Consider the following 218,577-nt stretch of genomic DNA (forward strand, 5'->3'; position numbering starts at 1 on the left):
GGCCAACGCACTTTCCGGTTGCCTTGATCTTGCCAACAGCTGCTGCCAGTTCGGTGAGCACGGTAGCCGAACTGATGTTCGCTGCCTCCAATTTGACCGGATCAATCAGGATTTCCGTGGCGGGTTCGCGCCCGAAGGTGGTCAGGGTATAGACGGGATCGCCTTCCTTGATGACCCAGTCGATGTCATTGACGCTCACGCAACGGTCTGTGGTGGGACCTGGAACGTTTACGCCGCAGCGGAGAATAACCTGAGAAGGATCTCCCCATGCGGCTGTGGCCTGGCTGTTGGTTTTGCGAAGGGCCGCATCACCGATTTGGTCTGGCAGGGCCACCATCATGGGTGCGCAGGCAGGATTGGCCGCGTCCGCGGCGGCCGTGACGTCCACGGCCGGGGAGCAGGCCGACAAAGCGGTGACGGATGCGGAAGCCAGGGCGATGGCCAGAGCTGTCCGGCGGAGGGTCTTACGGTGCATCCATCCAGCCTATCCCGCACGCGCGGGCTGGAAGATACGCGTTGCCAGGGTCACATTCCTGCTGGAACGCCAGAGGGAGTGCCGCATTATCCTGTCGGTGGAGCGCGATAGCGTTAGGCAGTACCTGGAAAAGGGTGGAGATCCGTGTCAAGAGAAGAATCGAGTGCAGTGCCAGTAGATCAGTTGACCGTCCAGGACCTAACGGAGTCCGCGCTCCTTGCCCGGATCTTCCCGCGACTGCACCATAGCCCCGGCGTTCTCCTGGGACCCGGCGACGACGCTGCCCTGATCGCAGCACCGGACGGCCGTACCCTCATCTCCATCGACACCCAGACCCAGGACCAGGACTTCAGGCTTGAGTGGCCCAACGGCTATCGGACCACCGGATACGACGTCGGCTGGAAGGCCGCGGCGCAAAACCTCAGCGACATCAACGCCATGGGTGGCAGTGCCACCAGTCTGGTGGTGAGCCTTACCCTGCCACCGGACACGCCCGTCGAATGGGTTGAAGCGTTTGCCGATGGCCTTACGGCGGCGATTAGTGGCCTGGGAGCACCGGACTGCTCCGTGGCTGGCGGGGACCTGGGCCGTGGCCGGGAGCTTGCAGTGACTGTCGCCGTCGTCGGCACGCTTGCCGGCCTGGCGCCGGTGCTGAGGTCCGGCGCCAAACCCGGGGACATAGTGGCTGTTTCGGGAACGCTGGGAAGGGCAGCTGCCGGGTGGGCGCTGTTGGAAAGCGAAATTTCCTTGGACAGCTTGTCTGCTGACTTGCGGATCCTGGTGGACAACCAATGCAGGCCGCTGCCACCACTGCTCGCCGGGCCTCTGGCTGCGCGCGCGGGTGCCACCGCCATGTTGGACATCTCCGATGGCCTGATGCGCGACGGCAGTCGCCTGGCCGCAGCAAGCCGCGTGATCCTGAATTTCGATTCTGCGGCCTTGGAGACCTATGCAGCCACGTTGGAACCGGCAGCTGCCTTGCTTGGCGATGACGCTATGCGATGGGTACTGGGCGGGGGAGAAGACCATGGTTTGCTTGCCACTTTCCCGGCAGATATACAGCTGCCGCAGTGCTTCACTGCGATAGGCTCGGTTCAAGCCGTTGTCGAGCCGCCAGGCAGTGGCGTCCGGATTTCCGGGCAAACTGCTGACACCGTTGGATGGGATCACTTTGCAGACTAAGATCGCCGCGAATGCGCACGCCATGAAACGTTGGCTCGGCAAGGCGGAGGTGGTCCTCGGCAATCACAGCGACCGTCTCAACGCGATTAACATTTTTCCTGTTGCCGATGGCGATACCGGAACCAACCTCTATCTCACCGTCCGGGCAGCCGTCACTGCCTTGGGTGGCACGGCAACTGATGCCGCGGAAACCGGCAACAATGTCGGCGCCTTGCTGTCGCGTGCCGGGCAGGCAGCCATGGAACAAGCACGGGGTAACTCGGGCACGCTCTTTGCCGTTTTCCTGTGCGCCGCCGCAGAGCCTCTGGTTGGTAAATCGCGCCTCAGTGCACCACTGCTTGCCACCGCATTGAACAGGGCGCAGATCAGGGCCTGGTCCGCGCTCAGTGAGCCGGTTGCCGGCACTATGCTCTCCGTCCTGGAGGCGGCCGCCCATGCTGCCCAAGCAGTGGACGCCTCCCAGAGCGGCGATGACAGCAACCATGCCTTGGGGCTCTCACTTGACGCAGTGGTGGAGGCCGCCTACCAGGCTGTTGTCCGGACCGAGGACGAGCTCGCACAGCTGCATGAAGCGCGCGTTGTGGATGCAGGGGGCGTGGGCATGCTGCTGGTGCTCGATTGCCTTCGTGCTGCCGTTTTGGGGGAGGAACTTCAGGATGAACTTCTGGACGGCCTCCACGGATACAAAATGCAGGACCCTCACATCCATGAGCACATGCCTGCCGATGACGGTGTGGAAGTCATGTGCACCATCAACCTTTCGCCCTTGAATGCGGCCATTCTCCGCCAACGTTTGGACGAGATGGGCGAATCCGTGATCATGAGCCAGGTTGGCGGTGCCCAAAGCAGCGATGATGACGACGACGAAACCGGCGTCGAAGTCAGCTATCGTTGGCGCGTTCACGTCCATGTTCCCGATCCGGAGCCGGCTGTCGCCCTTATCCGCTCATTGGGAGAACCGACGGATATCGCGGTAAGCCAGTTGGCGATACCCCGCGACAACGAGCCGGCCTCTCAGGAAAGCTCCGGTGGTGCCAATGGCAGCGGTATCGAAGCCGTCAACGTCCCAGGCCAGTCACGGCATGAATTCTGAACTGGAACTGCCCCTCGAACGCCGGATTGGAAAGCGCTCTGCGGCTGTCATTGACAAACACCTGGGCCTTAAGACCACCGGGGCTTTGCTGAACTACTTCCCGCGCAGGTACTTGAGCCGCGGTGAGCTGACGCCCATCAGTAAGCTCCCCCTGGATGAGGAGGTCACGTTGATTGCCCGCGTGCTGTCCAACAGCACGCGCCAGATGCGGGCCCGGCGTGGTTCCATCACCGATGTGGTGGTCACTGATGAGGCGGGTGGCGGCGGCGTTCCAGGTACCTTGAAGGTCAGCTTTTTCAACGGATTCCGGGCGAAGGCAGAACTTCTGGCTGGGCGGCGGGCCATGTTCTCGGGCAAGGTGTCCCGGTATGGTGGGGCTCTTGGCCTGACCAACCCGGACTTCCTTCTGCTGGATGAGGATCCTGAAGCCGAGGGCGCCGTAGACCCCGAAAAGCTCGCGGCCATGCCCATTCCCGTCTATCCTGCAACGGCTAAGCTGACCAGCTGGTCCATTCACAAAGTGATAACAGCGTTGCTCCAGACCATGGACCTGGATTCCCTGCAGGATCCCTTGCCGCAAAGCATCGTCCGAAGGGACGCATTGCTCAGCGTGGCTGAGGCATACCGTCTGATCCATTCACCCGAAATTGCCAAGGACTGGCAACGGGCCCAAGAACGCTTTCGATTTCAGGAAGCCCTTGTGCTGCAAACGGCGCTGGCACGCCGGCGCGCGCAGCTTGCCGCTGAGGAAGCCACTGCGCGCCGGCCGCGCGCGGGCGGTTTGCTCAGCAAGTTCGATCAAAACCTCCCTTTTACGCTGACCTCCGGCCAGGCCGCCGTCGGAAAGACATTGGCTGAAGAGCTCGGGCGAGATACTCCCATGAACAGGCTGCTGCAGGGTGAAGTGGGCTCGGGCAAGACGATCGTCGCCCTACGGGCCATGCTGCAGGTGGTTGACGCAGGCGGCCAAGCTGCCCTGCTGGCTCCCACTGAGGTGTTGGCGGCCCAACATTTCCACTCCATCCGAAAGACTCTAGGGGTGCTGGCCCGCGATCAGATCTTTGGCGGTGCGGGCATGCTTGGCGGTGACGCGGCTCAGGAAGCGGTGCAAGTAACGCTCCTGACCGGTTCCATGCCCACGGCTGCACGCAAGCAGGCTATGTTGGATGCGGCCTCCGGGAATGCGGGAATCGTCATTGGCACCCATGCCCTGCTGAGCGACAAAACCAGCTTCCAGGACCTCGGACTAATCGTGGTGGATGAGCAGCACCGCTTTGGCGTGGAGCAGCGTGATGCCCTCCGCGCAAAGGCTCAGCGGCCTCCACATTTGCTGGTCATGACGGCCACTCCGATTCCTCGTACGGTTGCCATGACAGTGTTTGGCGACCTTGAGACGTCCATTCTTGATGAGCTTCCCGCCGGGCGCGCACCTATTTCCACGCACGTGGTGGGACTCGCTGAAAATCCAGGCTGGGTGGACCGCATCTGGAAGCGTTCACGCGAAGAAGTGGACTCCGGTCACCAGGTCTACGTGGTGTGTCCCAAGATCGGTTCGGACGACGACGGCGACTTCAGTCCGGGCGAAGCGGAACCAAGCGATGCCGAGCTCGCGGACGAAGGCCCGGCGCGGGAACTGGCATCGGTGACCGCCGTCGTCGACGCCCTCCTGCAGGAGCCGGCGCTGGCCGGCGTCCCCGTTGCCCCGCTTCATGGGAGGCAGGATCCCCAGGTGAAGTCCGAGACCATGGCGTCCTTCGCATCCAACAACACCAAAGTACTGGTGTCCACCACCGTCATTGAGGTGGGCGTGGACGTCCACAATGCCACGCTCATGGTGATCCTCGATGCCGACCGTTTCGGTATCTCGCAGCTCCACCAGCTGCGTGGCAGGGTGGGCCGCGGGGGACTGCCGGGCACTTGCCTGTTGGTGACTACTTTGGAACCCGGGCATCCGAGTCGTCGGCGGCTCGATGCCGTTGCTTCAACAACTGACGGTTTTGAGCTGTCCCAGGAGGACTTGAAACTCCGCAGGGAAGGGGACATCCTCGGTGCTTCGCAATCGGGCGGACGGTCCACGCTGAAGTTGCTCCGCGTACTTGAGCACGAAGACATCATTGCCCGTGCACGTACTGACGCCCAACGCCTCGTATCGGAAGACGTGTCCTTGGACCATCAGCCGGCGTTGGCCGCCGCTATTGACGAATATTTGAACCCTGAGAAGGAGGCGTTCCTTGAGCGCGGTTAGAGATTCCTGGATGCTCGCACGCGGAGAATCCCGGTGAGCCGCATTATTGCCGGCGTTGGGGGTGGAAACCCGCTGACCAGCGTCCCTGGGACTGCCACGCGACCAACCACGGACAGGGTCAAGGAGGCTTTGTTTTCCCGTCTGGAATCCTTGGCCGTCATTGACGACGCCCGGGTTCTGGACCTTTATGCCGGTTCTGGAGCCTTGGGTATTGAAAGTGCCAGCCGAGGCGCCCGGAGCGTGGATCTGGTGGAGTTCGATGCCAAGGCCAGCGATGTCTGCCAGCGTAATGCGGACTTGGTGAACCAGCTGCTGCGCAGCAGGGCGGTCTCAGTGCACCGATCCAAGGTGGAGTCATTCCTGGAGCGGGCAAGCGATGCAGACAGGTGGGATCTGGTCTTTCTTGACCCGCCGTACCCTTTGGATGAGGTGGCGCTGAGTGCTGTGCTGGAGAAACTGGCGCCGCATATGGAAGACGGTGCCGTTGTAGTGGTGGAACGGAGTTCGCGGAGCCCGGAACCGCTCTGGCCCCAGGGTTTGGAGTGTTTTGCCGACAAGAAGTACGGGGAGACCAAACTGTGGTTCGCTGAGCCTGCCTAACGCTCGCGGGCGCTAGGCAGTAATCTTGTCCAGCTCCACGCCCGTGAGGACGGTGGCGGGGTGGGGGCCGCGGGCCAGTAGCTGTGCTGTCCATTCCGGAGACCACTGCTTGCGGGTGCCCACCAGGATGATGTTGCCGGGGTAGCGGCCGGCAAACATTCCTGTTTCAGCGAAGGCTGCAACATCAGCCATGGCTTGGCGCAGTGCGCTCACTTGGCTGCGTACCAGAGTCAGCGCAGGTTCGTCGCCCACGTTGACGATCAACACGCCGTCGGGCCGCAGCCGCGCCGCTGCTTCTTCGTAGAATTCCCTGCAGGCGATGTGGGCAGGGGCTTCCGGTCCGGAGAAAATATCGAGAATCACGACGTCGAACCCCACTTGGGCGGGAAGCTCACCCAGGGAGTCTCGGGCGTCGCCGATGTGCGTGGTGAGGATGGTGCCGTCAGGCATGGGCAGCTTCTGAAGCACGAAGTCCAGAAGTTCGCGCTCAAGCTCCACGGCGTATTGTTCCGAGCCGGGGCGGGTGGCTTGGATATAGCGCGCCAAGGTAAGGGCACCGGCACCAAGATGGAGGGCGTTGATGGGTTGTCCGGGCTCGGCCGCCAGGTCCACCACATGCCCGATCCTGCGCAGGTATTCGTAGAAGATCTCTGAGGGATCGGCCAGGTTCACATGTGATTGCTCGGCGCCGCCGATGCTCAGGATGAACCCGCCCGCAACCAGGGTGTCGGCTTCGATCGTGGCGTGCTGTCCTGTAGTTCGGAGGAAGCGCGTGGCCTGGTGCTGGCCGGAGCCTGCGGCGTTCAGAGCCTGTCCTTCAAGGTGGCGAGCCGTTCGGCGGCTTGCTCGAGGACATCGGTCTTCTTGCAGAAGGCGAATCTCAGCAGGCTGCGCGTGCGTTCGGCTCCTGCCGGGTGGCAAAACACCGGAACCGGAATGGCTGCCACTCCAATGAGCCCGGGCAGGCGCCTTGCGAGGTCGACCGAGTCGTGGATGCCCAGGGGTGCTGTATCGACGTTGATGAAGTACGTGCCGCTCGGGTTGTACACACCGAATCCGGCAGCGCGCAGGCCCTCGGCGAGGATGTCGCGCTTTTGGCGGAGGGTGGCAGCGATGCCTGTATAGAACTCGTCGGGAAGGGCGAGGCCCAGGGCGATGGCGCCCTGGAAGGGTGTGCCTGAGCTATAGGTCAGGAATTGCTTGACGGTGCGAACGGCGGCCACCAGATGCTCCGGCCCGGTGAGCCAGCCAATTTTCCAGCCGGTGAATGAGAAGGTCTTACCGGCAGAAGAAATGGTGATGGTGCGTTCTGCGGCGCCGGGCAGTGATGTGATGGGCAGGTGCGCCAGGCCGAAGGTGAGGTGCTCGTAAACTTCGTCGCTGACGATCATGGCATCGTACTTTTCGGCCAGTTCCACGATCCGCGCTAGGACGGGCTCCGGGAAGACGGCACCTGTGGGGTTGTGCGGATTGTTCAGAAGGACGATTCTTGTGCGGCTGCTGAAGGATTCTTCCAAGACGTTGAGGTCGGGAAGAAAATCCGGGGCGAGCAAGGGGGCTGTGACATGCCGGCCTCCGGCCATGCCAATGATGGCCCCGTAAGAGTCGTAGAAGGGTTCGAAGGTCAGGACTTCGTCGCCGGGCTGGATGAAAGCCAGCAGGGTAGCTGCGATGGCTTCCGTTGCGCCCGTTGTGACCAGGACTTCAGTGTCCGGATCCGGCTCCAACCCGTAGAAGCGTTGCTGGTGTGAGGTGAGGGCTTCCCTGAGGGCGGGAACGCCTTTGCCGGGCGCGTACTGGTTGACGCCGGTTGCGATCGCTGACCTCGCCGCGGCCTTGATCTCCGCCGGGCCGTCTTCGTCGGGAAAGCCCTGGCCGAGGTTGATGGCACCGGTGGACAGTGCCAAGGTGGTCATTTCCTCGAAGATTGTCACTCCCAGATGTCCTCCCGGGGCGAGCAGGTTGGCGCCTGTGGCGGCACGCTGCCACGGTGCCGGTCGGGTGCCTCCGGGGGTGCCGGCGCTCATATCTAGGGAGGGGCTACTGCCTGCGGATGCCATGTCAGCCATGGTATCCCGGCAAAGTCATGGGGTAGGTTCGTCTCATGAGACGCGCGGTATGCCCTGGATCCTTTGACCCCATCCACAACGGACATCTCGAAGTCATTGCCCGGGCCGCCGGCCTGTTTGACGAAGTCATCGTGGCCGTGTCAACGAATTACGCCAAGAAGTACAGGTTTAGCCTTGAGGACCGCATGGAGATGGCCCGTGAAACGCTGGCTTCGTTGCGGGGCATCATCGTTGAGCCCATGGGCGAAGGGCTCTTGGCTGAGTACTGCCGTCACCGGGGTGTTTCAGCCATCGTCAAGGGTCTGCGGTCATCCTCGGATTTCGATTACGAGCTTCCCATGGCCACCATGAACCGCCAGCTGACTGGCGTCGAAACGGTCTTCCTGCCTGCTGAAGCGCATTACCTGCACCTTTCCTCCACTTTGATTAAGGAAATCAATGTGCTTGGCGGTGACATCTCCGATTTCGTCCCTAAATCTGTCCTGAAAAGGCTTCTGGCAGGCGAGCCGCCAGCGGAACAGTCTCGTAAGGGGTAGGCTTGACGGGTACCTTGCGCCTTAGCGCGGAGTTCCCCAAGCTGAAACCCTTGCGCATTTACCTGTGCCCGGGGCCGGTTTGAGTCCTCAAGCGTGATCAGGCTAAGATGGTACGTCGGTCATATGTTCTACAGGAGTTCTCATTAAGCGAGATGCAAGTTCGCCCTTGGCGCTGGTAGTCAAGGACCTTGGACGTAGTCCAGGGACCATGCGGACACTCAACGAGCATGTACCTGCGCCGAGTGACCTTGGTGTGGCGCTCATTGGCGTAAAGGAAGGCTCGGATGTCGAGCTGGATCTTCGTCTCGAGGCCGTACACGAAGGAATTCTGGTATCCGGAACCGTAGTCGTCGAAGTAACCGGCGAATGCGGTCGATGCCTGGATCCCCTTGCGTATGACCTTGAGGTCAATGTGCAAGAACTTTTCTTCTATGAAGGTGCTGAGCTTTCAGAAGAGGAAGACGATGAAGAGCAACGTCGAGTCGAGTACGATCTGATCGATCTTGAGCCGGTGTTGCGGGACGCAGTAGTCACAATGCTGCCGTTCCAGCCGGTGTGCCGGGAAGACTGCCAGGGCCTGTGTTCCGAATGCGGAGCGCGCCTGGAAGACGAGCCGGGGCACCACCACGAGGTCATTGACCCTCGCTGGGCTGCCCTAGCTGATCTGGCTAAGACTGACCGGCAAACCGATTAGTAAGTGTTCGTCTAAGAGAGAAATGAGATAGCCGTGGCTGTTCCCAAGCGGAAAATGTCTCGCGCAAATACACGCGCCCGCCGTGCCCAGTGGAAGGCAACTGCCCCCAACTTGGTCAAGACCATCGAAAACGGTCAGGTTACTTACAGCCTGCCGCACCAGGCAAAGGTCGTTACTGACTCTGCCGGCACCGCGCTGTTCCTTGAATACAAGGGCCGCAAGGTCGCAGACGCCTAATCTGCCGTACAGGCTGACTAAGGATGTCTTCAACTGAAGAGCTTCTGAAGCGTCTCGGTGTCTCGATTGACACCGAGACGCTTCGTCTTGCTCTGACACATCGCTCATATGCGTATGAGAACGGCGGGATTCCCACCAACGAGCGCCTTGAGTTCCTTGGCGACTCCATCCTGGGATTCTCGGTCACCGATTCTCTTTATCGTGAGAACCCCTCACTGCCTGAAGGTGAGCTCGCCAAGCGGCGTTCCGCCGTCGTCAGTACCCGGGCGTTGGCCGGTATTGGCCGGGAGATCGGCGTCGGCGAGTTCATCTACCTCGGGCAGGGCGAAAAGCTGACCGACGGCAAGAACAAGGCCTCCATCCTGGCTGACACCATGGAGGCCCTGATCGGTGCCACGTACCTCTCGAACGACATCGAGACCGCACGGCAATTGGTCATGCGCCTGGTGGGCCCGCTCCTCAAGGACGCCGGTGCGCTTGGCGCAGGAACCGACTGGAAGACGAGCATCCAGGAGCTTACGGCGAGCAGGCAATTGGGCGCCATCCACTATGCCGTGGAAGGCTCGGGGCCGGATCACGCCCGGACCTTCGAGGCAGTGCTTAATATTGGCGGTACGCCCTACGGCCGGGGATCGGGCCATTCCAAAAAGGAAGCAGAGCAGGAGGCAGCCGCTGATGCCTGGCGTGCTCTGACTGCTTTGGACCCCACCTCCGCCGGTCCCGCTACGTCATAAACCCACATGCCTGAACTTCCCGAAGTAGAGGTAGTCCGACGCGGCTTGGCCCGTTGGGTGCGTGGACGTACCATCACCGGTGTTGACGTGCTGGATACACGCTCCATCCGCCGGCACACCCTTGGTACCGAAGACTTCATCGGTAATCTTGAACACGCCACCGTTCTCGACGTTGTGCGCCGTGGGAAGTTCCTCTGGATGCCACTTGCCATGTCGGAGTCGCCGGATCCCAGCACTGAAATCAACCGGGAAGACCTCCCCAAGGTAGCGCTCATGGCCCATCTGGGAATGAGCGGCCAACTCCTCATGCAGGACCCGGACGTTGCGGACGAAAAGCACCTCAAAGTCCGAATCAGGCTAAGCAGCGCTGACGGCATGCCTGAACAACTGCGGTTCGTTGACCAGCGCATTTTCGGCGGCCTCTTTGTGACGTCCTTGGTGCCAACGCTCGACGGCGGTCCCGGTGGTCTGGGCGAAACGCCGCTGCCCGAGATCGCCGAGGAAGCGTCCCACATTGCCAGGGACCCGTTGGACCCCTTCTTCTCCTTCGATACCTTCTACCGAAAGGTTAGAGGCCGTAAGACTGGCCTGAAGCGCGCGCTGTTGGACCAATCGGTGATTTCCGGCATCGGCAATATTTATGCGGACGAAGCCTTATGGCGTGCCCGCCTCCATTACGCAAGGGCAACGGACACACTTCGCAGGGCGGACGCGGAGCGGCTGATTGAAGCTGTGAAGGACGTCATGAACGCCGCCCTTGACGCAGGAGGAACAAGCTTCGACTCTCTTTACGTCAACGTCAACGGCGACTCAGGCTACTTTGCCCGTTCCCTCAATGCCTACGGCCGTGCTGGTGAACTGTGCAGCCGCTGCGAGGCAACAGGTTTGCGTAGCATCATGAAGCGGGAACAGTTCATGAACCGTTCCTCCTACACCTGCCCGGTGTGCCAGCCGCGGCCGCGAAATGGACGTTGGTAGGGCCAAAACTGTTCCCGAATCGGGGCGGCAATGGCAGACTGTCCCCATGAACAGCTTGGCGCTTCGAATCGCCATCGCAAACGTCAACGCCACCACAATGCGGGTGGCGTCAGTTCTACCCGCAGTGTTTTCCGAAACGGCCCATCAACCTGTTGCCCAGCCCGTCACCCCGGACATGCCATGATGGCGCGGCGGCTGGTCATTGCGGGTATTTGCCTTGCTGTGCTGATCGCCGCCGTAGCCATCATTTTGGATCAGATGGCAGCGAAGCCCGGGCCGACGGCCGCCCAAAGCACATCGTCTTCGGCCCCAACCCCAGGCTCCAACGCCACCGCTTCAGGGACCCCGACCCCAGGTGGTGCCGGGGAGCCCGCCCAGTCCGGCAGCCCGGCGTCGGGCACTGAAGGCAGCGGCGGCAGCAGCAGCGACAACAGCACCGAAGGTACCAGCAGCGAGGGCGGCCCTTCCACGGCTAAGCCGCTTGAGGTCCTGCCGCCGGTCACGACCACCCCCACCGGCTTGCCCGAACCTTCCGCCCCCGCGCCGTTGATTACCGGCTCCTTGCCCCAGCCGGGAAGTGCGGCCGGTGAAGTGGTGGACGGTTGGCCGGCCGGCGTCCTGACCTTGCCCGAAGGTACAACAATCGGCTCCACGTCAGTCTCGACCTCCGGTGATGTCGTCCAGGTTGCCGCGGATGGCGTCATCGGCAAGCCACAGGCGGAGGTTCTGGCGAACTTCCGCCAGTCCTTGGTGGCTCATGGATTCTGGTTCGAGGCGGCGCCGGCGGCGGAGGGGGCGATGGCCGAACGGTTCGTTCGTGGCACGGATACGGTCACGGTGTCAGTGACGACGACAGGTACAGGCAACTCCCGTTTCCAACTTTTGGGCAGCCTGCGCACGGCGGCGGACTAGGAGCTGCGATGTACATTTCACTCTCGGACCGAGGCAAGCGGGACAAACCGGAGGGAGGACGAACGGCACTAACAAGTGAAGTGCCGTTCCGTTTGTCCCCGGTCATCCTCTGGCTGGGCATTGTGAGCATGGTGACCGATGTTTCCTCGGAATCGGTCACCGCGATCCTCCCGTTGTACGTGACCGGATTCCTGGGTCTGTCCACCATTGCCTTCGGCCTCATCGACGGCATCAACCAAGGAGCCAGCGCGATTGTCAGGATCGCAGCCGGCTGGGCCGCCGACCGCAGCGGCCACCCCAAACGAATCGCCTTGGCCGGCTACGGCTTATCCATGCTCGCCAGGATCGGTTTCCTCTTCGCCGGCGGTTTCTGGGCGATCGCTGCGATAGTCACCGGTGACAGGATCGGCAAGGGCATTCGCACAGCCCCGCGGGACGCTCTGATTTCCGTGTCTGCACAGCCTGAACATCTGGCGCGATCCTTTGGCGTTCACAGGATGCTGGACAACATTGGCGCTGCAACCGGTCCGTTGATCGCCTTCTTTGTGTTGCTGATGATTCCCAACGGTTTCAGTACGGTGTTTGTGGTGTCTCTGGCTTTCGCGGTGATTGGTGTCGCCGTCCTGGCTCTGGTGGTGCCGGATATCAAAGCACGTGGCCTCCAAGGCACGGAGGACCGCGGGGAGCGGCGTTTGTTCGCTTTTTCCTGGAGCCACCTGAAGGAGCCGGGGCTGGGCAAGCTGCTGGTTGCTGCTGGCCTCCTGGGTTTGGTCACCATTGGTGACGGCTTCATCTACCTCGTCCTGCAGGCTCGGGATTCTTTTGCCGTACAGTGGTTTCCCCTGTTGTTCGTAGGCACCAACGTGGTGTTCCTGGCGTTCGCCGTTCCGTTGGGCAGGCTCGCGGACAGGGTTGGGAAAATTCCGGTGTTCGTGGGTGGGCACCTTGCATTGCTGGCAACGTATCTCCTGGCGGCAGCACCTTTCGGAGGGCTCTGGGCAACCATTGGCTGTCTGGTCCTTCTGGGGGCGTTCTACGCGGCCACGGACGGAGTTCTGGCGGCCTTGGCGAGCCAACTGACGCCCCCGGGAAAGCTTGCCATGGGCATCGCATCCGCACAGACGGTGGTGGCCCTCACCCGGATGACGGCATCGGCAGGTTTTGGTGTCCTGTGGTACGCAGTAGGTGCTCCAACGGCCATGGTGGCAGCGGCCGGTTTGCTCGCTTGCGCTGTGGTGGCTGTGGCTTTCATCCTGCGTGGCGCCCGGGTGGCACCGGCAGGGGACGTGAGTGACGGGGCATGAGTGGCGCGCTGGCTCAAAGTAAGTTGCGGTGGGGCGCACTCCTTGCTGTCACGGCACTGGTCCTGGTGGCGGCCGGTATTTATGCTGTGGGCGCGTACCAGCGTTTTGAAGAGAGCCGAACTGCCGCTTCATCAGTAGGCGTCACGGCAGGCCAGCCTCTTCCGGCAGGCCCGTTTATCCTTTTTCGGAATACAGCGTCGGGCCAGGGATACGGCAAAGCAGCTACAGTCCCGCTGTCGGCTCCTGACGGTCCCCGGGCCGTGAGTGAGCATGAGTGCGATCGTGTTTACGGAACACCGGAGAAAGTGGTGTGCCTGAGAACAAACCGGGGCCTGGTAACAGCGTTTGAAGCTGAGGTCCTGGACCGCAACTGGCAGCAACAGCGCTCATGGCCGGTCCCGGGAATTCCCAGCAGGACCCGCATCAGTCCTGATGGGTCCATGATCGCCACCACGGTATTCGTCTCCGGCCATTCCTATGCCGCCGCGGGGTTTTCGACCGCCACAGAGATCAGCTTCCCGGACGGCACCTCAGGAAACCTCGAGGACTTCGCCTTGATGGTCAATGGTGAGCGGGTTCTTGCCACGGACAGGAACATATGGGGTGTGACGTTCGCTCCAGGCCAGGGTGATGTCTTCTACGCCACTGCCGCTTCTTCCGGACGCATCTGGCTGGTGCGGGGGAGCATGTCCGACAGGACCTTGACAGCTATTCACGACAACGTGGAGTGTCCGTCCATTTCCCCTGACGGTACACGAATTGCGTACAAGAAGAACGACGGCGGGGCGCTGGCGCCGCACTGGAACGTCGCTGTGCTGGAGCTGGCCACGGGACAGGAAACCGAGCTCTCAGAGAAGCGCAGCGTTGATGACCAGATCGAGTGGCTGGATAACCAGAACCTTCTTTATGGTTTGGCTGACGAAACCACCGACGGAGACAGCAACATCTGGAAGCTGGGAACCGGACCCGGCTCCCAGCCCAGTTTGTTCATCGCCCATGCGTGGTCCCCGGGCGTTGTTCGCTAACGCCGTCAGCAGACCCGCAACAGCCCGCAGAGTAGCCCGCCTGATTGCGTGGGACTGGGTGTCGGGCTCGGTGACGGACTAGGAGTTGGCGTCGCTGTGCCTGTCGCAGTCGCCGTGGGGGTCGGTGCCGGTGTCACTGTGGGGGTGGCTGTAGACGACGGAGCTGGCGCGGCCAACTGCTGCTGGGCCGGCGCAGTGGTGGAGTACACCACGTCCACAAAGTAGTTCGTGGCGTTCCACGAGTTAGTGGGCATGGCGCCTCCCGAGCCGTACCGGTACCGGCCGTTGTTCGGACCGGTGGCGGTGAAGACCCCACTTGTCCAGGTCTGGTTGAAGAAGCCCTGCGTCGAAGAGTAACGGCCATTCGGTGCCCGGTAGGACACCACGTAGGTTTGGCCGGTCGCCAGTGCCACTGGTGTGGCCAAGGTGGCGGTTTGCCAGCCCGTGGCCGTCTCGTTGGTGAAGGTCACTTGCGCCAGACGGGTGCCTGCCGAGTTCCACAGCGAGCCAACGTGGGTTCCAGTGTTTCCAGCTCCCTTGTAGAAGCGGATTCCCGTCACGTTCCCGGCTTGGGACACCGTAAAGGCTGTACCCAATTCCACGGACAGGAAGTCAGAGTTTGCGGCTACCTGTGGAAGCAACGATCCAAAGATCGTGCTTTGTTGCATCGCTGGGGCGGCCGTGGTGAATTGCCAGGTGCTCGGGGGCAGGCTCTGCCCTTGTGGCGTTGCCACACCTGAGACGCTTGCGGATATCGCAGTGTTGGTTGGAAGGACAGCCGTCGGCGTGAAGGTGATGGTCCGGGTATCGGCAGACAACGCAGCCGTCCCTGCGACGGACGCGCCGTTCGCGGTCAACGTGAACGAAGCGCCGGGGTTGATGGAGGACGAGAACGTTATTGACGGCTTGACGTCCACGGGAATCCCGGACGCGCCCGGTCCTGGAACCTGCTCTGAGACCGTTAGCTGAGCAGACGTGACACTGAACACGAGATCCACCAAGTAGCTTGCAAACGAACGGTCGCCTGGGAAGTTGTTTGTATATGAATACATTCCGGAGTCAGGCGCTGTGCGGAGCGGACCGCTGGTGAAGCCGGCGCCAAACCCTCCGTCGGTGTAGGAATACTTGCCGTTCGGTGACTTGTAGGCAGCTACGTATTCTGTGTCAGCCTGGATAGATACTGGCTGACTGAAGGACGCAGTCTGCCAGCCGCTTGATGTTTCGTTGGTAAAGGTCACTGATGCCAACAATTGCCCCGCCGCGGTATAGAGGGATCCGGTATGCGTCCCGGTGTTCCCGCCCGACTTATAGAAACGGATGGCCGTGATCTGACCGGCGGTATCACTGGCGAAGCGCACGCCCAATGTCAAAGCCATGCCATCGTCCACTTCGGCGGTGGTAGGCGCTACCGTGTCCTCGTACAAGGTGCAGGGGCATACTCCCGGGGTTCGTGGCGGGGGAACGGTAGTGAAAGTCCACGAACCACCGGATGACATCGGTTGCCCGGACACTGCCGTGGCGGTGAGTGTGGCCGTGTAGGACATAGCTGCTGCAAGGGGCGCAGTAGGAGCGAAAGTAACCTTCCGTGTTGCCTGGTCGTACGTGGTGGTCCCCGCTACCGCAACCCCGTTGCTGTTCTTCAAGGACAGCGTGACGCTCGACGGCACTGCGGCCTCCGACAACACGGCTGACACAGCCTTATCCAACGGAACACTTGAGGAACCAGGCAGGGGTGAATGAGAACCAACTGTGAATGGCGGCGCTGGAATCATGACGATGACGTCAACCAGGTAGCTGGCGCTCGACCGCGAATTGGGAAAGTCCCCGCTGTACGAGTAAGCACCTGCGTCGGCATCTGCCCGAAGCGGCCCAACGCTCATGCCCGGGCCGAAACCGTTTGCGGTGGCGGAATACGTGCCTGTAGGTGTCTTGTAGGACACAATGTACTGCGTGTTGGCCGTGATCTGGACCGGCTGGCTGAACATGGCAGTCTGCCATCCGGAGCTGCTCTCGTTGGCGAAGGTCACCGTTGCCAATTGCTGTCCGCTGGCCGTGTAAAGGGCGCCCGTGTGAGTGCCGGTGTTGCCGGCCGACTTGTAGAAGCGGATGCCTGTGACCTCGCCTGCCGAAACGCTCGAGAACCGAACACCCAACGTCAGCGGCACGCCATCGCGAATCTCGGCAATCCCCGGAGTGACGCTGTCATCGTAGAAACTACAGGGGCAGGAACCGGGGACAGGCAGGGTGGCCGCTGTGGTAAACGTCCAAGTGCCGCCGGATACGACTTGTCCGCCTACAGCGTCAGTACCGGCGATCGTCGCCGTGTACTGCGTACTAAACGCCAACTGCGAGCTAGGAGTGAAAGTGGCGCGGCGGGTCGCAGCATCGTATGCGGTGGTCCCGGCCACAGGGCCGGCGGCCGACCGCAACGTCAACTGTACGCTTGCAGGGGTAACGGGCTTGGAGAACACTGCACTGACCTTCGTGGCAATCGCAACGCTGGACGACGACGGGATCGGAGAGTGCCCGGACACCGTCAAAGGAGAGTTGTCCACGGTGCTGAAGATGGCGTCCGCGAAGTAGTTGCCCCCGTTGTAACTGGCAGTCGGGAAGCTCTGCGACGTGCTGTAGACGCCTGCTGGTTCAGCTCCGAAGCCACCGGCCACGGTTAGTGGAGCAGCGGTGGACCCAAAGCTCGCCCACTGGAAGTCCTTTATGGCATAGTGCCCCCGTGGTGCCCAATACGAGACTGTGTACTTCTGCCCGGCCGCGACGGCCACGGGGTGGCTGAACAGCGTGGTCTGCCAGCCGCTGGCTGACTCGTTGGTAAAGGTGGCCGTGGCCAGGCGCTCGCCGGAAGAGCTCCAGAGCGAACCTGTATGTGTTCCTGTGTTGGCCGCGCTCTTGTAGAAGCGCACGCCGGTGATGAAGCCGTCAACAGTGGGAGTGAAGCGCAGCCCCATCTCATACGCGCCACCGTCGCCGGAGTCCTGAATGGCGGGAACTGTCTGGCCAAACACGCTATACGGTCCGCTAAGTACGAGGTTGCGCGTGGTCGGAGTTCCGATGTTGGCGCTATCGTCTACTGCCCGGACTTGGATGGTGGCATTCGCCAGGCCCTGCTGTATGTAGCTGTAGGTCCAGTTCTGTTTACCCACGGCAGGGTGCCACGTGGTGCCGGCGTCCGTGGAAACCTCGACGCCGGCTACCACACCGCCGCTGTCGGCCGCTGTGCCAGCGACGGTGACCTTGGACCCGTGGGGGATTGTGGCGCCGTTGGCCGGTGCGGTAACAGCAACCGTAGGCCCTGTCCGATCGCTGCTCGGGGCTGCGGCCACAAGGCCTGCCGCACGCGTCGCAGGCTGCACACCCATATCCGCAAAGAGATTGATTTGGGCTTGCCGCATCCGGGGATCCGCTGCCGCACCGTTGCCGTCATGCTCCTGGTCCAGACCCCAAGTCCATTGCACGCTGCCGGCCGAGAAGACCAAGGCGCCGCTCGAAGCACGATACAGCGTCACATTATGAGTCGTGGTACCGGACTTCACCGTGTTCCCATAATCCTGCAGGTATTCGGGAACGTTCCCCACCGTTGTGGAAAGCCGGATGAGGCCGGACGGGCGGAACCCGTTGTCGATGTCTTCGTTGGACTCGTAGCCCACTGTGTGTGGAGCCAAGGCAGCCGACGAGCCGGCGGGTAATGACGCCAGGGCGGTATTACGCCACAACCGGGTCTTTCCTTCCTCGGAGCTAACCGTCACGGGTAGGTCGGAGAAATTGGACATGTAAAGGGTTCCGGTCAGCCCGTTCTCCGGTAGTCCGCCGCCGTTGGCTTGTGATGCGAAGCGAGGATCTCGCCAGGTACCTGTCCATTGCGGGCTGGGGTCGATCTTGCCGTTGGACCAGGTCTCTTTATATGACGTCAGTGTGCGCCCTGCAGCACCGTCCACTATGGAGGGTTCGAACCGGGTCTTCCAATACATCTCGTTGCCTGACAGGAACTGCAGGTTAACGCCCGCATCGCGGGCCGCTGCGACGTTGGCCCGTTGGGCGCCAGACCAATATTCGTCGTGCCCCACAGAGAGGAAGACTTTGTGGTTCAGCAGTAAAGAACCGCTGCGGTCCGTATCAAGGCCGCTGATGTAGCTCACGTCGTAACCGTTTTGTTCCAGGAACCGGACCATCGGGTATTCATTGGAAAAGTAAAAGTCTCTGCCGGCATTAACACCGCGGCTGGCCATTGGACGGTTGTAGCTGATTTTGAAGGCCCTGCCGTTCTCGCCGCCTTGGTAAAAATCGGAGCCGCCATAGGTGTTGTATGCCTGCCACGTCGTATCCGACGTCTGGAACACAACATCCGAGCGGCTCGAGTCAGAACGGACAACGAAAGTTATGTGACTTTGACCGCCCGTGTCGGGTCTGGTCAGCAGCGCCACATAGACGCCCGAGACGGCCGTCGCCGGTACCTGCCACGTTGCAGACACCGCCCAATTGCCGCAATCGTAAAGCTCGGTGGCCAAATCTGTTCGACATTGGGGTTGATTCTGCCGAAAAACAGATGGAGTTACATTCGCGATCTTGCGGGCGCCGTTGCCGCCATACCAGCCGGTACGGTAAATCCCGATGGTGTAGGTGGGTGCGTCGGTATCCACCTTGAAGCGTATTGGCTGGCCGGCGTTGACGCTCATCTCGGTCGAGAAGCCTTGTAAGCTGTCGTCGCCCGGAACCTCAATGTCCCACTCGGACGGAGGGCTCCCGGGCTTGGAGTTCTCACAGACCACGGGGTTGACCACAGGATCACACGGTCCAGCGGCTACGGCTACGGGTGCGGTAAGGGGCAGCAGGGCCGCCGTCATGCCAATCACCAAGGGAACAAGAAATCCCCTGAAGACTCGCTGTGATCGGGTAGCTGAACGACCGGGCATGAGAACTCCTGGAGTGGTACGCCAATTGCCAAGACAGGCCACGCAATTAAGCGCAGCCCCTGCTTTGCCGCTCCCCAGCCAGGGTCAAGCCAAGATCTTCAGTTATGAAACCCAAGGTTGGCACCGATGATTGTTCCGTAGATCGGGACCGGATCCAGCAATAACCGAACCGAAGTTCAAGCAAAAGCCGGATCACAGGAACGAATCCGCCAAGTAACCCTTGGCAGGAGTGTAGGGGCGTGGCATGCCGCCCGCAAGAGCTTCCGCTTGCAGATCAGCATATTTCGCACAAACCGCAGTAGATTTAGTGGATACAGACACCCGGGCCACCCAGGAGAACCGAAGCACCTTGCACTTGAAAAGTTTGACTGTCCGAGGATTCAAGTCGTTTGCGTCGGCCACGACCTTCGACTTTGAACCTGGCGTCACCGCCGTCGTCGGGCCCAACGGATCGGGCAAATCCAATGTGGTGGATGCCTTGGCCTGGGTCATGGGAGAGCAGGGCGCCAAAACCCTCCGGGGTGGCAAGATGGAAGACGTCATTTTCGCAGGTACTTCTGGCCGCCCACCGTTGGGCCGGGCCCACGTCGCCCTGACCATTGACAACGCAGACAACGCGCTCCCCATCGAGTACAGCGAAGTCACTATCTCCCGCACTCTGTTCCGTACCGGTGGGTCCGAGTACGCCATCAACGGCGCCCCGTGCAGGCTGTTGGACATTCAGGAACTTCTCTCCGATTCCGGCTTGGGCCGTGAAATGCACGTGATCGTGGGACAAGGCCAGCTGGACCGCGTACTCCATGCCACCCCCGAGGACCGCCGGGGCTTCATCGAGGAAGCAGCGGGAATCCTCAAGCACCGCCGCCGCAAGGAAAAGACGGTCCGCAAGCTCGAAGCCATGCAGGCCAATCTCGCACGGCTCGGTGACCTCACGGCAGAAATACGTCGGCAATTGACTCCGTTGGGCAAACAGGCGGAGATAGCCCGCCGCGCCCAAACAGTCCAGTTCGACGTCCGGGATGCCCGCGCCCGGCTTTTGGCGGACGACCTTGTCCAACTGACAACCACCCTTGAAAAGGACGTTGCAGACGAAGCCGCCCTCAAAGAGCGCCGCCGGGTGGTTGAGGCAGGGCTTGGGACGGGTCGGCGCCGCCAAGCGGGATTGGAGCAGCAAGCCGCCGAAGCCACGCCGCGACTCAATGCCGCACGGGAGCAGTGGTACCAGCTTTCGGCCAACCGGGAACGACTCCGCTCACTCGGATCCTTGGCCAGCGAACGCAGAAGACTCCTGGGTTCCGCGGAGGCCTCACCGGACACCGGACGTGACCCCGAACAACTCGAGCGCCAGGCTGCCCGGGTCCGTGAGGAACAGACTGCCCTCGAACACGACATCCTCGCCAAGCAGGCGGCTCTTCTTGAGGCAACGGTTGCAAAGGACTCGGCCGAGGCGCTCGCAGCTGCGGAGGACAAGCGCCTAACAGCCATGTTGAGGGCGGCCGCCGACCGCAGGGAGGGGCTGGCCAGACTGGCAGGCCAGGTGGCCGCGGCCAGGTCCCGTGCCGAAGCTGCCGAGGCCGAACGTGGTCGCCTCAGGGAATCCCTCGCTGCAGGTGACGAACGGCGCCGCAAGGCGCAGAGCGAGTTCACTGCCCTCGAAACGCAAGTGGCTGGCGTTGAAGATGGCGAAGAGAGCCTCGACGCTGACTACGAGAATGCCAACGAGGTCCTGGATGCAGTCCTCGCGGAGATCGAGGAACTGAAAGCTTCCGAGCGGGAAGCTGTCCGCGAGCGGGACGCCCTGACGGCACGACGCGATGCCCTTCAACTCGGGCTCAACCGCAAGGACGGGTCGGGAAGTCTTCTGACGGCTGAGGGCGTTCTTGGACCGTTGGCGGCGCTGGTATCCATCGAGCCGGGATACGAGGCCGCCATAGCTGCCGCCTTGGGCAGTGCCTCGGACGCCTTGGCGGTTGCCGACACCGACAGCGCCCTGGCAGCCATCCGCCTGCTGAAGGATAACGACGCGGGGCGGGCATCACTGCTTCTTCCCGGAAGTACTTCCCCCGGTGAAGATCCCGGCACCAACCTCGAGCTTCCCGCCGGCTGCCGTTGGGCTGCCGACGTGGTGAAGATCGCTGATCCTGTTGCCCAAGGCGCGCTCGGGCTCCTGGTCCGTACCGCCGTCGTTGATGACGTTGCGGTGGCGGCAGCTCTCATCGCAGATAATCCACACCTCAGGGCGGTGACCCGCGAGGGTGACGTTTTTACCTCCCTGACCATCACAGGAGGATCTGCCACCGCGCCGTCGCTGCTGGAAGTTCAGGCGGCAGTGGACGACGCCGTTGCCCGGCTCCAGGAGGTCACGGCCCGTCTGGAACGTGGACGCTTCGCCTTGGCCGCCGCTCAAACCCGCCGTGCCGAAGCGCAGGACCGCGCGGACGCCGCTTTGGAGCGGTTGCATGAATCGGATGCCCGCCTTGCCGCTGTTGCTGAGCGCCTGGGTCATCTCAACTCCGTTCTTCGCAGCGCTGTGGGCGAAAGCGAACGGCTCGCCACGTCCATGGCCAAGGCCGAAGCCAACATCGCAGAAGCCCAACTTGACCTTGAAGTCGCCGTGGAACGCCTCGCTGCGGCCCAGGAAGCACCTGACGAGGAACCATCCACGGAACAGCGGGATGAACTCGCTGTCCAGGCCAGGACTGCCCGGGCATTGGAAACCGAAGCCCGGCTTGCCCTCCGGACATCCGAGGAGCAGTTGGGAGCCATCAGCAACCGGGCGGCATCGCTTGAGCGCGCCGCGGCTACCGAACGGCGTGCCCGTGAGGAGGCCACCCGGCGCGCGCAACGCCGACGCGCGCAGGCGCAGCGTGCGGCGGCGGTCGCGTCCGCTGTGGAGCAGACCCTCAGGTTCATCGACGTTTCAGTTGACCTGGCCGACTACGATCGCGACCTTGCCGAGCAAAAGCGGGATGAGTTGGAGAAGGAACTCGCTGAGGTTCGCTCGGGCAACGACGCCTTGGCGCGGGAGCTTGCCGAGCTAACGGACTCGGTACACCGGGATGAGATGGCCCGGACGCAGCAGCGGCTCCGTATCGAGGCTTTGGAAAGCCGGTCCATTGAAGAGCTGGGACTCTCAGCCGAACAACTCATTGCCGATTATGGTCCGGATAAAATGGTGCCCCTGCCTCCCGGATCGGCTACAGATAAGTGGGCCGAACTCCGGGCGCCTGTTGACGAAAACGGTGACGCCATCATTGAGGGGATTCCGTTCGTCCGGGCAGAGCAGGAGAAAAGGCTGAAGAAAGCCGAGCGTGAGCTCGGGGCCCTTGGCAAAGTGAACCCGTTGGCGTTGGAAGAGTTCGCCGCCCTGGAAGAACGGCACCAGTTCCTGAGCTCGCAGCTGGAGGACCTCAAATCCAGCCGCAAGGACCTGTTGGACATCATCAAAGAGGTGGACAACCGTGTCCAGCAGGTGTTTACCGAGGCTTTTGCTGACACGTCAGCCCAGTTCGACCACGTCTTTGCCAGGCTTTTTCCCGGCGGTGAGGGCAGGTTGGTTCTCACGGACCCCGACGACATGCTTAATACCGGGATTGAAGTGGAGGCGCGTCCGGCGGGCAAGAAAATCAAGAGGCTTTCTCTGCTCTCTGGCGGGGAGCGCTCACTGACGGCAGTGGCGCTGTTGGTGGCCATCTTCAAAGCCCGCCCCTCGCCCTTCTATGTCATGGACGAGGTAGAGGCGGCGTTGGACGATACCAACCTGGGCCGACTCATCACCATCTTTGAGGAACTGCGTGAGTCCAGCCAGCTGATTGTGATCACCCACCAGAAGCGCACCATGGAAGTGGCAGACGCGCTCTACGGAGTGACGATGAGGGGCGACGGCGTCTCAACCGTGATCAGCCAGAGGCTCGGTGCCGGGGCATAGCTTTATGAGAAGGTAGGGGAGTGAACGATTTCCTACCCATAATTCTGTCCATTCTCGCTGCGCTCGTAGTGGTCGGCGGACTCGTGCCGGTACTGATGAAAGCCCGGAAGACCGGCGCAAAGTACCCCGGAACACGTGACGCGAACGATCCCGTCCAGTCATCGGCAGCAGGCGGCGGAACCCTTGTGGAGGACCGCCCGGATGCGGTAAAGGCTCCGGCCCCGACCTTCGACGGAACCGTTGCGGATACAGACGTCCCGGATGACGCCGCCGGGCTAGAGACCATCGCCATCGATACACCGGCGCCGGTGGAGGGTCGCCTGACCCGTCTTCGTGCCAGGTTGATCAAGTCCAACAACATCCTGGGCAAGGGCCTCCTCGCACTGTTGTCCGGCGACAAGATCGACGAGAACGTGTGGGACGAGGTAGAAGAGACCCTCCTGCTGGCCGATCTTGGAACCGAACCCACCATGCAGTTGGTCGACGCCCTGCGTGAGCGCGTCAAGGTTCTGGGCACCCGCAGCCCCGAAGACGTCAAGGCGATGCTCCGTGAAGAACTGATCAAACTGGTTGATCCAGGCATGGACCGTTCCTTGAATGTCGAGCGCAAGGGCGACCGCCCCGCCGTCGTGCTTGTTGTAGGCGTGAACGGCGTTGGTAAGACCACCACCGTGGGCAAGCTGGCGCGTGTGCTGGTGGCTGAAGACAAAGATGTCCTGTTGGGCGCCGCAGATACTTTCCGTGCTGCTGCTGCCGAGCAGTTGGCCACCTGGGGACAGCGCGTGGGTGTGCCCACCGTCAAGTCCGACATCGACGGCGCCGACCCCGCGTCGGTGGCTTACGAAGCGGTGAAGGCCGGCATCGATCAGGAGGTCGATGTGGTCATGGTTGACACCGCAGGACGCCTGCAGAACAAAACCGGACTCATGGATGAGCTCGGCAAGGTCAAGCGGGTCATTGAGAAACTGGCAGAAGTGGACGAGGTTCTGTTGGTCCTGGACGCCACCACCGGACAGAACGGACTCAATCAGGCACGCGTCTTTGCGGAGGTAGTGAACATCACCGGCATCGTTTTGACCAAGCTGGACGGAACGGCCAAGGGCGGCATCGTGGTGGCTATCCAGAAGTCTCTGGGAGTTCCCGTGAAGCTCATTGGTTTGGGCGAAGGCCCGGACGATCTTGCACCGTTCGACGCCGAAAGCTTCGTGGACGCACTGCTCAACTAGCACCCCTGTTTCAGCGCCGCTCCCGACTGACTGGCGCACGTGTTGTTCCGAGGACTCGGATCAACACGTGCAGCCGGTCAGTTTTTGGGTTTAAGGGGTTCGCGCGCCGGCAGCCATGCCGCCGCCGTAAGGAGGAGCACGCCTCCGGTGATGCCGAACGCCCATCCGTAGCCGAGGCGGTCAGCGAGGAGCCCGGCCACGATCGGACCGACGATCGCACCCGTGTCAGCGGCCATTTGGAAGATGGCCAGTACTTTCCCTCCCGAGCGTCCGCGGCCGATGACATCAGCGACAGCAGCCTGCTGTGCCGGGCCCAGCAAACCGGAACCGAAACCCGCCACTGCTGAGGCGATGAGGAATCCGGTGAGATCCGTGGTGAGTCCGATCACGCCGGTGGCTGCGCCCGTGATGAGCAGGCCGGGAATCAGCAGCGGCTTTCGCCCCCAAGCGTCCGCGAGCCGTCCACTGAACGTCAGGGCAAGGGCGTTGCCCACGGCAAAGATGGCCAGGGCCCAAGCGGCGGTCTCCGGCGCGGACTGCAGGACCGCAACGGCGAACAGCGGGATGGTGGCCATTCGGACGCCGAACGTCACCCAGCCGTTGCCAAAACTCGAGAAAATGGCGGCACGGTACGCGGAGTCCGCCAGTGCTTCCTTCACGGTCATTGCCGGGGCAGGCGCGGTGTCCTCGGCCGTGTTGCCTTCCCCGCTAAGCATGGTGCGTACCACCAAGGCAGCTACCAACAACGCTCCCGCGTAGGCAAGGAAGGGCACGCGGAGGCCAAAGCCTGCCAGCAAGCCGCCCACTACCGGCCCCAGGACGCTTCCAATCAGGAAAGCTGAGGCGTAAGCACCGGACACCCGTCCCCGCCGCTCGGGTGGCGCGAGCCGGATGAGCAGTCCCATGGCGGCCACGGTAAACATCACTGAGCCGGCCCCGCCTAGCCCACGGAAGATCAACAGTTGCCAATAGTCCTGGGCAAAGGCGCAAGCCGCCGTGGACACTGCCACGATCAGCAAACCGCTGACGTAAACGTTCCGCTCGCCGAACCGGCCTATCAGTGCACCGCCAGCGGGGGCGAAGACCAGCCGCATGAAGGCGAAGATGCTGACGATCACCGCGGCAGCCGTAGCGCCGACGTCGAACGTTGTGGCGAATTGCGGAAGAACCGGGGCCACCAGGCCAAAGCCCAAGGCAATGAGGAACGCCGCGGCCAACATCACTTTGATGTCGCGCGGAAGGGGAGTCTTGTCCGGCCTGATCCTTTGGGCTTTGACGGATCTGGGCGACTCGGTCATACGGTGCTGGTCCTTCGGTGGGATTCACGGTGGTATTTCTGGGGCAAATGAGGTGCATGTGGTGCCAAACCGGATTTTTCCGGTGAAGTCCGACGCCTGAAACATATCCGTAACACCGGGGATATGCACCATTTACGTTGGGGAGGTTGTTGTAACGAGCCCGCAATGTAAAACCTGCGCAGGTGAAACACGGCGGCACAAAACTCTTAAGCAGGACGCAAACGGCGTCAGGACAGCGGTTGAACCGCAGATCTAGCAAGAGAGGAACGTGCACCATGGAACTTACCGCAGGTCACGTATGGGTCATGGTGGCGGCGGCGCTTGTGCTGTTCATGACACCTGGTCTGGCATTTTTCTACGGCGGCATGACACGCGCCAAGGCAGCCCTGAACATGATGATGATGAGCTTCATCTCCATCGGCATTGTGGGCGTCGTCTGGGTGCTCTGGGGTGCTTCGATGAGCTCCGGCGAAGGCTTCATGCAGATTGTGGGTAACCCCTTTGCTGCCTTCGGTCTTGCCGGGGTGGAAACCACACCCGACGCCATGATCAAGATTGGTTACGCGGCAACCTTTGCCATCATCACGGTAGCCCTTATCAGCGGCGCGATTGCTGACCGCGCCAAGTTCGGCGCCTGGAGCATCTTTGTCCCTGTATGGGTCACCCTGGTTTACTGCCCGCTGGCCTACATGGTCTGGGGTGGCGGGTTGTTCGGTCCCGAAGGTGCGATCGGCAAGGCCCTCGGCCCGGCCATTGACTTTGCCGGCGGCACCGTAGTTCACATCAACGCAGGTGTAGCGGCACTTGTCCTGGTACTCATCATCGGCAACCGCCGCGGCTTCGGTAAGGACCCGAACCACCGCCCGCACAACATCCCGTTCGTGATGCTCGGTGCTGCAATCCTCTGGTTCGGCTGGTTCGGTTTCAATGGCGGCGCAGCTACCACCGCTGAACAAGCGGGCCTGATTTGGATCAATACCCTGGCGGCCCCTGCAGCAGCCATGATCGGCTGGCTCATCACCGAACGCATCCGTGACGGCCACCCGACGTCGCTCGGCGCGGCATCCGGTGTGGTTGCCGGCCTGGTAGCTATCACCCCGGCCTGCGCAAACGTGGACCCCATTGGCGCCCTCGGCCTGGGTGTAGTTGCCGGTGTTGCTTCCGCCCTGGCAGTCGGCCTGAAGTTCCGTTGGGGCTTCGATGACTCCCTGGACGTTGTAGGCGTCCACCTCGTTTCCGGCATCATCGGCACCGTGGCCCTTGGCTTCATCGCCAAGTCCACTGACGGCGTGGGTGGTGGCCTCTTCTACGGCGGCGGCATGGCACAGATGTGGGCACAGCTCGCAGCAGCCGGTATTGCGATTGCCTTCTCGGCCATCATGACGGCCATCATTGCCTTCGCCATCCACAAGACCATGGGCTTCCGTGTCTCCACTGAGCAGGAAAACGTTGGCGTGGACCTCAGCCTCCACGCTGAGACGGCCTACGAGTTCGGAGTCAATGGCCACGGTGGCAGCTTCCAGCCGTTGCACAATGCAATGACAGGTAAGGCAGACACGGCAGCAGACGCCAAGACCCCCGCAGAAGGCAAGGAGAGTGTCCAGGCATGAAGCTCATCACAGCGATCGTCCGTCCCGAAAAGCTTGAAGCAGTCCGGGAAGGCCTCGAATCATACGGGGTCCAGGGCCTGACGGTCAGCGCGGCAAGCGGCTACGGCCGTCAGCGCGGCTACACCGAGGTGTACCGGGGAGCCGAGTACAACGTGGATTTGTTGCCGAAGATCCGCATCGAGGTCCTTGCCACGGATGAGCAGGCAGATGACATCCTGGATGTCCTCATCGCCAGCTCAAACACAGGCCGCGCCGGTGACGGCAAGGTGTGGACCGTGGATGTTTACGAAGCAGTCAGGGTCAGGACCGGGGAGCGCGGCGCAGCCGCAATCTAAGTCCCTGACGCAGCAAAGCGGGCCGGGTACCAGTCAAGGTACCCGGCCCGCTTGTGCTGTTAACGCTGTCTTGGATGTGCCATCAGTCTTTAGTCCACGACGCCGGTGGGCCAGTTCGCCGGCCCCGCGCTGCCGGCGTCGTACTCGTCCAGCGGGACGTCGCCTGCCTCCCAGGCACGGAGGACCGGCTCGATGATCCGCCAGCAGTCCTCCGCGGTGTCGCCTCGAACAGACAGCAAGGGGTCGCCGTTCAGGATGCCTTCCAGCACCTCACCGTAAGGGAGCATTCCGGCTGCGCTGAGCTGCGCCACCAGACTAGCCCGGTCCAGCGTGAAAATGTCGCCGGGTCCGTTGACGTCGATGTCGAATTCCAGCACGTCGGGTCCGAAACCGATCCGCAGCTGGTTGGGGGAGTCCACGCCTGAGAATCCCTTCGGAAGGTGGGGGACAGGGCGGAAGGTGATCACAGCTTCCTTGCGTCGGCGTCCCAGGGCCTTGCCCGAGCGAAGGATGAAGGGAACACCCTTCCACCGCCAGTTGTCGATCTCCACCCGGACTTCGGCCAGGGTTTCGGTATTGCGGGAAGGGTCTACACCCTCTTCGGCAGCGTAATCCGGAACTGTCCGTTCGCCGAGTGTTCCCGCCGTGTAGCGGGCGCGGCCAGTGGATTCGCTGTACGGAGCTTTGATGCTGCTGGCCCGCAGGACGGTTGCCACGGCGTCACGCAGGTCCCGTTCCTCTATGGTGGCCGGGGCGTCGATCGCCAGGAATGCCATGATGTGCAGCAGATGGCTCTGGATCATGTCCCGCAGGGCGCCGGCAGTGTCGTAATACCGGGCCCGGCCCTCCAGTGCCAGGTCCTCATCAAAAATGACCTCCACCTTTTCGATGTGGTCCCGGTTCCAGACGGGCTCCAGGAACCTGTTGGCGAAGCGTAGTCCCAGGACGTTCAGTACAGTGGCTTTACCCAGGAAGTGGTCCACACGGTGGATGTGGTCCTCGGGAACCAGCTCAGCAAGTGTTTTATTGAGCTCGTGCGCAGATTCTGATCCCGAGCCAAATGGCTTTTCCATCACCAGGCGCGTTCCAGGGGGTAGCTGATCCCGGTGGAGGACCTCGCAGGCCTTTTGGCTGACGTGCGGGGGCAGAGCGAAGTAGATGGCAATGGGCCCCTCCGGCTGCGCGAGCAGGTCCGCCAAGGGGCCGTCGGCGGTGACATCCACCTGATGGTATTCAGTGCTGGAGGCGACAGCAGCCACGTCAGCGCGACCCTCGGCATCGGCGGTAGCTGACGCCGCAGCGAAGGCGCCATTGACCCGCTCCTGCCACTGTTCGGGGGACCAGGGGTCAGAACCCGCCCCCACCAATCGCAGGCCGGGCGCCCGGCCGGTAGCCAGGAGTCCGGCCAGGCCGGGCAGAAGCAGCCGGCCCGTCAGGTCCCCGGACGCGCCGAGGATGAGCAACGTTTTTACAGTTGTTTTGCTGGTCACTGTGCCAGCATGCCATCTTGCAGGTGCGACTTGGTACCCTAGATAGTCGAGTCCCGTAGTCGAAACAGAATTGTTGGCTGAGGCAGGTTTGCCGGGGCAAGAATGATCAGGACTATGGCGTGCCGCATTGGCCGCCATTCGTAGACCATCGAAAGAAGTGCACGGCGCGTGTTCAATTCACTCTCTGACCGGTTGACAGCAACCTTCAAGAACCTTCGTGGCAAGGGCCGCCTCACCGAGGCTGACGTCGATGCCACAGTTCGTGAAATTCGCCGTGCCTTGCTGGATGCGGACGTTGCAGTTTCCGTGGTCCGCGAGTTCACAGGCCGCATCCGCGAACGTGCCCTCGGCGCCGAAGTCTCGGGAGCGTTGAACCCGAGCCAGCAGATCGTCAAGATCGTCAACGAGGAACTCAAGGAGATCCTCGGCGGCGAAACGCGCCGTATTCGTTTGGCCAAGACCGGCCCCACCATCATCATGCTCGCCGGCCTCCAGGGTGCCGGTAAGACCACTCTTGCAGGCAAGCTATCCAAGTGGCTCAAGTCCCAGGGCCACAGCCCCATGCTGGTGGCTTGTGATCTCCAGCGCCCCAATGCCGTGACCCAGCTCCAAGTGGTGGGACAGCGCGCGGGCGTCCCGGTGTTCGCTCCGCACCCCGGTGCAACGTCCGAGCTCGAGCACCCTGCGGGCGACCCCGTAGCCGTCGCCAAGGCCGGTGTTGAGGAAGCACGTCAGAAGTTGCACGACGTCGTGATTGTTGACACCGCCGGTCGTCTCGGCGTCGACGCCGAGATGATGGATCAGGCCCGCCGCATCCGTCAGGCGATCATCCCCAACGAAGTTCTCTTCGTTATCGACTCCATGATTGGCCAGGACGCCGTTAACACGGCGATGGCCTTCGATGAAGGCGTTAACTTCACGGGCATCGTTCTGTCCAAGCTCGACGGCGACGCCCGCGGCGGTGCCGCGCTCTCGGTCGCGTCCGTCACTGGTAAGCCGGTGATGTTTGCCTCCACCGGTGAAGGCCTGGATGATTTCGAGCTCTTCCACCCGGACCGTATGGCTTCCCGCATCCTGGACATGGGCGACGTCCTCACCCTGATTGAACAGGCCGAGAGGTCGTGGGACAAAGACGAAGCTGCCCGGATGGCGAAGAAGTTCGCTGATCAGGAAGACTTCACCCTGGACGACTTCCTCGCCCAGATGCAGCAAATCCGCAACATGGGCTCCATGAAGAAGATGCTCATGATGATGCCGGGTGCGCAGAACATCCGTCAGCAGCTGGAGAACTTCGACGAAAAAGAGATCGACCGCGTTGAGGCGATCGTCCGCTCCATGACTCCGCACGAGCGTGTTGCTCCGAAGATCATCAACGGCTCACGCCGTGCCCGTATCGCCAGGGGTTCCGGTGTGCACGTGTCCGAGGTCAATGGCCTGTTGGAGCGGTTCGCGCAGGCCCAGAAGATGATGAAGAAGCTCGCTCAGGGCGGCGGCATGCCGGGTATGCCCGGCATGCCTGGTCTCGGTGGTCCTGGCGGCGGGCGCAAAAACGGGAAGAACGCCCCTAAGAAGAAGGCTCGTTCGGGCAACCCCGCAAAGGCGGCACAGGAACTGCGTGACGCTGAGGCCAAGCGGGCCAACGCGGCCTCGGCAGCACCCACGGGCGCGGCTTTTGGACAGGGTGCCGCGGACTTCGATCCGTCGTCCCTGAATCTCCCCAAGGGCTTCGACAAGTTCCTCGGAAAGTAAGTAGTGCTTCCCAAGGAGCCGGGATTTCCGGCCCTTGGGATGTCAGAGCCGTGGAATAGGCTGAACCAATGCATAAGCAGCGCGTAGTCTTCGTTCACGGCCTGGGCAGTTTTGGTGCTGCGGCATGGCCGAAGCAACATGGCATGGCCCTCGCTTATGATGCCCTCTTCCTTCGGCGGCACGGCTTTGATGCCGTCGCCGAACCAACGGAATCCAATGTGGCGGCGGACGTTGCCATTGTGATCAATGCCTTGATTGACTCCGGTGGAGGCCACATCGTGGCACACGAGCAAGGCGCCATCTCCGCCATGCTGGCAGCAATCGAACGCCCCGAGCTGGTGCATTCACTCACTTTGGTGGAGCCAGCATGTTTGTCCCTGACTGCTGAGCTTCCGGCTACGGGTTCCCACCGGGCACTCATGGAACCGCTGTTCGACGCCCGCACGCAGCTCAATGACGCCGATTACCAGCGTGAATATTTCCGCCGTGCTTTCTCTGCTGAAACGGGTGGGCTGGACACTGCGGAAGCACGCCGTTCAGCCCGCCGGCTCAGACTCCAGGCGCCACCATGGGAGGCCCCGCTCCACATTGTTCCCGGGGTTCCCACTTTGGTTCTCACCGGCGGATGGGAGCCGCTTTACGAGGAAATTGCCGGCTACCTCCAGGAGACCGGTGCCCTTCGCCGCGTAGCAGCGGGAGGTCACCGGCCCCAGGATTCGGTTGACGGCGATCAAGCCATTCGTTCGTTCATCGCCGAGGTTGGCAGGGCAAGGTCAGTTCAGGCTTCCTGATTCGGCTGGTCCCTAATTCAGGGGACGTGAAGCTCCGGTAGGTACACCTTTCCCCCTGAAGCCAAGAACTCCTCGCTCTTTTCGCGCATCCCGTTATACATTCCTGCGATTGCAGCCTGGGATTCTGCCGAACCGTATTCGTCGCGGATGTCCTGGCTGATGCGCATCGAACAGAACTTAGGTCCGCACATGGAGCAGAAATGAGCGGTTTTTGCCGGTTCTGCGGGCAGCGTCTCGTCGTGGAAAGCTTCTGCGGTGACAGGGTCCAGGGACAAGGCGAACTGGTCCCTCCAGCGGAACTCGAACCGCGCCTTGGACAGCGCATCATCACGTTCATGAGCTCCCGGATGTCCCTTGGCGAGGTCAGCCGCGTGCGCCGCGATTTTGTACGTGATGACGCCAGTCTTGACGTCATCCTTGTTGGGCAGCCCCAAGTGCTCCTTCGGAGTTACGTAGCAGAGCATCGCGGTGCCGTAGCGTGCAATTTCCGTGGCGCCGATGGCCGAGGTGATGTGGTCATAGCCGGGGGCGATGTCGGTAACCAGTGGACCCAAGGTGTAGAACGGCGCACCCTTGCACAGTTCCTGCTGGCGCTCAACATTCTCCCGCACCAGGTGGAAGGGAATATGGCCGGGGCCTTCCACCATGACTTGGACGTCGAACTCCCACGCCCGCTGTGTCAGCTCCGCGAGTGTATCCAACTCGGCGAACTGCGCGGCGTCGTTGGCGTCCGCAATGGATCCGGGACGCAGCCCGTCTCCCAAGGAGAACGCGACATCGTACTGGGCAAAGATTTCGCAGAGCTCGTCAAAGTGCGTGTAGAGGAAGTTCTCCTGGTGGTGGGCAAGGCACCACCCGGCCATGATGGAGCCGCCGCGGGATACGATGCCCGTGACCCGGTTGGCGGTCAACGGCACGTACCTCAGTAAAACGCCCGCATGGATGGTCATGTAGTCCACGCCTTGCTCGCATTGCTCAATGACGGTATCGCGGAAGATTTCCCACGTCAGCTTGTTGGCCTCGCCGTTAACCTTTTCAAGGGCCTGATAGATAGGGACTGTTCCGATCGGGACAGGTGAGTTGCGGATGATCCATTCACGCGTCGTGTGGATGTCGTCCCCCGTGGAGAGATCCATCACCGTGTCAGCGCCCCACTTGGCAGCCCACTGCAGCTTGTCCACTTCCTCGGCGATGGAGCTGGTGACCGCTGAGTTTCCGATGTTGGCGTTGATCTTGACCAGGAAAGCTTTGCCGATGATCATTGGTTCGGATTCGGGGTGGTTGATGTTGTTCGGGATGATCGCCCTTCCCGCGGCAACTTCGCTGCGGACGAGTTCAACATCGCAGTTCTCCCGCAAGGCGACGAACTGCATTTCAGGAGTTACAACTCCCTGCTTCGCGTAGTACATCTGCGTGACAGTCCTACCTTCCACGGCGCGGCGTGGCACGGGTTGCGCGCCCTTCCACTCCGCTGACGCTGCTCCACGCCGGACTGCGGACTTGCCGTCGTCGAGCAGGTTCCGCTGCCGACCGGAATAGGCTTCCGTATCTCCGCGGGCTTCGATCCACGGTGCACGGAACGGCTCCAACCCCACCACCGGATCGCTGCCTGGGCCTGCTGTTCGGTAAACCTGCAAAGGTGGATTGACTAGCCCGTTGGGGGAGGGCTCCAAGGCGATCGCGGTGACGGGGACGCGTATGCCGTTGTCCGGATCTTCCAGCCACGCCAACGAGTGGGACTGCAACGATTGCGTGACGGGCTGTTTTTGGTCCATGCCGAACTGATTTTGGACAGGGCTGTGCTGTGTTTCTGCGGTGCTCAAGGGAATACTCACTTCCTTCGCCGGCATTACCCGGACAGGTTCAACGGTCGCAGACTGCATCAGTCCGATCTCAGCCCCTGCAAGGGCTCCCGTGTGGTCGTAGACGAAGCTACCACAGCTACGAACCACCGCCCAGTCACATGGTGGGAACGGCTCTGCCATGCCACCCGGCTACGCTTTTGCCATGGCCAACATCATCGAATTCAGTGGACCAGTGCTCGTCTCGGCGGACGAAGAGCGCCAGGGGCTATGGTCAGTGGACGGCACCTTGACGTTCCAGCGTCCCGCTTCTGCGCCGGACAGAGTGCTGGACGGTTGGGTCCTGCCGGGTTTGGTTGACGCTCACTGCCATGTCGGACTCGGTGTTGGAGGAGCCGTTGATGAGCACGCCACGCTGGCCCAAGCCCAAGCAGACCTCGACGCCGGGACGCTGTTAATCCGCGATTGCGGATCGCCCTCGGACACCCGCTGGGTACAGCAGCGATCGGACTTGCCCCGCTTGATCCGTTCAGGCCGGCATATAGCGCGGAGCCGGCGGTACCTCCGCGGCTTGGGGCATGAAATTGAGCCCGCTGAACTGGTTGAGACCGTACGAAAGGAAGCCCGGGACGGCGATGGCTGGGTGAAACTAGTGGGCGATTGGATAGATCGCGACGTCGGTGACCTCGCGGTTTCCTTCCCGGCCAGGACCGTGAAGGATGCCATCTCAGCGGCACATGATGAAGGTGCCAGGGTCACGGCTCACTGTTTCGCTGAGGACACCATTGACGACATGCTCGATGCCAATATCGATTGCATTGAGCACGCTACCGGTCTCCTCCCGAGGCACCTTCCCCGCTTGGTGGAGCAGTCGGTGCCGATTGTTCCCACGCTGGTCAATATCGCTACCTTTCCCGATATTGCCGCGCAGGCAGAGCCAAAGTTTCCGAAGTACGCGGACCACATGCTGCGTCTGTGGGAGCGTCGCCATGAGCGTGTGTTGTCGGCCTTCGAAGCGGGGGTTTCGATGTATGCCGGGACTGATGCCGGCAGCGTCATTAGGCACGGTCGGATTGCGGAGGAGATGAAGGAACTGCACGACGCCGGCCTTCCGCCGGCTGCGGTCCTGAACGCCGCATCCTGGGGTGCCCGTGCGTGGCTGGGAGCCGAGGGCATCAGTGAAGGGGCCAGCGCCGACGTCGTGCTCTGCAGTGAGGATCCGCGGCGTCAGCTGCGGACTATGGACGAACTCCGGCACATCGTGATTCGAGGGAACGTCGTGCGTTAGGAATAAATTGAAGCTTCAAGTAATTTAGATAGGTAAGAAGGTGCCGATAAGCGGCCACCTCGGAACCGGGAGCTTCACATGACCTCATCATCCAGCCAGGATCTTCTGCCTGCCGAACTCACCATGGGCACCGTCATGCTCAAGGTGGGCGACATGAAGGTCATGAGTGACTACTACCAGCGGGCCCTTGGCCTGGACGTGGTGGCCGAGCAAGACGGCGGGCTGTATTTGGGGCGTGTCGGCAAGCCGGTCGTCCACCTCGCTCCCGCGGCTGGCCTGCAGATTCCGGGTCGGGGCGAAGCCGGCCTGTTCCACACGGCCATTCTGTTCGAGGACCAGCCCTCATTGGCCGCCACCATTGCCACGGCAGCCGAATACGAACCCCGCGCGTTCGCAGGCAGCGCCGATCATTTGGTCAGTGAAGCGTTCTACTTCACCGACCCCGAAGGCAACGGCATTGAGCTGTACTACGACAAGCCCCGTGACCTCTGGAAGTGGGATGGCAAGAACGTTGTCATGGACAACGTTGCTCTCCCGCCGCAGCGATTCCTGCAGCAGCACCTGAGTGAAGCTGCCGTGACCGGGCAGCGTGAGTCGGCGGCCGGCGTCGGGCACGTTCACCTGCAGGTGGGTGACGTGGAGACCGCGCAAAAGTTCTACGTTGAAACCCTGGGCTTCGAGCGCACCGCAGGCTGGCACGGCCAGGCGCTTTTCGTCTCCGCGGGCGGCTACCACCACCACATGGCCATGAACGTCTGGAACAGCCGTGGAGCGGGCCCGCGAAAGGACACGCTGGGCCTGGGGGAGGTCCTGATTCAAGTCCCCGGCGCCGATGACGTGGCCGCGCTTGCTGATCGCCTCAAGGTTGCCGGTGTGCAGAGCCACCACACCGGTGCCGAGCTGCGCTTTGATGATCCTTGGCGGAACAAGCTGCGCGTCACCGTGCGCTGAGGACCAGTCCGCGCCCCCGGCTGCACTAGGCTTGGCATGACGGCACGGAACCTCCGGGTTCCTGTGCCGCCGCCCCGTCAGCACGAAGGAATGAGAGTACTTTCCATGGGCTTTGCCGAAGTTTTTGTAGCCACCCACGATGAAGCGCTCAAGCGGGCTGCAGCCCTGGAGAAGGGTGCAGGTGTAACCGGCCCGGCCGTTCGGATTGACGGCATCACCGATTTCGAAGTCGAACAACTGGGCGACCTCGCAGGACAGGCTGTTCACGCCGCCGGAGCTGACTACGAGCTTGCCCTGGTTGACGTCACAAGCGACGCCCTCCTGGGTGTCCCTGAAGCCATGGTGCGGGCCCTTGCCGAACTGCTCACCTATGAGAGCGAAGGCGACGCCAACGTTCTTGACGACGTTGCCGCTGCATGGGCTGAACAGGACGATATGCCTTTCGATGCCGCGCAATCGCGCCAGTATGTCCAGCAGTTGGCTGCCCTCGCGACGGACGTCGAGAAGGCGGAGCGCGCCGGGCTTTACGTCTGGTCCGAATGACGCCCCTGTTCGCTTAAGGCTGCACCATCAACCGCGGGAGTGGGCAAGAACACGCCGGGTAGGGGGACCGGAGTCGTATTTGCTCCGGGCATCTGGCACAATAGACAGGTACTCGATCGGTGCGGCCCCTCTCTCCGTGCTCGTATCTTGTCCTTCGAACCGTCTAGTACGGCCCGCCCCACGGGTGCAGAACGTCGGGTTCAACCTCGTTTCAGAAACAGGAGTGACCACAAAAGTGGCCGTAAAGATTCGCCTTAAGCGCTTCGGTAAGATGCGCGCACCGTACTACCGCATCGTCGTCATGGATGCCCGCGCCAAGCGCGATGGCCGTGCCATTGAAGAAATCGGCAAGTACCACCCCACCGAAGAGCCGTCGTACATCGAGGTCGCTTCCGAGCGCGCCCAGTACTGGCTTTCCGTTGGTGCCCAGCCCACCGAGCAGGTTGCCGCGATCCTCAAGATCACCGGTGACTGGCAGAAGTTCAAGGGCCTGCCGGGCCAGGAAGGCACCCTGAAGACCAAAGCTCCGAAGGAAGCCTTCGTAGCCCCGGAGAAGGGTTCCGTTATCATTCCGGAAGCCATCACCAAGAAGGCCAAGAAGGACGAAGCCGAAGCTCCGGCCGAGGCTGAAGCAGAGACCACCGAGGCTGAGTAAGTTGCTGGCAGAAGCGCTCGAGCACTTGGTCCGTGGGATCGTTGACAGCCCTGAGGATGTCAAGGTCAGTGCCAAGAACAACCGCCGCGGGGAATCCCTCGAGGTGCGAGTTCACCAGGAGGACCTCGGACGGGTGATCGGCCGACAGGGACGCACCGCGCGTGCATTGCGCACGGTGGTTGCAGCCCTGGCCGGTGGCGAGCAGGTCAGGGTCGACGTCGTCGACACCGACCGTCGCCGGTAACGCGCTCAGCACTACTTGTCTTAGATCCGGCCCCTTCACCGAATATGGTGGAGGGGCCGGATTGCTTTATCCACAATTTCCTGTCTTTGCCGCCGCGCGGCGCAGGCACTATAAGAATTTAGAGGAACCCATGCAGCTCCAGGTGGCCCGGATCGGCAAACCGCACGGTATTCGCGGCGAGGTAACGGTGCAGGTACTCACCGACGCGCCTTCCGAGCGTTTCGTCGCTGGAACCGAGTTCGTTGTGGAGCCCGCCTCCGCTGGCCCATTGACCATCCGCAGTGCCCGGTGGAATAAGGACATCCTCCTGCTTGGCTTCGAAGAAATTGCCGACCGCAATGCTGCCGAGGTCATCCGGGGAGCGAAGCTCTTCATCGAAACCGAGGAACTAGACGACGAAGACGACGACGAGGGCTGGTACGAGCATGAGCTGGTTGGCCTGGAGGCCCGCGTTGGCTCGCAGGTAGTGGGCAAAGTAGCTGCTCTCACCACCCTTCCAGTCCAGGACCTGCTGACGGTCAAGGCTGCCGATGGCAAGGAAATCCTCATTCCCTTCGTCGATGAAATCGTTCCGGAGGTCAACGTCGAGGAAGGCTACATCCTCATCACCCCACCATCAGGCCTGTTTGAGATCAACGACGAGAACGTCAAGGAGCCCAAGGATGGCGCCGGGGATGATGCCTAAATGAGGATCGATGTTGTCAGCATTTTTCCTGAGTACCTCGCCCCGCTGGAGCTCTCGCTCATAGGCAAGGCCCGGCAGGACGGGTTGCTGGAGCTGAACGTCCACGATCTGCGCACGTACACGACGGACAGGCACCGGACGGTGGATGACACCCCGTATGGTGGCGGCGCCGGTATGGTCATGAAACCTGAACCGTGGGCGCAGGCCCTGGAATCAGTCGCAACCGTCCGCGAAGGCTCACAACCGGTGCTGATAGTTCCGTCGCCGGCAGGGGAGAAGTTCAACCAAGCCCTGGCGTATGAGCTCGCCGAAGAGCAACACCTGGTCTTCGCCTGTGGCCGATATGAAGGCATTGACGAACGCGTCATCGAGTGGGCCCAGGATCATTTCACCGTCCGGCCTGTCAGCCTCGGCGACTACGTCCTCAACGGCGGTGAAGTGGCAGTGTTGGCCATGGTTGAAGCCATTGGACGCCTTCTTCCAGGGGTGGTTGGCAATCCGGAATCGCTGGTTGAGGAATCCCACTCGGATGGCCTTTTGGAGTATCCCGTGTACACCAAGCCCTCAGCGTGGCGGGACCACGACGTCCCTCCGATCCTGCTCAGCGGGAACCACGGCAAGATCGCCCAGTGGCGGCGCCATGAGCAATTCCGCCGCACGGCGGAGCGCAGGCCGGATCTTATGGAAGGGCTCGACGCCGGCGGGTTGAGTCGCGCGGACCGGCAGGCCCTCGCGGAGCTCGGGTACGACGTCGTCGATGGGCGCCTGCGTGCCAAGCCCGGCGGCAACGCCGGGAACTAAGTCACGTCCCGCCGTCGAAAGGTGCGGGGCGCCGGGCGGTTGGCCGGATGGCAGCACATATGGCAGAATTAACCCTTGTGTCTGCTGGGCTGACACCTGCCACAGGGGGAGTTGAGCCAACAGTCGGACAACCCGGTGACGCCAATCAGTGGCGGAACCGGACACTAAGAAACTTCGGCGGAGATTTCCGGTAGGCCTTTGTGCCCCGGGCTTGTCCGCCGTAACCCAAAGTGAATGACCTGTGGCGTTCACCAGGAGTGGATTAATGCATATCCTCGATAGCGTAGATGCAGCCTCGCTGCGTAACGATGTTCCTGAGTTCCGCGCGGGCGACACCCTCAAGGTTCACGTCAACATCATCGAAGGCAAGAACTCCCGTGTTCAGGTATTCCAGGGCTTCGTCCTGGGCCGCCAGGGCGACGGCGTTCGCGAAACCTTCACCGTGCGCAAGGTTTCCTTCGGTGTCGGCGTAGAGCGTACCTTCCCGGTACACTCCCCGATCATCGACAAGATCGAGGTCGTCACCAAGGGTGACGTCCGCCGCGCCAAGCTTTACTACATGCGCGCACTGCGCGGTAAGGCTGCGAAGATCAAGGAAAAGCGCGACTTCGCCAAGTAAGTCCTCCGACTTACGTAAGGGGTCCAGGATTCGTGCCCGGTTGTTCCGGAGCAATCCGCAACGCAACAGGGATACGAGTCATGGACACATCAGAACGCCAGCCCCGGAAACAGGGCTGGCGTTTTGTTTTGCTCGCACTAGTGCTGGCCGTTGCGATCAGCGGCCTGGTCCGGTCCTTGTGGCTGGATGTGTACTACATTCCCTCCGAATCCATGGAACCCCTTCTTGAAGAAGGGGACCGGATCCTGGTTTCTCGGACGGCCTTCGCCTCTGAACCGATTCGCCGCGGGGACATTGTGGTTTTCGACGGCCGCGGTTCCTTCGACCCCCTGAGCAGCGGACAGGGTCCTTTTGTTGATGCGGTGTCCGCCGCCAGCCAATGGTTTGGGCTCACCGGCAGCGACACCACGTACGTGAAGCGTGTCATAGGGGTGGGCGGCGACCACGTCCAGTGCTGCGACACGGCAGGGCACCTCACGGTGAATGGTCAGGTTCTTGAGGAACCCTATCTGTATCCCGGGGACGAGCCCAGCAAACAGAAGTTCGACGTCGTGGTCCCTGATGGTCGCCTCTGGCTCATGGGTGACCACCGTTCACGTTCCGCTGACTCGCGCGGGCTGCTGGGTGCCCCGGGTGGCGGCATGGTTCCCGTGGATCGGGTTGTAGGCCGACCGGTCCGGATCGTCTGGCCACTTGATAGATTTGCAGAGATGCCTCGCTCAGAGCAGGCCGAAACACCACCGAAGAACGGACAGTAAATGCCGGACAAAGCTCCAGAGAACCCCGAGCGTTACGACGACGACGCCCGGCTCTCGGATGGAACGGCCAGTGCCGCCGGCACGGCTGAGTCCCGCCCGGATGACGACGTGACGCCTCGGCCCGAAGAATCGGACGGGCCTCGTGCCAGGGACTCCGAAGGAGGCTCCCACGCAGCCGAGAAACCACGCAAAAACCCCGTTCTTGTGTGGGTCAAGGAAATCGTCACCGTTGTGGCGATTGCGCTGGTGCTGTCCTTCCTGCTCAAGACTTTCCTGTTCAGGGCGTTTTACATCCCCTCCGAGTCCATGGAAAGCACGTTGGACGTCAATGACCGCATCTTCATCAACCTCCTGGTGCCAGGGCCCTTCGACCTCGAACGCGGGGATGTTGTGGTGTTCAGGGACGCTCAGGCTTGGTTGCCGCCAGTAGCCACGAAGCCGGCCGGACCCATGGACTGGGTGGGAGACGGCCTGGAATTCGTCGGCCTGGCTCCTGACAACAATGATCAGCACCTGGTCAAGCGCATCATCGGGCTCCCGGGGGACCGGGTGTCCTGTTGTGATGCAGAAGGCAGGCTTTCCATCAACGGTGTGCCTGTGAACGAGACTTACATCAATCCGGCCGAGGTGCCGCAGCCGAAACCCTTCGATATTGTTGTTCCGGAAGGAAAAGTTTGGGTGATGGGGGATAACCGCAACCACTCCGAGGATTCCCGGATGCATCAGGAAGTCAACGGCGGATTTATCAACATCGAGGATGTTGAAGGTAAAGCCACCGTTATTGCCTGGCCGATCAACCGATGGACCATCCTCGATAACTATCAGGACGTTTTCCGTGACGTCCCTGACGGCACCCCGGCTAAGTAAGGCACTTGGGCACAGCAATGGCATCAACGGCTACCGGCTCCAAGGTCAAGGCGCAGAGTAAGACACAGAGCAAGACGCAGGGCAAGGCAACGGCTAAATCCACTAAGCAGGCCAAGAGCCGTGTGGGTGTCCCCACCCTCGATGTCGAACGGTCTTTCTTATCCTCCGGCGTCCGTTTGCTCGCAGGAGTGGATGAGGTTGGGCGGGGAGCCTTGGCCGGACCGGTCAGCGTTGGCATTGCCGTAGTAGACCTTGCCGAGCATGGCCTGCTGGCTGACGTCAAGGACAGCAAGCTGCTCAAACCCGAGGATCGGGACAGACTGGAGCCTCTTGTTCGACAGTGGGCTGTGGCCTCCGCCGTCGGGCATGCATCGTCCCGGGAGATTGACGAAATCGGCATCATCGCCGCCTTGCGGCTGGCCGGAACCCGTGCTTGGTTTGAAATCCTTGAAGGCGGCATCACTCCGGATGTTGTGCTGTTGGACGGCAGCCACAATTGGCTTTCGCCGGACGTTCAGGCCTCGCTCTTCGACAGTCCCGACCCCGGCCCTTGGTGCGAGGCGCCAGTGCATACCAGGATCAAAGCGGATATGAGTTGTCTCAGTGTTGCCGCCGCCAGTGTCCTGGCCAAAGTTGCCCGCGACCGGATTATGGTGGACCTGCATTCGGAAATTCCCTCCTATGGCTGGAACGTCAATAAGGGTTACGCCACTTCCGCTCACCGTGAAGTCATTCGCTCGCAAGGCCCCAGTGCCCATCACCGGACAAGCTGGAACCTCACCGGTCCTGATCTGGCCTGATGCCTCAGACCCACGCCGCCATCCCATGTGGCGCTTGCTGCCCGGCTGATAGTGCAAGATGGAACTATGAGCGCCGAGGACCTTGAGAACTATGAAACCGACATGGAGCTTCAGCTCTACCGCGAGTACCGGGATGTTGTCGGTCTGTTCAGCTACGTAGTGGAAACCGAGCGGCGTTTCTATCTGGCCAACCACGTGGACCTTCAGGCCCGCAGTGCGGACGGGGAAGTCTACTTTGACCTCACGCTTCAGGACGCCTGGGTCTGGGACGTTTACCGCTCTGCCCGCTTCGTCAAGAATGTTCGCGTGATCACGTTCAAGGACGTCAACGTAGAGGAACTGCCGCGGAGCGAGGACCTGGCTTTGCCGAAGGATGGCGGTCTTGGGGACCTTGGGGATCTCGGAAACTAATCAGGCGCTCCTCAGTATTCCTCCACAGCACTGACTTCCGCAGGTTTACCCACATAGCTAATTGACACCCTGCCGCCGCACCACGCCAGCCTGAAAACTGGTGCTTGGAGGTGGTGGTCATGAGAGCAAAAGACCTGCTTGGCCGTAACGGTGAAGCATTGGCGGCAGATTTTCTGGAGAACCAGGGAATGCGGATCGTCGATCGCAATTGGCGGTGCCCGGACGGTGAGATCGACATCGTGGCGATCGAGGGCGACATCTTGGTTGTTGCCGAAGTAAAGACCCGGAAGAGCCTGGACTACGGTCATCCTTTTGAGGCGGTGGGTGCCGCCAAGCTCGCGCGTCTTCATCGTCTCTCGTTGTCGTGGTGCCGCGAGCATGATCTTGCTGCTCTGCGCACGCGGATTGATGTTGTTTCCGTCATTGACAGCGGCGTCGGTGAACCGCAACTTGAGCACTTGCGCGGTGTCGGCTGATGGGGGTCGGACGCAGCTACTGCGTTGCCTTGGTGGGGCTCAACGGTTACATCGTGGAGGTAGAAGCTGACATTGGCCAAACGCTCCCGAACTTCGTCATCCTGGGGTTACCAGATGCCGCTTTGAATGAGGCTAAGGAGCGCATTCGTTCGGCCGCCCAAAACTCGGGAATTCCCCTCAGCCGGCGTAAGATCACGGCCAACCTCATTCCCGCATCTCTTCCCAAGCGAGGCTCTGGATTTGATCTAGCCATCACCATGGCGGTGCTCCGTGCTGCCGACGATATCCGCGAAATTGGCGGAACCGTGTTTATTGCAGAGCTGGGGCTTGATGGACGATTGAGGCCGGTACGTGGCATCCTCCCTGCCGTCATGGCGGCTGTTCAGGCGGGTTACCCGGACGTTGTGGTGGCTGACGCCAACGCTAAGGAAGCGTCGCTTGTCCCCGGAGCGAAGGTTCGCGGCTACAAGACCCTTGCCCGGCTTGCCTACGACTTCGGCGCGGATCCCAAAGACCTCGCCCTCGACTACAGCCCTGTTGACGCCGATGTGCCTGCGGATGACGCGGGCCACGTCCCGTTGATGCCGGATCTCTGTGACGTGTCGGGCCAAGGCGAGGCAAGGCGCGCCTTGGAGGTAGCCGCTGCCGGCGGCCACCACATGTTACTGACAGGACCCCCGGGGGTACGTCCTTAACCATGTATGCGTGAAGGCATTCGAGCGGCGGGGCTTACCGTCAAACATGTGCGCGGAAGCAGCGCCTGCCCGAACCCGCCAAGCTGCTGCCCGGGCTCGCCGTTGGTGCGGACTCTGACGATCTTCAGGCCATGCCTAAGCATCGCGGCCGAGATGGGTTCACGACTCCGGGCCCAGCCGGGTCACGAGGTCGAAGCTATACGTTTCCGTCTACGACGTCGCGCTTGCCGTCGGCCCCTACCGGTACAGCGACACTGGCGTCCGCCCGAAGGCCGGAACGCGCTGGAGGAGTACGCGCAGGCGTTGGCTGTCTGGGTGACGGTCCTGCCCTCGGCGAGTAACGCTAGACCGCAAGATCGCAGTGATGGTTCTCTTCCGGCTCCATGATCTGGTGCAGCGGGTTGCCGTGGCAGGTCGGCCGGCAGCCTTGCTGCGGTGCCAGGCCCGCTGCGTCGAAGAGTTCATGCAGCCGAATGCGAAGACTCTTCGGAGCCTGGGCCGGCCGCGCTGGAAGGCCGGGACGAGTTGGTGCGCCGGTAGTGCCGGTTCCTGGGCAGCAGGACTGCAGCAGCCAGGAGTGAGGCTATGAGGGACGCCGCCAGGATCCCTGTCGTCGCCTGGTCACCATAGTTGCTGCCGTGGCCGAAGCTGAGCTCCGCGACCAGCAGGGAAACGGTGAAGCCGATCCCGCCGAGGAGCGAAACCCCGAAAATATCGATCCACTTGATGGAGCGGTCCAGTCTTGCCCTGGTGGCCTTGGTAATCAGCCAGACCGTTCCGAGAATTCCGACTGGTTTGCCCATGACCAAGGCGATGATGATCCCGACGGTCACCGGGTTCGAGAACAGGGATCCGATCCCATCCCGGCCGCCGACCTGTACACCGGCGGAAAAGAAGGCAAACACCGGCACAGCGATACCAGCCGAAACGGGGCGCAGCCGGTGCTCCAGGATCTCGGCCAACCCCCCACCCGGCTGCGGTCCGCCCTTGGAGTGAGCGAGCGGAACAGCGAAGCCCAGCATGACTCCTGCAACAGTCGCATGGATCCCTGAATTGCGGACCAGTACCCAGACGGCAGCGCCCAGGGGAAGCAGGATCAGCCAGGCCGCTGTCCGTGTAGCGAAGAACCGCCGGTACCGGTGTGCAAGAAGGGTGTAGGAACCTAAGGCGAGCAGCACCAGCAGCAGCAGCTCCGGACGAATGTCCTGCGAATAGAAGAACGCGATGATGCCAATGGCGATCAGGTCATCAACCACGGCGAGTGTCAGGAGGAAAATCCGCAATGCGCCCGGCAGGTGCGAACCGATCAGGGCCAGAACAGCGACGGCGAAGGCGATGTCCGTCGCCGTCGGGATCGCCCATCCCCTCAGCGTTTCTGGACTGGCCAGGTTGACCACGGAATAGATGATGGCGGGAACAGCGACCCCACCGGCGGCGGCGGCAACGGGCACGACCGACTTGCTGGGCTCGCGCAGATCCCCGATCAGGAACTCCCGCTTAAGTTCAAGGCCGACGAGGAAGAAGAAGATGGCCAGCAGACCGTCCGACGCCCACTCGCCCAGGCTGAGTTCCAGATGCCACGGCCCGTATCCGATCCGGATATCCCTCAGCTGGAAGTAACCGGCGGAGAGCGGGGAGTTTGCCCAAATCAGCGCGATGATCGCAGCTGCCACGAGCAGCGCGCCGCCGACAGTCTCTTTGCGCAGGACGGAACCGATGCGCAGCAACTCGGAAGAACTTTCCCCTCCGAGCAGGAAGAAGCGGGGGCGGGAGTCCGGTGAGTTCTGGTCCATTCGGTGCGTCCTCGAGTAGTCCCGACAAGACAATGTCCCTCGCCGACGTAGTGGTCAGCGCAGCCGGGCGAATGTCACGTTAGCTCCTCCATGAGCCGGGCGAGAATGTCATTCATGGCGAGCAACCCGACGAGCTGATTGCCTTCCACAACGACGAGCCGGCTGAGGTGATAGCGGCTCATCAGGGCCGCTGCCTGGCGGACGGACAGGTCCTCGTTGACAGTGATCGCGGGGATCGTGGCGGCGTCATAGACGTTCAGGAGGTCCACATCCCCCTCCTGCGCTACGACGGTGTCCAGGAGTTCTCTGTAGCTGAGCAGGCCGTAGGCGTCGTGGGCGTGCTGCCGCTCCACTACCAGGCTCTTCACCTGGCGCTCCTTCATCATCGACAGCGCCTCCCGCAGCGTGCTGTAAGGGGAGATCGTGACGACCTCGGCGACCATGACATCTTTGACAGTGAGCATCTCTTTCCTCCTCGTAACGTTTCCGGGCCTGCTTCAGGAGCCCTCGCGGCGCAGATGCTCCTCGAACCTGACCACCTGCCGCATATCGATCCCGGTCAGGTGCTCAATCGGAATCGCGAAGGCCAGGCCCCGGGATTCCGTTCCTTGAACCAATATCGAGTGCAGTTCCTTCAGGATGGGGGCAGTCAGGTGAGCGCCGACGACCATCAGCAACACGGACTGCGTCCCTTCGAAAGTGAGCCCGAAAAACGTCTTCCGGGCCTCACCCCCGATGCCCTTGCCCGGCAAAATGGTCACCCCCGTGGCACCGGCCCGCTGCGCATGTTCAATCACCCTGTCTTCAAGCTCGTCAGGGGCGATCACGATGACTGCTGTGAATTTCATGCCGGTTCCCTCCTCAGACGGGGAAATCTCTCCATCACCATGGCATACACCATGACGGAAATGACGGGGAAGATCGAGGCATACGCGATCAGCCCAAAACCGTCGATCAGGGCGTCGCGTCCTTCGACCGCTGTTGCCAGGCCGATGCCAAGGGCTGTTACCAGCGGCACGGTGACCTCCGACGTCGTCACCCCGCCCAGGTCGAAGGCCAGCGCGATGATGTACTTCGGGGCGAAGAACACCAGCACGATAGCGACGGCGTAGGCAGTCATGATGAAGTAGTGGAACGGCCCTCCCACCAGAATGCGGTAGACGCCGAATCCGATCCCGAGGGCGACGCCAACGGCCACAATGACCCTGACGGTGAACGCGCTGATCTTCCCCGGGGATGCTTCCTGGGCCTGTTCTCCGATGGCGACCAGGGCTGGCTCGGCCATGGTGACCGCGAAGCCGATGAGGAATGCGAAGAGCAGGATCAGGGCCGGGATTCCCTTCTGAATCAGCTGTTCCGCCATCAGGGTCCCGAGCGGGAACAGCCCTAGCTTGAGCCCCACGACAAAGGCATACAGTCCCACCAGGACCATGATGAAGCCGATGACGACCCGCAGGGGGTGGGGCAGCTTGCGTCGGAGCGCAACCCATTGGAAGAAGAGGACAACGCCCACGATTGGCAGCACTTCCCGGATCATTCCGGCGAGGCCAAGGATCACGCCGACCACCCAATCCGTTGGGGCCTCCCCGGTGTCGGTGACCGGCGGAGCCGGCCCGGCATCGCCGAAGGTGTAGACCCAGATGCCGTAGAGCTGGACCCCGATCATGGGCACCATCACGCACAGCGCGACCAGGCCAAAGCCGTCGGCCAGCAGGCTGCGTCCCCTGATGGAATTCGCCAATCCAAGGCCGATCGCCGCGATCAGCGGGACACTGACGATGTTGGTGGTGACCCCGCCCGAATCGTAGGCAAGACCAATGATCTCGGGCGGGGCGATATACGTCAGTCCCAGCGCCATCGCGTAGCCGGCGATCAGCAGTTTGTACACGGCCCAGCCCCGCAGGACACGCAGTACGCCCAAGATCAAGACCAGACCCACCGACACAGCGATGACAAAGCGCAGCACCAGCGCATTGATCCGACCATCGCTGACCAGCTGGGCCTGCTCCGCGACAGCGATCACCGCCGGCTCCGCGACGGAGGCAGCGAAGCCAATGGCAAACCCAAAGGGCAGCAACAACCCGAGCGCCCCGCTCCGGACAAACTGATTAGCCAGGTTCTTACCGACCGGAAAGATACTCAGATCCAGGCCATGCAGGAACAGGGCAATGCCCACAGCCACGATCAGGAGCCCCGTCACCAGCTCCAGTGGGTCATCGGGCATGGAGCGGAACACCAGCAGTTGGAACAGAACAACCACGATAACGATGGGCAGAAGGTTCCTGAGCGCCTTAAGGAATTCGCGGGCAAATCGGCTGAGGTGCGCCATCGGGTCCTCTCCCGGAATGATCCTGCGAGTACCTGGCTGAGTACCTGGCTTTTCAGTTCGCCGATCCAGCCCAGTCGCGTCTGCCAACCGAGGCTCCGGTGTGAATCGGCGACACGGGCGGGTCCACGATCGTCATCGCTCCATCCCTGCGAGCCGGGCGACCCGGCGTTCGAGTTCGGCTATGCGATCGGTGATCGGCTGGCTGTGCAGGAGCTCGGCGACCTGATCGGCCTCGTCCTCCTCGAGCACGATCCTTGCCACGGCCCGATCGGGCTCGGCCGAGTCGTAAACGAAGATTTCGCGTCTGCCGGGATGCGCGACGAGGATGCGGAATTGCTGGCCGTCGCGGGTCTGGCAGTCGTGCAGCACGCCGGAGCCGGGAACGGTGGAGTGGGTGGTCTCCATTGGGCCCTCCGTTCCGTCGGTTCTAGGGGTAGATCCAGTCTCCCCGTGCGGTCAGGGAGGTGCCATTGGGCCTGACACCCATTTCTGGTGCGCCGCGCGCACGGGTTTCCGCCGCCCGTGGGTGCGAGCCCTCATGGACAAAGGTCGCGGGCCGCGCAAGGCTAGTACGCATGCGGACCGCGCTCGAAACCAGGGCCGCCGGAAAGGCACGCGGCGTGCCTCCGAAAGGACCGGCACAGTTGCTGTTCTGGCGACTGTTCTTCATCAACGGATTGCTCTTCGCGGCCGGCACACTCGTGTTGGCGCTCTCGCCCGCGACGGTGTCGTCGCCCGTCCTGCTCACCGAGGTGCCGGTCCTGCTCATCGGACTGGCACTCATCCTCGCTGCCAATGCCGCCCTGGTGCGTGCAAGCCTGGCGCCGTTGGACGCCTTGACAACCGTGATGCGCCGAGTGGGCCTGCTACGGCGCGGTGGCGATCGGGCGCCCGAAGCCGGTAACGGCGACCTCGGGCACCTGATCCATACCTTCAATGAGATGCTCGACCGGCTCGAGGCGGAGACCAGCGCGAGCAGCGCCCTCGCGCTGGCCGCGCAGGAGGGGGAACGTCAGCGGATCTCGCGGGAACTGCACGACCAGATCGGCCAGAGCCTGACCGTTGCTCTCCTCAGTCTCAAGCGAGTTGTCGACCGGTCTCCCGACGATCTTCGCGAAGAGAGCCTCGTCGCGCAGGAGGCGGTCCGGGCGAGCCTGGAGGAAGTCCGCCAGGTGGCGCAGCGTCTGCGCCCGGGCGTGCTCGCGGACCTCGGCCTGCGGAGCGCCCTGACTTCGCTGGGTACAGAGTTCTCCCGCTCGAGCGGGATCCCGGTGACCTGGGAGCTCGATGACGAACTCCCCGAGCTCAGCGGGGAGGTCGAGCTGGTGCTCTACCGCATTGCGCAGGAGGCGCTCACCAACGTCGCCCGGCATGCACACGCGACACGAGTCGATTTCGCGCTCACCTCGTCCACGACGGGGCTAACCCTGCGGATTCGAGACAACGGGCAGGGCGGTGACCTCCGCGAGGGCGCGGGCATCCGCGGGATGCGCGAACGGGCCCTGCTCATCGGTGCCGAGCTGACAGTCGCCGCACGGGCGAGCGGGGGGACCGACGTTCGCCTCGTCGTTCCCGGAGTCGAGGCGGGGAGCTGATCCGATGGGCGTACCTACACGTATCTTGCTCGCCGACGACCACGCCCTGGTCCGCCGTGGCCTTCGCATGATCCTCGACGCGGAACCCGACCTCACCGTTGTGGCCGAGGCCGCCGACGGCACAGAGGCCGTCGCCGCCGCGACCACCGGCGGGGTGGACCTCGCTATTCTCGACATCGCCATGCCCCTGATGACCGGCATCCAGGCGGCTCGACAAATATCGCGGAACGCGCCCGACGTGCGGATCCTCATCCTTTCGATGTACGACAACGAGCAGTACTTCTTCGAGGCGCTGCGCGCCGGGGCTTCGGGGTATGTGCTCAAGTCGGTCGCCGACCGCGACCTCATCGAGGCGTGCCGTGCAGCGATGCGCGGGGAGTCGTTTCTCTACCCCGGCGCGGTCACCGCGCTCATCCGCGACTATCTGGAGCGCGACCGCCGTGGCGACCGGATGCCGGACAGTATCCTCACGCCCCGGGAGGAGCAGATTACGAAGCTCATCGCAGAGGGGAACTCCGCCAAGGAGATCGCGGACATCCTCAGGATCAGCGTGAAGACCGTCGATCGCCACCGGGCCAACGTCCTGCAGAAGCTCGGGTTGCGCGACCGGCTGGACCTCACAAGGTTTGCCATCCGCACCGGGCTCATCGAGCCATAAGCGGTCCGACCTGAGGAGCGGACGGCTCATGACTGCACCACCACAACCTGTCGTTGAAACTCTCGGCCTTGTCCAAGATTTCGGCAGGACACGTGCACCGTGCAGCCCTTACCCGAGAGTCGCCGGCGGTGAATTCCACGATTTTCTGGGCCCCCACAGTGCAGGCAAATCCACCACGCTGAGGATTCTCCTGGGCCTCATCGGCCCCGCCGCCGGTACAGCCCGGTTGTTCGGCCTGGTCTCCTGGACCGATCCTGTCGGAACGCGCCGGGACGTTGCAGTCCTCCGGCTCACGGTTGTACGTAGGAGGGCGGGAAGCGGTCATGGCCCTGTCAGATGAAGAGCCTGCTTCTCGCGGGGTGTGGGCGTTCACCATCGATACCTCACCTGACAGGAGACTTACCGATGAAGGTATTGATCACTCCTGCAAAGGAACATCTACAGTTCCTTGCGGCGGAACAGCATTACGGCCAGACAGACCAATGCCAGAGAGAGCACGAGCGACGTCGTAATCGCCCAGAATGACGTCGGAACCTCAGCGCCGGAGGCAATCGACGTTGCCTGGCCGGTTATGCCTGCCGGGGAGTAGCTGTTGAGCGGGTTCCAGTTGGCACCGATGGACAACAGCACGTACGCTCCGAGTCCGGCCCCGGCGGCTCCCGCCGAGGATGGTACCAGGATGGACAAGAGGGCCATGAGGGCAACAAAGAGCACGCCCAGCACTAGCCAGAGAAGCGATGACCTCCACAGGGTGTTTCCCGGTGCTTCTCCGAAGACAGAGGCGGGGGTACTTAAGAGATACAAGCCGAAAAGGGGCTCTTCATCTCAGGTCTCGGGATCGGGATGCTGACCGCGACGGCGACCGCTCACCTTCACGATCTGCACGTGCGGCACCGTCCTGGAGCGTCGAAGCAGCGTTTCGAAATCGTGTCCACGCTCGCAGTGGGGCGCGTCGGCGCCGTGGCCGCCCGCACAGCACTGGCCGCCGGACTCGACGTCCACGTCGCCGGTTCCGGACCAGCGGAAGACATCGCGCTACTCGCCGAGGTGGTTATCCCGGGCGCCCGCGCCATGACGGCTGAGGACGCGGTCGAGGATGCGGAGATCGTTCTCATCGCCGTACTGCTGCACAAGTTCAACGACCCTGTCTGGCCTCGATGACGTCGTCGATTTCGAGGGCATTTGAGATGCGCGTTAGGTCGGCAACGCGTGAAAGGTCAAGTGCGAGCAGAGCCTCGATCCGTCGGCGGGCTTCGACGACGATGTCTTCTTGGATATGAAGCTGTTCGGCCGTCTTACTCGCACTGAGATTATTGTGAATGAGGGCTGACAAAGTTGGTACGAGCGACGGATCTTGGGCCGCGTCGTTGGCACGTAACGGGCCAAGCACGTCGCTCACATAGTGGTCCAGGGCGGATACGTCCGGGAGCTGAAGCAGAAGCCCAGTCAAACCTAGATCGCGCAACACCAGGGTCGCGGGGGGACCCTCACGAAGGGCCGCCAGCTCAATGGCTCCGCGGGCCGTTGCAAATGCTGCCGGATAGTCAGCGATGCTTGTGACCGGTCCCGTGATGACAGCGTGCGCTCGATCGGTGTTTTGGGCGCTTTCTGATGGAATCCGGCTGACTTCGTCGCCCATGCCTCGCACTTCGTCGATTGGCGTCGCCGGCCCCAGCGGCCAGAGAGCAACAACGTACCCCTCGTGAGATCCGAGCAGCGGCTTTGGTGAGACTTGTTGGGCCATCCGCGCGAACGTGGCGGCAAGCCAGTAGGGTAGGGCGCCCTCGTTGTAGCGTTCAAATCGGACTGCGATGACTGCGTGGGGAAGTGACAGATCGTGGCCGAGGCGTGCGGCTTGGGTCAAGAGCGCTGTAGACCCGTGCCCTTTACCTGACAGGAGTTCGGCGAGAATCTCGCCAGTTTCCCGCCACTCTGCCTCGGTCGCTGTCCGGGTTCGAAGGAGTTCCAAGGCCAGGGGCGCCGCGGCCCGTTCCATCGCCTGGCGATCCAGCGGTCGGAGCTCGGCGACCCTACCGCTCGTCCAGATCCACGCGACGGCCTTCTCCTTGATCAGCACCGGAACCTGAACAACAGTCCGCGTCCCTCTTGGATCCGGAAGATGCACATCGGTCAGCAATCCGGCATTATCTGCCGGCTTGGCATCAAGGAGTGGGAGTCCGGCCGCGTTCGCGAGGAGGGTAGCCGGGAGCGCAACGCCATGACGTTCGGTGTTGCAGAGGATGGTCCCGTTGGTATCGCACACGGCGACGGGACGATCCAGGATCTCTGCCAGGGCTCCGCCAAGGGCCCTAACTCCGCCCCCTTCGAGCGTCAGGGCCATCAACCGCTCGTGGATCGATTCGGCTTGCCTTTGCTGTTCGTACTGCTCCTCGAGCGACTCATTCAGCTCCTTGAGGGCCGTGATCCTGTCCGCCTGTTCCGAGCGCAGCCGACTGGTGGAGATGGCTACGGCCGCCTGGTCTGCCAACATCAGGAGACGCGATTCTTCTTCCTTAGTGAAGTGATGGGGTGATCGGGTGTAGCAGTTGAGGGTCCCGAGTGTTTCATCGGCGGAATTCAAAGGCACTGAGATCATGGAGCTGTAACCTTGGTCTCTTGCCGCAGCTCTCCAAGCGAGCATCGCCGGATTACTTCCGAAGTCTTCGATCTGCACTGGAACGCCCATCGCGAACGCTTGGCCGGACGGCGTGGGTGTGTGAACGCCATGAAGTCGGAGCGGGTGCGCTGAGTTTATTTCTCGGATGTAATCGGCTGAGAGGCCGTAGGAGCCTTCGATCAGCAGGACTTCCGACGCCTTGTCCGGGATAGTGATCGCGCAGAAGTCGTAGGACATCAATTTGCAGGCGGTCTTGGCGATCAGGTCCAACAGCTCGTTCAGCGAAACGCCGTGGTTGACCGCCGCACCTACATCGGCCAGCGCCTTCAGCCATCCTTGAAGATGCTGGGCCATACGATCAGGCCCCATTTTCACACTTAGAGTTTTTCACGAATTCCCTGGACCAGCGAGGGCGAGGTTCAGCAGCGGAAGTCGGTGGGCTTTGGCACAGGCGCTGATGCCACCGTTTCACATTGGAACACTGTGGGCTGAATCACGCCTCTACTGTGGAGGCGGATGCCGTGTCGGCCATCACATTGGTGGCGTCCGCGGCAACGCATGCTTGGCACCTTGCCCTGCTGACCTCCCAGTCTGTTTTAAAGGAGAACCCCAAGAAGGAGAACCCCAAGACTAGAAGCACCTCGTCGCCTCCTGCGATGACCCCTCGTCGAGCGGCGACGGCTGCACTCCTCGGCAGCGCACTCGAGTACTACGACTTTTTCGTCTACGGTGCCGTAGCGGCGCTCGTTTTCAAGGTGCTGTTCTTTCCGTCCAGCGACCCCGCCGTTGCCTTGGTCGGATCGTTCGCCACCTTCGCGGTGGGCTACGTGGCCCGGCCCGTCGGCGCGATGGTGATGGGTCACTTCGGCGACCGCCTTGGCCGCAAGCGGGTCATGCTTGCCACGGTGGTCATGATGGGGGTTGCCTCCTTCGCCATCGGGTCTACCGACGTTTGACCAGATGGGCCTGTTGGCTCCGGCGCTGCTGGTGGTGCTGCGCGTGGTCCAGGGCTTCTCCGCGGGCGCCGAATCCGCGGGATCCTCGACCCTGACCGTAGAGCATTCCCCGTGGGCAAGCGCGGGTTCTTCACCAGCTTCGTTATGGTCGGCTACGCCGTCGGCTGCTCGCTGGCGATTATCGTCTTCCTCCCTGTGGCGCTCCTGCCCGGCCGAGCGCCAGCACCTCTACGGCTGGGGCTGGCGGGTTCCCTTCTGGCTTAGCGCCGTCGTCGTGGTCATCACCTACTACGTTCGCAGCCACCTGGACGAGACCCCGGTGTTTGCCGAAGCGAAGGAAGAAAGCGCCGTTCGGAGGCTGCCGCTGAGCGATGTGTTCGAGCACCCCTGGCGCTCCGTCATCTGTGTGGCCGGATCCTCGCTGATGGCAGCCATGCAGACGCTGTTCGCCGTGTTCAGGCCTGTCCTAGGCCACCTCGGTTGGCGTTGACCGCAGCGCGATGCTCGGCGTCATCTCCGGGGCCATTGCGCTCTCGATCGTTGGCATCCCCGCGGACAGTTACCTCTCTGACGTCATCGGCCGCAAGCCGACCATGCTGATTTCCTCCGCCGGCTGAACGCTCACGCTATTCGGGTACCTCTGGGCGATTTCGACGACGGACATCCTGATGATCGCGCTGTTCGCCTTCGTCAAGATGACACTCTTCTTCAGCTGCTACAACGGCGTGTGGACGTCCTTCTTCGCCGAGCAGTTCCCGGCACCCGTCCGGTTCACGGGCATGGCCGTCAGCAACCAGCTGGGCGACCTCCTGGCCGGATTCGCTCCGATGGTCGCGGCAATGCTCCTTCTCCCCGGCCCGTCAGGCTGGCTGCCGGTGGCCATCTTCGGTGCGGTGGCCGCCGCGATCGATGCTGTTGCGGTGCTGGTCGGTGCTGGGAATGCCCGAGACGGCGAAGACTCCCACGGAACTGCTTGGCGGTCCGCGGGTTGATGCCCTGGCCTGCCCCCGGCTGAACCTGCCGAGTCCAAGCGATCTGACGCCGTCATGAGTTAGTCCGCAGGACTCCACAATGAACAAGACCCNNGGGTCTTGTTCATTGTGGAGGAGGTGGACCGGTTCACGGGTTACGCCCCGGGAGCGATCATGCGTTCGTCGTCAGAAATTTTCAGGGCACGCATCTTGCGGTACATCGTGGTGCGGCCAATGCCAAGGATTTCCGCGGCGCGGGACTTGTTTCCGTCCGCTTCGGCCAGGGCGGCAACGATGGTATCGCGCTCGGACTGCTCATAACGGCTCAGCGAGGACAAAGAAGGCTGACGCATGGTCGCTGGCAGGTCCTTGGTCTGGATCAGGCCGCCGGCGGCCGACCGATGCAGGCCGGCGAGAAGCCGGGTCAGCTCGGCCGCGTTGCCGGGCCAGCGCCAGGCCAGCAGGCATTGGAGGGCGGCGGGGGAGAAGCGTGGAGCCGGTGCCCCCGGGAAGAGCTCGGCCGAGACTTCCCTCACGACGTCGGGGAGCTCGCCGCGCAGTTCCGCGAGGGAGGGAACGCGCACCGGCGCCGGCAGGCCTTCGGCTTCGTAGCCGGGGGTGGCTGGACCGCTGGTGCGTTCAGTTAGGATGACGCGCGCGCCCGGGTGGACACCGGGACGGGCAACCTGCGCGAATGCCGCCAGTCGGCCGGGCAGCTCACCGGCGGGGCTGCCTCCTCCGACGACCACGATCCCGCAGCCTTCGCTTAACGCGGACTCCATGCCTGCCCAGGACGTTTCGTCGGAAACGAGGTCGCCGGCGCTGAAAGACCTGGGCTCCTGGCCGGTGTGCTTCCGCAGCCACTTCGATGCCTGGTGTCGCTTCCCGGCTCCGGGTCCGCCAACCACACGAATCAGCCCTCCGACGGCAGCAGCGGCGGTGAGCTGCTGTTGGACCACGCTGTAGGGGGTGGGCCGGGCCTGGCGGGAGGACAGCCCATCGAGCACGTCGCGGAGTGCGGGCGTGGGCGTCCGCGTCGCGGTATGGCCCTGGTTGTGGACCACCGCGACCCCGGCCTCGGTGATGGTACTTGCCGGCTCCATGAACTCCAGCGCGAAGATCGCATCCTGGCCGGCGCGGCCGAGGCGCCGAACCATGGCCTCGGTGCCCAGCACGGGGAGTTCCAGCTGCAGTTTGTCCTGGTCCCAGTGGTGCAGGCGCAGCATCTCCCACAGATAGGCATGGGATTCCGCGTCAAAGTGGGCCAGGGCGGGCAGGTCCGTCATAACTGTTTCGGAGTTCATGACCAGGACCGGGTGCTTGGAGGATCGGAACTGGCGGTAGGTCCGGGCCAGCTCGAGGTTCCGGGAATCGGCCATCAGCTCAAGCGCTTCGGCAATCTGGTAACCGGCCTGCCGGGCCATGGACACCATCAGGGGACTGGAGGCGTCAACGTGGGAGGCAACGGCGAGTGAGCCCACGATCCGGCCGGTGATGGGGTGTTTGATGGGAGCCCCGGCACAAGCCAGCCGGGACAGGGCCTCGTTGAAATGTTCGCTGCCGCGGACGAAAACCGCGCCGCGTCCCTCGATGGGTGTGCCCAGGCCGTTGGTGCCCAGGGCTTGTTCGGAGAAGACAAAACCTTCTGCCGCATTGGCACCGTCGAGGGTTCGCTCATCCTGGGCGTCCACAATGCGGCGGGATACGATCCGGCCGTCCTCGTCGGCGAGGAAAAGGGCCATCCGGGTGTCCGTGAGGTTGTTTTCCCACTGGTCCAGGATCCTGCCGGCGGCACGCAGGATGGCGCTGTCCGGATCGATCTCGCCGAGGATGTGGGGCCCGGCGGCGGGATTGACGTGGTGCGAGACCGAGCGCCGCCAGCTCTGCTCGATTTCCTCGGCCACCAGGGACGCGGGAACGGAGGCGCGGACGAGGCCCTCAGTGATCAGCCGTTCGCGGGCGCTGCGGACAGCGTCTTCGCGGTGTGATTTGTATATCACTTTCCCATTCTCAAGCAGTCAGGACGATGCGTCCAGCCACGCCGCCGGTGGTCAGGTCGTCCAGGGCGCGGGACACTTCGGCCGCGGACAGTGTGCGTTCCACGACGGGGATGGTGGGCAGTTCGCCGGTCTGTGCGATCCGGACCAGATCCTGGAGCTGCGAGAGCGTCCCAACGAAGCTGCCTTCAATCCGGATCATGCGCAGGGCCAGCATTGCGGTGGGGAGGGTGACTTCACCGCCGAAGAGTCCCACCTGGATCATGGTGCCTGCCTTGGCGAGGACATCGAATGCGGCGGTGGCGGTTACTCCGTTGTTGACGAAATCGACGACGGCGCTGGCGGGGCCGCCGATTGCCTGCTGGATGTCCCCAGCCCCGCTGTTTTTTCCTGAGAGGACGGTGCTGGTGGCGCCCATGTCGCGGGCCAGTGTGAGGTTGCGTTCGGCGACATCCACCGCGCAAATGTTGCGGTGGCCCCGGGCGCGGAGGATCGCGATGGCCGTTAGGCCAAGGCCTCCGGCGCCGAAGATGACCACCGGCTCGTCCGGTTCGAGGGGGAGTACCTTGTCCACGGCGCTGTGGGCTGTGAGACCTGAGCATGCCAGCGTGGCAGCCCAGCTCGGATCGATTCCATCGATGTCCACTAGGTACTTTTCATCGGGAACAAGGATGTAGTCGGCGTAGCCGCCGTGGCGGGCCACACCGAGGTTCCGCCCGGCGGCACAACGGTTGTCGTGCCCTTCGCGGCACTGCCGGCATTCGCCGCAGCCGATCCAGGGGTAGATCAGGCGCACATCGCCTTCCCGGACGGAGGTCACGTCCCCGCCGACTTTCTCGACGACGCCGACTACCTCGTGACCGAGGACCATCGGGTACTGAATGCCCCGGTCCTTCATGCTCAAGTGCCCGCGACTGCCGAGGTCGTAACCGCCTTCCCTCAGGTGCGTATCGGTGTGGCATACGCCGGCCCGCACGACTTTCAGGATGACCTGCCGGCCTTCAGGGCTTGGCGTGGGAAGCTCCAGGTCATGAATGGTGGGGTCATCGGGGAGGACAGCGAACGCATGCATGGAAGAGCACCTCATTGTGATTGGGGTATCAGGATATCCCTTCATCATGGCTAACTTTTTGGTAATCATCCAATACCAAGTCCGGTGATGATTGATGTGTCTGAGGCAATAATCGGAAGCTTGCGGGCAGTGTTTCACATTGGAACACATGTGGGGTGGAACACAGACCTACCTTTGAAGTAATCACCGTGGCGCCCGTCACATACGGTCCGCCGAATACGGAAGAACGAGAACCAAGTCAAAGGAGACTCTCATGAGCACCAACGTTGCCGAACAGTCCTTCGCTACCTCCTCCGCCGTCGAGGGCCAGGACGTGCTGCGCGATCTGTACGCAGACTGGGCGAACATCATGGCCACCACGCCGGACCTGACCATGCGCCTGTTCCGTTCCATTTTCGACGAGTGGCACCAGCCCACCGTTGAGCCCGAGGGTGTCACTTACCGCGAGGACACCGTTGGCGGAGTCCCGGGCATCTGGTGCCTGCCCGAGGGTGCGGACCAGACCAAGGTCCTCCTGTACACTCACGGCGGCGGATTCGCCGTCGGTTCGGCCTCCAGCCACCGTAAGCTGGCCGGCCACGTTGCCAAGGCGCTCGGCGCTGTCAGCTTCGTCCTGGATTACCGCCGTGCCCCCGAGTTCCAGCACCCGGCCCAGATTGAAGACGGTGTGGCAGCTTTCGACGCGCTCGTCGCATCCGGCATCAGCGCGCAGGACATCACCACCATCGGTGACTCCGCCGGCGGCAACCTGGCCATCGCCATCGCCCTTTCCCTCAAGGAACAGGGCAAGGGCCTCCCCGGCCAGGTCATCGCCTTTTCACCGTGGCTGGACATGGAGAACAAGGGCGAAACCCTCGTCACGAACAACGATACGGACGCGCTGATCACCCCCGAACTGCTCGAAGGCATGATCGCCGGTGTCCTCGGCGGCACGATCGATCCGAAGAACCCGCTGGCCAACCCGCTGTACGGCGACTTCGCCGGATTCCCGCGCCTCTACGTCACGGCCGGCAGCGTGGAATCCCTCCTGGACAACGCCACCCGCCTTGAGGAGCGTGCCACGGCGGCAGGCGTGGATGTCACCCTGTCCATCGGCGAGGGCCAGCAGCACGTCTACCCGTTCCTGGCCGGACGCTCCGTCCTCGTGGCCGAGGAATTCGAGAAGCTCGCCACCTGGTACCGGAAGTAACCCCGGCTCCACCGCGCAGCGCCTTCCCATTTAGCTTCACCACAAAACCTTCTTTCCCTGCATCAGAACGACAAAGGAGTTCGCCATGACTGCACAGAACACTTTTCAGACCGTTGACGCCGTTGTAATTGGCGCCGGCTTCGGCGGCATATACGCTGTCCACAAGCTTCACAACGAACAGGGCCTCACCGTGGTGGGCTTCGACAAGGCTGGCGGCCCTGGCGGCACCTGGTACTGGAACCGCTACCCGGGAGCCCTCTCGGACACGGAAAGCCACGTCTACCGTTTCTCCTTCGACCGCGACCTTCTGCAGGACGGCACCTGGAAGCACACGTACGTCACCCAGCCCGAGATCCTCGAATACCTCGAAGGTGTGGTGGACCGCTTTGACCTGCGCCGCCACTTCCGTTTCGGCACCGAAGTAAAGTCGGCCGTTTACCTGGAAGACGAAGCGCTGTGGGAAGTCACCACGGACGCCGGTGAGGTGTACCGCGCTACGTACGTCGTCAACGCCGTCGGACTGCTCTCGGCCATCAACCTCCCGAAGCTGCCCGGCCTGGACACCTTCGAGGGCGAGACCATCCACACGGCAGCCTGGCCGGAAGGCAAGGACCTCGCAGGCCGCCGCGTCGGCGTCATCGGCACCGGCTCCACCGGCCAGCAGGTCATCACGGCCCTGGCGCCGGAGGTGGAACACCTGACCGTTTTCGTCCGGACCCCGCAGTACTCCGTCCCGGTGGGCAAACGCGCCGCGACCGCGGAGCAGATCAACGAGATCAAGGCCGACTACGACAACATCTGGGCACAGGTAAAGTCATCCGGCGTGGCCTTCGGCTTCGAAGAAAGCACCGTGCCGGCGATGAGCGTCTCGGCGGAAGAACGCCAGCGCGTCTACGAGAAGGCCTGGGAATACGGCGGCGGTTTCCGCTTCATGTTCGAAACCTTCGCGGACCTCGCCACGGACGAGGACGCCAACGAGACTGCAGCGTCCTTCATCCGTAACAAGATCGCCGAGACCATCGCGGATCCGGAGACAGCCCGCAAGCTGACGCCGACCGGCCTGTTCGCCCGCCGCCCGCTGTGCGACGACGGCTACTTCCAGGTCTTCAACCGGCCGAACGTGGAAGCGGTGGCCATCAAGGAAAACCCCATCCGTGAAATCACTGCCAAGGGGGTGGTGACTGAGGACGGCGTCCTGCACGAACTGGACGTGCTCGTTTTCGCCACCGGCTTTGACGCCGTGGACGGCAACTACCGGCGCATGGACATAGTGGGCCGCGACGGACTGAACATCAACGACCACTGGGACGGGCAGCCCACCAGCTACCTCGGAATCGCCACGGCGAACTTCCCCAACTGGTTCATGGTGCTCGGGCCCAACGGCCCCTTCACGAACCTGCCGCCAAGCATCGAGACCCAGGTCGAATGGATCAGCGACACGATCCAGTACGCGCAGCAGAACGGCGTCCGTGCGATCGAGCCCACCCCCGAAGCCGAATTCGAGTGGACTGAACTCTGCACGACGATTGCCAACATGACGGTGTTCACCAAGGTGGAATCATGGATCTTCGGTGCGAACATCCCGGGTAAGAAGCCGAGCGTTCTGTTCTACCTGGGTGGCCTCGGCAACTACCGGGGTGTCCTCGCGGACGTCACGGAGAACGGATACCGCGGCTTTGAACTGAAATCAGAGGCCGCAGTCGCTGCCTGACACCGCCGAACGGGGCCGGGTGCCCGCCGAAATGCGGGCACCCGGCCGACATTCTTCATAACAGTGCCTTCAGCACAGCCTTCACCACAGAGGAGAACCACCCATGGGTGTGTACAAGACCATCGACCCGGCAACCGGCGAAGAGTCCGCACAGTACGCGGAGATTTCCGACGCCGAACTGGACGATCTCATTGCACGCAGCGCGGCTGCCTATCGTTCCTGGCGCACTACGGAACTTGAGCAGCGCCGCGCCGTTCTCCTGCGTGCCGCGGAGCTCCACCGGGAACAGGCCGATGAGCTCGCCAGGCTCCTGACGCTGGAAATGGGCAAGCCGATCGCGCAGGCGAAGGGTGAAGTGGCGCTGGTGGCCTCGATCTACCAGTACTACGCCGAGAACGCGGAGGAATTCATGGCCGACGAGCCCCTGAAATTCCAGGGGTCAGGCACTGCGGTGGTCCGCACCGAGCCCATCGGTCCGCTCGTCGGGGTCATGCCGTGGAACTACCCGTATTACCAGGTGGCGCGGTTTGCTGCTCCGAACATCGCCCTCGGCAACACCATCATCCTCAAGCACGCCCGGAACTGCCCGCAGTCCGCCCTCGCCATCCAGCGGATTTTGGATGAGGCCGGCCTGCCAGCAGGCGTCTACTCCAACGCCTTCATTTCATCGGCCCAGGTCGCGGCCGCCATTGCGGACCCGCGCGTCCAGGGTGTCTCACTGACAGGCTCCGAAACCGCCGGCGCAGCCGTCGGCGCCGTCGCCGGCCGGCACATGAAAAAGAGTGTTCTGGAACTCGGCGGTTCGGACCCGTTCATTGTGCTGGAGGACGCTGACATCGACGCGGCGGCCGCCGCCGCCGCCGTAGGCCGCCTCGCCAACGCGGGGCAGGCATGCACTGCCTCGAAGCGTTTCCTCGTGGAAGACGGCGTGTACGACGCATTTGTGGAAAAGTTCGTGGCCGGCATGGCCGGCTGGGAGCTGGGCGACCCGACCAGTCCCGAGACGAAGCTCGGCCCTATGGCTTCAACCGCAGGCGTGGAAGAGCTGGACGAACTGGTCCAGGACGCGATCTCCCACGGGGCCACGGTCTTGCTGGGCGGCACCCGGCCGGACAGTCCCGGCGCCTACTACCCCGCGACAGTACTGGCTGGGGTGACCTGTGAAATGCGCGCCTTCAGCGAGGAACTGTTCGGCCCGGTTGCGGTTGTCTACCGCGTCAATTCCCTGGACGAGGCCATCGACCTGGCCAACGATTCCCCCTTCGGTCTTTCCTCCAGCGTCTTCACCACCGACCAGCAGAAGGCAGACCGGGTGTCCGCGGAGCTTGAGACGGGCATGGTCTGGGTCAACAGCACCAGCAAGAGTTCGCCGGACCTGCCGTTCGGCGGCACCAAAGCGTCCGGCATCGGCCGCGAGCTGGCCAACTACGGTTTCAATGAGTTTTCCAACAAGAAGCTAGTACGTAACCCGAAAGGACAATGATGGCCAATCGCGTAGAGGGCAAAATTGCAGTGGTAACCGGCGGCGCAGCCGGCATGGGACGGGCGCATTCCCTGCTGCTGGCGCAGCAGGGAGCATCCGTTGTAGTCACGGACGTCGACGGCAGCGGGGGCAAAGAGACTGTCCAAATGATTGAGGCCGCCGGCGGGACTGCCTCCTTTGTGCAGCACGATGTATCCAGTGCCGCGGACTGGGCTGCCGTGGTGGACCATGCCGTGGAGCGCCACGGGCGCATTGATGTGCTGGTGAACAACGCAGGCATCCTTGCCTTCAAGTCCCTGCAGGACACCGATGACGAATTGTGGGACCGCATCTTTGCGGTCAACGTCAAAGGCACCTTCCTAGGCTGCAAGGCGGTGATCCCGGCAATGCAAAAGTCGGCGGCGCCGACCATCGTCAACATTTCGTCGATGTACGGGATCATTGCCGCGCCCAATGCTGCGGCATATGAGGCCTCCAAGGGTGCCGTGCGAAACCTGACGAAAGCCGCCGCAGTGGACCTGAAGGAATTCGGCATCCGGGTTAATTCCGTCCACCCGGGCGTCATCGCCACGGCCATGACGAACGACATCCTGGCCTCTGAGGAGGGAACGAAGGCACTGCTCGGGACCACCATTCTGGGGCGGCCTGGCCGGCCCGAGGAAGTGTCGGCCGTGGTGCTGTTCCTGGCCTCCGACGAGTCCTCTTTCATGACCGGCTCCGAAGTGGTAGTTGACGGCGGATACATCGCCCAGTAACCACCGGTTTAGCAGTGCTCCGCGTCCTGGTTGTTTCCGCCCGGACGCGGAGCATTGCCGTATCCCGTGACTGCCCCGGTTCTTGGTAGCCCCCTGGAGTTACTGCGTCCGCTATGGCGCGAAGGCGGGAAGCAGCGTATCGACAAGCCGCTTGCCAAATCCCTTGTCCATGGGGGATCCGCTGAGGAAGAACCGGTAGTAAATAGGGCCAAGCAGGAGATCGGTAGCCACTTCCGAGTCCGGGCCCGCCTTCAGTTCGCCCCTGGAAATGCCTCGCTCCACGAGCTCTGTGACGTCCGCCAGTCAGTGGGTGACCACGCGTTCCCTGTAAACGCGGGCCAGTTCAGGATCCGCCGCGACCTCAGAAACCAGGCCCTGCATGACCTTGCCCAACTTCGAGTGGCAGGTGAGTTCCACCGTCCGGTCCACCAGGCGCACCAACTCGGCAGCCGAATTTCCGTTGTAGGGCTGCGTACTGACGTCCCCCACCATGTCCAGCAGGACAGCGAGGGCAAGATCGTTCCTGGAGCGGTATCTGCGCCAAATCGTCGTCTTGGCCACGCCCGCCCGTTCTGCGACACCCTCAGCCGTCAGGCTGCCGAACCCGTTCTCTGCCAGCAATTCAATGCCCTGACCCTCCTCAAGGAAGTCATGGCAGAGCGCGGACTCACCCCGGAAGCAGAAGCGGACTAAGTCGAAACAGGCGAAGCTGGCCAGGACCTCACGGTCCCGGCCAGCTTCACCTGTTTTGGCTTGGGTCAGCTCCAGTCGAAGAAGCCCTTGCCGGTTTTTCGTCCCAGCTCGCCGCGGGCCACTTTGTCCCTGAGGATCTGCGGCGGGGCGAACCGCTCACCGAGTGTCTCCTGAAGATACGTGGCGATGCCCAGGCGAACATCCAGGCCCACGATGTCCGTGGTGCGCAGCGGGCCGGTGGGGTGTTTGTAGCCGAGGACCATGGCGTTGTCGATGTCCTCAGCGGAGGCCACGCCTTCCTCGACCATGCGCATCGCTTCCAAAGCGATCGCCACCCCCAGCCGTGAGGAGGCGAAGCCCGGGGCGTCGTTGACCACCACGGCGGTCTTGCCCAGTCCCTGGACCCAGGTCCGGGCCTGCTCGACGAGTTCGGGACGGGTCTGCTTGCCGATCACCACCTCAACCAGCGTCGAAGCGGGAACCGGGTTGAAGAAATGCAACCCGATGAAGTCCTGCGGGCGTGCCAGCTCCTCGGCCAGCCCGGACACGGACAAAGAGGAGGTGTTGGAGGCCAGGACCGTGCCGGGCGCGATGTGGTCCTCAACCCTGCGGAGGGCCGCGACCTTCAACGCCCAGTCTTCAGGGACGGCCTCCACCACCAGCTCGCGGTCCCCGAAGGCTGCGTAGTCCACTGAAACGGAGAGGCGGGAGACCATCCCGTCGAGGCTGCCGCCCTGGGGGTCCCGCTCGATGGACTTCGCGGCGGAGGCCTCAACCCGCTCCCGACCGGCCTGCGCGGAGGCTTCGTCGCGCTCGACCACCACCACATCGGCCCCCTTGACGAGGAATGCGTGGGCGATTCCGGCGCCCATTCGGCCGCCGCCGAGGACCCCTACCCGCGCCGGGAGTCCGGCCGGCACAACTGCGTCATTCATTACTTCTTCTTCCTGTCGAGGAACGCCTGCATGCGGTCGAACTTGGCCTGGGATTCGAAGAGCATGCCCTGGGCCAGGGTGTCGATAACGGGATGGGCTTCCCGCGGGGTGTGGAAAACGGCTTTGGTGATGCGTACTGCCAGCGGGTCCTGCGCCGCGATGGCGTCTGCCAGCGCGTGCGCCGCATCCAGCAGCGTTTCCGGGTCCACTAGTTCGGTGACCAGCCCGACGGCGAGGCATTCTTCACCTTTGAGGACTTTGCCGGCCAGCAGGATCTGCTTGGCCACGGGTTCGCCGACGAGCTCCTTCAGCCGCCAGGTGGCACCGGCCGCGGCCAGGATGCCCAAGTTTGTCTCGGGATTGCCCATCCTCAGTGCAGGGGTGCCGATGCGGAAGTCGGCCGCGTAGGCCAGTTCCGCGCCGCCGCCGAGCGCAAAGCCGTCCAGCGCCGCGATGACGGGCATGGGCAGTTTCGCGATCCGGTCGAACGCCGCGGAGTTGATCCCCGCCAGGGCGTCGCCGCGGCGCCGTTCGCGCAGCTGCGCGATGTCCGCCCCGGAGGCGAAGACCGCTTGTGCGCCGGTTGCCGGGTTGGCGGGCGTGCCGGAGAGGATCAGGATTTTCGGTGTGTGCTCGAGGTGGATGCACACGGCGTGCAGCTCGTCCACCATTGCCTGGTCGATGGCGTTCTTCACTCCGGGGCGGTGCAGCCGGACCGCTAGACGGTCTTCGCGCTCCTCAACCAGCAGCGTGACGAAACCCGAGGTATCAAGCCGCGTGCCGGCGTCGTTCATTACTTCTGTCATCAGATGCCTTCCAGCAGGAGTGCGGTGCCTTGCCCGACGCCGACGCACATGGTGGCGAGGCCGAGCTTGCGGCCCTGGGTGGCTCCGCGTTCGAGGCGCCCGAGGAGGGTGATGACCAGGCGGGAGCCCGAGGAGCCGAGCGGGTGGCCGAGGGCGATGGCGCCGCCGTCGTTGTTAACTGTCTCCGGTTCGAGTTTCAGTTCGCGCATGCAGGCCAGGGCCTGGGATGCGAAGGCTTCGTTAAGTTCGACGGCGGCCAGATCCGCTACCGTGAGCCCGGTGCGGTCCAGGACTTTGCGGGTGGCCGGGACCGGGCCGATGCCCATGATCTCCTGCGCCACACCGGCGGACGCGCCGTCGAGAATGCGGGCGCGGGGAGTGAGGCCATACTTCTGCACGGCGGCCTCGGACGCGACGATGATTGCTGAAGCGCCGTCGTTGAGTGTCGAGGCGTTTCCGGCGGTGACCACGCTGCCGCCCTTGACCACCGGGCGCAGGCCGGCGAGGACGTCCGTGGACGTTCCGGGCCGGGGTCCTTCATCGGTATCCACGATGGTTTCGGCGCCCTTGCGGCCCTTGACCGTCACGGGGACGATTTCGTCGGCGAAGCGCCCGGACTCGATCGCGGCGAGGGCGCGCTCGTGGGAGCGGACGGCGAAGGCGTCGCAGTCCTCACGGGAGATGTTGTAGGCGCGTGCCACTTCCTCGGCGGTTTCGGGCATGGAGTAGGTGGCTTTGCCATCACGGGAGAGTTCCCCGGAGAGGAAGGCGGGGTTGGGAAAGCGCCAGCCGATGGAGGTGTCAACGACGGCGCCGGGTTTGGCGAAGGGTTTGTCCGGCTTTTCCATGACCCACGGGGCGCGGGACATGGACTCGACGCCGCCTGCCACCACAATGTCCGCGGCGCCGGCCTTGACCATGTGGGAGGCCATGATGATGGCGCTCAGGCCGGAAGCGCACAGACGGTTGACGGTGATGCCGGGGACGGTGTCCGGGAAGCCGGCGAGCAACCAGGCCATGCGGGCGACGTTGCGGTTTTCCTCGCCGGCGCCGTTCGCGTTGCCGAGAATCACCTCGTCCACGAGGGCCGGGTCCAGGCCGGCGCGTTCGACGGCGGCCCGAACCGCGATGGCAGCCAGATCGTCCGGGCGTACGGAGCTCAGGGCGCCGCCGTAGCGACCGACGGGCGTGCGTGCCCCGCCGATGAGGAATGCTTCAGACATGGAAAAACTCCTTAGTGAATCTTGGTATGGGAGGGGACGGGGCGAGGCAGGGCATGTGTCCGGTTAGCGGAAGGCTGAGATGCCGGTGATGTCGCGGCCTACCAGCAGTGCCTGGATTGAGTCCGTGCCCTCGTAGGTTGACACCACCTCCATGTCTGTCAGGTGGCGGGCCACATGGTTTTCGAGCAGCAGGCCGTTGCCGGCAAGGAGCTCACGTGCCTCGTTGCAGATCCATTTGCCTTTCTGGGAGGTGGACATCTTGACCATGGAGGCCATGGCGTTGGTCAGCATGCCCTGATCGGCCAGTTCCGCCATACGGTTGCACATCAGCTGCATCGCCGTCAGCTCGCTGAGCATATTCGCCAGGCGGTGCTGGACCAGCTGGTAGCCGGCGATCGGGTTGCCGAACTGCTCACGCTTGGCGGCGTAGTCGACGGCGATCTCAAAGCAGGCCATGGCGTGGCCCACGGCCTCCCAGGCGGCGCCGCCACGGGTTGCCTGGAGGACGCGGGAGACGTCGGCGAAGGACCTGCAGTTCTCCAGCCGGTTGGTTTCCCGGATCTGCATGTTCTCGATGACGATGTCGGCCTGCAGGATGGCGCGCTTGCCGATCTTGCCGGTGATGACGGTGGGGTTGTAGCCCTCCGGGTGGTTGCCGTCTGCGTCCTTCTCGACGACAAAGGCGTTGACCTTGCCGTCCTCCGTGTTGCGGGCAAACAGCACGATGACGTCGGCCGCGTGGCCGTTGCCGATCCAGCGCTTGTGGCCGTTGATCACCCAAGTGTCGCCGTCGCGGGTTGCGCTGGTTTCCAGGGCCACCGAGTCGGAGCCGTGGTCCGGTTCAGTCAAGGCGAAGGCGCCGGTCTTCTTGAGCTTGGCCATGTCCGGGAGCCAGCGCAGCCGCTGTTCGTCGTTGCCGAGCATGTTCAGTGCCCCCATGCACAGGTTGGAGTGTACGCCGAGGAAAGTGTTGATGCTCCCGTCGGCCCGTGCCATTTCCCGGGCCACCATGCCCGCGGCCTTGCGGCTCATTCCCGGGCAGCCGTAACCCTTGATGAACGTCCCGATGATGCCGAGTTCAGCCAGCGGAGGGAGCAGTTCCTCGGGGAACTCCGCCCGTTCCCAGTAGTCGTTGATGATGGGAAGGACCCTCTCTTCGGCGAACCGGCGGACTTTGTCGCGGATTGCCAGCTCTTCTGGGCCCAACTCGTCGTCGAGGTTGAAGTAATCGGAGTTCACGGTGCTGCGGGCAGTTGCAGTGGTTGTCATGAGAGGTCCTTTATGGTTCCGCGGACGGGTGCTGGTTGCTTCTGGGATGGCTGATTGGGGAGAGGGCTAACGGTGCGGCGTCGACTGCAGCCACTGAAGAATGTCCCCCCGGTCTGCGTCGATGCCGGGCGGCACCAGGTCATAGCTGGCGGGTGTCGCTGAGAAGGTGATCGGGTTACGGACGCCGGGGATGGAATCCTCACCGGTGCCAACTTCCACGACCGGTTCCAGCCCCAGGCGCTGGGCAAAATCAATCCCGCTGCGGACGTCGTTGATCGGAGCGCACGGCAGCCGTGCCTCGGTGAAGATGTCGAACCACTCCGATGCGGTCCTGACGGCCAGCAGTTCCTGCAGGATGGGGCGCAGCGCCGATCGGTTGAGGCTGCGGTCCGGGGGTGTGGAGAACCGGGGATCGTCTGCCAGTTTGGGGGCACCAATGACGTTGCAGAGCGTCCGGAACTGCCGGTCGTTGCCGATGGCAAGGACGATTTCCCCGTCCGCGGTGGGGAGCGGTTCGTAGGGGTAGATGCTGGGGTGCTCGTTACCCATCCGAGTGGGTACGTTTCCGCTGAGCAGGTATCCGCCGGTCTGGTTAACCATGCCCGACAGGGCCGAGGACATAAGGTTCACCTCGATGCGTTGTCCGCGGCCGCTCTGGCTCCGTTCGTGCAGCGCCGACAGGACACCAATGGCGGCATGGAGTCCTGTAATGACATCAAAGACCGCAACACCGGACCGGTATGCGGGGAACTCCGGGTCCCCGGTGAGGCTCATGAGCCCGGACATGGCCTGGACGAGCAGGTCGTAACCCGGCAGGGCTGCTCCGCCGGCGGCGCCGAACCCGGTGATGGACGCGTAGACCACAGCGGGGTTGCGTTCGGCGATGGTCGCGTAGTCCAGGCCGAAGCGGTCCAGCCCGCCAGGTTTGAAGTTCTCGATGACCACGTCGGCGCCCGCAGCAATGTTCCGTGCCGTGTCGATGTCATCCGGATCGCCGAAGTCCAGTGCGATGGATCTCTTGTTCCTGTTGATTGAGAGGTAGTACGTGGATTGGCCATCGAAGACCGGGGGCTTCCAGGCCCGTGTTTCATCGCCGGACGGGCTTTCCACTTTGATGACCGTGGCACCCATGTCCGCCAGGAGCATGGTGCAGTACGGTCCGGCGAGGACCCGACTGAAGTCGGCAATGACGATTCCCGCCAAAGGACCGCTGGCGTTGCGACCGAAGGCGTCCCGGCGTGCTTGATCGGGCTGGCGGTCGTGAGCAGCAGCCCCTGGAGCCAGGGGAGCGGCGTTGCTCTGCAGTGTCATGGGTCCTCTTCCATAGGCGGTTCTTTTTCACTATCCCACCGGGCATTACAGCGCGTCCAATACTTATTGGGAGTCCGATTATTGATGCTTCTGCAATAATGGCGGAATGGAGATTCAACAAATACGGGTGTTCCTCGCCGTGGCGGAGGAGTTGCATTTCGGCCGGGCTGCAGCCCGGCTCCATATGGCTCAACCACCTGTGAGCCGGATCGTGCGGCAGCTGGAGCGGGATCTCGGGGTCGACCTCTTCATCCGGAGCACACGCAGCGTCCAGCTAACGGCGGCCGGAGTGGCCCTGATGGCATCGGCCCGGGAGGTCCTGGCTGCAGCGGAGCGTGCAAGGGCCGGCGCACTTGCCGCTGGCCGCGGAGAGGCGGGAATGGTCAAGCTCGCCTACGCCGGCGCATCAACCCATGTTCTCGTGGGAGTACTGGCACGGGAAGTCCGAAAGGTCCACCCAGGCATAGAAGTTCACCTCAACAGCCAGGACTTCGCACTCCCAGCCCTCGCCCGGGTCCTCCGCGGTGAAGTTGATATCAGTCTCGGCCGTTGGGACTTTGTGCCCGCGGGCATCAAGTCCCGCATCGTCGTGGAGGAACATCTCGTGATGGCCGTCCCTGCATCACACCGCCTGGCCTCGCAAGGCGAAGTTCGTTTGGTAGAACTAGCTGGGGAGCCATTCGTCGCACTGCCCCCACATGAAGGCTCTGTCCTGACCGACCGCCTGCGCCGGTTGAGCCTGGGAGCCGGATTCGATCCCAACATCGTGCAAAGTGCGCCCGATTCGTGGACCGCAATGGCCCTGGTTGGAGCCGAAGTAGGATGCTCCCTAACGGTTTCCTCTGTCGCGGAAAACGTGACCGACCCGCATGTAAGGTTCTTGCGGGTGCTCGACGAGACCCTGCCGGTCTATCTCAGGATGGCGTGGCGCGGGGATTCGGACAACCCGGCCCTCCCACCGGTCCTCACGCTTGCGGAACAGGTTTGGGCCGGTCGTCCCGACAGCCTCGCCAGTGTCAAGGAATAGCTCACCAAGAGGTGGACGCTGCTACAACCGCCGGAACTCGTCTCAAAGACATGAAAACCGACCATCTACACTGCAGAAGTAAGGCCACACATGGAATCCTCCGATATAACCTTCCGCACCCGAAAATGGGTGCGCCCAGAAGACCTAAACGCCAACGGCACCCTGTTCGGTGGAAGCCTCCTCAAATGGATCGATGAGGAAGCAGCAATCTATGCCATTCTCCAGCTGGGCAATGGCCGGGCGGTGACGAAATATATTTCGGAAATCAACTTCGTCAGCTCAGCAGTCCAAGGAGACCTCATAGAAATGGGCCTAACGGCAACTAAATTTGGCCGCACCTCCCTGACCATGCGGGCGGAAGTCCGGAACATGATCACCCGACGAAGCATCCTCACCATCGAAGAGATCGTGTTCGTGAACCTGAACAGCGAGGGCAAGCCCGAGCCTCACGGCTACACGGAAATCACTTACGACAGAGACAGGATCCCCACACACCACCTCACGGAAACCTCACACAACTAGGGACAGCGACCGCGTCCGTGATGTGGCAAGCATGCCGATGGTGCGTCGGACGTGGTTCTTTCATCTGTTTGGACTCGTCCTGTTTGAGCGCCGATAACCGCCGACGTATAACCCATCGCCAGCCGACGGGGCTCTGTGGCCCAGCCCCGCTTAGTGAGTCGGGGCGCCGTCTCAGCGGCGACCGCCGCCCACACTCCGATTCATAGGCCGGGGTTGTTCAAAGCGAATGGCGGGCGCATGAGTCCGAGGCCAACATGCTCTCGCGTGTAGAGCGTTTCGCGGCCTGTCGGTACCCGCGAGATCGCAGGGTTGGTCGGATCGGGTCCTGGCTATCGTCCACACGAATCAGCCAGAGTTTCGATGTCAGCAGGGCGCGCGCACACATGGTCTTTACGCTTTCCTGCACCTCCGGGAGTCCGTCCTTAAATGTATGGAGGTGATGGAAAGCCCTCGAATGAGCAATACCTGGTTCTGAGGGGTTTTATGAACCCGCAGTGCTAAAGAAAGGCGGGGGCGTTGATCGCTTCGACCGGACCGTTCGATGCGCCTCCACGCTTGTAGAACGCCGGCACCTGAGCCCATCCGAGCCACAGCGTCCTGCCCCAGCCGGGCAAGCTCTTCAAGCCCTTCCGGCAGGACCTTGCGCAACTGCTCATTCACTTTCTGCATGCCACGCTTGCTGGTCCACCCATCGGTATGCTGAAAGGCGTCGATGACGTCCTGGTACGCCAGGTAAGTGACGTCCAAAGCAATGTAATGATCGTGGTCGGCCCGCTGGCGTTCCAGCCAGGCGGAGCCCGGCCGGGGGCATCCTGACGGTCTCAGATCGAGAGTCATCACAGCCGAGTGGCAGTCCCAGAACCAAGGAGAAGCATCCATGAACAAGAACGAGCTGGCCCAGTTGGGCCTCGATACGGATGGCCTTACGCCGGACGCCGACTACGTCCCGAACCCCTTCACCGCCGATGACGGTGTGCATGTCGACCTCGTGTACCGCGCCTACCTGCAGCTCGAGCAGATCAACGCGCTGGGCGGTATCAGCCTTCTCGGCGGCTCGCGCGAGCGGCTGGAGGACATCTATGGCGCACTTGAGGATGGCATGGATCTGCTGACGGCGGTGGCGCGCTTTGGCGACGATGAGCAGCAGCATCGCGCCCAGCAGCTCATCGCGGCAGGGAAGATCAGTGGCTCCTGACAGGCCTCAACGGAACCCCGACAGCTCAGGCTGTCGGGGTTCATTCTTTTCGTCATGCAGACCGAGCTGGCGAGAACCCCTGGATTTGCCGGGGCCCGGCATGCCTCGCGCGGACATCAACTGAACCAGACGAGCGCCGATCAGCGGGCTCACACTGGTGGTCGGCTCTCAGATATGTGCCTCGCTCGTCTCGTCTGAAGACGTGATTCCTTGTGCACTCCATGATGAATCATCATGCAGTGATCACACTAGCTGTTTACTGGTTGTGCTGGAACTGCAGTGGGCCACCTGTAACACGTTGATGCCGTCTGCACCAGGTCTATGTTCTAAAACATGTATGCGTGAAGCATGAGCGGTGGCCGAATTGCCGCCGAAAATGCGCGCGACATCCATCGCCTGGAAGCAGCGCTGCCCTGAGCTCGCGGGCGAACAGTGAGCGTGAGGGCCGACCTCGACGCTGCGGTGAAGGCCAGCAGACCAAGCCGCCTGCCGGCAGGTCTCCGGCGAAACTTCTCAGATGGGTACCTCCGTTAGGCTTAATTCCAAAACTCCCACTAGTCCAAAGGACACCATGGCTGAGAAGACGAAAACGGGTCCCAGGGCTGATAGCGGATCCGATGGGACCACTCCGCCCCTTCCAACTGTAACGATCTACCAGAACCCCGATTACGTCAGCGGAATCCTGCAGCAGCTTTACCGCCAGCCGCTAGTTAAGGGGAACACCTTGGAAGAAGGTGGTTCCCACGAACGGTCGGAAAATCGTAGCGTCGAGGGCAGCGGTCAGATCAAGGGCAGCGTAGGTTGGTTCGGATCTGGTGCTGAGGTGGCGGGCAAACTCGCTGCAGCCGCTGGGAGTGCAGACAAGGATTCCACGTCGGGGAAGCGGACCTCGGTTTGGGAGTATACGCAGGCTACTATCTTCACGTCGTTCGCGAATCATTGCGTAACTTCGGCTTGCTGCATTCAATCTCCGGCTTGTCCGAAGCCGAAGACCTCAAGGTAGGCGATTTCGTCGAATTTGAGACTGAATTCGTTCCCGACCAGATGGCAGTCTTCCTGGATGTACTCACGCCCGAGCTAGTGTCTGCAATTGTGCGTCACCAAGTGAAGAAGCAGGCACTGGAAGCATTCGATGGAGACTGGAGCGACCATGAGGCGCGTGAGGGCTACTTCGAAAAAACAAGAATGCGAGTCCAGACGCAGACGGAGCTCGCCGAGGCCATAACATCCGCCGTTCGCACGGATTTCCGCAGTGAGGGTACCAAGGAGTTCTTCGGCCGGTTGGGGAGCCCGGATGGGGAGGCTGTTACCGTCATCACCATGTGCGATCGATCCTTTTTCACTGTGGAAGACTCAGACAGAATCTTGGACGGCCGGTTCACGGTCCTCGGCAAAGTAACAGCCGAAATTGATATGGATCGACCCACTCTGGAGAGGAACAAGCTTCTTAGCTCGATTCCTCCTGAGAGCATCGACAAGCTCATGGGGAAGATGAAAAAGCAGCTTGACGCCGGCATCGCAGATGCCAAGATGACGGGGGCCATGGCTTTCGAACCGAAGTTCTCGGCCAGAGTGGAAGGCGCTTCACTCAAGGTCGTCCCGATTGCCATCTATGTTTGACTCCTCCTGCCGAAATGGGGGTCCCGGTTCCCAAGCTGTGCGCGTAGTCGGAATGACGGTTAGCCAGGCACAGTTCTTCCAGTGCTGTTGTCTCCGGATACGCTCCTGAGATGGGGTCAAACCTTACCTACGACCTCTGGGCTACGGCAGCTGCGCGGGCCGCTGCGATGACAGCCGCGGGGCAGGAGCCAAGACGCCATCATCTCGTGCCCCGGTTCTACCTTGAGCGCTGGGCAGTGGATGGGAGAGTACGAGTCGTTGATCTTCTGCGCGGGCGGAACGCCTACGAACTTTCTCCGGCCCAGGCTGCGTTGGAGACTGACTTCTATCGACTCGATGTGCCGGGCGATCAGACGTCTCCGGTCTATTGGGAAGCCTGGCTTTCGGAAGTAGAGGAGAAGGCCGCGGCATCGATCGCACGCGTCGATGCTGCCGGCCCGGGGGCCATGGACGACGAAGCACATCAGTGGCTGTGTCTCTTTCTGGCTGTGCAGATGACGCGCAGCCGCTCTGCGCGTCTGCGGCGGCGTGCAATGATTGCCGAGCAGATGGCCCGGGTCCTGGAGATCGGCGGACCTGGAGAACTAGCTCGCGAATTGTCCACCGGTGACCGGTCGTTCGCCTCCGAAGACCTGGAAAAGCTTGTTGCGGATGTCGAACGTTTCCGCGCCGATCCGTCGCAACTGCCGCTCGCACGGAAAGAAGACCTGGAGTCTTCAGCAAAAACAGCGACACATATCGCCGGCATCCTCATGACACGCCTTGTGACCCTTTATGGGACTCGAAGGGCGTTAATTACTTGTGATGAGCCTGTCGTCGAGCTGCACGAGTACATGGCCAAGCCAGCCATAGGGGGTGGAGTGTGGGGCGCTCCGATTTTGGCCTTCCCTTTTGGTCCGCATTCAGTGCTTGCTTTGTACCGACGTGATCTGGAACCTCCCTTGGAGCCGGGGTCGATGTTAACGACGAGCGAAACGATCGACCTCAACAGTTCGATCCTCGCGAATGCGCATAGCTTCGCGATTGCTCCCGCGGGTGACCACATTGCGGAGGGGCTGTACCTTCCTTCGCAGCCAGTCAGCATCCGGTCTCAGCTGATCGACTTACCCAAGTCGGACGAATCCCTATTTCGGTTCTGGACGCCGCGGAGGTGGGAGGGCCAGCACGATGCGCCCGTCCGTGTGGTCAATCGGTGGTGGCCCGGGCACGTGCCCGCAGCTCCTCGTCCGACTCCTGAGGAACAGAAGATATTTGACGCTTGGGGTTAGTGGTCGCTGCCAAGCACCCATGGTACGAGCAGGGCACGGTGTCCATTTAGATCACAAGCCACGTCGCATCGAGCCGACGTTGGATGCGTCGCCACCGGGAAGTGCTCTATCTCAAGGTTCGCTTATCCCGAACGAGAACTTGCTGATTCCCCCGCTTGAGTTCGAACAGGCCTATTCCCTCAATGAGGTCACTCAGCTTCTGATAGCCATAGTTGCGGGGGTCCAGCGATGCTTGGTTACCTATTTGATTTCCAACTGCGGAGAGGTGCGCCCAGCCATCATCTCCACTAGCAGCTTCGACAGCGTTGCGTACCAGAAGCACGAGTCTGGCGTCGCCGCGCATCTCCTTCGTTCCACCAAGCCCGTCTAAAGACTTGTCAGGGATGGTGTGGGGTTGCCCCAGTCCCTCGACATAAGTGAACAGCGAGCAAGCGTTAACAAAGGGCTCCGGCGTTTTTCTCTCTCCAAATCCATACACCTTTAGGCCGTCCGCCAAGATGCGCATCACCAACGGGGTAAAGTCGGCGTCGCTCGAAAAAAGGGCGAGCCCATCCACCGAGCCTGCCGTAAGCAGGTCCATAGCATCAATCACCATCGCCATGTCAGCCGCGTTTTTTCCAGTGCTGTACGCGAATTGCTGCATGGGCCGTATCGCGTACGGATGAAGAGCAGCTTGCCATTGCTGCAAATAGGGGCTCTTCCAGTCCCCATAGGCCCGCCGCACGTTGGCCACGCCGTGACGTGCAACTTCAGCAAGGACGAGATCAATCTTCGACGCTGGTGCGTTATCGGCATCAATGAGCAAGGCAATGCGCTTCTCGTCAGGATTCACCCTGTTGATCATGCAGGGAGACATGAGCCCGGTCAACTTGTTTGGTGTGGCAGCGTGAGTTGAGATCCGAGAAGTGCAACGATAATTAATCGAATCAGACCAAATGATGCAACTTGACCTCGGCGGAAGGCGCACCACCGTGTATGTACCGGCAAGACGTGATGAGATGCTCCGCTTCTTCCGGGCGCGGATTTTGGGTGATTTGCCCAGGTTCAGATGGGGTCTCTTTCAAGAGGCTGTCCGGGCCGGAAACTACCAGCGTGCGCTGGACATAGCCGCGCAGGCGTTGGACGAAGAAGCAGAGCGTTACGCAGTCCGCAAGACGATGTTCGGCAGCAGCCACGTCAATGTATCTGCACCGGACAGGGTTCCCCTTTACCTGGCCTCAATTTTCGGGCGATTGGACGTTATCGATCGGGTAATAGCCCTTGAACGGTTCGCGCTGGATGAGGCAAAAAAGCCCTATGACGGAGCAGAGGGGGAAACGGGCCGCATCCGGTACGACCGCAATACGGCCTTCGCCGTGGAAACCCATGACAGTCGGCTGGAGCAAGCCCTCGAGCACAAGGCCGATTACGAACGCTTCGCAGCCATCCTGAGTGCGGTGCGCCAACGTCCCGGCATCCTCCAGGTGGACCTGACGGGAGTGGTCACAGACAGGGACACCAAAGGGGTCATTAGGATGGTGGACCAGTTGGAGGCCACCGATCTGGTGGCGACAAAGAAGGTTGGAAGCCGCGTCGGTGTCTGGCCTGCAGAACACCCGAAAGGTCCGTCCCCTTCTGATCGCCGCGAACAGCGATGGTATTGGGCAGTCGATGATTATTGGGAGGAGCGGCCTTTCGAGTGGCTGGATCTGTCCGCCACGATCTCCGGCATCGAAACCTTGGCGCGAATAGTGGAGGAAGCGGCACGGCAGACCGGCATTGACGGTGGTCTCCGACCAACACCGTTGGACTTTATCCAAGGCAGCAAATGGCATTTCGCTTCCCCCGCACTGTCCGGGGGAATACCCACTCATGAGGACCCTGATCAGCTTGCCATGGTCTTCTGGGGCCACCAGGACCTCACTCAGGCAGCTGCGATGGCCGGGAGGATCATTCACGACGGGGGAGCCCAAACGACTGCGAACCAGAAGAAGAAATGGTTGCTGGCCGAGCCGCGGCATACGCACATGGAACGGATGCCGTTCACCGAGCGTTTTAGCCTCGACACGGGCCGTCACACGGGGTGGCTCCTGCGTGAAGTCCCGGAACCGACCGCAGACAGTGTCCCGGCCACCGCGTTCACCGCCGCCGGAGTATGCACGGACCAGGAGAAGGCAGCCGAGCTGGGCGTCGCGTGCTGGCTGAAGCGGAGCAAGGGGCGGGCCCTAAGACCAGCATGAGGTCAGATGCGGATCCCCTCGAAGGCAACGCCAGCTGTGAGGCTGCCGAAGCCTGAGGTGCCTGGCTGAGCGATGTGATTGTCCGAACAAGGGCTTCCATGCCTTATCCCACAGCTCGTCATGCGGTCCTGCCGGGTAATAGTCCGGACTGTCGCTCATGGCCGTTTTCATCCGTCTGGGTTCTGTTGGCCTGCATCCCGGACAGTGGCGAGTTTGAGTGAGACCAAATCCGGAAGGTGATCGATCTGAGCTGGGCCCGCCCCGGACCCTAGAGAGACTGCTTCAGGTGTAAGCAGGTGCGGCGAATCAGCGGCTATCAGCGGATCGGCTGGCTCATTTCGAAAACGCCTCCGGCTCCGGCCTCGTCGCCGGACCGTGATCGGAAGTCGATCGAGGCTCGACTCGCCGCGGCGGAGGCAGAGGTCCGGTGGCTGCGGATGCAACTCGATGATGCGTGAGCTGTTCTTCGGCGCGCTGACGCGTGCGCGGCTTTCCGCGCTCTTTCTGTCCGAAAGGCAAGAAGCGGACCATGAAAGAACGCATCGGGTACTCACGTCCTGTCGAAGTCTTCATCCCTAACTTCCGGCGTTTCCAACTTCCCGAACCACGGTCCGCCATCGAACTCCGCGTCCATGAATCCACCTGCAGTCATGTTGATGAGGTTCGGCCCGGGGAGGCCATCCGGGACAAACTTCGCGTCTTCGGGATGGTGGTAAACATATTCCTTCGCGGAGTGCGCCAAATGCTCGTTGAAGAGCTTCTCCATGGCTGTTGTGCCCCTTTGTATTCTGTCGGCCTCCCCTCGGAGAACAGCACCTCTGATCTTCTGAACACGCGGATCGTCTGATTCGAGGCCGTCAACCATGACCATCGGATCGCTCATGAGTAACCCGAGCTTCCGTGTGAGGGGAAACGTAATGCCCCATGCCGTCATGAAACCCACACCTTCCGACGGCTCATCCTTTGGATTGGGGATCAGATTCACCGGGGCGTCCGAGGTGATGAGGGAACGTTGCTCAAATTGCACCAGGCTCCACGGTCTGGTTGCGAAGTAGGGCGTCAACTTTTCGGCCGTATCTACCATGTGCTGAATGTGTGCAATGTTTGAGAAGCTGATCGGCGGGCCGCCAGGCTGAGTAGCTTCGGCCCAGATCCGATCTGCCTGTTCCGGGGACGGATCGAATCCCAGATTCTTCCTGGCCCAGTTACCAACGTTCTTACGCCCGCCGGCACCGATCTCGACGCGGATGAACTTAGCCCGAAGATGTTCCATGGTCTTGCGAGTGTCCGGTCCGCGCACGCTCTGAAGGGCCATGTAGTAGGAGAATGTCCACCGGTCGCTTTCTGATAGAGGGAACTCGTTCCCTTCGAGCTTCCCGATGATGCTGATGGCTTCCCCCTCCATGCCACTCAACGCCTTCTCGAACTCGTCAGGTTCCTCTAGGTCGTCTAACGTGTGAAAGTGTGTTTGCGCTGCCACGTTCTTAACTGATGAGGTGAACGATTTCCGGGAGCGATCGAGGGGCACAGCAACGATTCGCCCCTTTTCGGAAGCGAATCCCCGAAGGTATCCCTGGGGCACGTAATGGTGAAGCTTTGCGGTATTGCCCTTGCCGGTCATGTCTGGCATCCTGCCACAGGCAGGGCCAGGAAGCGCTGGCGACGGCAAGACCTATCTATGGGAGTTGAGGATGACGACTGCAGGTAGGTGCGGTGCGCGGCCACTGCTGGCTACAGCCCGAGGAAGCGCCTGCTTTGCAGTCCGGCTGGACGTATGGCCACGGTAGCGGCCAGCCGTAGGGCCTTAAGAGGATCCCCGAGCAGGTAAGACCGTGCCGCCCACGCAGCCCGACTACTGGGAAAGGTAGAACGCGCGTTGGCCAGCTGTACGCTTCGGTAGGGGAGCTATCGCAAGGGGAAGCAACCCCGTGAACCCTTTTCCGGCCAACGGGCAATACATAGTGTGAGCACAGACAACGACATCATCAGGCGGTCACGCGACAGCCCCGCAGCTTTCGGGGAGCTATACGACAGACACGCCTCAAGCATCTACAGATTCGCCGCGAGACGGGCCGGCGAATTCGTTGCCGACGACGTTACGTCCGAGACTTTCCTGGTTGCTTGGGAGCAACTGGAATCCTACGACCCGGACAGGGAGGATGCCCGGCCTTGGCTTTTTGGCATTGCCACCAATCTCCTGCGGCGACACCACCGCGCTGAAACCAAGGTCCTTAAAGCGGCCGCAAAAGCAGCCCTAAAAGACTCTGTCGCAGATGATACGGAGCGTATCGCTGCGCGGGTTGACGCTGTAGTGGCGTCCGGACGCATTGTTGGTGCCCTGAAGTCTATGGCTGCTATCGACCGGGAGACGCTGTTGCTCTACGCCTGGGCCGACTTGACCTATGAAGGCATCGCCTTGGCTATGGATGTCCCTGTGGGGACCGTCCGCTCCCGCTTGAACCGTGCTCGTAGGACCCTTCGGACCGAGCTGAACCTCGAAATACTTGATGAAACGGAGAACGACCATGGACGACTTGCAGCTGCTCCGCGAAATGCGTAACGACATCGGCACCCCGCCGCAGGCCGCTCTGGCGCGCGGGCGCAATAAAGTCATGGACAAAATCAGCCAGGCCTCTGCTGCTCCCACAGCTGTCGCACCCGCAGCGGCCACTGTTACGCCCATCCGGTTCAAGCGCCGCATACTCTTCGCTTCGGCCGCTGCCGCTTTGCTCGTAGGCGGAATGGTGGTCGCGGACGTAATCAAGCCGACTGGCCCTGGAGCTAGCGCCCAAGCCGCCGAAGTTCTGAACAAGGCAGCGGCAACAACCATCCGAACAGCTGACCCCGTTGTAACCCCCGGACAGTACCTGAAGATTCAAAGCACCAACCTGTGGGCCTCGGCCGCAGTGGACGAAAACCGAGAAGAATATCAGTGGCTGGATACGGAAAAGCAGACCATGTATATCCCGGCCGACAGGAACCAGGAATGGGTATGGGAACGCTCAGGCCGGATCCCCACGACATTCTTTGATGACGTGTCGAAGGCGTATGTAGAACGCACTCAACCTGGCGGCCCGAAGGCATACGTCCTGCGCGGGGCGAACGGAGCCTTCTACGGGCCAGGAAGCGATTCCACATTCCCTTCTCTCAGCTACCTTGACTCCCTGTCCAGGGATCCCCGAATGCTTCTGGATGACATCTATAAAAAAACCTCGGGAAAGGGTCAGTCAGTTGACGGTGAAGCACTAGTCTTCATCGCCGATCTGCTCCGCACTGGAGTCGTTCCCGGCGATCTCCGCGCCGCGCTGTACAAGGCAGCTGCGCTGATCCCAGGAGTGACGGTCACCGATGAACAAGCAACCCTCGACGGCCGCAAGGGCATAGCCATAGGCCGTGTAGAAAATTCCTCTCATTTCCGGCAAGACATCATCATCGATCCCCAAAACGGGCTTCCCATTGGGGAGCGGCAAGTCCTCACCGAACCACGAGGCACGATGCCAGCCGGAACGACGACCGCATGGACAACGGTAGAAACCACAGTCTCAAACAACGCTCCCTAGTTGCACTGCAGATGTCCGCCTCCGTCACGCACAAGGGGCGGAGGCGGACGTCTCGTAACATTTAGGTCATCGCAGCCTAAATAATGCGGCACCAGTAGAGGATCCTGCATTGGGAGAGCTTCAAAGTCGACCCGACAGCCCGGGATATGGGCAATCGCGCGGCTGAGCACTCCCTGGCCGCTGCCCGTCTGGACAAGCACGAGGGCGTCGCGGCGAGCGGCAGGACCTGGTCGTCCAGCATCGGATTGCCCGGCTCCATCGAGAAGCCCCTCCGCCCATCGCCATGGTCGGTCCGGCAGTCATGTTCCCTATTGCTCTGACGGCGTGGTCGAGGAGAGTGGTTAGCTCCGCCGTCTGAAGCCGAACTTGATGTTCATGTGATGATCGCACCCTTTCGCCTGGTATTGCAGCGGTTGCAGTATCACTCTTCATGCCGTTATTCGCACTCCTCCGGGTCCATGTCCTTAAGTATGAATGCGTTGCGTCGGCTTCCTACGCCTCGGGATCCATCCAGTAATCGCCGCGTTTGAACTCTTCTGGCGCGGTAGCCCAGTCGTCGGGGTGGGAGATGGGCAGCAGTCGATGCTGCTGCTCGTGAGTGCTGTCGTACGGCGTCGCCGCGTAGAACTTCATCCGGCTGTGGTCTTTGATGAGCAACATCTCGATAACCTGAGCTGCGGTCTGCAGGTCCTCGGCGATGTTCCCGGAGGTTATGTCAGTGGGGGAGAGGACAGTCTCGCCGGTCCCATCCATGTCCACGTAGAAGCCCGCCATCTTCTCGTCGTTGGCGCGCTGTCCCGCTGCTGTGGCCTTGCTCTTCCTCTCAGCAAAGAAGGCTTCCCAGCCGTCCTGTGAGTCCTCCTCTGGAGACTCGATGCAGTCGTAGTCGCCCCAGAATGCTGCGAGGTCCTGACCGAAGACGAAGGCGTCCATGTATTTGGTCGCGTGGTGACGCCCGTGGGTTTTCAGCTTCGCTACTTCCTTTGGTGCCTCAGCGCCCGTGTTCCAGGACCTTTCAAAGGTCTCGTAGATCCACAGGGCTTTGCCCAGTTCCTCCTGGGCAAGGACAGTGAGTGATCGAGCTCGGCCGAATGACTCGCGTTCAAGCAGGGCATGTGCGTCGGCGATCAAGCCGGTGGCGTTGTCCATCAGGGCCTTCCAAAACTCGCGGGCTGTGCTCGGGGTCATCTCCATGCAATTCATTCTCGTGCACGAGCACACCCCGGCGATGCTGACGCCTCGCCGATTAGCAGCACTCACTGCCGCAGATTGGCACGTATGGTTGAGCCCATGGTCGATACCCTCGATGCCGAGAAGGAGCAATTCTTCCGGGTAATGGCATTGCACAAGTACTTTCTCAATGCTGATTTTGCGCGCGATGTGTTCATGCGCCGGACAAATCGAGAGCAATCGCCAGCCGGGGTCGACTTCGCCTCTTCGATGGACGACTCGATCGCACTCAGTCTCTGGTACGCAACTGTGTACGTTGTAATCGAAGGATGGCGCGCTACAGGGATCTCCGATTCGGAGGTTGATGCGCTCCTTGGAGATGACCGTGTCGACGATCTGCGTCGTTTTCGCAACCAGATCTTCCACTACCAGCCGGCGTACGACAATCCCAAGCTTCTCGAGTTCTTAGGAACCGAGGATGCGGATGCTCAAGAGGCAACCGCCTGGATCCGGCGCACACACGCGGCGCTGGGTAGAGCTATCGCGCAGGCATTGCAGGGCCTCGTCGATCCCAAGTGAGCGGAGGGAAACAGCGCGCCTGGCGATCGCCGGCGTCCACGTGTCCCGACGATCATGGACCTATGGACTTGAGCAATGTATCGCTTTCAAGCCCGCGCTCTTCCCGTTGGTGTCCCCGGCGCGTTCCCTCGATTTGTCCGGTGCTCTGGGCGAGGATCAAAGAATGAGCGCGGCCGAGACTGACACTGTTCCCGATGACCAGACTCCTGAGCCTGGGAGACTGCTGACGCGGGTACCGGGGCGGGCACGGCCCCAGAAGCAGGCCCTCCGGGAGTTCGAGGAGGGTGTCGCCCAGTTGCGTCAGCAGTACGACCCGGTATTCTGGCCGCTCTTCGTCCCGGAAGCCAAGAACATGTTTCGCTGGCGCGTCCAGTTGGAGTGCGGATGTACGCACGAGGTCTACACGCACGGCGAGGATAAGTATCCGGACGATCGCCGCTACCTCGACCGCTTCACCCGAGGCCGGTTTCCCGCCGACGAGTACTGGTGCCCGACCAACCACGGACCTGCTCAGAAGCCGTATCGGGACATCGTCGAGTGGGTCGATCGCAAGGTCATGGAGTTCCCGGCGGACCCTGTGGAGCCGGAATACGACTGGATGGACGCCGAGGACTGGGCGAAGATCCGGAAACCCAAGCCACACTCGTCGGCGTTCTGGCGGGTCAAGCTCTCCTGCGGGCACTATGAGCAAGTCTGCACTGATGTGGATTGGAAGCTCGAGGACGGGCCCAAGCTGGTGTCCGAGGAGCGCATCGTGGAAATCCGCCGTGATTTCGAGGAAAGCTGGGCGGCAGCGGATAATCCTGGATGGCCTGAAAAGGGTTTCGAGCGAGACCACATCCGGAAGATGATCGATCTGCGCTGGCCGCGCCCCGAGCCCGAGAGGGACTGCTTCACCTGTACGCAGGTGCGGCGGATCACTGGCTATCAGCGGATCGGCTGGCTCGTTACGAGGACGAGGCCGGCACCGCGCCCGTCGACGAACCTCGATCGGGAGAAGATCGAGGCTCGACTCGCCGCGGCGGAGGCTGAAGTCCAGCGGCTGCGCAAGCAACTCGACAACCCCGACAACGCTTGAATCCACAACGACGCGATCTTGCCTTCGTATTTTGGGAAGGGTCGCAAGGACTACACCCCCGATGGGAACGGGAAGCGGACCAAGGACGCCTATGACGAGTTCAGCGATCGACAGTTCATCGCGTTCACATCAGGGATGTTCTATGAGTATTCGTAGGGCTATCCTCGGCAGATGAACCAACATGCAGTACCGACCGAACCAGGCCATTACATATTCGCGTTCAGCCTCAGTCGAGGGTGGCTCCGGATAGCTGGGACGGGTGCAGTTGCTGCGGTGGTTATTGCCGTCGTGGCAAACGCAACGGAGCCGTTCCGAGCCCCCTTGGGAATCGGGCTAGGCGTCCTGGCAATAACCCTACTCATCGCATTTGCCATCGAAGGTTCATCACGACGGCAGACGCAGGAACCAGCGGCAGCCCACGCCCGCATGGGCGGGCATCGGATGTTGCTTGGCAACGTGCGGGGCAGAAGGTCCTTGGCGGCAGAACTGGCTCTCCTTGCAGAACTCCATGCGAAGGGTGCACTCTCTGACGAGGAATTCAGTGCCGCCAAGCTCCGTACCCTTGCGGACTGATATCCAGCGGTTGCTTCGTCAGTCTCTTAGCGACTTCAGGGGCGACTTCGGCCAAGAATTTGCCCATCGTCCCCCGCAGCGAGGGAAAAAGAAGGCCCACCGATGGGGGACCGGCAGGCCTTCAGCACTCCACGCTACAGCGGCGCGCATTGAATATCGACTGGACTAAGGGGTCAAACGAAGGAGCAACAAGTTGTTGTTCTTCTCGTTTCCTGGGGCATGGATAGGGGTTGTTTCCGGCGTTGGAAACGCCGCCCGCCGCACGGAAGAGTGCACTATTCAGCTGCTGCTATCCGCGCGACCGGGGGCTCGGCGCTCGGTCGCAGTGTCCCGGACGCATTGGGGGGACATTGATACTCTGGGCAGAGGGGAAAGGGGGAACAGAAATGGGTCTTAGAAGTCTTTTTCGGCGAAGAGGCGCAACCGCGGCACCCATAACTCCAGTCGTGGCGGCGGAACGTGTCCCGGGCGCGCCCATGTCACCGGAGCTCCAAGCGGAACTGCGGGAAGCGTGGGCAGAACTAACTGAGGCTGCCAAAGCATCGAAAGTGACAAACTTCCACGCCTGTACACGTACGGCCCGGCACTGGACCGAGGACCCGGCGGCAGTCAGGGCCATAGCGGCCACACTCCGTGAATTCCCGGATACAGACAGCCAGCAGACAACATAGTGACCTACGGGCCGTTCGCCCGAGGTCATCACAGCTGGCCGGAAGGCCGGCGGTGCGAGATTTCCACTAAGATCCTGGGGCAAGTTTGCAAGGTCTGGACGTTGCCGTGGGCGAGGATTGAGCCATGGTAAACGTATCCGCGGTTTAACCGCCGTGATCTACAAGCAGATTGGGTCCGTGTCGATGCTCCACCCTGTGTCCTCATGAAGAAGATGAGGCTCCGGTACGCCGGAGCGTGTCGGCTGTGCGGTGCATCTCTTCCGGCCAGGACGGAAGCGATCTACGAGAGCGAGACGAAGACCGTCCGATGCTTGGAGTGTGCCACCGAGACCCCGGAAACAACCCCCGACCTGGAACGACTTGATGATAAGTCGTTGTCGGCTGTATCCGGAGTAGCTGGGTCGTCAGCCCGACGCGAGTATGAGCGTCGCAAAGCGAAAGATGAGGAAAAGCTCCGCGAGAAGTGGGGCCCATTCGGGGGCATCGCAGTCACCCTCTCTGACGAACGCCAAAGCACCAAGTCCTGGGATCGAGGCGCGATTGGCGAGGAACGCCTCGGCGCTCGGCTGGATGCCCTGGCCGCCGATGGCCTGGCCGTCCTTCACGACCGACGCATCCCCGGATCGAAGGCCAACATCGACCACATTGCCATCACTCCCAGTGGAATCTGGGTCATCGACGCCAAACGGTACAAGGGACGGCCTGAACTGAAGATCGAGGGTGGCATCCTTCGCCCCCGCGTCGAGAAGCTCCTCGTCGGCCGACGTGATTGCACGAAACTGGTCGATGGGGTGCTCAAACAGATCGACGTCGTGCGAGACCTCGTCGGGGATGTTCCGGTCACCGGGGCGCTGTGCTTTGTTGAAGCCGACTGGCCGTTGATCGGAGGCGCATTCTCGACCCATGGCGTTCATGTACTCTGGCCGAAACGGCTGGCCAAAGTGCTTGTAGAAGAGCCCGCCGGCGACCTTGACGTGGCGAGGATGCGTGAGACGGTTGCCTCCCGGTTCAAGCCTGCTTGAGTCAGGTGCCCACGTTCCAGGCCGCTCGGAACCATACCGAGGGGACAGCTTACGGGAAGGAAGCCAGGCATCGATGGATAGTGAATTTCAGTCCGGCCGCCTGCGCAGGATCCCATGATGAAGCATCGGCCGCCTCGCCGTCGGAGCATCTTCCGCTGTCGCCTTCTACGCCATGGGTTACGGTCTCCGAGTCGGTAGCACCAAGGTTCAAACGCTGTGTCGGTGCCGGACAGTACCTTTATAGCAATTGCTGACCACATCCGAAGCGTGCACTCGAGATCCAGGAGAACCGCCACATGACACCGATAAGCGGCGACGGACATCGCGCCGCGCTGCACCAAAAGAGCCGGGGCACTGCGAATGCCGTGAGCGGTGACGTTCACGGCTGGACTCCTGACATGCGTGAAACGATATGAACAATCGCCGCATGCGCCTTGGGGATTTCTCTCAGCTCGCTAGACAATGCCGCGAGAGCGGGTACGGATTCGCCCAGTTTCGGCAGATGCCGAGCGTCAGCCAGCTTCGCTGGCCAGATGATGTTCTGGAGCAATGGGTCTTCGACCACGCTGAGAATGTTTCATTCCTGAATGACTACGGGGAGGTCGATCTCACGCAGATCGATTGGCAGGTCGAAGACTTGCCCGTCGACGATTTCATGGAAATGCCGACAGGACCGTCCGACCGAGGAGCCATCGAGGATTTCGCGGAGAATCCGGACCACTGGATCGCCGTGCGCAGGTACGGCGTGCACATGGGTGTGGAGCTGTGTTGGGAAGTCCACGGCACCTGGAAGCGGTGGCCGATCGTGCTGGACCGGGACCTGGTTAATCCAGGGGATCTCAGACTTCAGCTTGTCGAAGGGCGCACCCGTGTGGGCATCCTGCGCGGCCGTCGACGGCGGGGGAGCGTGGTCGCAGACAGGCATCTGGCCTGGGTCGGCCGCCGACGAGCATGAGCGGCCAGACACCAGCCCGCGGCGCGGCGATCAACGCTCATCATGAGATGCACTATGAAATCCTCACCTATCCGAAAGCCCTCCACCTTGACCTCGCCAACCCAGCTCGCCACTATGATCCGCTTTCACCTAGAGACCCTTGGCGAGACTAACGCGCATCACCCGTTCGAGCAGCTATGTCTCGGTCTGACCCGCCGTCGCATCGTCAGCAACGTCTTGCCTGCGACGGGCCCGGTCTCAGCCGGCGGCGACGGAGGACGTGACGCCGAGAGCTTCTGGAGCCTGGTGGCCAAGGAGCTGCCGGACACGTCACTCTTCACCGCTCTTGCCACTGAGGACGCGGTTGTCCTCGCAGTGACAGCGCAGCGCGAGAACGTTCCGTCTAAGATCCGGTCTGACCTTGCGAAGATCTGCGGCAAGGGGGAGCCAGTCGACCGCGTCATTTATTTCACGGTGACGCCTGTCGACACGGCGAAGAGGCATGAGCTCCAGGCACACGCGCGCGAACAGCATTCGATTGGACTGCAGATCTGGGATGCGCAGGCGATCGCGAACGAGATCGCCAGTGCGGACCTGTTCTACCTCGCCGTCGATTTCCTCCATCTACCATCCTCCATCGCGCCCGCGCGCGGAGAGTCCAGTGATGAGCTCCCTGACTGGTATATCGAGGAACGCGATCGCTGGCGAACACCCTCAGACCGCTCAGGCTCGATGGGGGAGTTCGTCGACCTGCGGGAAGGCCTTCGGTTCTCCAGCCTAAATCCCGAAGCGCGTGCCGACCTACCCGACTGGCTCGCTTCGGCGCGGGTACTGAGAGATGCAGCACATAGAAGAGACGATGTGCTCAACCGCATCGACTACGAAATCATCCTCGCAACCGGGTTCGGGCTCAACACACTGAAGCCTGTCGACGGGATCCTCCGCGGCTACTTCGGGCGGCTATCCTCCCAAGCATCCGACTCCGGCGTGCTGGTCGACGCCATCACCCTGCTGCGCCTCGTGCAGGCGACGTTGCCGCGAGGCGGGACCACCATCACATCGGAAGAAGCGGAAGCGTGGACCGAGGACTTGGAGAGGGTGCTTGAAGCCAAGCTGCGTGCAGCGCCCGGGATGAATGCGAAGGTGGGCCTGCTGTCAGCCGGTGCGATCCTCGCTCTTGGTCCCCGGGGCTTCACGCCGGAGGAGCTCGACGACGTCTCCGGCCCTGGTCCGTTGATGTCGGAGATCCACCAGAAACTGAGCGCCGCCAAGCGGGAAGGACGCGGGCTCCCGGCTGTGCCGTCCGACGCGGAGCTGCGCGACCTCGAAGCAGGCATGAGGCATTTGGTCGACCTCGTGGAGACCCTGCCGGCGGCTCCGATGGTACCCCTAGATGAACTCATGTCGATCTTCGATTTCACAGCGCCTGCCCTGATCGACCACCCTGACTATCTCAAGGTGCGCCAAGCGCTGGACGATGTAACGATCGAGCGCTCGGGGCGGGCTTCGGCAGGAGATCGGGCACAAAGCCGCGCCATGGCTCTGCTCCAAGGAGGCCGGGCCTTGGACGCCCTTCGTGAGATTCATTCCGCGAAGTTCAGCTGGCTCAACGGCGACGCTGCCGAGGGCGCGGCCATCATGATGCTGCTCGCGTCGGCCGTATACAGCGACCTCGGACTTCCGCTGGCCGCGAAGCAGTACGCGATGAGCGCGGTATCGGTCGCAAGAATGAGCGGCGGCCCCGATCTCGCCGTCCTCGTGGCCCGGGGCATCATCTTGACTGCGACGTACGAGCACCAGGCCGGCCAGTGGCTAACCGCCACCGAAACGTTCAAAATCGGGATCTGGGCGCAGGCGCAACTGGCGGGTGATCCGTGGAGCTTCGAGCGCTATCCGTATTTCATGGACATGCTGATCGACCAGTGCCACGTCCTGCGGGCCGCGTCTTCGCTTCGCCCCGGGCTGTTGCCTGCCATCGAACGCGTGGTCCAGTCCACCCAGCTCGACGAGCTCGTCGCTCCGATGCTGGCCTCGGTCGCACACATTGAGCCCCCCGGAGAGGATGAGACCGCAGACGCGGCGGACCGCGGGGGCCTTGGGCGGCCCTTCTCCGATGCAGGCCCGGTGCGCGAGTACAGCTGGGCTGCGCTCGGCAACGTGTGGGTCGTAAACGCACCGAACGATCGGATCCATGTGTTGGCGGCCGAGAGGTTCGTGGCTGCTGTGCAGATCACCCTCGCTGACCTCGCCGGCGAGGACCTCCTTCTCGTGCCAGGTGAGATCCGCATCGCGGTTGAAGTCTCTGACCGGCCCGTCAAGCCCGGATCGGTGTTCACCGCGGAGTCGGAGCGCGGCCGTGGCACGGTAGGGCATCGGGTGATCCTCTCCCGTTCGGGAGCGTTGGCACCCGAAGCGGACCAGCTCGAGGTCACCTCCGCGGCGCTCCAGGCGATCGTCACCCAGTCGCTACTCGGGCAGCCGGCATTCATCGCCGTGATGGAGCGGACCTTCGAACGCGGGCTTCCGCACATGCTGACCTGCGTGCGCCCCTACGACGACCTCGTCGACGTTCACAAAGACTCGTTCTACGACGAGATCAGCGGATTGTCAGGGGGTCTCATCGGAGCCGACAGGCCGCGGTCGCCAAAGCCCGCCACCGGACTGCGCAGGAAGCTTCCGGAACATGCATCGGCCTACGACCGTGCCGCGGCCATTGATGCGATCGCCGGACGATACGAGAAAATGCTGCCACCGGTGCGGCTGACGCTCCCGCGGCTTGCTGGGGACCCGGCCTTCATTCAACTTGTGACATCGCTGCGTGCCGAAGGGTGGAAGGACTGGCACCTTCTCCTCGCGGTCGTCAACATTGTGGTCAATGGACGCGCAGCGCAGCGCGGCCTGAACATGACAACCTCGATCACCAAGGCCGACGTCGAACGAGTCAGTTTGCTCACGCAGGAGGAGGAACGGGCGGAGGACCCGGAACCGCCGCTGAAGATTTTCACCGAAGACAGGATGTGGTTTCACCTCTCGAACGCCGCGCTCACGACCGTACGTCGGTGGGGACTGGAGGTGCGCCTCAACCGTGTGGACCCACGATCGTTCCTCGGACTCTTGGGCGACCGCTTCAACTACTGGGACGACGACGTTGAACATGAGCCAATCTTCACGAGTAGCGATGATCACAGCACACCGCACGACGGACCGGGACGGGACGACGGCTAGTATCCAAGGATGGTCAAACAGATGAGGGACCCGGCCTTCAAAGCTGAGCAGTTTGCCGGTGTGCACCTTCCACACGTCACCGCAGTGAACCAGCTGGTCGAGTCCCTCCGGGAGCCTGAGCCTTCGACCGGCCGGGGGTGGGTGCCGTACGTCGCGCCTCTTCATGGGGGCTCAGAGGCCCGGATCCTGAGCATTTTGCGTGATCCCGGGCCGATGACCCACGAGACCATGGGCTCCGGAATGCTGTGCGTGGAGAACGACGACGATTCCGCAGCCCTCCAATGCCAACTGCTCGCCTCGGTGGACCTGACGCCTGCTGACCTGACCCCTTGGAACGCCTACCCATGGTACCGCCACGATCAGTCCAGCGGTCTGAGGAGCCCGCAGATCACGGAAGGGCTGAACCCTTTGGCCCGGTTGATCGACTTGATGCCAAAGCTCGAAGTTGTAGTCCTCCAAGGCGGCGAAGCGCAGACCCTGTGGAAGCGGTTCGCCCGCAAACACCCCCGTGTCGCTGCCCGATATGCAGCAGTGGAAACCTACCACCCCGGCAGGACGGCACTCAGAGACCCTGATCCGACAGTTCGGGAAGCCCGTGCCAACCGCCGTTTCGAAGCTTTTCGCGAGGTTCGTCAGATTCTGGACCGCGGGCAGGATGCCCGCTAGGTCGGGTACATGTGCAGCCATTTATCCATGCCTTCCACGAAGCCATCTGACTTCGGATACGGCAGAGCCAAGCCGCTAGTTGGGCTTTTCGGCCGGCCGGTACCTGTCACCAAAGGCGACCAAGGAGCTCTGGAGCAGCGTCATGCTGCCCAGTATGTCCACTGGCCGGGAACGGGTTTCTGCCGGCAGTGGGCTGACCATCCAGGCGGCGAACACGTTATGAGGAATCTTCAGGCTCATCGCCTGGTCAAAGAGGCGCAGCACAGGTTCGTGGAAGAGCCCATCTTTGAGCTGGAAGCCCGGGCAGAAGGTTCCTTCGCCGATGAATACCCGAACTGCCCGGCGCATGGCCTCCGGGTCGCCGAGGGATTGGAAATGCGTCTCCAGGTCTGCCGCTGTCGGCAGGGTGAATTCTTCGCGGATGCTGTCCCAGATATGCTCCGGGACAGCCGGCCAAAACCGCTCAGCCTTCACATTCGACGCAGTAGGCATGGCCGTCCTTCTCGCTCGCCTTTTGCGAACGGTGGCGGACCAGGAAGCAGGACCAGCAGGTGAACTCATCGTCAGCCTGCGGGATGACCTGGACGACGAGCTCTTCGGCAATGAACTCCCCGCCAGGGGTCAGGCCGTCCAGGGTGTCAGCCTCGTCGAGCTCCTGAACCACGGATTTAGCATCCGGGGCTTTGGCGGACTTCAGGGCCTCCAGGGAGTTTTCCTGGGATTCCTTGACGTCAGTGCGCAGTTCATCGTAATCGGTTGCCACGAAAGTGCATCTCTTCTCTGTTGAAGGGGTATTACCGGTCCTGCAACTTCCGCCTTCGCACACAGCGGCATGCGGCCCCGATCGGCAGGGGGCGCGCTGCAATGGCAACGTTTAGCCTTGGATAGAGTCAGCAGGCTTATGCGTCGGCTCTAAGCGAGCTTCCTGGCCAGGACAGCGATCGCACAGTCGTCCTTCGTTGCGACCCGGATCTTAGTATCCACGAGACGGCGGAGTTGTTTCTTGTGCTTAGGATTCTTAGCCTGACGAGTTGGGGCAGACGCGAGCAACTCCACGATTTTTGCACAGGCCGGGGCTAGCCCCTTAGTGCGAGAGTTGTACAGGCTGTTGGCCGTCCCGTCACTCATGAGGATGAAGCCCGTAATACCGTCCAGGCCCCCACGGATGATCCTCATCCCAACGGCCGACCGTTCCGAAGTGAGGAACGTTGTTTGGTTGGCGAATTCAGAATTATCGGGTCCTGAAGCTACCCGTGCAATTCCGTCCTTCACGTACCCGACGACGCCGTCACCCACATGAAGGACAAGGAACTGGTCACCCGCTGTCGCGACAGCCAGGAATGTGCCGGCCAAGTCGCGAATTCCGACCGCACGGCGTTCCGCGACATCATGCAGACGATCGAGTAGGTAATTCACGATCTCAAGCTTTAAAGCGACCCCATCATCGCTCGACACAAAATCTCCGAAACGCTCCGAGAGAAGTTTGCAGCCAGTATCCACGAGCGCTTGCGCACCAAACTCAGAGTGCGTTGCCGAGCCGGCACCGTCGGAAAGACAAACCACTTGCACCCCACTGCGAGCAAGGTAGGCGGTTCGATCTTGACCGCGGCTGCCATCGAGAACGTGCCCTCGTCCCCGAACCTGATAGTGGAATTCTCGAAACAATTAGAGATCCTCGATGCCTCGGATTGAGCCGAAGTCGATCGGCGGCTCGCCCCCAGGCATCGACTGCGAGACTTTTGAAACGGACTTGGAGAGCCACTCGAAGAACTCCTTGAAGTCGATTCCCTTCAAGCGAAGAGGAGGCTTCTCCGGAGTGAATCGACCCAATACATCAAGATCTGCGTCGCTTCCGATCCCGATAGGGAAGACCGTGAGCTTCTTGCTGGCGACCATGCGCGTCACGCGCTGGATCGCCCGCTCCAACTCGCTCTTGTCACCGTTTGGCTGTCCGTCTGTCATAAGTACAAGCCAAGGCTGGAAGTATAGGACGCCGGTGTCGGAGTACAGTGACTTGCGCTTCTCCAGCGTATCGAGGGCGAGGTTCACGCCCTCGCCAAGATGGGTAAGACCGCTCGGCGCAATCGTGATGTCCCGCTGAAGGCCCTCGACACTCGCAAAATCCTGAACGAGGTTGGCTCCGGTGTTGAAAGCGACGACGCTAACCTCTGCGGAGTCGTGAGCATCATCGTCCTCATCGATGGCGTCATAGAAGAGGCCGATGCCCTCAACAAGTTCGCGGATCTTGTCGCCAGCCATTGAGCCACTTGTGTCGATGCAGAGAGAGACCGGGACTCGGGGAGTTGGGTTCTCGACTAGGTCGGCGGCTCGGATATCAAATGTCATTTGTTCAAAATTCCTTTCGGGATGAGTTTAGGGATTTCAACCGTTCCACCACTTCTTCAAGCGCTCCCAGAAGGTCGGCTGCGGCCGAGCACTTGACTTCGATGCCGCCTGTTTGGTGGTCGTGGTGGCTGCGCGTGGAACATTTGGGTAACGCTGCGATGACGCAGGTTGGACGCTCGTAGTCCTCGGTGGGCACTGTTTCTTGATCGCCACGTGAGATTTCGCGACATCAAGTCCTTTGCCCTTGAACCACTCAATGTGGTCGAAGTCAATGAATGATTGACGACAATCTGTGCATAGCCTCAACGGATCGAGTTCATTACCTCGCCTCTCGCACGCGGTGCAACGACCGTAGGAAAGATCCGACTTCAGAACTGACTTCTTGCAGCTCTTGCAGGTTCCCAGCTGACACTGGGAGCAGCGGCCACCGACGAGGTAGCGATGGGGCGTCTCCGTTCCGCATCTCTCACACGTACCGAAGTCACGCTTGCGATTGCAATCTCGGCACCTGCCGTCCTTGAGAGCGCCGGCCGGTCGCGGGGTGCCGCAATCAGAACACCTCGGCCGATTCTGCTGACTACAGTCAAAACACATTCCGGGGATGACGTGATCTTGAGTGGCCTCATTCCATTCCCCCACCAGGGCATTGCGGCGGTTGCACTGTGGACATTCGAGAATCGGAGTTTCAGGTTTGAACGCCTTGAACCTGAAGGGGTAGACATCGTTGGACATTGGGTCGAAGTTCTTGTCGCTTCCGAGCCACCAGCGGTATTGCCGAAATGCTCGGAGCCACTCCTCGGCAGACGGTGGAGAGGTGTACCGCTGGCCTTCCCGATGGAAGGTATTCCAAAACATCTCCTTGAGGCCGCGTGGCATGTGGCTCCACATGTACTTCCAGTTGCCCTCGGGTTGGTCACGATTTGAGCGCTCTCCGACCTGAAACGCAAAATTGCCGTCTTTGATGAGGCGAGCGATGTCACCATCGGACCCCGTACGCGCATAGGGGAACTGGCCCGTGATCAGAACCATGAAGAGCATCGTTGCGACAGCGAAAAGTTCTTCTTCACTCGTCCGCAGTGATTCGGCATACGGGCGGCCAAGTGCAGATGCTGCAGTGAACATTGGAGTCCCGACCGGGCACGGGTATCCATCGACCTGCCAAGAATCTGCATCAATCATCCAGACGTTCTTGCTGGCATCAACGATGACGTTCTTGGGATTGATGTCGCCGACGATCACGTTGAGTGAGTGCAAGTACGACACCTTCTCCAGGAAAGAGATGCAGACATCGACGAGGTCGGCCTTGGTCCACCCGGGGAACGCCTTGAGGAACCGCCGCGGGTTCATAATCACGCGGAACTCATTGCCACGAGCCCTTGGCATCATGTACCCGACGAACTCGCCCGCATCGTTTGTGACAACTGCTTCGGGAAAGCAGATGCCTTGTGAGTACAGACTCCGGGACGCAAACTGTTCGACCTTCGCTTGGCGGTGGCGCGTCACATGGTCTCGGTCGAAGATCTTGACGACTCGATCCCCATGGACTGCATAGGCAGCGCCCTCTCCGCCCTCTCCCAGGAGTTCATCGAGGACCACCGACCCACTGCCCGAAGGGGAGCTGAAGTGGACCTTGTCTCCGACACTTGGAATGGTGGCAACCTCAAGTAATGAGTCGGCCCCCTTAAATGCCGGCTCTCTATCAAAAGGCTCGACCCGGCAGCGAACCCCTGATTCCGCGCTTGGCGACCCGAGTACCGGTGATCCCGTCCGGCGATCCGCCAGCTCCGAGGTTCCGAACTGACCCTTGAAGTCAGCGAGGAGTGGGCTGAGCGCGGCCACTTCTCGCGCATCTCCCTCGTCTTGCTTGCGACGAAGTTTCCGCACCCCACGCTCGTACAGAATTTGGTCGCTCTCGATTCTGACGCGGCCATCGCTGGTCAGAGACCCAGCTACGAGCTTCTTGCTGCTCGTGTGCGACAGCAAGCGGACATGAAGAAGCGGCGTAATATCGTTGATCAGGAGGCACATGTCGTACTGGTTTGCATAGCGTGTGAAGATGGCCTCGAAGACAGAGTCGGCGTAGTGGTTCGAGTCGTGGCCTATGTCGGTACGTACCAGCCCGAGCGCCGCAGCGTCCCCGATGAACCCAAGCGAAACTCCAGCCCGGCGAATCGCCTCTGCTCGCTCCGGGTCAACCTTGCGGCTCTGCTTCGTCAGTTCCTCAACCACGTCGATCGGGATCACGATCGGGTTGTCGTTCAGCCGAATCGTCTGACCACACCGTTGGAGCAGCGCCTTCAGACCACCTCGCCTTTCCGGTCGGTCGTCCATAAATACGCTTGTGTCAATTAAGAGACGGCCGCTAGGACCAACGAAATCAATCGGGTCCAGCAGTTCCTGAGCCGCCATCAACTTTGCTTCCCAAACGTCACGTTGTTCTGGAAAGCTTCCTTCGCATCGTGTGCAAACTCCTCGAGTGCCTTTGCGGTGCGGTGTTGGCTTTCTGTTCTAGCCTTCTCGTATCGCAGGATTGCTGGCGCAGGAATCCGGTGATGACTGGCGACCTTGACGCTGTCGATTTCTCCCGAGTCGATCAACTTCATGAGGGTTGAGCGTGAGATACCGAGCATCCTCGCGGCCTCAGTGGTAGTGAACTGCTCCTTGACTGGAACTACAACGGCACCAGCTCTACCTTCTGCTTCCAATAGTTCAAGGATCTTCTCAGCGCTGTTGCGAGGCAACGAGAACGCAACCTCGATAGGGTCGCCCGGCTCCATCAGAGCGGTTCGAACTGCCTCGATGGCGCTCTCAACATGACCGACCATCACACCTCGTAACTGTCACAAATCCACCTAACTGATGCATCTAAACGGTAACTGTTGCAAGTGTAACGCCAAGTCGACTTTGTCCACCACCTTTTCTGGCTGAGCGGCTACTGTGTCGGATCGTCGGTGAGGCACGCCGGCGGGCAAACCGGCCCTGACCGCACTTGTTGTACACACTAGCGACGGGATGGTTAGGAAGGGATACGCCGCGGTTGTCATCGAGGCGGGCGAACCTCCCGCAGAGGACGAGAACGCCCGGAACAACATGCTGCTGCAGCGCGCTTCGAGCGCGACCGCCATTTTGGGCCGGTCCTCGCGCCCAAGGTCGCCCAGAAGCTCCCTCGACAATACCCTAGAGCCATGCCCACCCGACCAAGCTGTCAGGTCGCTGTCACGAAGTGGCCTCGAATCGACTCCAGTCGATTCGATCAAATTCAGCCAGATCTGCGTTCGCTCGCGAGAACGCACTCGAACCAACAAGAGGGTTCTTGGCATTCAACCTCGCCTATGGATGCGCGGTCTCAATCACGGAGTGAACTGATTCATCGATGAGTTCGCGCTTAGCTTTCGCGGGACCGCCAAAGAGCAGGAATACAACCCGCTTCGATCGACGGCTGAGTGCGCGTATCGCTTCGTCGGTGAAAATCTCCCAGCCCTGGTCCTGATGGGATCCGGCCGCGCCGCGACGGACTGTGAGAGTGGTGTTCAGCAGCAGGACACCCTGTTTGGCCCAGCCATCCAGGTTGCCGTGGGACGGCGGTTCGATCCCGAGGTCGCGCTTCAGTTCCTTGTGGAGCTTCCTCAGCGAGGGCGGCGTGCGCACGCCCTTGTGAACGGAAAAGGCCACGCCGCGCGCCTGTCCAGGACGGTGATAGGGGTCTTGTCCGAGGACGACGACGTCGACACACTCGAACGGCGTCTTGCCGAATGCCGCAAACGTCTCCGACTGCGGTGGGTACACATCACTTGTTTTGCGTTCCGCCTCAACGAACTGCTGCAATTTGCACCAATACCCCTTCTCGAACTCGTCACCGAGCTGGAGGGCCCACTCATCGTGCAACCGGTAGTCCTGTCGCACCGGCTGTTCAGGAACAGAAGCCTCCGGAAAGGGTGGAGTCGAATCGGCCATGATGGCTTGAGTACTCGCTCGAGGAGCACTATTCGGGGTGACTCGCAAAAAGTGAAATATCCGGCACCCAGAAATTCCTAAACGTCGGATATTCTACTTTTTCACAAGCCACCCCTACAAGGGAGCCGAGAACATGCCGACCCGGACGGAAAACGTTCTCAGTCCACACGGTGGATTCGGTGAGTCCTGAGTTGTCCAGGGCGTCCGCCAACCGGACGGCTACGTCTTTCCCCTCATTGGATGATCCAAGAAATACCTTCGACCTATCCACGGTTCTAGGCCGAAGGCTTGATGGGGATGTATGGGACACGGGAGAAATTCCCTATAAGAGCGGAGCTGCATGGGCACACAATAAGAACCTCAGGGAACATGGCATTGCCGACGGTCAGTGGGGCACCTGGGGTTTCAATATCAGGAAGTGACACCTAGTCTGGGACAGAGCCGATGGCCGCGACATTTGCGGACCCAACCACCGGTTCGTGCGTCTTATAACTCTGGTCTTTGGGGGAACCTTGAGTGATCCGGAATACCCGCAGCAGCAACAGCCGCGCGTCTTCGATACTTCGTTCAATTACATGACCGACACCCCTCCAGGGACTGACCCGGACAGTGGCAGTCCGAATCTCCGGGCGGACCACGAGCTGCTGTGGACCAAGACGCTGAACTCCGGCGTCCTGTTCGAACCGACCGCGCCGCCGAAGCGTACGGACGGCTACCTCATCTTCACCGACCCCTCCAGAGCGATGCATTGGTACGGCAGTGACGCCATCACCCACTCCTACACCGGCCGGGCACGTACGGCGTCTCTGGCGAACGCCATCGCCTCGCTGAATGAGGAGCAGCGGGCCCGCTACCTGAAGCCGCCGTACACCATCGGCAGTGCGATGATCTGGCCCGTCAGGAAGAAGGACCGGCCCACGATGAACCAGGCGAGGGGGCTCAGGTCGCTCATCGCCGACCGGATGGATCTGACCCTGGAGTGCATCCGGCGTCATTACGCAGGAGAACCGGAGAGCCCACTGGCCAATGTCATCAACGCGTACGCGGACTTCTTTGCGTTCTTCGACGGATTCAAGGAGTTCGTGGACTTCTTCCACTTTCAAGACCTCGTGACGCCCGACTACGAAGAGGTTCGGTTCTACCTGCCCTTCGACAACTTCAAGCGTTCCGGGATGCCGGCCACAAAAGACGAGTACGTAACGTACCGGGAGGCCACGCTGGAGTTCATCTCGGCACGGAACCGTCGGATGGCCGCTTGGGTCATGGAGAACCACCCCGGGATTGAGGTACGCCATACAGACTGACTACCCAGCGACGTCGCAGGGTCAGTCAGGGTCATAGTCCGCGCATTGAAGCCATAGGGGGATTCATGGAACTACCAGCCATCCTGAAAGACGAGAACGTCGAAGCCGCAGCCGAACTGCTCCGGCGCTACTACCTTGAACCGTCCACAAAGACGGGGCTGCTCAGTACCGGCAGTTACTTTGATGAATGGGCGAACCGCGGCGACAACCCGGAGGTGAGGGACAGGATCACCGACAGCGACGCTGTCGCCGTGTCCATGCTCAGCGTCAAAGTGCCGGCCCAGGCCATCATCGGACTGCAGGAGAAGCTGTTGTCGGCGAATATACGGGATCTCCTGGCTGATATACCCACCGACGTGAAGATGAGCGACCTCACGGTCGCGGAAGCAGAAGCCACTCTCGGGGAGGGCAGCCCCTCATGGCTGCTCTGGCAGGAGCTGAGACGCACACCCAAAACGCGCTGGGATGTCGGGGCCACCACAGCCAGCAAGATCATGGCGAGGAAGCGACCGCATCTCATCCCCATCTGGGACAAAGTAATTGGGGCAGTCGTGGGCAAAGACAGCTCTGAAGGCCAATGGCTGAATTGGCACAACCTCTTCATGGAAGACCCCGACCTTGCTGGACGATTGGGGCGCATTCACAAGCTTTCTATGGTCCAGACACCCATTTCCGAACTGCGCATCATCGACGCCATCCTGTGGCGCTACGGCAAGGACCATGGCATCAAGGGCGGGCGATCCGGCAAACTCGGAATCACCTGAATCCCGCCAGTGTCAGCCATGCCACGAGGAACCTGGTCGCATAGCGGGCCAGCGCCCGCGCCAAGTTCGTAGCCGGCCAAGGTCTGCTGACTATAGAGCTCCATCGCCTTTCATCATTTGCTGCGCCAAACGAATCGGATCGTTGGGGTCCTGGGCCGACACAATTTCATTAAGCTTCGCTGTTAGGTATGCGAGAAGCTCGCGGTTCCACTCCAGTGGCGACCCGTCAAAGGAAATCGGTCGTTCTCTGCCCGCATTCTGAATGGCACAAACGACCAGACCGTACATCTCCTGTGTGGAGTCGAGGATGAAGTCCTTTAGGGCCGCGTGTTCGGATGCGCCCAGATCACCCTGCTGCTGGTGATGATTACTGTGTTGAAGCAAGCACAGGCTTTGTCCCGCGTATGAAATGTACTTCTCAATGAGCCATTGACCATCCACTTCGTCATTGGTCATGTAGGTCCTCAAGGAGTACCGGTAGAGCATGGGTTGAAGGTACTGCTCCATAAGCGGCCACAGCATCCGGGGGTTGTTGCCGTTTTCAAAGTACCTAAACGACAGCTCTTCCATGGCGGCGTCAAAGGCTGGCAGAGACCGCGCATCCGCAAGGTCAGGTATTCGGACGGCAGGCCTTGAATCCTGGATATGTTTGGGCTCCGGGCGCAGCGGTATGTGGTCCGTTGACGTATTGTCCAGGCTGGGAGTCAGGGCTTTATCAATAATCCGAAGTAGCTCGGATATACCCTCCATCGCCTCGCCGTAGAGGTTTGGTGGGAGCCCTTCCAGCCAGACCGCGATGCGCATTCGATTGCCGTCACGGAACCGGAGCGAGGCAATGAGATTGTTCGAAGGCCCTTGATAGTCGATATGGCTGAGCGCCGGAGCGGACGAGGCGGGCATCAATATGGAGCAGGCGTTGAGTTCTCCAAGCTGAGCAAGTATGGGGCTCCCTTCGGCAGGGTCATCCGCCAAGAGGTCGCTTTCCTCGAAGAATCCGATTACACCGTCCTTTGTAATGAGCCAGCCATCCCATCGCCGCTCTTCTGCCCCTTCCCCAGATACGTAGGTAGCAGGGAGCATTACTCGATCCCCGAGGAAGGACAGGTCGACTGTCTCGAAGTAGCGGTCCGCTCCTTCCGCCATCGCTTTTACTTCGCGCTCCGCTGTTCCTGCCGGATACCCAGCATCGAATACAGCGCCGCCGGCCGCGCCGAATACCCGATCACACATCTCCTGGACGAGAGCTGCCCTGGCGAAGGGATCCTGGTCGTTCTTGAGTTGCTCCTCGTACTTGCTGATCAACCAGGCCGCTTCTGCTCTTCCAACTATCGGTTGGGGAATACCGGGGATCCTGCTGTTACGAGGCAAGTAGGCTACCTGTCCCATAGCGATAGCAATCGCAGGAGGCACACCCAGAGCCTCAAGTCGACGTCGGACATCATCGGCTGCGCCGTCCAGGATTCTCCCCATGGTCATATGATCTGACCCCAATGGTTCAACGACAACCCTAAGCCGAGAAACTCCCTGCCTTGACAGCGGCCGAAACCATGTCTGGTGGAGACGGGCCCGGCGGGAAGAGACCTGGTGCGAAGGATTGCCCCCGTCCCGCTCGGTTTGGTCGTGTTGCCTGTAGGCTGCAGATCAGCACGAACCCGGTGAACGCACTCGACGACACACAATTCCTCGCTGATACCGTGGAAAGAGGGCAAATGGTCTCCTTTTGAACATGTGTGAGTCGGGGGAAGCATGACGGAATGGAAGCCGGGTTGGTGGGCACGCGCGTTCAGAGGTGCCGGGTCATGGGTGCTGTCGATCCGTGAGGGCCGCCTGCGCGTCTGCGGAATCCCCCAGGAGGTGGACGCTGATGTCATCGACGTCCTCGGACTCGCAGTCGATGCAGGCTCAGGGCAGCTCATCGTCACTCTCGTCCACGGGACGGAGACGGTGCTCAATGGGCTGTCTCGTCGCGCAGTGCGTGAGGTCGCCGCGGCGTACCACTCCGAGCTCGATGAGCGACGGCATCTCGCCGCCCTGCTCTCAAAGGCTGAGGAGCAGGGCGAGACGGCGCGCCTGTGGTGGTCCCGGGTGCAAGAGGTGATGAACCGACCCCGGTGGGCGGACCAGGACACGATCGCCGCGCTCGAGGGCTCCCGTCCGGACGTCGCTGTGTGGCTGGCTGCCGACAGCGATCCGAGGCTCTCCGGGCTTCCCAAGGGTAAACGTGAGGACCAGCGTGCCGCAGTCGACGCCTGCCGCACCACTGACTTGTCAAGGTGGGCTGCCCAGCGGAACGAGGCGTTCCTGGAGTGGGAGAAAAACGAGTTGGCGGACTTCTTCCGCAAGGTCGAGAAGTCGCCGTTGACGGAAGAGCAGACGAGGGCGACGGTCTGCTTCGACAACCGGGTGCGTGTTATCGCGGCCGCGGGCTCCGGGAAGACGTCGACGATGGTAGCCCGCGCCGGGTATGCGATCCGGCGTGGCATCGCCCAGCCGACGGAGATTCTCGCCCTCGCATTCAACAAAAAGGCAGCCGGTGAGCTTTCGGAGCGGCTCTTCTCCCGCCTCGGCGATGATGGTGCCGGCGTGGCGTCGAGCACGTTCCATGCCTTCGGGCTGCGTATCATCGGCGAGGCCACTGACCGCAAGCCGTCCCTTCCCGATGACCTGACCGCGGACAACGGGATCGGGCGGCTCGCGAGGATCGTGGATGTCCTCCGCGACCAGGACCAGGCCTTCCGGCGGGACTGGGACCTCTTCCGGCTCGTTTTCGGCCGGCAGCTTCCGGATCTCGGTGATGAAGCCGATCCTGAGAAGTCGGACAGGAACACAGGTATTAACGGCTTCGGCACTCTCGCTGGAGAGGTCGTCAAGAGCCAGGAAGAGGTGATGATCGCCAACTGGCTCTTCCTCAACGGCGTCCGATATGAATACGAGCGACCCTACGCGCACGACGTTGCGGACGCGCACCACCGTCAGTATCAGCCGGACTTCTACTATCCGGACACCGACGTCTGGCATGAGCACTGGGCGCTCGGTTCAGACGGCAACCCGCCGCCACATTTTGACGGGTATGCCGAGAGTATGGCGTGGCGGCGTCAGACCCACAATCGATACAGCACAAGACTTATCGAGACAACCTCGGCAACCATCCGGGACGGGTCCGGGTTCGAGCACCTCGAACAGGAGCTCCGCCGACACGGAATCCAGCTCGAGGAAGACCCCTACAGGGAGGCACTCGGGGAACCGCCGATCAGCGACCAGGCGATGCTGGCGCTGACACGGTCCTTCATGTCACACGCGAAGGGCAACCGCCTCACCCCTGATCTGCTGGCGGAGCGGGCCGGCCGGACTTTGCGGGCCAGGCTCTTCACTCGCCTGTACGGCGTCGTCCTCGCCGAATGGGACAGCCAGCTCCGCGCTGCGGGCCAGATCGATTTCGAGGACATGCTGAATCTCGCCACCGATCACGTAGAGTCCGGCCGGTGGATGAGCCCTTACCGGCTCGTCATGGTCGACGAGATGCAGGACACCAGCGCTGCCCGTGCGGCGCTGGTGAGGGCGCTGATGAAGACTCCTGGAAACTACCTGTACGCGGTCGGCGACGACTGGCAGTCCATCAACAGGTTCGCGGGCTCAGACCTCAGTGTGATGACCCGCTTCGATAATTGGTTCGGGACAGCGTCCACCATCTGGCTGGACCGCACCTTCCGGTCCCCGCAGTCCCTGTGCGATGTCGCCGGTGGGTTCGTGATGAAGAACCCCAATCAAATCTCCAAGAACGTCCGATCTTCAGCGCCGGAGACTGACGAGACGGTGTGCGCCGTCAGTGTACGGGAGCGCAGCCACTACGGATCGGTCGTTCGGCAGCACCTGACAACCCTTGACTCAGAGCTCACTGAGCCGGCCACTGTGCTGCTGCTCGGCCGGTACTCCCGGTCCAAGGACGATGTCATCTCGGCGCTGGAAGCCAGATACGCCAACCTGACCATCGAGTTCAACACCGTGCACGCCTCAAAAGGAAAGGAGGCAGACTACGTCGTTGTGCTCGGCCTTGAGAGGAACGGATTCCCCAGCATTGTCGAGGATGATGCTCTCCTGCAACTGGCCATGGCCGCCCCCGACTCCTACCCACACGCAGAAGAACGACGCCTGTTCTACGTCGCACTGACCCGTGCCAAGCGCTCAGCGCTCCTGGTCACGCGCGCCGGTAGGGAATCAGCGTTCCTCCTCGAGTTGGCCGGAGATCGTGTCGTCAAGATCCGATCCGCGACAGGCGACGATATCACCCCAGTGGTCTGCCCGAAATGCAAGAAACACACGATGAGGGAACGCAAAGGGCGCTACGGCCGGTTCTTCGGCTGCACCGGGTACCCGACCTGCAAAGGAACGATGAAACTCGCCGATAGTTAGGGACAAGGATGCCTTCCATGTTCCGAGGCGCACGTTCTACGCTTCGCGATTTTTTGGCCGGCTGACGAGTCCGACCCACGTGGTCGGCCAAGCCGAGCCTTGCGGAATGCAGCACTTGCAGAGGCCATCATCACAACGATACGCAGACCACGCGGGTCGCCACCCTTAAAAATGTATGCTTTACGGGTGCGAGCCGTTGCCTATATCCGCAGATCCAAAGATCCCACCGAGGGCAACGCGTCGCTCGTCGACCAGCGTGTTTGGATTATGGCGGAAAGCCGGAAGCACCACCACACGGTCGCCAAGCACGACATCTTCGAAGAAATCGTCAGTGCCTACCGCGACCGGCACCGCCCCGAGCGCGACCGCCTCGAAGGGGTCCTCGCCGAAGGCGACGTCAAGGCGCTCTACGTCCGGGACCTTGACCGGCTGGCACGGCGGTTGATGGACACCGCCCGCATCGTCGACACCTGCAACCGCCACAACGTCACGATCTACACCCATGACCGCGTGTTCGCCCCTCGATCGCCCGACACCATCCTGCTGATCTCCGTCCTCGGCGGCCTGGCGGAGACCGAGGCGGCGACCACGAGCAAGCGGCTGAAGCGCACCGCTGAGAACATCCGCCAGAAGGGCGGCTGGAACGGCCCTGCGCCGTACGGCTGGATGCGGCCCGAGCAGCGCAACGCCGACGGCGTGAAGACGCTGAAACTGCACCCGCAGGAGAGCAAGACCGTCCGCCGCATCGTCGAATGGCGGCTCGACGGACTCTCCGTCGCCGAGATCGTCCGGGAGCTCAACCAGCAGGGCCTGACCAACCGCGAGGGCCGGCCGTTCCAATACCGCGCCGTCGCCTCGCTACTGCGCCATCCGCTCCTGGCCGGATACAATTCCCTGACTGCCAAGGCCGATGGACGCAGCGGCGGCCCAGGTCCGGACTTCCGCGACACGCGCAAGATCGTCATCGACAAGGATGGGCGTCCGGTCAAGAGTCATGAGGCGGTCTGCACGGAGGCCGAGTGGGAAACCCTGCGCCTGCTGATGAAGCCCCAACCGCTCAAGCGGACCCGGGCCCGCGCCGGAGGCCTTCCCCTGGTCGGCCTCGTCTACTGCGCCGGCTGCGGCACCAAGATGACCAGCAACAGGTCGATGGGTGAGTCGGGATCGTACGTGTGCAACGGACGGATGCGCGGCGCTAACTGCCCCGGCGTTGCAATCAACAGGGAAGCCCTGGAGCGCTTCATCCGCGACGTCGTCGCCGGATCGCTCGACAGCCCCGAGGTGATGGAGCTGCAGGCCGAGAGGCTGAACCAGGCCGCGGAAGGGAGCGCGAGCTCGGAGTTGTCCGAGCTCCACGAACAGGCTGATGCCCTGGGGGACTCCATCCTGATCCTGCGGGCCCAGATCAACACCGCGCCGGCCAGCGCGATGTCGGCACTGCTGAACCGCATCGGTGAGGAGGAGGCCCTCAAGGGCCAGATCGAGATGCGGATCTCGGAGAAGACCGAGGGGCGACCGAGGGCGATCCCCGACATCAGCGGGGCCGAGTTCCTCGAGCTCTCCGAGACGGAGCAGAAGTCGATCATCAGGGCCTTCCTCCGCAAGGTCGTGGTCTACGCCGACGACGGAAAGCGCGGGTCGGTCAAGGGGATGTTCGGCTCCCAGGGCACGAACCTGAGCCGGATCGGCTTCTGGTATCTCGGCGAAGCTGACGACCAGGAGCCGCGCCGCGGGGGCGGGTACTCGCTCATGCCCTCGAACGGCAGCTACCAGTGCCCCAAGTGCGAAGAACCCCGGACGTTCCGCTACCGGAACAACCTGCGCCACCACAAGAACTACGCGCACCCGCAGCCAGTGCCGTGTCCTGAGTGCGGCCAGGAATTCCCTTTGCCCGGGCTGCCCAGCCACCGCCGCAACAAGCACGGGGTCAAGGGCTCACGCCAGTCCTGGAGCTGACTCTCGGGGACTAGGCGGCCCGACGGCGACCCAAGCGCGCAGGCTTGGCAGCCTCAGCTGCCTCCGCCCGCCGGATGGCCACCGAGGCCGCCACGGCGGCTCCGGCCTTGATGGCCTCCACCGGGATCGGGCGGACGGCGATCGCGGCTGCAGCTGCCGCCGAGATCTGCACTGGCCTGCGCGGGGAGGCAGATGCAGACGAAGCCACACCGCGTTCAGCGGTGGTGACCTGTCCTGCCATGACTGCCTGCCTCAGATAGCTGTGCCTTGAATGCCTATCGGCACTCTATCAACTAATGAGTCAGAGGATCAATCGAATGGAATCTGATACGAGTCGAATCGTCACACTCGGGGATGAGTCGACGAGATGGAGCGGGCTCAGGCCGCGGCAGCCCCGGTGTCGCTGATCCCGGCCAGCAGCCACTGCTCGGACAAGGGGTCGCGGCGCAGCTCGAAGGTTCGCAGCGCCGAAGTGGACGTCAACCGGACCTGAACCTGCCAGTGTTCGACGCTGATCAGGTCGCCGCTGCCCACCGGTGCCCGCTTGGCGGTGTTCCACCAGTCGGCACGGGTGAACCAGTGCACAGGTTCCGCGGCCACGGCCCAGATCCTGCCGTCATGCCTGACGGCCAGGGGAACCCCCTTCGCCGTGAAGCGGACCTCCACTGGAGCGTCCAGAGGTTTGCTATTTGATGCTGTTGCTGCCACGGGTCCGCTCTCCAAGATTCCTGTTCATCATTTCTTCCCGGCGGGTAACCGCCGAACTCCACACCCAGGTCCGGTACGTCACCGGCCCGTCCTTCCATGTCACTTCGACCGCTTTCGCTGTCCAGGCGAAGACCTCGCCGTCCACCAGTTCTGCGCTGTTCGGGAACCGGATCCATGCCTTGACGGGGATTCCGGGATACCCGTTCTTGGCCGGGAAGTGTTCGAAGTCGAGCTCTTCCACGGTCAGCCCGATCGGGCTGGCCCGCCGCGCATACTGCGCTTGCAGTGCAGCGGCGAACTCTTCGGAGGACATAACACAACCTTAGAACACATATTCGAATAGGCGACCCACATAGATGGCGGCTACGGCCGGCCGCCTCGCTCCCGGGAATCACCGTTGGTCCTGTTTTTCGATCCCCTGGGCACCAAGCTATAAAAGGGCTCCGACAACGTCCGGAACGGACTGATCCTGGTCCGCTGCCGGCTCGGCACAAAACGGCGCAGTGTCCGACAATGGGGACATGCCAGCTGCTTCTGCCCCCTGCACCGTCCACCACCTCTACTCCACACCCGGTCACCTCCTCCCCGCGTGCGGTGTAACCCCCGGCCCCGACGGGTCCGAGTGGCACACCGGACACGACGCCGGGGTCCTGCAGGCGTTCTCCGCGCAGGGATCCGCGTGCTGCTCTCTGTGTCTGGAGTTGTGCCTGTCATCTCCTGACTGACATGTGCAAGGTGGTACAGGTGGTACGTGGTCTGCCATACTGGTAGAGAAAACAGGTATACGAGTGGAAATCCTGCTCAGCCCCGGCTGAGCAGATCGTCCGTCCAGGCGGGCGCGGATAGTCCAGCTTCGGCTCCCGGGCATGGCCTGGGAACGGGGGCTCGGGGAAACAGTTCTGAACTGTGGAGCCGAGACGCTGGACCTTCCGAACACTCATTGCCTGGACACAGAGCCAGGACGACAGGACCGACCAGAAGGACGAGAAGACCATGGACATCACCAGGACCGCACACGTGACGCGGACGAAGCTGGCCGCGACCGCTGCAGCCCTGGCATGCGCCGCGCTCGTGCTCAGCGGCTGCAGCAGCTCCGGCGGGGACGGGCGGTACTTCGCCACCTCGGAAGGACAGAACGGCGACATCGTCGTCGTGGACGGTGACCAGATCACCTACTTCGACACCGCCAGCCGCCAGGACCTCGCCTGCCACTCCATCAACTCCGTCCTCGACGACCCGAAGGCGGCCGCGGCGAAGGGCGAGCTCAAGGACGCCTACACCGTCCGCGGCACCGGCAAGATCAACGAGTCCAAGTCCTCCGTGGACTGGACCGAGGCTGGCCGCAGCACCACCGAGACCGGCTCGATCAGCTTCGGCAAGGACAAGTCGACCATGGAGTTCGTCTTCTCCAACGGCGTCAACGACGTCGTGCTCGTGCCAGTCGACAGCGAGCAGGGCAAGGCCGTCAAGACCAAGTACTGCGGCTGAGGAGGCTGACCCCTTGACTGCCCCGATCGACCTGCAGTACCGGAGCCCCGTGGACCACGCGTCCGCGGGGCTCTGCTTTTTCTCTCCCAGGACGCGCCCGTGCGCCAGACAGGATGCAGGAGGTCGGGCATGACGCTCATCGGACCGATCAGGTACTACAAGGGGCGGGTGGCGTACCCCTGCGACGAGCAGCTGCGCACGGCAAGAGCCACCTGGGATTTCGACGACATCCGCCGGCCGACGGACGATGTGGACTGCACGCACATCCAGCTGATCGAAGTCTCCGGCCGCAACGCGGGGGAGCGGCGGCAGCTCGAGGAGGAGAAACTCACACGCTTCTTCGACTACATCGGCACCCGGGCCGGCTTCCGGGTGCTCACCCACCAGAAGAAGCCGGACTCGGCCACTTCGGCCTTCGTTTCGCACGAGATCGTCTACGTCATCGAGTCCCGGCCGACCAGGGGGTACGCCAAGCTCACCCTGCGCTCGGAGCTGCCGCGCAGCGGGACCGCCGGTGCCGTCTCGGACATCTTCAGCGCCGAGGGAATCGACCGCATCTCGCGGATCTTCGACAAGGGCCCCCGGAGGGATTGAGGCCGGTGCTGCAGTACGACTGCCGCCCGACGGGAAAGGAAGACCCCATGGACATCACGTCCACGGGGTCTTCTTGTGTCTGACTGGCTGGCAGTCCCGTATGAGCCCTACAGCCGTCCGCCCTTCAGGCGCAGCGCCCGGTACTCCTCGATCGTCTCCGGCGGCCGTCCGTACTTTGGCGCATGTGTCTCGACGAAATCGATCTCGGCCCAGGTGTCCCGGTGCCGGACCCGCGACCTGGCCAGCACCGCAAGCGCGGTTACTGAAACGACCACGTTGGCCAGCCACCACAAGATGGCGATGAGGACCGCCGCCTGGACCAGTCCCCGTTCAGAGGAGCCCGTCTGTGCTGCCACGGCCGCCAGGGCCGTTGAACCACCCAAAGCCATGCACCCGAGCAGGAGCCCGGCCACCCAACCCTCCGTCGGCACCCGCCGGCGCGCCAGATCAGCGGGGCTGTCGCGATGGCGGACCAGCCGCAGCGCCTCGCGCAGGAAGAACACAGCAGCCAACGCGGCCAGGCAGTTCACCGCCAGCTCGCGCGCTCCCTCGAGCCACCAGCGCCCCGAGTGCCACCAGCCCAGCGGAAACTCGTCGCGCGCCTTGCCTCGCAGATTCATCCGTTCCATCCTTTCCCCCGTGGCAGGCAAAGGGCGGCGCACGCCTTGTCGGAGTGCGCCGCCCTCATCACCAACGATCAGTTCTTCGGGTCCTCAGCCGGCTTCCTCCGCGACACGGGACCGTCCGTGCGCTTCGGAGCCGGATCCGCCGTCCGCCGCGGCTGGGCCGGAGCCGGCTGCGACGGCTTCGGGGCCGGGGCCTTCGGAGCCGGGGTGGGAGCCGAAGCCTTCGGAGCCTGAGCCGCCGGTGCCGATCGACGTCCGCTGCGTGGAGTCGGCTGGACACCCTGGCTGCCCTGAGCGCCTCCGGCAACCCGGCCACCGACACGGGGCTGGATAGGAGCAGGAGCAGGAGCAGGAGCAGGAGCAGGAGCAGGAGCAGGAGCAGGAGCAGGAGCAGGAGCCGGGGCCTGCGGACGCTGACCGGACTGGCCCTGCGCCTGCGCCGGAGCGCCGGTGCGGGGCTGGATCGGAGCCCGGTGGACACTGCCCTGGCCGGTCGGAGCCTGGACCGGAGCCTGCGGGCTGCGGCGCTGACTGCCGCTGGCCTGCGGGATACCCGGTCCCGCCTGCACAGCACGGGAGCCGGAACCCGCGTTGGCCTGCGGCTGCTGGCCTTCGGCGGCCCGCGTCGCCCGGGTGCCCGGAATCCCCGGGACCGCTGCGACGACGGGGTTCACCTGCGCGGGCCCGCCGGTACCAGCGGTGAAGCGCGGGCCCTGGCCCGAGGAGGCCGGAGCCGCCTGCTGTCCGGTGCCGAACTGCGTCGGTGCCGACTGGCCGGCGTCCGCCTTGCGGCCACCGCTGGTGTGCGCACCGCTATCGGTGCCGCCCGTGAGCCCGTCCCGCTTCTGACCCTGACCCTGGCCATGGCCCGGCTGCCCGGTACCAGGAGCACCCTGCGCGCCGCCGAGCCCATGGCCGCCCCGCGAGGAGGGACCCTGGCCGGTGCTGTAGCCGAGGTTCGACAGGCCGCCCTTGCCGCTCAGGGTCTGAGCAGTCTCCTTGTCGGAGCGGGAGCTCCCCGCCTTGCCTCCCGTGAGCTGCAGAGGACCGCCCTTGTCGCCGGGACCCTCGGGACCACCAGCGGACGGACCACGGCCGCCGCTGTCACCACCACCGCCGGGAACCGGACCGGGGCCGGCGGGGCTGCCGCCGTCGGGGCCGGCTTCCGGACCGTCGTTCGGACCGGCGGCCAGGGCCAGTGGGCCCTTCCCGGCAGCAAGCGACTTCTGCTCGCCGTTCAGGCCGCCGGCGTTGGTCGACGAGCCCTTGCCGCCACCCGGGGTGCCGCCGGGCTTCGTGGCCCCGCTGCCGCCGAGCTTGCCGCCGACGCCGGAGGCGAGCTTGTTGCCCATGGCCATGCCCGCTCCGGCCCCGGCTCCCGCAGCCAGCGCGGGGAGCATGCCGCTCTTGTCCGGCTTCGGTGCGGTGTTGGTCTCGAGGAACTTGTCCACGAGCTTGGTGAACACCTCGTCCATCGCCTGCAGCACAACCTTGCGCACACGCAGGAGCGCCAAGGTGATGCCGATGATCAGCAGCGAGGAGATCAGGGTCAGGATGACCACGATGATCCCGCCAAGCATGCCTGAGCCCCACAGGCCGTCCTGGGACATCCAGGCCGACACGGGCCCGGAGATGATGTCCGGGATGGAGATCAGCAGCTCCGAGACGAACTGGTAGATGAACAACGTCACCAGCACCTCGAGGATCAGTGCGACGGAGTAGACGATCACCTTGCTGATCGCGGCGATCGCGCCCAGCGTGGCGAACGGCACCGCGGCCACGAGGCTGAAGGTGCGCTTGACCGCGCCCACCAGCATGCCGATGGCGTACCAGAATCCGAGCAGGACCATGCTGCCCAGGACGACCCCGGCGTTCTGCCAGTACATGAACTTCGCCGGGCCCGTACCGACCTGGCTGACCGCCATGTGGTCCTCGCGGGTCAGGCCGCTGGTGACGTTGTTCGAGCTGTACATCGTCATCGAGTCGGGGCCGAAGCCGGTGTTCAGGTAGTTGTACGCCGACAGCGCCGACATGTTGCAGGAGACCGGGGCGTTGTCCGCCCAGACTGAGAACCCACAGCCGTGCTTGGTGCCCTGGGTCGAGAAGCTCGTCGTGTTCCCGCCCGGGTTCGAGGAGGTCAGGCCCTTGCCGCCGGCCGCCAGCACCGGGTGGTTGGTCGGGATGTAGTCCGACTCGCCGTGCCCGCCGAAGTTGTCGCTGTCACCGTAGGACTTCTTGTCGATGAACCACTCCTTCTTCACGTCGCTGTTGACCGGCAGGTTGGTGATCGCGCTCTTGATGCCCGACTCGAAGTCCGACGCCGATGTAATCTGGCCCGAGATGTAGCTGTTGAGCATGCCGAAGGTCTCGCCCACGGCGTTGAAGTCACCCGCCGGGCTGCCATCCATGCCGACCAGGCTGTTCTTCCAGGCCGTCTCGGCATTGGTCGCACCGGGGCCCACGCTGATGTCGCGGAAGGTCGAACCGTGCGCCTGCTTGTTGATCGCCAGTGCCGTCGTGCGCACCGACATCATCGCGTTGTTGCTTGCCTGGCCGTTGTCCCAGGCGATAACGGCCTCATCGGGAACGCCGAGACGGTCGTTCATCATCCAGGCCTCGAAGTCCACGTACGTGGAGAGCACCACACGGGTCGGGCCGGCGTGCTGGCCCAGCAGCGAGTCATCGAACTTGTCCAGGACGCCGGTGTACATCGAACCCATCAGCGGAAGGCCCACGCCAATGAAGACGACGCGCACGACGAGCTTCTTGATCGCCGAGCCGCGGTCCATCTTCTTGAACAGCACCAGGCCAATAATCAGGAACCCGATGAAGAGCGGGACCAGCGCCTCCCAGGCGATGGACTGCAGCAGGCCGTACCAGCTTGCGATCCAGTGCTGCAGGCCCGCCAGGGCACCGCCGCCGGCCTGGCCACCGGTCATCCCGTCGGCGAGGTCCTGCTGGTGCGCGCTGTTCGTATTGCCGCCGGAGTCCGCGACGCCTGCGACCGCCTGGTAGAACCACATGAACGGGTTCAGCACCTTCAGCAGCTGGATGATGAGATAGAACAACGTGCCCACGGCCAGCGCCATCGCGTAGAGCAGCCAGATCGCGCCGCCGCCGATGAGCGACAGGATCTGTCCACCGATGCCCGAGGACATCGTGTCCAGGCCGAGGTCGGCGTTGGCCGCGCCGAAGTGGGCGTAGTCCACCATGCCGGAGTAGACGTTCTTGCCGCTGCCGCTGGCTGTCGCATTCAGCGTGTCGTACCCGATGGTCTGCGTGGAGCCCGTCGCCTCGGCGAAGAGCCAGCCGACTACGTTGAAGAGGCTGAATTCGGAGTCGGCGTAGCCGAGCATGTCGCCGCCCGTCGCCGGGTCGGCGGTGATCGCCCGCCAGTCCTCGTTCATCCGATCCTCGGGCTTGTCCTTGCCTTCGGGGGAGTTCTCCTGACTGAAGTACGTCGAGGCATTCGACGCCAGCTGGTACAGCGAGTAATTGTCGCGGTCCTCGTCGTCGGCAGCGTGTGCTGACGGCGCGAACACCGTCATCAGCAGCGGCACAACCAGTGCCACGAGCAGCGACAGAGCAAGGACGCGCACCAGCCCGCCCCGGGCAGTCGCCGCGGCCCGGGCCCGCGCCGCGAGCGTGATGGTCCCGTTCATCTTTCCCTTCCTGTCTGTCGTGTCCGTGATGGCCGTCATGACTTGCCCAGCTTCCGCGGGGCGGTCCCGGCCTTCTTCATGGCCTTCCTGCGGTCGGCCCGCGCCACCTGGTCCTCAGAGCGGTCCTCCTCGGACTCGACGCTCTGGCGGGCGCTGGTGAGCTTCGCGCCGGGTGCCGGCTTGTCCTTCATCAGCTGGTCCATCCGGGCCGCCTCGTCGGCCTTGGCGGCCTCCAGGCGAACCTGCCTGCGCTGGGCCTCGCGGAAGGGGTTGATCCCCAGCGCGAGGTCGAGGTGGAAGACCACGTTCGACACGTCCCGGCGCAGGTAGGTAAGGTTCTCGCCCTTGGTCGTGATGAGCTGGGCGAGGTCCGGCGGGATCTGCTGGTGCAGCTGCTTCTGGTACTCCGCCACCGTGCGGTCGCGCATCGGCCCGAAGAGCGTGTAGTCCGCGGCGTCGAACTTGTTGAAGTCCGAGTCCGCGAGCATCTTGTCGACGTCGTTGTAGCTGTAGACCACGCGGCCGCCGCGCTCGTGCATGTGGTCGAACTGGTCGCGCAGGTACTTCTTGACGCGGTCGTCAATCTGCTCGGTGCCGTGGATCACCACGGTGTCCCCGAGCCCGAGCTTGCCGACGGCGAAGCCGACGATGTTGACCAGCTGGGCCATGGCCACACCCTTGCCGCGGCGCATCAGCCGCGAGAAGTCGTAGACCACGCGCCGGGCATCCCGGACCCCGTCCACGGCCGATGCCGTGTGGTTGTTGAACAGGTCGCCGTTCGTGCTGAGCATCGTGTTCGCGATGCCGCGCAGCACGTTGTACGCGCGCAGCTGGTCGGGGTCGGTCTTGCTTGAGTTCAGCAGGGCCTTGTGCGCGGTGTCGAGGTACGAGACGAACATCTGCAGCCGCGGCACCTGCTGGTGCGGGATGTTGACCACGCGCAGGCGGTGCCGCTGGTCCTTGGCGTTGTGCCGCCACATGCCCTGCTCGACGTAGAAGTCGGTCGCCGTGTCCTCCAGCGCAGAGCGGATGATCGAGCCGATTGCCCCGTCCGTGGTCTCGTAGAGCTGCTCAAACATCAGCTTGAGCTTCTCCATCTGCGCTGCGAAGACCGTCAGTTCGTCGTCCTCGTCGCCGAACAGCTCGAAGGGGTTGACGTCACCGCGGTTCAGGTCCACGCGCGAGGTCAGCCGCTCGAAGTTCGGGCCGAGCTTGTCCAGGTCCGCCCCGTCCAGCACGAGGTGGACCACCGAGCCGTTGCCGAGCATGCAGGCCTGCGAGATCTTCGAGCACCACATGTTCGACACACGCTGGCGGTCCAGGTACTCGCTCAGGGTCGCGTCTGCCACGACAACGTGGTGCTCGTACCGGTTCACGTCCATGAGTACGGCCGAGTTGTTGACGTCGCCGACCATGTAGCCGACGTACTCGCCGCCCCGGTCGTTCAGGCCGTTAGTCACCAGCGAGTACGAACCCGCGAGCTCGGTCGAGGTGAAGTGGAAGCCCTTGCCGCGCTTCTTCTCGTTGTTCTTGAACAGGCCCGAGAGTTCCTGGCGCTGCTCGCCGGCGTACGCGGCAGCCTTGAGCGTGCCGAAGCGGTCGATGTACAGGCGCGTGACGCGGTCGACCGAGTCGTCCAGCGTCTCGAGGTCCGGAGCCTTGAGAAACAGGCGGTTGTGCACCGACAGGTAGCTCGCGCCGTCCTGGATCTCGCCGATGGTGACCTCCAGGTCAGAGGAGATCTTGGCGGCCTTGCGCTTGGAGGAGGTCGTGCCGGTCTCCTCCTGCTCGTTCGCGTCAAGGCGGTCGAGCTTCTCCGACTGCTTGGTGAACGAATCCACCCACTTCTCGTCCATCCGGCGCACCTGCTCCAGGACGACCGCGGTGACGCGCTCGTCGAGCCCGTCCGGGATCCGGTCGATGCCCCAGAACGCGGCGAAGTTGTCGTGGGCGGCGTCGTCGTGGAAGAACGCGAGCACGCACGCCACGGAACCGTCGACCTCGAAGTAGTCGGAGCGGAAGACGTACTTCTCCCGAGGCTTGAGCGCCAGCAGGTGCGGATACGAGTCGAACCGGCCCTCCAGCTTCTTCATCTCCTGGCGGCGCTGCCACCAGTTCTTCTTCGGCTCGGCCACCTCGGCCGGCTCAGCGGCGACCGCCGGCGCGGTCACCTCAGACGGCTCCGCCGTCCCGCCCGTGGCGGGATCGGCGTCGAGAGCGGCCTCCAGTTCATCCACGCCCGGCACGGCCGTCGCGTCCCCGCCCCGGGGCTTCTTCCCCGGAATGCCCAGCTGCGCGCGGGCCTTCGTCATCAGCGCCATGTCACCCTTCGTCCTTCCTTTGTTCGTCCAGCTCGGCCCGGTCAGTTCAGTGAGGCCTTGAGAGAGTGCAGGTCGTCCTCGATGCCCTGGTAGAAGACCCGCAGCATGGGCTCGGTCTCCTCGCGGTCGAGGACCGTAGCCTCCTTGATCATCAGCGCGGACCCCTCGACCTCGGACTGCAGCACCATGTGCGCCCGGCGCAGAGCGTCAGCGCTCTTGCCCTTGAGCAGCAGGTACTGGTGGATCGAGGTGAACTTGCCACCGACGTGCTGCGTGAGGATGTCATACTGCTCGTTCTGCAGCTCGATCAGGTCAGGGTCGCGGACCTCGAGGGCGTGGTTGCGGTGCTCGAGCGAGGCCACCTGGTGGTAAATCCGCTGCGGCTCCTTCGTGGTGACGAAGGACCACTCGCAGTTCGTGTCGATCTTGCGCCAGAAGGCGTCGACCCGGTCCAGGATGCCGATGCGGTCCTCGTCGAAGAGCAGGTACGACGCTGAGCCGACGACCAGGTAGACCTGCCCCTCACCGCCGTCGGAGAAGTGGATCCGGCCGTCCTCCTCGATGCCGTCGATGCCGACGATCGAGTAGAAGTCGCTCGGGTCCGAGCTGCGGCGGGTGAAGACGTTGCGTGCCCGGGACGGGGCGTACGCCAGCAGGGCGGGCACGTTCATCGCCCGCAGCTCCTTGGTCTTGGTCATGCCGCCGAAGTAGACGATCAGTGCCAGGCCCCAGATGACGAAGAGCGTGATGAACACCGGTCCCGAGCTCGCCACGAAGGTCTGCGTCACCGCCCACAGCAGCGCCAGCGCGCCCCCGCCGAAGAAGAACAGCTGCTTGATGGGGGAGGGCTTGGCCGCCCAGCCGCCCTTGCTGAGCGTGATCTCGTGGTCGAGGAACGACCTGTTGAGGCTCGTCGGCACCTTGTACGAAATCTTCGCCATGAATCTCTCCCTGCTGCCACCACCGATTTGTCTGCGCCTGTCCGAATGCCCTCATAGACGAGGGATACATGACTACTCTACCTTAGATAGACCTATCGAATCGAGCGTGATTGACGCACGAATGGCATCGCCCAACGGACTCGGACATGCGATCCGATGCCGTTGGGCGATGCCATGGCGTGCTGATGTACGTGGACGGGCAGTCTATCGGACTGACCTCCGAATAATCATTCAGGAGCGAGTCTGCGCAACCTCAGCCGAAGGAGGGGACGAGCTTCCTCTTGCCGCCCTCGTCCTTCCAGGCCAAGGTCGCGTCGAACTTCTTTCCCTTGCTCGAGGTGAAGCCCGTACCCTTGATCGTCTTGCCCGCGGCCAGTGCCGCGAGCTGATCGTCGGTGAAGGCAACCCCGCACCAGCTCTTCGGCGGGGAGTCCAGTGAGGCCTCGAAGTCAGGCACGATCTTCTTACCCTCACCCTTCTTCTCCTCGCGGAAGAAGACCTTGCACTGGAAGCGGTTGCCCTTCTTTGAGACGAAGTCGCTGGACTCGACGCCCTCGCCAGCCATGAGGCGGTCGATCTCCTCGGGCGTAAAGGTGTAGTGGCACCAGGACGCCGGCGGCAGCGCGTTGCCGCTGGCATCGCGCCGGCCGAAGCCTAGCTTCTGGAACCCGACGAACTTCCGGCCCTTGAAGGTGCCCTCGTCAAGCTCGCCGAAGACCTCGTAGGCCTTGCCCGTGGTGCTCTTCGCCGAAAACTCGATCGTCTCCCCGGCCAGCAGCCGGGCGACCTCGTCGTCGGTGAAGCGGTGGCCGCCCCACTCACGCGCGAACACCACATCCTTGCCCGTCTTGGCCCAGGTGCCCTGCGCCCGCTCCTTCCGGGTGACGGCCTCCTCCTTGAGCCCCAGTGCGGAGCGCATCGTCGCGGCGTTCTTCTGCATGGTCACGATGTCCTCGCGCACCCAGTCGGCCACGACCGCGAGGCGGTCCTCTGCGCTCGGGCCGGTGCCCGCGGCAATCTCCTTCATATCGGCATAGACCTTCTCGGTCAGCGCCAGATCGCCGATCCGGGTCCCCGGCAGGAGCCGCCAGCTCATGTCCCCGGCCTCGGCGAGGGTGAGCTTGCGGCCCTTCTCCAACAGCAGCGGGTACTTCGTCTTCGTCGAGGTCACCTCGGAGTACGTCGAGGTCCGGGTGGCACCCGTACCCACGTCGCGCTTCTCCAGCTGCTTCATCAGCCACTTCATGCTCGGGTGCTCGGGGCGCTTGTTCGCACCCTCGAAGACGAAGGGCTTAGCGTTGGTGCCCAGGCCCTTGGCCGACTCGTTCTCGTCACCCTCGGCGGTGTCGTCGCCGGCGTCCGGATCGAACACCGCCTTCCAGCCCGCCGACAGCGGGACGTTGGCGATGCCCACGAAGTCCGGGTAGTCCTTGACGTGGCCCTTCTGCTGCTCGTAGATGTAGTCCTCGGCGATCATCGCCAGGTAGTTCTTGCCCAGCGTCTCGTAGATCAGGCGGCCGGCCTTGCCGAAGCGCTGCTCGACATCGTCCAGCGAAGCGGGCACCTTCGGGCCCGGCCGGTTCGCACCGTGCGCGCCCTGGGGCTTGACGTGCGTCTTGCGCGGCTGGCGGTGCGTCAGGAGCTTCACGTCCACACCCACGACCCCGGCAATCTTGTCCACCAGGGGCGCGAGCTCGTCGAACTGCTCGGGCGTGATCGTCACGTCGGCAGTGCGCGGGTAGCTGACGGCCTGGGCCTCGTACATGGACTGGTAGGTCGAAAGCACGAGCTGGGCCTTGATCCCCTTGCCCACCAGGAGCGAGGACAGTGCGGCCAGGTCCAGCAGCTTCGGTGGCGCGGTCTGCTTCGTCGCCTTGCCGTCGAGCACAACGGGGGAGGGGCCGTACTGGTTCGGCACCTGGTCCTTCTGGTCGAACCGCGGCTCCTCCGGGTTCGTGTACATCACGTCGTTCTCGTCACGGAACCGGTTCTGGAAGAACGGCTTCTTGACGTAGTCGTTGTATGCCTTCAGCTGGTCGCCGACGAGCTTGACCATCGCCGACTTCAGCCGGCCCTGGCGCAGCACCGTGTCCTGCCCGGACTGGCGCGCCATGTTCGTGGCGATGCGGGTGAACTGCATCGAGAGCAGGTCGAACTGTGAGCGGTAGCGCGCCTTGCGGTACTCGTCGAAGTCCAGGAGCGACGGAATGACCTTGCGCGCGGCGAAGGCCTTCTGCAGCGAGGCCGGAGCCTCATCAGTGAAGTACATGCGCGACCACTTGCCCGGCTTCAGCCCCAACTCGAGGAAGGCATTGACCGCGATCATACCGCCCTCGCCCGTGGGGTCGAGGTCGGTGGCGATCACGATCTCGTCGCACTTGCCCAGGGTCCGCTTCACGTCCTGGGCGACAGAGCTCGCGTTCTTGATCACCTCCAGGCTCCAGTCCAGCTGCTGAGGGTCCCAGGGCAGGTTGCCCAGGTCCCAGGTCCGGTACTTCCCGGCCACGTCCGGATCCGCCACCATCCGGTGCGGATCGACGAACTCGTACAGGTGCCCCCGGGCGTGGGCGATGACGAACTGCTCCCCGTTGTACGTGCCGTTCATGCCGCCGAGGGATGCAGCGAAGTGCCGCGCCGCGCTCGGCTTCTCGGTGAGGATCCCGACAACCATCTTGACTCCCTTTCGTCGGTGACTCATAAACCAGTCGACTCATAAATCAGTCACAAGTCTATCGACAGAACGAGTCGAATGGCGAGTCTGAGCAAGTCGCATAGCGAGTCAAGTGGGAGCGGCGAGACCCGCGCCGGCACGCCCGTCAGAGAGGGCCTGGATCATTCACGGCGACCCCGGATCGAGGTAACGTCTATAGAGTCGCCACCCGCTCACGCCCGACCCAGGAGCACGAATCCCATGGCCCTCGACCACGCTTTCCTGCGCACACCACAGGACTTCAGCAGCATGCTCATCGAGATGCAGGAGGGCAGCTGGCCGCCGGACGAGGCGGACATCATCCGTATCGCCCAGGGGTGCTCGATGCTGATCGAGTGCATCGACGCCTGGGAGAGCGCCACGCACGGCAAGAACGTCTTCGACGTCGCCCGCGGAGAGATCTGCACGGCCGACGTACGGCGGCTCCTCGCCCAGGAAGTCTCACTGAGCTACGAGGGCGACGTCGCGGTGCTGCTGGTGCCACCTGCGGACGAACGTGTGCGCGTGGAAATCCGTGCCGACGTCGACGAATACCAGGGCCTGCTGCGCCGTCCGGAGATGGTCCTGGATTGGGAGCAGGATGGCAAGCAGCACGAGCACTACATCTCACTCAAGCCCAAGGGTGCGCACTGGTACATGCTGTCGCAGCTGCGCGACGACATGAAGGAAGGCCGGCTTGCCGTCCGGTCCTAGCTCCGCCGGCCGTGGGCCTCCTGCGGCCTCTAGAATGAAATCAGCCCGTTGCCTGATGGCACCGGGCTGATGGGTTCGACTACAGAGGGGCGCAGGTCAGCGGCCCAGGTTCACGGGACGGCCGGTTTCGCCATTCCGACGCGCCGGAGAGCCGCATTCACTGCAGCGATTCTTCTTCAGTATCGTTGGCACTGCCTGTCAACTCTGCGCGTCGGGCCTCAAACAGCATTTCATTGATTGCGAACTCCGCGTTCCCTGACCACGCTTCGCTGCCGAATGCAGTGATGTCGTAGTACTCGGGGATGCCGTCGCCTTCCGGATCGGTAAAGCCAACCCCAAGGTCGTCGCATTTCAGCATGACCTTCCGCTCGCCATACGAAGCCGTCAACTCCCAGTTGCCGAAGTAACTGCCGTAAATGGTGAGATCCAAGGGGACCCCGGCAACGTCTACCAGCAGATTGGAGGATTGACTCCTCCTCTGTTCCGGCCAAGACGCCAGACCATCAAGTTCGACGGTGACCCCCGGGACCAGAGTAAGAGCATCCATGACGTTGTCCAGCGCGTCACTTTGCTCCCTCCAGCCACTTCCACCTGCATCGACATAGCAATTTGTCACCAGCGCATCCTCAGCTGACGTGGACCCGGCGGGCAGGGAAATATCCGCTCGCAGAAGGGCCCTTGGAACAGTTGCTTCCTGCGTCCTGGTGCTTCCACGGCTCCAATGAGATTCCAGAAGGCCTGCGATCCTCACCTCCGCAAGATAGAAGGCCGTGAACGTCAATGCAGTGGCGTCCTGCTTGGTGTGGTTGAGGCCGACGAGTTTGGCCGAGGCGGCATCGACGTCGAACGAAAGGGAGGAAATATCGTCGGGCACCAGATCCTCCCAGTCACCCATATTCCCTTCGCTGATCGTGACGTCCCGCAACAGAACATTGCCCTCGTAGGCAAGCCGCAGAGCCAAGCTGAGCCCGTCGGCATCACTTGGAACTGAACCAAATATCTTTTCGGTGGCCCTCCTGAGATCGCTGAAGATGTGGGGACCTTCGGTCCCGAGCCACTGCTGATAGGCGGTGCGGGTGTCCTTATCTGCCGAGACAACTACATACTCCAGGTCCCGACTTCGCCCCTCATGGATGTACGCCCGGAGGTGAGCACTGTCGGCTGTGCCGGTTTTTACCTCACTCTTTCGTTTGGCCGGTCCTTCCAGCAGGATCTGGTCACGAAGAGCTTCATGGGCAAAATCTGCGGTACTGAGGATACGGATGCTGGACCCCAAGGATGTGATGACCCCGCTCAGGTCCAGCGCGATGTCTTTGGCTGTCTTTTCATCCGGGACCTCCACCGAAAACCCGGCACTGTGAAGCTTCTTTGTCGCAGCCCGGAGTGATACGTGGTGGGCGTGTAGGTGCTGGCCCCATTCCCAGATAACGGTGTCCGTTACCCAGATTTCAATGCGCCCGTGCTTATCAGCGCGGGAACAAAGAGACCTCAGTGTTTCCATGCCGGGCGCTTCGGCGAAGATGTTTGTGTCGAGCGCGATTGCTCCGACGCGGCTGAAGTTCGGATCGGACCCGGGAGCAGTTTCCATGCCCTGATCGTCGGGCAAAGTTCACCGATTCGACAAATTGTCCCGTCACAAGCCCTTTTTACGGTTCGCGGAGACGCACCCCAGGACCGTTCGCTGTATCCCAGTGCGTCACGGCGCTCATCGGATCGGCCGCCCTTCCCGCTCGCGCTCGAGCTTCGCCTGCTTCTTCGTCGCCTCCCGCACCCGGTCGCGGACGAAGACCGCGTCCTTGTGCGTGATCGGTGCTTCGTGGATGTTGTGCGATCCGCGCAGGAAGTTGCTCGTGCGGTCCGCGATCGAGTACGCGAGTGCCTGCTCGATCGCCGCGCTGGTCTCCTTTACCTCACCCAGCTGCCCGTGCAGCGCGGCCAGGCCCTCGGTCTGCTCACGGCCCCTCCGTTCCAGGGCTTCCATGCGCGCCGCGATACTGCCCAGCAGCGGATCACGGGAGCGGAACAGCTGCGCCGCGCGCCGGGTGGCGGCATCGGTCGCCAGTCCAAGGTCGAGCTGGGCCAGCAGAAAGGCCGTGACCAGGCTTGCCTGGCTCAACCGCTCGGCGAACTCGCGGGCTGCCGTGTCGCCGACACCGAGCTCACGGACGGCCGCTGAGCGCAGCTGCTCCCGCAGCGCACCGACGATGGCCTCGGGCACGGCCCGGACGGCAGGCTGGCTCTTCACGCCCTCGAGCCGGAAGCCGCTCTGTGGCAACGACTCGCTGCCTTCGTCACCTCCGCCGGAGCCGCCCCTGGCCGCCGCAGACTGCACGGCCTCCTGATGGTCGGTGTGCTGGAGCGGGACGGGCGGGATGAGGTTGGCATCTTCCGGCGGCGACACCGGGAGGGCCGCGGGGTGCGCTTCGGCGTCAACGTCGTCGTGCACCTGCGGCATTGCTGCTGTGTCCACGGCGACCGCGTCGCTCTGGGCCGGGGGAGTGGCGCTGCCTGCTCCCGAGCCTCCCCGCTGTCCGGCACCGGTGTCCCGGTCAAGGTTCTCGGCGCTCTGCTGCGGGGCCTCATCCTTCTCCGGCGTGTCCTGCTCCGGCTCCGCCGGCTGTGCCCGTTCCTGGGCCCGCTTCAGGCCCTCGCTCCCGCCGGTCCGGTACGCATCGAGGAAGGACGTATCGACGTCCATCAGCTCGTCGGTGGACGGCATGATCTCGTTCAGACCCTGGCTCACGTCAGCTCCCCGTTCTCCTCGTCCAGCAGATAGTTGTCGCCCCTGGTCAGCCCGAGCAGGGAATCGAAGCCCATGGTCACGACCCGCTCGAGGTTGGCGTTGTTCGTCGAAAGCGCCTTGAGCTCGTCGACGACCTGGTTGATGCGCGCGGTGAGCAGATCAGGGATGTCGAAGTCGAGATTCTCGCGCCGGATCTTCTCGGCGATCGCCTCGGCGTAGTACTCGTTGGCTGAGGGGTAGCCGCGCCGCTGCGCCCAGTACTCCGCCCGCTGCTTCTCGTCCGAGGACAGGCGGGTAAAGACCCGCTCCCTGCGGTCGCTGCCGTTCTGGTCGGTGCTCGGTCCACCGGACCTGGTCGCAACCCGCGCAGCGGGAGGCGCAGCCTTCGGCTCGTCGACGACGGTCATGTCTGGCCTCTCCTGTCATATTCGACTGATGTACGAGTCCATCCTAACGTCATTCGAATGCCTGTCACGAATGATTGAGCAATGACTTGTGACAGACCTTTGCGGAGAGGTCAAGCAGAGAGGTAGAGTCATCTGCGTCACCCGGTCAGCGCCTGATCGCGTGTCCCCCTAAAGTGAGCGGCCCCGGGTCATTCGGCCCCGATGCCGGGGCCGCCCCACAAATGGTTCGACCTGGGCGCGATGGAAACCACGCCGGCATTATGCTCGAACCTGTGGAAATTACGCTGACCGTTGAAGATGCCCAGGGCGGACTGACCTATGTCACTGCCACGGGTCCCAACTATGACACGGCCCTGGCCGCGGCCAAGGAGAAAATCCCGGAAGAATCCCGCGCGATCGTCATCCGCACCGAGAGATCTGAAGCGTAGCGGCATCAAAACAAAAAAGAACCCCACCCGGCTGTAGCCGGGTGGGGTTCTTCGCTGTCAGGCAGTCAACCTTGCAAGGTTCAGGTGCTGCGAGGCCTTCGGGCCTTCAGACCAAGAATGATGAGCCCAAGCAGGCCGAGAGGAATGCTCAGTATGCTCAGGACGATATAGACGAGGACTTTTCCGATCATGTGAGCAATGAGGAGCGGCCCCGCGAGAATGAACCCGCTCAATCCGCGCGCTATCGGGGCCGTGGCCCTGAAGTAAAGTTCCCGCGCCAAGGGGAACAGCCCTATATGCAGGACCGTCACGACCGCACCCAGAACCCATTCCGCAAGAACACCAGCTCCGGTCCGCCGTCCGGCCTGGAACCCCTGGGCCAGGGCAGCCGGCGCAAACGGCAGGGCCAGCAGAAGGCTCGACGTCAGGTACGTGAAACGGAGATCCTTCCAGGCGGCCAAGAGGCCGTTCACTCAGCTTCCTTGACCAGCGCCGTCCGGACGCCGGTGTACTCCCGCTCAGGTTTGAAGAACCTCCCGACCTTTTCAAAAAAGGTGTACGGCTCCCCTTCGACAAAAGGGACCTCGCCGGTGTAGCCGGCGGATGCGGCGAGTTCCCGGACCTGGGGATCCAGCGGCCGAAGCTGATCCCGGTGATAGTAATGCCCCCATACCTGGACAGCTCCCTGCACTACCACGACGGAAGGGAACGACTGGACTCTGGAGCCGTTCCTGCTCGCACCCTTGACGTAGCCGTGCTCTCCGGCCGAATGGTCATCCAACAAGAAGGAGATGGTCCGCTCGCCCCGGGCCCATGAGGGCAACGCCTCGGGGGACTGATCGAGGAAGTTGAACCATGCGGTCACGCTGTCCACCTCGTGGGTCGACGGGTAGAAGCCGCTTTCGTCCGGGTCGGGGGCATTGTCCTTCAACCGGAGACCGTGGGAGGTGGACAGGCTGTCAAGGCGTTCACCTGTGTGAACGACGAGAGTGCCGTCTTCCCTGAGCTCGGGCATCTGCCGGGGCTCCACGGGCCACCGGGCGCTGGTGTCCCATGCAGGGTCGGCCGTGTCCAGGGCACTGACGTCGCAGAAGCGGGAGTCAACGATGCGGGCTGCCACGGGCTCCGACAGGCCGGCACTGCGGAGTGCCTTTTCCGCATAGCCTGGGCCATGGCCGCCATAGCCCACGCTCACGCCGTCGATGCCGATCCACTCGCCCGTGCCCAGCTGCCAGAGCATGTGTGGCACAAGGTACTTGTCCGGATGGCGGTACCTGAAGGCCTGGGGATGGAAGCCGCTGCGCATCAGCACGTCTCCGGAGTGGAACCCACTGATTGAGCGCACAACAACGGTTCCGCACGCATCCACGAAGTCGCCGGCCAGCAGATACGGCAGTACGGGAACACGGCCGCCCTCTACCGGGTTGTCCCCGGATGCCCATTCACCCACGTTCCATGGAGTGCTTTGCTCAAAGTCATAACCCAGCAACCTGTCCAGGTTGCTTCTCTGGTCCTCGCCCAGAATCTTCGCCGCCTGGTACTGAATGTCCTGTTCGGCGGTCTGAATCCGGTAGTAGGCCTCGGCCTTGCTGTTGGCCTGATCCTCATCATCGTCGCCGACGTCCTGCAAGCAGGCCCTGTAATACGCAGCCCGCCATTTGTTGCGCTCCGCAAGCAAAGCAACGAGGGTCTTGTATTCGTCCTGGTGCACTTGGTCTCCTTTTGACGGCCAGGCAATAGTCCATTTGCTGGGGATATGCCGGGCTGGACACTACCCGGTGGTTACGTCAATGAGAAGTCATATGTGTGTTTTCGCAAACCAAGACACCCTGGCTCCGCGTGCCCGACCGGGATGTCTGTGGTCATTGCCAGGTCTGGCCGCACCAGCAACGGCCCTCTTCGTGTTCCTGGATGACCAAGACCCGTTCCTCGCCGAGCAGAATGATGTCTTCGTAGCTGAGCATGCCTCCAGTGCAGCATCGGTTGCCGACTGCAGGTAGGGGAGTCCTGGCGTATGTGGAAAACCGCAGGGACGATCAAGCTCGTTCCGGTATGCCCAGCCGCCTTATTCCATGGTCCTTCAACCTCCATCCGAGCCAGGCCTACCATGGAGGAGGGGAGCTCCGTCGGCCGATTGTCGGGACAGGTCATGGCACCACACAACGCGAATAGGCGGGACAACCGCACCCCTGGAATTGCAACATTGCGCCCCGGGCACCGCATCAGGGAAATACGCCAGGACCTCCATGACCGACACCCCGCCCGGGCCCGCTACCAGGTCATTGCTGCTCATCATCCGTTAGCCGGCGGGGCACCCCTTGTGCCCCCGGCCTCGGATGAATACCAGATCCGTCTCTACACGCGGTCCCGCAGCGGAGACGTAAGGATGCGACTCGCCGCGGTCAGGGAGGCCATAGCAACCTCGCCATATGTCTGGGAGGACCTCGCCGATGATGGCGTGCGGGAATGGGTTGAGCCTTCGATTGAGGACGATGTGCTGTTGTCGGCTGCACTGGTGTCTCTGGGAACTTTGAGCGCCGAGGAACGCCCTTATTTGGGCAAGTTCGTGGTCGAGGAGATCTACGAGATTCTGACAAGTGCAGAAGCGGAATACTGGCACCGGGCCGTATCAGGCCGCCGCCGGCACTGACCGAATCAGCCTGGTTCCGAGATCCTACGGACCAAACGTCGTTCTTGAACCTATGAAGCATGGGCCTCTCGGCTGAACTCTGCAAGAATCACGGCATGGTCGACCGCACTGCGTCCGATGAGCACTACGTGCTTGACCTGTGCGATGGCGTCCTCGGCATGAGCAGCTGTCGCCAAGCGACGTTCGATTGGCTCCGCGGCGACCCGTCCCCTTTGCGACCCCTCGGAACCAAGCTGCCCGTGGACGGCTTTTGGTCCGATCTCAAGCTCGTCGTCGAGTTCCAGGAGGAGCAGCATTCGAAACCGTCACCGTTCTTCGATCGGCGGCAGACCGTCTCTGGTGTGGGTCGCGGCGAGCAACGTCGCCTCTACGACGAACGCAAGCGACTTCTTATCCCCGAACATGGATTGAAGCTCGTTGTGATCGAGAAGTCCGCGTTCATCGTCAAGTCGAAGCGTATCCGGCGCGACCCGACGAGGGACATTGCCGTGGTGCGCGCGCACCTCGGCAATGCGCAGCCAAAACGGCTCTAGTGCCGACGTCGCCATCGAAGTGCTGTGATCGGTAGAAGCCAGTCAACGGCATGACGAAAACCCGCGATGGATGAGCCTCAGACCTTTGCGCTGGCAGTGCAGTCCACGAGTGCCGAGGTGAAGTCCTTCGACTTCCAGATCTTCTTGTCCTCGTCCTTCGGCAGGAAGTCCGAGATCGATCCGGCCCCTATTGGTGCGCCGCCGGCGAGGAAGCGCAGCGTCTCCTGTGAGAACCCCGCCTGGAAGACGACGCCCGCCAGGCAAGCGCCCGAGGCTGCGTAGGTCTTCTTCTGATCCTCGTTCAGCGCATAGGAGGAGAACGTCGAAACGAGCCCCGCGGTCAGCTGTGAGGAGGAGTTGATGCTCGTGCCCTGCGGCACCGTGAACTTCGGCGTGAGATCCGGCTGCCGGGCCTGGGGGAGCTCCTGTCCCTGCTTCGGCGGCACGTAGACCTGATCCTTGCCGTCCTTGCTGGTCGTGGCACCCGGGGCCGGGGTCGGCGGGATCACCGCGTCGACGCAAGCGTCGAACTTGTCGCGCAGCTCGGGGGAGAGCATGATCGCGGCGTCCATCGCGCTGACCTCGCGCAGGCCATTTGCCACCGCGGCGATGTCGTCGCTGCCCTTGCCCACGATGTAGGCCTGCGCGGCGTCCGAGAGCTTCTTGTCCTGGACGGCGCGGACCAGGCACGCGCCGCCGTCGGTGCTCTTGGCCCCGGTGCCCTGGAACACGAGCCGGTCCAGCGCCTTGCCGAGGTCCTGGCTGGTCACCTTCGCCGCGCTGGTGCTCGGGCTCGGCGACGGCTGCGCCGTCTCTGAGCCGGCGGAGCATCCGGCGAGCAGGCTGCCCAGCACCGCCAGTGCGGCGGCGGACAATGCCGCCTTCCTCGTCATCGGGGTCTTCATCGCCATGGCCTCTCCTGTCGGGTCGATGTCTGCGCCGGATGGCACAGAGCCCGCATCCGACTGGTCTTCCAGTACATCTTATCCGATAGGCAAATCGAATGGTCTATCGATTGATGCGCGAAGAGCGACACCAAAGGCGGCTGACAGAAGGTCTGCGCCAGGCCCTGGCGATGCCTGGTATCGCCAGGGGGCAGCTGGGCTGGGAGGGATCAACGGAGTTGATCCGGACGGGTGCTCGACGCGTCCCGAGCGCGTCACCGGTCCCTGAGTGGGCCGGGTCGGGACGGCTTGCCGCGCCCGGACGACGCCGAGCGAGAGAGGGACTGCCAATGACCCGGACGACTGTGCCGACGGACCTGATGCCGCGCTGCCAGATCGCGGACCCGCAGGTGCAGGAGCACCTGCCGTGCCAGCACCACGAGAGCGGCGGCGTCCAGTGCGAGAACCCCGATCCGCACACGGACGATCACTGGATCTCGGAGCACACAATTTCCCACGCGCTGGCCGGAAACGGCTACGCCTGCACGGCATTCGACCCCGCAGAGCCGGCCCGAGCCTTCCAAGGGCCTGTCCAGGCCTACACCGAACAGCAGATGGTCGACGCGCTCCTGCGCTGCGCCGCGGACCGGGACAGCCTCCCGCGCAACGACTACATCCGCCGCAGACACGACGACGAACCATCCGCGCCGCTGCTGGAGCGCCGGTTCGGCTCCTGGAATGCAGCCCTGGAGAGAGCGGGGCTGAACACCACCGAGCAGCCGCTGCACTTCCAGGGCGCGACCACGAAGTGGACCGAGGAGATGATCCTCGACGCCCTGCGCGAGTGCTGGATCAAGACCGGCTCCATCGCCGTGCTCGCCTACGAGGCCTGGCGCACCGGCGGCACCGACGGCATCTGCCGGACCCATGTTCCGCCGGCGGCCACCATCCGGTTCCGGATGGGGAGCTGGTCGCGGGCCACGCAGCTCGCCGTGGGCTGAGCCGGCGGCCCTGGCGCAGGTGGCTGCCATCCCGCTCATCCCACTGACCGCACACAGACCGAAGGACTCCATCATGACGATCGCCCGCCCCCTCCATGACGTCATCGACGACGCACCTCCGTCGGACGCCATCGCACAGCAGATCCAACTGCAGGCCGCCGCTGCGCTCCTGCCCGAACAAGAGTGGTGCGGCGGCTGCACCCCCGGGGACGATCCGGTCCCCGACGTCGAGGGCGGCATCCCTGGCATGCCGCAGGACGTCGTCCTGCGCACGACAGAGCAGCTGTCGCTGCCCGCGGACTGGAAGGCCGCCTGGGGCCCGGCCCCGCTCTACGACATCGCCCACCTCGCCTGTGGGCACACCGTTGCCCGCCGGGCCTCCTGACCCGGGCAGGGATGCAGCGACGCAGCGCAGCTGCGCCGGGGGACTCATCGACTGAACCATCGACCAGTGAAGGAGCGTCCCGCTCATGCCCATGACACCACTGCAGAGCTGGGCCCTCATCGTGCTTCTCGCCGTCTTTGTGCTCGGGCTCATCTGGCTCTCCGCCGAGGCCGAGGCTGCGCTCCGGCGCAGACATACAGACAAGGCGGCAGCACAGCAGCCGCAGGACGAGGAGGCAGACAGCTCACTCGTTCCCAGTCCTGTACCCACCGCCCGCCCGACCCTTCGTCTCATCCAGGGGCAGGGCCAGGGCTCCGCGAGGTCCCGTCGCGGTCCCGCCGAGGTCTACGACTGGGCCCGCCGGGGAATCTAAAGAGACCCCTTCCGGCCCCTGGCCTCCTGCGGGGCTGGGTCAAGACTTCATGCGGCCCACCGCCGCACCACGAACAGCCCCGGGCCGTCGCGAGAAGCGCCGGACACACCGTTCCTGCCGCAGCCCGGCAACGAAGCCACGGCGGCCCGGGGTCAACAACCATTCACCTGCCCGTGCAGGCATCGAAAGCGAGAAGAACCATGGACCAGACCATCGCACCGCCCGTCATCAGGCACAGCGTCGCCGTCGACTTCGGCGTCATCGAGCTCACGGGCACCCTTCAGCACGCCGACGCCCAGCGCAGCCTCGTACTCCTGACCGAGGAGGCCCCCGAGCGCATCTCGGTGAACCTCGAGGCATATGGCCTCGTAGCCGGCCCGGGGCGAGTGTTCATCAAGGACTGGTCGGAACACGCTGGCCTGGCCGAGCGCCTGCAGGAGGCGGGGCTCGTGCGCATCATGCGCTCCGTGACCGTCGGCCCGTTCGCCTCCACCGCCCACGAAGTCGAGGTGACGCTCTGATGGCCGCGGACACCCATGCGCTGAGCATCCTGAAGCTGAGCACCGGCCGCCTCGAGAAGATCGAACAGCTCCAGGGACGGATGCTCGCCCTCGGCGAGGAACAGCTGGAGGTCGCGCGCCGCCAGCTCGAGGCCCAGGACACTCAGAACGTCCTCGCCTGGCTGCAGCTGCAGCAGGCCCAGGGGCCTACACCGGACCCGACGCTCGTGGACCTGGTCCGCCGGCGGTTGCGAATCTGAAGCAGACAGGAGAAACGCCATGGACAACATCATCGAGAGCAGCGGAGTCCTCATCGCCACTCTTGCCTTCATGATCTGCCTCGCGTGGCTGGGCTGGTTGCTGTTCCGGCGACGGTTCCCGAACCGGGACGGGCAGATCGCGTACCTGGAGGAGGACTACCGGCGGGCCTGCGAGAGCGGAGACGTAGCCGCGGCCGATCAGATCGAGGCTGAACTCTGGGATCTGGGGGCAGCGCCAGGCTGGCCTGGGGCCGGACGTACCGGGTTCGATCAGCGCAGCTGATGCGGGACTTGTGATGCAAGGGCATCTGGGATCAACGCAGTTGATCCGGAAGGAGCACTGAGGAGCGCTCGATCAGCACAGCTGATCCGAGTCTTCATTCGAAAGATCATCGTCTGATCAGCACAGCTGATCCGGATGGGGGTCTGAGAGACAACCGAACACTTCAACTCACCATCGCGCGCGGAGCAGGGACACTGCCCGCGCGTTTCGTGCACAACGAGGAGAAACACTCATGTCGAACCCCCGCAACTCCGCCACCGTCATCGGCCGCCTGACCAAGGACCCGGTCGTCTTCAACAACCAGGACGGCTCCAAGAAGGTCGCGTTCACCCTGATGGCCGATCACAACTACACCGACAGCCAGGGCAACCGCGGAGCTGACGCTGTGCCGGTCGAGGCTTTCGTGCGCGCGACCACCAACGGCATCGGCCCGTTCGCGAGCATCCACAAGGGTGACCTCGTGGCCGTGAACCTCAAGCTGCGCCAGGACCGCTACACCAAGAACGGTGTCGAGGTCTTCGAGCTCAAGGCAGTCGTCGAGGACATCACGTTCCTCGAGCCCCGCTCAGTGACCCAGGCCCGCGTGAACGAGCGCGTCGCTGCCGCCGAGGCGCAGAACCAGGCCCTGCAGACCCAGCCGGCTCCGGCTCCCGTCGCAGCCGCTGCCGCACCGCAGCCGGCCGTCGCCAGCGCCGTCCACAGCGAGGAGCTGCCCTTCTCCTGAGAAGCGCGCCCCGCACCCAGCACAACCCACAACTGAATAACAACCGAATAGGCGGGTCGCACACGCCGACAGTCCCCGTCCGAGGAGCCTCGCGCTGCTCGGACGGGGATCTGCTTTTGCTGGCCGCCGTCCTGCCCTGCCCCCAACGTCATTAGCCAAGAGAAGGAGTTCCGCCATGCAGATCGTCGCCGACGCGACCGTCGAGGCCACCGATCACGACCAGGCCCTGCACGCAGGGCTCACCGCCGTCGTCGGCTCGGTGATCACCGACCACCCCGGACCGGATGTCGAGGCCATGGTCGACGACGTCGTCACCGCCGTCATCCAGAAGCTGCGCCTTCACGCCAGCCAGGTCTTCGTCGCCGATCACGGTGGTGCCCGCCCCGTGGAGCGCTTCCGCACCGTCACCGGGCGGATGGACCTGGAGGACCCGGAATGAGCCTGGTCCAGCAGCTCGAGCCCGCCGCCGAGGTCCAGCCGGCTGCCGGGCTTCCCGCGGCGGCGTGGATCCTCGCCGAGGCATATCCCCAGATCGTCGACTTCGACCCCAGTGGGATGACGATCGAAGAAGTGCACTACTTCCTCGGTGAGTCGGCTGCCGTCGCCTTCTTCCAGTTCCTGGTCCTCACCAAGCGGTGCAAGGCCGCCGTCGGGATCCGGCGCTGAGAGCTTCCGTACAGAGCGGTTCGATCCCTCCGTGGCTCCGGCCCCACCAGCGCCCCGCGCGCCCTGCCCTGCCCTCCCGGCAGCAGCGGCGTGGCGGGGCGCTGTCTTTTCGTTCAGGTTTCGTTCGTGGCCTGTGTGGAGGGGATCGGCACAGCCGATCCGGATCTGACGACGAAGGACAACGTCCCCGTCCTGCCACACTTCACTGGAGGTCCGCCATGTCTGGTCTCAGCTGCCCCAACGATGGCGCGCCGATGGAGTCCGACGCCACCGCGCCGGCCGGCGCGGTTGCGCCTGCACCCACACCTGCCCGGAGTGCGGCTACTCCGAGATCCCCTGATCACCGCCCATCAACCGAGGAGGGGCCATGTCGACCTCCGTGCAGCACCGTCATCACCGCAACAACGACCACACCCTCACCGGCTTCCTGTCCGCCGTCACAGCGGTCTGCCAGGAGCTGAACGCCGCCGACGACGCCGACGAGCTCGAGCGCCACGTCGGCTGGGTCTCGCACTCGTGCGAGCCGGACTACCAGGTGCTCGTCGAGCTGATCGGCCCCGCGCCGGGCCTCGCCCTGCAGCTGGTCATCGACCTGGACATCGACTCGACGGTCGCCTCCGCGCAGATCGTCGGCACGGCCGATGACGAGTCGTTCACGACGGACGTCGAGGTCGGAGTCCGGTTCCTGTCCCATCTCGTCGAGCACCACCTCGCGCCAGCGGCCAGGCCGTGCGACGGCTGCACGGCTCCGGACTCCCTGCGGGCACCGACCTGGAAGTGAGTGGCGAACGGCTCCTCGTCCCTTTCGTCACAACCCCTCGCCGGCTCCTTCCCGGAACCGGCCCACGGCGCTCTAGCTCAGCGGAAGAGCACTCGGCGTTCTGACTGCCCGCGGTTCGATTCCGCATCAATCCCTGGTCGGGCAGACCCAGGCAACAGGCCCGTTGCAGGGCGACGCACGAGAGGTCACGGGTTCGATCCCCGTGAGCGCCACAGAGCCAGGGTCGTACAGGCCCGCGCGATCCATCAGCTGCACCAGCTGCACCAGCCAGAAGGGCACTGCCATGACCGACACCATCACCCCCGCCTTCCTCGACATCGTCAAAGACGGCGGTCCTGCGGTCCAGGAGGTTCTGTTGCGCTCGACCGAGCGCCACCGCATCCTCGGCGGCAAGAGCGCTCGGATGCTGCGCCGGGGCGACCGGGTCGCGCTGCGCGACCTGAACCCTGATCTGGATGGCGGCACAGCCGTCGTCGAGCAGGTGCGGCCCTCGGTGGGCAGCACTGTCCACATCCTCACCGTCGGCGGTGAGGCCCACCTCGTCCGCGGCTCGCGCCTCGTGCTCGTCGCCCGCGGACCTGAACAACCCTGACCAGCAAGGAAACCGCCATGTACACCGGACCCATCAGCAACGGCATGCTGCTCGGCATGACGCACAAGGGACGCAGCGCATTGATCCGCGAGCTCAGCCCGGACGTGCGCCGCAAGCTCGCACACATCGCCTCGCTCGGTGCCGAACAGGAGACCAGGAAAGCCGCAGAGCACTTCGACGCTGGCCGGCGTGTCTGGGCCGGTACCAGGCTCGACCACGCCCAGTCACTGAGCCGGCTCGCTGCTGAGCTCACGGGCGAGCCCGACGGCGTCTTCATCGTCGAACCCATCGACTCCGGATCCGTCGCGGCAGGCAACTGATCTCTCTCACTGGACCCCTGGCACCGAGCCCATCGCTCAGGGCCGGGGGTCCTGTCTTTCTCTTTCCGGAACAGCCAGCACAGCTGGCTCGGGCGTGCCCGTGGAGAAGCACGCCTGCCACCCCGGCCAGAGCGCCCGACGACCCCTCCAGCAAGGAACCCCACCATGAAGCGCACCCCCTCCAGATCTGTCTTCGGCGGCCTCATCGCCGCCGTGCTCTGTATCGTCACGCTGACCGGCTGCGAGGACCTGCCGAAGGCCCCCGGCGTCCCGGGTACGCCGTCCACCAGCACTGCGGCAGCCCAGGACCCGGGACAGGTGTCCTCTGGCAAACCGGCGAGCGTGGAGACCAAAGTCATCCGTGTCATCGACGGCGACACCGTCGCCGTGCTGCCGGTGGCCGGCCTGCTCGAGGCGACCGACAAGCATATCGGGATCCCCGAGCACACAGTCAGGCTCCTGGGCATCGACGCGCCCGAAATGAACTATCACAAGGATGCCGAGCCCGAGTGCGGCGCTAGGGCCGCCACTGATCATCTTGGCGGCATCCTGCCGCAGGGCATGCCAGTGACCATCGAGTTCGACCCCGGGGCAGACAGAACTGACCGTTATGGCCGTTCTCTCGCCTACGTCATCACACCGGCCCACAACGACGCCGCGCGACAGCAGGTCACCGACGGCTACGCCATGCCCTGGTTCCCCAAGGGCGAGCCGGAGCCCCAGCGGATCCCCGAGTACCGCACGGCGGCTGACAACGCCGTGGCACTGCATGCCGGTGCGCACTCACAGTGCTCCTCCATCGGCCGCGGCTGAGCCGCTGCACTTACAGACTACGAACCAGGAGAACCACATGCCCATCCCTACAGCACCCTCTGAACTGGACGAACTCCAGGTCGGCGACAAGGTCCTCGTCAAGAGGGTCCTCGACCACCCCGCCTGGATGAAGCAGGTCCCGTGCGATCCCCGCAATGGCTCCACCACGAAGTACGTCCGCGACCCGCAGGTCGTGGAGGAGCTGGGGGTGAGCAGCGTGATGGACCGGCGGGCGGTACCCGCGATCGCAGCTGCCGGCAACTGGCCGGGACGTGAGGCGCACACGCTGGTCCGCCTGCCCAACGGCTTCTGGTACGACTGCGCCACCGGCCTGCAGGACGGGTCCGGATCCACGCGCATCGAACGCATGCACTGAGCCTGAAAAGAGCCCGGCACGGGGGAGAGCCCCTGGTGCCGGGCTCGTCTCTTTCCTGGCGGCTCGTCAGATCGGCACAGCCGATCCGGATCTGGACTCGAAGGAGACACCCGCTCCTTCCCGACCAGAAGGAGCAGCACGATGAGCAACGACGACCACAAGTGCAGCCTGGCCCAGCTGGAGCGGGCGCTCGAGGTGCTCGACGGAAAGCTGAAGCGCCTGGGGCTGAACGCCCCGGTGCAGATCCGTGCGATCGGCGGCTTCGCGCTCATGAAGTACGGCATCCGTGCTGCGGACCGGGCATTCACCGTCGACATCGACAGCGTCACCGGTGATTTCGCGCCAGAGGTCATGGCGGCAATCCATGAGGTGGCCGACGAACTGAACCTGGAGCGCGACTGGATCAACAACGACAACGTGATGGACGGCGACGACGCTGAGCTGGTGGCCTCGATATACCAGGCGCGCTGGATCGACGACGACACAGCGTACGAGAGCATCAGGCTTCAGCTGGCCAGTGTCCCCACGCTGACCCGCGCCAAGATCATCGCCGCGGACACCGCGGAGTTCTCCGGTCGTGCACAGGACCTGCCGGATCTCCTGGAATTGCTCCGATTCCAGGGCATCACCACCGCTGCCCGGTTCGATGCCGCTTACCCGGATCCCTACGACGAATACCCCGCCGCCCGCGAGGCCGTGCACGAGCACTTCGCTGCGGACAGGACGTTCGCCTGAAGAAGACCCCACCGTCAGAGCGCGTGCTCCGGCGGTGGGGTCTCTTTTTTTGTGTCCGTGGTTTACTGCTGGCCGGAATCTTCGGAGTTACCTCCGTCGTCGATGTCCTTCAGCCGCTGTTCCAGCCGGGTTGCGTGGGCCTCTTTGACTTTCCGGTAAACCTTGACGCCACCTGCAATGACCAGACCTGCAGCCGCCAAGACCCCCGCGGCGATCAGGTCCTCTGTACGGGCATCCTGCTTGCCTGCGTAGTAGCCCTTGCCATAGACCGCGCTTCCCGCCACGAATCTCTCCCTTTGTTGAATTTTGAACTCCGCCGAAAGCCTATCCCAGGGTGCGTGAAGGGGTTGTGCCGATGCTGCGGATCATCCGCGCCTTGCCGGCGCGGGGTCGGAACCTTCTTGTTGTTCTTGTTCATCTTCGATTCTCAGGTGCAGCCAGTGGTGGTGACAGCGGAGCTGTCACGGAGGAGTCATCGACGAAGGACGGCCTGCAGTGCAGCGCCGCGCCCCACAGGATTCCGAGGAGAACCGCCATGAGCACCATCGCCGCACCCATGCAGGACGCGCTGCCGTTCGACTTCGGCTCTGATGTGCTGGTCGTCAGCGCGCCCGTCTACGACGAGCAGGCCCGCCAGACCGACCGCGAGCTGTGCCAGCACTACTTCGCCGCATGGTGCGGCACGGCGTTCACGGCGGACGGCACACGGGCAGAACGCGCCCAGACCACCTTCGCGGACTTCCAGGCGGCCGCCCGCCGTCTGGCAGAGGGCTGAGGAACCAGCGCAACTGATCCAGGTTCGGCATCGAACAAACGACTTCATCAAACAGGAGGGGATCACCGTGTCCACTGCCACCACTTCCGAGCCCGACCTCGACGCTGAAGCTCAACGCGTTGCCGCCGTCCACCGGCTCGCCACGAGCATGGCCTTCTACCCGGAGCTGCGGCGCGCCGAGGCTCAGGCCCGGGTCCAGCTCGCGGCCGCCGTCATAGCAATGGACGAGGTCGAGGACCGCATCGCCGCCGGCGAGAAGATCCACTCACTCTACGAGCAGGCTGCAATCGAACGGGCCAAAGACGCCTACGCCCAGGCGCTGGCTGATCTCGTCCGCGGCGAGTCCAGCGTTGAGGCTGAACCGTCGACTTCCCAACCCATGAACCAGGAGCACTGATCACCATGTCCTTCCTCGAGAAGATCGGATTCGTCGAGACCGCCGAGCAGGAGGCCCAGCGCCTCGCGCAGTCGCCCGAGGGCTCGGCCAACCACGAACTGTCCAAGCTGCCGGTCACCATCGAGCAGTGGCCCCAAGACCTGCTCATCGAGCTGCCCTGGCACGCCACCGAGCGGGGCTCCGGCCACCGCGTCGTCGTGGTGCCCATCGAATACCGGGGCGAGGCCCGCACCGAGGGCGAGGAAGAACCCCGTCCTCGCAAGCGCCACGCTGGTTGGTGGAACTGCGCGGTCGTCGCCAGCGACCACCCCAGCTACCCGGTCGGCGGCTACCGGCTGAGCATCCCCGCTGCCGAGCTCGCCCGCGGCAAGCGGATCGAGCTCTGAGAGAACACATCCCACGACGAAGGAGCGTGAACCGCCATGCCTGACACGATGCAGACCACCGGCCGCCGCGAGCGGATCCTCCGGAGTATCGGCAGGACGCTCCTCGTCACGGGGATCGTGCTGAACGTCCTCGCCCTGCTGCCCGCGATCGCAGCCAGCGCCTGGACCGGCCACTGGACGGCGAGCGTGGTGCTCGTGGTCCTGTCCGGTGCGGTCTGGGCTGCTGGACTTCTGGGCCTGAAGACCTGGGCTGCCCGGCTACGCCGTCACAACGACACCCAGCCCAGCCAGCACCAATGACCAGTCGCCCTGCCTGATCCCACCAGAGCCCCGGCTCCTGCGCTCCGGCGCGGGGCCGGGGCTCTCGCTCTGTCTCTGAGGCGGGTCCACGCGCTGCGGGGCAGCGCCTGGTGTTTTGCAACAGCAAGAGAACCATCCCGAACAAAGGAAGAGCCATGACCACCCTGACCACGACGCGTGTCCCGCTCAAGCAAATGGACCCTGCGATGCTCGTGTTCGAACTCGAGCGGGAGATCCAACACCTCATGCCCGGCACCACGAACACGGAGCTCGTGACCCGCGCAGCTGCGACGGCCTCGTTCCTGCACCGGAAGCAGACCCGCTTCATCAGGGGAGACATGCCTCGCGTGCCGTACATCGAGCATCCGCTGCGCGTGGCGTTGCGCCTCCTGCGCTGGGGCGTCACCGACGCTGAACTGATTGCCGCAGCACTGCTGCATGATGTCGTCGAGGACTGCAGCAAAGAGCTGCTTGCTGCTTTCGGCCAGCCGGGTGAGGATCCCCTGGGCTGTCTGGCGCGGCTGTACGGCCGGCGCGTCTCGGTGCTCGTTGGGGCGGTGACCACCCCTAACGGCAGCACCTCCTACGAGGAGCACCTCACGCGGCTTGCCAACTCCGGTTCCCGGGCGCTGCTCATCAAGGCCAGCGACCTGAAGGACAACGCCGGTTCGATCCGGCACCAGCTCGGCCACGGCCAGGATTCGCGCATGTACCGCATGCTCTTCAAGTACATGCCGGCCGTCGAGATCGTCGGAGCAGGTCTGCGCCGTTCGCTCTGCTGCCCTGCGACCCAGCAGTGCACCAGGGCCGCTATCGCCGCGATGGAAGATCTCAGCCACGATCTTGCAGCCCTGTCGGCCGAGCATGGCATCGACTGATCAGCATGCCGCATGTCGCAAAATTCAGAAAGGAACCTGATGGGAAGCAGGCAGGTAACTCTCACCTCATGTGATCGCTGTGGAATTGAGACGGAGTCGGATGTTGCCCATGAAAATTCAGACAACTACGACCCGGCCGCCCACGTATGGCGGACATTGAAATTCCACTACATCCAGCCGTGGTTCTTCCTCTGTCCCGATTGCGTGAAGGCCTTCCTCAAATTCATGGCCATGGAAGCAGTGCTGCCGGTCAAAGTGATCCGCAGGCCCGACCGTGCCTGAACCAGAGAACCAGCACTACAGCAGAGACCCCACTGTCAGGAGCATCAGCTCCGGCGGCGGGGTCTCTTTTTTCTCTGGTCACTCCTTTCTCCAGCGGACCGGATACTCCGGCTACCAGCCGGAGCTGAAGGGCAAGCGCACGTCACCGGAGAGGATCCCGCCGCACAGGAACAGCAGTGCCGAGACGCCGATGAGGCCAACGGCGAAAGCCACCGGCCGGTCCTCGTAGATCTGCCGCAGCCGGGAGACGAGGCTCTGTGGCTTCTTACTGGTCTTGTTCGGGTCTCCTGCTGGACTCTTCCGGGTCTCGTCGTGGTCGGTCATGGGTCTGCATCCCTTCTGATCGGTGTGTGGTCTGGTACTGGGCGGTGGATGGTCTCGTCGAGGGCTGGTGCGGGTCCCGTCAGAGCCCCGACTTCAGCGGCACGACGATGTCGCCGACCATGAGCACCAGGCTCATCGACAGCATCGCCAAGCCGATCACGTAGGCGACCGGCAGCTGCCTGGCGACGTTGACGTGACCGGGATCAGGTCGGCTGAACCGCCGTGCCAGGCAGCGCCTGGCCCCTTCAAAAGCGCTGCCCGCGATGTGGCCGCCGTCCAGCGGCAGCAGCGGTATCAGGTTGAACACCCCGATGAAGAGGTTGAACGAGCCGACCACCAGCCCGAGCAGCGCAGCCTTGCCGCCGATGTCGAGGCCGGGTTTGGTAGATGCCGCGACCTCGCCGGCGAGCCTGGATCCACCGATGACCGACATGGGTCCGTCCTGGGCACGCTCGCCCTGACCAAAGATCGCCTGGGCGACGTTGTACACCCGGGCGGGCAGCTGCACGATGGAAGACACTGCGTGCCCGGTCATCTCACCCATGCGCTCCATCGTGTAGACCGGGCCGTGCCTGGTCACCACCTCGCGGGACTCCGGCTCGACACCGAGGAAGCCCACTGTCGCGGTCTGCTTCGGGCCGCCACCATCGAGGTCCCGCGGCATGGCGATCGTGTGCGAGGCCTGGAGCTTCACCTGCGTACCATCGCGCTCCACCTCCATGGCAGCGACGCTGTCGCCGTTGGCGTGGATCAAGTCCGACAGCTGTGACCACGAGGTGACTGGCTGGCTGTTGAAGCTGACGACCACATCGCCGGGACGCAGCCCCGCCGCCCGGGCGGGGGAGACCTGGTCGCTGTCTTGGCACGCAGTGCGCTTGGCGTCCTGGGGGATCACGCAGTCGGAGACGACGGAAACCGCAGGGCGGCCGGTCGGCTCGACCGAGTGCACGCCGTAGATGCCATAGACACAGAGGAAGCAGAGGAACGCCAAGGCGATGTTCACCCCGGGGCCCGCCACCATCACCAGGATCTTCTTCGCCGCGGGCAGCTTATAGAACAGACGGTCAGCGTCGCCGGGTTCGACGAGCTCGAACTCCGCCGCCCGGGTCTGCGAGACCATCTGTGCGAACAGGCCCGTGTTGGACTTGCGCAGCGTGAGGGGCGCATCCGGGGTCGCGGCGCTGGCTGCAACGAGGACGTCGCTGTGAGCTTCCTGGCGTGCCGGCGCGGCTGCTGTATCGGCTGGCACCTGCTCGCCGCGGGAAATCTGCTGCTCGCGGTCCGTCTCGGGCGGGAACATACCGATGATCTTCACGTAGCCGCCGAGCGGGATGAGCTTGATACCGTACTCGGTCTCGCCCTTCTTCAGGGACCAGACCGTCGGACCGAAGCCGACCATGTACTGGCTCACCCGGCACCCGAACTTCTTCGCGAAGTAGAGGTGCCCCAGCTCGTGCAGCGCGATCGAGACGAAGATCGCGGCCAGGAAGATCACCACACCGAGCGCGTACAGGGCGACCTCCGGACCCGTCACGGCGTGTACCCCTCATCGGGCTGGCTCTGTGCGATCGTCATCAATGCATCCCCTCGTCGTGCCTCGTCTGTCGATGCTCTATCGCGATAACAGCGAACATCGACTCGTATACGTCAATTCTCGCATGTCGAATGCCATTCAGACAGGACGCGGCATTGATGCCGAGAGATGCGAAGAGCCGTTCCTGATCCTCTTTCGATGATCAGGAACGGCTCTTCGCCCACGCGGACCCGGGTCAGTCCGAGTCACCGCGCGTCAGCTCAAGAGCAGCCGCCTCACGCTCCCTGTAGACCTCGTAGAGCGTCCGGCCCGCCGCATCGACCTGCAGGAACGCCAGCAGCGCCTGGTCGACGTCGATCATCCCGGCGGCCACAAGCGCGAGCTGCGCCTCGAGCCAGGTCTTCATCACGCGCCACGCAACACGCTCAGCCTGGGCCCGGCTGGTCCGCTCGGCGCGCGATCCCGCCTTCAGCCGGCCGGCGGCGTCCTCCTTCCGCAGCAGCGCCTCCATGCGGTCGACGCTGGCTGGAAGAGAGAAGCCGCGCTGACCATGCGGCGTCGCGAGCAGGAAGTCCAAGGAACTGGGCACGCCGGAGGCGTCGTAGTCGACGCTGATCCGGCGGGCCCCGTGCTGCGCGAGCAGCGCCTGCATCTCGGCGAAGGTCTGCGCCGCCGAGATCTTCGTGGAGTAGTTGACCGGCGCGGCCACGGCTCAGCTCTCCTGGTCGTCGTCCACCGGCACCAGCTCGCCAATGCCGCGGACCGTCCAGTCGCCGCTCGCCACATTGACGAGCGTGCAGTTCGACCCGGCGGTCGCCTCCGAGTCATACTCCTCGAAGACGTAGACCCGTGGCCGCGTGTGCACGCCTTCGTAGACGTCCTCATCGAGCATCACGCGGCCGCCGAGCTCGACGCCCTTGTGCACGACGACGTCGGGCGACTGTTCCGCCTCGTCGTCCCAGTCGACGGCGTGGGTCCCGGCGGCCGGGGCCGGAGCCCCGGCCAGCGAGCCGAGAAGCTCGGTCCGGCGCACATCGAGCTCAGCCAGCCGACCGAGGAGCTGACCCTGCTCGTCCTGCAAGGCCAGCAGCTCGGTCACGGCCACGGAGGGGCCAGGCGCGACTATCACGCCGCGGCCTTGCTGCGCTTGCCCTCGGGCTTCTGGATCTCGACGGCCTTCGCCGCCAGGTACAGGCCCTCACGGTTCAGGTGGCGCGAGTACGCGGCGTCGAGGTAGAGCACCGGGATGCCGCCGGCGGCCTTCTGCAGGACAGGGCGCAGGATCTCCTTGATCGGGCCCGAACCGCCGCCGTAGACGTACACCACCTCGGTGGTGCCGCCGACCTCGGCGAGGACGTCCTCGAAGCGTGCGCCGATCTCCTCGGCCAGGTACTCGGCCTCCTCGTCGACGTAACCCTTGGCGCGGTCAAACCTGCCCTGGAGGAATACGCTGGGCTCCTGCTGCAGGAAGTCGGCCAGCGCCTTGCGGTTCTTGAACCGCAGGTCCTTGTCTCCGCTGGTGCTCATGCGGTCCAGCGCGTTCGTCAGCGCGGTGCCGTAGCCCTGGTCCAGCGTGCTGGCCGCTTCGGAGTTGAACGCGCCGTCGGTGAAGACGGGGAAGTTCACGGTGCCCTCGCCGACGTCGACGCCGACGGTGTTGCGCACACCGACCAGCAGCTCGGCGGTGACACCCTGCAGGCGCGCGGCCTCCTCGGGGTCCGAGGCCCGAAGATCGTCCAGCAGAGCCTGCGCCAGCGGCGCGCCCTTGTCGGTGATCGCGAACTGCGCGGACGCGCCCTCGGGCAGGACCTGCACATCCTCAAACTGGAGGCGCACGGTGACCGGCGTGGAGAAGTTCTTCACGGTCACCAGGTGCACCGTGGGGTCAGCCGCGCCCAGGAGTCCCACGAACTGGGCAGCGTAGGCGCTGCGGCGCTGCACGTACTCGGCAATCGGCAGAGCGAGGCCCGTGCGCACTGAGGCACGCAGCTCGCGGTCCGGCAGCGCGCCGTGCTCGCGGACATAGTCGCGCAGGGCCTTGGCGGCGAAGACGCCCAGGACAAGCACCGAGCTCAGTTCCTGGTCAGCCTTCGAGCGGGATCCGACGACCTCGAACTGCGTGAACTTCGACCCCGGGGTGCTCAGTGCCGCGCGGCCGAAGGTGCGCAGGTCCGAGTGCCCGATCAGGGGAGTGGTGAACGAGGCGGCGACGCGGTTGTAGAAGTCGTCCTCCACCACGATCTTGAAGGCACCCGAGTCAGCCTCGGGCACCTTGGGCGTGGAGCGCGAGGTGCTCACCACGGCCGAAGGAAGGTCGATCGTGTCGAAGACCTCCTTGCCGTGGACCTCGCCGCGGATGACGCCCTTGACGTATCCGTTGCCGACGTCGATGCCGCCGGTGAGCTGGATGGTCTTCTCGGCGGTGCGGGTGTTGCTCATGGTTGTGTCCCTCTCGGTCAGGAAGTCGGTGTCTCAGGAAGTGCGGTGCGGATCAGCGGGTGAGGAAGGCATCCAGCCCCGAAGGGACAGAAGGCTCCTCGACGGGAACAGGGTGGGGCTCGCGGACGGGAGGCGTGGGCGGCGGCTGAACAGCCTGGGCTGCCTCGACGCGCTGCACGGGCTCTGAAGGAACAGCAACAGGCACGGCAGCCTCGTCACGGCTTTCGCGACTCTCGTGCTGGCTTTCACTCCCGTCACGGCCGTCATCGCCACGTTCCTCTCCTCCATGGGCCTCGCTGCGCCCAGGGTCCTGCTCGCCCTGCGGCGGGCGGCCGCGCCGGGGAAGCTGCTCGACGGGACGGTTGACCACGTCGATGTAGCCGTCGCGCTGGATGGACTCGCGGATCAACAGCTGGAGCGACCTCGAGATGTCGTACTGCTCGTCGAGCCACCGGTTCGTCGACTCGTCGGCCCGCGGGACGCTCCAGCGCAGACGGCGCGGCTCGGCCTTATCGGTCATTGCGAGCACCCCCTTGCGCCCTCGTGCTGATGGACACTGTCCTCGGTCATCGCGGCCCCCTCTCATGCGCGGTCCCCGAGGCGCTACTGCCAGTCGGGGACCTTTCGACTCATTTATCAGTCATCATTCTACTGGTCTTTCAATGGTCTCTGCAAGGACCACGCCAAGACCAGCAAAAGGCCACCAGCAGATCAGGCCTGCATCACCGTGAGCGACCCCTGGCCGCGGCGGGGCCCGTGGGAGCCGCCGGCAGGACCCGCAGAAGACCACGGGTCAGCCGAGGAACCAGAAGAAACAGGACTCATCAAGGGCTCACCCGGGACCGGCACGCGGTCCGCTGCGGACCAGCAGAAGACCTCGATCAGGCCACGGCACATTGGAGGGCGCTCGGTGGTCCCACACAAAGCACAGAAGCGCCCTCGAAGAGACCAGCAACAGTCCACCGCCATGAGCCGTGCCATCGCAGACCCGCAAAAGACCACCAAGGGACCAGATGTGCGCCTGAAGCAGCCCCGATGCGCGCCATCCGGCACTCAATGGAGTCCGACTGGCCTTTCTGGACCCTCTCGGGTCTTGTATGGGTCTTGTCTGTGTCCCTGTCTGGCCATGCTGGGACATAGATCTGTCCACTCCGGGACCAGAAGGAGTCCAGCAATCCGGGCCCCGATAAATGCCTGGAACACCCGCCGACGGCACCTCGAGGCAGTCCTGGGAACGCCGGCGGAGCGAGCGGAGGAGCTGTCGGGGCAGGGTGGAGCAGTTGTGGTTGCGCCTGTGGCGTCACCGATCCGCCCGGGGGCCGCAGGGAGAGCAGAGGGAAAAGGCGAGCCGGGTTGTAGGGCCCCGCATGGAGCGACAGGGCAAAGACTCCGCTTCCTTCCGTGCCTCACGGGCGGTGGGTGTCCAGAGGGCGAAAACCCGTGAGCCCCTCCAGGAAGCTGCACCTGGTGGGAGACCCGGACGGCTCGGTGACGCTGTGGAAGCTGCGGCTCAGGTGGATCCAGGAAGGCTGCGTGCTTCCCGGGAAAGCTCCTCTTCTGATGCGTCCACGAGGGACCGGCCGGGCGGTGGACGGCAAGGACTCGCTGTCGCTCATCCGTGGGTGCAGCTGCCACCAGGAAGGAAAAGTGACCGGCCCCGAACAGGCCCCGGCAAGAGAGGGCTGTGGGGCCGCCTCGGACGCGGTGCGACAGGTGCTGGCGCGACGTCGAAACACAGTGGGAACGACCCCCGCAGGCCGGTGCAACGAGCGCACCGACAGATCAGTGCAGTGCTGTCACTGCAGAGGTTTCCACAGCCTGACGCGACAGGTCGCGGGGAGTGGTGGACTGCTGCGCGCGGCGTCTGATGCGCCTGCGGCAGCAGGATGCACCAAGGGTGCAGACCGGGCTGCGCCCGACGTCGCTGACGCTATGTGTGAGGACCCGTACGGGTACCCGCTCGTGCCTCGCGGTGATGCGGACGATTGCACCCGTACGGCGTTGCAGCGGACGGCAAAAGGGCTGTACACCCAAAAGCCCGTAAATCCAGCGGAAACGACGTGACCCGTACACCCGCTGCGCGGATGAAGAGGGGGTGTACGGGTCAAGGGCGTACGGGTCGTTTCCCGTGATATTCCAGGCTTCCGCTAACGCTCCAGCCGTGGAATGGCGAAATGGCGGCAAGAGAGGAAAAGGGCATAAGGGAACCTGGCAACAGCGGTCCTGCGGACCCTCCGCTTCGCTCCGGTCTCTCGCTGCGCTTCGAGACGCTGTTGGTCGGCATAGCCGACAGGTTCCACCGCTCGCTTCGCTCGCCGGTCCGTCAGTCGCTGCGCTCCCTCCGGCTATGCCCAGCGCTGCGCTTGAGTGGAGGACGCCCCCGCCTGCCCCGCCGCATTTGTCCACAGGTGGACGACGCGGCAAAGGGTGCAGCCAGGCGGTGGATCACCTGGCGCTGCGCACCAGGTTTGTCCGAGGAGGACGGCCCGTCGGCCGGCCCGCTGCGCGGCCCAGTCGGAGCAGTTCCCGACATGGTTCACCAGTGGGCCGTCAGGCCAGCGGAGCTGGCACGGGAGCTGGACCGTACATCGAGTCTCCGCGGACCCCTGGCGGGACCTGCACTCGATGCCCGACACCTGCATCCCGAGAAACAGAAGAGGCATCGTCATGACACACGCCCGGAAGGCATCCAGGTCCGCACGCCGACCACAGCCGCAGCTCTCGCCCTACGACACCGGAGCCAGGTGCGAGGCCAAGCCGTGGATCCCCTACGGAGAGCGAGTCACTGCGGCGACTCCGGCGGAGAGCTTTGGCAAGGTCGACTTCGACGATGAAGAGAGCGGCACGGTCTGCGTCGCCTACCTCGAGCGCGACATGGACGGTGGATACACCCTTCACGTCGCACCGCTCAGCGAGGACCGGAAGGTCCGGGTGGCAATCCATTACGAACGCGGCGTCGCCAGGGTCAACAGTGCCCAGGCGTCGGCAGCTGCCGCCTAGTGACCTGCCGACTGAGAAGGAACACCGGGAATCATTTCGGAAAACATTGCGGCGAAAGAGGACGCGAATGATGCAGCGACAGACGAGTATCACAATCCGGACTGCCACCGCGGCGGCCTCAGCAGGATCTATGCCGATAACCAAGATGACCAGCCGGGAGGCATCGCGATGACCAGTGGATTCAGCCATGCCCTGCTCGTGACCGGTTCCCGGACCTGGGACGCCGCGGAGGCCATGAAGGCGGCTTTGAACGAGGCCTGGAGAGCCTGGGGACCGTCTGCGGTCGCCCGACCCGTGCTCCTCTCAGGGCACTGTCCCAAGGGTGCTGACGCCATGGCCGAGCGGCTGTGGCGGGCTGCAGGCTTCGAAGTAATTGAGTTCCCGGCCGACTGGAGCGCTGAGCCCAAGGCGGCGGGCTTCACCCGGAACCAACGGATGGTCGATGCCCTCGTCGCCATCCGCGCCGGGGGAGCGCAGGTCCGTGTCGCCGCCTTCCTGGACCTTTGCAGCAAGTGCGATCAACGCACCGGCCAGCAGCAGCTGATGCCCGGAACGCCAGGGCACTTCTCACATGGCACCGTGCACGCCCGCTCCCGCGCCCTGGCTGCAAGCATCGAGGTCGAAGACATCATCCACCCGCGCCTGCCTCCGTTCTGACAAGTGCACACCCCGGACATGACAACAGCCCTGCAGCTGGTGCTGCAGGGCTGTTGATCCTTGATTCGAATAGGTGGCCGGAAATCTCTCCGGTATGGCCCGAAAGACTGCGGAAAGGGTGGGCTAGAGAGTCCGCTCGATGCCGTGTGCCTCATCGTGGGCCTTCATGACAGCTTTCGGAATGCGACCGAACTCGGGCACTTCATGACCGTTCTCGCGCGCCCATTTACGGATCTCCTCGCGTTCCTCGGGCGTCGTCTCGGGCACGAGTCGCTTCTTCTCGCCCTTCTTAGTGGCCTTTCGACCCTTACTGATGTATTCCTTGAGATTCTTCTCAAGCTCTTTGCGCTCTTCGTCGGTCAGGTCTATCTCGAACCAGGTGTCGCCCAGTCCGAAGGTGACTGTGGCAGCATCCGGCTTGCCACTGATGTCCGACTCCACAATATTTCGAATAGCCATGTCTTGAATGGTAGACGATCCGAACCACCTTAGAGAAGTCTTTGGGCACGCCAGAACGACAGATCTTTCGAATGCCTTCATCATAGGCCGAAAACGCTGCTATACCAGCATAATAAACCCGCGGCACTGCTAAAATCACACTGCCAGTGCGTGCCTTTCCCCACCCCTGTAAACCGACCATTCGACACGATCGAGAGGCCCCCACCATGACCATTCTCCAGACCGTCGACGACCATCCACTGACGGACGACGGCGTCGACCTGTTCGCCCTGATGTGCCAGCGCCGCGGCTGGACCGACGAATACCTCCGCGAGATCGAATCAGCTGAACACGACGAGCTCCTGGGCCTGGCCGAGATGGTCGAAGCCCTGGAAGACGCCCGGGCCGCCGGCCAGAAGGTCACCATCGCCCCTGACTTCGACATGGACGGGATCTCCTCCGGTGTGCTCGGCTACGCCGGACTGTCAGAGCTCGGCTTCGACGTCGAGCTGCACGTGCCCGACTACCGCCGCGGCCACGACCTCACGCCCGAGGACATCGCAGAGATCGCCGCGACGTGGCCGGACACCAAGGTCCTGCTGACCTGCGACGGGGGAGTGAACTCCCACCGCGGGATCGCCGCCGCCCGGGCTCTGGGATGGAAAACCCTGGTCACCGACCACCACGAGGAGCTCGAACCCGGTTCGAGCGCCGACGTCACCGTCGACCCCTGTCGGATGGACGAGACCTACGCCAACACCGGCATCTGCGGCGCGCACGTGCTCTATCAGGTGTTGGAGGCCTATGCCCGCGTCCACCGGCCGGAGAAGCTCTGGGAGATCCGCCTGCTGCGCCTGTTCGCCGGCCTGGGCACCGTCTCCGACGTCATGCCCGTGCTGTACGAGAACCGGCAGCTGGTGCGCGACTCGCTGTCCATCGCACGGCTGCTGTACGCGCCCGCGCCGCGCACGGTCCCGACCCCCTGGGGCTTCGACCCGGACCCCGAGGCGATCGACGTCGGGCAGTCGACGCTGATGCAGCTGCTGCGCGTCGACCCGCACCACCCGGCCTTCGTCCGGGCCTTCGAGGGCTTCGCGGTCCTGCTGAAGGCTTTCGGCCAGGCAGGCAAGGTCCGCGACATCGACAGCATCGACGAGGGCTTCTACGGGTTCTACCTCGCGCCGGCGATGAACTCCCCGCGCCGCACGGGCGACCCGCTCGCACCGTGCTTCGGCGTGTTCACCGCGCCTGACCAGGACTTGATGCTCGAGGCGGCACACCAGGTCATCGCGACCAACGAGAGCCGCAAGGAGCTTGTCGAGGTCCACACCCAGGAGCTCGAGGAGGGTGATCAGCCGCTGGCCCCCTGGGTCTACTTCTCCGAGGCCTACCCGGGCATGTACGGTCTGCTCGCCAACCGGCTGATGGAGCGCCACGGCCACCCGGTCGTCGTGCTCAACCGTCCCGCCGGGCCGGATGACTACGTCGGGGGCTCCGGCCGGGCACCGTCGTGGTTCGGCATCATCGACACGCTCGAGCACCAGGACGGCATGCGCGCCATCGGCCACCAGCAGGCCTGCGGCGTCAAGGTCGACCGGGCGGAACTGCTCGACGGTCTGGTCGAAGCATTGCGGGAGGCCACGCAGGTTGCCCTGCTGGCTGTCGTCCAGGATGAGCGCCGGGCCGACCTGGTCCTGGGCCCGGACCGGGACTGCGATGCTGGCGTGGACGACCTGGAGCCTCTGGTCGGCTTCGTCCGGCGTGTGGAAGCGCTGCGGCCCTTCGGCCACGGCTTCGTCGAGCCGGTGGTCGAAATCGCTGTCGAGCCCCTCGGGCTGCGGGTGGACCGGATCGGTTCCGATACTGACTGCGGCCATGAGCGCACCGACGCCAACCTGATGACCAACGCCCGCGGCTACCGCGTGTGCCGCCTGTGCAAGAAGCACCTGCGGCTGGTCACCAGGTCCGGGCTGTCCTGCCTGTGGTGGAACGTCGCCGAGGAGAAGGAGCCGGAGATTTCGGCTCTGACGCGGTCGGCCAGCCGCACCGAGGTCGGAACGCTGCGTTTCATCGCGAAGCTGCAGCTGAACACCTTCCGCGGCGAGACCCGCGTCCAGGCCGTCATCGAAGAGCAGATCCCCGCGTCTGTCTGACCACGGAAAGGAGGCGGGGATGCCCGCTCCACCCATCAAGTCCCGGCTCGTCTCCATCGCGTGGTGTGTCCTCGTGCCCCTCGGCGTGCTCGCCGCCTACCTGGGACTTGGCCTTGCCGTAGTTTCCGTGGTCGGCGAGCCCGTCCTGGGTACGGCGGTGCTCGGAGGCCTGGTGGCGCTGCTCGTCGGCGCTGCCAGGCTCTTCCGGCCCCGGTGGTTCGCCAACGCGCCAACGGTCCGACCGATGTCCGGAACACCGCGCTTTACCCGAACGGTGCTTGGGTGCCTGGCTCTGGCGTTCTTCGCCGGCCAGTCCCTGGCCCTGTGGCTCTATACCCTGGGCGGCTCGGCGGGATTCGATGAATCGACCCGAGCCAGGACAGACGCCGGTCCCGTCGTGGCCCTCCTGCTCGCACTGGTGGCAGCGCCGGTGGCCGAGGAGATGCTTTTCCGCGGCCTGCTCTACCCGCTGCTGCGGCGCAGGGTCGGCATCGTCGCGGCGGTGCTCGTCACCGCCGCGGGCTTCAGCCTGCTGCACGCCAACGTCGTCCAGTTTGCTGCCACGCTGCCCCTGGCGGTGCTGCTGGCGCTGGTCTACGAACGCACCCGCGTCCTGTGGCCGTGCGTGCTGCTCCACCTGGCCTTCAACCTCACGGCCGTCCTTGTCCCCGCCCAGCTGCTGGGCGCACTGGCGAACCCCGTCTCAGCGCTGCTGATGACCGCGGCGTTCCTCGCGTGCGCCCTGGCGGTGTACCGCATGGCGGCACCCGCGCCCGGGCCTGCACAAGACGACAGGGAAGCCGGCGGGGAAGAAGGCAGGGAAAACGAGCCACAGGCCGCATAGCGGCCGGGCTCAATGTGCAGGACTGACGCTGGTGCCCTCCGGGCGACCTTTCGGCCGTGGGCCGACGGTCGCTCCGGAGGGCCTGCTCTCGGGTGACCGGGGTGATCCGGTCACCGGGGGATTGGCTGAAGGATTTTCGTCAGCCAGACCTGAGAGGAGGTGGATCCACCATGGCAGTCGTCAACAAGTGCACGTATGACGCGCAAGGCCGGCTCGTGCGCCCCAGCGGCAGCGAAGTGCGCCGCGCGCGGTTCGCCAGCGACTTCGACACCGGTGAGAGGCCGACCTTCGATCGAGGGTCCATGCACTTCTTCACCATGAGCACCAGCGGCCGCACGGCGGAGCAGGCGCACGAACGCGCCCGCGAGATGCTCGCCCGCTTCTTCGAACGCGCCGAGTCCGTCGCTGGCTTCCGCAAGCTCGAGATGCGCCGGAGGCAGGGTGTGATGCCCTGCAACCGCAACGTCTCCATCACCTACGAGATCCTGTACGCCGTCGAGGACGGCCACCGGGTCCGTGCCCACATACCCGAGTCCCCCAATGCGGGATACCGGCGAGGCCGCAGCGCGGCCGCCTTCTAGGCGGTCGGCGCACCCAGGGCCTCGCACCAGCGTGAACGCGCAGAAAGGCCGGAGAGCTCCCTTCCCACGGGGATGCTTCTCCGGCCTTTCTGTTTTCACGTTCCTGTGACAACAACGCCTGGTGACGGTTCCTGGCCCTAACACCGATGCCCACTCTATCAGTGTCGATTCATCATGTGCAATGCAGTCGGCATCCCATTCCGGCGACCATTCGAAGGCCTGTCTCGAATCACTCAGAATAACTCGGAAGCCCGGTCGACCAGGACGCCGGACCCATCGCGATCGCTCCCGTCAGGGCCGTCAGGGCCTGATGCTCCGCTGCGCGGGAGGACGCAGCGCCGAGGTGTACCACATGTCGTGGTACACCTCCCGATCCCAGTGCTGGCCTGCTCAAACGGCGGGTCAGGCGACCACGGCCGAGGGAGTCTGTACCACGTGCCCGAGCGGACGTGGTACGCCGTATTGCCTTGGCAGATCAGCGTTTTCGGCAGGTGTACCACGAGTACCACCAGATTCCGAGCGTTTACATATGTGCGCGAAGGACGCCTCCGATCGGTCATCCAGCCAGTAAGAGCTCTTATCCCCATGCGCGTATATCTAGTCTTTATTTAGTGGTACAAGTGGTACAGGGGGTATATAAAGCCCGTCTGACCAGGGCCAACGCCTGTACCACGTGCAAATCTCCATGTGGTACACCCCGTTTGGCGAAGTCCTGAAATCCCCGACTGACCAGGGGAAACAGGTGTACCACGTCAAGTGGTACACCTTCCGATACCCATAGGGGGTATACCGGCTCGCTGCTGCAGCCGGATCCCGGCTCTGGAGGTTCCCGGCCGGCCGGTCGGAAGAACTCCCCGAACCCCGACCAGGGGGTCGGGCGGCTCACGCCGCCCGCGGGGGAGTGCTCGAGCATGAGAAGCCAGCGGCTCCGTGGGGCATACGCCCCCGGAGCCGCTGTTTCTCATTCCAGACCGCACGCTCTCGTCGTGTCGCCGTGACCTCCGGGTCTCGCGCGCGACCCCTCCGAGCCCCACCCGGGTACCACCCGGGACCTCTGTCGGACCATGAGTCGGCTATCAGTCGACTCGTTGCGAAAGACCATTCGGATGGCATAGAGTCGTGAGCACGTTCCTATTCGATTACGAGACCAATCGGCTTCCCACTCATTGCCGGCAGGTACTCGACGCGATCGAGAAAGACAGCAGCATGACGACTCCTGACGACCCAACGCCCGTCTTCGACGAGGACTTCGACACCCCCTCGACCAACCCTGTCGCCGACGCCTTCACCGAAGTCATGACGTACTTCGCCGACGGCGGCGACATCGCCCCGCAAAACGAAATAGTCACGCGCGCGACCGAGGTCTACCTCCAGCTGATCGACCCGTCGGACCCGCCGGCACCGCGCCTGCTCGAGAAGCAGCTGCTCGCGATCGTGAACGGCGTCTCCAAGGCCGAGAACAGCAAGACCAAGGTGGCTGCCGAGAAGCTGCCCCTGGCCCGGCACCTGACCTACTGGCAAGTGGCGCAAATCCTGTTGAGCCTGCACCACGTGATCCGCATCGCCCCCAGCGCCAAGGACACTGACCGCGAGTACGACCTGCTGGCGATGTACCAGGCCACCGGCCCGGGCCGCGGCACGTACACCACCAGCGAGGACGACATCCGCACCACGGCGCGCCGTTACAACACGCAGCTGACACTCAAGGAGTTCGCCGAGGTCCTGGCAGTACTCCGCGAGGACAGCCCGCGCCGGCACCAGTGCAGCCACAGAGACCTCATCGCCGTGAACAACGGCGTGTTCCACTACGGCCGCGAGGCCCGGGACATCCATGAGGGCGGCAAGGCCTTCCACTTCGAACCCAAGTCGCTCGTACCCTTCGACCCGGCACTGGTGTTCCTGGCCAAGTGCCACATCGACTACGTCGAAGACCCGGACAACCCGGTGATCGTCCACCCTGTCGACGGCTCGGTCTGGGACATCGAGTCCTGGATCCGCGAGCTCTCCGACGAGGAGGGTATCCCGGAGCTGCTCTGGGAGGTCATCGGCGCGATCATCCGGCCGCACGTCAGCTGGGGCAAGACTGCCTGGTTCTATTCAGAACAGGGCAACAACGGCAAGGGCACGCTGTGCTCGCTCATGCGCAACCTGTGCGGGCCACGCTCGCACACCTCGATTCCGCTGAGCGACTTCGGCAAGGACTTCGCGCTCGAGCCGCTCGTGCGCGCCAACGCGATCATCGTCGACGAGAACGACGTGGGCACCTTCATCGACAAAGCGGCCAACCTGAAGGCGATCGTCACCAACGACGTCATCCAGATCAACCGGAAGTACCGGATGCCGATCGCCTACCAGTTCTTCGGCTTCATGGTCCAGTGCCTCAACGAGTTCCCGCGCGTGAAGGACAAGTCCGAAAGCTTCTACCGCCGGCAGCTGTTCGTACCGTTCAACAAGAGCTTCACCGGCATGGAACGCAAGTACATCAAGGACGACTACCTCCAGCGCCGCGAGGTCCTGGAGTACGCCCTCTGGTACGTGCTCAACCGCGCCGGCGCAGCCGACCCGGGCAACTACTACCAGCTCTCCGAGCCGGTGGCGACCAAGGTGGTCCTGGCCGAGTACAAGGAGGCCAACGACCCCGTGCGCGCCTTCTGGGAAGAGTTCCGCGAGCGGCTGGTGTGGGACCTGGTGCCTTTCACCTTCACCTATGACCTCTACAAGGCCTGGTTCGCAGACGTCTCGCCCTCGGGGTCGCCGGTGAGCAACAAGCAGTTCATCACGGACCTGGTTGCGATCGTGCGGCCTGACCCGCTGTGGCACTGTCCGGACAAGAACAAGAAGATCCGCCCCGGCCAGATGATGGCCACCCCCGAGACGACCATCGCCGAGTACGAGCTGAAGAAGTGGATGAACCCGCACTACAGCGGCTCGGACCCGAAAAAGAAGTCGCAGCCGGTCCTTCAGGCCAACTACCGCGGCCTGCTCCGGCACACAGGTCCCGCCGCCCAGGTGGACGCCGACGACGAGGACACCACAGGAGAGGACTGATCCGACCATGCCCACAATCGCCAGGGCCATCACCGAGCTCGCCCGGGCGGTGACCGACCTCGCCAAGCAACAAGGCAGGGCGAGCACCGCGCTGGCCGATGTTGCCCGCGAACAGCGGATCACCAACCTGATCGTCCGGTCGCAGATCAGTGCCGACCCGGAGGAGAAGCGGCGGCTCGTGGCTGAGGCCTCCAGCCGGATGGACGCCCCGCGCCGCCGCTCTCCACACAACCCGATCGACTGAAGACAAGAACGGAAAACAGGACATGACGCAGCCGCACCCGAACGAACCGAACTGGAAAGACGGATGTGCAGGAGAGGGAGTCTCACCCGGAAAGGAATGCGCCGACTGCACCGGCCAGCGTGAGCACTTCGGCTACTCCCTGGTGGGAGGTCGATGGGCCCGCGGTGCCCGGCCGGTCCCCGCGCCCGTCACAAGGAAGAAGCGCGGCCTAAGGCCATCCGCGGCAGCGCCCGGCACCCCGACCAGATAACTGCATACCCCGGCCGTGACGGCCGGTGACGACCGAAAGGCCAGACACATGACCACCCAGCGCACCCCCGTCACAGCTGAGACCGCGCTCTTCACGTTCTACGACATCGAATCGCTGTCGAACGTCTTCACGCTGTGCGCCTACACCCCGCGGCCGGGCCGCGCCGTCCACGACCTGGAGATCTTCTTCCTGGCCGACGACCCGGCGCTGGTCGCCTCCGTCGACCCCCAGGCCCTCTACGACACCGTGATCCGCTCCAACCCGGGGCTGCCCGCGGTCAGCGTCCAGCTTTGGAACCTCGGCGGCGAACGGGGCAGCCTCCGGCTCGCCGAACTGATGGGCCTATCGAACGCCGACCAGGTGTGCAACCACTCCGACCCAGGCGGGTACCCCGCGGCGCTGCGTCCGGTCTGCGACACAGACCCCGAGTACGACCCGGCACTGCATCCGTTCCTTGCTGGCTACAACTCAATGAACTATGACACGACCATGGTCGCGCTCTACCTCAACGAGGCGTTTCCGGCCCCGGGCAGCGGTCGGCCGTTTCAGCCGACCACGGCCCGTACTCTGCGCGACCACAACGACCAGCTCTTCTCGTCCCAGCACATCGAGTACATGCCTGGCTACCTCGGCTGGGACGGGGCGGCTGCGAAGATCCGCCGCGCCATGCTTCACTCGGGCCGGCACCTGGACGTGGCCCGGCTGAACGAACTGCAGTCCAAGGTCAGCCTCAAGCGCCTGCTCGGGATGCTCGGCCGCCAGATCAAGGAATCCGAGAAGCTCAGCCATGACACGAGCATCGAGGCGGTAGAGGATCTCTATGAGCTGCTGGCCTACAACGTCTCGGACTGCCTTGGTCTGGCCCAGCTGTTCCGGCACCCGGCGTACGCGAGCAACTTCGATCTCAAGGCCGCTCTGCTCGCCCAGTTCACCGAAACGGTGTTCACCAAGAACGGTGCGGTGCGCAAGGACCGGCTGGCAGTCGACTCCTCATCGGCAAAGTTCGTGGGCCGCATCCTCGCACCCTACGCCTCACTGGATGACATCGAGGCGGTGTCCTTCGTATATCCGCACCCCGAGGTCGCTAAAGAACGCGGGATCGAGCCGGTCAACGTGCTCGACGAGTGCGCGCGCTTCTTCGAGGAGAACGTCGCGCCCGACCCGGCCACCCACTCCGAAGTGACTGCAGTCCAGCGCGAGGCCCACCGGCAGTTCCTGCAAGTCGTGGCGTACTACCGCTCGATCGAGGGGCAGAACTTCAACGACTCCGAGGAGTACCGCGACAAGTTCAGCCTTCCGGCCCGGTCTCTGCGCGATGTGCCCAAGACCCCGAACAACGTGCCGTATTTCCGGGCGGACGCCTCGCCGTCGTCCTGCTTCGCCACGTTCTCCACCGGCGGCATCCATGGGGCCGAAGCCGACCTGTCGGTGTTCAACGCCGACAAGGTCGAGCACAACGATCAGACCATGATGCTCATCCGGGCAGCGCAGGCCTTCCCGGACGCAAAGGACTTCGTGGCCGAGGCCAAGCGTCAGCACGCCATGCTCCGCCTGCCCGACGGCACCTTCGTCGACAAGCGGCTGGTCCTGCTGGGTTCGGACCCGGAGAAGGTCAAGTACCGCAAGCCGAAGAAGGACGACCCTGACCAGGCCGGGACGCTCGCCCGCGCCCAGGCCCAGGTGCCTGACCCGGCGGACCTGTTGACCACCCAGCGGCCCGAGGCGGAGGCGCTGAATGTCGTCCTGCCCGACGGCGGTGTCCTGGAAGGCAAGGTGGTACTCGCCAACAGCACGGTCACCAATGCCGCCTACCGCGATGAGCCGGCCAAGAAGAAGCCAGAGCTGTTCATCGCCAAGGAAGACGGCTCCGACAAGCTGCACCCGAAGTTCGCACGCACCTCGGCTGGCCTGGTGATCCACGAGGACTTCACCAGCTACTACCCGAACCTGCTGCGCAACATGCGGGCGTTCTGGAACCCCGAGCTGGGTGAGGACCGCTACGCGAAGATCTTCTTCGACAAGGAGCGCTACGGCCAGGAGATCAAGGGGCTGAAGAAGCAGCTGGCCCAGCTTCCGGGCGACAGCCCTGAAGCTGGGCGGCTGAAGGCTCAGATCGCCGGGCTCGGCGTGCTGCGCAACGGCACGAAGCTGATCCTCAACTCGGCCTCGGGCGCAGGCGACGCAAGTCACCGCACGCCGATCCGGATGAACAACCGCATCATCTCGATGCGCATCCTTGGCCAGCTGTTCAGCTGGCGGATCGGACAGGCCCAGACCCTGGCCGGGGCGCGGATCATCTCCACCAACACCGACGGCCTCTACTCGGTCGTCGGCGGCGAGAACGGATTCGACGAAGCGACCAACAACCGGGTGCTCGCCGAGCAGCAGGAGGCCATCGGCGTCGACATCGAACCTGAGCTGATGTTCCTCATCAGCAAGGACTCGAACAACCGCCTGGAGCTGGAGGCCCCGGAGCCGGGGCGGTCCGTGGCAGACAGTCCGATCATCGCCGCCGGTGGCGGCACGCTGGCCTGCCACGCGGGCCCGACTCCGACGAAGTCGCTGGCCCACCCGGCCGTGATCGACTTCGCCCTGGCCCGCTACCTGCAGACGGTGGCGAGCAGGGGAGAGTCGGCGATCGCGGAGCCCTTCGACCTGATGCTGGGCCGGAAGGTGATCGAGGAGGCGGTCCTGGAGGACGACCCGATCCGGTCGCTCCTGTTGTTCCAGAACGTCATCGCGGCCTCCCGCGGCTCGATCACCTACCCCTTCTCGGCTGCACCCATCGACCCCGCCGTGGGTGTGAAGTACAGCGAGCAGGGTCACGTGACCAACGTCCGCGACCCGCAGGTGCTGCAGATGGTCAACCGGGTGTTCATCGTCCGCGAGGGCACTGAGAACGCCCGGAGCCTGCTCAACGCCGGTGCCTGGAAGGTCACCGCGGCCAGCCAGGCCAAGCGCCGCGAGGAGGACATCGGCCGGACCAAGCGCGACCCGGTCGCGCTGGAGGTGCTGCGCCATCACGGCTGGGCCCGCTCCCGCGCCGAGGCCAGCGTGTCGGACGGGCTCGCCGTGCTCCCGGACGACCAGGACGTCGTGGTGCGGCGCATTAACGCCATCGACCCAACCTGGTCGATGGTCGTCGTCAACGACGACCTGCACCAGCTGCCGGCCGACCGGATCGAGCGGCTCATCGCCTCGCTGGACCTGGACACCTACGTCCGGATGCTCGAGGAGACGTTCACCAAGAACTGGATGAACGAGGCCGCCTGAGCCGATCGACCACAGCCCGCACAAGGGGGCCGCGCACGCCGCGGCCCCCTTGTTCAACTCTGTGCACCATTGTTAATGGTTCCGCATAGATCATTCACTTCGAGTCATAATTGAGTACGAAAGGCAATTCAGACTCGACACGACACGACCACGAGAGGCCATCATGTCCCAGTCAACACTCCCTGTCCGCTCCACTGACCCGGAGACCTCCTACGCCGCCGCCGTGAAGGCCGCGCTCGGCGCATCCCGCGTCCGTCCCATCGTGCTCGACATCGTCCGCGAGAAGGGCCCGCTCACCCACGACGAGCTCATCGCCGCTTACCACGACCGCGTCGTCACCAGCCTCGGCGAGGTGCCGCGCTCCTCGGACTCCGGCATCCGCACCCGGCTCAAGGAGCTCGCCCACCAGGGCCTGGTGACCGTCGCCGACGTCGACGGCTTCTCCAACTACGGCAATGCGGCCAAGCGCTGGGTCGTAGTCGACCCTGACGACCCGAGCTTCGTCTACGACCCGGACGCCATCGCTGCCTACATCGACGACGAGGACATCGTCGGCTTCGGGCACTTCCTTGACGGCGACGCCTCCGACGCTGCCGGGACCGACGAGGACTGAGCCCCCATGCCGAGGAAGAAGAACCAGCGGGAGAAGGCCGTCGAGCAGTACCTGCTCACGCAGTGCCGCCGGCACGGTCTGTTCTGCCTGAAGTTCGTGTCCCCGGCCCGCGGGGGCGTCCCCGACCGAATCGTCCTCACGCCCACCGGCACGGTCTTCGTCGAGGTCAAGCGACCCGGCGGAGACCTCGAGAAGCGCCAGCGCGTCATGCACGCCAAGATGCGCCGTTTCGGTGCCGAGATCCACGTCGTGGATGACGAGCAGGCCGTCGACGCCTTCATCACCCACGTGCTCGGTTACCGCCGGATCGAGAGCCAGCAGAAAGCAGCATCATGACCGCAACAGCCACGGCCGCGGGCCCGGAGACAGCCGCCCGCGACTACGAAACGAAAGACTCGGGATCACGCAGGGTCACCGCCTCCGGCATGCAGCGCGAGGTGAAGACAGGCCAGCCCCGCTTCGACCTGCTCGTGCCGCTTCAGGTGCCCTACCAGGACCAGCTGCTCACAAGGACGGCCGCGCTCGTGGAGCGTGGAGCGCGCAAGTACGACTCGCGCGACTGGGAGCAGGCCAGCACTGCCCCAGAGATGGAGGAGTTCCGCGCCAGCGCCTTCCGCCACTTCATGCAGTGGATGTGCGGCGAAGACGATGAGGACCACGCGGCTGCCGTGGTGTTCAACCTCCTGGCCGCGGAAAGCACCCGGACGGTGATCGCCCGCGGTGACGCCGGAACCCCGGAGGCCGCCCGATGAGCGGCCGCGTCACCAAGGGCAACGGCCAGGCCACCTCGGCCTTCCGCCAGCTCACCCGGGCCGACCTGGGCACCTTCGATCGCGAGGCCACGGAGCTCGTGCTCGAAGCGATGCGGGCCGGCTGCGTTGGGCGTGTCTCGTCCCGGGGCCACGCCATCCTACGCAACAATGCCGGCGAATCCGTCTCGGTGCCGCGCAACATGACCTCACCCAACCGCACGGCGCAGAACGCCCGTGCCGACATGAAACGGCTGCTCGGCGGGCACCGGGCCGATCATGCAGTATCCGCCGCAGACCGCAGGCCACGCGGGAAACGGCAGATGACCGTCGCGGTGGCCTTCGTGGAGCACCCAGCCGCCTTCTCCCGCTGGTTCGACGCCCAGCCCGAGGGCCTGCCTGCGGACCAGCTCATCGAAGTCTCGTTCGACGGGGCCGGGGAGCCGGCCTTCCAGGCCGTGCCCGTCGACGCGCCCGCACAGCCCGATGCACCGGAACAAGACCAGCCGGAGCCCGCGACGGCCCGGCCCACCCGCCGCCGGGGACACCTGATGATCGCGCCCGAGCCCGGGCAGGAAGCAGAGGACGACATGACCGCCGAGGCCAAGGAAGATTTGCCGTTTGCGACGCCCATACCCGATGCGGCCGTCGGAGATGCCTCTGCCGAAGCGGTGCTTGAGCGCGTACGCACCGCGCTGGGTGAGGACCCGCGTGTCACCGCCCTGCAGCGCAGGATCGTCGGGCTGGAGGCAGAGCTCGCCGCCCAGACACGCCGGGCCGATGACGCCGAGGTCCGCCTGGGCCTTATCCGCGAGGCATTCCATGCCTGATCCCGACTACCGACAACCCACGAGAGGAGGCCGCACACCGTGACCACGACCATCGCACCACCGCAGCCGTCACCCGCGCCCATCGTGCTCAAGCCCTACCAGCAGCAGATCCACGACTTCCTCGTCAGCCGCCCCTTCGCCGGAGCCTGGCTTGGTGTCGGAGCCGGGAAGACGCTTTCGACCCTCAGCGTCCTGCAGACAGTCCGGCCGATGGGCCACATCCTCGTCGTCGCACCGATCGCGATCGCTCGCTCGACCTGGCTCGACGAGATCGACAAATGGGGATTCCCGATCCGAACCAAGTCGCTCATCGTCAACGAGAACGACCGGAAGCTGCCCAAGGAGAAGCGACTGGAACGCTTTCGGGAAGTCTTCTCCGACCCGCCGACGATGTACTTCGTCAACCAGGAGTTGCTGACCCAGCCCTCCCAGGGTGCGCGTCTGCTCCAGCTGACCGGCGACCCCACCGGCGATGCCATCGCCGCCGGGATCTCACCGGAGGCCGTGCGGCTGCGCGGGCTCATCGAGACGATCGGACCAATGGCCCAGGAGCAGCTGATCGGACACTTCCTGCAGCTGGCTGCCGGGCAGTCCGGAACCAAAGCCCCCACCAAGACCGCGGTCAAGGAGGCGATCAGCGAGCTCGTCACCCGCGGCGCGCTGGAGCGCGAGAGCCACGACTGTCGCAGCTGCGGCGGCGACGGCTGCGCGCAGTGCCGCTACGGCCTGGTCGACCAGATGCCGATCCAGTCCATCAACGGACAGGACACCCTCATCTGGCCGTTTCAGACGGTGATCATCGACGAGTCGCAGGGCTTCAAGTCCCACAGCAGCGCCCGGTTCAAGGCCTTGAAGGCGGTCCGGCCGGCCATCACGCGGCTCATCGAGCTGACCGGCACGCCGAGCCCGAACGGGCTGCACGACCTGTGGAGCCAGATCTACCTGCTCGACCAGGGCGAGGCCCTGGGCCGGACCATCACGGAGTTCCGCAACCGGTGGTTCATCCCGAAGATGGTGCCTGGCACCACCACCCCGGCGAAGTGGATCCCGACCCCGAACGCCGAGGCCGAGATCCATGAGGCCATCAGGCACCTGGTGATGAGCGCGCAGAACACCAACCTCAACCTGCCGGGCCTGACGATCCAGGACGCCAACGTCACCCTCCCGCCGGACCTCATGCAGGCCTACAAGGAGTTCAGGCGCGACCTCGTGCTCGACGTCGTGAAGACCTACCAGGACGAGGACGGCAAGCTCACCCAGAGCGTTGAGTCGATCGTCGCCGAGAACCAGGCGGTCCTCACCAGCAAACTGATGCAGTTCGCCTCGGGGACGCTCTACACGGCCGACCCGGAGGACCCGGCGACCAAGGGCCAGTACGAGGTTATCCACGACAAGAAGCTCGAAATGGCCGAGTACCTGGTGCGCAACAGCGGGGGAGACCCCGTGCTGGTCGCGTACCACTTCCGCTCTGACCTGGAGCAGCTGATGGCGCGCTTCAAGAAGGCGGGCATCGACGCGCAGGTCTTTGACGGCTCGCGGGAGATGGTCCGCCGGTGGAACGCCAAGCAGATCCAGGTGATGCTGCTGCACCCCGCGGCGGCCGGCCACGGCCTGAACCTGCAGGACGGCGGCTCGACGATGATCTGGTACACGCTGCCGTTCTCGCTCGAGCACTACCTGCAGACCAACGGCCGTCTCTACCGCACGGGGCAGACCAAGCCCGTGGTGATCCACCGGATTATCACCAAGGGCACTCAGGACGAGCGGATGCCCGGAGTCCTGGCAGAGAAGCAGCAGGTCCAGGACGACCTCATCTCGGCTGTGTCCGGCGAGGAGGCGATCCTCGTCGCCCTCGAGGAGGAGATCCAGGACGACCTCAACGACCTGTGGGTCTCCGAACGGGTCTGACCAACCCATTCCGACGCCGAGGAGCGCCAGCCACACGCCGGCGCTCCGCGGCGCACCACCCCGACCCCAGTGCCACCCGGCCCGAGGAGGACTGATCCATGAATGACCCGAAGCACCAGGCCTGGCCCGACGGAGCGCGCGTGCGCTTCACCGCCGAGGCCAGGGAAGCCATGCAGGCGCGGCCCGGAACGAAGCCGCTGCGCGCACCGGCCCTCGGGCCGAACACGGACTACACGATCGACAACACCGACGACGGCCTGCACGACGTCGTGCTGCGCGAGACCGGGGAACGCTACGGCGTGCTCTGGCTCCAGAGCGCAGAGCACGAACCCGTCGACCCCGACGTCGCGCTGCTCGAGGAGCTCTTCGACCGCGAGCTGCCGGCCAGCTTCGACCCCGCCCGGGGGACAAGGAGCGTCACTCGCCATCACGGAGCAGGGATGGCCACAGCCGGAGCCCGGCCCGCCACGACCGTAGTTCCGCGCGGCAACTGGATGCAGACCTACACGGGTCGCCGGTTCTACCCGCTGGACCCACGGCCCGAGGACATGGACATCGCCGACATCGCACACGCACTGTCCATGCAGTGCCGCTACAACGGCCACGTCCGCCGGTTCATGTCCGTCGCCGAGCACTGCGTACTCCTCTCGCGACTCGTCGCCCCGGAGCACGCACTCTGGGCGTTGCTGCACGACGCGACAGAGGCATACGTGGGCGACATGGTCCGCCCGCTGAAGCTTCACATGCCCGAGTACCGGGCCGTGGAAGACGGCGTCATGGTCGCCATCGCCCAGAAGTTCAGCATCGACCCCGCCATGCCCGCCGAGGTGAAGCACGCCGACTCGCGGATCCTGCTCGACGAGCGCGCGGCGCTGCTGGGCGAGCCGGCGGGGGACTGGGAGGTTCCAGGTCAGCCCTTCGGGATCGAGATCCAGGCCTGGAGCCCGGATGCTGCCGAGCTCGAGTACCTCCTGCGCTTCGCCGAGCTGACTGGAGACCCGGCCGGTCTGCCCGTCGGACTGTGCGGAGACCGGGAGGACCACCTGCCCCACACCCACCGCACCGCCTCGCTTGGCGGGCTCTGGTGCTCCGCTGACCAGGACTCCCGCCTCCCATGGGCCGCCGAACGTCGGCAGACCGACACCGGAAACGAAGGAGAACAGCCCCATGACTGAGACCAGGATGACCGAGTTCGAACGCGGAGCCTGCGCTGCCGCAGAAGCCATGCGCCACTACTTTCTCAACGAGAACGAAGCGCCGATCTATGACGTGGGTTCCGACGAACTCACGTCGTACGAGACCGGAGCCGTTGCTGATGCGCTGGCGGACGAGCGCCGCCGCCTCGAACGGGAAGGGAATGGGGGCCCCCGGGTCGTCCCCTCGGTCCACCGCGTACTGCCCACCGGTTACGCCGACTCCGGGCTCGTGGACAAGCAGCACTTCGAAGTGACCCTCGAGTGGCGCGGCCAGGACCCCGAGACGCAACTGGACCGTTGGGCAGTCATGCATATGGGCTACTGCCTCTCGGCGGAGGGCACCTGGGAGTTCGTGCTGCAGCCCTCCTCGCGGGATGAAGAGTTCACGCGCCGCTTCCGGTTCTCCTTCGAGGACGCCCTGGAACTGGCAACCTCTGCCGTCGACAGGGTGAAGGTCAACGGCGGCACGCTCGCCCAGCACGAGGAACGCATCGCTGCTGGTTCATGACCGACCGGTGACCAGCACCCTGCGGGTGCTGGTCACCGGAGGGCACAGCGTTGGGGTCGGCAGGGCCGACCCGGGTGCCGGGGCAGTGATGCCGGGGGTCGGGTCTCAGCCCGGTCCCCCCTAATTGCCACGACACCACCACGAGAAGGAGCGAGTCCCATGGCTGAGCGGCCCTCTACCGGCTCCCGCCTGCGGGCTGGTCGGACTTCGGCGCACACATAGACCAGCCGAAGGTCCGCCTCGAGTTCTCGGCCGAGACCGGCGAGGACGGGATGCCGCTCTGGGAGCGGCCCATCAACATCCGTCACGACGACCAGGAGGTCTCGCCATGAAGGCGTACAGCACGCAGACCGAACGCACCTACGATTCCTGGGAGGACCTGGTGGCCGAGGAGGCCAACGGCTACGGCGTCGTGGTGATGATGCAGGCCGAGAGCCTGAAGTCCGCCAGCCCCCAGACCTACTCTCACCTGATTGGGCCGTTCGACGACCAGAAGAAGGCCCGGAACAAGGCCGCAGCCGTTCGCCGCGCCTGGAAACGCGCCAAGGACCGCGACCCCCGTATCCAGCTGCTGCGCGTCTCGGTCGAGCCCATCTGGCCCGACCTGCGCTTCGGCACCAGGAACTGAGACCTAATTCCACAACCAGCGCCACGGGCGCGCTGTCGGGGCCGACGCTCCGCAGACCATCAACGACACGACCGACGAGGACATCCGCCATGACCATGACGACCACCGCCCGCCCCGCACCTCCACGCCTGCAGGACCCGCTCGACGCCGTGATGCGCAGCTGCCTGCGCGATGACGCAGTCTGGGCCGAGGTCACCACCACGCCGGCCGGCCTCAACCAAACCGAGCACTGGCTGAAGACCACCGCCTCAAGCATCGACCAGCAGCTCTCATTCCGCCAGGACGACGCCGAGATCTGTCGGCTGTCCCCGCTGGATCACAGCACACAGCTGATCGAGTTCCTCGAGTGGCGCAAGGGCGCGCTCTACCTCAAGAGCCTCTGCGAGAAGCGCCTCATCGACATCAAGCGCCTGCGGACCGCCGACGAGGAGCGCGCCGAGGAGATGAAGGTCCTGCTGGTCCGCCTGGCGCAAGCCGTCGTCGCCCACGAGGGCGAGCTGATCGGAGACGAGGACCTGTACGGAGCCCTCGACCGGATCTCGCTTCCCGGCGCGGACGCGCCGACCCTGCGGGAGTACCTCCAGTTCCGCGACGGCTCGAAGGACTGACCCAGACCACACGACCGCAACCTCGCCGCGGCCGGGTCCCTGTGGGACGGCGGCGCGACGGGGCTCCTCGATCCCGGGCCAAGCGGCCCGGCGGAAAGAACCGCATGACGCCCCAGACCACCACGACCACCGCAGAAGAGCTCGTCCCTGAGATCGAGCAGACCCTGCTCGATTCGCGGGCGGACCGTGCCCTGCACGAACGCCGTGGGGTGCACGAGCACTCCGAGCAGACGGAGCTGAGCGACCACGAGCGCACCGTGATGCTCGACGTCACCCTGGCGCTGCTCATCCGGCATCGGCTGCCCATCGACGCCGACCGCGCCGCGAAGGCGGTGGCCGCCGCGCAGACCGCCGATGCCCGCACGTGGGCGGCTGGCTGCGCCCGCCACATCGCCCGCGTGGCGGAGGAGAAGAACCCATGAGCCGAAAGCGCAGGCAGCACTACTCCACCGAGGGCTTCCGGCCGTCGGCGAATCCCGAACAGGCGCACTGGATGCGGGAACTCCGCAAGTCCAGTGCGACGCAGCGGCACACCCCCAAGCCCCGCAAGGGCACCCGCCGCGAGCGGGAGCGACAGGCGATCCGCGACCAGCAGCGACACCGAGGAGACCACCCATGACCGACAACAACCGAGGGCCCGCAACCGGAATCGCGCTCGACGCAGAGTCACTGCGCGCCGAGCTGCGGGAGGCCCCGGAGGCCCACGGCCTCGATCCGGAGCAGGCGGCGGAGATCGCAGCGCTCCCGGACGGACAGATCAACAGCTGGATACACGAGCTCGCCGCGCGCGACGACGCCTTCTGGGCGCTTTACGACGGGCTCCGCCGGCGCACCATCGCCCATCTCGCCGAGATGCACAGCACAGCCAAGGACGTGAAGCCGTGAACGCGCCCCTGCCCGACTGGTGGGTCGACGCGACGCCGGACGGCAAGCGCGCCAAGCACCCCGGCAAGCACGAGGTCTACGTCTACGGCCAGCAGCGCGCAGACGGCATGGCGTGCATCGGGTGCAGCTGGCAGCACAGCACGGTCATGTCGACACCAGCAGCCATCGCCCGGCACGACGCCGACCAACACCTCGAGCACGACCACGGGCTCTGGGTGCCCATCGATCGCGGCCCCCTCGCGGGCACCTGCCCGTGCGGGAAGCCCGGGCTGTACGCCGACTCAGTGCTGCGGACCAGGGTCCGCGCAGTCCTCCAGCAGGCGCAGCCGTGGAGCCCGACACCGGACCAGCTGGCGGACCTGCTCGTCGGCGCGCTCGTGCCCGACCACGGCATCCTCGTGGCCTTTACAGCCGAGCAGCAGACCGAGTCCGACTGGGAGCTGGGCTACAGCGCCTCGTACACCGACCTCGCTGCCCCCGAGGTGCTCGGCCACCGCCTGAGCGAGCGGGAGCTCGCCGAGCTGTACTTCCAGATCGAGGCCATGGGTGGACTCGGCGAGTCCGAGGCCTACCGCGACCTGGACAAGGCCGTCGAGCGCCTCGGCGAGGAACCCGCCCGGCAGCTGCGCGAGCGTGTGGCCCAGCCCGGGCTGTTCGACCTGGAGCCCGACGTCTGAGAGCCAGGGCCTTCACACCACAACGACCCCCAGCAGGGGAGAGAAGGAAACCAAGTCCCATGACCCCCACCACGATCGGCGACCTGCCCCGGACCGCCCACACCGCGCCGAAAATCACCGTCTACGGGCCGGCGGAGTGCCCCAACTGCGACAAGGCCAAGAGCCTGTTCGATCGGCAGCAGCCCGCGATGCAGTACACCAAAATCGACATCGAGCAGGGCGATGAAAACCACCGCCACATCACCGAAGACCTCGGATATGCCCAGGCACCCGTGATCGTCGTCAAGCTGGCCTCCGGCCGCACCGTCCACTGGGGCGGGCACCGCCAGGACATGCTCACCGCCCTCGTCCGGCTGTGCACCAAGGGCATCGTCCCGGAGGACCGGAAGGCGGCGTCCTGATGGCAGCGGCGCAGCAGCGCCTCGGCCTCAGCATCACCGCCCGGCAGGCCGACATCCTGCTCGATACGCTCGTCGACAAATCCGTCGAGACGGACCACTACCTGCTGTCCTATCCCAAGGACGAACCCGACAAGACCGACACCTGCTGCGACGCGCACCTGGCCCGGTTCGAGCAGCGCGCACTCCAGCGCAAGGCGCTGCTCGAACGGAAAGCAGAGGTACAGCACCTCATCGCGCTCATCGAGGCGATCCGGCCGGCGTTCGAGGCCTCCGAGTCCTCCCCGGTAAGCACCACGGCCGTGGACCTGTCCGGCGTGACGCTCGTCTACCGGGACACGGCAGGCAAGACGCACGAGCAGCCGCTGGCCGACATCGGATCCGCCGGGACCCTCGACCCCGACACCGGAGACGACCTCGAGCTCATCGCCGCGCTGGTCGCAGCAGACCCCACCCGAACCAAAACCTAGGGAGCAACCCCATGAGCCTGCACATCGACAGCCTTGCCGACCTCGTCCGCGGAGCTGTGTCCGGCGGCGACACCACCCGGGAAGACTTCGAGCGTGCGCTCGACCAGGTCTTCCCCCGGGATCAGCTCGACCCGTTTGAGGGCACCGGCAGCGAGGAGTACCTCGTCGGATGGACGATCGACCAGGATGCTGCATCGCCCGCTGAGGCCGCCAGCAAGGTCTGGCGGGAGGTCTTCCAGCGCGGACCATGGCAGCCCAGTGCTGACGAGGGCTGCGTCTTCACGGTCTCTCGTGAGGGCCAGCGTGTCGAGATTGACCTCAGCGACGAACACTTCGCGCACCTTTTCAGTGATTAAAAGGAACAGCGGGAGCAGCGCGCGGCGCAGCCGCCCCGGAGTACAGGACGGAAGCCTCGCGCACAGAGCCCCGGAGGAATGGGATCCTCCGGGGCTCTGTGCCCGCACACCCCGAGAACGAAGTACCGACACACGCACGACAACTTCTAGGAGGAGCCACGGTGCACGCACAGCAGAACACCCGCCTCCCGGCCGCACCGTCATGAGCGGCGAGGACCCCGACGAGAAGTGGCGCAGGGATGCCCTGTGCGCAGAAACAGACCCCGACGCGTTCTTCCCGGAGAAGGGCGGCAACACCACCGACGCCAAGAAGGTCTGTGCCCAGTGCGGGGTGCGCGCACAGTGCCTGGATTATGCGTTGAGCGCCGACGAGCGCTTCGGCATCTGGGGCGGACTCAGCACCGCCGAACGCGACCGCCTTATCAAGACTTCACCGGTGGCACACCGTAGCGCCGCCCAGGCGCAAAAGCAGGAACGCGACACCCTCATCGTCGCGATGGCCGGCAGAGGGATCGACCCCCGGACCATCGCCGACATGGCCGAGGTCACCGACCGCACCGTCTACCGGGTGCTCGCCCGGCACAAGGAGCGGGAGGACGCCGTCTCCGCCTGAGCGCAGCACCGTCAATTGGAAGGACCGCCATGCCACTGTTCCCGCGCCGCTTCAGGCAGCAGAACCTGCTGCCCGGGGACGCCTATCCCCCTGAACGGACTACAGGCGCGCCCATGCCGGCCAGGAAACGCGCCGCCATTGACCGCAAGCTCCACCGGATGGTGAAACAGCATCGGCTCCCGGCCGAGCCGGGAGAGTACTTCGACGCAACGGGCGACCGCTGGACGCTCGACGCCCAAGGCGGCTGGACCGACGCCGGCGGCGTACACCGAGACGCCCGGTACGCGCCGATCATCGCCTTGTTCGTCCACAACTCCGGCCCGTTCACGCGCATCGAGAGCTGATGGCCACCCCCGCCGCAAAAGGAGCAACCATGCACCCCCGCATCGAAGACAGCCACCTCGACCCCGGACTCCTGCCGACCGTCAATCCACAGCAGCGCACCGACACCCAGCTCGTCGAGCCGGTGCTCCGGGCCATCCACGCCGCCGTCGCGGACTGCAGCGTGACCGCCGCCCAGGTCTTCGCCGGCCGGATCCACACGCGCAAGAACGAGGAGTGCACGACAGCGTTCGGCCGGCCGCCCAGCGTCGGTCACGCATCTGACGGTGACGACTTCTACTTGCAGATCAGCGTCCGGGTGCCCTCGTACGCAGCCGCACCGGTGCTCGAAGCGATCCACGCCGTCGAGGCCATGTCGGACGCGCAGGCGCTGCGCGAGGCGCGTGCCCGGCTCGCCGAGGCCAGGGCGCGCACCGCCGCGGCACAGAGCGAAGAAGCCCGGGTCGAGGCCGAGATCGCCCGCCTCGAACCAAACAAGGAGTAGACCATGAGTGCCATCCAACCCCTGGCCGCCCGCATGCGTCCCACCTCCCTCGACCAGATCGTGGGCCAGGAGCACCTGGTCTTTCCCGGCTCGCCGCTCGAGCTGCTCGCCCAGGGCGAGGGTGCGACCTCGGTCCTGCTCTGGGGTCCGCCCGGCGTCGGCAAGACCACCATCGCCTCGGTGATCGCCCGCCAAACCAGCCGCCGCTTCGTCGAGCTCTCTGCGACCAGCGCCGGCGTAGCCGATGTCCGCAAAACGCTCGCCGGAGCCCAGAAGGCCCTCGACGACGACCTCCAGACGTTCGTTTTCATTGACGAGATCCACCGCTTCTCCAAGGCGCAGCAGGACGTCCTCCTGCCCGCCGTGGAGGCCGGGGTCATCTCGCTCATCGGCGCGACCACCGAGAACCCGAGCTTCTCGGTCAACTCGGCACTGGTCTCGCGCTCAATCCTGCTGGTCCTACGCCCTGTGGAGGACGGCGAGGTCGTGAACCTGCTCTCGCGTGCCCTAGAGGAGGACCCGGTCCTCTCAGCCACCGGGATCGGGTTCGCCGACCCCGCGCTGCAGATCATTGCAGGGCTGTCCAGCGGCGACGTCCGCCAGGCGCTGAACCGGCTGGAGACCGCTGTCGCAACTGCGCAGGCCGCAGGCAAGAGCGTCGTCGACCGCGAGGTGCTGGAGCAGGTCACCGGCGCTGCGCTGCAGCGTTACGACCGCGATGGCGACCAGCACTACGACGTCGTCAGCGCATTCATCAAGAGCATGAGAGGCAGCGACCCGGATGCGGCCCTGCACTGGCTGGCCCGGATGATCGAGGCGGGGGAGGACCCGAGGTTCATCGCACGGCGCTTGGTGGTGCACGCCTCCGAGGACGTCGGCATGGCCGACCCCTCGGTGCTGGGCATCGCAGTGGCCGCCGCCCAGGCAGTCCAGCTGATCGGTATGCCCGAGGCGCGGCTCAACCTCGCTCAGGCAACGGTCGCAATCGCCACGGCCCCCAAGTCGCCGGCCGTCATCCGCGGCATCGACCAAGCGCTGGAAGACGTCCGGCGCGGCCGGACCGGGAGCGTGCCAGTGCACCTGCGCGACGCGCACTACCCGGGCGCGAAGGGCCTCGGGCACGGAGAAGGCTACTTCTACCCTCACGACTTCGAACACGGAGTTGTCTTGCAGCAATATCTACCCGATGCCGTCCGCGGCACACAGTATTACCGTCCTACCGGCAATGGCTTCGAACAAACCATCGCCAGACGGTTGGCTGCGATCGATCAGATGACCGTGGAGGACAGGAACCCCCTCGACTAGATCGCGGACCAGAGGTAGAACCGTGACCGCATCATCCTGGATCGTCGCTGCATGGAAAATCACCAGCAAAGTCGTCGGCTTCCACAAGACCTACGAGAGGGGATGAGCATGATCAACGACAACACTGAACGCGCGAGGCAGACCCCGGAGTCCGACAAGCCCAGGACTGTGGACGACCGACTCTCAGCAGATCTTGGTATCGACGTCGCCGCCGTCGAAGCGCAGGCACGGTTGCATCTCGACCTGCTGCGCATGCAGCGCCGCGAGCCCGGCGAACTAGGCTACGTGCTCATCGACCGGGAGTTCCATCCCCGCACAGCTGTCGTCTTCGCATCTCCCACAGAAGCCCGCAGCGCGCTGGAAGGCCACCCTTTGATCGATGCCCTCTGTGAGGAGGACAGCGTCGATGCATGGGTCCCGGATCCGGCCGTTCTCTCCGACCTCGCCTCCCGCGAAGTCATTTTGCCCTGATCGCACGGAATCGCGAAGGAATGGAAACATGACCAACACCGGTATCTTCACCCAATCAGCAGCTTCAGTCCTGCAGGACGTCGAAGAGTTCTACTTCGGTGGCGCGCTTCCCTGGTACCACGGGAGCAAGCTGACAGAGGACGGCTTGCACGTGAGCATCACACTTGACGATCCAGAGTCTGATGACGAGTCCAAGACCAAGGACTACGAGCTGTCGGCCGCCCAAATCAAGGAAGCCTTTCGAAAGGCCAAGCAGAAGGGGTACCACCTCTGCTGCTCTGCCGCCATCGAGTCCGAACAGCTCGGATTCGGCTGCGTCCAAGACCTTGACATCATCCTTCAGACCGCTTGCTACGGCGAGCTGGTCTTCGGCTGACGCCGCACCGGCTCGACTTCACCAGTGGAACTACTTCCACTAGGATGCAATCTCAGAGCTGCCCAGTGGACACGGACCCCAGCACAGCCGTCCTTGCTCCTTCGTGAAACCACCCTGCTCACCCTCACTTCGCCGACCTCGACCGATAGGCTCCGATCACATGAACGACCAGGAAGTGCGCCGCGGCGCAGGTATCTACAGCAAGCCGGTGCTGGGCTTCTACGACCTGCTCGTCGTGAAGTTCTCCAATTCGCTGGCCTGGCGATGCCCCAGCCAGCTCATGCTAGACCAGTACAACCGTTGCATCGGCACCCGCCATCTCGATGTCGGTCCCGGCACTGGTTGGTACCTCGCCAATGCCGACCTCCCCGAATCTGCTGAGATCACACTCATGGACCTCAACGAAAACAGCGTGGAGCACGCAGCGTCCAGACTCGCCCACACCCACGTAAGCACCAGAGGTGTGACCGCGAACGTCCTCGAACCGATCCCCGAGGCTCTCGGCCAATTCGATTCCATCGCGGCGAACTACGTCTTCCACTGCGTTCCCGGCTCCTGGGCGGACAAGGGCGTAGCTTTCAAACACCTAGGGGAGCGGCTCGCTGCTGACGGTGTGCTGTTCGGCAGTACCATCCTGGGCAGTGGCGTGAGCCACAACCTCATCGGCCGCGGCTTCATGGCCCTGTACAACCGCCTGGGCATCTTTCACAACCGCGAAGACGACGCCGCAGGACTTGAGGCTGCACTGCGGCGAAGCTTCGACCAAGTGAAGGTCGACGTCATCGGTACCGTGGCGGTGTTCAGTGCACGAAACCCGTTGCGAAACGGCGGGGCAGGTGGACTCGACTAAAAGTCGAGCCTGATGACTGCATCCCGCCCTTCAGCCCCAGACCTGACTCCGGTGGCGGTGATGCGCACATTCTGCACGGAACCGTCGACCCGGCGAAGCGCCAGACCCATCGATTGAGAACGAGCGGTATCCCTCGCCGCAGCCGCGATGAACCTGTGCAACTCACCTGAAGCGTCAATGGCAAATTCACCAAGGCCGCCGACATACCCGAAGTCTTCCCGACGCCACGATGGCGACGTCATAAGAACATCCAGCGTTGCAGAGTCGACGACGGCCATCGGTTCCTTGGCCAGGGCCATGACTCCGCGAAGCACGTCGTCCACCCGCCCCGCATTGGCGTCTTGCTCGAAGGCCATATCGTGAAAAGTCTCCGGGGCCTCGTAACTGAAGCCCTGCAGATAGATCTTGTCGTGATCGGGCTCGATCGGCGGAATCACGCCGACCAGGCGCATGTGCCGACGGTCCTGTGAAGCCGTGCCGTAACCTGTGACGATGTTGTAGGTCAGGCACCGGACCTTGCCCGTTACGCCCATCAGCCCGTCCTGGATGCCGTCGCGGATGAGGCTGTTCACGCGCATCCGGTCGGACTGGTCGATGAGCTCGCTCGCCCATTCCCCGGCTTCCCAATAGCCACTGCGCTGCTGGGCGACGCTTGTGTCGACGTTATAGATACGAAACAGGTTCCGGTCCCAGTACGTGCGCCGGCGCAGTGTTGGTTGACCGTCGGCGTCACGCTCGATCTCCCATTCCCAGCCACCGACCAGCGGTGGTTCCGGAAGCGGATCAGCCGCTTTGGCCACGCCGGCGAGGACACCGATCACCGTGGAGGTACGTGGAGAGAAGACGGGCCGTACCTCAACTGCCCACTGCTCGTCCGCATGGGGGACTGTCTCGGAAATTACATTGCCACTGCGCATCACCTGGGCGATGCGGTTCTCATCAAGTAGAAGACGCCTGGGAATTGCACGCGTGGGCTTCCGAGCGGAGACCGGACCACAGGGCTTATCGTCCACCAGAACCAGCTGCTTGCCGTCGCTTCCGCAGAAAAGGCCCCAGGAACCTACATCCAGCTGGACCTGCATGATCAAATACCGCCTGAGACCTGCACAGTGGCCCCCGACATGTAGGTATTCTCCGCGGTGTGAATGATCGCCGAAGCGACTTCATCTGCCGTCCCGAACCGACCCAGCGGGATTCCTTCCAGCATTGCCATCCGTGCCTCCTCAGCAACATCAGCCATCATGTCCGTATCAGTTGCGCCGGGAGCAACAACGTTCACCCGGATGTTCCGGGCTGCGTACTCCCTGGCCATCGATCGTGCAAACGCTTCCAATGCCCCCTTGGATGCAGTGTAATTGCACTGGCCGACAACGCCGTACTTCACGGACATGGATGAAACCAGCACGATCGATCCGCCACGCTGCCGCAGCATCGGCCCCAGGGCCGCCTTGCAGGCCAGCATCGGCCCGATCGCATTGACCTGCATGACCTCGCTCAGGTCTTCCTCGCTCATCCGCATGAGCAGCTTGTCGCGGGTGATCCCTGCTGCGACGACGAGCACATCCAGACCACCTAGGTCGGCGGCAGCCGCCTTGACGCCAGCTGCGATCGAATTACCGTCACGCACATCCATCTCGAGGGGGAGCACCCCCTCGGGCACGGTCCCCCCGGTACGATGCGTACCCGCCGTCCGGTAGCCGGCGGAGAGCAGGGCTCGAGCCGTGGCCGCCCCGATCCCACGGGTTGCACCGATCACCAGGGCAGTTCTCCCCATGTCGCTCATTTTTTTCTTACCCTCCCAGGTTGTAAAGTTGTGACACGGAACTTTACTGGACTTGTACCCCTTCGTTGACAAACGACAGGCGGTGTCCGCTCTTCTCGCTATTTTGAGGAACGCTGATGCCTGCCTTCATTCCATCCGCTGCGACCGCCAATACGCCTCGGAACGGCCAGCCCCGTCACCCCCTGTTCGCCCGACTGATGCGCAAAGGCGCTGCCAAGGTCGGTCCCACCAGCTGCACCCCGAAGCCCGCTCAGCTCGACCTCTTCGACTGGCCGAACGAGTTGAGCCTCGAAGCACTCGGGAAAGCCATCGCCTCAGCTTGCGGCCTCGAGATCGTGATACGGCCCATCCCGGATGAGATGCGCCATCATGAGGTCAGCGGCCTCACCACTGTGATCGGACGAGTGGCCCACGTCTTCTACGACCCTGAGCTCCCGCCCCTCAACATTGAGCAGACAATCCTCCACGAGTTCGCCCATATCCTGCACGGCGACGTCCGGGCCGACACCGACTGCACCCATCTGCGCAGCATGTTCGACGATCCGGTGGAGAAACGCGCCGAGACCACCGGCATGCGGCTGATGGATGCTCTGCACCGGAAGCGGCGGGCATCGGAAGAACGCAGCGAGGTCCTCGCCTTCCTGTCCGGATCAAACGAGGACGGTGAGATCTGATGACTGAGATCATCATTGTCGGTATCACCATGGGCCTGATCATCATCGTCTCTGCCCTGTATCAAGGACGCCGACGCCGGGTTAACCTTCTCAGGGTCACCTGTGCCGCCCTCTTCGTGGCCACGGTCTGCCGTGGCGTGGAGCCGCCCTTAGACGGACCTGCCGTCGACCTCCTCAAGCGCCTTGCCATCCTGACCGCCCAGGTATCCGTGGCGCTGCTCATCCTCACGTTCCGCGCTACTCCGCTTTCACGACGTGCAACCCGGTTCATCTACCTCTTCGCCGGGATCATCGCCCTGGGCGAGGCCGTGCTGGTGTGGTTCATCCCCGTCCATGCCGACGGCACCATCTACGACCGGGTCGACATCGACGCCGCCCTTGCCCGCGGCCAGGCCTGGGCGCTGATCTCCTACAACTTCCTGTACCTCTCTGCATTCGCCGCGGCAACTGCCGTAGTTGCCGTCGGCTGTTGGCGGACCATGACGCAGAAGAACCAGCCCTTCTCCGCCCGCCTTCCGGTTGCATTCGTCTTTACGGGGGCCATCGGATCTGCCCTGTTCATCGGCTCATCACTCCTGGACCTCTTTGGCAGTCCGGTCGTCGGCGGAACTGAACTGAGGACACAACTCCTCGTCACCGTTGTCAGCTTCTTCTTCCTGGGACTCGCAACAGGGGTCATCCGCCGCATCAGCATAGAAACGCAGGTGAGGCTCGCGCTCCGCCTCGCGCACGAGGTCGTCGTACCTCTGTGGCGAACGACCACCACTCTTCATCCCGACGTAAAGCTTCCGCCCGAAGACAGGCAGGGGTTCGATCAGCTGATGACGCTCTCGAGGCTCACCATCGAAACCCACGACGCGCTCAGACTCATCCGCGAGGACCACGACCCCGCACTGGAACCCCTGCACAGGCAGCACCCCGAGGATCCGCACCTGTCGGCGGGGCTGGTGCGCCATCTCAGCGGCGAGAACGCCGTTCCCAGCCTCGGGTGGTTCACACTCGCCCTGAGCCGGCTCCGCACGCTCAAGCTGAAAGACGACGAAACCCTGGCCGCCTCTGTGCAGAGCCTCTACGAGATCCGAGTGGCGATGAGTGCCATGAATGGGACGGACGGGCGATGACCGGGAACGGAACGAAAATCCGCATCCCCGCGGCCGGCGATCCTGCGACCCGGGCCGCCCGGATCCTCGGTGACGTGTTCGCGCCCGCTGTGTCCGTATTCCTCATCTGCGTCCTCTGCGGCGTCACAGGCCACCCGCATACATGGGTTGGTCTCGGATGGGGCATCCTGATCGGCTCTTTCTGCGCAGTGATCCCGACAGCAACCATCCATGTCGCGGTGCGGCGCGAGCAGCTCACCGACCGACACGTCACCCGGCGCGATCAACGCTGGTGGGTCTTCCTGGTCTGCGTGGCGTCTGTGCTTGGAGGCATGGCAACGGCGGTGCTGCTGGACGCACCGCCCACGCTGCTGTGGATCCTGCCGACGATGGTTGCCGGGCTCGTCCTTGCCGGGGGAGTGACCCTCCTGGGACCGAAAGTCTCCATGCACGCGTTCTGCTTCACCTCCCTCGTCGTCCTCGCGGCGATGCTGCTCTCGCCCTGGTGGCTGCTCGCCCTCCCAACCCTGCTGCCCGTGGTCGCCTTCGCCCGGCTGAAGCTAAAGCACCACACACGCCTCGAGCTCACACTCGGATCCGGCCTGGCGGCCGCCGTGATGCTCGGAGCCAGTGCGTACATGCCCACGGCCGGCTAGGACTGCCCGCTGCTCCGGCGCAACCGGAAATGTGCCGATGCCACCGCATTGGAAGATCTTCCACTAGTATGAAGGTGTCGTCGCGTGCACCGTTCGCCTCGATGACTTCATGTCTGAAATCACGAGGAGGATCCAGCTCCGTGACCATCGCCCAGCGACTAGAACGCTTGTTCGCGGAGACGGCGGGACCACACGGTCGCCCCGTCACCCTGCAGGAAATCGTCCAGAGAATGGAGCAGCGCGGCATCTCCTCGATGTCGCTCAGCTACCTGCAGCAACTGCGCAAGGGGGAGGCCCACAATCCCCGCCTGCAGCACCTCCGAGCCCTGGCCGACGCCTTCGACGTCCCCCTGTCCTACTTCCTGGAGGAGAACGAGCCAGACAGCGCCACCGAGCAGGAGCTGACCCCGCAGGAGCGCACCATCGCCCTGCGTGTGCACGGGCTCAGCGACGGCGCACTGGCCAGCATCCGGGCCATTGTGGAACTGGCGCGCAAGAGCGAGCAGCTCGATGACCCTCCCAAGAGCCCTGATTCCGCTCAAGACTGATCCCGCCGCGGGGTCCCACCACCCTGCGGACGTCTTCCTCGTGCCGGCGTTTGGTATTTGAGTGGAATCTTTTCCACTCCTGTGGCAGGATGGGAATCACGGCCCGGCGATTCCGTACATCGTGATGTCCCGCCGGACTAAGGTGATCACGCCCGTGAAGGAGCATCAGATGGTCGATATGCAGCCCCCCTCCGACGAGTTCCGCGGATTCGACGAGGCCCGGTCGATCATGTGGTGCTACGAAGCCCGCTCACGCACCTATGCCCGTCTGAGCCAGACGGACTTTCTCGCCAACGACGCCGTGGCCGCCGTGCACGTCGAGAACACCTCCCGCGCCGACCGCGTCTTTCTCGCCGCCTTCGACCGCTCCGGCGGGCTGCTGTTCGGCGACACGCTTTACATCGACGACCCGACACAGCGGCTCGACGTCACACCCGAGTTCGACCACGACTTCACCGGTATGACCGTCGCCGCTGGCTCCGAACTTGAGGAAGCCGTCGAACGCGAGAACGGCTGGGTGGTCAACCTGGATGCCCTGCGCGACTACGACCCGCTGGAGGGCCGCCGGACCACGCAGCGCGCGGTGCTCCTGGCGCACCTCGGAGACATGATGGCCAGCGGCCAGGCCCGGGGTTTCCTGTTTGACAAGCACGACGCTGCCGAGGATCCCGGTGAGGCCGACACCGACGCCGCCTGAGAGCGACGCAACACTTCTTCTGGCGTTCGTTCGACCCCGCCCGGCTTCGGCCGAGGCGGGGTCTTTTGCGTCCCGGGGGAACCGGTGGAAAGACCGTGGACCGGCTCACGCCGGTCCCGGGGGTCGTTCCGTGGTGGTCGCAGCCGCGCGGTGCGCGGCGCGGCCACCGTTACCGAATCGTCTGTTCTTGAGAGCCTCGACCCACAGGAGTAGCCCATGACCGTCCCTCTCCGCGCAGCCCAGCTGCCAGTCAAGTACGAGCGGCTGCGTGAAACCCATCGAGCCGGTCAGACCATTTACGAAGTCCCTGGATCAGGACTGTATCGGGTTCTCGAGCTCAACCACGGCGAATACACCGTCGAAACGCTCACACAACTTGGGTGGACGACCCTTATCAAGCTCGATGAGCAGGATAAAGCCTCCACAGTCCTTGAGGTCATGCAGATCTGGCTCGACATCCAGACGCCTGCCCGCAACGTCCGGCAGGAAGAAGAGAGCGAAGGCGATGACTGATGCAAGCGCCGCCATCAAGGATGCCGCCGAAGAAGCCGCCAATAGCGTCATCAGCGCCCACGGTATCACCGTAGACGACGACGAAAGCTGCTTCGAGGCACTCTGCTGGGCATTGGGTGCGGACGTGCCCTACGAAAAAGGCCTTCTCCAGTTTGCCCAGGCAATTGTCGACGGCTTTGATCTGAACGGACTCGTCGAGGCGAAGATCGAGCTGCTCGGCGAGTACAAGCTCGACTATCCCCAGGACTACGAGCCAGACGACGTCACCCGCATGCAGGAAGAGCTGCTGCGGCTGCGGTCGCTGCAGCAGATGCTTGCAGGACCCGCCGTCTGACCGTTTCCGGACACAGCAAGAGGCCCGAACAGCGCTGAAGGTCAGCGTTGTCCGGGCCCCAGGCCTGCTCTCACGCCGTGGGCGGAATGAGCAGAGAAGCGCCGGCATAGATGAGATTCGGATCCTGGATCCGGTTCTCCTCGACCAGGGTCCCGATCGGCACTCCGGTCTCCGCCGAGATCTCCGTGAGGGTGTCACCCCACTGGATCACGTAAACCCGCGGCTGAGGCTTCGGCTCGGGGAGCTGTGCCGGCTTGTCCTCGTCACCCTTGCCCGACGCCGAGGTGCCCGAACCCTGACCGTCCGTGGACCCCCCGTCGCCGGCCTTGTCCTCGAAGGCGTCCGGGACCCCGTTGCGGTCCCGGTCCGGCAGGGTCACCGTCACGGTGCCCTCCTCGTGCTGGGAAGCTGCCGCCGCATTGCTCGCCGGGCTCCGGTCAGCAGTGAGGAGCTGCGTCGCGCCCCAGCCTGCGAACAACAGCGCCCCGCCGGCCATCAGCCCAGCCGCCAGTACCGGTCCACCGCCATACCCGAGAGGCCCCAGCCGGTCCCTCCGCTGCACCGCCACCCGGGCCGGGGGAGCCGCATCAGCGACCTTCTCCTCGGGCCTGTGCATCGTATCCGTCATCCCTGTCCCTCTCTATCCTGCTCGCCATTTCCGACCATTCGAGTCCTCATGCACATTCTACTCGTAGTCCAGTGCATCTTGATAGAATAGGAGAAGGAATAGACGAGTCATAGATCAGTCCGACAGGCCGCCACGAACCATCGAATCACTCAACAGAAGGAACCCGCCACCATGGCCAACTACGCCATCTCCGCCAACCAGCTCACCGAAGGCACCAGCGTCTTCATCCGCGGCAAGCTCGCCTTCGCCCGGCTGACGAGCCTCATCGAGGGTGCCGCCCTCGCCGCCAGCGACCAGCGCAAGGTCCAGAACGGCATGAGCCCCGTGGGCAAGCCGCACACCACGGCGACGATCACCGAGGCCGAGGTGCAGTTCGCCGACCCGGCGAACCCCACGGTCGAGGAGCAGTTCGTCTCCGAGCGCCGCTACACCTCGAAGAAGAACCCAGCCTCGGGCGCGAACTACTCGATCGACTCCAAGGGCACGAACCTGCCGATCATCGCGATCCCGTCCGAGAAGGGCGATGGCACCTACGACCAGGACACCTCCGGCCAGGAGCTGGCACAGGGACTGGACGTGACGCTCGTGCTGCGCGTCTACAAGCCGAAGAACTTCGCCAACCGCGGCCTGTCCCTCGACCAGGTGATCGTGCACGAGACCCCGCGCTACTACAACGCCGGCGGCGTCGCCAGTGGCGAGCTCGCGGCCCGCGGCATCGTCTTCAACACCCCGCCCCGCGCGGTCCAGGCCCAGCCGGGCACGGATTCCGCCGTCGGCAACGGCGAGGAGCCGGTCGCCACCGAGGTCGAGGACGGCTTGTCCTTCCCGGCCCCGCAGCCCGCCGTCGCGGCTCCAGTCGCGGCACCGACTCCGGCCCAGGTGCACACGCAGGTCGCCACCGCACCGGTCGCGGTGCTTCCGGAAGCTCCCGCGGCCCCGGTCCCCGCGGTGCAGCCGCAGCAGGAGACGCCCGAGCAGAAGCTCGCCCGCCTCGAGCGTGAGAACGCCGAGTTGAAGAATGCGGGCTCGGCCGTGGGTGCTCCCGCTGGCCAGGGCCCGTGGGGCGGTTCCGGCGATGCCCAGCAGGCCGGGATCACCTACCAGGGCTGATCTAAAGCCGATCCGACCGACCGAACCCCAGACGAGACCCCCGTGCAGGCATCCACGCCGTACGGGGGTCTCGTCTTTCAGAGCCGCGGTGCAACGCGGCTCTGTTTTCATCCGCTCCCGACAAGAAGGCATTGATGTGACCGCCGTCGATCCCCGCGCGATCTTCCCCAGCTTCTACGACAACCCCGCGATCCGCGCCCTGGCGACCGCCTGCCGCTGGACCATCTCAGGAAGGCTCGGCGAGCTCGACGACGAAGACACCGGCCGCAAGGCACCTATTGACGTCCGGCACCTGCTCGACGGCTGCAATGCGGGCTGCCGCCATGCAGGCCCCCTGCGCGGAGCGTTCGCCCTGGACGCGACCTGCCTGCTCACCCTCGACCAACTCGCCGACACACTGCCGAACGCGGCGAACGCGGCGTTCTACCTGCAGGCACCCTCGGACGGCCTGGTGGTAATCGACGTGGAACCCGGCTGCCCGGCAGACGTGGCCGCCGAGATTCTGCGCCTGCCCGGAATCCTGTACTCGGAGCTGTCGATGTCGGGCCGGGGCTTCCACCTGGTCGCCCCGCTACCCGCCAACCTCCACGACTTCCCGATTGCCGCTGACAAGCGCGTCCTGCGCGAGGAACACGGCTGGTACGAGATCCTCCTGGACCACTGGTGCACCTTCACCCGCAATCCGGTGCCGCAGCGCATCGTCGAACACGCTGCAGCACGGCCGTCCTCGGGCCGGTTCTCCTCGGTAGAGGATCTGTACGCGGAGCTGGCAGCGAAAGCCAAGCCGAGCATCAGCATCCCCTCGACCGCTGTCGGCACCGACGGCGAAATGCCCGACATCCCGTACGCCGAGGCCATCGTCGAGCAGACACTGGCCGGCTCCCGCGACCGGCTGAAGACACCCGAGGACTTCGACAACGACCGCTCCCGCTGGGAGTTCTCGGTGCTCGGCGTGCTCTACACCGGCATGCAGCTGCCGTTGCGCACCTACCGGTCCTTCGGCGCGCAGTTCTCTTCCGGTGACGAGGCCTGGCTGCTGTACAAGACCTCACTTGCGGTCATCGAGCCGCGGCCCAAGCACGCCCAGATGCGTAACGGCAGGCCCTTCCTGCTGGACCGTGCTGCGGCTCTCGTAGCGGCACGGGAGGCCACCGCCGAAGCGGGGTGACCTCCCGGGTTGCCCATCGGTTTGGCGGTGGAACAAAGACTGGATCGGGCGGAGCCCGATCGGGGATGGAGAGGCGGTGGGCTTCTGAGCCCGACCGCCCCGTCACCGGGCCTTGTGGCCCTGCTTCCGACATGTCCCGTACGGCTCTCAGCCCTGCCGTGGGTCCGTCTCCCCGTCTCACCTGCTCACAGCTCACCCACGACCAGAAAGACATTCCCATGAAGTTCAACGACACCCTGACGACCCTGATCCAGCAGTCCCTCGAGGTCGGGGCCACGCCCGCACTCATGGGCGAGCCCGGCATCGGCAAGTCCTCCTTCGTCGAGGCCCTCGCCTACTCGATGGGTACCAAGGCCTTCGTTCTGCCCTGCAACCAGCTCGCCGACAAGGCCGACCTCACCGGCGCGCGCCTGGTGCCCTACGAAAAGAGCGACGGGACACAGTCCTACAAGCAGGTTTTCTACCCGCACCAGGTCATCCAGGAGTGCATCGACTACGCGCTGGAGAATCCGCGCGAGTGGCCGATCCTCTTCCTCGATGAGATCAACCGCACGACCTCCGACGTGACCTCCGGCGCGCTCACCCTGGTGACCCTGCGACGCATGGGCCACATCGAACTGCCGGAGAACGTCCGCCTCGTCGTGGCGGGCAACGACAAGGGCAACGTCACGACCCTCGATGAGGCCTCGCTCTCGCGCTTCGCGATCTTCCACGTCGAGCCCGACGCAGCGACCCTGATGTCCGTCCTCGGCGACGCGCTGAACCCCTGGGTGAAGAAGGTCCTCACCCAGCACCCCGGACTCATCTTCCAGAAGTCGACGCCGAACGCCATCGTGGCCGACGGCCGCGACGACGACGATGACGACGGCAACGTCACCATGGCCGAGCTCTTCGACGGCGGCGAGGAGATGAACCAGCTCACCACGCCGCGCACCATCGACCACCTCTCACGGTGGCTGAACAAGGTCGACCGCCAGGAACTGGCGAGCCACCTCGCGACCCCGGTCCACATTGGCAGCCGCGAAACCTCACTGCTCAACGAGGCCATCGAGGCATTCACCGGCGACACCATGTTCACCACCCAGCTCGTGGCGGTCATCGCCGAAGACCTTGCCTCGAACTCGGGCGGCCCGGCACACAACCGCGTCAACGTGCCCAAGCCGAATTGCTACGCAACCCTCAAGTCCGCGGGCACGGTCACCGACCTCGCCGCGCAGATCTCGGGCCTGACCCAAAACGAGGTCTCCGGCTCGCTGCTCTACGCGATGAAGGAGAAGGAGGACAACTCCCGCCTCATCGAGCAGCTGGCCCAGGCGGCCGTCCAGATCGAACCGGAGCACACCCGTACCCTGTTCGAGCTGGTGACCACCGGGCAGTTCGACCGGCAGAACCTGGAGGCGTTCCTCGAGGTCGACTCGCCGATCGTGGCCGCGGTCAAGCCGTCCCTGTCGGCCTTCCTCTGAGCCGACCCGGCACCGGGCGGCGGGGGATGCCACCGGCTCCGTTCCGGAGCGTTCCCCGCCACCCCACGACACCCGTCGCCTCAGACTGCAATAGGAGACCACGATGACGATCACCGTCACGAACCAGAAGCCGGCGGTGCTCGACGCCCTGCACACGATCTCGTGCACGGGCGACTACGACCCCATGCCGGCCATCCAGAAGGTCCTGGTCGACCCGCTGCTGGAGCCGCTGAACCCCAGCGCTCCGGCCAGCATCGTCGACGGCTCGGGCCACGACATCACCGGCGACGTCCTGGACATCGTCATGCGCTGCCTCGGCGAAACGATGGACCCGGCCGCTGAAAAGAACGCCAAGGAGCTGCTCGGACAGACCCTGGTCAGCTATGACCAGGGCACGCCCCTGCCGGTGGGTGAGCTGTTCGCCGTCCAGGCCGGGCAGCAAAACAAGTGGCCCGCGCCGTCAGCCCGGGTCCTGTACTCAGCCCAGAACGATGTCATCCCCGCGGCCAAGGGCCTGCTCGCCGGCTCGGCCGACGAAAGCGCCTTCTTCGCCTCCGTCGCCTACACCTACCACCCGAACACCCTCGGCTTCTGGTTCCAGTCCTCTGCCGCCTTCGACGGCTTCAAGATCTGGCTGAACCAGCAGTTGCAGGCGATGGCCGGCGCGAACGCCATGCCCGCAGACACCCTCCGGCTGCTGAACGACTTCGCGAACCTCTCGCTCAAGGGGCTGACCGAGTCGCTGCTTCTGCGCAAGGACGACTCCGACGGCAACGACGAGTTCTCCTTCGCCCGGCTGGTCATTCGCATGCTGATGACCTACGTCGACCAGCGGCGCAAGGCCGCCTCAACAGGCGCGGCTGCCCTCGACACCGGCATCATGCCGTTTACCGTCGGGGAGCTGTTCTGCCCGCGGTCGCTGGTCCTGGTCAACGTCGAGGCCCACGCCCGCGCCACCGCCGCGAAGGTAACGGGGGAGTGGAACCTCATCAACCAGTCCCTCGCCTCGCCCGTGAAAGTCGTCTCCAACGCCGCGCTGTCCAAGCTGACCTCGCTCCCGCGGGCAGCTGCCAGGGCCGCTGCCATGGGCGCACGGCAGCAGCCGGGCCAGCCCGGCTCGCGTTCGGCCCAGGTAAAGTTCCGCAAGGCCCCGCCCACGAAGCTGGACCTGTTCAAGGACATCACCCGGGTGCTCAAGCGCATGGGCAAGGTCAACAAGTCGCAAAACATCTACCGGACCACGAAGACGACCTTCCTCAAGGCCAACCGACGCAACCCGGACGACTTCAACAAGCCCGGCCGGATCACCTCGGTGCAGTACATGCCAGACCTGCACATCTACATCGACACCTCCGGATCGATCTCCGAGGAGAACTACCAGGAGGCGGTGCTGATGCTGATCAAGATCGCCAAGAAGCTCAACGTCAACCTGTATTTCAACTCGTTCAGCCACATGCTCTCCCAGGAAACGTTGCTGAAAGTAGAGAACAAGTCGACGCGGCAGATCTGGAATGAGTTCCGGAAAGTGCCCAAGGTCACCGGAGGCACGGAGTTCAAGCAGATCTGGGACTACATCAACGCCTCGCCAAAGCGCAAGCGCCAGCTGTCGCTGATGATCACCGACTTCGAGTGGCCTCCGCCGTCCAGGCGCGAGGAGCACCCGGCGAACCTCTACTACGCCCCGTGCTCGGCCATGGACTGGAAGTACATGGTCCGCTCCGCCGAGGCGTACGCGAACGGCATGCAGCACATCGACCCGAGCATCCGGCAGAAGCTGCTGGGCATGGTCCTCTGACCCTGCCCTCCAGCCATGGAGGAGACGCCGACCGGCCGAACCGGCCGGCGTCTCCTCCTCCCTCAGACCTACCCGTAACCCTGCCAGGCATCCCGGCGCGCCCACCCAGCGCGCCGCCCGGCGAACCCCACCGAAGGAGGGACCCGCGATGGGCCTCAACAACTTCACGTCGGGCTCCGACGACGACACAAACAGCGGCGGCACGCCTCCGAGCTTCCCGCCCATGGGCGGCATCCCCAGCCAGGGCGGCCAGTCCGACGACGCCGTCAAGGAGCTCCTCGTCGACTACAACGAGAAGTTCAAGAACGCTGACCCGACGATGTTCCGCGACGCGCTCATCGAGCAGGTCCTCTCCGTCCTGATCAGCCGGAACAAGCCGAACGTGCTCCTGAAGGGCTCCGCCGGCGTTGGTAAGACCCGGATCGTCGAGGACATCGCCCGCCGGATCGCCCTGGGCGACACCCTCATCCCGGACCAGCTCAAGGGCTTCACCGTCTACGAGCTGCCCATCACCAACCTCGTCGCCGGCTCCGGCATCGTCGGGCAGCTGGAGGAGAAGGTCCAGACCGTCATCGACTTCGCCTCAGACCCCAAGAACAAGGTCATCCTGTTCATGGACGAGATCCACCAGATCACCGGTGGATCCACCTCCCACACCGACTCAGTGCTGCGAAAGGTCTCGCAGGTGCTCAAGCCTGCCCTGGCCCGCGGCGACATGCGCGTCATCGGTGCCACCACCTCCACCGAGTCCCGGGCCTTCGACGACGACCCTGCCTTCGCGCGGCGCTTCACCCCGCTCATCGTCGACGAACTGACCGTCGAGCAAACCCTCACGGTGCTCGGCAGCGTCCGGCCGGGCCTGGTGGCGCACTACCGCCATCAGATCGCGGTTTCCGACGATGTCCTGGCGGAGACGGTCCGGATCGCGGAGGAGAATTCCCGTGCCGGGCAGCACCGCCCCGACAGCGCCATCACGCTGCTGGACCGGGCGATGGCCGACCGTGTGCTGGAGCAGAAGAAGCTCATCGTCCAGGCCGAGGCAGCCGGAGACACGGCACTCGTGAACACCTTGCGGTCGATCCCGCAGGTGCCGCTGACTACCAAGCGCGTCCTGGACGTGGCCAAGCGTCTGATGACCGGAAACGCCCAGCGCCCGGAGTTCGACGTCGCAACCCTCCGGGCGACCCTGCTGGGCCGCCTGCGCGGACAGGCCGACGTGCTCGAGAAACTTGTGGACCGCCTGGCCCGCGAGGAGCTGGACCTGTTCCCGACGTCGACCCCGACAACCTGGATGCTCGCCGGAGCCTCGGGCGTGGGCAAGACCGAGACCGCGAAGATCATTGCGGAGCAGATGACCGGCACCGAGCCGATCATCCTGAACATGACGGAGTTCCACACTCCCTCGGACACCGCGAAGATCGTCGGGGCACCTCCCGGCTACGTGGGCTCGGACTCCAACCGCGAGCTGCCATTCGACGCGCTCGAGTCCAACCCCCACCGGGTGATCCTGCTCGACGAGTTCGAGAAAGCGGACAAAGCCGTGCAGCGGCTGTTCCTCTCGGCCTTCGACGAGGGCTACATCCGCAACGCCCACGGCAAGGTGCTGGACTTCTCCAAGGCGCTGGTGATCTGCACGACCAACGCCGCGCGGGAAGCCCTGAACCGCAAGCCGGTCGGCTTCGGCTCGGCCCCGCCGGCGGTCTCCCACCGGTCCCTGACCAAGGAGCTGGCTCAGTTCTTCGACGCAGAGCTGCTCGGGCGGTTCTCACTCGTCGTGGGTTTCAACCCGGTCGACGAGCAGGCCTACCGGGAGATCCTCGCGGCGGAGTACAGCCGCCAGCGCGAACGGATCCTGGACGCCAGGCCCCGCCTGGGCCAGACACTGCCCGCGTCGATCCCCGACGACGAGCTGCGTGCCGTCGCCGAGGAGACCTACGTCGATTCCCAGGGTGCGCGTCCGGCCGGCAAGGCTGTGCGCGTGTGGATCGAGGACCGGCTGCTCGCCGCCCAGGCAGCGCCAGTCCCGTCCGCACCACCTGCGGCCGCCGTCTCCGACGAGCCGGAAGCACTGTCCATCGACTGATCCGGCACCACACTGCGTTCGAGCACCCCTGTCCCGGATACCGGGGTGGGGGTGCTCGTGCGTACGCGCATCGCGTTCCACCACAGGAAGTAAGGACGTCACCGCCATGACCATCACGACCACCCACACCACCATCCGTGCAGCACAGCCCGAAGACAGGAGCGAGCAGATCTGCGACGACGCACGGCTGCTGGTCTCCGCCCACTCCGAGGACGCGGCCGACTGCCGTGATCTCGTGCTCATGCTCGGCCTTGTCGAGGTGGACCCCTCGGGGTCCGTCACCAAGGCCAATCCCTGGAACGCCGACTGAAGGTGCTTCCCGCCGGGCCTACCCAAGAGGTGAGCCTGCGATGAACGACCGCGCGCCTGGGTAGCACGCGGTGTCCGGGTCCGCGCGGCTGACGCCGCTGCGCCCGGATTCAGGGGCCTCACGGCCCCTGACGGGTGGGTTGAGAGGAGTGCGGGAGGGCTCGTCGCCAGAGGCGAGCCCTCCCGCTCTCATGCCCGCGCCCGTGACCCAAGCGCTCGTCTAAGAGCATTCGACTGACCATTCATCTCCTGTGAGTATGGTCTATACGGCTCCCATTCGATAAACCCTCTCGACCTGCCTACTGATTCGTTCGAAGAAAGACGACACCATGCCTATCCTGCTTGACGACATCGACCTTTCCGCAGCCGCCGTCGCTGCCCAGAAGACCGTCGACCCGAAGTTCTTCTCCTCTCGTCTGACCGGGTCCGGCAAGAAGACCGGCCTGCTCAACGAGAGCCTGCGGCCGATCAACACTGCGACCAACACCGCCTACGCGGTGGACCGCGACATCGAGGTCAAGCAGAGCTCGACCCACCACGACATCACCACCGCGCTGGTGCCGCTTGCCCCGATCACACGTCGATCCCTGCTCTCGGGCGGCTCGTTCACGCTCCCGGTGCCCCATGTCGACGACCGCTTCGAGCTCGACCTTCCGACGCCGGCCAACTCCTGGGACGTGCACTTCGACATGACCCCCCAGGCCCTGACCGTGTACGAGGACAAGGCTGGCGACAAAATCCGCCGCGACCTGGTGATCCAGTACCGCCTGGAGCTCTACTTCCTCAAGCAGGGCGTGGCTGAGCCCGAGCGCGCCGTCTCGGTGTCCCGCTCCGTCGGCTACGGCAACCACGACGCGGCGGTGTTCCTGCAGTGGGACACCAGCCCTGCCGAGAACGCCCGTGAGTTCATCGAAGATGTGCTCTCGGCCGCAGGGTTGAGTGCCACCAACCTCGACAAGCTCGCCGACTGGATGGACGAGTACCCGATCTACGAGCGCATCACGCGCCTGGCCCGGATCTGGGACTCCGAGGCCATCTCCGACACGGTCTGCCAGTACGTGCAGGACATGCCGGCCAGCCCAACCGAGGAGCAGCTGAACATGCTCGCGGTGCAGCTGCGCTACCTGGAGAACTACAACGTCCCGCTGGAGGCGTACCGCCGGATCCACCAGCAGCTGGACACCACGTTCTCCGCGCCGATCGCGGCGAAGCTGTCCAAGCAGAACCTCAGCCTGCTGATGAACCACACCCTCGACCACCTGGAACGGATGAAGGGCCAGCTCATCACGCCGCCGCAGCCAGCCACGGCGGCGGTGTTCCCGCCGCACCTGTCCAAGCAGCAGCTCGACGCGCTCAGCACGCACGAGCCGCTGGTGATGACGCAGGCCGGCGCGGGCACAGGCAAGTCGACCGTGATCCTCGAGCGCATCAAGTACCTCGAGACCTGCGGGGTGCCCGCCAGCGACATCACCGTCCTGTCGTTCACCAACGCCGCCGCCGACAACATCACCGAGAAGAACCCGAACGTCGGCTCGATGACGATCGCCAAGATGATCATCGACATCTATTCGATGAACCACCCGACCCACAAGGTCTCGGCCATCGACACGATCATCAACTCGATCGACATCTTCTACCCGAACAGCCAGTTCGCGGCGACGTTCCGACACCGCCTGCTGGAGGTCGACCAGAACAAGACCGGCGCGTTCACGGCCCTGAACACCTTCGTCGAGAACCACTTCGACGAGGTGATCGCGCTGCTCGACCGCATCGAGCAGACCTCGCTGGAGCTGCAGATCATCATCTGCTACCAGAAGATCGATGACATGTCCGAGCCTGCCCACGTGCAGAGCAAGTACCTGATCATCGACGAGGTCCAGGACAACTCGGTCTTCGAGTTCATCTACGTGCTGAAGTACATCACCAAGCACGCCCAGTCGCTGTTCATCGTCGGCGACGCCAGCCAGACGCTGTACGAGTTCCGCTCGGCCAACCCGAGGGCGCTCAACACGCTGGAGGGCTCGGGGGTCTTCGCAACCTTCCGGCTCACGACGAATTACCGGAGCAACCAGGAGATTCTCGACTTCGCGAACGTCGTGCTTGGCGGTCTGGAGACCAACCAGTTCGCCAACATCCAGCTGCAGGCCAACTCGCTGGCGGTGCCCACGGCCGACTCCTTCCAGGAGAAGGTCACCCTCAACTACCACGAGGTGGCCCGCCTGACCGGCTTCATCGCCAACGACCTGCAGCCGCTCGTGCGCAACACGGTGATCCCGGAGTACGTTCAGGCCTGCCTGGACCGCGGCGAGCAGGTGGCCTTCCTGGCCTACGCCCGCCGTGAGGTGGCGCTGATCCAGGAAGTGCTCGAGAAGGCCTACCCGAATAAGCACGTGGCCTCGCTCGTCAGCGACCGCGTCTACGCCACGGACATCTTCTCGAAGTACATCAAGTTCTTCTGGAACGACGTCCTGCAGGTGCAGCCGGCCAACGCCTCGTTCGTGGTCTCCCAGGGGATCAAGGACAACATGGGCAAGCTGACGAAGAATGCCGGAAACGTCAACGTCGAGAAGGCAATCCTGCGCACCATCTCCGAGTGGTGGGTCGAGAACAGCGCCGCGATCAACGGCTGGGTGGCCCTGTGCAACCAGGGCAGTCTGCCTGCGAACGTGTTCTTCGACCGGCTCCGCGACAACCTCCTGTCCTTCGAGATCACGCGCAACCAGCAGAAGCTGAACGTGAACAAGCAGAAGAACCAGGAGCGCAAGCGGAAGAACCTCGAGTCCAAGGCCGATCTCGTCGTCTCGACGATCCACGGTGCCAAGGGCCTCGAGTTCGACAACGTCGTCGTCCTCTACAAGGAGGACGCGAAGATGACCCAGGACACCAAGCGGATGTTCTACGTCGCGTTCACGCGCGCCATGAAGAGCCAGTACGTGCTCTCCTACGGCACGGCGAAGAACCCGCCGATCCAGAGCAGCTACGAACAGATCGTCAACGCCCTCACCGAGCGTGACGAGAAGAACGCGCAGCGCGCTGCGGGCATCGACCCGACCCTTCTGGTCGACGACGAGGACGCCGGTACCCCCGGCGACCAGCAGCAGGTCGCAGAAGCCGTCTGACCGACGGCACCGGCGCGGGCGCTCCACCTCCACGAGAGGTCGGAGCGCCCGCGCCTCCTGCTTCCCATCCCATAAACACAGCCAATGCAGCTTCGAAGGAGCACGCCATGACCGCCACTGGAATCCAGGCCGGCTCAGAGGAGCTCGTGCCGGGCCCCGACAGTGCCTACGACCTGGTCATCTGCCACGACGACCGGATCGTCTTCCACGACCACTACCCCTCGCCAGCATTCCGGCTGCGCATGTGCGCGCAGCTGCTGACCGCCTCGGACGTCGTCCTGGGCGCAATCGACGCCTCCGCCGCGAACGAAGTGCACGAGCTGTACCAGTCCAGCTCCGGGCAGTGGGAGAGCGCCCCGGACAGCGTGGTTAACGCCATCGCCAAGCTCTGCCGCCGATGGGGCGTCCAGGTCTACGTGAGCACAACCCGCAAGAAGACCGAGGTTCCCGCCGCGCTCTATTCGGTGATCACCGAGTACGGCCCCGGACAGACCGTCGCCGAGCACTTCACCTCCAGAGAGGCCCGCCGGGCCAGCCTCATCGAGCGTGCCGACATGTTCTTCAGCTCCCGCGGCAGCATCCCCGAGCGGGTGCTGGCCGACGAGCAGCGCCTCGCCGCGCTCGTGGGTGCGTTCCTCATGCCCGCCACCGTGCTCCTCACCGAGGCCGTGCTCGACGAGGCCGACGGCCACTACAAGCCCTCCGGCCGGCCACTGCCGATCCTCTGAGCACCGCCCGAGCGGACGGCCCCGACCACAACCCTGACCAGCAGACCCGGAAGGGACCCGCCATGTCCGCACCTGACACCGTCAAGCCCGAGAACCCGTACGCCCATACGTACGCCGACTTTCTCGCCCAAACCCGGGAGCACGTCCTCGTCGTTCTGCACGACGAGGATCTCTACCGCCACTTCAGGATCCAGGCCCCAGGGACCCGCATGTGGTCCTGGGACGTCACCACCTGGCCCGGCCATATGGCCACCAGCGGCGACATCGCCGACGGCTACATGTTCACCCGAGAACCAGACATGATCGGGTTCTTCGCGTCGGCCGGCAAGAGCGAGGGCTACTACTCCGACGGTGCGCCAAGCATCGACTTCCGCTACTGGGCCGAGAAGCTCTGCGGCGGCCGCTCCCGCGAAGTAAAGCAGTACGACCCAGATCTCTTCATCCAGCTGGTGCGGGAGCACCTCGAAGAAAGCGAGGGACTCGGCACCGAGGCCCAGGAGGTCCACCATCAGCAGTTGGCGCTGCTGGCGCGCCTGCACGAACTGCGCGGCCTTGACGGGGACGCACAGTTGGCGCTCTTCGAGGCCCACTGGAACGCCCAGGAGCACCTCGCGGCCACCGGCACCGTGCTGAACCACGAGCGCCGGAACGCGGCCGCTGCCGCGCGCGCTGCCCTCTGGAGCACCGACGGCATCCCCGACGAGAAGTTCGACCGGCTCACAGAGGAACACAACTGGATGGAGCTCGCCGACATCGAGGTCCCACGACATTCCCCTGCCGAGCGGCGCATGGAAATCATCGAAGACGCCCGCTGGCACGCCGACAGCGAGTCGGAGGCCCACAAATGGCTGGCTGAGCACGAGGACACCGTCGGCTCCGACACCTGGGAGTGGGACCTGCGCGACTGGGACATCCACTTCCTGTTCACCTGCTACTGCGTCGACCTGGCTGTGCGCCTCTACCGCGAGCACGCCGCCGCGAAGACACAGCAATCCGCCGCCTGAGCCGACCCCACCCACATCCCGACCCAAGGAGAACCCATGAGCGCCGATATGCTCACCGCGGCCATCGCCGTCCCGGCCGACCGCACCAAGCCGATCGACTTCGAACGCGGCCGCCTGATGGTCGAGGAGACCGCGGACCCTGAATCGTTCCGGTTCGACGACCCCGAGTCCCAGCTCGAGGAGCTGGTCGAGGACTTCGACCCCGACATGCACCTGGACGCCGAGGGCGAGCCGAGCCCGGAGGTCATCAAACGCGTCGGCCGCAGGGTCATCGACGAGCTCGAAGAGGCGCTGAACTCCAGCGAGACGGACACCATCGAGGTCGCCGGCTACCGGCTGTACCTCTCCGGCGGACTCTCCTCGGGCGATTCCCCCACCGACGCCGCCGACGCGATCTGGCACGCCCACCACCTGCCGGTGACCGTCCTGCTTGCCATGGGATTCATCCCCGACTGCCGCAGGCCGCTGTCCCGGACCAACGGCAACCCCGGACCTGTGACCGACACCGACATCGTCGACGCCATTGCCCTCGGCCTCGGCACCAAGCCGGAGTGGTCCGGTGCCGACGAACTGGAGTGGATCGCCAACGCGATCGGCTCCGTCCGGCCGCACCCGGGAGACCGGGACCCTGCCGAGTACCACGCGGAGTTCACGGAGCAGCACGGCTTCGATCCGGTCGACGACAACTTTCTCATCGGCTATGTCAGCCAGTACGACAACCAGGAAGGCGGGGACTGACCTTGGCCAGCGGTGTTTTCATCCTCTGCGCGTGCTGCGCCCTCAAGCTCGCGAACGACGACGAGTCGGCCTGCCGCGACTACCACGGCCACGACCACGCTCCGCTGCAGGTGCCGGCTGGCACCGCGATCACCCAGGGTCCCCACGAATGGGCGGGCTCTCTCGAACTGACCTGCCATGGCCATGAGAACGGGACCATCCAGCCCCTCGGGGAGTACTGGGTGGCCCAGCCCGGTCCAGCACCGGCCGAAGAAGGAGTGCGATGAGCAGCCGGACGCCAGTGCCCGATGCCCTCTTCGACGCCGATCTCTGCCAGCCTCTCGGCCGCGAGGACTGGGTTGACCGCTTCGACTGGGTGATCATCGACAGGCGCGTCGTGCACGCGCCTGTCACTTGGACATGGACGTGTCCCACATGCGGAGAGTCCGGCGTCATGCCCGATGGTCCCGACCTGCTGGCAGTCCCGCACGGGTCACAGCATGCTGCAGGACTTTTCGGGACGATCGTCCCGCTCGACGTCGAGGCCGAGCGTCCGTCTACTGAATAGCCTCACCGCCCGGAAGGAGGGACCCACCATGACAGAAATCAGCACTGCCACGGCCGCGGTCCTCTCGCCGGCCGTGATCGTCGACATCGACGGGACGGTCGCCACGCACACCCTTCCCGACGGACGCTTCATCAGGGGACACCACGAGTACCGGCTCGTCCCCTGGGACCTGCCCAACCCGCCGGTGATCGAAACCGTGCGCGCCCTGCACGCTGCCGGACTTAAGATCGTGTTCTGCTCCGGCAGGCCGGTCCTGGACGACAACGGCTGGGACGTCGGCCGCGCGACCTACGCCTGGCTCATCGAACATGTGGGGGAGTGGGCTGCCAGCTGCCCTCTGTTCATGCGCGGACAGGGCGACCGCCGGCCGGACGACATCGTCAAGCCCGAGATCTACGAGACCTTTATCCGCGGGCGGTGGGACGTCCTGCTCGCGCTGGATGACCGGCCCAGGGTTATCCGCGCCTGGCAGGCCCTCGGCGTGCCGGTGTTCGACGTCCAGCCCGGCTCGGGCGAGTTCTGATGCATGGCCCGCGCCCTCGACCCGCAGTGGGCCGCAGGGCGCGGGCCTGCTTCTCTTCAACTGCCCCGCTACGCCATTCCCCAGCGACTCAGTGTCCATCAGGAATGGTGGGATATGAGGCACTGGCATCCCATTCGACCACGAATAGACTGGAACCATGACTGACGACAAGACCCCCCAGGCCCCGCGCGAGGGCTCCCTGCCGAAGTTCTCCGTGAACGTCGCCCCGACCCAGAAGATTACCGCCGCCGACCTGGGCACCCTGCTCGAGCGCTTCCGCGCCGGGGATGCCGAGCCCCTGATCTTCGGTGACGGGAACGTCCCCGAGGCCGCCGTAATCCCGTTCGCGGACTTTGTCGACCTGCTCCGGCGGGTCCACGCCGACGAGACTGCCTTCCAGGCCGAGCTTTCCCGCCGCATCCGTGCCTCCGACGCCTCCGAGGAGCCCGGCCTGACCCTCGATGAGCTCGGCGATGAGCTGGGCGAGCCGGCCCGGTCAATGATCCGCAAGGTGCTCGACGATGACTGAGGGGCTGCGGATCAAGGTCCATCTCAGCCCCGGGGCCCGCCAGGACATCGAACGGCTCAACCAGCGCGCCCTGAAGAATCCGCACAGCCGGGACGAGGCGCTCCTTGAGGCCACCATCGTCATGCTCCACCGGCTCAACGGCCGCCGTCACCCGACTAAGCCGCTGGACTACGACTAGGCTTTGCCGACCTCTCCGACTGCGACACAACCTACGTCGGTGCGGACCCCCATGAGAAGCCGCCGCTGCGCATCGTCTCACGCGACGTCAGGCCCGAGCCGCCCGGCGGCATCACCCGGCGCGAGATCGTCGCCATCGGCGCACGCCGCGACAGTAAGGTCTACCGGTCAGCCGGCCAGCGCCTCGGGCGGCCCGTCGGGGTCACCCTCGACCAGCTCGCCGCCCAGCGCCGCGCATCCGCGGCGAAGAACCATGCCCCGCAGGCGGGCAGGGGGCTCGCCACACCCGCACCAGTCGGTGCAGACGTCGAGTTCGACTGACCATTGGGCATCGTTTCTGTTCGTCATTCAGCCTTTCTCATAGAATGGACATGAATGATGATTCGAAGGAGACGGGATGAAGTGATGCACGACTACGACACGGACCACCAGACTTGGGATCCGGCAGTCGCGGAACCACGCCGGGGGATGAGCCCGCGGGCGCAGCTGACAATCCGCCGGAGCCTTGCCCTGGCGATCGCCCTGGGAATGGCCTACGGCATCTTCCATGTGGTCTTCCGCACCGATGTTCTTGCGCCGGTGCTCGCGTACGCCGAACCCGTCAAAGACGGGATCACATGGGTGATCGAGGACCCGAAGCGGGCCTGGCTGGCCTTCGCCGTGCTCGTCATCCCGCACATCGGGCTGTACTACCTGCTGTTCGAGGACCGGAAATGAGGGGACTGGCCATGCTCAGGAACACCAGAACGATCGTGGGGCTGTGCGCGCTCAGCGGAGTCTCGGTCACCGCCGTCATCGGCTGGGCTACCGGCTTCTTCGCCTGGGCCGTGGGCTCCGTCCGTAGCCTGTGGGATGGCTTCATCGCCTTCCTCAACTCGCCGTTCAGCTGGGAGCACCTCGCCGCCGGCGCGGGCGTGCTGCTCATCCCGATCATCATCATCGTCGTGATCTTCGCCATCGCGGATAACTGAGTCGCGCGGCATCTTTTGCAGAACCCGCTCCGGCCGCCGATTCTTGCTTCAGCGGGTACAAATTGGCTGCTTAGGCCCGCGACAGCTCGGAATGCCGCTCGAGGCTGTACCGGATCAAATCCATAGCCGGGGTAAGGGCCCAGACAAGCAGCCTCATGGTCGGCCGGTTTTCCTTGGCGATGACATCATGCGGCAGAGAAGTTGACTGCGCCGGCTTCAGCACGGCATCCGCGGCCCAGCGCCTGCCGTGGGCAAAACCCGAGCACAGCTGCCATACGGACAAGGCGGACGTCCTGGGCACCAGGTCGCGGACCTGCGTGAGTATGTGCGTGCTGCTGGGGAGAATCAACTTTCCAGCGGCCCCGGAGGCATCGAGAATAGCCTGCAGTTGCGCCTTGTCGCTGTCGAAGTCCGGAAGCGTTCCCTGAAGATTCGGATGGCGACGTGCCAGTTCGCTGTACGCAGTCTCGCGGTCTTTGGCTACCTTCAGCGACAGAGACAGCGAACGAACTATCCTGGTCGCCTGTTCTTCTGGCGCTGAAATCCAGGCGGCCTGTGCGGCGCACTCAATGGCTGCCCTGACCAGCGAGAACGGGGCAAGAGTATGTGATGCTCCGGCACCAAGCATGATGCTGTCCAGCGCGTGCAAATGATCGATCGCGCTGACTACCGCATTGGCGATGTTGTGCGACGCCTGGTGGGGTTTGATGAGCCCATCGTCCTGCGCCAGACGGCTTCCGGCTTCCGGGATCCACGCCTCGTGGGAATCCCGGAAGCCCAGCCAGGTCCTCAGCTCCTGAAAATACGAGTCGGCAATCTCGAACTCTTCAGGTTCATCTTCTCGTCGCATGACTCCATTCTTCACATGGCTACATTCTTTATCGCCAGGCACGCTGGAAGCCTTCCGGGAGGGATACTTCCGTCGGCGACAACTCAGGCCTGACCCGCATGAGGCGGACTGAATGCCGGAATGCCTGACCCGACCAGGCTATGTCGGCCGAGACTTCAACCACCAACGGCTCCACCAAAGTCAAGCGAGTGGTGCCGCCCTCCTTGGTGAAGCGGTCCAGCACCCGTTCGCTGATTTCCTCCGGCCATGGATGCCTTCCCCGGGGAGGACGAAGATATGTGGCCAGATCCCTTCCCGCACGAGCCGTCAAGGACGTGGACCGGCCGACAATCCGCAGCCGTCCGTGTACCGGCAAACCCACCACCGCTGCCCGCGGGTGCGCCATGGGACCTATGACCGCCGCAAGAACCACATCAAGGGCGCTTCTGCTCTTGACCTTCAGCCAAATTCGCCGGGGCTCGTACGTCTGCCCTTCACCCTTGATCACAATTCCTTCCACGCCCGTGGCGGTCATGTCACTGAACCATGTGGCCGCCAGGGCCCGGTCGCTGGTCACCGGTGACAGATGCAGTGGCGGAATCCACCCGCGCGCCAGTTCCTCGAGCAGAGCCCGGCGATCCCGGAATTGAAGCCCGCGGGTATCCTGCCCGGCCACTGCCAGGACGTCGAAGGCTATCAGCGAGGCAGGGCTTTTCATCACGAGCTCCGCAAGAGCCGCCTTTGAGCTCACCAGGCGCATCTGCAGCGCATCGAAATCCAGACGGCCGCCGGACCACACCACAACTTCGCCGTCGACAACACAGCCCGGAGGGATCTGCTCACGCACGGAAGCCAACACGTCCGGAAAGTACCTACTCAGATCCTTGCCCTGTCTGCTGTACAGCCACGCCCCATCCGAACCGACCAGGCACACTGCCCGGAAACCGTCGAACTTCATCTCAAAGACTGAGCCGCCGGACAGTGCGTCACCGCGTGGAATCGACTCCACGGCCTTGGCCAAAGCAAGGGCAACAGGAGGATGCAGGGCGGCCGGCAAACCTTCGAACATCGTGGGCACAGCGTAAGCCCAGCGAAGCAGGGGTGGAAACAAGGCTTCCTCCCGGCTGGATGCAGCACCAAGCACCGGGAAGCGTCACAGCAAAGCTGTGACCGGGTCCTTCTTCGATCAGGGAAACCAACCACATTCGAAACAGGAGTCGTCATGTCCACTGAAGCTGTTACAAACCCCGCTGGGTCTGCCGGGACTGCCGATGGCCGGCGCTACAAGGAACCCACCTCACAGCAGATTGAAGATGCAGCGGCCCTGATGTTCCTGGCGGCGACAAGGAAAGCTCTGCGGGACCAGCAGCACATCTGGGATGTCCAACTGGAGTTGGAAGTCTCCTACACCGTACACAACCAGCGCAGGTACTGCGTACACGCCAGCACCCGTACAGGTGAAAGCCTCACGGGCCCACACGGTGTTCTCGTGCATCCGGCCAACGGAACTGCGGAAACGGCTGCCTGGAGCATTGCCGCAGAGGCTCGCAATGCAACGGCAAAACGCCGGCAAAAGGCGGCCATCAAGATTGCGTGACTACTGGCCTTTACCGGGGCGGGGCTTCCGCGCGACCTTCTGGCGTGGCTTGTGTTTTGTCACTGCCGATCTTTAGCCAGAACCAACCGACATACCAAAGAATCGCCGCCAGCCCGATCACAAAGCTGCCAAGCAACACTATCTTGGCCAAGACGTCCAAGCCCTTGGGCTCAAAGGCCATCATGACCAAAGGTACGAGGATCCCCAACGAGAGAACGCCCAGCATCCACATCGCCGCAGCCACACCCACAGGCTTGCCGACGCGGGCCAGCTCTTCATCCAAGCGGTCCCGCTCGGCAACAGCAGCCCGCAGTTGCGTCCGAAGATCGGCCTCAGCGCGGATTTCCTCATCCCGGTGTCGCACTTCGGCTGCGATCGCCCAGCCCGGTCTCAACGCCGATGCCAGATTTGTGTAGTCGAGGAGATCTCTAGATCCAAGAATCGATATTGCGGGAGGATTTGGCAGGAAGGCACGCCGGTGCTTGAATGCCTGTTCATAAATATCCTGGTCGGCGTCCGTGATTTCCAGACCGCGCTCGACGAGATCTGCAAGGTCAAGATTCCTGGTATCGCCTTTTCGGAGCTTCAAGTTGATGGCCTGCACTGCATTTTGCACCCGTTGCCGGAGTGCAACCGCGTATGGTCTGAGCTCTTCCTCTGTTGTTCCCCGTGGCAGGTGGTCCTGGATCAGGGCATCAAGGTCCAGAGCCGGCTCTTCAAGCAGTTTTTCCACTGCCACTCCGTAAAAGCTGCTCTTCGCCCTGTCAAACCGAATCCGCTGCGCGTCTTCCAGATCCGCCTCGATGTGTACGATGCGACCAACTGCCGCATCCACAAGCCTCCGGATTCCCTCCCGTTCGCTGGAGATCGCAACAAGCCGGCTGACAAGAAAACCTCCAATGATGGCGACGAGGACAGCCGACGCCTGGCTGAGGGCGGACAACAAAGTGCTCGGGTCCCAGTCCTGTTCCGCCGACCTGACAATCACGCTAAATGGATCGCATTGCACCACTGACTGGAGCAATGGCACACGGGAGGTACAGGTTAGGAATTCAGACGAGATCACCGAGCGATCATAAGCGACCCCTGACGATGCGCCGTGCACAGGGACCGGTCCTGGCACCTGCAGCCCCTTACTGACAGAAGAACCCCGGTGATGCTTCCGCATCGCCGGGGTTTTTATTTTTTTCTGTCAGCAGCTGCCCGTCGTCTATCCCGCCACCCGGGCAAGGACCTCCTCAGCCTCGTCAAACTCGTCGATCAGCCTCAAGGTCTCCGGGCCACCCAGGTCAGCGTCCGGATCGAGCCGTCGATTGATGCTGCGTGACGCGGAGAACTTCAGCACCGAGTAGTCATCCACGTCCTTCTTGCCGAACCGGACCTTGTGGCCTTTGTGCGTCTGCCGGGCGAAGCGGCCAAAGCCGGTGAGCACGACGGTGTCTCCACGGCGCACGGCGTCGGTGAGCTCCGCGATGAGCGACTCGTACACCTCACTCACCACCCTTATCGGCTGTCCGCTGCGGCCGGCCACCTTCGAGATGAATCCACGCTTGCTGATCCGCGGATGAACCGTCGTCTTCATGCCCACACCTTTGTCCTATCATCCCTCGTCGTCCGCTTCCTGCTTGAAAACCAGTTTATCCGACAGGCCTGTCGAAAAGCGATCCACAGACCTGTCGGTATTCATTCAACTAAAGCTCGATATCCGGATCAATGGACTGGCGGTCGTCCTTGTACTCGTAGTCAACTGACTCAATAATCGACCGAGTCTTCGGATCGCGCCGTGTGCTGACGATCTTGTCGTGGGACTCGTCGAACCGCTGCTGGTCGGCGATCCGGTGGGCCGCGTTGAGCTTGGCGTTGATGTTCTTGTCGCCGAACTCCATCATCGAGCTCACGGAGGACTTCGCACCCTGCTTGGTTGCGTTGACGTTCTTCTTGTTCTGCGCACGCTGCTGCTCCCAGCGACCGCGGTCCTCGGGCGTGACGTACCCGAACATCTGGGCGAGCCGGGAACCGTACCGCTCCTGCTGCTCTACCTGCTGGTCGTCGCTCATGGTCCTGTCTCCTTCTCGTTCGTTTCCGGACTATGCCGGCTGGTAGTCCTCGGCTCCGCGGTCGCGGCTCCACTGGCCCTCCGGCCCCGGCCGGGCCGAGGGGCCGGGCCCCTGTCGGAAGGGCTGGGGCCGCGTGCGCTGCGCCGCCAGGAAAGTAGCGGGATCGTCGACCGCGGCCCGCATCGTGTCCTGCCAGTCCTCGCCGAGGGCCAGCTTGAGCTCGTGCTCAAAATCCGGGTCCTCCTTGTTCAGCTCCTCGATGGCGTCCACGTAGGCGTTCGAGTAGACACGCTGCTGCTCCTCGTCCGAGAGACCATCGATCTCCATGCTTGCGAGCATGCTCTCGGACTGGTCGAGGCGCTGCTGGAGGTCCTCGGGCAGCCCGCGGGTGTCCAGGCCCTGCTTCTTGGCCGCGAAACCGATCATGTAGCCCATGACACTGCCGCCGAGGGCCTGTCCGTCGCCACGCTGGACGCCGTCCAGCATCGCCGCCTTCATGGTTTCCGCCAGCTGGACCTGGTGCTCGTCCGGCTCCATCGGCAGGCGCAGCGTGAACATGCCCTCGTCGGGGATCCGCCGGCCCAGGTGGTCGTCGAACTCCCCGGTCCAGACCTCGCGTACCCTGTCGGTGCCCGCGAGGCGGGCCTCGTGCGGCGAGGCCTTGACGATGCGGCCGTGCGCGACGCCGTTGAACATCAGGCGCAGCTCCGGCTCGGACTCCATCCGCTCGCCGATGATCGTCCGGGCGCGCTTGACCACCTCGGCACGGTCGAGCCCGTCGTCCTCCATCTGCTGGCGCAGGCGCTTGCGCAGGGCCTTGTAGCTGGCGTTGATCTGCTTCGCGTCCTGCTCGGGGTCACGCATCTTCCAGAAGGCGTTCTCCATGAGTGCGACCTCGGTCATGGCCGCCGACTCGGGAGTAAACAACTCACGGTTGCCCCGCTCGCGGCGCTCCAGGTCCTCCAGGCGGGTACGCCAGCGCCGGGAAAGGAAGTCGTCCCTGCTGGTGCCCCACCGCCCGCCCGACTTCCCGGACTGCTTCCCGCCGTCGTCGCCGGCGGCCTCCTGCGCCTCCGGCGCGCCCCCGAACAGATCTCCGACCAGGGCCGCCTGGCGCTCGGCCCTCTCGCCGATGTGCCGGGTCTTCGCGTCGATCCGGTCCTGGACCTTGTCCTTAAACGGCTGCAGGTAGGAGTCCATCTCCTTCCTGAAGTCAGGAGCGAGCATCCGCATTGCCATCATCATGCCGGCGGCCTGGATGACCGAGTTCGGGTTCACGCCGCGGGTGAGCGGACGCAGGCAGCCCTGCATCATCATCTGCATGTAGACCGCGTGCATCGCGTCGAACTCCTTCGTGCGCTCCCCGTCGTTGAAACCGGGCACGAGCAGCTTCGAATCGCGCAGCGTCTGCATGTACGCCTCGCCCGCCAGCCGCGTCTCCGCCCGGAGCTTCAGCAGCCGCTCCCGGTCGTCGAGGCCGTCATCGTCGGCCGCAGCGCGCTCCTGGTCGCGTGCACGCTGGCGCTCCCGCTCCTCGGTCCGCTCCCGCGTCGCGGCCCCGAAGAAGCCGCGGGCACGGTCGCGCAGCCGCTCGCGCTGCCCGCGTGAGGTGTCGTGTCCGCCCTGCGTCTCCGGCTCGTCGACAATCTCCGCGTCGATGATGTCCTCCTCCCCGCCGTCCATCCCGTACACGGCATGGACGTCGCCCAACGGGTCGACAGGCAGTGCCTTGCGCCCCCGGCCCCTGCCGCCCGGACCCATTTCCCGCTCCGTGTCCTGTGTCATGTCAGCCTCCCAGTCCATAGTCGTCGTCACTCTGCTGCTGCCCGGTCTCGTAGCTCGGCGTCCAGGCCGGGTGACGGCCGCCCACGCCGACGGCGTGTGCCGAGCGCCGGCTGGCACCGCGCGCCCTGGCGGCCCCGTCCCCGGTCTGCGCGAGCACGTCACGCTTGAGGACCGAGGCATCCACCGCGGCCTCCGCGGAGTCCAGGCCGTCCAGCCCGTCGAGGCCGTGCGCCGCGAACGCGTCGAGCTCGCGCGCCGCCGCGGCCCGGGCACGGCGGGTGCCCGCTGAGGCGAACTGCTCGTTCTTCTCGCCGTCGAAGACGCTCTCGCGATTCTTCGCAGCCTGCACCAGCGCCTCGAAGTCGCCGCCGTAGGCCATACGGTCCATCACCGTGCCCGCCAGGGACGGGTCCTCCTCGAGGTTGCGCACCAGGCCCGACTTCGGGTCCTCCAGCGCGCGGGCGACACGGGCGACGCAGTCCGGGTTGACCGAAACGTTGAACCCGTCCTTGGCCTCGTAGAACTCAACGAACTGGGCCTCCCACTCCTCGGCCGTGGCCTGGACAGCCTCGCCGTCGGCGAACTCGGGACGCCACTGGCCGGGGCCGGTGTGCTCAAGCTTGCGGCCGCGCCACAGATCGCGCCCGGGACCCTGCAACATCTCGTACTTGTGCCGGGCCTCCGCAGCGTCGTGCTTGGCCTGCAGGATCGACTGGGTCACCGGATAGGTCACCTCAAGCACCGCCTTCAGGTCAGCGCCGCGCAGGGCGCGCACCGCACGCTGGGAGAACGAGCCACCCAGTCCCGTGCCGTGGGCCTTGATCGCCGTGGCGAACATCGAGGCCTCCTGGTCCTCCTGCGTGATGCCCGGCGTACCCTGCTCGTCGCCGAGGTTGCGGGCGTAGTCCCCGAGCTTCTTCTCGCTGCCCTTGGCTCCGGTCTCGACGCAGACTTCGCGCACGCTCTGCAAGTGCGCCTCGCGGCTGCTGAAGGTCAGCGCCGAGCCGAACTCGCCGCGCTGTGCCGAGCGATAGAGATCGCTGAGCTCCTCGACGAGGACCTCGTGGCCGGCGGCAACCTCGTGCGGATCGCTGACGAACCGCAGGCGGTTCGCCTCCTTGACGGCACTCTCAAGACTCTCCGCCAGCTCCGGGTTCTTGGACAGCGCCACCTGGGTGTCCAGCGAGACCTGCATGGCCAGCGGGTGCGAGCCGTCGGCCTTCACCACGCCGGTGTCCAGGAGGTTCGCTCCGACCGAGAGCCTGGCCATCGCCTCGGCCTTGGCGGCCTCGCTGTGCAGCCTCACCACGGCGACCGCATCACCGTCGAAGTCGCCGTCGAAGCACTGGTCCATCACCGGGTTGATCGCCGCGCCGGTGAGCCGGTCGTCGATCGCCACGCGCATGTAGCGCACGCCGGCGTCGCGCAGGACCGGGTCGCGCCAGACCAGCGCGTGATCGCCTTCGGCCAGGCCCAGCTGCTCGGCCTTGACCGAACTCAGAGCGATCTGATCGATGTCCAGCCGAGGGTCGGCGGTCCAGACCATCGTGGCCGAGTCCGACAGGCGCGAGCTCATCAGCCCGGTCTTGAAGATGTTGTTCTTGCCGGTCAGCACGCGGTTCTGCACGTCCGTGGTGATCGCCTCGAAGGCACGCTGTGCCCGCGAGACAGACTCGCTCATGCCCCGGCGCACCTCGGCGCGCTTGTCCGGCGACAGGCCGTGGTCGTCCAGCTGCTCGGCCATGTACCGGTAGCGGCAGGCTTCGACGAAGACGTCCTGGTAGCTGCGCGTGTAGTCGTGCGTGACGGACGTGCCGTCGTCGAACTCCTGGCCGCTGCGCAGGTGCGAAGAGAGCACCGGCAGCTTCCACGAAGTCGCGCTGACCGTCTCGGTCAGCTGACCCGTCGGGTAGGTCAGCGGAAAGGGGATTTCCATGTCGCCGCCGCGATCGCCGATCAGGTCGCCGAAGGACTTGCGCATGGCCGTGGTGTTCAGCCCCGGCGTCGCGCCCTCGCTGCGCGGCTGCGTGCGCATCAGTTCTGGCATCGGGATCAGGCGGCGCTCGGGCCGCTCGTCGACACTCTCGGCTTGGCCCACGACGCGCAGGGTGCCGTCGGCCTCCATGTCCAGTCCCGCCACCAGCAGATACTCGCGCAGGTTCGACTCGGCACCGGAGTTGTGGCCGTAGAACTCGCGCATGATCGCCGGGCAGTCCTGGGACTGCAGCGCCCAGGCCAGCTGCGAGGAGGCCTTGCGCCCCTTGCCGGCGCGCACCTGTTCGTCGTCGTAGATCTTAGTCTTCTCGTCGACAGCCATGTGGGTGACCACGAACCGCATCTCGCCCAACCCTCCGTCGACCGGCCCGGCCTCGGGGCCCTGGACGGCCGGGCGGCGGATGTCGCCCACGGCACCGCCCATCAGCTCGCGCGCCGATCCGGCGTTGCGGCGGGAGATCAGCGAAAACGGGCTCATCACCACGTCGATGCCCGGGTTCTCCCCGAACCAGGCCACCTCCTGCTCCAGGCCCTGGGCACGCGCCTCGTCCGGGTCCATGTGGCGGTCGACCACCAGAGAGACGACACCCTTGTTGCCGTGCAGATCGCTGATCTTGTCGCCCACGACGAGGTCGCGCAGCTGGCCACCGGCCCCGCGGATGCGGTGCCGCTCGGAGAACTCCGTCGACACCACGATCGGGTCGTCGGCCGTCCAGCCGCCGAAGGTCATCAGAGCGGTGCCGGTCGGCTTCGTCACCTCGGAAGACTGCATGATCGTCGAGGCCGTCATCTGCTGCCGGTCGAACGGGTCATAGCGCAGCGTCTCCAGCTCCGGCCGGCTCATCAGCGGGGCGCGGGAGCCGGTCACGGTCTCCGGGTCACCCGGCTCAATCGTGCCGTCGGGGCGCACGGCGGCGTCCTCGGTGAGGTAGCGCACGATGCCCTGGTTGGTCGCGCCGCCGGTCATCACCGGATCGAAGAAGCCGCCGGGAGCCGTCACATGGTTACGGTCGGTTCCCGTGAGCACCGTCATGTTCCGTCCACCGGTGAGCCGCCAGGCGTCGAAGACGTTGTCGTCGGCCGGGTCGGTGCGATCGCGTTCGGCGCGGTACTCGGCGTAGATCGTCGAGCCCTGCTTGATCTCGTTGGAGTAGCGCACGCGCTTGGCCTCGGTCTCGAGGATCGAGGCCGTCCACTCGTCCAGTCGTGCGGTGGCCTTGCCGGTGGCGGGGTCGACCTCATACGTCGTGGCCCGTTCGATGAAGTCAACCGGGTGCTTGGTACCGTAGAGCTGCGAGTACACCGCGTTCAGCGAGGCCGGCTCGCCGGTCCGGCTGCGGCCGGAGACGAGGTCACCGGCAAGCTGGTACTGGATGCGCTCGTGCATCAGCTGTTCGTAGCCGCGCAGCACCGTGCGCTCCTCGACCGACTTGGGGGCCTCGCCCGGGGTCTGGGCCTTGATCCGCGCCTCGTAGCCGGGGACGATCAGCGCGTTCTCGCCACTGGCGAAGCGCGTGACAATTTCCCCATGGCTGCCGACATCGAAGACCTGGCCGATCTCACCGGAGACCGGCGTGGCCTTGCCGTCACGACGCAGCTTTTCGGCGGTCCAGCTGATGACGCCCTGCGCGTCGACCAGGATCTCACCCGGCGTCGCGGCGTTGCGCTCGATGCTCTCCCGGACGGTCTGACCGATCCGACGCATGAACTCCGAGGGATGCTCGGCGATGGGGGCGGCGGTGGCCGCGTGGAAGGAGACGATCCGGTCCTTGAAGCGGGTCGCCTGGAAGCTGGTACCCATGAGCTCGGTGGGAGGCACCCCGCAGCGGCGCAGCGCCGAGGCGAGATTGTCCAGGTTCGACCACTGGCCGGTCGGGCTGGTCATGTACTTGGCGACGCGGGCGGGGTCGAAGCGCTGGTCGAGCCACTCGCCGTCGATCAGGTGCGGCTCGGCATCCCAGGTGCCGACCAGCTCGAACGGAACGTCATCAGCGTGCGCACGGACCTTGTCGGCGGCCGTGCCACCATAGACCAGGTTGCCCAGGTCCGGAAGCTCACCGGCCTGCAGCTCGCCGATCTCCTCCAGGCGCTCCTGGTACATCTCCTCGGTCGCGCCCGGACGCAACAGCTCGCTGCGCGCTCCGGTGAGTACGTCCCAATATGAGCGCTGGATCGCCGCGACCTCGGGGTCAGAGGCATACTCCGGGGGCTCGATCTCGTCGAGCGCGCCCTCGGTGCGCTGCAGCTCAGACTCCGCGCGCAGAATCAGCTCCTCGACGCCCAGGGCGGCGCGCAGGTTCTCCCGCGCGGTGTCCACGGCCTCGCGACCGTAGGCCTCGGCCGGCTCTGCATCCACGAAGAAGGTCGGCAGGGAGCGGTTCTTGGCATCCCGGCGCAGCATGACCTTGGACCCGGGGCGCGGGGCGCTCTCACCGGGGACGATATAGTCCGCGACGACGAACATGCTCTCGCGGTCGACGTGATAGCTGTCCGGCACGTCGATGAGGGAGCGGCCGCGGCCATGCTCGGGGTGGCTGGAGCCGACGACGCCGACCACCGTGCCGGGAAGATCGTCGCGTTCAATGGGCAGGCCTTGGGCGAAACGCAACAGCCGCACGGCGTCCTCGGAGGTCGGGGCGGGCACGGCCATGCCGCCGGGCACCCGGTGATTGGTGCTGTAGCGCAGCACCGTTCCGTTGTCATAGATGCGCGCCCCGGCGTACTCCTCCTGGCGCGTGTCAGTGAGACGGATCTCCATGCCGGTCCCGGAGATCCGGGCCTTGATCTGCCCGGGCTCACGGTCGCGCAGGACCTCGTAGGCCACGCCCTGGGACTTCAGCTCCTCGAGCAGCGCCGCCGAGCGCGCCTCCGCCCGCTGGGACATAAAACGGTTGCGGTCAACGCGGCCGGTCTGCGGGTCGCGTCCGCCGTCGATGACCCACTCGCGGACCTGGTCGTACTCCTGGCGGCTCATCTTGTCCATGAGCGCCGTGAGGCCTGCGGCGTCGTCGTTGGTCATGGCGCGGCCGGCCTCGTACGGCTTACCGTCCTCGTCGAGCCGCCAGAGCGTCATGTTCCCGCGGCGCGGCTCAGACAAGGACTCCACCTCGCCGCCGGCGTTCTTCACGATCGTCTCGTCGGGAATGTACAGCAGCTCGGTACCTGCGCGCTTCACCGTCGCACGCTCGGACCAGGCCGGGTCGTAAGGGCTGATCGGCAGCCGCGCCGAACGCGGGTCAATCTCCGCTCCGACACCCGTGGCACGGGTGAACTCACGCTGCAGCGTCTGGTAGCGCTCGTTGGCGGGGGAGTGGTCGCCGAACTGCGGCTCGTAGTCCGGGACGCGCTCGGAGAAGGCCGTGTCGATCGCAGTCAGACACGCGGTGACGCCGAGTCCGGGATCAGCCAGGGCGGTTCCGCGCTGGCCGAGGATCTGGTCAACCCGTCCGCGGATGGCCTTCGCCTGGGAGATGGGAATGATCTCCCCGCTCTGTTCCCGGGCCTGCTCGACTGCCTTGTAGAAGACGTACTCGTAGAAGTACCGCCTCAGTCCGTGTGCCTTCTTCATTGCTACTCAGCCTCCTGTGGACGCTCGGGGACATAACTATGTATAGATCATACCCCGACGATTCGAATGGAAGCGATAGACGAGTCAGAAACGAGCCAAAAGACGAATGCCGGGACAGTCGAATTGCATCGACTGTCCCGGCACGGAGCGAATAGACCCGCCGGCACTACCCCCGGGACTTCATCTCTACGGCCATGGCCCGGTCGAAAGCCCCGTCGGCCAGGACCTCCCAGCTGGGCAGCGAGGCCAGGTACGTGTAAAAGGCGGCGTGCACCTTGACCGTGGCCAGCGACCGCAGATCCTCCTCGGTCACGTCCTGTTCGGCGAACACGCGCGAGCCCTCGTCGCTGATCTGGCCGTTGATCCTGCGGGCGGCGTCGGTGTAGGCATCGGAACGGACCTGGCTGATGTAGGTCTTTGACCCGTCGGCGCTGCGCAGCTCGCCGTCCCCGCCGACTGAGAAGTGCTCGCGGTCCCGCTGCATCTCCACCAGCGCGGTCTTATACGCCTCACCAATCTCAAGGTCCAGGGCCTTGACCTTCGCCGAGCCGTCGAGATTGATCAGCATCTCCTTGCTGACCGTGCCCTCGGCGTAGACCAGGCGCTTGTGGTCCTTCTGCGTCGCCTGGTGGGCAGCCACGGTCGCGGCCACCTCCACGTCCTCCAGGAACTCCTCGTCGTTGCCCAGCATCATGGCCTCGTAGTCGTCCGGGTCCACGACCACCGGGGCGTTGGGATCGCCACTCTCGTCGGTGAAAACCATCCGCGTGATGACCTCCATGACCTCGTCCGAGTAGACGTCCGGGTCGAGGCGCTCGATGTCGATGTCCTTGTAGTCGTACGTCTCCTGGTAGAGCGTCTTGGCGTCGGCCGCCCTGACCGCCTGGGCCATGCGCTTGTCGAGCATCTTGACGAAGTCCGGCTGATTCATGCGCACGTCGAACTCCATCGCGGAGCTGAGCGTGGGGATCGTCTGCAGCGAGTACTCGTGCCCCGGGTGGGTGATCGTGTTGCCGAGCAGCTTGAATGACATCGGCAGGATCGTCTCGTTGCGGTTCCAGACCGGCGCGTCGCCGGCGCGCAGCACGATCGAGTTGCGCGGCGAGAGGAAGGCGAAATCGTTGTACTTGATCAGCGGCTCCTCCTCCGTCGACCAGGTGCGCGAAATCGCTCCGTCCGTCTTCCCGCCGACCACCTTGTCCAGGTTCTGCGTGATCTGCTTCGAGCTGGCGTGGGTACGGTGAGTCTTGCCGCTCATCTTCTCCAGCGTCTCAATCATCGAGTCGTCGGTCGACTTGAGGAAGACGATGTTGCTGGTGTTTCCCTGCACAATCTTGTCGACCGACTCGCCGTAGACGTCGCGCAGCTGCTGCAGCGTCTGCAGGATAAGCGTGAACTGCTGCTCCTGGCCGAGGCCGATGGAGAGCATGGTCTCGAAGCCGGCGATGCCATTACCGTCGGACTGCAGGTTGCCGAGCTCGTCGAGCATGAACCGGGTGCGGTAGAGCGGCTTCTGGTTCGACTTGGTCATGTACGACTGGTCAAACGAGACGTCCACCAGCTGCTTGACCAGGATCAGGATCAGCTTGGCGTACTTCATCAGGTGTGGGGGAGTGACGAGAAAGACCGCCTTGGGCGACTCCGAGTACCGCGCCATCGTCTGCGTGATCGCGCGCGCCCGGACCTCGACCTCCTCAGGGTGCCCTCCGCCGGAGAAGTCCAGCTTGCGGCTCGGAAAGGTCGTGTCGCCGGGCTGGAACGAGAGGATCTTCCCGTCGCGGGTGCCACCCTCCCGCACCGGCCGCAGCTCGCGCAGCACGCCGTTCTTCACGATCTTCTTGCCGGTGACCGGCTCGACCACGAAGTGCCGGCCGTTGAGGGAGAGCTGGTAGCTCTTGCGGAAGTGGAAGTAGAAAGTGCGCACGAGCATGCCGCTCTGCGGGTTCTTCAGCTCCAGCTTCAGCCAGGCCTCGTCGCCGGGGAAGATTCCCTTGAAGTTGTAGCGCGCCCAGCCCACGCGGCCGACGATCTCCGAGTGCTCGAAGTCCTTGCCAAGGTTCTGGATGAACATCGGGTCCGCGTACGCCGACCAGCTCGCCATCTGGCCGAGCAGGTGGTCGCGCTTCATGAAGTTCGGCGAGAACCGCACGCCCAGCCGCCGCGGGAAGGACAAACCCGCCAGGTCAGTGTTCTGGCTCGGCTTACCCGAGGTCAGGGTCGAGATCGTCGGGTCGGTGAAGAAGCTCATGCCCGTGATCGCGATGCCGTAGACCGAGGACATCATCTTCTCCGCACCGGCCATGGCGACCAGGGCGTTGTGGGCGTTGCCGACGAGCGTGCGCATCGAGTTGCGCGGCAGGGCCTGGGTGGCGTTGAAGTAGAGCGTGAGCAGGTCCTGCTCGGCCTTGCCCTCCCACAGGAAATCCTTCTCGGCGACCTTGGCCTGCTCCTCGGCCAGGGCGTCCTCGTCCTCTTCGAACTCGCCGTTCTTGATGCGCTTCTCCAGCTCGGCAGCGGGGTTCTTCCACTTCTTCGAGGTCAGCTGCACGAAGAGCTGGTAGCAGTTGTACAGCGTGACCTTTCCCCACATGTCGTCCAGCCGCTGCTCCAGCGTGCCCGGGTCCATGCCGGTGGCTGCTGCGTACTCGCGCAGCTCACGCTCCTCCTCGAGGTAGTAGTCGATGAGACCGTAGGCGGCCCGTTTGAAGGCGTTGTTCGCCGCGTTCGGCCAGACCGGGTCCTCACCGCCGTCCAGCGGGAAGAAAACCTCGCCAATGTTCTCGATGTAGAGCGCGCACTTGGTCGAGTCGCCCTCGCGGGCGGCGTCGGCGGCCATGCCCAGCGGGTTGTAGATGTCGGTCTTCATCGCGTTGATCAGGTTGAACTGCACCGGCTCGAAGCCGCGCGTGACCAGCGGGATGTAGTTCTTGACGAGCAGCTCGCCCTTGGGGTCGTTGATGACCATGTTCGAGGGCTTCTTCTCCCTCGACCACATGTCGATCATCGGCTCGATGTAGGTCTGGCCCTTGCCCGCCCGGGTGATGGCCAGCACCATCGTGTTCACGGGAGCAGTGTCGACGATGTAGGCACCGGCAGGGCGCTGGACTTCGTACGCCGGGAACTCCCAGTCATCGGTGATCAGGTCAGACACCGTACGGTAGGGCCCGAGCTTGTCACGGTTCGCGCCCTGGAGCTTCCCAGGGTCCTTCGCCTCTTTGGCCTTGCGCCGGCTCTCCTCGGTCGGCGGGTTGTACGGGATCACCGTTGCGTCATACTTCCGGCGCAGCCGCTTGTCCCGGGGCAGGCCCGAGGCGTCGAAGAGCGCCTGGCCGAACTCCTCGTCGATCAGCGGCAGGGTCTCGACCAGCGGCTCGCCGTCGTCGCCGTCCATGACCTCACCCTTGTAGTAGACGATGTTGCCGTCCTGGTCAATCACGTCGGACTCTGCGCGCCGGGAGACCTTGACCGTGCCCAGCCCCTTCTTGCTGAGCATCATGTGACTGATCATCGAGCTGACCTGCACCCCCGAGTGCGCACCGGCGTCCGGGAACCAGTCGTAGTTCTGCTGGACCTCCTCCGGCAGCGCGATGTGCTGGTCGTTGCGGTGGTCGTTGATGTCCGTGTGGTCGACCGTCGCGTTGTGCTTGGCGACCTGGCGTCCGGTCCAGGTGGAGATCACGATCATGACCAGCGCGCCCGATCCCAGCGTCAGGAAGAGCTTGAACCCGGTGACGGACCCCAGCTGCCCGCCGACGTTCGTCGCCGCGGGCGTAGCCCCCTGGTCAACCTTCGGGGCGTCCTGGGCGGCGCTGCCTGCGTGGGTCCACCACGCTGGCACCGGGACGTCCTTGAGATCCGGGTAGCACTTCGAGCCGATCTCGGGGTTACCCTTCTCGTTGACGGCGCGGTAGCACGTCATCGGGGCCCCGCCCTGGCCTGTCGTCGTGTCCTCCACGTAGTACGAGTCCGGCTTTCCGCTGCTGTTTCCGCCCAGGCCACCGCCCATCGTCGCCCCGAGCGTGAGCACTGCCGTAGCAATGACCGAGTACAGCACCCACGCCACGATCGCGACCAACAGGCCAGCGACGCCGGCGAGCACGAGGCCCGACGTGTTCGACTTCTTGCTCAGCCGCTCGCCGCGGTCCAGCTGCTGGTCTTCATAGACGTCCCGGTTCGTCAGCGTCTCCTCCGGCCGACGCGCCGAGATCTTCTCCCAGCCGCTGGCCTTGGGCCGTGCCGCCCTGCGCTTGCTGCCTGCCATGGTTCTCCCTGCCTGTTTCCGCGTGTGTCTGTGTGTCCTGCGCCTGTTGTGATCCCGGAAGACGCCGACGGCGCACGGGGTGCGAGCCCCATGCGCCGTCAGACTCGTCGATCTCCGAGTCGGATCAGCCGCCCATGGCTGCCCCGCCGATGAAGCCGGCGACGCCGCCGAGCACGGGCAGCGCGACGATCAGGGCGATGAGCATCTTGTTGTAGCGGCTCTGGATCTCCGAAGCCCTTGCCAGCTCGCTGGCGTAGGACTCCTTGTCCGCAGCCATCTCCTCCAGCCGTGCCTCGTAACGGCGCTTGACCGAGTCCTCGACAACCTCCATCTGCTGCAGCAGGTCCGTGTTCCGCTGCGTGGCCGAGTCGGTCTTCTCCTTCTCGAGGGACAGGCTGTGCTGCCATTCCGTCTCGCGGGCCTGCATCTGGGTGATCGCGTCCTTGCGGTTGCGGTCGAGCTCGTCCTCCATCCGGCGGATGCGGTCGGCGTGCTCGTTGCGGATCGACTCCAGCAGCGCCTCCTGCTCGCGGCGCAGGACGCCGATCTCGTCGGTGGTGCGCTGGTGCTCTGCCAGAGCCTCGGCCTGGGCGATGTCCGCCTTGCGGTTGTCGTCGACGATCCGCTGGATCTCGGCCTTCCACTGCCCCAGACGCTGCTCCTCGGCCTCGAGGTAGGCCTTCTGCTTCTCGGCCAGGACCTCGAAGATCCGCGTAGTGCCGACCTGCATCTTCAGGGCGGCGTCGGAGCGGCGCACGCGCAGGATCTCCTGGCGGTCGTGCGAGTAGGAGTTCTCGAGCACCCGCTCGATCTCGGCGACGGCGTCGGCCTGCTCGCGCTCCATGCGGGAGCGGTTGCGCTCCTTGTACTGGATCTCCGCCTGGAGGGCGGCCTGCTCGGCGAGCTTCTTCGCCTGGGCCTCGTAGTCCTGGACGATCTCGGCCTTACGGGTGCGGATCCGCTGTTCCTTCTCGGACTCCCGCTCGCGGTGCGCCGCCTCGGTGCCGTCCTTGAGTGCCTTATAGCGCGAGCCCTCGCGGTCGGTGGCCACGTCACGGATGACCTGCTCGACGTGGGCCGACATGAGGTTCACGTACAGCGTGCGCAGTTCGTCCTCGTGCGCCCACCGCAGCTGGGCAAGGTCGGCATTGGCCTGCCGGTTGAGCTGGGCGACCTGGTCGCCGAGCCATTCGGTCGCACCCTGCGGCACCTCGATCTGCACGACCGGCGCGCCGATGGCGAAGGTCGCATTGAACTCGTCCAGGCGCACGTCGAGGTCCAGGTCCTCGGAGAGGAAGCGGCGGGCGATGACCTCGCGCACCTGCTCCTGGTTCTCCAGCAGGACGGCTTCCTCCTCGGCCGGGGCGTACGTCATATCGTCGGCGGTCACAGGACCGGACTCCTCGAAGCCGGCCGTGCCGTCGAAGCCGGGCTCCGGCTCCACCGCAACCGGGGCCGCGTCCTCGTATCCGAAGCCGACGGCTTCGTCGTCGAACACGGGCTCATCGCCCGCAGCGTCGAAGACCGGCTCGTCACCGGCACCCTCGCCCCCGCCGGGAATCGAGTCGAAGATCGGGTCACCTTCGTCGCCGGTGTCCACGGCAGCAACAGCGTCCGCGTCCACCGCGGGAAGGGTCCCGGGCTCGTCGGTGGTGACGCCGCTGTGCTCGCGCCAGGCCTGCGCTCCGACAGCCTCCTCGAGGCTCAGCGTGCCGGAAGCGACCTCCTGGGCCTGCTTGAACGTGGCCTCGGCGACCAGGTCCACCAGCAGCTCGCCGCTGGGCTTCTGCCAGACGACCGCCCAGGAGTACTCCGCGCCAGCCAGGAGCGAGTACTCCTCCATGCGCGCAAGCGTCTCCGTGTTGGGGATGATGCCGAAGACCTCTTCGCCCAGCATCTCTGCCGTGGCGACGGTCCTGATCTGGTCGGAGTCAATGAGCTCGATGAGCGAGCCCTTCGCCTCGTCGCGGCCGTGCCGCTTGCTCAGCCCGCCGATGGACTCGGCGGCCAGCACGAGCATGACCCACGCCGTGCCGCTGGGGAAGACGAACTTCGCGTTCGACCGCAGCAGGTCGACTGCTGCGGGGATCGCCGTCTCCCTGACCACGGACGAGAGCAGCTCGTCAGGCTTCTTCTTCCGATCCTTGTTCCGGCTTCCCGCAGCCGTGCCCAGAATGCCCATTGGTGTCGATCCCTTCGATGATGAAACGCAGTTCGCCTGGTATATGAGTATCCTATCGCCTATGAGTCGATAGGTGCAATGATAGGCAATTCAACACGACGCCGAATGGCCCGCAATGACCGCTGGCGCAGATCAGCGCACGGCGCTCACCTCGATGCACGCATCGGAGGTGAGCATGTCCTTGTGATCGCTCGCCAACTCGCCGACGACGTCGATCCGGATCCGCCGCTCAGAGGGATGCTCGTTGATGAACGTCGCCACTCCGGTGGTGACCTCGTCGGTCATCTTCGCCACCGCGCCACGGGCACCGCCGGCATTGGAGTCGGTATCGCCCTTGTCGTCGATGAGGTACTGCAGGACCCTCTGGTCGATGTCCACCCGCACGTTGTGCTTGATGAGGACCTCCTGCACCATGTGGCGCAGCTTGTTGCGCACGATCTTGCGCTGCGTGTCCTCGGAGAGCGGCTGGAACGGGACGATGGCGTCGATACGGCCCAACAGCTCGGGCGGGAAGCGGTTATCCGCCGAGGTCTCGGTGATCGAGCGGCGGATGAGCTTGTCGTACTTCAGCAGCTGCTCGCCCGAGCCCGTGTCGTCGGCCGCATACTGCGCGATGGTCTTGTAAATCTCCGAGCCTGCGTTCGTCGTCATGACGATGTAGGTGTTCAGGAAGCTGACCTCGCGGTTGTTGTCGTCGGAGAGCCGGCCGTCGTCGAGCACCTGCAGCAGCAGACGGGTGACCATCGCCGAGGCCTTCTCGACCTCGTCGAACAGCAGTACGGCGTGCGAGAGGTCCCAGACCCGCTTCGTCAGCTCGGAGCGAAACAGGTCCATCGAGGAGTCCTGGGCGTACTCGGACATGTCGAATCGGATCAGGTGGCGCTGGTCGTCACCGAAGAGCAGCCGTGCCAGCTGCTTGGCAAGCTCGGTCTTACCCACGCCGGTCGACCCCGTGAACAGCAGCGAGGCCTCCGGCCGGCCCTTGTCGTTCAGGTCCGCGACCGACAGCTGCAGCCGCCGCGCGACCGCACGCGTGGCCAGGTCCTGGCTGAACACCTTCGAGTCCAGCTGCTCCTTGATCTTCGCGCCGTCGACCTTGAAGGCAACGTTGACGCCCAGAGACTCCTGGAGCACGTCCGAGAGCAGATCGCGGTCCAGCGCCCGCTTGGTGAGGCGGTGCCAGCCAACCATGCTGTCCAGCACCAGGATCGACTTGCGCGGCTGCGAGCTCGCCGGCATGTAGCGCTCGGTGTACTCATAGATCTGCCGGTAGATGTGGTCGTCGTAGAACTGGTCGGCGACGTCGTAGTGCTCGGCCATGCCCTGCAGAATCCGGATCGTCGTCTCCTGGTCCGGCGGCGTCAGGTTGATGCGCTGCAGCCGTTCAACCAGCGGCTGATTCGGTGCAATGTGCCTGTGGAACTCGTCATAGGTCGTCGCGGCGATGATTCGGATGCCGCGTGCCCCGGAGGCGGCCAGCACCGGCTTGACCGCCTCAACCGCAGCATCGGAAAGCTGGATGATCTGGTGGAACTCGTCGATGAACAGGACCAGCTCCTGCTTCTCGTCCGCCACGAAGTGCTCGGCCTCGTCGAAGAAGCCCTTGAGCATGGCGGCCATGCGGTCCGAGTCACCGGCCTCGGAGATCATCCGGGACGGATCGACCTCGAGATAGAGCCGCTCGGCGTCAGCGGCCATCGTGGCCTGGACGAGAGCGGTCTTACCCGTACCTGCCTCGGCCAGGAGCAGGGCGTTGCACAGCTCTGGCCTGCTCATCGAGGCCAGCAGCTGGAGCTTCTCGTGCTCGCGGCCGACGATCTCGCGCTCGGCCCTCTTGAGCGGGTCCGACAGCTTCGACAGGAGCGGATAGCCCTCATTCAGGTGCACTTCATGGAACATGCCGTGGAAGACCTCTCGCCAAGACTTGAATTCATCTGATAGATCAGTCGAAAGTCTATCATGACACCATTCGGCTAGACTGTGATAGGACAGTGAAAGGCCCCCGGACTCATATCCGGGGGCCTCCTGGCCATTCACTCCGTAGGGGTGCTGTCACAGCCCCTGCTGGCGGTCCTCCTGGGACGAAGCCCCACCCTGCTCGAACTGGTAGTCGTACCGCTCGCTCAGCGGCCTGCTGGACTCCCGGTCGCACCGTGCCCGCTCGTTCGCCTCGCGCTGCTGACGCATCGAGGCACCCACGCGGTCGACCAGGGCGCGCCCGGCCTCCGCCCACATGTCCATGCCCTCGTCCGGGGCCGTGATCTCGTCCAGGCCCAGCTCCAGCAGGCTCGTGCCGCTCAGTGGGCTGGGATCGTTCGTCGCCATAGCCTTCTCCTCCTCCGTGCCTGTCTCAGGCCCCGCGCTGCTGCTCGGTGCCCTCGGGCTCGCCCTGGCCCTCGAACTGATAGTCGTACCTCTCGCTGACCGGCTTCCGTCCCTGCGGCGAGGTGCCCGGCAGCTGCTCCTGAGCACCACGGCCGACAACCGAGCCCATCCGCCCGACCAGGTCCGCCCCGGCAGCGGAGCCCTGGGGGGCCTTCTGTCCGCCATGTCCGGCCAGCTCCGTGTGCAGCCCGCGGGCTGCACCCACGGCAGCTCCCCTGGCGGCGCTGGCGGCGACGCCCCTGGTCGATGCACCAGACTGCTGGGCACGTTGGGCGTGGGCCGCGGCATCCTGCATGGCCTCGGTGCCGAGCCGCCTGGCTCCCTCGCGGCGGCCCCCGGACTGCACGGCCTGTCCGACCTTCGACCCGGCGGCCCGCTGGGTGAGCGGGACCTTCACCGGACCCTGAACCGTGCCGCCGGCATGGGCCTGCTTCGCCTGGGGCTGCTCCTGCCGGGCCGATTCCGGCTTCGGCACATCCGCTGAAGTGATCATCCCCGGTGCCGGCTCAGCCTGCGGGCGCGGCCGCCGCTCGACCATGTTGGGGTTGAACCTCGAGCCCGGCTGGCCGGGAGCGGGGGAGGAGGGCACGCTGTATCGGGGACCCCGCACCGCGCCGAGGCCCGCCTGCGAGCTCGGGCCCCGCTGCACTCCGGTATCGGGGGTGGCCCCGCGGATCGCCGCCAGCTGCTCGGGCGTGTACGACGTCGGGCGCTGGCCGTGCTCCGGTCGGCCCTGGGAACCTTTACTGAGATCTGCCATGATGATTCGTTCCTCTCTATGCGAAAGGCCCCCGGAGAGGTCTCTCCGGGGGCCTTTCAATGAGTTCTGCTGAGCCGTGGATCGGTGTCAGCCGACCGCGGGGGCCTCGGCCTCGACGACCTGCTCGGCCTGGGCGGTCTGCTCCGGACCGGCCTGGCTCTGCTTGGCAGCCGCCTGGGCCTCCTTGGCCGCCTTCATGGAGGCGAACTGGTTGTCCAGGGTCTTGGCGTCGACCTTGAAGTCGCTGGCCTCCACGGACTTGGTGTTGACCACCAGACCGGTGCCGCGCGAGGCCGGCATCACGTTGCCCTTGAAGCCGTAGACGGTGCCGACCTTCTCGCCGTCCTTGTTGAGCAGCGGCTCCGTATTCGGGCCCGCGGCCTTGACGATCTCCTCCAGCTGGCCCACCGAGTAGGGGGCGGTGTTGGCGAAGCGCTCCTTGCCGTCCGGGCCCTTCACGCGCTCGGACTTCAGGTGCAGGTTGCTCTGCTCCGGTCCGCGCGAGTCGCGGGCGTCGACCTGGATGTCGGCGTAGTGCGACTTGCCGTCCTTGGTCGCGCCGTTGTCATAGACCTTGGCGATGAGGTTGACCCCGGTCATTGCGCCCTTGCCCTTGAGAAGTGCCATGATCTCGTCCTTTCGTCGTTCCGTCCGCCACTCGGCAGAACGGCCTTGATCATTCACGTCGTCCGAGCAAAGCCCCGAAGTGCCTGCCGAACTGCTCTATACACTAATACTCCTATAGATAATTCCGCAACCATTCGAATGATCTTTCAACTCGTGTCCCTACTCGTGCTGGATGCCGTCGGGCCGCCCTGCCGGCTCCTGCTCGGGGCCGGGGAGGACATCGGCACCAGCCACCGCGGCGTCGACCCGCTGCTGGACGCGCACCACCAGGCCGGCGTCCAGCGAGGAGGCCTTCGACCGGCGCATCCGGGCCGCCTGTTCCTGCTCTTCGCGCAGCGCCGCGATCCTCGAACGCAGAACCGGCCGCGTGGAGCCGTCCTCCACCGGAACCAGTTCCCGCGAGACCCGGGTCATCGCGGCGATGTCGTCGACCGGGAGGTCGGCGATCGCCTCGGACTGGCCTGACTGGTCGAGGTACTCCATGGCCGCCAGCAGCAGCCGGCGGCGTTCGGCCGCGGCTGCGGTGAACTCCCGCCGGGCCCGCTCGCCGATCTCGACATCGGCCACGAAGTCATAGCCCAGGTGATGCAGGTCCAGTGCCTTGACCTCGTCGAAGGGGTGTACGGTCCCGGTCTCGATCGACAGCTGGGTGGAGAGCGCCGTATCCCCGCCGGCGACGGCGCTGCGCTGGTCAGCAGGACCGGCGACGAGCACCAGCCCCGAGTCGGCCAGGTCGGTGCGCAGCTCCTGGAGCCGTTCGTCGTAGACCTGCTTCATCGTCTCGATGCGCGCGTCCAGCACCGCCCGTCCGGCCTTGCCCGCGGTCAGGTGCCGTCCGCCGGGCTGGCCGTAGATTTCGCGGCCCATCTCCTCGGCCTGGTCGGCGTCCTTCATCCGCTGCAGCGAGGCGTCCTGGCGCAGCGCCATCAGCGAGAGCAGGCGCTGGCCGTACGCGGCGACCTCCTGCTGCTGGGCGTACCACTGGCTGGCGTCGCCGACAAACGGCAGGAAGTGCTGGTACTTGCTCATCACCCGCCGGTGCCAGTCCTCTTCGTAGCGGTAGAAGTCGTAGAGCGGCCGGGAGTCCTCTACGGCCACTTCAGCCTTCTCGGCACGCTCCCATTGCCGTGCCAGGTCCCGGTAGGCGCTGGCTTTGGACTTGTGATGCTGCAGGCGGGAGGCATAGCTGCGCAGCCGGAAGCCGAAGGAGACGACATCGTCCTCCGAGCTGCCGTGCTGCTGCTGGCGCTCTGCGGCCAGGGCGGCCATCTCGGCGTAGTCCATACCCATCACCTCAAGCATCGGCGTACGCACCCGCAGCTCCTCCTCGGGCAGGGCGCGCAGCATCTGGTAGACGCCGTTGACCGCCCGCTCGGTGATCTGGCTGCGACCCGCGTCGACCAGGCGCTGCCACGCGTCGGTGGGCAGGCCCTCGGCCTTGCGGCGCTGATTGGCGTACTCCACGACCCTCTCCATTGCCGCCGGCAGCGGAGAGCCCGGCCGCTCCAGCTGCTCGGCCACCAGCTCGGAGACCAGACGGTTGGCTTTGCGCATCCGCAGATCGTTGGTTCCGGCGCGCCACAGCGAGCGGTCGGCGGGCAGGCAGGCCAGCAGGAACTGGGGGAGGGCCTCTGAGCGCATGCGCTCGTGTGCCCAGCGCTTGATGAAGGTCGTCACGTTCCTGCGCTCGTAACCGACGGCGCTGGACAGGTGCGCGACGGCCTGCTTCTCGTCCAGCCAGGCGTCCACGCCGCGCCGCAACCGGGACTTGTGCCGGTCCAGAAGCTTGCCCCGCTGGGTGCCGTCCTTAGCCAGGTGGCCGTGTCCGGCGTCGACCATCGCCAGGTGGCAGTGGACGTGCTCGGTGTCGACCTGGATCACGCCGACGTAGCGCAGGTCGTCGAAACCGCTCGTGCCCGAGCTCATCCGCTCCAACCCGTGCATGATCGCCATCCGCAGCTTCATCTGGTCGATGTGGCCGCGGTAGTCCCCGCGGCCTTCGCAGTGAAAGTCCTCGCCGACGATGCGGTGCCGTTTCAGGTATTCCTCATCGAAGGAGAGCACGGTCTTCAGCACCGTCTTGCCGCTCTCGAAGTGTTTCTGGATGTCCCGGGATGCAGCCCGCAGCTGCTCGTCGGAGAGCGACACTGAGCCGTAGCCGAAGGCCACGCCGCCATCGCCCTGGGCCTGGCGCATTATCGTCTTGGCCTCGACCCTGCTCGTCCCGGCGCGCTCGACCGCGCAATCGCGGGCCATGTAGCGCAGGATGAAGTCGTCCGTGCGCAGCCGCTGGATCGGCGCGAGCGACTCAGTCGCCTGCTCGCGCGCCATGTACCGGGTGACGTAGTCGCCGGGGGTGCCGCCCCGGGACCCCTTGCCGCCGGGCAGCGGCACACTGAACTCGTTGACGATGACCACTGACTGCTTCAGGCCCATCCCGCCTCATCCCTCCGTCGTGTGAATGCACAGAACCCCGGCCGCTGTCCTCCAGCGACCGGGGCCCGTCCTGACTGCTCTGCCCGCCTCGGCCTCAGTGGCCCAGGCCGTGCCCGTCTTCCTCGCCGAAGTCGAGGTCGGCGGCGCGGCGGGAGGCCTCGCGCTTGCGCTCCTCGAGCGTCGGCGCGGGCACCTCCTGCCCGGTGGCCTCCTCATCCAGACCAAAGTCCAGATCGTGGGTCGCGCCGGCATCCGGCTCCGCGTCCGCAGGGACGGCAGCATCCTCCGGTCCGTCCAGGTGCAGGGCCGGGGCCACACGCTGGTGATACAGGTGCTCGGGCGTGCCCTCAGTGCGCTCCAGCTCAGCCTGATACCGCTCGCGCTCCGCGGTGATCTCGGCCTCGACCGCCAGCAACTGCGCGGTGACGCCCTCGGCAGCCGGCTGCTGCGCCTCCGGCCGCTGGAGGTTCTCCGCCTGCGCGACCAAGTCGAGCTCGTCCTCGCTGAACAGCGAGTTGATCGCGTCGGAGCGGGCCCGCAGGCCCCGCTGGTCGACGACGGACTCAACCAGACCATGACCATCCTTGGAGCGATCAGCGAAGTAGGCCGCCAGGTCGTACTCGGTGGAGGCCAGGTCGATCTCGAGATCGGCGATGCGGTGCACGTTCATAGAGACCACGGGGGCATCGGCCTGGTCCCCGGACGGGGTGAGCACGAGGGCATCCACCCTGGCGGGCAGCTCCCACTCGATCCCCGTGAGCTGGTCGGGCACGGTGAACGAAGGGCTGAAGTAGCCCTTGGCCGCCAGTGCGACCAGCTGCTCGTCGTCGAACTCGTAGAAGGCGTCGACCTTCTCGCCCTGGCCGTGCGAGTAGGTCACCTGGGTGATCCCGTACGGAAGCGGCTCGGCGGGAGTGATCGAGCGCAGCTCGCCCACGACGTGCAGATAGGGCCGGTAGTTCTCCTCCTTGCCGCGGTGCTTGAGCTCGACAGAGTCGACCAGCACCCCGATCTGGGCATCGAGGCCGTCGTAGCGGTGCGCCTGCACGCCACGCTCCCGCAGGGCCCGGTCGGCCCACACGTCATTCATCATCAGTCCAGCAGTGCGCATCAGTTGCTCCTCTTCCGGTTGGTCTTCTGGCTCGGGCGGGTGGTCCTGGGGGCGGCGGTGGCC

General features: G+C 64.1%; 219 protein-coding genes, 1 tRNA gene, 1 pseudogene and 1 riboswitch (1 of these 222 cut by a window edge). Of the genes and pseudogenes, 148 read left to right on the plus strand and 73 right to left on the minus strand.

The features are described 5' to 3' along the window. A protein-coding gene (locus tag EU811_RS12615) for a DUF3515 family protein (RefSeq protein WP_142938745.1) crosses the window boundary here: on the minus strand, positions 1-475 show its 5' portion. The gene continues 35 nt to the left of window position 1, outside the view; the window shows 475 of its 510 coding nt (coding positions 1-475); it begins with the start codon at positions 473-475; the stop codon falls past the left edge of the window. A gap of 168 nt (positions 476-643) precedes the next feature. Between EU811_RS12615 and thiL the strand changes: the two genes are divergently transcribed. From thiL to rsmD, 4 genes are read left to right on the plus strand one after another with little or no spacing between them, the layout of a single operon-like run. Further along, positions 644-1,657: a thiamine-phosphate kinase gene (gene thiL, locus EU811_RS12620; protein ID WP_142938746.1), complete on the plus strand. Its 1,014-nt coding sequence runs from the start codon at positions 644-646 to the stop codon at positions 1,655-1,657. 22 nt (positions 1,658-1,679) lie between these two features. Next, entirely contained in the window at positions 1,680-2,750 is a 1,071-nt protein-coding gene (locus EU811_RS12625; RefSeq protein WP_142938747.1) for a DAK2 domain-containing protein, read from the plus strand. Continuing rightward, positions 2,740-4,995, plus strand: a complete 2,256-nt coding sequence (locus EU811_RS12630) for an ATP-dependent DNA helicase RecG (RefSeq protein WP_142938748.1) — start codon at positions 2,740-2,742, stop codon at positions 4,993-4,995. Before EU811_RS12625 ends, EU811_RS12630 begins: the two co-directional genes overlap by 11 nt. A 33-nt stretch (positions 4,996-5,028) precedes the next feature. After that, positions 5,029-5,595 (plus strand): 16S rRNA (guanine(966)-N(2))-methyltransferase RsmD, encoded by a 567-nt coding sequence (gene rsmD, locus EU811_RS12635; RefSeq protein WP_187697158.1) that lies wholly within the window; start codon positions 5,029-5,031, stop codon positions 5,593-5,595. A gap of 12 nt (positions 5,596-5,607) precedes the next feature. On the opposite strand, the gene EU811_RS12640 is transcribed toward rsmD, so the two are convergent. Together EU811_RS12640 and EU811_RS12645 are read right to left on the minus strand one after the other, a co-directional pair. Next, positions 5,608-6,402, minus strand: a complete 795-nt coding sequence (locus EU811_RS12640; protein ID WP_187697164.1) for a spermidine synthase — start codon at positions 6,400-6,402, stop codon at positions 5,608-5,610. Next, positions 6,399-7,664 (minus strand): aminotransferase class I/II-fold pyridoxal phosphate-dependent enzyme, encoded by a 1,266-nt coding sequence (locus tag EU811_RS12645; RefSeq protein WP_142938751.1) that lies wholly within the window; start codon positions 7,662-7,664, stop codon positions 6,399-6,401. Before EU811_RS12645 ends, EU811_RS12640 begins: the two co-directional genes overlap by 4 nt. A gap of 35 nt (positions 7,665-7,699) precedes the next feature. Between EU811_RS12645 and coaD the strand changes: the two genes are divergently transcribed. The 9 genes from coaD (at position 7,700) to EU811_RS12685 (ending at position 14,084) form a co-directional block, all read left to right on the plus strand. Then, on the plus strand, positions 7,700-8,200 hold the full coding sequence (coaD, locus tag EU811_RS12650) for a pantetheine-phosphate adenylyltransferase (RefSeq protein ID WP_142938752.1): 501 nt from the start codon (positions 7,700-7,702) through the stop codon (positions 8,198-8,200). Between the two features lie 166 nt (positions 8,201-8,366). After that, a complete protein-coding gene (locus EU811_RS12655) occupies positions 8,367-8,894 on the plus strand; it encodes a YceD family protein (RefSeq protein WP_142938753.1) in 528 nt (175 codons plus the stop codon). Between the two features lie 33 nt (positions 8,895-8,927). Continuing rightward, entirely contained in the window at positions 8,928-9,131 is a 204-nt protein-coding gene (rpmF, locus tag EU811_RS12660) for a 50S ribosomal protein L32 (RefSeq protein WP_011775139.1), read from the plus strand. Between the two features lie 23 nt (positions 9,132-9,154). Continuing rightward, entirely contained in the window at positions 9,155-9,865 is a 711-nt protein-coding gene (rnc, locus tag EU811_RS12665) for a ribonuclease III (RefSeq protein ID WP_142938754.1), read from the plus strand. 6 nt (positions 9,866-9,871) lie between these two features. Continuing rightward, positions 9,872-10,843 carry a bifunctional DNA-formamidopyrimidine glycosylase/DNA-(apurinic or apyrimidinic site) lyase gene (mutM, locus tag EU811_RS12670; RefSeq protein WP_142938755.1) on the plus strand — a complete coding sequence of 324 codons (972 nt, stop codon included), beginning with the start codon at positions 9,872-9,874 and terminating at the stop codon, positions 10,841-10,843. A 46-nt stretch (positions 10,844-10,889) separates the two neighbouring features. Beyond that, on the plus strand, positions 10,890-11,027 hold the full coding sequence (locus tag EU811_RS23525; protein WP_160147638.1) for a hypothetical protein: 138 nt from the start codon (positions 10,890-10,892) through the stop codon (positions 11,025-11,027). After that, entirely contained in the window at positions 11,024-11,755 is a 732-nt protein-coding gene (locus EU811_RS12675) for a hypothetical protein (RefSeq protein WP_142938756.1), read from the plus strand. Before EU811_RS23525 ends, EU811_RS12675 begins: the two co-directional genes overlap by 4 nt. Positions 11,756-11,835: 80 nt before the next feature. Then, positions 11,836-13,059, plus strand: coding sequence for an MFS transporter (locus EU811_RS12680; RefSeq protein ID WP_142938909.1), 1,224 nt, complete (start codon positions 11,836-11,838; stop codon positions 13,057-13,059). Then, complete coding sequence (locus EU811_RS12685; protein ID WP_142938757.1) at positions 13,056-14,084, plus strand: PD40 domain-containing protein; 1,029 nt, start codon at positions 13,056-13,058, stop codon at positions 14,082-14,084. Before EU811_RS12680 ends, EU811_RS12685 begins: the two co-directional genes overlap by 4 nt. Positions 14,085-14,089: 5 nt before the next feature. Here the strand turns inward: EU811_RS12685 and EU811_RS12690 are convergent, their stop codons facing one another. Continuing rightward, on the minus strand, positions 14,090-19,009 hold the full coding sequence (locus EU811_RS12690; protein WP_142938758.1) for a DUF4082 domain-containing protein: 4,920 nt from the start codon (positions 19,007-19,009) through the stop codon (positions 14,090-14,092). A 349-nt stretch (positions 19,010-19,358) separates the two neighbouring features. Between EU811_RS12690 and smc the strand changes: the two genes are divergently transcribed. Together smc and ftsY are read left to right on the plus strand one after the other, a co-directional pair. After that, complete coding sequence (smc, locus tag EU811_RS12695; protein ID WP_187697166.1) at positions 19,359-22,937, plus strand: chromosome segregation protein SMC; 3,579 nt, start codon at positions 19,359-19,361, stop codon at positions 22,935-22,937. 20 nt (positions 22,938-22,957) lie between these two features. After that, positions 22,958-24,163 carry a signal recognition particle-docking protein FtsY gene (gene ftsY / locus EU811_RS12700; RefSeq protein ID WP_142938760.1) on the plus strand — a complete coding sequence of 402 codons (1,206 nt, stop codon included), beginning with the start codon at positions 22,958-22,960 and terminating at the stop codon, positions 24,161-24,163. 77 nt (positions 24,164-24,240) lie between these two features. On the opposite strand, the gene EU811_RS12705 is transcribed toward ftsY, so the two are convergent. After that, entirely contained in the window at positions 24,241-25,461 is a 1,221-nt protein-coding gene (locus EU811_RS12705) for an MFS transporter (RefSeq protein ID WP_142938761.1), read from the minus strand. Positions 25,462-25,736: 275 nt separating this feature from the next. On the opposite strand from EU811_RS12705, the gene EU811_RS12710 reads away from it, so the two are divergent. Next, positions 25,737-27,071: an ammonium transporter gene (locus EU811_RS12710; RefSeq protein ID WP_142938762.1), complete on the plus strand. Its 1,335-nt coding sequence runs from the start codon at positions 25,737-25,739 to the stop codon at positions 27,069-27,071. Beyond that, positions 27,068-27,406, plus strand: coding sequence for a P-II family nitrogen regulator (locus EU811_RS12715; RefSeq protein WP_011775128.1), 339 nt, complete (start codon positions 27,068-27,070; stop codon positions 27,404-27,406). Before EU811_RS12710 ends, EU811_RS12715 begins: the two co-directional genes overlap by 4 nt. A gap of 89 nt (positions 27,407-27,495) precedes the next feature. Here the strand turns inward: EU811_RS12715 and EU811_RS12720 are convergent, their stop codons facing one another. After that, the gene (locus EU811_RS12720; protein WP_142938763.1) at positions 27,496-29,034 is read right to left on the minus strand and encodes a glucose-6-phosphate dehydrogenase; all 1,539 of its coding nucleotides are present in this window, start codon (positions 29,032-29,034) and stop codon (positions 27,496-27,498) included. Positions 29,035-29,064: 30 nt separating this feature from the next. Between EU811_RS12720 and ffh the strand changes: the two genes are divergently transcribed. Both ffh and EU811_RS12730 read left to right on the plus strand, forming a co-directional pair. Next, entirely contained in the window at positions 29,065-30,645 is a 1,581-nt protein-coding gene (gene ffh, locus EU811_RS12725) for a signal recognition particle protein (RefSeq protein WP_142938764.1), read from the plus strand. A 68-nt stretch (positions 30,646-30,713) separates the two neighbouring features. Continuing rightward, on the plus strand, positions 30,714-31,436 hold the full coding sequence (locus EU811_RS12730; protein ID WP_142938765.1) for an alpha/beta fold hydrolase: 723 nt from the start codon (positions 30,714-30,716) through the stop codon (positions 31,434-31,436). Positions 31,437-31,453: 17 nt separating this feature from the next. Here the strand turns inward: EU811_RS12730 and thiC are convergent, their stop codons facing one another. Then, positions 31,454-33,259, minus strand: a complete 1,806-nt coding sequence (gene thiC, locus EU811_RS12735) for a phosphomethylpyrimidine synthase ThiC (RefSeq protein ID WP_142938766.1) — start codon at positions 33,257-33,259, stop codon at positions 31,454-31,456. Beyond that, positions 33,255-33,362: riboswitch (TPP riboswitch) on the minus strand. (Overlaps the previous gene by 5 nt.) Positions 33,363-33,443: 81 nt before the next feature. Between thiC and EU811_RS12740 the strand changes: the two genes are divergently transcribed. The 14 genes and pseudogenes from EU811_RS12740 to EU811_RS12805 all read left to right on the plus strand — a co-directional run. Then, positions 33,444-34,526, plus strand: coding sequence for an amidohydrolase family protein (locus EU811_RS12740; protein ID WP_142938767.1), 1,083 nt, complete (start codon positions 33,444-33,446; stop codon positions 34,524-34,526). Positions 34,527-34,604: 78 nt separating this feature from the next. Then, a complete protein-coding gene (locus tag EU811_RS12745; protein ID WP_142938768.1) occupies positions 34,605-35,477 on the plus strand; it encodes a VOC family protein in 873 nt (290 codons plus the stop codon). A gap of 90 nt (positions 35,478-35,567) precedes the next feature. Next, positions 35,568-36,020 carry a hypothetical protein gene (locus tag EU811_RS12750; protein ID WP_142938910.1) on the plus strand — a complete coding sequence of 151 codons (453 nt, stop codon included), beginning with the start codon at positions 35,568-35,570 and terminating at the stop codon, positions 36,018-36,020. Positions 36,021-36,255: 235 nt separating this feature from the next. Beyond that, a complete protein-coding gene (rpsP, locus tag EU811_RS12755; RefSeq protein ID WP_017199647.1) occupies positions 36,256-36,675 on the plus strand; it encodes a 30S ribosomal protein S16 in 420 nt (139 codons plus the stop codon). A 1-nt stretch (position 36,676) separates the two neighbouring features. Further along, positions 36,677-36,919, plus strand: coding sequence for an RNA-binding protein (locus EU811_RS12760; protein WP_011775119.1), 243 nt, complete (start codon positions 36,677-36,679; stop codon positions 36,917-36,919). 130 nt (positions 36,920-37,049) lie between these two features. After that, positions 37,050-37,604 carry a ribosome maturation factor RimM gene (gene rimM, locus EU811_RS12765; protein ID WP_142938769.1) on the plus strand — a complete coding sequence of 185 codons (555 nt, stop codon included), beginning with the start codon at positions 37,050-37,052 and terminating at the stop codon, positions 37,602-37,604. Further along, the gene (gene trmD, locus EU811_RS12770) at positions 37,605-38,405 is read left to right on the plus strand and encodes a tRNA (guanosine(37)-N1)-methyltransferase TrmD (protein ID WP_142938770.1); all 801 of its coding nucleotides are present in this window, start codon (positions 37,605-37,607) and stop codon (positions 38,403-38,405) included. 265 nt (positions 38,406-38,670) lie between these two features. Then, positions 38,671-39,024 (plus strand): 50S ribosomal protein L19, encoded by a 354-nt coding sequence (gene rplS / locus EU811_RS12775; RefSeq protein WP_014922079.1) that lies wholly within the window; start codon positions 38,671-38,673, stop codon positions 39,022-39,024. Positions 39,025-39,104: 80 nt separating this feature from the next. Further along, entirely contained in the window at positions 39,105-39,782 is a 678-nt protein-coding gene (gene lepB / locus EU811_RS12780) for a signal peptidase I (RefSeq protein WP_142938771.1), read from the plus strand. Then, the gene (lepB, locus tag EU811_RS12785) at positions 39,783-40,649 is read left to right on the plus strand and encodes a signal peptidase I (protein ID WP_142938772.1); all 867 of its coding nucleotides are present in this window, start codon (positions 39,783-39,785) and stop codon (positions 40,647-40,649) included. Between the two features lie 17 nt (positions 40,650-40,666). Then, on the plus strand, positions 40,667-41,449 hold the full coding sequence (locus EU811_RS12790) for a ribonuclease HII (protein WP_142938911.1): 783 nt from the start codon (positions 40,667-40,669) through the stop codon (positions 41,447-41,449). Between the two features lie 66 nt (positions 41,450-41,515). Next, a complete protein-coding gene (locus EU811_RS12795; RefSeq protein ID WP_018776202.1) occupies positions 41,516-41,860 on the plus strand; it encodes a DUF2469 domain-containing protein in 345 nt (114 codons plus the stop codon). A gap of 110 nt (positions 41,861-41,970) precedes the next feature. Beyond that, positions 41,971-42,336, plus strand: coding sequence for a YraN family protein (locus EU811_RS12800; protein WP_142938912.1), 366 nt, complete (start codon positions 41,971-41,973; stop codon positions 42,334-42,336). Then, positions 42,336-43,019, plus strand: a pseudogene (locus EU811_RS12805) (magnesium chelatase domain-containing protein); the annotation flags it as partial. The gene EU811_RS12800 and the pseudogene EU811_RS12805, both read left to right, overlap by 1 nt. A 473-nt stretch (positions 43,020-43,492) precedes the next feature. On the opposite strand, the gene nhaA reads toward EU811_RS12805, so the two are convergent. The 5 genes from nhaA to EU811_RS12830 form a co-directional block, all read right to left on the minus strand. Further along, positions 43,493-44,824 carry a Na+/H+ antiporter NhaA gene (gene nhaA, locus EU811_RS12810; RefSeq protein ID WP_142938773.1) on the minus strand — a complete coding sequence of 444 codons (1,332 nt, stop codon included), beginning with the start codon at positions 44,822-44,824 and terminating at the stop codon, positions 43,493-43,495. A gap of 74 nt (positions 44,825-44,898) precedes the next feature. Then, complete coding sequence (locus EU811_RS12815; RefSeq protein ID WP_142938774.1) at positions 44,899-45,288, minus strand: CBS domain-containing protein; 390 nt, start codon at positions 45,286-45,288, stop codon at positions 44,899-44,901. A gap of 33 nt (positions 45,289-45,321) precedes the next feature. After that, complete coding sequence (locus EU811_RS12820; protein ID WP_142938775.1) at positions 45,322-45,672, minus strand: P-II family nitrogen regulator; 351 nt, start codon at positions 45,670-45,672, stop codon at positions 45,322-45,324. Continuing rightward, positions 45,669-47,153 (minus strand): DUF1538 domain-containing protein, encoded by a 1,485-nt coding sequence (locus tag EU811_RS12825; protein ID WP_142938776.1) that lies wholly within the window; start codon positions 47,151-47,153, stop codon positions 45,669-45,671. The genes EU811_RS12820 and EU811_RS12825 overlap by 4 nt, the downstream gene beginning before the upstream one ends. 132 nt (positions 47,154-47,285) lie before the next feature. Then, positions 47,286-47,558, minus strand: a complete 273-nt coding sequence (locus EU811_RS12830) for a hypothetical protein (RefSeq protein ID WP_142938777.1) — start codon at positions 47,556-47,558, stop codon at positions 47,286-47,288. A 170-nt stretch (positions 47,559-47,728) separates the two neighbouring features. Between EU811_RS12830 and EU811_RS12835 the strand changes: the two genes are divergently transcribed. Continuing rightward, positions 47,729-48,748, plus strand: coding sequence for a HAMP domain-containing sensor histidine kinase (locus EU811_RS12835; RefSeq protein WP_142938778.1), 1,020 nt, complete (start codon positions 47,729-47,731; stop codon positions 48,746-48,748). Between the two features lie 25 nt (positions 48,749-48,773). Then, complete coding sequence (locus EU811_RS12840) at positions 48,774-49,406, plus strand: response regulator (protein ID WP_238703402.1); 633 nt, start codon at positions 48,774-48,776, stop codon at positions 49,404-49,406. A 438-nt stretch (positions 49,407-49,844) separates the two neighbouring features. On the opposite strand, the gene EU811_RS12850 is transcribed toward EU811_RS12840, so the two are convergent. After that, on the minus strand, positions 49,845-50,120 hold the full coding sequence (locus EU811_RS12850; RefSeq protein ID WP_142938780.1) for a hypothetical protein: 276 nt from the start codon (positions 50,118-50,120) through the stop codon (positions 49,845-49,847). Positions 50,121-50,291: 171 nt separating this feature from the next. Here EU811_RS12850 and EU811_RS12855 point away from each other — a divergent pair, with 171 nt between their 5' ends. After that, complete coding sequence (locus tag EU811_RS12855; RefSeq protein WP_160147639.1) at positions 50,292-50,567, plus strand: NAD(P)-binding domain-containing protein; 276 nt, start codon at positions 50,292-50,294, stop codon at positions 50,565-50,567. Here the strand turns inward: EU811_RS12855 and EU811_RS12860 are convergent. Next, a complete protein-coding gene (locus EU811_RS12860) occupies positions 50,542-52,377 on the minus strand; it encodes a helix-turn-helix domain-containing protein (protein WP_160147640.1) in 1,836 nt (611 codons plus the stop codon). The two genes, EU811_RS12855 and EU811_RS12860, sit on opposite strands and share 26 nt — an antisense overlap. A 167-nt stretch (positions 52,378-52,544) precedes the next feature. On the opposite strand from EU811_RS12860, the gene EU811_RS23915 reads away from it, so the two are divergent. The 3 genes from EU811_RS23915 to EU811_RS23925 all read left to right on the plus strand — a co-directional run bounded on the left by EU811_RS23915 (position 52,545) and on the right by EU811_RS23925 (position 53,971). Then, entirely contained in the window at positions 52,545-52,979 is a 435-nt protein-coding gene (locus tag EU811_RS23915; RefSeq protein WP_202979311.1) for an MFS transporter, read from the plus strand. 4 nt (positions 52,980-52,983) lie between these two features. Then, on the plus strand, positions 52,984-53,469 hold the full coding sequence (locus EU811_RS23920) for a hypothetical protein (protein ID WP_202979312.1): 486 nt from the start codon (positions 52,984-52,986) through the stop codon (positions 53,467-53,469). A gap of 178 nt (positions 53,470-53,647) precedes the next feature. Continuing rightward, positions 53,648-53,971: a hypothetical protein gene (locus EU811_RS23925; RefSeq protein WP_202979313.1), complete on the plus strand. Its 324-nt coding sequence runs from the start codon at positions 53,648-53,650 to the stop codon at positions 53,969-53,971. Between the two features lie 134 nt (positions 53,972-54,105). Here EU811_RS23925 and EU811_RS12870 read toward each other — a convergent pair whose 3' ends face one another. Both EU811_RS12870 and EU811_RS12875 read right to left on the minus strand, forming a co-directional pair. Next, entirely contained in the window at positions 54,106-55,950 is a 1,845-nt protein-coding gene (locus EU811_RS12870; RefSeq protein ID WP_142938783.1) for a sigma-54-dependent Fis family transcriptional regulator, read from the minus strand. 10 nt (positions 55,951-55,960) lie between these two features. Continuing rightward, positions 55,961-57,019, minus strand: coding sequence for an alcohol dehydrogenase (locus tag EU811_RS12875; protein WP_142938784.1), 1,059 nt, complete (start codon positions 57,017-57,019; stop codon positions 55,961-55,963). A 253-nt stretch (positions 57,020-57,272) separates the two neighbouring features. Between EU811_RS12875 and EU811_RS12880 the strand changes: the two genes are divergently transcribed. The 4 genes from EU811_RS12880 to EU811_RS12895 all read left to right on the plus strand — a co-directional run bounded on the left by EU811_RS12880 (position 57,273) and on the right by EU811_RS12895 (position 62,157). Next, on the plus strand, positions 57,273-58,208 hold the full coding sequence (locus tag EU811_RS12880) for an alpha/beta hydrolase (protein WP_142938785.1): 936 nt from the start codon (positions 57,273-57,275) through the stop codon (positions 58,206-58,208). A gap of 85 nt (positions 58,209-58,293) precedes the next feature. Beyond that, positions 58,294-59,919, plus strand: a complete 1,626-nt coding sequence (locus EU811_RS12885) for a flavin-containing monooxygenase (protein ID WP_142938786.1) — start codon at positions 58,294-58,296, stop codon at positions 59,917-59,919. A 103-nt stretch (positions 59,920-60,022) separates the two neighbouring features. Then, positions 60,023-61,402 carry an NAD-dependent succinate-semialdehyde dehydrogenase gene (locus EU811_RS12890; RefSeq protein ID WP_142938787.1) on the plus strand — a complete coding sequence of 460 codons (1,380 nt, stop codon included), beginning with the start codon at positions 60,023-60,025 and terminating at the stop codon, positions 61,400-61,402. Then, positions 61,399-62,157: an SDR family NAD(P)-dependent oxidoreductase gene (locus EU811_RS12895; protein WP_142938788.1), complete on the plus strand. Its 759-nt coding sequence runs from the start codon at positions 61,399-61,401 to the stop codon at positions 62,155-62,157. The genes EU811_RS12890 and EU811_RS12895 overlap by 4 nt, the downstream gene beginning before the upstream one ends. Positions 62,158-62,268: 111 nt before the next feature. Here EU811_RS12895 and EU811_RS24740 read toward each other — a convergent pair whose 3' ends face one another. From EU811_RS24740 to EU811_RS12925, 7 genes are all read right to left on the minus strand, one after another. Continuing rightward, positions 62,269-62,460: a TetR-like C-terminal domain-containing protein gene (locus EU811_RS24740; protein WP_372460288.1), complete on the minus strand. Its 192-nt coding sequence runs from the start codon at positions 62,458-62,460 to the stop codon at positions 62,269-62,271. After that, complete coding sequence (locus EU811_RS23935) at positions 62,461-62,778, minus strand: TetR/AcrR family transcriptional regulator (RefSeq protein WP_202979316.1); 318 nt, start codon at positions 62,776-62,778, stop codon at positions 62,461-62,463. 137 nt (positions 62,779-62,915) lie between these two features. After that, a complete protein-coding gene (locus EU811_RS12905) occupies positions 62,916-63,785 on the minus strand; it encodes a 3-hydroxyacyl-CoA dehydrogenase family protein (protein WP_142938789.1) in 870 nt (289 codons plus the stop codon). Then, on the minus strand, positions 63,785-64,591 hold the full coding sequence (locus tag EU811_RS12910) for an enoyl-CoA hydratase/isomerase family protein (RefSeq protein ID WP_238703403.1): 807 nt from the start codon (positions 64,589-64,591) through the stop codon (positions 63,785-63,787). The genes EU811_RS12905 and EU811_RS12910 overlap by 1 nt, the downstream gene beginning before the upstream one ends. After that, complete coding sequence (locus EU811_RS12915; RefSeq protein WP_142938790.1) at positions 64,591-65,814, minus strand: thiolase family protein; 1,224 nt, start codon at positions 65,812-65,814, stop codon at positions 64,591-64,593. Before EU811_RS12915 ends, EU811_RS12910 begins: the two co-directional genes overlap by 1 nt. Before the next feature lie 63 nt (positions 65,815-65,877). Continuing rightward, positions 65,878-67,083, minus strand: a complete 1,206-nt coding sequence (locus EU811_RS12920) for an acyl-CoA dehydrogenase family protein (RefSeq protein ID WP_142938791.1) — start codon at positions 67,081-67,083, stop codon at positions 65,878-65,880. Between the two features lie 66 nt (positions 67,084-67,149). Then, the gene (locus tag EU811_RS12925) at positions 67,150-68,394 is read right to left on the minus strand and encodes a CaiB/BaiF CoA transferase family protein (RefSeq protein ID WP_142938792.1); all 1,245 of its coding nucleotides are present in this window, start codon (positions 68,392-68,394) and stop codon (positions 67,150-67,152) included. A 106-nt stretch (positions 68,395-68,500) separates the two neighbouring features. On the opposite strand from EU811_RS12925, the gene EU811_RS12930 reads away from it, so the two are divergent. The 5 genes from EU811_RS12930 to EU811_RS12950 all read left to right on the plus strand — a co-directional run bounded on the left by EU811_RS12930 (position 68,501) and on the right by EU811_RS12950 (position 74,026). Then, complete coding sequence (locus tag EU811_RS12930; RefSeq protein ID WP_142938793.1) at positions 68,501-69,421, plus strand: LysR substrate-binding domain-containing protein; 921 nt, start codon at positions 68,501-68,503, stop codon at positions 69,419-69,421. A gap of 90 nt (positions 69,422-69,511) precedes the next feature. Continuing rightward, positions 69,512-69,943 carry an acyl-CoA thioesterase gene (locus tag EU811_RS12935; RefSeq protein WP_142938794.1) on the plus strand — a complete coding sequence of 144 codons (432 nt, stop codon included), beginning with the start codon at positions 69,512-69,514 and terminating at the stop codon, positions 69,941-69,943. 877 nt (positions 69,944-70,820) lie between these two features. Continuing rightward, the gene (locus tag EU811_RS12940; protein WP_142938795.1) at positions 70,821-71,138 is read left to right on the plus strand and encodes a hypothetical protein; all 318 of its coding nucleotides are present in this window, start codon (positions 70,821-70,823) and stop codon (positions 71,136-71,138) included. Positions 71,139-72,113: 975 nt separating this feature from the next. After that, entirely contained in the window at positions 72,114-72,758 is a 645-nt protein-coding gene (locus tag EU811_RS12945) for a DUF6414 family protein (protein WP_142938796.1), read from the plus strand. A 110-nt stretch (positions 72,759-72,868) separates the two neighbouring features. After that, on the plus strand, positions 72,869-74,026 hold the full coding sequence (locus EU811_RS12950; RefSeq protein WP_142938797.1) for a DUF4238 domain-containing protein: 1,158 nt from the start codon (positions 72,869-72,871) through the stop codon (positions 74,024-74,026). A 106-nt stretch (positions 74,027-74,132) separates the two neighbouring features. On the opposite strand, the gene EU811_RS12955 is transcribed toward EU811_RS12950, so the two are convergent. Continuing rightward, entirely contained in the window at positions 74,133-74,858 is a 726-nt protein-coding gene (locus tag EU811_RS12955; RefSeq protein WP_162520268.1) for an NYN domain-containing protein, read from the minus strand. A gap of 103 nt (positions 74,859-74,961) precedes the next feature. On the opposite strand from EU811_RS12955, the gene EU811_RS12960 reads away from it, so the two are divergent. Next, a complete protein-coding gene (locus EU811_RS12960) occupies positions 74,962-76,245 on the plus strand; it encodes a hypothetical protein (protein ID WP_142938799.1) in 1,284 nt (427 codons plus the stop codon). Positions 76,246-76,795: 550 nt separating this feature from the next. On the opposite strand, the gene EU811_RS12965 is transcribed toward EU811_RS12960, so the two are convergent. Then, positions 76,796-77,866: a DUF4238 domain-containing protein gene (locus EU811_RS12965; protein ID WP_160147641.1), complete on the minus strand. Its 1,071-nt coding sequence runs from the start codon at positions 77,864-77,866 to the stop codon at positions 76,796-76,798. 342 nt (positions 77,867-78,208) lie between these two features. On the opposite strand from EU811_RS12965, the gene EU811_RS12970 reads away from it, so the two are divergent. Together EU811_RS12970 and EU811_RS12975 are read left to right on the plus strand one after the other, a co-directional pair. After that, entirely contained in the window at positions 78,209-78,805 is a 597-nt protein-coding gene (locus EU811_RS12970; RefSeq protein WP_223946299.1) for an RNA polymerase sigma factor, read from the plus strand. Continuing rightward, complete coding sequence (locus tag EU811_RS12975) at positions 78,771-79,805, plus strand: CU044_5270 family protein (RefSeq protein ID WP_142938801.1); 1,035 nt, start codon at positions 78,771-78,773, stop codon at positions 79,803-79,805. Before EU811_RS12970 ends, EU811_RS12975 begins: the two co-directional genes overlap by 35 nt. Positions 79,806-80,297: 492 nt before the next feature. Here the strand turns inward: EU811_RS12975 and EU811_RS12980 are convergent, their stop codons facing one another. After that, the gene (locus EU811_RS12980; protein ID WP_142938802.1) at positions 80,298-80,999 is read right to left on the minus strand and encodes an AbiV family abortive infection protein; all 702 of its coding nucleotides are present in this window, start codon (positions 80,997-80,999) and stop codon (positions 80,298-80,300) included. A 96-nt stretch (positions 81,000-81,095) separates the two neighbouring features. On the opposite strand from EU811_RS12980, the gene EU811_RS12985 reads away from it, so the two are divergent. The 8 genes from EU811_RS12985 to EU811_RS13020 all read left to right on the plus strand — a co-directional run bounded on the left by EU811_RS12985 (position 81,096) and on the right by EU811_RS13020 (position 89,723). Next, positions 81,096-81,554: a hypothetical protein gene (locus tag EU811_RS12985; protein ID WP_142938803.1), complete on the plus strand. Its 459-nt coding sequence runs from the start codon at positions 81,096-81,098 to the stop codon at positions 81,552-81,554. 163 nt (positions 81,555-81,717) lie between these two features. After that, a complete protein-coding gene (locus EU811_RS12990; RefSeq protein ID WP_142938804.1) occupies positions 81,718-82,632 on the plus strand; it encodes a hypothetical protein in 915 nt (304 codons plus the stop codon). Positions 82,633-82,650: 18 nt separating this feature from the next. After that, on the plus strand, positions 82,651-82,788 hold the full coding sequence (locus tag EU811_RS23530) for a hypothetical protein (protein WP_160147642.1): 138 nt from the start codon (positions 82,651-82,653) through the stop codon (positions 82,786-82,788). 15 nt (positions 82,789-82,803) lie between these two features. Next, positions 82,804-83,205 (plus strand): SHOCT domain-containing protein, encoded by a 402-nt coding sequence (locus EU811_RS24225; RefSeq protein WP_223946298.1) that lies wholly within the window; start codon positions 82,804-82,806, stop codon positions 83,203-83,205. Between the two features lie 874 nt (positions 83,206-84,079). After that, entirely contained in the window at positions 84,080-84,898 is an 819-nt protein-coding gene (locus tag EU811_RS13005; protein ID WP_223946297.1) for a nuclease-related domain-containing protein, read from the plus strand. Between the two features lie 427 nt (positions 84,899-85,325). Next, complete coding sequence (locus EU811_RS13010; RefSeq protein WP_142938806.1) at positions 85,326-85,853, plus strand: hypothetical protein; 528 nt, start codon at positions 85,326-85,328, stop codon at positions 85,851-85,853. 54 nt (positions 85,854-85,907) lie between these two features. Beyond that, positions 85,908-89,057, plus strand: a complete 3,150-nt coding sequence (locus tag EU811_RS13015; protein WP_160147643.1) for a hypothetical protein — start codon at positions 85,908-85,910, stop codon at positions 89,055-89,057. A 9-nt stretch (positions 89,058-89,066) separates the two neighbouring features. Continuing rightward, positions 89,067-89,723, plus strand: a complete 657-nt coding sequence (locus tag EU811_RS13020; RefSeq protein WP_142938808.1) for a uracil-DNA glycosylase — start codon at positions 89,067-89,069, stop codon at positions 89,721-89,723. A 75-nt stretch (positions 89,724-89,798) separates the two neighbouring features. Here the strand turns inward: EU811_RS13020 and EU811_RS13025 are convergent, their stop codons facing one another. The 7 genes from EU811_RS13025 to ung form a co-directional block, all read right to left on the minus strand. Next, positions 89,799-90,215, minus strand: a complete 417-nt coding sequence (locus EU811_RS13025) for a hypothetical protein (RefSeq protein ID WP_142938809.1) — start codon at positions 90,213-90,215, stop codon at positions 89,799-89,801. Beyond that, positions 90,187-90,486, minus strand: coding sequence for a DUF4193 domain-containing protein (locus EU811_RS13030; protein ID WP_142938810.1), 300 nt, complete (start codon positions 90,484-90,486; stop codon positions 90,187-90,189). The genes EU811_RS13025 and EU811_RS13030 overlap by 29 nt, the downstream gene beginning before the upstream one ends. A gap of 149 nt (positions 90,487-90,635) precedes the next feature. Next, positions 90,636-91,388 carry a PP2C family serine/threonine-protein phosphatase gene (locus EU811_RS13035; RefSeq protein ID WP_142938811.1) on the minus strand — a complete coding sequence of 251 codons (753 nt, stop codon included), beginning with the start codon at positions 91,386-91,388 and terminating at the stop codon, positions 90,636-90,638. After that, entirely contained in the window at positions 91,389-92,069 is a 681-nt protein-coding gene (locus tag EU811_RS13040; RefSeq protein WP_142938812.1) for a vWA domain-containing protein, read from the minus strand. A 36-nt stretch (positions 92,070-92,105) separates the two neighbouring features. Beyond that, positions 92,106-94,478 carry a hypothetical protein gene (locus EU811_RS13045; RefSeq protein ID WP_142938813.1) on the minus strand — a complete coding sequence of 791 codons (2,373 nt, stop codon included), beginning with the start codon at positions 94,476-94,478 and terminating at the stop codon, positions 92,106-92,108. Beyond that, positions 94,478-94,894 carry a helix-turn-helix domain-containing protein gene (locus EU811_RS13050; protein WP_142938814.1) on the minus strand — a complete coding sequence of 139 codons (417 nt, stop codon included), beginning with the start codon at positions 94,892-94,894 and terminating at the stop codon, positions 94,478-94,480. The genes EU811_RS13045 and EU811_RS13050 overlap by 1 nt, the downstream gene beginning before the upstream one ends. 505 nt (positions 94,895-95,399) lie before the next feature. Continuing rightward, the gene (gene ung / locus EU811_RS13055) at positions 95,400-96,023 is read right to left on the minus strand and encodes a uracil-DNA glycosylase (RefSeq protein ID WP_142938815.1); all 624 of its coding nucleotides are present in this window, start codon (positions 96,021-96,023) and stop codon (positions 95,400-95,402) included. Positions 96,024-96,502: 479 nt separating this feature from the next. On the opposite strand from ung, the gene EU811_RS13060 reads away from it, so the two are divergent. Further along, complete coding sequence (locus EU811_RS13060) at positions 96,503-97,327, plus strand: DUF6994 family protein (protein WP_238703404.1); 825 nt, start codon at positions 96,503-96,505, stop codon at positions 97,325-97,327. Between the two features lie 65 nt (positions 97,328-97,392). Further along, a complete protein-coding gene (locus EU811_RS13065; protein ID WP_142938816.1) occupies positions 97,393-98,091 on the plus strand; it encodes a DUF6308 family protein in 699 nt (232 codons plus the stop codon). Between the two features lie 90 nt (positions 98,092-98,181). On the opposite strand, the gene EU811_RS13070 is transcribed toward EU811_RS13065, so the two are convergent. Further along, entirely contained in the window at positions 98,182-99,561 is a 1,380-nt protein-coding gene (locus EU811_RS13070) for a hypothetical protein (protein WP_142938817.1), read from the minus strand. A 276-nt stretch (positions 99,562-99,837) separates the two neighbouring features. On the opposite strand from EU811_RS13070, the gene EU811_RS13075 reads away from it, so the two are divergent. Continuing rightward, a complete protein-coding gene (locus EU811_RS13075; RefSeq protein ID WP_142938818.1) occupies positions 99,838-102,501 on the plus strand; it encodes a UvrD-helicase domain-containing protein in 2,664 nt (887 codons plus the stop codon). A 186-nt stretch (positions 102,502-102,687) separates the two neighbouring features. Beyond that, the gene (locus EU811_RS13080) at positions 102,688-104,457 is read left to right on the plus strand and encodes a recombinase family protein (RefSeq protein ID WP_160147644.1); all 1,770 of its coding nucleotides are present in this window, start codon (positions 102,688-102,690) and stop codon (positions 104,455-104,457) included. A 10-nt stretch (positions 104,458-104,467) separates the two neighbouring features. Here the strand turns inward: EU811_RS13080 and EU811_RS13085 are convergent, their stop codons facing one another. The 3 genes from EU811_RS13085 to EU811_RS13095 all read right to left on the minus strand — a co-directional run bounded on the left by EU811_RS13085 (position 104,468) and on the right by EU811_RS13095 (position 105,478). Then, positions 104,468-104,698 carry a hypothetical protein gene (locus EU811_RS13085; RefSeq protein WP_142938820.1) on the minus strand — a complete coding sequence of 77 codons (231 nt, stop codon included), beginning with the start codon at positions 104,696-104,698 and terminating at the stop codon, positions 104,468-104,470. Positions 104,699-104,835: 137 nt separating this feature from the next. Further along, positions 104,836-105,165, minus strand: a complete 330-nt coding sequence (locus EU811_RS13090; RefSeq protein WP_374111515.1) for a hypothetical protein — start codon at positions 105,163-105,165, stop codon at positions 104,836-104,838. Next, positions 105,143-105,478, minus strand: coding sequence for a hypothetical protein (locus EU811_RS13095; protein WP_142938821.1), 336 nt, complete (start codon positions 105,476-105,478; stop codon positions 105,143-105,145). Before EU811_RS13095 ends, EU811_RS13090 begins: the two co-directional genes overlap by 23 nt. 593 nt (positions 105,479-106,071) lie before the next feature. On the opposite strand from EU811_RS13095, the gene EU811_RS13100 reads away from it, so the two are divergent. Both EU811_RS13100 and EU811_RS13105 read left to right on the plus strand, forming a co-directional pair. Beyond that, a complete protein-coding gene (locus EU811_RS13100; RefSeq protein WP_071416348.1) occupies positions 106,072-106,653 on the plus strand; it encodes a hypothetical protein in 582 nt (193 codons plus the stop codon). Between the two features lie 129 nt (positions 106,654-106,782). After that, positions 106,783-107,247, plus strand: coding sequence for a hypothetical protein (locus EU811_RS13105; RefSeq protein ID WP_142938822.1), 465 nt, complete (start codon positions 106,783-106,785; stop codon positions 107,245-107,247). Positions 107,248-107,354: 107 nt separating this feature from the next. On the opposite strand, the gene EU811_RS13110 is transcribed toward EU811_RS13105, so the two are convergent. The 5 genes from EU811_RS13110 to EU811_RS13130 all read right to left on the minus strand — a co-directional run bounded on the left by EU811_RS13110 (position 107,355) and on the right by EU811_RS13130 (position 117,468). Beyond that, positions 107,355-107,867 carry a hypothetical protein gene (locus EU811_RS13110; RefSeq protein ID WP_142938823.1) on the minus strand — a complete coding sequence of 171 codons (513 nt, stop codon included), beginning with the start codon at positions 107,865-107,867 and terminating at the stop codon, positions 107,355-107,357. Between the two features lie 77 nt (positions 107,868-107,944). Next, positions 107,945-111,574 carry a hypothetical protein gene (locus EU811_RS13115; RefSeq protein ID WP_142938824.1) on the minus strand — a complete coding sequence of 1,210 codons (3,630 nt, stop codon included), beginning with the start codon at positions 111,572-111,574 and terminating at the stop codon, positions 107,945-107,947. Then, a complete protein-coding gene (locus tag EU811_RS13120; RefSeq protein WP_202979317.1) occupies positions 111,571-113,856 on the minus strand; it encodes a hypothetical protein in 2,286 nt (761 codons plus the stop codon). Before EU811_RS13120 ends, EU811_RS13115 begins: the two co-directional genes overlap by 4 nt. A 41-nt stretch (positions 113,857-113,897) precedes the next feature. Further along, on the minus strand, positions 113,898-114,797 hold the full coding sequence (locus EU811_RS13125; RefSeq protein ID WP_142938825.1) for a hypothetical protein: 900 nt from the start codon (positions 114,795-114,797) through the stop codon (positions 113,898-113,900). A gap of 253 nt (positions 114,798-115,050) precedes the next feature. Further along, positions 115,051-117,468 (minus strand): type IA DNA topoisomerase, encoded by a 2,418-nt coding sequence (locus tag EU811_RS13130; RefSeq protein WP_142938826.1) that lies wholly within the window; start codon positions 117,466-117,468, stop codon positions 115,051-115,053. Between the two features lie 240 nt (positions 117,469-117,708). Here EU811_RS13130 and EU811_RS13135 point away from each other — a divergent pair, with 240 nt between their 5' ends. Further along, on the plus strand, positions 117,709-118,200 hold the full coding sequence (locus EU811_RS13135; protein WP_142938827.1) for a hypothetical protein: 492 nt from the start codon (positions 117,709-117,711) through the stop codon (positions 118,198-118,200). A gap of 157 nt (positions 118,201-118,357) precedes the next feature. Here the strand turns inward: EU811_RS13135 and EU811_RS13140 are convergent, their stop codons facing one another. The 3 genes from EU811_RS13140 to EU811_RS13150 form a co-directional block, all read right to left on the minus strand. Further along, positions 118,358-119,788 (minus strand): hypothetical protein, encoded by a 1,431-nt coding sequence (locus EU811_RS13140; RefSeq protein WP_142938828.1) that lies wholly within the window; start codon positions 119,786-119,788, stop codon positions 118,358-118,360. Positions 119,789-119,905: 117 nt separating this feature from the next. Then, positions 119,906-120,943: a hypothetical protein gene (locus tag EU811_RS13145; protein WP_202979318.1), complete on the minus strand. Its 1,038-nt coding sequence runs from the start codon at positions 120,941-120,943 to the stop codon at positions 119,906-119,908. Beyond that, positions 120,940-121,350: a hypothetical protein gene (locus EU811_RS13150; RefSeq protein ID WP_202979319.1), complete on the minus strand. Its 411-nt coding sequence runs from the start codon at positions 121,348-121,350 to the stop codon at positions 120,940-120,942. Before EU811_RS13150 ends, EU811_RS13145 begins: the two co-directional genes overlap by 4 nt. A gap of 272 nt (positions 121,351-121,622) precedes the next feature. On the opposite strand from EU811_RS13150, the gene EU811_RS23535 reads away from it, so the two are divergent. Next, a complete protein-coding gene (locus tag EU811_RS23535; protein WP_160147645.1) occupies positions 121,623-121,778 on the plus strand; it encodes a hypothetical protein in 156 nt (51 codons plus the stop codon). Positions 121,779-121,858: 80 nt separating this feature from the next. Here EU811_RS23535 and EU811_RS13155 read toward each other — a convergent pair whose 3' ends face one another. Both EU811_RS13155 and EU811_RS13160 read right to left on the minus strand, forming a co-directional pair. Beyond that, entirely contained in the window at positions 121,859-122,251 is a 393-nt protein-coding gene (locus tag EU811_RS13155) for a hypothetical protein (protein WP_142938829.1), read from the minus strand. Further along, positions 122,248-123,489, minus strand: a complete 1,242-nt coding sequence (locus EU811_RS13160; protein ID WP_142938830.1) for a hypothetical protein — start codon at positions 123,487-123,489, stop codon at positions 122,248-122,250. The genes EU811_RS13155 and EU811_RS13160 overlap by 4 nt, the downstream gene beginning before the upstream one ends. 438 nt (positions 123,490-123,927) lie before the next feature. Here EU811_RS13160 and EU811_RS13165 point away from each other — a divergent pair, with 438 nt between their 5' ends. Together EU811_RS13165 and EU811_RS13170 are read left to right on the plus strand one after the other, a co-directional pair. Then, positions 123,928-124,428 (plus strand): hypothetical protein, encoded by a 501-nt coding sequence (locus EU811_RS13165; protein ID WP_142938831.1) that lies wholly within the window; start codon positions 123,928-123,930, stop codon positions 124,426-124,428. A 95-nt stretch (positions 124,429-124,523) separates the two neighbouring features. Beyond that, entirely contained in the window at positions 124,524-124,961 is a 438-nt protein-coding gene (locus EU811_RS13170; protein WP_056388145.1) for a hypothetical protein, read from the plus strand. 77 nt (positions 124,962-125,038) lie between these two features. On the opposite strand, the gene EU811_RS13175 is transcribed toward EU811_RS13170, so the two are convergent. Beyond that, positions 125,039-125,872, minus strand: a complete 834-nt coding sequence (locus tag EU811_RS13175) for a hypothetical protein (RefSeq protein ID WP_202979320.1) — start codon at positions 125,870-125,872, stop codon at positions 125,039-125,041. A gap of 323 nt (positions 125,873-126,195) precedes the next feature. On the opposite strand from EU811_RS13175, the gene EU811_RS13180 reads away from it, so the two are divergent. The 16 genes from EU811_RS13180 (at position 126,196) to EU811_RS13250 (ending at position 133,654) form a co-directional block, all read left to right on the plus strand. Continuing rightward, positions 126,196-126,846, plus strand: coding sequence for a homing endonuclease associated repeat-containing protein (locus EU811_RS13180; RefSeq protein ID WP_142938832.1), 651 nt, complete (start codon positions 126,196-126,198; stop codon positions 126,844-126,846). 73 nt (positions 126,847-126,919) lie between these two features. Then, on the plus strand, positions 126,920-127,231 hold the full coding sequence (locus EU811_RS13185) for a hypothetical protein (RefSeq protein WP_142938833.1): 312 nt from the start codon (positions 126,920-126,922) through the stop codon (positions 127,229-127,231). Positions 127,232-127,316: 85 nt separating this feature from the next. Further along, complete coding sequence (locus EU811_RS13190) at positions 127,317-127,604, plus strand: hypothetical protein (protein ID WP_142938834.1); 288 nt, start codon at positions 127,317-127,319, stop codon at positions 127,602-127,604. 173 nt (positions 127,605-127,777) lie between these two features. Then, entirely contained in the window at positions 127,778-128,125 is a 348-nt protein-coding gene (locus tag EU811_RS13195; RefSeq protein WP_142938835.1) for a hypothetical protein, read from the plus strand. Beyond that, complete coding sequence (locus EU811_RS13200; RefSeq protein WP_142938836.1) at positions 128,125-128,364, plus strand: hypothetical protein; 240 nt, start codon at positions 128,125-128,127, stop codon at positions 128,362-128,364. Before EU811_RS13195 ends, EU811_RS13200 begins: the two co-directional genes overlap by 1 nt. 19 nt (positions 128,365-128,383) lie before the next feature. Then, complete coding sequence (locus tag EU811_RS13205) at positions 128,384-128,647, plus strand: hypothetical protein (protein ID WP_142938837.1); 264 nt, start codon at positions 128,384-128,386, stop codon at positions 128,645-128,647. A 232-nt stretch (positions 128,648-128,879) separates the two neighbouring features. Further along, complete coding sequence (locus EU811_RS13210; protein WP_021473537.1) at positions 128,880-129,371, plus strand: single-stranded DNA-binding protein; 492 nt, start codon at positions 128,880-128,882, stop codon at positions 129,369-129,371. A 175-nt stretch (positions 129,372-129,546) separates the two neighbouring features. Then, the gene (locus EU811_RS13215; protein ID WP_142938838.1) at positions 129,547-129,810 is read left to right on the plus strand and encodes a hypothetical protein; all 264 of its coding nucleotides are present in this window, start codon (positions 129,547-129,549) and stop codon (positions 129,808-129,810) included. After that, the gene (locus EU811_RS13220; protein ID WP_142938839.1) at positions 129,807-130,037 is read left to right on the plus strand and encodes a hypothetical protein; all 231 of its coding nucleotides are present in this window, start codon (positions 129,807-129,809) and stop codon (positions 130,035-130,037) included. Before EU811_RS13215 ends, EU811_RS13220 begins: the two co-directional genes overlap by 4 nt. A gap of 367 nt (positions 130,038-130,404) precedes the next feature. Next, positions 130,405-130,818, plus strand: a complete 414-nt coding sequence (locus EU811_RS13225) for a hypothetical protein (protein WP_142938840.1) — start codon at positions 130,405-130,407, stop codon at positions 130,816-130,818. A 66-nt stretch (positions 130,819-130,884) separates the two neighbouring features. Then, a tRNA-OTHER gene (locus tag EU811_RS23540) sits at positions 130,885-131,030 on the plus strand. A gap of 71 nt (positions 131,031-131,101) precedes the next feature. After that, the gene (locus EU811_RS13230) at positions 131,102-131,410 is read left to right on the plus strand and encodes a hypothetical protein (protein ID WP_142938841.1); all 309 of its coding nucleotides are present in this window, start codon (positions 131,102-131,104) and stop codon (positions 131,408-131,410) included. 17 nt (positions 131,411-131,427) lie between these two features. Continuing rightward, on the plus strand, positions 131,428-131,730 hold the full coding sequence (locus EU811_RS13235; protein WP_142938842.1) for a hypothetical protein: 303 nt from the start codon (positions 131,428-131,430) through the stop codon (positions 131,728-131,730). A 165-nt stretch (positions 131,731-131,895) separates the two neighbouring features. After that, positions 131,896-132,543 carry a thermonuclease family protein gene (locus tag EU811_RS13240; protein WP_142938843.1) on the plus strand — a complete coding sequence of 216 codons (648 nt, stop codon included), beginning with the start codon at positions 131,896-131,898 and terminating at the stop codon, positions 132,541-132,543. A gap of 37 nt (positions 132,544-132,580) precedes the next feature. After that, the gene (locus tag EU811_RS13245; protein ID WP_071416399.1) at positions 132,581-132,919 is read left to right on the plus strand and encodes a hypothetical protein; all 339 of its coding nucleotides are present in this window, start codon (positions 132,581-132,583) and stop codon (positions 132,917-132,919) included. Between the two features lie 141 nt (positions 132,920-133,060). After that, positions 133,061-133,654, plus strand: a complete 594-nt coding sequence (locus tag EU811_RS13250) for a hypothetical protein (RefSeq protein WP_142938844.1) — start codon at positions 133,061-133,063, stop codon at positions 133,652-133,654. 62 nt (positions 133,655-133,716) lie between these two features. Here the strand turns inward: EU811_RS13250 and EU811_RS13255 are convergent, their stop codons facing one another. Continuing rightward, positions 133,717-133,938 carry a hypothetical protein gene (locus tag EU811_RS13255; RefSeq protein WP_142938845.1) on the minus strand — a complete coding sequence of 74 codons (222 nt, stop codon included), beginning with the start codon at positions 133,936-133,938 and terminating at the stop codon, positions 133,717-133,719. A 251-nt stretch (positions 133,939-134,189) separates the two neighbouring features. Between EU811_RS13255 and EU811_RS13260 the strand changes: the two genes are divergently transcribed. The 6 genes from EU811_RS13260 (at position 134,190) to EU811_RS13285 (ending at position 136,672) form a co-directional block, all read left to right on the plus strand. Beyond that, positions 134,190-134,429, plus strand: a complete 240-nt coding sequence (locus EU811_RS13260) for a hypothetical protein (protein ID WP_071416402.1) — start codon at positions 134,190-134,192, stop codon at positions 134,427-134,429. A gap of 67 nt (positions 134,430-134,496) precedes the next feature. Continuing rightward, entirely contained in the window at positions 134,497-134,826 is a 330-nt protein-coding gene (locus EU811_RS13265) for a hypothetical protein (RefSeq protein WP_142938846.1), read from the plus strand. A 5-nt stretch (positions 134,827-134,831) separates the two neighbouring features. Beyond that, entirely contained in the window at positions 134,832-135,212 is a 381-nt protein-coding gene (locus EU811_RS13270; protein WP_021473549.1) for a hypothetical protein, read from the plus strand. A 36-nt stretch (positions 135,213-135,248) separates the two neighbouring features. After that, the gene (locus tag EU811_RS13275; RefSeq protein WP_142938847.1) at positions 135,249-135,512 is read left to right on the plus strand and encodes a hypothetical protein; all 264 of its coding nucleotides are present in this window, start codon (positions 135,249-135,251) and stop codon (positions 135,510-135,512) included. 155 nt (positions 135,513-135,667) lie between these two features. Beyond that, on the plus strand, positions 135,668-136,390 hold the full coding sequence (locus EU811_RS13280) for an HD domain-containing protein (RefSeq protein ID WP_142938848.1): 723 nt from the start codon (positions 135,668-135,670) through the stop codon (positions 136,388-136,390). Positions 136,391-136,429: 39 nt separating this feature from the next. Next, on the plus strand, positions 136,430-136,672 hold the full coding sequence (locus EU811_RS13285) for a hypothetical protein (protein WP_142938849.1): 243 nt from the start codon (positions 136,430-136,432) through the stop codon (positions 136,670-136,672). Between the two features lie 111 nt (positions 136,673-136,783). On the opposite strand, the gene EU811_RS13290 is transcribed toward EU811_RS13285, so the two are convergent. The 6 genes from EU811_RS13290 to EU811_RS13315 form a co-directional block, all read right to left on the minus strand. Next, a complete protein-coding gene (locus EU811_RS13290) occupies positions 136,784-136,996 on the minus strand; it encodes a hypothetical protein (RefSeq protein ID WP_142938850.1) in 213 nt (70 codons plus the stop codon). 79 nt (positions 136,997-137,075) lie between these two features. Then, positions 137,076-138,530 (minus strand): M50 family metallopeptidase, encoded by a 1,455-nt coding sequence (locus tag EU811_RS13295; protein ID WP_202979321.1) that lies wholly within the window; start codon positions 138,528-138,530, stop codon positions 137,076-137,078. A 235-nt stretch (positions 138,531-138,765) separates the two neighbouring features. Continuing rightward, positions 138,766-139,239 carry a hypothetical protein gene (locus EU811_RS13300; protein WP_142938851.1) on the minus strand — a complete coding sequence of 158 codons (474 nt, stop codon included), beginning with the start codon at positions 139,237-139,239 and terminating at the stop codon, positions 138,766-138,768. Positions 139,240-139,242: 3 nt separating this feature from the next. Beyond that, positions 139,243-139,635 (minus strand): hypothetical protein, encoded by a 393-nt coding sequence (locus tag EU811_RS13305; protein ID WP_160147646.1) that lies wholly within the window; start codon positions 139,633-139,635, stop codon positions 139,243-139,245. A 20-nt stretch (positions 139,636-139,655) separates the two neighbouring features. Next, positions 139,656-140,969 carry a hypothetical protein gene (locus tag EU811_RS13310; RefSeq protein ID WP_142938853.1) on the minus strand — a complete coding sequence of 438 codons (1,314 nt, stop codon included), beginning with the start codon at positions 140,967-140,969 and terminating at the stop codon, positions 139,656-139,658. A gap of 52 nt (positions 140,970-141,021) precedes the next feature. Further along, on the minus strand, positions 141,022-141,489 hold the full coding sequence (locus tag EU811_RS13315) for a hypothetical protein (protein WP_142938854.1): 468 nt from the start codon (positions 141,487-141,489) through the stop codon (positions 141,022-141,024). Positions 141,490-143,636: 2,147 nt separating this feature from the next. Between EU811_RS13315 and EU811_RS13320 the strand changes: the two genes are divergently transcribed. Both EU811_RS13320 and EU811_RS13325 read left to right on the plus strand, forming a co-directional pair. Beyond that, complete coding sequence (locus EU811_RS13320; RefSeq protein ID WP_071416415.1) at positions 143,637-143,969, plus strand: hypothetical protein; 333 nt, start codon at positions 143,637-143,639, stop codon at positions 143,967-143,969. Between the two features lie 168 nt (positions 143,970-144,137). Further along, positions 144,138-144,626, plus strand: a complete 489-nt coding sequence (locus EU811_RS13325) for an SLOG family protein (protein ID WP_071416416.1) — start codon at positions 144,138-144,140, stop codon at positions 144,624-144,626. Positions 144,627-144,749: 123 nt separating this feature from the next. On the opposite strand, the gene EU811_RS13330 is transcribed toward EU811_RS13325, so the two are convergent. After that, the gene (locus tag EU811_RS13330; RefSeq protein WP_056387574.1) at positions 144,750-145,085 is read right to left on the minus strand and encodes a histone-like nucleoid-structuring protein Lsr2; all 336 of its coding nucleotides are present in this window, start codon (positions 145,083-145,085) and stop codon (positions 144,750-144,752) included. Between the two features lie 206 nt (positions 145,086-145,291). Between EU811_RS13330 and EU811_RS13335 the strand changes: the two genes are divergently transcribed. The 29 genes from EU811_RS13335 (at position 145,292) to EU811_RS13475 (ending at position 169,724) form a co-directional block, all read left to right on the plus strand. Further along, positions 145,292-147,217: a DHH family phosphoesterase gene (locus EU811_RS13335; protein WP_142938855.1), complete on the plus strand. Its 1,926-nt coding sequence runs from the start codon at positions 145,292-145,294 to the stop codon at positions 147,215-147,217. 19 nt (positions 147,218-147,236) lie between these two features. Next, positions 147,237-148,061: a CPBP family intramembrane glutamic endopeptidase gene (locus EU811_RS13340; protein WP_142938856.1), complete on the plus strand. Its 825-nt coding sequence runs from the start codon at positions 147,237-147,239 to the stop codon at positions 148,059-148,061. Positions 148,062-148,231: 170 nt separating this feature from the next. Continuing rightward, positions 148,232-148,642, plus strand: a complete 411-nt coding sequence (locus tag EU811_RS13345) for a hypothetical protein (RefSeq protein WP_142938857.1) — start codon at positions 148,232-148,234, stop codon at positions 148,640-148,642. A gap of 1,119 nt (positions 148,643-149,761) precedes the next feature. Then, positions 149,762-151,690 carry a DNA primase family protein gene (locus EU811_RS13350; protein WP_200953126.1) on the plus strand — a complete coding sequence of 643 codons (1,929 nt, stop codon included), beginning with the start codon at positions 149,762-149,764 and terminating at the stop codon, positions 151,688-151,690. Between the two features lie 7 nt (positions 151,691-151,697). Then, complete coding sequence (locus EU811_RS13355) at positions 151,698-151,934, plus strand: hypothetical protein (protein ID WP_056387559.1); 237 nt, start codon at positions 151,698-151,700, stop codon at positions 151,932-151,934. A gap of 298 nt (positions 151,935-152,232) precedes the next feature. Further along, positions 152,233-155,457 (plus strand): hypothetical protein, encoded by a 3,225-nt coding sequence (locus EU811_RS13360; protein WP_142938858.1) that lies wholly within the window; start codon positions 152,233-152,235, stop codon positions 155,455-155,457. 163 nt (positions 155,458-155,620) lie between these two features. Beyond that, positions 155,621-156,070, plus strand: a complete 450-nt coding sequence (locus tag EU811_RS13365) for a hypothetical protein (protein WP_142938859.1) — start codon at positions 155,621-155,623, stop codon at positions 156,068-156,070. Positions 156,071-156,076: 6 nt separating this feature from the next. Continuing rightward, positions 156,077-156,406, plus strand: coding sequence for a VRR-NUC domain-containing protein (locus EU811_RS13370; protein WP_071416422.1), 330 nt, complete (start codon positions 156,077-156,079; stop codon positions 156,404-156,406). Further along, complete coding sequence (locus EU811_RS13375; protein WP_142938860.1) at positions 156,403-156,822, plus strand: dATP/dGTP diphosphohydrolase domain-containing protein; 420 nt, start codon at positions 156,403-156,405, stop codon at positions 156,820-156,822. Before EU811_RS13370 ends, EU811_RS13375 begins: the two co-directional genes overlap by 4 nt. Continuing rightward, positions 156,819-157,649, plus strand: coding sequence for a hypothetical protein (locus tag EU811_RS13380; protein ID WP_142938861.1), 831 nt, complete (start codon positions 156,819-156,821; stop codon positions 157,647-157,649). The genes EU811_RS13375 and EU811_RS13380 overlap by 4 nt, the downstream gene beginning before the upstream one ends. Before the next feature lie 39 nt (positions 157,650-157,688). Next, a complete protein-coding gene (locus EU811_RS13385) occupies positions 157,689-159,557 on the plus strand; it encodes a DEAD/DEAH box helicase (RefSeq protein ID WP_056387546.1) in 1,869 nt (622 codons plus the stop codon). Between the two features lie 98 nt (positions 159,558-159,655). Continuing rightward, positions 159,656-160,732 (plus strand): hypothetical protein, encoded by a 1,077-nt coding sequence (locus EU811_RS23875; RefSeq protein WP_187697160.1) that lies wholly within the window; start codon positions 159,656-159,658, stop codon positions 160,730-160,732. Next, positions 160,725-161,261 carry a hypothetical protein gene (locus tag EU811_RS13395; protein WP_142938862.1) on the plus strand — a complete coding sequence of 179 codons (537 nt, stop codon included), beginning with the start codon at positions 160,725-160,727 and terminating at the stop codon, positions 161,259-161,261. Before EU811_RS23875 ends, EU811_RS13395 begins: the two co-directional genes overlap by 8 nt. 328 nt (positions 161,262-161,589) lie before the next feature. Beyond that, positions 161,590-161,889 (plus strand): hypothetical protein, encoded by a 300-nt coding sequence (locus EU811_RS13400; protein ID WP_142938863.1) that lies wholly within the window; start codon positions 161,590-161,592, stop codon positions 161,887-161,889. Between the two features lie 89 nt (positions 161,890-161,978). Continuing rightward, on the plus strand, positions 161,979-162,497 hold the full coding sequence (locus EU811_RS13405; protein ID WP_142938864.1) for a hypothetical protein: 519 nt from the start codon (positions 161,979-161,981) through the stop codon (positions 162,495-162,497). 104 nt (positions 162,498-162,601) lie between these two features. Beyond that, positions 162,602-162,919 carry a hypothetical protein gene (locus tag EU811_RS13410; RefSeq protein WP_056387538.1) on the plus strand — a complete coding sequence of 106 codons (318 nt, stop codon included), beginning with the start codon at positions 162,602-162,604 and terminating at the stop codon, positions 162,917-162,919. After that, on the plus strand, positions 162,916-163,116 hold the full coding sequence (locus tag EU811_RS13415; RefSeq protein WP_056387535.1) for a hypothetical protein: 201 nt from the start codon (positions 162,916-162,918) through the stop codon (positions 163,114-163,116). The genes EU811_RS13410 and EU811_RS13415 overlap by 4 nt, the downstream gene beginning before the upstream one ends. Beyond that, a complete protein-coding gene (locus EU811_RS13420; RefSeq protein WP_056387532.1) occupies positions 163,113-163,382 on the plus strand; it encodes a hypothetical protein in 270 nt (89 codons plus the stop codon). Before EU811_RS13415 ends, EU811_RS13420 begins: the two co-directional genes overlap by 4 nt. After that, complete coding sequence (locus tag EU811_RS13425; RefSeq protein WP_142938865.1) at positions 163,379-164,059, plus strand: hypothetical protein; 681 nt, start codon at positions 163,379-163,381, stop codon at positions 164,057-164,059. Before EU811_RS13420 ends, EU811_RS13425 begins: the two co-directional genes overlap by 4 nt. A gap of 59 nt (positions 164,060-164,118) precedes the next feature. Next, complete coding sequence (locus EU811_RS13430; RefSeq protein ID WP_142938866.1) at positions 164,119-164,460, plus strand: glutaredoxin family protein; 342 nt, start codon at positions 164,119-164,121, stop codon at positions 164,458-164,460. Beyond that, on the plus strand, positions 164,460-164,927 hold the full coding sequence (locus EU811_RS13435; RefSeq protein WP_142938867.1) for a hypothetical protein: 468 nt from the start codon (positions 164,460-164,462) through the stop codon (positions 164,925-164,927). Before EU811_RS13430 ends, EU811_RS13435 begins: the two co-directional genes overlap by 1 nt. 11 nt (positions 164,928-164,938) lie before the next feature. Then, on the plus strand, positions 164,939-165,283 hold the full coding sequence (locus tag EU811_RS13440) for a hypothetical protein (protein WP_071416432.1): 345 nt from the start codon (positions 164,939-164,941) through the stop codon (positions 165,281-165,283). Between the two features lie 202 nt (positions 165,284-165,485). After that, complete coding sequence (locus EU811_RS24660) at positions 165,486-165,896, plus strand: WhiB family transcriptional regulator (RefSeq protein WP_142133561.1); 411 nt, start codon at positions 165,486-165,488, stop codon at positions 165,894-165,896. A 29-nt stretch (positions 165,897-165,925) separates the two neighbouring features. Further along, complete coding sequence (locus EU811_RS13450; protein WP_142938868.1) at positions 165,926-166,240, plus strand: hypothetical protein; 315 nt, start codon at positions 165,926-165,928, stop codon at positions 166,238-166,240. Positions 166,241-166,269: 29 nt separating this feature from the next. After that, a complete protein-coding gene (locus EU811_RS13455; protein ID WP_142938869.1) occupies positions 166,270-166,722 on the plus strand; it encodes a hypothetical protein in 453 nt (150 codons plus the stop codon). 3 nt (positions 166,723-166,725) lie between these two features. Further along, complete coding sequence (locus tag EU811_RS13460; RefSeq protein ID WP_056387510.1) at positions 166,726-168,027, plus strand: replication-associated recombination protein A; 1,302 nt, start codon at positions 166,726-166,728, stop codon at positions 168,025-168,027. A gap of 108 nt (positions 168,028-168,135) precedes the next feature. Next, positions 168,136-168,498, plus strand: coding sequence for a hypothetical protein (locus tag EU811_RS13465; protein ID WP_142938870.1), 363 nt, complete (start codon positions 168,136-168,138; stop codon positions 168,496-168,498). A 28-nt stretch (positions 168,499-168,526) separates the two neighbouring features. Beyond that, positions 168,527-168,874, plus strand: coding sequence for a hypothetical protein (locus EU811_RS13470; RefSeq protein WP_133830752.1), 348 nt, complete (start codon positions 168,527-168,529; stop codon positions 168,872-168,874). A gap of 160 nt (positions 168,875-169,034) precedes the next feature. Next, positions 169,035-169,724: a class I SAM-dependent methyltransferase gene (locus EU811_RS13475; RefSeq protein WP_056387501.1), complete on the plus strand. Its 690-nt coding sequence runs from the start codon at positions 169,035-169,037 to the stop codon at positions 169,722-169,724. Here the strand turns inward: EU811_RS13475 and EU811_RS13480 are convergent. Both EU811_RS13480 and EU811_RS13485 read right to left on the minus strand, forming a co-directional pair. After that, on the minus strand, positions 169,721-170,806 hold the full coding sequence (locus tag EU811_RS13480) for a hypothetical protein (RefSeq protein WP_142938871.1): 1,086 nt from the start codon (positions 170,804-170,806) through the stop codon (positions 169,721-169,723). The two genes, EU811_RS13475 and EU811_RS13480, sit on opposite strands and share 4 nt — an antisense overlap. 2 nt (positions 170,807-170,808) lie before the next feature. Beyond that, entirely contained in the window at positions 170,809-171,498 is a 690-nt protein-coding gene (locus EU811_RS13485; protein ID WP_160147647.1) for an SDR family NAD(P)-dependent oxidoreductase, read from the minus strand. A gap of 125 nt (positions 171,499-171,623) precedes the next feature. Here EU811_RS13485 and EU811_RS13490 point away from each other — a divergent pair, with 125 nt between their 5' ends. From EU811_RS13490 to EU811_RS13520, 7 genes are all read left to right on the plus strand, one after another. After that, on the plus strand, positions 171,624-172,181 hold the full coding sequence (locus EU811_RS13490) for a hypothetical protein (RefSeq protein ID WP_142938872.1): 558 nt from the start codon (positions 171,624-171,626) through the stop codon (positions 172,179-172,181). Beyond that, the gene (locus EU811_RS13495) at positions 172,181-173,302 is read left to right on the plus strand and encodes a hypothetical protein (protein WP_133830748.1); all 1,122 of its coding nucleotides are present in this window, start codon (positions 172,181-172,183) and stop codon (positions 173,300-173,302) included. Before EU811_RS13490 ends, EU811_RS13495 begins: the two co-directional genes overlap by 1 nt. Next, the gene (locus EU811_RS13500; protein ID WP_142938873.1) at positions 173,299-173,937 is read left to right on the plus strand and encodes a hypothetical protein; all 639 of its coding nucleotides are present in this window, start codon (positions 173,299-173,301) and stop codon (positions 173,935-173,937) included. Before EU811_RS13495 ends, EU811_RS13500 begins: the two co-directional genes overlap by 4 nt. A 140-nt stretch (positions 173,938-174,077) precedes the next feature. Then, a complete protein-coding gene (locus EU811_RS13505) occupies positions 174,078-174,485 on the plus strand; it encodes a hypothetical protein (RefSeq protein WP_142938874.1) in 408 nt (135 codons plus the stop codon). 169 nt (positions 174,486-174,654) lie between these two features. Continuing rightward, positions 174,655-175,182 carry a hypothetical protein gene (locus tag EU811_RS13510; protein ID WP_142938875.1) on the plus strand — a complete coding sequence of 176 codons (528 nt, stop codon included), beginning with the start codon at positions 174,655-174,657 and terminating at the stop codon, positions 175,180-175,182. Positions 175,183-175,398: 216 nt separating this feature from the next. Beyond that, on the plus strand, positions 175,399-175,695 hold the full coding sequence (locus tag EU811_RS13515) for a hypothetical protein (protein ID WP_142938876.1): 297 nt from the start codon (positions 175,399-175,401) through the stop codon (positions 175,693-175,695). Further along, positions 175,688-176,029 (plus strand): hypothetical protein, encoded by a 342-nt coding sequence (locus tag EU811_RS13520; RefSeq protein WP_142938877.1) that lies wholly within the window; start codon positions 175,688-175,690, stop codon positions 176,027-176,029. The genes EU811_RS13515 and EU811_RS13520 overlap by 8 nt, the downstream gene beginning before the upstream one ends. Positions 176,030-176,099: 70 nt before the next feature. On the opposite strand, the gene EU811_RS13525 is transcribed toward EU811_RS13520, so the two are convergent. Beyond that, positions 176,100-176,657, minus strand: coding sequence for a LysM peptidoglycan-binding domain-containing protein (locus EU811_RS13525; protein WP_202979322.1), 558 nt, complete (start codon positions 176,655-176,657; stop codon positions 176,100-176,102). 171 nt (positions 176,658-176,828) lie between these two features. On the opposite strand from EU811_RS13525, the gene EU811_RS13530 reads away from it, so the two are divergent. The 17 genes from EU811_RS13530 to EU811_RS13610 all read left to right on the plus strand — a co-directional run bounded on the left by EU811_RS13530 (position 176,829) and on the right by EU811_RS13610 (position 192,921). Continuing rightward, positions 176,829-177,767, plus strand: coding sequence for a hypothetical protein (locus EU811_RS13530; protein ID WP_142938878.1), 939 nt, complete (start codon positions 176,829-176,831; stop codon positions 177,765-177,767). 136 nt (positions 177,768-177,903) lie between these two features. Next, positions 177,904-178,935: a hypothetical protein gene (locus EU811_RS13535; protein ID WP_142938879.1), complete on the plus strand. Its 1,032-nt coding sequence runs from the start codon at positions 177,904-177,906 to the stop codon at positions 178,933-178,935. 218 nt (positions 178,936-179,153) lie between these two features. Then, positions 179,154-180,398, plus strand: a complete 1,245-nt coding sequence (locus EU811_RS13540) for an AAA family ATPase (RefSeq protein WP_142938880.1) — start codon at positions 179,154-179,156, stop codon at positions 180,396-180,398. A gap of 103 nt (positions 180,399-180,501) precedes the next feature. Next, a complete protein-coding gene (locus EU811_RS13545; RefSeq protein ID WP_142938881.1) occupies positions 180,502-182,193 on the plus strand; it encodes a hypothetical protein in 1,692 nt (563 codons plus the stop codon). Between the two features lie 148 nt (positions 182,194-182,341). Continuing rightward, entirely contained in the window at positions 182,342-184,276 is a 1,935-nt protein-coding gene (locus EU811_RS13550) for an AAA family ATPase (RefSeq protein ID WP_142938882.1), read from the plus strand. Between the two features lie 106 nt (positions 184,277-184,382). Then, the gene (locus EU811_RS13555; RefSeq protein WP_142938883.1) at positions 184,383-184,586 is read left to right on the plus strand and encodes a hypothetical protein; all 204 of its coding nucleotides are present in this window, start codon (positions 184,383-184,385) and stop codon (positions 184,584-184,586) included. A 328-nt stretch (positions 184,587-184,914) separates the two neighbouring features. After that, a complete protein-coding gene (locus tag EU811_RS13560; RefSeq protein ID WP_142938884.1) occupies positions 184,915-187,704 on the plus strand; it encodes an AAA family ATPase in 2,790 nt (929 codons plus the stop codon). Between the two features lie 107 nt (positions 187,705-187,811). Then, positions 187,812-188,432, plus strand: coding sequence for a hypothetical protein (locus EU811_RS13565; protein WP_142938885.1), 621 nt, complete (start codon positions 187,812-187,814; stop codon positions 188,430-188,432). 62 nt (positions 188,433-188,494) lie between these two features. Then, positions 188,495-189,436, plus strand: a complete 942-nt coding sequence (locus EU811_RS13570; protein WP_142938886.1) for a hypothetical protein — start codon at positions 188,495-188,497, stop codon at positions 189,434-189,436. 36 nt (positions 189,437-189,472) lie between these two features. Beyond that, a complete protein-coding gene (locus EU811_RS13575) occupies positions 189,473-190,174 on the plus strand; it encodes a hypothetical protein (protein WP_142938887.1) in 702 nt (233 codons plus the stop codon). 2 nt (positions 190,175-190,176) lie between these two features. Beyond that, positions 190,177-190,440, plus strand: coding sequence for a hypothetical protein (locus EU811_RS13580; protein ID WP_142938888.1), 264 nt, complete (start codon positions 190,177-190,179; stop codon positions 190,438-190,440). After that, a complete protein-coding gene (locus tag EU811_RS13585) occupies positions 190,437-190,721 on the plus strand; it encodes a hypothetical protein (protein ID WP_071416456.1) in 285 nt (94 codons plus the stop codon). The genes EU811_RS13580 and EU811_RS13585 overlap by 4 nt, the downstream gene beginning before the upstream one ends. A 28-nt stretch (positions 190,722-190,749) precedes the next feature. Then, positions 190,750-191,244, plus strand: a complete 495-nt coding sequence (locus EU811_RS13590; protein ID WP_142938889.1) for a phosphatase domain-containing protein — start codon at positions 190,750-190,752, stop codon at positions 191,242-191,244. 157 nt (positions 191,245-191,401) lie between these two features. Continuing rightward, on the plus strand, positions 191,402-191,773 hold the full coding sequence (locus EU811_RS13595) for a hypothetical protein (protein ID WP_056387433.1): 372 nt from the start codon (positions 191,402-191,404) through the stop codon (positions 191,771-191,773). Next, on the plus strand, positions 191,766-191,951 hold the full coding sequence (locus EU811_RS13600; RefSeq protein WP_142938890.1) for a hypothetical protein: 186 nt from the start codon (positions 191,766-191,768) through the stop codon (positions 191,949-191,951). The genes EU811_RS13595 and EU811_RS13600 overlap by 8 nt, the downstream gene beginning before the upstream one ends. A 401-nt stretch (positions 191,952-192,352) precedes the next feature. Then, positions 192,353-192,667, plus strand: coding sequence for a hypothetical protein (locus tag EU811_RS13605; protein ID WP_142938891.1), 315 nt, complete (start codon positions 192,353-192,355; stop codon positions 192,665-192,667). Between the two features lie 11 nt (positions 192,668-192,678). Next, positions 192,679-192,921 (plus strand): hypothetical protein, encoded by a 243-nt coding sequence (locus EU811_RS13610; protein ID WP_142938892.1) that lies wholly within the window; start codon positions 192,679-192,681, stop codon positions 192,919-192,921. Positions 192,922-192,991: 70 nt separating this feature from the next. Here EU811_RS13610 and EU811_RS13615 read toward each other — a convergent pair whose 3' ends face one another. Both EU811_RS13615 and EU811_RS13620 read right to left on the minus strand, forming a co-directional pair. Further along, the gene (locus EU811_RS13615) at positions 192,992-193,813 is read right to left on the minus strand and encodes a hypothetical protein (RefSeq protein WP_142938893.1); all 822 of its coding nucleotides are present in this window, start codon (positions 193,811-193,813) and stop codon (positions 192,992-192,994) included. Next, entirely contained in the window at positions 193,800-194,861 is a 1,062-nt protein-coding gene (locus EU811_RS13620; RefSeq protein ID WP_308292712.1) for an ATP-dependent DNA ligase, read from the minus strand. The genes EU811_RS13615 and EU811_RS13620 overlap by 14 nt, the downstream gene beginning before the upstream one ends. A gap of 111 nt (positions 194,862-194,972) precedes the next feature. Here EU811_RS13620 and EU811_RS13625 point away from each other — a divergent pair, with 111 nt between their 5' ends. After that, positions 194,973-195,347: a hypothetical protein gene (locus EU811_RS13625; protein WP_142938894.1), complete on the plus strand. Its 375-nt coding sequence runs from the start codon at positions 194,973-194,975 to the stop codon at positions 195,345-195,347. Positions 195,348-195,357: 10 nt separating this feature from the next. Here EU811_RS13625 and EU811_RS13630 read toward each other — a convergent pair whose 3' ends face one another. The 9 genes from EU811_RS13630 to EU811_RS13670 all read right to left on the minus strand — a co-directional run bounded on the left by EU811_RS13630 (position 195,358) and on the right by EU811_RS13670 (position 213,520). After that, complete coding sequence (locus EU811_RS13630; RefSeq protein ID WP_142938895.1) at positions 195,358-196,452, minus strand: hypothetical protein; 1,095 nt, start codon at positions 196,450-196,452, stop codon at positions 195,358-195,360. A 105-nt stretch (positions 196,453-196,557) separates the two neighbouring features. Further along, on the minus strand, positions 196,558-196,929 hold the full coding sequence (locus EU811_RS13635; RefSeq protein WP_133830707.1) for an HU family DNA-binding protein: 372 nt from the start codon (positions 196,927-196,929) through the stop codon (positions 196,558-196,560). Between the two features lie 109 nt (positions 196,930-197,038). Further along, entirely contained in the window at positions 197,039-197,404 is a 366-nt protein-coding gene (locus EU811_RS13640; RefSeq protein WP_142938896.1) for a hypothetical protein, read from the minus strand. Between the two features lie 30 nt (positions 197,405-197,434). Continuing rightward, positions 197,435-199,189 carry a hypothetical protein gene (locus EU811_RS13645; RefSeq protein ID WP_142938897.1) on the minus strand — a complete coding sequence of 585 codons (1,755 nt, stop codon included), beginning with the start codon at positions 199,187-199,189 and terminating at the stop codon, positions 197,435-197,437. A 1-nt stretch (position 199,190) separates the two neighbouring features. Then, positions 199,191-204,752, minus strand: a complete 5,562-nt coding sequence (locus EU811_RS13650) for a hypothetical protein (RefSeq protein WP_142938898.1) — start codon at positions 204,750-204,752, stop codon at positions 199,191-199,193. 166 nt (positions 204,753-204,918) lie between these two features. Then, positions 204,919-209,013, minus strand: coding sequence for a type IV secretory system conjugative DNA transfer family protein (locus EU811_RS13655; protein WP_142938899.1), 4,095 nt, complete (start codon positions 209,011-209,013; stop codon positions 204,919-204,921). 124 nt (positions 209,014-209,137) lie between these two features. Further along, the gene (locus EU811_RS13660; RefSeq protein ID WP_142938900.1) at positions 209,138-211,195 is read right to left on the minus strand and encodes a hypothetical protein; all 2,058 of its coding nucleotides are present in this window, start codon (positions 211,193-211,195) and stop codon (positions 209,138-209,140) included. A gap of 132 nt (positions 211,196-211,327) precedes the next feature. Beyond that, the gene (locus EU811_RS13665) at positions 211,328-213,082 is read right to left on the minus strand and encodes an AAA family ATPase (RefSeq protein WP_202979323.1); all 1,755 of its coding nucleotides are present in this window, start codon (positions 213,080-213,082) and stop codon (positions 211,328-211,330) included. 165 nt (positions 213,083-213,247) lie between these two features. Beyond that, entirely contained in the window at positions 213,248-213,520 is a 273-nt protein-coding gene (locus EU811_RS13670; RefSeq protein ID WP_142938902.1) for a hypothetical protein, read from the minus strand. Between the two features lie 16 nt (positions 213,521-213,536). Here EU811_RS13670 and EU811_RS13675 point away from each other — a divergent pair, with 16 nt between their 5' ends. Then, complete coding sequence (locus tag EU811_RS13675) at positions 213,537-214,064, plus strand: hypothetical protein (RefSeq protein WP_142938903.1); 528 nt, start codon at positions 213,537-213,539, stop codon at positions 214,062-214,064. A gap of 363 nt (positions 214,065-214,427) precedes the next feature. Here EU811_RS13675 and EU811_RS13680 read toward each other — a convergent pair whose 3' ends face one another. The 3 genes from EU811_RS13680 to EU811_RS13690 all read right to left on the minus strand — a co-directional run. Continuing rightward, entirely contained in the window at positions 214,428-214,967 is a 540-nt protein-coding gene (locus EU811_RS13680; RefSeq protein ID WP_071416492.1) for a hypothetical protein, read from the minus strand. A 159-nt stretch (positions 214,968-215,126) separates the two neighbouring features. Beyond that, on the minus strand, positions 215,127-217,403 hold the full coding sequence (gene mobL / locus EU811_RS13685; protein ID WP_142938904.1) for a relaxase MobL: 2,277 nt from the start codon (positions 217,401-217,403) through the stop codon (positions 215,127-215,129). A 94-nt stretch (positions 217,404-217,497) separates the two neighbouring features. Then, positions 217,498-218,577, minus strand: a 1,080-nt coding sequence (locus EU811_RS13690; RefSeq protein WP_238703405.1) for a hypothetical protein, incomplete at its 5' end; no start/stop codon positions are given.

Origin of the sequence: Arthrobacter sp. TS-15, from assembly GCF_006964045.1 — a bacterium.
Classification (GTDB): domain Bacteria; phylum Actinomycetota; class Actinomycetes; order Actinomycetales; family Micrococcaceae; genus Arthrobacter.

Bases quoted from the DNA above. Each gene is read 5' to 3' on its own strand.
- EU811_RS13040 (WP_142938812.1), bottom strand. From the start codon at position 92,069: ATGACATTTGATATCCGAGCCGCCGACCTAGTCGAGAACCCAACTCCC.
- EU811_RS12935 (WP_142938794.1), top strand. From the start codon at position 69,512: ATGGAATCCTCCGATATAACCTTCCGCACCCGAAAATGGGTGCGCCCA.
- EU811_RS13185 (WP_142938833.1), top strand. From the start codon at position 126,920: ATGACGATCGCCCGCCCCCTCCATGACGTCATCGACGACGCACCTCCG.
- EU811_RS13555 (WP_142938883.1), top strand. From the start codon at position 184,383: ATGACCATCACGACCACCCACACCACCATCCGTGCAGCACAGCCCGAA.
- EU811_RS13285 (WP_142938849.1), top strand. From the start codon at position 136,430: ATGGGAAGCAGGCAGGTAACTCTCACCTCATGTGATCGCTGTGGAATT.
- EU811_RS13475 (WP_056387501.1), top strand. From the start codon at position 169,035: ATGAACGACCAGGAAGTGCGCCGCGGCGCAGGTATCTACAGCAAGCCG.
- EU811_RS12875 (WP_142938784.1), bottom strand. From the start codon at position 57,019: ATGCATGCGTTCGCTGTCCTCCCCGATGACCCCACCATTCATGACCTG.
- EU811_RS13570 (WP_142938886.1), top strand. From the start codon at position 188,495: ATGTCCGCACCTGACACCGTCAAGCCCGAGAACCCGTACGCCCATACG.
- EU811_RS13650 (WP_142938898.1), bottom strand. From the start codon at position 204,752: ATGAAGAAGGCACACGGACTGAGGCGGTACTTCTACGAGTACGTCTTC.
- EU811_RS13200 (WP_142938836.1), top strand. From the start codon at position 128,125: ATGGCCGCGGACACCCATGCGCTGAGCATCCTGAAGCTGAGCACCGGC.
- EU811_RS13560 (WP_142938884.1), top strand. From the start codon at position 184,915: ATGCCTATCCTGCTTGACGACATCGACCTTTCCGCAGCCGCCGTCGCT.
- EU811_RS13470 (WP_133830752.1), top strand. From the start codon at position 168,527: ATGACCAACACCGGTATCTTCACCCAATCAGCAGCTTCAGTCCTGCAG.
- EU811_RS12820 (WP_142938775.1), bottom strand. From the start codon at position 45,672: ATGAAATTCACAGCAGTCATCGTGATCGCCCCTGACGAGCTTGAAGAC.
- EU811_RS13365 (WP_142938859.1), top strand. From the start codon at position 155,621: ATGTCCCAGTCAACACTCCCTGTCCGCTCCACTGACCCGGAGACCTCC.
- EU811_RS12950 (WP_142938797.1), top strand. From the start codon at position 72,869: ATGGGGTCAAACCTTACCTACGACCTCTGGGCTACGGCAGCTGCGCGG.
- EU811_RS12860 (WP_160147640.1), bottom strand. From the start codon at position 52,377: ATGGCCCAGCATCTTCAAGGATGGCTGAAGGCGCTGGCCGATGTAGGT.
- EU811_RS13310 (WP_142938853.1), bottom strand. From the start codon at position 140,969: ATGAGCAACACCCGCACCGCCGAGAAGACCATCCAGCTCACCGGCGGC.
- EU811_RS13050 (WP_142938814.1), bottom strand. From the start codon at position 94,894: ATGGTCGGTCATGTTGAGAGCGCCATCGAGGCAGTTCGAACCGCTCTG.
- rnc (WP_142938754.1), top strand. From the start codon at position 9,155: ATGTCTTCAACTGAAGAGCTTCTGAAGCGTCTCGGTGTCTCGATTGAC.
- EU811_RS13405 (WP_142938864.1), top strand. From the start codon at position 161,979: ATGACCATGACGACCACCGCCCGCCCCGCACCTCCACGCCTGCAGGAC.
- EU811_RS23525 (WP_160147638.1), top strand. From the start codon at position 10,890: ATGAACAGCTTGGCGCTTCGAATCGCCATCGCAAACGTCAACGCCACC.
- EU811_RS13660 (WP_142938900.1), bottom strand. From the start codon at position 211,195: ATGGGCATTCTGGGCACGGCTGCGGGAAGCCGGAACAAGGATCGGAAG.
- EU811_RS13415 (WP_056387535.1), top strand. From the start codon at position 162,916: ATGAGCCGAAAGCGCAGGCAGCACTACTCCACCGAGGGCTTCCGGCCG.
- EU811_RS12815 (WP_142938774.1), bottom strand. From the start codon at position 45,288: ATGCTCACTGTCAAAGATGTCATGGTCGCCGAGGTCGTCACGATCTCC.
- EU811_RS13590 (WP_142938889.1), top strand. From the start codon at position 190,750: ATGACAGAAATCAGCACTGCCACGGCCGCGGTCCTCTCGCCGGCCGTG.
- EU811_RS13250 (WP_142938844.1), top strand. From the start codon at position 133,061: ATGAGCAACGACGACCACAAGTGCAGCCTGGCCCAGCTGGAGCGGGCG.
- EU811_RS13540 (WP_142938880.1), top strand. From the start codon at position 179,154: ATGAAGTTCAACGACACCCTGACGACCCTGATCCAGCAGTCCCTCGAG.
- EU811_RS12645 (WP_142938751.1), bottom strand. From the start codon at position 7,664: ATGGCTGACATGGCATCCGCAGGCAGTAGCCCCTCCCTAGATATGAGC.
- EU811_RS12625 (WP_142938747.1), top strand. From the start codon at position 1,680: ATGAAACGTTGGCTCGGCAAGGCGGAGGTGGTCCTCGGCAATCACAGC.
- EU811_RS12925 (WP_142938792.1), bottom strand. From the start codon at position 68,394: ATGACACTGCAGAGCAACGCCGCTCCCCTGGCTCCAGGGGCTGCTGCT.
- EU811_RS13460 (WP_056387510.1), top strand. From the start codon at position 166,726: ATGAGTGCCATCCAACCCCTGGCCGCCCGCATGCGTCCCACCTCCCTC.
- nhaA (WP_142938773.1), bottom strand. From the start codon at position 44,824: ATGGACCAGAACTCACCGGACTCCCGCCCCCGCTTCTTCCTGCTCGGA.
- EU811_RS13190 (WP_142938834.1), top strand. From the start codon at position 127,317: ATGCCCATGACACCACTGCAGAGCTGGGCCCTCATCGTGCTTCTCGCC.
- EU811_RS12720 (WP_142938763.1), bottom strand. From the start codon at position 29,034: ATGGCGGCCAATGCGGCACGCCATAGTCCTGATCATTCTTGCCCCGGC.
- EU811_RS13670 (WP_142938902.1), bottom strand. From the start codon at position 213,520: ATGGCGACGAACGATCCCAGCCCACTGAGCGGCACGAGCCTGCTGGAG.
- EU811_RS12685 (WP_142938757.1), top strand. From the start codon at position 13,056: ATGAGTGGCGCGCTGGCTCAAAGTAAGTTGCGGTGGGGCGCACTCCTT.
- EU811_RS13205 (WP_142938837.1), top strand. From the start codon at position 128,384: ATGGACAACATCATCGAGAGCAGCGGAGTCCTCATCGCCACTCTTGCC.
- EU811_RS13010 (WP_142938806.1), top strand. From the start codon at position 85,326: ATGCGCCTTGGGGATTTCTCTCAGCTCGCTAGACAATGCCGCGAGAGC.
- EU811_RS13380 (WP_142938861.1), top strand. From the start codon at position 156,819: ATGAGCGGCCGCGTCACCAAGGGCAACGGCCAGGCCACCTCGGCCTTC.
- EU811_RS13410 (WP_056387538.1), top strand. From the start codon at position 162,602: ATGACGCCCCAGACCACCACGACCACCGCAGAAGAGCTCGTCCCTGAG.
- EU811_RS13565 (WP_142938885.1), top strand. From the start codon at position 187,812: ATGACCGCCACTGGAATCCAGGCCGGCTCAGAGGAGCTCGTGCCGGGC.
- EU811_RS13170 (WP_056388145.1), top strand. From the start codon at position 124,524: ATGGTCGACCGCACTGCGTCCGATGAGCACTACGTGCTTGACCTGTGC.
- EU811_RS13355 (WP_056387559.1), top strand. From the start codon at position 151,698: ATGCCCACAATCGCCAGGGCCATCACCGAGCTCGCCCGGGCGGTGACC.
- EU811_RS13610 (WP_142938892.1), top strand. From the start codon at position 192,679: ATGCTCAGGAACACCAGAACGATCGTGGGGCTGTGCGCGCTCAGCGGA.
- EU811_RS13095 (WP_142938821.1), bottom strand. From the start codon at position 105,478: ATGTCCTCCGAAGAGTTCGCCGCTGCACTGCAAGCGCAGTATGCGCGG.
- rimM (WP_142938769.1), top strand. From the start codon at position 37,050: ATGCAGCTCCAGGTGGCCCGGATCGGCAAACCGCACGGTATTCGCGGC.
- EU811_RS13550 (WP_142938882.1), top strand. From the start codon at position 182,342: ATGGGCCTCAACAACTTCACGTCGGGCTCCGACGACGACACAAACAGC.
- EU811_RS13600 (WP_142938890.1), top strand. From the start codon at position 191,766: ATGACTGAGGGGCTGCGGATCAAGGTCCATCTCAGCCCCGGGGCCCGC.
- EU811_RS13215 (WP_142938838.1), top strand. From the start codon at position 129,547: ATGCAGATCGTCGCCGACGCGACCGTCGAGGCCACCGATCACGACCAG.
- EU811_RS13680 (WP_071416492.1), bottom strand. From the start codon at position 214,967: ATGGCACTTCTCAAGGGCAAGGGCGCAATGACCGGGGTCAACCTCATC.
- EU811_RS12690 (WP_142938758.1), bottom strand. From the start codon at position 19,009: ATGCCCGGTCGTTCAGCTACCCGATCACAGCGAGTCTTCAGGGGATTT.
- EU811_RS13450 (WP_142938868.1), top strand. From the start codon at position 165,926: ATGCCACTGTTCCCGCGCCGCTTCAGGCAGCAGAACCTGCTGCCCGGG.
- EU811_RS13175 (WP_202979320.1), bottom strand. From the start codon at position 125,872: ATGGCGATGAAGACCCCGATGACGAGGAAGGCGGCATTGTCCGCCGCC.
- EU811_RS13290 (WP_142938850.1), bottom strand. From the start codon at position 136,996: ATGACCGACCACGACGAGACCCGGAAGAGTCCAGCAGGAGACCCGAAC.
- EU811_RS13320 (WP_071416415.1), top strand. From the start codon at position 143,637: ATGACACACGCCCGGAAGGCATCCAGGTCCGCACGCCGACCACAGCCG.
- EU811_RS13485 (WP_160147647.1), bottom strand. From the start codon at position 171,498: ATGGGGAGAACTGCCCTGGTGATCGGTGCAACCCGTGGGATCGGGGCG.
- EU811_RS13635 (WP_133830707.1), bottom strand. From the start codon at position 196,929: ATGAAGACGACGGTTCATCCGCGGATCAGCAAGCGTGGATTCATCTCG.
- EU811_RS13455 (WP_142938869.1), top strand. From the start codon at position 166,270: ATGCACCCCCGCATCGAAGACAGCCACCTCGACCCCGGACTCCTGCCG.
- EU811_RS13510 (WP_142938875.1), top strand. From the start codon at position 174,655: ATGGTCGATATGCAGCCCCCCTCCGACGAGTTCCGCGGATTCGACGAG.
- EU811_RS13045 (WP_142938813.1), bottom strand. From the start codon at position 94,478: ATGGCGGCTCAGGAACTGCTGGACCCGATTGATTTCGTTGGTCCTAGC.
- EU811_RS13140 (WP_142938828.1), bottom strand. From the start codon at position 119,788: ATGGAAACTGCTCCCGGGTCCGATCCGAACTTCAGCCGCGTCGGAGCA.
- coaD (WP_142938752.1), top strand. From the start codon at position 7,700: ATGAGACGCGCGGTATGCCCTGGATCCTTTGACCCCATCCACAACGGA.
- EU811_RS13655 (WP_142938899.1), bottom strand. From the start codon at position 209,013: ATGGCAGGCAGCAAGCGCAGGGCGGCACGGCCCAAGGCCAGCGGCTGG.
- EU811_RS12630 (WP_142938748.1), top strand. From the start codon at position 2,740: ATGAATTCTGAACTGGAACTGCCCCTCGAACGCCGGATTGGAAAGCGC.
- EU811_RS13335 (WP_142938855.1), top strand. From the start codon at position 145,292: ATGACCATTCTCCAGACCGTCGACGACCATCCACTGACGGACGACGGC.
- EU811_RS13235 (WP_142938842.1), top strand. From the start codon at position 131,428: ATGTACACCGGACCCATCAGCAACGGCATGCTGCTCGGCATGACGCAC.
- EU811_RS12880 (WP_142938785.1), top strand. From the start codon at position 57,273: ATGAGCACCAACGTTGCCGAACAGTCCTTCGCTACCTCCTCCGCCGTC.
- EU811_RS23875 (WP_187697160.1), top strand. From the start codon at position 159,656: ATGAATGACCCGAAGCACCAGGCCTGGCCCGACGGAGCGCGCGTGCGC.
- EU811_RS13360 (WP_142938858.1), top strand. From the start codon at position 152,233: ATGACCACCCAGCGCACCCCCGTCACAGCTGAGACCGCGCTCTTCACG.
- EU811_RS13595 (WP_056387433.1), top strand. From the start codon at position 191,402: ATGACTGACGACAAGACCCCCCAGGCCCCGCGCGAGGGCTCCCTGCCG.
- EU811_RS13105 (WP_142938822.1), top strand. From the start codon at position 106,783: ATGACGCTCATCGGACCGATCAGGTACTACAAGGGGCGGGTGGCGTAC.
- EU811_RS12975 (WP_142938801.1), top strand. From the start codon at position 78,771: ATGGACGACTTGCAGCTGCTCCGCGAAATGCGTAACGACATCGGCACC.
- EU811_RS12920 (WP_142938791.1), bottom strand. From the start codon at position 67,083: ATGACAACCACTGCAACTGCCCGCAGCACCGTGAACTCCGATTACTTC.
- EU811_RS24225 (WP_223946298.1), top strand. From the start codon at position 82,804: ATGAACCAACATGCAGTACCGACCGAACCAGGCCATTACATATTCGCG.
- EU811_RS12965 (WP_160147641.1), bottom strand. From the start codon at position 77,866: ATGACCGGCAAGGGCAATACCGCAAAGCTTCACCATTACGTGCCCCAG.
- EU811_RS12835 (WP_142938778.1), top strand. From the start codon at position 47,729: ATGCGGACCGCGCTCGAAACCAGGGCCGCCGGAAAGGCACGCGGCGTG.
- EU811_RS13340 (WP_142938856.1), top strand. From the start codon at position 147,237: ATGCCCGCTCCACCCATCAAGTCCCGGCTCGTCTCCATCGCGTGGTGT.
- EU811_RS13525 (WP_202979322.1), bottom strand. From the start codon at position 176,657: ATGACGGATACGATGCACAGGCCCGAGGAGAAGGTCGCTGATGCGGCT.
- EU811_RS13130 (WP_142938826.1), bottom strand. From the start codon at position 117,468: ATGGTTGTCGGGATCCTCACCGAGAAGCCGAGCGCGGCGCGGCACTTC.
- EU811_RS12910 (WP_238703403.1), bottom strand. From the start codon at position 64,591: ATGACAGAAGTAATGAACGACGCCGGCACGCGGCTTGATACCTCGGGT.
- EU811_RS12790 (WP_142938911.1), top strand. From the start codon at position 40,667: ATGGCATCAACGGCTACCGGCTCCAAGGTCAAGGCGCAGAGTAAGACA.
- EU811_RS12745 (WP_142938768.1), top strand. From the start codon at position 34,605: ATGACCTCATCATCCAGCCAGGATCTTCTGCCTGCCGAACTCACCATG.
- EU811_RS12710 (WP_142938762.1), top strand. From the start codon at position 25,737: ATGGAACTTACCGCAGGTCACGTATGGGTCATGGTGGCGGCGGCGCTT.
- EU811_RS13430 (WP_142938866.1), top strand. From the start codon at position 164,119: ATGACCCCCACCACGATCGGCGACCTGCCCCGGACCGCCCACACCGCG.
- EU811_RS12890 (WP_142938787.1), top strand. From the start codon at position 60,023: ATGGGTGTGTACAAGACCATCGACCCGGCAACCGGCGAAGAGTCCGCA.
- EU811_RS13495 (WP_133830748.1), top strand. From the start codon at position 172,181: ATGACTGAGATCATCATTGTCGGTATCACCATGGGCCTGATCATCATC.
- EU811_RS13225 (WP_142938840.1), top strand. From the start codon at position 130,405: ATGTCGACCTCCGTGCAGCACCGTCATCACCGCAACAACGACCACACC.
- EU811_RS13005 (WP_223946297.1), top strand. From the start codon at position 84,080: ATGAAGAAGATGAGGCTCCGGTACGCCGGAGCGTGTCGGCTGTGCGGT.
- EU811_RS13325 (WP_071416416.1), top strand. From the start codon at position 144,138: ATGACCAGTGGATTCAGCCATGCCCTGCTCGTGACCGGTTCCCGGACC.
- EU811_RS13120 (WP_202979317.1), bottom strand. From the start codon at position 113,856: ATGGCGCTGATGACGAAGGCCCGCGCGCAGCTGGGCATTCCGGGGAAG.
- EU811_RS13085 (WP_142938820.1), bottom strand. From the start codon at position 104,698: ATGGCAGGACAGGTCACCACCGCTGAACGCGGTGTGGCTTCGTCTGCA.
- EU811_RS13640 (WP_142938896.1), bottom strand. From the start codon at position 197,404: ATGAGCGACGACCAGCAGGTAGAGCAGCAGGAGCGGTACGGTTCCCGG.
- ung (WP_142938815.1), bottom strand. From the start codon at position 96,023: ATGGCCGATTCGACTCCACCCTTTCCGGAGGCTTCTGTTCCTGAACAG.
- EU811_RS12740 (WP_142938767.1), top strand. From the start codon at position 33,444: ATGGCCAACATCATCGAATTCAGTGGACCAGTGCTCGTCTCGGCGGAC.
- EU811_RS13440 (WP_071416432.1), top strand. From the start codon at position 164,939: ATGAGCCTGCACATCGACAGCCTTGCCGACCTCGTCCGCGGAGCTGTG.
- EU811_RS13180 (WP_142938832.1), top strand. From the start codon at position 126,196: ATGACCCGGACGACTGTGCCGACGGACCTGATGCCGCGCTGCCAGATC.
- EU811_RS12795 (WP_018776202.1), top strand. From the start codon at position 41,516: ATGAGCGCCGAGGACCTTGAGAACTATGAAACCGACATGGAGCTTCAG.
- EU811_RS12675 (WP_142938756.1), top strand. From the start codon at position 11,024: ATGATGGCGCGGCGGCTGGTCATTGCGGGTATTTGCCTTGCTGTGCTG.
- rplS (WP_014922079.1), top strand. From the start codon at position 38,671: ATGCATATCCTCGATAGCGTAGATGCAGCCTCGCTGCGTAACGATGTT.
- EU811_RS13245 (WP_071416399.1), top strand. From the start codon at position 132,581: ATGCCCATCCCTACAGCACCCTCTGAACTGGACGAACTCCAGGTCGGC.
- EU811_RS13420 (WP_056387532.1), top strand. From the start codon at position 163,113: ATGACCGACAACAACCGAGGGCCCGCAACCGGAATCGCGCTCGACGCA.
- EU811_RS13645 (WP_142938897.1), bottom strand. From the start codon at position 199,189: ATGACACAGGACACGGAGCGGGAAATGGGTCCGGGCGGCAGGGGCCGG.
- EU811_RS13240 (WP_142938843.1), top strand. From the start codon at position 131,896: ATGAAGCGCACCCCCTCCAGATCTGTCTTCGGCGGCCTCATCGCCGCC.
- EU811_RS13490 (WP_142938872.1), top strand. From the start codon at position 171,624: ATGCCTGCCTTCATTCCATCCGCTGCGACCGCCAATACGCCTCGGAAC.
- EU811_RS13275 (WP_142938847.1), top strand. From the start codon at position 135,249: ATGCCTGACACGATGCAGACCACCGGCCGCCGCGAGCGGATCCTCCGG.
- EU811_RS12985 (WP_142938803.1), top strand. From the start codon at position 81,096: ATGGTCGATACCCTCGATGCCGAGAAGGAGCAATTCTTCCGGGTAATG.
- EU811_RS13500 (WP_142938873.1), top strand. From the start codon at position 173,299: ATGACCGGGAACGGAACGAAAATCCGCATCCCCGCGGCCGGCGATCCT.
- mobL (WP_142938904.1), bottom strand. From the start codon at position 217,403: ATGGGCCTGAAGCAGTCAGTGGTCATCGTCAACGAGTTCAGTGTGCCG.
- EU811_RS23920 (WP_202979312.1), top strand. From the start codon at position 52,984: ATGGGCCTGTTGGCTCCGGCGCTGCTGGTGGTGCTGCGCGTGGTCCAG.
- EU811_RS13280 (WP_142938848.1), top strand. From the start codon at position 135,668: ATGACCACCCTGACCACGACGCGTGTCCCGCTCAAGCAAATGGACCCT.
- EU811_RS13435 (WP_142938867.1), top strand. From the start codon at position 164,460: ATGGCAGCGGCGCAGCAGCGCCTCGGCCTCAGCATCACCGCCCGGCAG.
- EU811_RS13220 (WP_142938839.1), top strand. From the start codon at position 129,807: ATGAGCCTGGTCCAGCAGCTCGAGCCCGCCGCCGAGGTCCAGCCGGCT.
- EU811_RS13315 (WP_142938854.1), bottom strand. From the start codon at position 141,489: ATGACCGATAAGGCCGAGCCGCGCCGTCTGCGCTGGAGCGTCCCGCGG.
- EU811_RS13125 (WP_142938825.1), bottom strand. From the start codon at position 114,797: ATGGCGAAGATTTCGTACAAGGTGCCGACGAGCCTCAACAGGTCGTTC.
- EU811_RS13015 (WP_160147643.1), top strand. From the start codon at position 85,908: ATGAAATCCTCACCTATCCGAAAGCCCTCCACCTTGACCTCGCCAACC.
- EU811_RS12825 (WP_142938776.1), bottom strand. From the start codon at position 47,153: ATGGCGCACCTCAGCCGATTTGCCCGCGAATTCCTTAAGGCGCTCAGG.
- EU811_RS12705 (WP_142938761.1), bottom strand. From the start codon at position 25,461: ATGACCGAGTCGCCCAGATCCGTCAAAGCCCAAAGGATCAGGCCGGAC.
- EU811_RS13625 (WP_142938894.1), top strand. From the start codon at position 194,973: ATGTCCACTGAAGCTGTTACAAACCCCGCTGGGTCTGCCGGGACTGCC.
- EU811_RS13520 (WP_142938877.1), top strand. From the start codon at position 175,688: ATGACTGATGCAAGCGCCGCCATCAAGGATGCCGCCGAAGAAGCCGCC.
- EU811_RS13110 (WP_142938823.1), bottom strand. From the start codon at position 107,867: ATGAATCTGCGAGGCAAGGCGCGCGACGAGTTTCCGCTGGGCTGGTGG.
- EU811_RS13260 (WP_071416402.1), top strand. From the start codon at position 134,190: ATGAGCACCATCGCCGCACCCATGCAGGACGCGCTGCCGTTCGACTTC.
- EU811_RS12885 (WP_142938786.1), top strand. From the start codon at position 58,294: ATGACTGCACAGAACACTTTTCAGACCGTTGACGCCGTTGTAATTGGC.
- lepB (WP_142938771.1), top strand. From the start codon at position 39,105: ATGGACACATCAGAACGCCAGCCCCGGAAACAGGGCTGGCGTTTTGTT.
- EU811_RS13165 (WP_142938831.1), top strand. From the start codon at position 123,928: ATGGCACCACACAACGCGAATAGGCGGGACAACCGCACCCCTGGAATT.
- EU811_RS12915 (WP_142938790.1), bottom strand. From the start codon at position 65,814: ATGTCTGAAGCATTCCTCATCGGCGGGGCACGCACGCCCGTCGGTCGC.
- EU811_RS13530 (WP_142938878.1), top strand. From the start codon at position 176,829: ATGGCCAACTACGCCATCTCCGCCAACCAGCTCACCGAAGGCACCAGC.
- EU811_RS13230 (WP_142938841.1), top strand. From the start codon at position 131,102: ATGACCGACACCATCACCCCCGCCTTCCTCGACATCGTCAAAGACGGC.
- EU811_RS13465 (WP_142938870.1), top strand. From the start codon at position 168,136: ATGATCAACGACAACACTGAACGCGCGAGGCAGACCCCGGAGTCCGAC.
- EU811_RS12715 (WP_011775128.1), top strand. From the start codon at position 27,068: ATGAAGCTCATCACAGCGATCGTCCGTCCCGAAAAGCTTGAAGCAGTC.
- EU811_RS13370 (WP_071416422.1), top strand. From the start codon at position 156,077: ATGCCGAGGAAGAAGAACCAGCGGGAGAAGGCCGTCGAGCAGTACCTG.
- EU811_RS13070 (WP_142938817.1), bottom strand. From the start codon at position 99,561: ATGGGGAGAATCCTGGACGGCGCAGCCGATGATGTCCGACGTCGACTT.
- EU811_RS13375 (WP_142938860.1), top strand. From the start codon at position 156,403: ATGACCGCAACAGCCACGGCCGCGGGCCCGGAGACAGCCGCCCGCGAC.
- EU811_RS13515 (WP_142938876.1), top strand. From the start codon at position 175,399: ATGACCGTCCCTCTCCGCGCAGCCCAGCTGCCAGTCAAGTACGAGCGG.
- EU811_RS12990 (WP_142938804.1), top strand. From the start codon at position 81,718: ATGAGCGCGGCCGAGACTGACACTGTTCCCGATGACCAGACTCCTGAG.
- EU811_RS13575 (WP_142938887.1), top strand. From the start codon at position 189,473: ATGAGCGCCGATATGCTCACCGCGGCCATCGCCGTCCCGGCCGACCGC.
- EU811_RS12830 (WP_142938777.1), bottom strand. From the start codon at position 47,558: ATGGAGACCACCCACTCCACCGTTCCCGGCTCCGGCGTGCTGCACGAC.
- EU811_RS13480 (WP_142938871.1), bottom strand. From the start codon at position 170,806: ATGCAGGTCCAGCTGGATGTAGGTTCCTGGGGCCTTTTCTGCGGAAGC.
- EU811_RS13025 (WP_142938809.1), bottom strand. From the start codon at position 90,215: ATGCCTACTGCGTCGAATGTGAAGGCTGAGCGGTTTTGGCCGGCTGTC.
- EU811_RS12980 (WP_142938802.1), bottom strand. From the start codon at position 80,999: ATGGAGATGACCCCGAGCACAGCCCGCGAGTTTTGGAAGGCCCTGATG.
- EU811_RS12960 (WP_142938799.1), top strand. From the start codon at position 74,962: ATGATGCAACTTGACCTCGGCGGAAGGCGCACCACCGTGTATGTACCG.
- EU811_RS13585 (WP_071416456.1), top strand. From the start codon at position 190,437: ATGAGCAGCCGGACGCCAGTGCCCGATGCCCTCTTCGACGCCGATCTC.
- EU811_RS13400 (WP_142938863.1), top strand. From the start codon at position 161,590: ATGAAGGCGTACAGCACGCAGACCGAACGCACCTACGATTCCTGGGAG.
- EU811_RS13345 (WP_142938857.1), top strand. From the start codon at position 148,232: ATGGCAGTCGTCAACAAGTGCACGTATGACGCGCAAGGCCGGCTCGTG.
- lepB (WP_142938772.1), top strand. From the start codon at position 39,783: ATGCCGGACAAAGCTCCAGAGAACCCCGAGCGTTACGACGACGACGCC.
- EU811_RS13075 (WP_142938818.1), top strand. From the start codon at position 99,838: ATGACGGAATGGAAGCCGGGTTGGTGGGCACGCGCGTTCAGAGGTGCC.
- mutM (WP_142938755.1), top strand. From the start codon at position 9,872: ATGCCTGAACTTCCCGAAGTAGAGGTAGTCCGACGCGGCTTGGCCCGT.
- EU811_RS13135 (WP_142938827.1), top strand. From the start codon at position 117,709: ATGGCCCTCGACCACGCTTTCCTGCGCACACCACAGGACTTCAGCAGC.
- EU811_RS12905 (WP_142938789.1), bottom strand. From the start codon at position 63,785: ATGAATGACGCAGTTGTGCCGGCCGGACTCCCGGCGCGGGTAGGGGTC.
- EU811_RS24660 (WP_142133561.1), top strand. From the start codon at position 165,486: ATGAGCGGCGAGGACCCCGACGAGAAGTGGCGCAGGGATGCCCTGTGC.
- EU811_RS13020 (WP_142938808.1), top strand. From the start codon at position 89,067: ATGGTCAAACAGATGAGGGACCCGGCCTTCAAAGCTGAGCAGTTTGCC.
- EU811_RS12930 (WP_142938793.1), top strand. From the start codon at position 68,501: ATGGAGATTCAACAAATACGGGTGTTCCTCGCCGTGGCGGAGGAGTTG.
- EU811_RS13150 (WP_202979319.1), bottom strand. From the start codon at position 121,350: ATGACCGTCGTCGACGAGCCGAAGGCTGCGCCTCCCGCTGCGCGGGTT.
- EU811_RS13270 (WP_021473549.1), top strand. From the start codon at position 134,832: ATGTCCTTCCTCGAGAAGATCGGATTCGTCGAGACCGCCGAGCAGGAG.
- EU811_RS23925 (WP_202979313.1), top strand. From the start codon at position 53,648: ATGATCGCGCTGTTCGCCTTCGTCAAGATGACACTCTTCTTCAGCTGC.
- EU811_RS13210 (WP_021473537.1), top strand. From the start codon at position 128,880: ATGTCGAACCCCCGCAACTCCGCCACCGTCATCGGCCGCCTGACCAAG.
- EU811_RS13115 (WP_142938824.1), bottom strand. From the start codon at position 111,574: ATGACGGCCATCACGGACACGACAGACAGGAAGGGAAAGATGAACGGG.
- EU811_RS12940 (WP_142938795.1), top strand. From the start codon at position 70,821: ATGAACAAGAACGAGCTGGCCCAGTTGGGCCTCGATACGGATGGCCTT.
- EU811_RS12750 (WP_142938910.1), top strand. From the start codon at position 35,568: ATGAGAGTACTTTCCATGGGCTTTGCCGAAGTTTTTGTAGCCACCCAC.
- EU811_RS12895 (WP_142938788.1), top strand. From the start codon at position 61,399: ATGATGGCCAATCGCGTAGAGGGCAAAATTGCAGTGGTAACCGGCGGC.
- EU811_RS12730 (WP_142938765.1), top strand. From the start codon at position 30,714: ATGCATAAGCAGCGCGTAGTCTTCGTTCACGGCCTGGGCAGTTTTGGT.
- EU811_RS13065 (WP_142938816.1), top strand. From the start codon at position 97,393: ATGGAACTACCAGCCATCCTGAAAGACGAGAACGTCGAAGCCGCAGCC.
- EU811_RS13395 (WP_142938862.1), top strand. From the start codon at position 160,725: ATGACTGAGACCAGGATGACCGAGTTCGAACGCGGAGCCTGCGCTGCC.
- EU811_RS13330 (WP_056387574.1), bottom strand. From the start codon at position 145,085: ATGGCTATTCGAAATATTGTGGAGTCGGACATCAGTGGCAAGCCGGAT.
- trmD (WP_142938770.1), top strand. From the start codon at position 37,605: ATGAGGATCGATGTTGTCAGCATTTTTCCTGAGTACCTCGCCCCGCTG.
- EU811_RS13545 (WP_142938881.1), top strand. From the start codon at position 180,502: ATGACGATCACCGTCACGAACCAGAAGCCGGCGGTGCTCGACGCCCTG.